Here is a 227420-nt window from a genome sequence, read left to right as displayed (position 1 = left end):
CGGCGGCATTGGTCGAGCTTGCCGCCCGGCGGCAGGCGAAGTTCTTGCGCGGGATGAAAGCGGCCAATCGGGTGTTTGAGAGTCAAGCGGCGTAGTGTCGTTTTGCGATTCCCGATTTTCTTGCCTTGTCAAGGGCGCCGGTGGTGGCTGTGCGAGAATGAAGCCATGCAATCCGGGGAGAGACGTCGATGAGCGCCACCGCCGCCGAGATGAGCTGGGACGAGATCAAGGCCCTCCTGGCAGAACTCGCCATCCAAAGCAAGGAAACCGACCGCAAGTTCCAGGAAACCGACCGTAAATTCCAAGAGACCGAAGCGCAGATGCGCGAGACCGACCGCAAGATGCGCGAAGTCTTCGAGCGCTTCGACAAGCTCTCACGCCGCTTTGGCGACCTGGGCAACCGCTTGGGCGAGTTCGTCGAGGCGATGGTCGAACCCGCGCTGGTGGACCTCTTTCGGGCGCGCGGGCTCGATGTCAGCGAGGTCCATCGCCGCGTGACCTCGCGTCGTGCTGGCGAGGCGATCGAGGTCGCCCTCTTGGTGGTTGACGGCGACACTGCTGTGGCGGTCGAGTGCAAAAGCCGCCTGACGCGCGAGGAGGTCGAGCGGCATGTCGAACGGATGAACAAGTTCAAGCGGCTGCTGCCAAAGTATGCTGACATGCGGGTTCATGGGGCGGTGGCCGGGATAGTGGTCGATGAGGATGCTATCGAGGCAGCACAGGCCGCCGGGCTCTGGGTGCTGGCCCCATCGGGCGAGACGGTGGCACTCAAGAACGACCCTGGCTTTGCACCGCGGGTGTGGTGAGCTGCGAACAACAGCCGGCGTTGGTTGAGAGGATGCTGCTGCGGCAGCGCCGACCTTTGCATGGTGCGGCCAGCAGCGGTTGCGCCAGCGGCCAAGCAGATAACCGACGCCAAAGAGCAACGGCATCGGTAACCCGAGTACCGAAACCATCCTCCTGTGCAAAAGCAAAGCGCTGGACGATCAGCGAAGTGGCTGCCCCCAACGGACACTGGATCGGTGCCGACACCCCGGCGCTCTGGGCTTGTGATTCGTCCGGAGATCCGGAGGCGCCAGTGTCCAGGTTTATCATCCGGCTACTCATCGGACCGAGCCCCGTCACTGCGGCGGCCCTTGGGGCTGAGGCACACCACGGCCGACGGAGCGGGCGAGCGTTGGAGCTGCTGGTTGGATGGGCTACCTCGCAAAAATGCCCAAGAAGAAACCCGAACGCATGATGACCGACTGGACCGCTGGCTACGTCGCCGACATCACTTATACCCACGGCTACTACGCCGAACTCAATCCCTTGCACGCTCAAGCGGCACTGCGCTACGCGGCTTGGGTCGCGCCCGAGGTGCGCACGGCCTGTGAGCTGGGCTTTGGCCAGGGCATGAGCATCAATCTGCATGCAGCCGCTTCGGCGGTGGCCTGGCATGGCACCGACTTCAACCCGGCCCAAGCGGCTTTTGCGCAAGAGCTGGCCGCAGTCGGCGACAACGGTGCGCAGCTGTCGGACCAAGCGTTTGCCGAGTTTTGTGCCCGCACCGACCTGCCGGACTTCGACTACATCGGCCTGCACGGTATTTGGAGCTGGATTTCGGATGCGAACCGCGCGGTGATTGTCGACTTCATCCGGCGCAAGCTCAAAGTGGGCGGTGTGCTCTACATCAGCTACAACGCCCAACCCGGCTGGGCCGCCATGGTGCCGATGCGCGAGCTTTTGCTGGAGTACGCTCAGGCCATGGGCGCCGAAGGCGCAGGCATCGTGCCGCGCATCGACGCGGCGCTGGGTTTTGCCCAAGACTTGCTGGCCACCAACCCGGCTTTTGCCCGTGCGAACCCGCAAATTCCCGAACGCCTCAAGCGTATCCAGGAGCAAAACCGCCACTACCTCGCGCATGAGTACTTCAACCGCGACTGGCATCCGATGAGCGTGGCGCAGATGGGCCAGGCTCTCGAAAGCGCCAAGCTGCAATGGGCGTGTTCGGCGAATCTGCTCGACACGTTGGACGCGATCAATCTCACGCCGCAGCAGCGCACGCTGCTCGACCGCATTCCGGACCCGTTGCTGCGCCAGATGGTGCGGGACTTTTGCGTCAACCAGCAGTTCAGGAAGGATTTTTGGGTCAAAGGCGCGCGTCGCCTCACCGCGCTCGAGCAGTGGGAGGCACTGCGGGCGCAGCGCGTGGTGCTGGTACAGCCACGCGCCGAGGTGCGTCTCAAGGTCAACGGCGCGCTGGGCGAGGCGGACTTGCAGGCGGCCGTCTACGGCCCGATCCTCGATCAACTGGCCGACCACAAGCCCAAAACCCTGGCCCAGCTCGAGCAGGGGCTGCAGGCGGCTGGCCTGGGCTTTGGGCAGTTGCGCGAAGCGGTGGCGGTGCTCACCGGTGCCGGCGTGCTGCTGCCGGCTCAAGACGAAGCCAGCATTCAGCGCGCCAAAAAACGCACCGAGCGGCTCAATTCCCATCTGATGATGCTGGCTCGCAGTCGCCAAGAGCTGAGCTATCTCGCCAGCCCCGTGACCGGCGGCGGCATCGCGGTGCCCCGGTTTCACCAACTGTTCCTGCTGGCGCGCCAACAGGGGCACAAGACGCCGCCAGACTGGGCGAGCATGGCGTGGCAGCTGCTTTCGGCCCAAGGGCAGCGGTTGATCAAAGACGGTCAGGCGCTGGAGAGCGCCGAAGAAAACCTGGCTGAACTGACGCGGCAGGCGCAAGCCTTTGCTGAGCAACGCCTGCCCCTCTTGAAGGCCTTGCAGATCGCATGACGGGCCCGTTGATGAAACCCGAGGCAGGGGCCGCCTCGCTGCTCTCGGATGTCGAGCGCGACGCGGAGCTCGTGGCCTTGGCGGCTGATGCGATGGGCTGGCTTCCCCTGGCTGAGGGGGCCTATCTGCATGCGGCTGACCCGAGAGACGAGGTTATCACGGTGGTCGGAGTGGCCGAGCCGGAAATGGCAGGGATGAATGTCTTGCTGCTGCTGGGTTGATCGGGCGTGTCCTTGCACGGCGCGCGTCGCCGCTGCGGACTGTGGGGGACGATGAATCTGCAGCTGGCCTATGTTGTGGCCGCGGATCGGCTGTGCCTGACGGTGCGTTACCCAGACGCGCAGCTGAGCTGGTGGCTGACGCGGCGCTTGACGCTGCAGTGGGTGACGGGGTGGCTGGAAAAGCTCGGCGCCGTGGCCTTGCCGGAATTGCCCTTGCCCGGGCTTGCCCTGCCGCGCGATTTGGCGATGGAGCACGGCCTTTCACTCGAGGTCGATGGCCCGCAGCCGGGTGGGCCGCCGCCTCCGCCGCCCGAGCAGGTGGGCATGCTCGAAGCCGTGACCGTCCAAGTGACCGCGCTGAGCAGTCTGGTTCGGTTGAGCGGCTCGGGCCGATCCGTGCAGGGTGAGCTGACCCGCAAGGATTCGCACGCGGTCATCGAGTTGCGGGCCCGTCAGTGCCGGCAAGCGGGTTGGCTCGACCGGCCGGACTGGCCGTCGTGGCTGGGCAGCGGCTCGTAAGTCCGGGCTTTGTGTGCCGCGGCTGCGGCGAGCAGCGCAAACGGGCGGGTGCGGCCGAGTGGCCCGCGGGCCGTGTTACAGTGCGGTCCGAAGTCCACATATATGAAATCTGTTTCCCACCCCACGCCCGTGCTTCGGGTGCCGCTGCAGACCGATGAGGAGCAGACCCGTCGGCTGCTGGCCTTGCAGGCTTTGTTTGCGCAGATGTGCAACGCGCTGGCGCCGCTGGTGCAGCAGACCCGGGTGTGGGAGCGCGTGGCGCTGCACCGCATGGCGTATCAGGCGCTGCGGCAGCAGTTCCCGGCGGCGGGGTCGCAGCTGGTGTGCAACGCGATCTATGCGGTGTCGCGCACCTGCCGGCTGGTGTTCCAGAACCCGCAAAGCCCGTTTCATCTCTCGCGCCTGGGCACGCGGCCTTTGCCTTTGCTGCGGTTTGGCGACGATTGCCCGGTGTATTTCGACCGGCACACCTTGAGCCTCAAGGGCGGCCAGTTGTCGATGTACACGCTCGATGGCCGGATGCGCTTCGATCTTCGTCTGGACCCGCAGGCTGAGCGCCGCTTTCATGAAGAAAAGCTGCAGGAGGTGGTGCTGACGCGCGACCGGGATGGCCAGTTCGCGCTGACGATCCGTTTTGCCCCTGCGTTCGCCTCTGCCCCGGCCCCGGCTGCGGCGGCTGCGCAGCCCGAGGCTGCGCCCGCACCGGGCCGCACGCCGATTCCCGAATTCGTACAAGTCTTGGAGCCGTAGGCATGAAGCCAACCCCAAACCCGGGCACCGCCGAGTTGCGGCAGGCGCTCGAGCCCTTGCTTCCCTTCGTGCGCCGCGCCGCGCTGTACGGCGCCGTGGCGAGCCTTTTGGTGCTGGCACCCTCGGTCTACATGCTCGAGGTCTACGACCGGGTGGTCAACAGCCGCAGTCACCTGACGCTGGCGATGCTGACCGTGTTGGTGTTGGCGATTTATGCGGTGATGGAGTTGCTCGAGTGGGCGCGGCACACACTGATGCACCAGGCCGGTACCCGGTTCGAGGCGGCGCTGTCCACCCGCTTGTTCGATGCGGCCTTCGTGGCCAACCGCATGCGCCACCCGGCGGGGTCGGTCCAGGCGCTGCAGGATTTGCGCACGGTGCGGGACTTTTTCAGTTCCCCCGCGCTGTTGGCGCTGCCCGAGTTGCCCGCGGCGCTGGTGTTTTTGCTGCTGATTTTTCTGATGAGCCCGGTGCTTGGGTGGGTGGCGCTGCTCGGTGCGGTAGCGCAGACGGGCTTGGCCTGGCTGACCGAGCGCAGCACGCAGCCGCCGCTGAGTGCGGCCAACCGTGCGGCGATCGAGGCCAACCGTTACGCCGAGAGCTCGATGCGCAACGCGCAGGTGATCGAAGCGATGGGGATGCTGCGCAACGTCTACCAACGGTGGATCGAGCGCCAACGCGAGATGCTGCGTTTCCAGGCCGAGGCGTCGGATGCGGCCGGGCTGCTGCAGACGGCGTCGAAATGGCTGCAACAGGTGCTGAGCTCGGCACTCTTGGGGCTGGCGGCTTGGCTGCTGCTGCGCAATGAACTCCACGGCGGCGCGGGCTTGATGATCGTCGCCTCGATTCTGGGCGGGCGGGTACTCGCGCCGCTGGTGCAGATCGTCACGCAGTGGCGCAGCGTGGTGCAGGTGCGCGACGCCTGGCAGCGGCTGGCGGGTCTGCTCACGCTGGTGCCGGCGGCGCCCGTGGGCATGCCTTTGCCCGCGCCGCGCGGGCACTTGACGGTCGAGCCGCTGCTGGCGGTGGCACCGGGGACGCAGAACACGGTGTTGCGGGGGGTGCAGTTTGCGTTGGCTCCGGGCGAGGTGCTGGCGGTGGTGGGGCCGTCGGCCGCAGGCAAGACCACCCTGGCCCGGGTGCTCGTGGGCTTGTGGTCGTCGATGGGCGGCAAGGCGCGGCTCGACGGGGTGGATGTGCACACCTGGAACAAGGCCGAGTTGGGTGCTCATATCGGCTATCTGCCGCAGGATGTGGAGCTGTTCGAGGGGACGATCGGCGAGAACATCGCACGCTTCACCGAGGCGGGCCGGGCGCAGGTGGAAGCCGCGGCCCGGGCGGTGGGCCTGCACGAGTTCATCATGGCACTGCCGCAGGGTTACGACACGCCGATCGGCCGCGACGGCGCGGTGCTGTCGGGTGGGCAGCGGCAGCGCGTGGGCTTGGCGCGCGCGCTGTTTGGCGACCCGGTGTTCGTGGTGCTCGATGAGCCCAATTCCAGTTTGGACGATCAGGGCGAGGCGGCGCTGGCGCAGGCGATCGTGCAGGCCAAGCAGCGCGGCACGACCTTTGTCGTGATGACGCATCGCGTGAGCCTATTGGGCGTGGCGGACAAGGTTTTGGTCTTGCGCGACGGCACGCAGCAGATGTTTGGCCCACGCGACGATGTGTTGCAGGCGCTGCGGCAGGCCGCGCAGCCGCAGCAGCCGCAGCAGCCGGCAGCATCGGGGGCGATGGCACCGCGTCCCGCAGCCTGAAGAGCAGCCGGGTCGGCAGAAAAAAAATCGGATGAAAAGATGAAACCCGAAAAAAAGATGCGGTCCGAGTTGGCCACCGTGTTGTGGCGGTTCCGGCGCGAGTTCGTGTGGGTGGGTGTGCTGAGCATGTTGGCGAATTTGCTGATGCTCACGCCGACGATCTACATGTTGCAGGTGTATGACCGCGTGCTGGCGAGCCACAGTGAACTCACGCTGTTGTTCGTGTCTTTGCTGGCGCTGGCGATGTTGGCCGTGATGTCGACGGCCGAGTGGCTGCGTTCGCGGCTGCTGGTGCGTGCGGGTATGCGGCTGGATGCGCTGTTGAGTACGCGGGTGTTTCATGCGAGTTTCGAGGCTTACCTCAACGAGGCAGACCAGAGCCCGCGGCGGGTCTTCACGGACCTGGTGGAGATTCGGCAGTTTCTGACCGGCACGGGCATCCTGGCGTTGTTCGATGCGCCGTGGACGCCGATTTATCTGGCGGTGCTGTTTTTGCTGCATCCGCTGCTGGGCGCGGCGGCGGTACTGTTTGCGCTGGTGCAGTTTGCGCTGGTGTGGTTTGGGCACCGGCGCAGCGTGCGCCCGAACGAGGAAGCGGGCCTGGCGCTGCAGGAAGCCAGCGCCTACATGCAAGGCAAGCTGCGCAACGCCGAGGTGGTCGAGGCGCTGGGCATGCTCGGGCCGTTGCGCACGCAATGGCTGCGCCGCCACGAGCAGTACGTGCACAAGCACGAGGCGGCGCAGGCGCTCACGCATCGAATCAGCGCCTGGAGCAAGTTCATCCGCTACAGCCAGCAGTCGCTGGCCTTGGGCACGGGTGCCCTGCTGGTGATCGATGGGCAGATGACCCCGGGAGGGATGATCGCGGGCAACGTGCTGATGAGCCGGGCGCTGGCGCCGATAGACATGCTGGTCGGGGCGTGGCGCAGTTTTTCCGGGGCGCTGGCGGCTTATCGGCGGCTGGAGGATCTGCTGGAGCGCTATCCCGAGCGCGACCCGGCTTTGCGGCGCGTGACGCCGCGCGGCGAGCTGCAGCTGCGCGGGGTGGTGGCGACCGCGCAAGGACGGGCCGAGCCGATCCTCAAAGGCATCGATCTGGATTTACCGGCGGGGACGGTGACGGTGCTGGTGGGGCCGTCGGGCTCGGGCAAGTCCACGCTGGCGCGGGTGATGCTCGGCATTTGGCCGCAGGTGAGCGGCGAGGTGTTGCTCGACGGGCTGCCGGTTTCGGGCTGGGACCGCAACGAGCTGGGCGAGCACCTGGGCTATCTGCCGCAGGATGTGGAGTTGTTCGAGGGCACTTTGGCCGAGAACATCGCGCGTTTTGGCGAGATCGACAGCGCGGGCGTGATCGAGGCGGCGCAGCGCGCGGGCCTGCACGATTTGATTTTGCACTTCCCCAAGGGCTACGACACGCCGATCGGCCCCGGCGGCGGCGTGCTGACCGGCGGGCAGCGCCAGCGGATTGGCCTTGCGCGGGCGCTCTATCACGACCCGGCGGTGCTGGTGCTCGATGAGCCGAATTCGAACCTCGACGAGGCGGGCGAGGCGGCATTGCTTGAGGCGGTGCGGGGCTGCAAGGCGCGGGGACGCACGGTGCTGTTGATTTCGCACCGGCCGACGGCTTTGGCCGTGGCCGACCGCCTGGTGGTGATGGGCGACGGCCGCATCGTGGCCGCAGGGCCGCGCGACGCGGTGGTGCAGGCCCTGCAGCAGGCGCAGGCCCGCGCCGCGGTGTCGGCGGCCGCAGCGCCCGCGCCGGGCTGACGCAGCCCCGATTGAACGGCAGCCCGAGAAGAAACGATGTTGGAACGGAATGAGACGATGGCGATGAAGCACGATGGAATGAATGGCGCGCAGCCCTTGCTGCCGCGAGGGAATGCCGACGGACGGCCTGAGGCCCAGCCTGAGGTCGTCCATGAGGAGCCGCTGCGCGTGGACCTGGGCCGCGGCGCGCGGGTGGGGCGCTGGGCTTTGGTGCTCGGGTTTGCGGGCTTTTTGCTTTGGGCGGCGTTTGCGCCGCTGGACGAAGGGGTGCCGAGCCCGGGCATGGTGGTGCTCGACAGCAAGCGCAAACCGGTGCAGCACCCAAGCGGCGGCATCGTGCGCGATGTGTTGGTGCGCGAAGGCCAGTCGGTGAAGGAGGGCGAGGTGCTGCTGCGGCTCGACCCCGATGTGGCGCGGGCCAATTTTGAGTCGGTGCGGCAGCGCTACCTGGGTTTGCGGGCGATCGAGGCGCGGCTGCGCGCCGAGCAGCTGGGCCAGTCGGCGCTGACGCCGCATCCGGATTTGAAGGAAGCACTCTCCGACCCGGGCATCCGCAGCCAGTGGGAGACGCAGCAGCAGTTGTTCCGCGCGCGGCGCGCGGCGCTGGCGGCGGATTTGCAGGGCATCGAGGAGTCGATCAAGGGTCAGCAGGCGCTGATCGATTCATACGGGCGCATCTTGACCCAGCGGCGGCAGCAGCTGGCGTTATTGACCGACGAGTTGGGCCAGACGCGCGGTTTGGTGGCCGAAGGCTACGCGCCGCGCAACCGGCAGCTCGAGCTCGAGCGGATGGTGGCCGAGTCGAATGCAGCGATTTCCGATTTGCTGGGCAACACCGCCCGCGCCCAGCAGGCCATCGCGGAGCTGCGCCAGCGGGCGTTGGCTCGCACGCAGGAGTACCGCAAGGAGGTCGAAGGTCAGCTGGCGGACGTGAGCCGTGAGGTCGAGGCCGACGAGCAGAAATTCATCGCCGCAAAGTCGGATCTGAGCCGCATCGAAGTGCGTGCGCCGGCGACTGGGCAGGTGGTGGGGCTGGTCGTGCAGTCGGCGGGCGCGGTCATTCAGCCGGCGCAGCGCTTGATGGATGTGGTTCCCGACGACGAGCCGGTGTTGCTCGAGGCGCGCATCGCCCCGAACCTGATCGACAAGGTGCACCCGGGCTTGATGGCCGATGTGCGCTTCTCGGCGTTCGCACACTCGCCGCAGCTCGTGGTGGGGGGCGAGCTGGTGTCGGTGTCCAAGGATGTGCTGGTGGATCCGCAGGCGCCGCAGGTTGCGTATTACTTGGCGCGCATCCGGGTGACGCCCGAGGGGATGAAGACGCTGGGCAACCGGCATTTGCAGCCGGGGATGCCGGCGGAAGTGGTGATCAAGACCGGCGAGCGTTCCTTGCTGACGTATTTGCTGCATCCGCTGACCAAGCGTCTGGCAGCCTCGTTGAAGGAGGAGTGAGCGATGCGCCCCAGCCACATTCGGGCCGTCGCGGCCGCCGCCGCATGGGCGCTGCTGGCCGTGCCGGCCGGTGCGATCGATTTGTTGCAGAGTTTTCAGGCGGCGCTGGAGCGCGATCCGCAGCTGCGCGCGGCGCGTGCCGGTGTGGATTCGGCGCAGGAGCGCATCGAGCAAGCCCGGGCGCAATTGCTGCCGCAGGCGAGTTTGAGCGCCAGCCGCTACACCAACGACCTCAACAGCACGCAGCCCAACATCCTGGGGCAGGAGTCGAGCCGCAACGAGAAATATTTCAGCTACAACCAAACGCTGAGCGTGCGGCAGCCGATCTACCGCAAGCCCTTGTTGTTGGGCTTGGAGCAAAGCCGGTATTTCGTCGCAGACGCGCAAGGCAGTTTTGAGAGCGAGCGGCAGAACCTGACGGTGCGGGTGACGCAAGCGTACTTGGAGGCTTTGCTCGCGCTGGATCAGTGGCGACTGGTGCAGGTACAGCAGCAGGCGGCGCAGACGCAGCTCGCGTTGGCGCGCCGGGCGTTCGAGGCGGGGTCGGGGACGGTCACGGACATCGACGAGGCGCAGGCCCAGCTCGACCAGGCCAAGGCGCTGCAGGTGCAGGCCGAGGAAAACCTGCAGTACACGCGCCGGCAGCTCGAAAGCCTGGTGCAGCAGCCGGTGGATCGCCTCGCGCCGCTGGCGGTGGGGGCGTTGGGCCTCAAGCCGCCGGCGGAAGATCTGGCGACGTGGCAGCGGTGGGCGCAGGAGCAAAGCCCGCAGATCGCGTCGCTTCGGGCGCGGGTGGAGGCCGCGCGGCTCGAGGCGGACAAGGCGCAGGCCGGGCATCAGCCCACGCTCGACTTGGCTTTGCAACTGACGCGCAGCGCGAGCGAAAACGTGACCAGCCCCAAGAGCGCGTACCTCAACCGCTCGCTTGGTTTGCAGCTGACCGTGCCGCTGTATTCGGGGGGCTATGTGAGTTCGACGGCGCGGCAGGCGCTGGCCGAGCTGCAGCGCGCGCAGGAGACGCTGGACGCGGCGCTGCGCGACCTCGATTTGCGGGTGCACAAGGAGTACCGAGGCGTGGTCGAGGGCGTCTCTCGGGTGCGCGCGCTGGAGCAGGCGGTGCGCTCGGCCGAGCGGGCGTTGGAGTCGAACCGCAAGTCCTACCGCGCAGGCAGCCGCACTTTGCTCGATATCGCACGCAGCGAGCAGCAGTGGCAAACCGCGCTGCGGGATTTGTCGCAGGCCCGGCTGGAGTTCATCGGTGCTTGGGTGCGGCTGCATGCGCTCGCAGGCAAAGAGCCGCTCGCGACGGTCGAGGGCGTCAATGCCTGGCTCGATGGGTCAGCGCCGGTGAGCCTCGCGGCACAATAAGGGCAACGCTGAACAAGTCCCTCGCGCGCCGCGCATCCCGGCTGCGGGCGGTCTGCGTCGTTGCAAATCCTCGCCATAGCTGCGGCTATGGCTGCGGTTTGCGCCTCGCATCCCATCCCGCAGCCGGGCGCGCGCCATCGCAGGAACTTATTCAGCGTTGCCTAAGCGTTCGTTGGCGCGCTTTGCCGCGCCCCCCAGCAACCCGACTTTCGAGCTTCCATGCAACAGATGGCCGACACGCTCTCCAACATCGACCCGCGCGACAAGGCGGAAATCCTCGCGCAGGCGCTGCCTTACATCCGCCGGTTTCACGGCAAGACCTTGGTCATCAAATACGGCGGCAACGCAATGACCGATCCCGCGTTGCAGGCGGACTTTGCCGAGGATGTGGTGTTGCTCAAACTGGTTGGCATGAACCCGGTGGTGGTGCACGGCGGTGGGCCGCAGATCGAGACGGCGCTCAATCGTCTGGGGAAGAAAGGCGAGTTCGTGCAGGGCATGCGCGTGACCGACGCCGAGACGATGGAAGTGGTCGAATGGGTGCTCGCTGGCGAGGTGCAGCAAGACATCGTCGGCCTCATCAACCAGGCTGGCGGCAAGGCGGTGGGGCTGACCGGGCGTGACGGCGGCATGATCCGCGCGCAGAAGCTGCGCATGCTCGACGCGAAAGACCCATCGATCGAGCATGACGTGGGGCAGGTCGGGGACATCGTGTCGATCGACCCGAGCGTGGTCAAGGCCTTGCAGGACGACGCTTTCATTCCGGTGGTGAGCCCGATTGGCTTTGGCGAGCACAACGAGAGCTACAACATCAACGCCGACGTGGTGGCGAGCAAGCTCGCGATCGTGCTGGGTGCGGAAAAGTTGGTGCTGCTCACGAACACGCCCGGCGTGCTCAACAAGGCGGGCGAGCTGCTCACCGACCTGAGCGCGCGCGAGATCGACGCGCTGTTTGCCGACGGCACGATTTCGGGCGGGATGCTGCCCAAGATCAGCGGCGCGCTCGAGGCGGCCAAGAGCGGGGTGCATGCGGTGCACATCATCGACGGGCGCGTGCCGCATGCCTTGCTGCTCGAAATCCTCACCGATCAGGCGTTTGGCACCATGATCCGCTCGCACTGAGATGCGCCGGACGCGAACGCCCTGCCTTTCGAGACGACGGCTGTGAACCCTCCGTTGCCGAACGACCATGGCTGAAACGCCGGACAGTCCCGAGCCCGGGTCCACGACGGCCGCGCCGGGGCGCCGTCGGCCGCCGCCCGGCGAGCGGCGCGTGCAGATTTTGCAGATGCTCGCCACCATGCTCGAGGCACCGGGGGCCGAGCGCGTGACGACTGCGGCACTCGCGCAGCGACTCGGCGTGAGCGAGGCGGCGCTGTACCGCCACTTCGCGAGCAAGGCGCAGATGTATGAGGCGCTGATCGAATTCATCGAGCAGTCGATCTTTGGGCTGGTGGCGCAGATCGCGCAGCGCGGCGCGCCGCCGCAGGAGCAGGCTGCGCAGATCGTCTCGGTGGTGCTGCGCTTTGCCGAGAAGAACCCTGGCATGGCCCGCGTGATGGCCGGTGACGCCCTGGTGCTCGAGCATCAACGGCTGCAGCAGCGCATGACGCTGTTTTTCGACAAGCTCGAAGCCCAGTTGCGCCAGTGCGCGCGCTCGGCGGCCGAGGCGGACGCTCAGCCGGCGCCGACGGCCGCGGCGCAGATCCGCGCGGGGGTGTTGCTGGCTTTTGCGATGGGCCGGGTGCAGCGTTATGTGCGCTCGGGCTTTCGGCGCTCGCCGACCGAGGCCTTGGCCGAGAGCCTGTTGTTGATGCTCTGAGATTTATAGCGATCAAGTGCCGATTCGCGGTGGCGAAGGCAAGATTTGGTTCTCATGAGGAGGCGTGCGATGAAGTTGGTGCGTTTTGGCCCCTGGGGTCAGGAAAAACCCGGATTGATCGACGCCGAAGGGCGGCTTCGGGACTTGAGCGCGGTGGTGCCGGACATCGGCGGCGCGGTGCTGGCGCCGGCGGTGCTGGCGCGGCTGTGCCGGCTCGATGCGCAGCGGCTGCCCTGGGTGCGCGGGCGGCCCCGACTGGGCTGCCCGGTGGCGCAGGTGGGCAAGTTCATCGCGATCGGCCTCAATTACGCAGACCACGCCGCCGAGGCGGGGATGCCGCTGCCGACCGAGCCGGTGGTGTTCATGAAGGCGACGAGCTGCATCCAGGGGCCGAACGACCCGGTGATGTTGCCCAAAGGCTCGAAAAAAACCGACTGGGAGGTCGAGCTGGGCGTGGTCATCGGCACGCGCGCTCGCTACGTGACGCAAAAGGAGGCGCTCGCGCATGTCGCGGGTTATTGCGTCGTCAATGATGTCAGTGAGCGCGCGTTCCAACTCGAACGCGGCGGCACTTGGGACAAGGGCAAGGGTTGCGACACCTTCGGGCCCGTCGGGCCTTGGCTGGTGACGCGCGACGAGGTGCCCAACCCGCAGCGGCTCGGCCTTTGGCTCGAGCTCAACGGGGAGCGCATGCAGAGTGGCAACACACGCACGATGGTGTTTGGCGTCGCCAAGCTGATCAGTTACGTCAGCCAGTTCATGACGCTCGAGCCGGGTGACATCCTCACCACCGGCACCCCGCCCGGGGTTGGTATGGGCCAGCGTCGGGATGGCAAGCCCGCGCCGCGCTTTCTCAAGCCCGGCGATGTGCTGCGGCTGGGCATCGACGGGCTGGGCGAGCAGCAGCAGGCGGTGATTCCCTTCGCGCGCTGAACCCCGCGGGCCGGTGCGCCGCGTGCGCTGGCTCTGCCAAAAATCCTAGACGCCGCACTCTAGAACCTGCAGAAAGTTTGGCGTCCGAGCGCAATTGCTGCAGAATAGAACGACCGTTCGCTTTTGGGCGGTTCGTCAACCGGGATTTTTGCACGCGCCATGGCCACTGCAGCAAAGCCGCATCTCAAACGGGTCGCCCATGCCGGGCGCATGGTTGCGCCGCGTGCGCGGGGCAAGGGGCAGCAGACGCGGGCGCTGATCCTCGACGCCGCGCTCGGTCTGGCGGCGCAGGTCGGGCTCGAAGGCTTGAGCATCGGCGCGCTGGCCGAGCTCACGGGGATGAGCAAGTCCGGCGTCTTTGCCCACTTCGGGTCGCGCGAAGAACTGCAGATTTCGGTCATCCGCGAATACCACAGCCGCTTCGAAGACGAGGTTTTCTTCCCCGCGATGCGTGAGCCGCGCGGGCTGCCGCGTTTGCGCGCGCTGTTTGCGAACTGGATGCGCCGCACCTCGGCCGAGATCGATTCGGGCTGCATCTACATCAGCGGGGCGGTCGATTTCGACGACCGGCCCGGGCCGGTGCGCGATGCGCTCGTCGAGTCGGTGAGCATCTGGCAGGCGGCGGTCGTGCGCGCCATCGTCCAGGCGCGCGAGGAAGGGCACCTGAGAGCCGACGCTGATGAGCACCAGGTGGCGTTTGCGATCCACGGGCTGATTCTGGCCCTGCACTACGAGGCCCGATTCCTGCGCCGCGCCGGCGCCGTCGAGCGGGCCATGACCGGTTTTGACGATGTGCTCGCGCGCTACGGCCGAGCGGGCTAGTTCGTTGCGATTTCCCTTTTCCGTTTCCTTTTTCTCTAGGAGTCTGCCATGCCGATTTACAACCCACCCCTGCGTGACATGCAGTTCGTCATGCACGAGTTGTTCAAGGTCACCGATGAATTTCGTGCGATGCCCCGGCATGCGGACATCGACGTCGACACCATCAACGCCATCCTCGAAGAGGCCGGCAAGTTCGCGAGCGAAGTGATCTTTCCGCTCAACATCAGCGGCGACACCGAAGGCTGCCAGCTCAACCGCGAGACCCACGAGGTCACGACGCCCAAGGGCTTCAAGGAGGCGTATCAGACCTATGTCGCTGGCGGCTGGCCGGCGCTGTCTTGCGACCCCGAATTCGGCGGCCAGGGTCTGCCGTTCGTGGTCAACCAGTGCCTGTACGAGATGATGAACTCGGCCAACCAGGCCTGGACCATGTACCCCGGTCTGACGCACGGTGCCTATGCCGCGCTCGAAGCGCACGGCACGCCCGAGCAAAAGCACACCTATCTGCCCAAGATGACCAGCGGCGAGTGGACCGGCACGATGTGCCTGACCGAACCGCATTGCGGCACCGACCTGGGCCTGTTGCGCACCAAGGCCGAGCCACAAGCCGACGGCACCTACAAACTCACGGGCACGAAGATTTTCATCAGCGCCGGTGAGCACGACCTCGCCGAGAACATCGTGCACCTGGTGCTCGCGCGCCTGCCCGACGCGCCGCCCGGCATCAAGGGCATCAGCCTCTTCATCGTGCCCAAGTTCCGGGTCAACGCCGACGGCAGCCTCGGCGAGCGCAACGCCATCTTCTGCGCGGGCCTCGAGCACAAGATGGGCATCCACGGCAACGCGACCTGTCAGATGGTGCTCGATGGCGCCGTCGGCACCATGGTCGGCCAGCCGAACAAAGGCATGCAGGCGATGTTCGTGATGATGAACGCGGCGCGCCTGGGCGTGGGCAATCAGTCGCTCGGCTTGACCGAGGTGGCCTATCAGAACGCCCTGGCTTACGCCAAGGATCGCCTGCAGATGCGCAGCCTCTCGGGTCCGAAGGCCAAGGACAAGCCGGCCGACCCGATCATCGTGCACCCGGATGTGCGCAAGATGTTGCTGACCGCCAAGGCCTACGCCGAGGGCGGACGCGCGCTGGCGATCTTCTGCTCGGTGCTGCTCGAGAAGGTGCATTTCCACCCTGACGAGAAGGTGCGCAAGGACAGCGAGGAAATGCTCTCGCTGCTCACGCCCATCACCAAGGCTTTCCTGACCGACAACGGCTGGCAGGCCACCATGATGTGTCAGCAGGTTTTTGGCGGCCACGGCTACATCAAAGAGTGGGGCATGGAGCAGTTCGTGCGCGATGCGCGCATCAACATGATCTACGAAGGTACGAACACCATCCAGGCGCTCGACCTGCTGGGCCGCAAGGTGCTGTCGAACAACGGGGCGACGCTCAAGAAGTTTGGCAAGCTCGTCGCGCAGCTGGTCGAGGAAGAGGGCGTCAACGAGAAGATGGCCGAGTTCATCAATCCGATCGCCATGCTGGGCGACCAGATGACCAAGTTCACGACCGAGATCGGCTTCAAAGGCATGCAAAACCCCGATGAAATCGGCGCCGCTGCGGTGGACTACCTGCGCGTGGCCGGGCACCTGGTGTTTGGCTACTTCTGGGCGCGCATGGCGCAGGTGGCGCTGCGCGAGATCGCTGCGGGCAACACCGATCCGTTCTACGCCGCCAAGCTGCAAACCGCGCGCTTCTACTTTGCCAAGCTCTTCCCTGAAACCGCCTCGCTCATGCGCACGGCCCGCGCGGGTGCGGCGCCGCTGATGGAGACGGAGCTGGCTTTGGCGTGAGGCCTCAGGGGCCGCTGCCGACGCGTGGCGGCCGTTTTTCAACGTTTTTGGGGGAACGCCAGCATGAAACGGTCTTTGTTTGCTCTTGGTTTTGTAGCATTTTCAGGGCTGGCTTGGGCGCAACTCACGCCCGAGGGCCTGTGGCGGAACATCGACGACAAGACCGGCGAAGCCAAGGCCGAGATCCGCATCGCTGCGACGCCCTCGGGCGCGCTGCACGGTCGCATCGAGCGCGCGCTGATTCAAAGCGCCGAGCCCAACTGCACCGCCTGCACGGATGACCGCAAAGGCCAGCCGAAGGTCGGCCTCGAGATCATCCGCGGCGCGAAGAAGTCGCCCGACGACCTCGTGTGGGAGGGCGGCAAGATCCTCGACCCCGAAAACGGCAAGGAATACACCTTGCGCATGACCCCGATCGAAGACGGCAAGAAGCTGCAGGTGCGCGGCTACATCGGCCCCTTCTACCGCACCCAGGTCTGGGTGCGCGTGCAGTAACTCAACACCCAGGAAATTCCATGTCCCGATTCAACGTCCGAAAAGTTGCCGTGCTCGGCGCCGGCGTGATGGGCGCGCAGATTGCCGCCCACCTCGTCAACGTCAAGGTTCCGGTCATCCTGTTCGACCTTCCCGACCCGAAGGCCCCCACGCTCCCTGCTGCGCCGGCCTTGGGGCGGCCCGGCGGCGCAGGCCCCAAGAGCGGCATTGCGCTGCGCGCGATCGAAAACCTCAAAAAACTCAAGCCTTCGCCGCTGGGCGTGGCCGAGGATGCGATGCTCATCGAGCCTGCGAACTACGAAGAGCACCTCGAGCGGCTGCGCGAGTGCGACCTCGTCATCGAGGCCATTGCCGAGCGCATGGACTGGAAGACCGACCTCTATCACAAGATCGCACCCTTCGTCGCACCGCATGCGATCCTGGCTTCCAATACCTCGGGGCTGTCGATCACCCGCTTGTCCGAGGCTTTGCCCGAGTCGATCCGTCCGCGGTTTTGCGGCATTCACTTCTTCAACCCGCCGCGCTACATGCAGCTCGTCGAGCTGATCGCCACGCCCTCGACGCAGGCGGGCATCCTCGACGATCTCGAAGCCTTCGTCACGACCACGCTGGGCAAGGGCGTGGTGCGTGCCAAGGACACGCCCAACTTCATCGCCAACCGCATCGGCATCGCCGGCATGCTCTCCACGATGAAGGAGGCGGAGAACTTCGGCCTCAGCTTCGACATCGTCGACGACCTCACCGGCAAGAAGCTCGGCCGCGCAAGCTCGGGCACCTTCCGCACGGCCGACGTGGTGGGCCTGGACACGATGGCCCATGTCATCAAGACGCTGCAGGACAACCTCAGCCTCGACACGGACCCCTTTTACGGCAGCTTCGGCACCCCGCCGGTGTTGGCCAAGCTCATCGAGCTCGGCCACCTGGGCCAGAAAACCAAAGCCGGTTTCTACAAAAAAGTCGGCCGCGACGTGCTGCGCTTCGACCTGGCCAGCGGCGACTACGTCCCCGCGGGCGCCAAGGCCGACCCGGTGTACGAGCGCATGCTCAAGAAGCCCGCGGCCGAGCGGCTCAAGCTGCTGCGCAACGCCGAAGGCCCGCAGGGCCGCTTCCTGTGGGCGATTCTGCGCAACAGCTTCCACTACGCGGCGATCCACCTCGCCTCCATCGCCGACACCGCGCGGGACGTGGACCAGGCGATGCGCTGGGGCTTTGGCATGAAGCAAGGCCCGTTCGAACTCTGGCAGGAAGCCGGCTGGCTCGAAGTCGCGCGCATGGTGCAAGAAGACATCGACGCGGGCCGCGCGCTGTGCAAGGCGCCGCTGCCCGACTGGGTGTTTCACGGCCCGGTCGCCGAAGCCGGCGGCGTGCACACCGAGGCGGGTTCGTGGAACCCCAGCACCGGCCGCTTCGAGCCGCGTCGGGCGCTGCCGGTCTACCGTCGGCAAATCTTCCCCGAGCTGCTGCTGGGCGAAGGCGGGCCACGCCCCGAGCGCAGTGGCCAGACCGTGTTCGAAAACGACGGCCTGCGGCTGTGGACGCTGCCCGAAGTCGCCGGTGATGTGCTGATCGCTTCGCTGCGCTCGAAGATGCACACGCTCGGCCCCGACGTGATCGAGGGGCTGGCCGGAGCCGTGGAGCGGGCCGAGGCCGACTACCGCGGCCTGGTGATCTGGTCGCCCGACGAGCCGTTCTCTGCCGGTGCCGACCTGCAGGCCATGCTGCCGGGCTTCCTCATGGGCGGCGTCGCGGCGATCGACGAAGCCGAGGCCGAACTGCAGCGCATCATGCTGCGCATCCGCTACGCCAACGTTCCGGTGGTGGCGGCCGTGCGCGGGCTGGCGCTCGGCGGCGGTTGTGAACTCGCCGTGCACTGCGCGCGGCGCGTTGCGCACATGGAGAGCTACATCGGCCTCGTCGAGGTCGGCGTGGGCCTGATCCCTGGTGGTGGCGGTCTGACCTACATTGCCCGTCGCGCGGCGGAAAACGCCCGCCTGTCGACCGGAAAAGATCTGCTGCCGTTCTTGAGCGACGGATTCACCGCGGCGGCGATGGCCAAGGTCGGCACCAGCGCGCTCGAGTCGCGCAAGCTCGGCTATCTGCTCGAGAGCGATGTCGTCGTCGCCCACCGCGACGAGCTGCTGCATGTCGCACTCAACGAAGCGCGCGCCATGGCTGAGAGTGGCTGGCGGCCGCCGCTCAAGCGGCTGTTCCCGGTGGCCGGGCGCGATGCGCGCGCGACCATCCTCGGGCAGCTCGTCAACATGCGCGACGGCGGCTTCATCAGCCAGCACGACTTCCACATCGCCGACCACATCGCCACCGTGCTCACGGGGGGCGACGTCGACCCCGGCACGCTCGTGAGTGAGGAATACCTCATGACGCTCGAGCGCCGTGCGTTCGGCGCCTTGCTGACCCACCCCAAGACGCAGGAACGCATCATGGGCATGCTCTCCACCGGCAAGCCGGTGCGCAACTGAGCGGCTGAAAGGAAATCGGTCGTGCCCGCTTTGACGTCCCAAAGAACGCCCGAGGGCGTTGCAAATGCGCGCCGTAGCCCGAGCTACGGCTGTGCTTTGCGCCTACTCAGGCGCACTTTGGGGCGCCCCCTCGGGCACGCCCAATCCCCTCTCAGCCTCTGAAGCCTTCAAAGGAACCCGATCATGACGAAACCCTTGCAAGACGCCTACATCGTCGCCGCCACCCGCACGCCCATCGGCAAGTCCGCGCGTGGCTACTTCCGCAACTACCGCCCCGACGACCTGCTCGCGCATGTGCTGCGCGCCGCCGTCGCGCAGGTGCCGGGGCTGGACCCCGTGACCATCGAAGACGTGATCTGCGGCTGCGCGATTCCCGAAGCCCAGCAGGGCCTCAACGTCGCGCGCGTCGGCGCCATCCTCGCGGGGCTGCCCAAAAGCGTGGGCGGCATCACCGTCAACCGCTTCTGCGCCTCGGGCCTGTCGGCCGTGCAAATGGCCGCCGACCGTATTCGCGTCGGTGAAGCCGACGTGATGATTGCCGCCGGCACCGAAAGCATGAGCATGGTGCCGATGATGGGCAACTCGCCGAGCCTGTCGCCGAGCATCTTCAAGAACACCGACAACATCGACGACTACGGCATCGCCTACGGCATGGGCCTGACCGCCGAGAAGGTGGCGCAGCAGTGGAAGGTGAGCCGCGAAGCCCAGGACGCGTTCGCGCTGCAGTCGCACCAGCGCGCGCTCGCAGCCATGCAGGCCGGTGAGTTCAGCGACGAAATCACGCCGGTCGAAATCACCGAACGCAGCGTGAACTTCGAAACCGCCGAGGTCGCTACCCGCACCCGCACCGTTGAGCTCGACGAGGGCGCGCGTCCCGACACCAGCCTCGAGAGCCTGGCCAAACTGCGCCCGGCCTTCTCGGCGCGCGGCACCGTCACCGCAGGCAACAGCTCACAAACCAGCGATGGCGCGGGGGCGCTCATCCTCGCGAGCGAAGCCGCGATCAAGCGTTTCAACCTCACGCCACTGGCACGCTTCGTGAGCTTTGCTGCCGTGGGCGTGCCGCCGCACCTCATGGGCATCGGGCCGATCGAGGCGATTCCCGCAGCGCTCAAGCGCGCCGGCCTCAAGCAAGACGACCTCGACTGGATCGAGCTCAACGAAGCCTTTGCCGCGCAGTCCTTGGCGGTCATCAACACGCTCGGGCTCGACCCAGCCAAGGTCAACCCGATCGGCGGCGCCATCGCGCTCGGCCACCCGCTCGGCGCCACCGGCGCGATCCGCTCGGCCACCGTCGTGCATGCGCTGCGCCGCCACCAGAAGCGCTACGGCATGGTGACGATGTGCGTGGGCATGGGGCAGGGGGCTGCCGGCATCTTCGAGCGCGTCTGAGCGTGCCCCAGTGCGCACCCGAGGAGACTTTGCGATGACCGACATCCTGATCCACACCGAAGACGGCATCACCACGCTGACCTTCAACCGGCTCGAACGCAAGAACTCGATCACGGCGGCCATGTATGCCACGTTGGCCGACGCGCTCGAGGCCGCTGCCGCGGACACGCTCGTGCGCGTCGTGGTTTTTCAAGGCCATGAAACCGTTTTCAGTGCCGGCAACGACATTGGTGACTTCCTGCAGCAACCACCCGCCAAGGAAGATGCGCCGGTGTTCCGCTTCCTGCGCGCGCTGGCGGGCTTTCCGAAGCCGCTGGTGGCGGCGGTCTGCGGGCCGGCCGTTGGCATCGGCACGACGCTGCTGTTCCATTGCGACCTCGTCTACGCGGGCGACAATGCTGCGTTTTCGATGCCCTTCGTGAATCTCGGCCTGTGCCCGGAGGCGGCCTCGAGTCTGCTGGTGCCGCAGATGATGGGTTACCACCGCGCCGCCGAGGCGCTGTTGCTCGGCGAGCCCTTCATGGCCGAAGCCGCGCTCGAGGTCGGGCTGGTCAACCGCGTCGTTCCGCCCTCGGAAGCCAATGCCTATGCGCAGTCGGTCGCACGCAAACTCGCCGCAAAGCCGCTGGCTTCGCTGATCGAGACCAAGCGGCTCATGAAGAAGCCCCAGGCCGAAGCGGTTTTGCGCCAGATGGCCGAAGAGGCTGCGAGCTTCGGGCGCATGTTGCGGGAGCCCGCCGCACGCGAAGCCTTCACCGCCTTCATGGAACGGCGCTTGCCTGACTTTTCGCGACTGTGATCATGGCCCGGCGGACCCGGGTATTTTCACAAAGCGATTGCTTGCCAAAAATCATGCCGGCTGCTAATCTGCGCCGGCATGCGTATTTTGAAGACCCCAACGGCGACCCAAGCCCCGGCTGAGGCCGAGGCTTGTGGCCCAGCCGACTGTGTGGATGCGCCGGCCTTGCCGGCGGCGCGCGGCCGTGGCCGGCCACGCAAACGGCCCGAGGAACGCGACGACGGCAACCGGCGCCAGGCGCTGTTGCGCTCGGCCGCTCGGCTGTTTCGGCTGCAGGGTTTTGCCGCCACCTCGACGCGCGACATTGCGGCGGCAGCGGGCATGCAGTCGGGCTCTCCGTTCTATCACTTCGAGAGCAAGCAGGCCCTCTTGGGCGCCGTGATGCTCGAAGGCATGCAGCGCGCGCTGGCGGCACAGGCGGCGGCGCTCGCGGCTGCAGCCAGCGTTCATGCCGAGCCGACGCCGCGGCAGACGCTGCGCGCACTGGTGCGCAACCATCTGGAGGTGCTGCTCGGCCCCGAGAGCGACTTCATCCCAGTGATGCTCTACGAATGGCGCTCGCTCTCGCCGCAGCAGCGCCTGGCGGTCAACGCGCTGCGGCGCGAGTATGAGGCGGTCTGGGTCCCGGTGCTGCAGGCGCTGTTTGCCGCGCGGATGCTGCGCGGCGATCCGAGCCTTGCGCGGCTCATGATCTTCGGTGCCCTCAACTGGGCCGTGCAATGGTTCGATCCCGCCGGCCGCGCCTCGCTCGATGAGCTCACCGAGGCGGCGCTGGATCTGTTCTTGCAGGAGCCATTGGATGAGCGATAAAGGCAACGCTGAACAAGTTCCCGTGATGGCGCTCGCCCGGCCGCGGGATGGGATGCGAGGTGCAAACCGCAGCCATATCCAAAGCTATGGCGAGGATTTGCAACGAAGCAGACCGCCCGCAGCTGGGATGAGCGACGCGCGGGGGACTTCTTCAGCGTTGCCTAAACCCGCCCGGTACCGTTCCGTGTTCCGCGATGGCCTGTTCGAAGGCCGGGTCGTGATTGTGACCGGTGGCGGCTCGGGCATCGGGCGCTGCACCGCGCATGAATTGGCGCATCTCGGCGCGATGGTGGTGCTGGTCGGCCGTGATCCGGGCAAGCTCGAGCGTGTGGCTGAAGAGATCGCCGAAGACGGCGGCCGTGCCACGGCGCAGCCTTGCGACATCCGTGACGAGGCGGCGGTGACGGCGATGGTTGGCTCGGTCCTTGCCGCGCACGGTCGGGTCGATGCGCTCGTGAACAATGCGGGCGGGCAGTACATCGCGGCGCTCGAGACGATCAGCGCCAAAGGCTGGCGTGCGGTGCTCGACACCAACCTCACGGGCGGATTCCTCGTTGCGCGCGAATGTTATCGACAAAGCATGAAGGCGCACGGCGGTGCGATCGTCAACATCGTCGCGGACATGTGGGGCTCGATGCCGGGCATGGGTCACAGCGGTGCGGCCCGCATGGGCATGGTGAGCTTCACCGAGACTGCAGCCGTCGAATGGGCGGCGAGTGGCGTGCGTGTCAACGCGGTCGCCCCTGGCTACATCGCTTCGAGCGGCATGGACCACTATCCCGAGGAGGCCGCGCCGATGCTGCGGTCGATGCCTGCGACCGTGCCGCTCGGGCGCTTTGGCACCGAGGCCGAGGTGTCGGCCGCGATCGTGTTCTTGCTCTCGCCCGCGGCCAGCTTCATCAGCGGAAGCGTGCTGCGCGTGGACGGGGCGCGGCCGCAGGTGCGGCTGGGTTGGGGCGCGCTGGCCGCGTCCCCTGAGGTGCAGCAGCGTGCGGCGGTGCGGCCCTACGCGGGCTTCCATCGCCATGAACCGCCGAAGGTTTTCGAGTGACGCCCTACGTGAGCGCTTTCGACCCCACCGATCCGGCCGCGCAGGCGCGGGCCGCCGCGATGCGTGCGCGCATCGAACGGCTGCGCGCGCTCGAAGCCCGTGCCGCCGCCGTGTCGGCCCAGGCCGCTCCCGTGTTCCACCGCCGGGGACAGTTGCTGCCGCGCGAGCGCGTGGGGCTGCTGCTCGACCCGGGGCGGCCGTTCCTGCCCTTGTGCACCCTCGCGGGTTACCTGCAAGACCAGGCGGATCCCGAGCGCTCTGTGCCGGGGGGTGGGCTGTTGGCCGGAATCGGCTTCGTGGCCGGCGTGCGCTGCATGGTCGTGGCCAGCGACTCGGGTATCGACGCGGGGGCGATCCAGCCGCGCGGTCTGGAGAAGATCCTGCGCGTACAGGAAATCGCGCTGCAGAACCGCCTGCCCTTCGTGCACCTCGTCGAAAGCGCGGGCGCAAACCTTATGAAATATCAGGTCGAGGGCTTCGTGCTGGGCGGCGGGCTGTTTCGCAACCTCGCGCGCCTGTCGGCGGCGGGCGTGCCCGTGATCACCGTGCAGCACGGATCGGGCACGGCCGGTGGCGCCTACATGCCGGGGCTGTCGGACGTCGTCATCATGGTGCGGGGCCGCTCGCGCGCCTTCTTGGCGGGTCCGCCTTTGCTCAAGGCGGCAACCGGTGAAATCGCCACTGAAGAGGAACTGGGCGGCGCGGAGATGCACACTGCCGTCTCGGGTCTCGGCGAAGCGCTCGCCGAAGACGACCGTCACGCGCTGGGCCTCGCGCGCGAGATCGTCGCGCGTACCGGCTGGCAGGCGCCAGAGCCGGTCGCCGCACCCGAGCCGATTTATGCGGCCGAGGACCTGCTCGGCCTCATGCCGCAGCACCATCGAGAGCCGGTGGACATGCGCGAGATCGTGGCGCGCATCGTCGACGGCTCGGCGTTTCTCGAGTTCAAGCCGCTCTTTGGGCCGGGTACGGTCTGCCTGCAAGCAGCCATCGGCACGCATCCGGTGGGCATCGTCACGAACAACGGCCCGATCGACGTGCCCGGTGCCAACAAGGCCACCCATTTCATCCAGTGGATGTGCCAACTCGGGGCACCGATCATTTACCTGCAGAACACCACGGGCTACATGGTCGGCCGCGACAGCGAGCAAAGCGGGATGATCAAACACGGCAGCAAGATGATCCAGGCGGTGACGCTGGCCACGGTGCCCCAGATCACCGTCCAGTGTGGCGCGAGCTTTGGGGCCGGTAACTACGGCATGTGTGGCCGAGGCTTTGCGCCCCGCTTCCTCTTTTCCTGGCCCCATGCGCGCACCGCGGTGATGGGCGGGGAGCAGGCCGCCCGGACGATGCAGATCGTGGCCGAGGCCGGGCTCGCGCGCAAAGGCCTGGCGATCGACGCGACCGAGGTTCGAGCGCAGCTCCAGGCGCAGTCGCAAGCGATCGAGCGCAATTTCGAAGCGCAAGCCGATGCGTTCTACACCAGTGGCCTCGTGCTCGACGACGGTGTGATCGACCCGCGCGACACGCGCGCCGTGCTTCGGTTCTGCCTCGACACGGTGCGCGAGGCCGAGCGGCGGACGCCGCACCCCGTGCAGTTTGGCGTCGCGCGCATGTAGACCCAACGAGACCCCATCCCCGAGGAGCCCCGACATGCAGTTCACCCACGAGCATCGAGAGATCCAAAAGACGCTCAAGCGCTACATCGACGAGCAGATCAACCCGTATGTGGACGAATGGGAAGCGGCGGAGATGTTCCCCGCGCATGAGGTGTTCAAAGGGCTCGGCCGCCTGGGCTTGCTCGGCCTCACCAAGCCCGAGGCCTACGGCGGCATGGGGCTCGATTACTCGTACAGCGTGGCGATGGCCGAGACGCTCGGCCACATCCATTGCGGCGGCATTCCCATGGCCATCGGTGTGCAGACCGACATGTGCACGCCGGCGCTGGCGCGCCACGGCAGCGACGAACTGCGCGCGCAGTTCCTGGCCCCGGCCATCGCAGGCGACATGGTCGGCTGCATCGGCGTGAGCGAGCCCGGCGCGGGCAGCGATGTATCGGCCATTCGCACCTATGCGCGCAAGGATGGCGACGACTACGTCATCACCGGCCAGAAAATGTGGATCACCAACAGCTTGCAGGCCGACTGGATGTGCATGCTGGCCAACACCAGCGACGGACCGGCGCACCGGAACAAGAGCCTCATCATGGTGCCGCTGCGGGAGAACGGCAAGCCGGTCAAAGGCTTCGAGGTCGGACAAAAAATCCGCAAGATCGGCATGAACAGCAGTGACACGGGTTTGCTGTTCTTCGACGAGGTGCGCGTGCCGCAGCGCTACCGCATCGGCGAAGAGGGCGCGGGCTTCCTCTACCAGATGCAGCAGTTTCAAGAGGAGCGCTTGTGGGCGGCAGCGAGCTGCATCGAAAGCCTCAACCTCTGCATCCAGTGGACCATCGACTACGCGCAGGGACGCGAGATTTTCGGCGCGACGATTGCTGACCAGCAGTGGGTGCAGTTCAAGCTCGCCGAACTCAAGACCGAGGTCGAGAGCCTGCGGGCGCTGACCTACCTGGCGTGTGAGCACTATGTCGCCGGTCAGGACGTGACCGAATGGGCCACCATGGCCAAGCTCAAGGCCGGCCGGCTCAACCGCCTCGTGCCCGACACCTGTTTGCAGTTCTGGGGCGGCATGGGCTACACCTGGGACAACCGCGTCTCGCGCATGTTCCGCGACGGGCGGCTGGCGTCGATCGGCGGCGGTGCCGATGAGGTGATGCTCGGCATCCTCTCGAAAATCATGGGCATCGCCCAGCGGCCCGATCACCGAGCCTAAAACCGGCAGTTGACCGCTTCTCGTGAAACGCAAGATGTTGATGTTTCAGCAATTTTCGGTGCGCAGGCCCTTCACCGTTTGGATGAGCGCTGCGCACCCGTTCGAGTCGCCCTCGAGCGCGGGGGCGGCGTTGCAAATCCTCGCCATTGCCAGCGCCATGGCTGTGGTTTGCGCCTTGCCCGCGCGCCCGATGACGACCCGCCCAGGCGCGCCCAACTGCCGGATTTAGGCTGAGACCTCGCGATGCACACCTGCCTGCAGATCGAACGACAAGGCGACGTGGAGCGCTGGACGCTGCACGATCCGGCTTCACGCAACGCGCTCAGCGATGCGATGGTGCTCGCGCTCTACGAGGCCGCGTTGCGCGCCCAGGCCGATGCGGCTTTGCGCCTCGTCGTGCTTGCGGGCTCGGACGGCGCGTTTTGCTCGGGCGGCAGCCTGGGCCAGTTCGCCCACCTCATCGGCCAGCCCTTGGCCGAGGGGGAAGACGATCCGCTCGTCGCGCTCAATCGCGGCTTTGGCGACGTGCTGCATGCGTTGAGCAGCTTGCCGCAGCAGCTGCTGGTGGCGGTCGATGGTCCGGCCGTGGGCGGCGGGCTCGGGCTCGTCTGCTGCGCGGACCGGGTGCTCGCGACGGCGCGCTCGGTGTTTGCCGCGCCCGAAGTGACCCTGGGGCTGCCGCCGGCGCAAATCGCGCCCTATGTCTGGCGTCGGCTCGGCGACCGTGGCGCGCGCCTGTGCCTGCTGTCAGGCCGTCGTTGGTCGGCATCCGAGGCGCAGGCCCTGGGCCTCGTGGATCAGATCGTGCCCGATGGGGCGCTCGATGCCTCCGTGGCCGAGGCGATTGGCGAGGCGCGCGCGGCCGCCCCCGGCGCGGTGGCGGTCACCAAGCGGCTGCTCGCGCGGCTGTCTGCGCCGCTGCCCGACCTGCGTGACGAGGCGGCGCGTGCCTTCGCCGCAGCGCTGCGCGGGCCGGAGGCGGCTGCGGGCCTGCGCGCGTTCGCCCGCCGCGCTGCATCGCCTTGGGCCGAGCCCCGGGAGGCTTCCCAGCGCCACGATGGAGACGCGCCTTGAAGTGCCTGCTCGTTGCCAACCGTGGTGAGATCGCGCGGCGCGTGCTGCGTACGGCCCGCCGCATGGGGCTTGCGACGGTGGCGGTGTATTCCGAGGTCGACCGCGGTGCGCTGCATGTGCGCGAAGCCGACCAGGCCGTGGCGCTCGGTGGGCAGACGGCCGCGCAGACCTATCTCGACATCGGCCAGCTGATCGCCGCTGCGCGCGTGAGCGGTGCCGACGCGGTGCATCCGGGCTATGGTTTTCTCAGCGAAAACGCCGAATTCGCCGAGGCCGTGCGCGCGGCCGGCTTGATCTGGGTCGGGCCGCCGCCGCAGGCCATGCGGGCGCTCGCGAGCAAGTCCTCTGCCAAGGCCCTGGCGTTGCAGCTGGGCGTGCCGGTGTTGCCCGCGTATTTCGGTGCCGACCAAAGCGAGTCGACCTTGCTTGCTCAGGCCGAACGGATCGGATACCCCTTGATGGTCAAGGCGGCTGCCGGTGGCGGCGGGCGCGGCATGCGCTGGGTGGAGGACGCCGCGGCGTTGCCCGAGGCGCTGCGGCGCGCGCGCTCGGAGGCACAGGCGGCTTTCGGCTGCGGCGAGTTGCTGCTCGAGCGCGGCCTGCGCCGGCCCCGCCATGTGGAGGTGCAGATCTTTGCCGACGCGCACGGCGCCTGTGTGCACCTGGGCGAGCGCGACTGTTCGGTGCAGCGACGGCACCAAAAACTCATCGAGGAGTCGCCCAGCCCGGCGGTGACGCCCGCCTTGCGCGCTGAACTCGGGCGCTGCGCAGTGGCGCTGGCGCGGGCCGCCGGCTATGTGGGCGCGGGCACGGCGGAGTTTTTGCTCGACGAATCCGCGCCGCCAGGCGAGGAGGGCGGTGCGGGTTTTTATTTCATGGAGATGAATACGCGGCTGCAGGTGGAGCATCCGGTGACCGAGCTGCGCACCGGCATCGACCTCGTCGAATGGCAGCTGCGTGTGGCCCGCGGCGAGCCGCTGCCCTGCACGCAGGAACAGATCCGCTTTGACGGGCACGCGATCGAGGTGCGTCTGTGCGCGGAGGATGCCCATTTCTTGCCGCAGACCGGTCGCGTGCAATGCTTTGTCGCACCGAATGCGGACGACGGTCTGCGCCTGGACCACGCGATCGATGAAGGCCTGAGCGTCAGCGCGCACTACGACCCCATGCTGGGCAAATGGATTGCGCACGCGCCGACGCGTGATGAGGCCATCGACCGGCTCGCCCGCGCGCTCGACGACACGGTGCTGCTCGGCCTGACCAGCAATCGGGCTTTCCTCGCGGCCTGCCTGCGCCACCCGGTGTTTCGCGCCGGTGAGGCAAGGATTCCTTTCCTCGCCGAGCAGGCCGAGGCGCTGCGCGCCCAATGCTGCGCCGAGCCCGAGGCTATGCAGGCGGCGGCGGCCGCTGCCGCGCTCGACGGGCGGTCGGCGGCCGAGGCCCTGGCGTCGCCCTACCCTCGGCCCCAGCGGTGGCGCGTCGCGGATTTGGTGATCGAAGGGGTGCTATCCGAGCGGGGAGCGGGTTGGGCCGATTGGCAGGCAGGCGCTCGGAGTCTCAGCGTGCAGATCGGGCCCTGGGGCCCGCGCGGCGCGCGCTGGCTCACGGTGGGCGATCTCGGCCGGCCGCTGTGGTTCGTGCGGCTCGACGCGCGGCGGGTCGCGCTGCAATGGGGTCATGAAGCGTTCGAGCTGGAAAACCTCAGCCATGAGCCGCCGGCCCGGGCCGACGCGGGCGCTGCCGCTCGCGAGTTGCGCGCGCCGTTCAACGGTCGGGTCGTCGCGCTGGCCGCGCGTGCGGGGGAGCGGGTGGCGCGCGGCGCAGCCGTGGTGACCATCGAGAGTATGAAGATCGAGCACCCGCTCGTGGCCCCGGCCGACGCCGTCATCGAGCGCGTGACCGTGGAAGCCGGCCAGCAGGTGCAGCCGGGGCAGATTTTGGTGATTTTCGCGGGTTCCCCGGCATGAAACGGTCGTCAGCAGCTATGGAAAATGTAGCGACAATCACCATCTGGATTGCCATCGAAAAGCGCATGCGCATCCACGGTCGAGCCTGGGGTCGAGTCCGACGGCCGCTGCCGGCGTCGTCCTATGGTTGTGAGAACCAGGTGCCGTGGTTCGGAAGCGGTGTCGCGCCGATCATGAAAGCGCTGGCGTCGAGCCAGATCGAGCGTTGACGATGGGGATGTCCGTTCGCTCGAACGCTGGCTCGGCTGCACCGGCCGAGCGGCTGCCGATGCCCCCGCGCTGGCCGCTGCTGGGCCATTTGCCGCAGCTGCCAAGCGGGCGACTCACGCAGTACTTCACCGAACTCGCCCGAGGCTACCCCGAGGGCATTTTCGAAATCGACTTCGCGGGCTACCGCGTGCCCTTCGTGTTCTCCGCCCGCCTCGTGGAAGAGGTGCTCGACGAGCGTCGCTTTCGCAAGACCATGGGCCCACCGCTGTCGAGCCTGCGCGCGCTCGCCGGCGACGGCCTCTTCACGGCCGAGGGCGACGAGCCCAACTGGACGCTCGCACACCGCATCCTCGTGCCCGCCTTCGGGCAGCGCGCGCGCCAGGCCTATCACGCACCGATGATCGAGGTGGCATCGCAGCTGCTCGCGCATGGGCGGTGCAGCCGCGGGCAGTGGCTCGACGTGTCCGACCAAATGACGCGGCTCACGCTCGACACGATTGCCCTGGCCGGTTTCGACTACCGCTTTGATTCCTTTGGCCGGGAGGCACCGCACCCCTTCGTCGCCGCGATGGTGCGCGTTCTCTCGGAGGCGATGCGTCGGACCGCCCAGCCGCGTGCCGCGCGTTGGTGGCGCTGGCGGGCGCGGCGGCGTTTCCAGCGCGACATTGCCTATCTGCACGCCGTCGTGGACGAGGTGATCCGCCAGCGCCGCGCCCAGCCTTCGCCCGTGCGCGACCTGCTCGCGCTGATGCTCGAGGGCCAGGATCCCAAGACCGGCGCGCGCCTGAGCGACGAGAACATTCGTTACCAGGTCATCACCTTTCTCATCGCCGGACACGAGACGACGAGCGGTTTGCTCTCCTTCGCGCTGCATGCCTTGCTGCGGAACCCCGAGGTGCTCGCGCGCGCCCGTGCCGAAGCCGACACCGTGTTGGCGGGCCGTGAAGTGCCCGACTATGCAGACCTCGAGCGGCTGGTCTACATCGAGCAGGTGCTCGAGGAAACCCTCAGGCTTTGGCCGACCGCCCCCGCGTTTCAGGTGGCTCCGTACGAGGACGTCCAGCTGGCCGGCCGCTGGCCGGTGCGGAAGAACCGGCGCATCACGGTGCTGCTGCCCGCCCTGCACCGCGATCCGGCCGTCTGGGACGAGCCCGAGCGATTCGACCCCGAGCGTTTCTCGCCCGAGCGCCGAGCCGCCATTGCGCCGCACGCCTATCGACCCTTCGGCAATGGCTCGCGCGCGTGCATCGGTCGGCAGTTCGCGATGATGGAAGCCAAGATCGCCCTGGCCCTGATGCTCGCCCATTTCGAGATCGAAGCCGAACCGGACGCCCCGCTGCGCATCGTCGAGACCCTCACCCTCAAACCCGCAGGTTTTCGGGTGCGCGTGCAGCCGCGAGCGTGAACGCCCTCACCGCAAGTCACCCTAAATCCGGCAGTTGGGCGCGCCCGGGCGGGCCGTCATCGGGCGCGCGGGCAAGGCGCAAACCGCAGCCATGGCGCTGGCCATGGCGAGGATTTGCAACGCCGCCCCCGGGCCCGAGGGTGGCTCGACCGGGTGCGCAGCGCTCACCCGAGCGGTGAACCGCCTCCGCAGCAAAACCAATGAGACAACAACACCTTGCATTCAGCGAGAAGCGGTCAACTGCCGGATTTAGGGTCACAATCACCCCATGACGACACGCAACACCAAGCCGATCGAGCCGCCGCGACCCGCGGCCTTCGAGCCCGAATTCATCGAGGGGCTCAAAACCATTTTCGAAGAGCGCATCGTCTTCAACCGGGTGCTCGGCCTGCAGGTCACGGAGCTGCGGCCCGAGCGTGTGCGCGCACGCATCAAGATGCGGCCCGAGCTCATCGGGCACTTCAGCTACAACCGGCTGCACGGCGGCGTCATCAGCGCCGCGCTCGACGCCATGGGCGGGCTCGCCTGCATGGCGGCGATCGGGGCGCGCCACATGGACGAACCGCCGGCCCAGCGGCTGCACCGATTTGCCAAGCTCGGCACCATCGACCTGCGCGTCGACTACCTGCGGCCAGGCATTGGTGACGGCTTCCTCCTGGAGGCCGAGGTGCTGCGTCTGGGTTCGCGCGTGGCCACGACGCGCATGGAATTTCGCGGCGAAGACGGCAAGCTGCTCTCCAGCGCTGCAGCGGCGTACATCGTTTCCTGAGCCGAAGGAAAGGAAAAGGGCGGCGCCCTCACGGTGCGCCGCCCATGGCTACAGGGGTGAAACGGCTCAACTCGCCTTGAAGTAGTCCGACACCACTTTCCAGCGACCGTCCTGGATCTGGGAGAGACGGCTGGCGTTGCTGCCCAGGCGTTTCTGCGGCCCGAAGGTCATTTCCGGGCTGCCAAAGATGTCGCTCGGGATGACCATGGTGTCCATGGCTTTGATGAAGCTGTCGGTCGTGAGGTTCGGCCCCGCTTTGGTCGCGGCCCGGATGAACGCATCGACCGCGTTGTAGCCATAGATCGAAAAGACGGTTGGGTCTTCGTTGAACTTGGTCTTGTATTTGTTAGCCCAGAAACGGATCGGTTGCGAGGCTTCGTCGAGGTAGGGGTTCTGCACGGTCATGGTCGCGTACAGGCCGTTCATCGCGGGGCCACCGAGCTTGTGAATCAAGTCCGTGTAGGCCGCGCTCGAGCCGAGGAAGGTCGGGTTGAAGTTGAGCCGCCGTGCGGTGGCGATGCCGCCGATGGTTTCGCGGATGATGGTGCCGAGCACGACGAAGTCGCACTGCGCGGAGGCCAGCTTTTGCATCTGCGACGAGAAGTCGGTCGCGCCGCGCTTGAAGGTCGTGACTTCGGCAAACTGCATGCCGATGGACTTCAAGCCCTCTTCGGCACCGCGGAAGACCTCGAGGCCGAACTCATCGTCCTGGTACATCGTGCAGACCTTCTTCGCGCCCTTTTCCTTGACCAGCTTGGGCAGCGCCAGCTTCATCTGGTCGTAATAGGGCGCAGCGAACGAGTACTTCAGCCGGTGGAAGGGCTCGTACATTTCGCGGGCGGCCGTAACCGGGAAAAAGTTGATCACGTTCTTCTGGAACTGCACCGGCATGGCGGCCATGTTCTGTGCCGTGCCCAGGTGCGCGACCATCGCGAAGATCTTGTCTTGGTTAACGAGCTTTTGCGCCGCGAGCACCGAGCGCTTGGGATCGTAGCCATCGTCTTCGATCAGCAGTTTGAGCCTGCGGCCGTTGACGCCGCCTTGTTCGTTGGCCTCGTCCACGCGTAGCATCATGCCGAGGCGGATTTGCTTGCCAAAGCCGGCCAGCGGGCCGGACAAGTCCTGAATCGTGCCGATGACGATTTCGTCCTTGCTCACGCCCTGGCTTTGGGCGAGGGCAGAGCCCGAGGCCAGCAGCAGGCCGGCGGTGATCAGGGTGAGTCTGCGTTTCATGGGTGCGTCTCCTTCAGGGGTGGGGCCGAAATGGCCGCAGGTTCAACGGTACATGGCCTCGATCTGCGCCGCGTATTTGGTCTGCACGAGCTTGCGTTTGAGTTTCATCGTCGGCGTGAGTTCTTCATCTTCGGCGCTGAGTTGGGTGTCGAGCAACCAGAATTTCTTGATCTGCTCCACGCGGGCGAATTTGCGGTTGACCTGGTCGATCACGTCCTGGATCAGTTGCTGGACTTCGGGCGCACGGGTCAGGCTCGCGTAGTTCGAGAACGGTACGTCGTGATCCTGGGCGAACTTCTCCACGTTGTCCTGGTCGATCATGATGATCGCGGTGAGGTAGGGCCGCTGGTCACCGATGACCACCGCATCGGTGATGTAGGGCGAGAACTTCAGTTCGTTTTCGATTTCGCTGGGCGTGATGTTCTTGCCCCCGGCGGTGATGATGATGTCTTTCATCCGGTCGGTGATGCGGAAATACCCTTCCTCATCGACCACCCCCACGTCACCGGTGTGCAGCCAGCCCTCGGCGTCGATGGTCTCGGCCGTCTTCTCGGGCAGGTTCAGGTAGCCCATGAACACATTGGGCCCACGCACGAGGATTTCTCCCGTCTGCGGGTCGAGTCGCACCTCGTTGTAGCTCGCCGCCGGTCCGATGCTGCCGGGCTTGATGCGCTGCGCGGGAACACCGGTGGAGGCGCCACAAGTCTCGGTCATCCCCCAGACTTCGAGCATGGGCACGCCCAATGCCAGATACCAGCGCACCAGATCGGGCGAAATCGGCGCTGCGCCGGTGACGAGAAAGCGCGCGCGGTTGATGCCGATGAAGCGGCGCACGTTGTTGAGCACCATCGCGCGAGCGATGGAGAACTGCAGCTTCAGCAGGGAGGGAACCGGCTGGCCTTGGAGCACATGCTCGGCCACCCGGTGGCCCACCCCGATCGCCCAGGCATAGGCCGCTTGCTGCAGCGGCGTCGATTCCTTCAGGGCGATCATCACGCCCGAGTAGAACTTTTCCCAGACCCGGGGCACGGCGGTGAAGACCGTCGGCTGGATCTCGCGCACGTTTTCCGGGACGGTTTCGGGGTTCTCGACGAAGTTGAGCTTGGCGCCGGTGTAGAGCGAGAAGTATTCGCCCCCCACGCGCTCGGCAATGTGGCACAGCGGAAGAAAGCACATGCACTCGTCGCTTTCGTCACGGGCGATGAGCGTGTTGTAGCCGCGAACCGTGTAGACGAGGCCGCGGTGCGCATGCATGGCCCCTTTGGGTTTGCCGGTCGTGCCCGAGGTGTAGACCAGGATCGCCAGGTCTTCGGGACGCACCGCGGCGACGCGTTCCTCGAGCGCACCCGGGTGGGTGTCGGCATGCGCACGGCCCAGCGCGCGCAGCGCATCGAGGCTCATGACCTGCGGATCGTCGAAGTCGCGCAGGCCTTCCATGTCGAAAACGATGATTTTGCGCAGCCGCGGCAGCCGATCGCGCACCTGCAGCGCCTTGTCGAGCTGTTCGTCGTTCTCGACGAACAGCACGGTGCTGGCCGAGTCGGCACAGAGATAGTGCACCTGCTCGGCGGCGTCGGTGGGGTAAATGCCGTTGGCGACGCCATGGGCGCTGAGCACGGCGAGGTCGCACAACACCCATTCGAGGTTGGTGTTCGAGAGGATGGACGCGGTCTCGCGCGGGTTGAAACCGAGCGCCAGCAATCCATGCCCGATCTCGCGCACCGCCTGCCCGACCTCGGTCCAGGTCCAACTGCGCCAGATGCCGAGGTCTTTTTGGCGCAGCCAAACCTGGGGGCCGCGCCGCTCGACGGCATTCCAGAACATCGAGGCCAGGGTGTCGCCCTCGAGGACGACCTCGGTCTTGGGTTGGATGGCGGAGAGGTCCCAGAGATTGCTCATGTCATCTCCACGTCTTCTTCTTTTTCCAGCGGCGATCGGCGCGCACGCCCGCCTCCTTCATGCCGAGATAGAACTCCTTGATGTCCTCCTTCTCGCGCAGCCGGTCACAACGGTCTTCCATCACGATGCGTCCGTTCTCGAGCACATAGCCATAGTCGGCGGCATTGAGCGCCATGTTGGCGTTTTGCTCGACCAGCAGGATGGTCGTGCCACGTTCACGGTTGATGCGCACGATGATCTCGAAGATTTCCTTGGTCAGCTTGGGCGACAGGCCGAGGCTCGGCTCGTCGAGCAGGATCAGCTCCGGCTCGGCCATCAGCGCCCGCGAGATGGCCAGCATCTGCTGCTGGCCGCCCGAGAGCAGGCCGGCATCCTGCTGCGCGCGTTCGCGCAGGATCGGAAAATAGGCATAGACCATTTCCAGGTCGCGCGCGACGGCGTCGCGGTCGCGGCGGGTGTAGGCGCCCATGAGCAGGTTGTCGCGCACGGACAGCAGCGGAAAGACCTCACGCCCCTCGGGCACATGCACCAGTCCGCGCTGCACGATCTCAGCGGGGTCGCGCGCGGTGATGTCCTCGCCCTTGAATTCCACGCTTCCCTTGCGTGGGTCGAGGATGCCGCTGATGGTCTTGAGGATGGTGGTCTTGCCCGCGCCGTTACTGCCCAGAACGGTGGCGATTTCACCGCGTTGCACCTGCAGGCTCACCCCGCGAATCGCGCGGATCGGGCCATACGCGCTCTCGACGTTGAGCAAGCGCAGCACCGGGGGCTCGGGAGTCACGCCGGTCATGGGCGCACCTCCAGCGCTTGGGGTCGCCGTAGGCTCGAGACATCGTCGACCGTGCCCAGATACGCTTCGATGACCTTCGGGTCGGACTGCACCTGGGCGGGCGTGCCGGTGGCGAGTTCGGCACCCATGCTCATCGCCAGCACCCGGTCGGAGACTTTCGACACCAGGCTCATGTCGTGCTCGACCATGAGCACCGTGATGCCCAGGTCGTTCTTGATGTCGGAAATCCAGAACGCCATGTCTTCGGTTTCCTCGGTGTTCAGGCCCGATGAGGGCTCGTCGAGCAGCAGCAGGCGCGGCTCGGTGCACAGCGCGCGGGCGAGCTCCACGACCTTGCGCACGCCGTAGGGCAGCCCGGCGACCATCGAGTCGCGGTGGTGCTGCAGATCCAGGAAGTCGATCACGCGCTCGACCTTCTCGCGCGATTCGATCTCCGCCGCGCGAGTTCGGCGGGTGAACAGCAGGTCTTGCCAAAGCGCGGTGCGGCGGTGCACATGCCGGCCGATCAACAGGTTCTGCAAGACGGTGGCATGTTCGAACAGCTCGATGTTCTGGAAGGTTCGCGCGATGCCGAGGCTGGCGATGCGGTGCGGCTGCTGGTCCGTCAGGCGCAGGGTTCCGTGCGGGCCGAGGTAGTCGATATGCCCGCTGGTCGGGTCGTAAATGCGGCTGATCAGGTTGAACACCGTGGTCTTGCCCGCGCCGTTGGGGCCGATCAGCGTGAACACTTCGCCGCGGCGAACATCGAAGCTCACGTTGTTGACGGCCAGCACGCCGCCGAAGCGCACGCTGAGCGCGCGCGCGCTGAGCAGGACTTCGGTGCTCTGAGGCTGGATATGGCTCATTTGAGGCGGTCCGATTTCTGGAACGACTTCTGCCGCTTGAACATGCCGCGACGGTAGAAGGGAAACAGTTGGAACCAGGTACGGATCTTCAGCCAGCGGCCGTACAAGCCCATGGGCTCGAGCAGCACGAAGCCGATCAGCACCAGTCCATACACCAAGCCCTGCAGCCCGGTGGACTGGCCGATGGCCTCGGGCAGCACATCTTTGCCGAGCGCGATCAACTGGGGCATGACGATGAGGAAAATGGCGCCGAGGAACGCACCGTGTACCGAGCCGAGCCCGCCGATGACCACCAACAGCAAGAGGTCGATCGACTGAATGATGGAAAACTGGTCGGGCGAGAGGAATTGCAGCTTGTGCGCATAAAGTGCACCGCCCAGACCGGCGAGCGCGGCCGACAGCGCGAAGGAGAGGGTTTTGTAGCGCGCCAAGTGGATGCCCATGCTCTGCGCGGAGATTTCTGAATCCCGGATGGCCACGAAGGCCCGCCCCGTCGGCGAGCGCAGCAGGTTGAGCACGGCGAGCGTCACCGCCACCGTGATCAGCAGGCACAAGAAGTAGAAAGTGACGGTGGAGTCGAGCGTCCAACCGCCGATGCGGGGCGGCTCGACGGCGAGGCCTTTGTTGCCCCCGGTGACGCTCTCCCAGCGGGCTAGGCCTTCCTCGACGATGAAGCCAAAGGCCAGTGTGGCCATGCCGAGGTAGATGCCGCGCACACGCAGCGCGGGCAGCCCGACGACCACGCCTACGGCGGCGGCGAGCAGCGTCGCGCTCAGCAGCGCGAGCGGAAACGGCCAGCCGGCATTGACCAGGACCGCCTGGGTATACGCGCCCACGCCCAGAAACGCCGCATGCCCGAGCGAGAACAGGCCCGTGTAGCCCGCGAGCAGCATCAGCCCCAGACCGACCAAGCCATAGATCAGCACGAAGGTGAGCTGTGCCAGCCAATACTCGGGAAACAGCCAAGGTGCCGTCAGCAACAGCACCCCGAGCAACCCGTACCAGAACACATGGCCACCATGCTTGGCCAGGCGGATGTCCTGTTCGTAGCTGGTTTTGAAGATGAAGCGCATTCAGCCTCCGCGATGCCGGTCCGTCGGCGCGGGTGTCCCGTGACGGGACGGTGAAAACCAGGAAAGAGGGCAGGCGAGCGGCATGAGGGTCAGACTTTCTTGCGCAGTTTTTCGCCGAACAGCCCGTTGGGTTTGAACATGAGCATCAGCAGCACCGCCAGATACGGCGCGATGTCTTTGAAGCCTTCGGGCAGATAGAAGCCCGCGAGCGCCTCGACCACGCCGATCACCAGGCCGCCCACGATGGCGCCAGGCAGGCTGCCAAAGCCCCCCACCACGGCTGCAGGGAAAGCCTTGAGGCCGATGAAGCCCATGTTGGCGTGGACGAAGGTGATCGGCGCGAGCAGCAGGCCCGCCAGAGCCGCGACCCCGGCGGCCAGACCCCACACCAGGCCGTTGATCCGCTGGACCGGGATGCCCATGTAGTAGGCGGCCAGCTGGTTTTGCGACGCCGCCTGCATGGCAATGCCCAGCTTGGTGTAGCGAAACATTGCGTAGAGCAGCGCGCAGAGCGCGGCGGTAACGACGATCACCACGGCTTGCTCGGCCGAGATCACCAGCGCGCCCGCGCGGAGCGTCTGGCCCGCATAAGGCACGGGCAACGTGTGGGTGTCGGTGCCGATGCCCGGGATCATCGTGACCACCCCGCGCAGCACGTAGCCGATGCCGATGGTGAGCATCACGATGGAAAACGCCGGCTGCCCGAGGATGGGCCGGATGACCAAGCGCTCGAGCACCACGCCGAAGAGCGCCATGCCGAGCACCGAAGCCAGCACCGACAGCCAGAACGGGAAGCCCAGGGCGGTCATGGTGAGCAACCCGCCGAACGCGCCCACCATCATCAAGTCGCCCTGCGCGAAGCTCACCGTCTCGGTCGCCTTGTAGATCAGCACGAACCCCAGGGCGATGAGGCCGTAAATACAGCCTTGGGCGATACCGCTGATGAGCAATTGCAGCACTTGCACGCGGGGGATCTCCTTGGGGGGTGGGACTGCTGCGTTTTATAGCTGTCTTGCGCGAGACTGACGCTAGGGTTGTCCCGCGTGGACAGTCGCGCAGGTGCCAGCACCATGGAGTCCAACATGAAATCTGTGCGTATCGGGGCCGGTCTCGGTTTCTACGGCGACAACCCGCAGCCGGTGCTGGCGAGCATCGAGCGCGCGGGTGTGCAGTTCATCGCGAGCGACCACCTCGCCGAGTTGACGCTGGCCATCCTGCAAAAAGACCGGCAGCGCGACCCGGCGCTTGGCTATGCGCGCGACCTGGTGCCCATGCTGCTGCGGCTTTGGCCGGCGATGCGGGCGCACGGCGTGCGCCTGGTCTGCAACGCCGGCGGCCTGCATCCGCGCGGTGCGGCGCTGGCGGTGCTCCAGGCCTTCGAGCGCAAAGGCTGGCGAGCACGCGTGGCAATCGTGGTCGGTGACGATGTGCTGCCGCTGCTGCAGGACGCGCAGTCGGACCAGGACTACGCGCATCTGCTGAGCGGAGAGCCGGTGGCGCGCGTGCGCGAGCGGCTGGTATTTGCCAATGCGTATTTGGGCGCGCGGCCCATCGTCGATGCGCTGGCGCTGGGGGCCGACATCGTCATCACCGGTCGGGTGGCGGATGCGGCGCTGACGCTCGGTCCGCTGGTGCACGCGCTCGGCTGGTCGCTCGAGGGCGCACAGACTGTTGAAGCACTCGACCGCCTGGCCCAGGGGCTGGCCGTCGGTCACTGGCTGGAATGCTCAGGTCAGGGCAGCGGCGGCAATTTTGGCGCGCAGGGGCGATGGCAGCAGATTCCGGATCTGGCGCACATCGGCTATCCGGTTGCCGAGGTCGCCGAGGACGGCAGCGCGCTGCTCACCAAGCCGCCCGGCACGGGCGGACGGGTGAACTTCGATACCGTGCGCCAGCAACTGCTCTATGAGGTGCACGACCCGCATGCCTACCGCTCGCCCGACGTCGTGCTCGACCTGGGCGCAATCGTTTTGCACGACGAGGGCGAGGATCGGGTGCGCATGCGCGGCGCGCGGGGTGCGCCGCCGGGTGACTCCCTCAAGGTCGTTGGCGGCTTCCAGGACGGCTACAAGGCCGAAGTGACCTGGGGGTTCGCCTGGCCCGATGCCTGGGCGAAGGCTCAGGCGGCCGTGCGCATGATCCGTACTTTGCTTGCCGAGCAGCGCGTGCCCCATGACGAGCTGTTCGTGGAGCATCCAGGGCTCGATTCGGCGCACGGAGCACTCTCGCCGCGGCCCGCGCCCGCAGCGCTCGACGCGCTCAACGAAGTGTGGACGCGCATGGTGCTGCGCACGCAGGACCGGGCGGCGGCCGAGGGTTTTGGGCGGCTGTTCCCGTGGCTGGCGCTCAGCGGCCCGGCCTACACCTGCGGCTTCAACGGTCTGCACAACGTGAGCGAGTTGCTGGGAATCTGGCCCACCCTGATCGAACGCGCCGCGGTGGAGCCCGGCGTGCGCATCGAATGTCTCGGAGACGCCCCATGAATCACGACACCGCCGAAAGCCGCCTCGTGCGTGTGCCGCTCGTGCAACTGGCCCATGCGCGCAGCGGCGACAAGGCAGACTGGGTCGATTTCGGCTTGTTTGCCTGGAATGCGGACGGCTACGCGCTGCTGGCGCGCGAAGTCACCGCCGAGCGCGTGCGTGCCCATTTCGCGCCCTGGCTCGGCGGCGCGCAGGCCGATGCGGTTTCGCTTTGGGCTCTGCCGAATCTGCTCGCGCTCAAGATCGTGCTGCGTGGGGCGCTGCAGGGGGGCGCCGCCCGCAATCTGCGCATCGACAACCTCGGCAAGGCCATGGCCGGCGCGCTGCTGCGGATGGAGATCGAGGTCAGCGCCGAGGAGCGCGACGCAGCCCTCGCCGCGCCGCTCGTGGGCTGGTGGCCCTGAGCGGCTGAACCCGTTCCGCGCGTGCTGCGCATTCCTGCTGCCGGGCGTCTTAGGGCAATGCTGAACAAGTCCCTCGCGCGCCACACAGGAACTTATTCAGCGTTGCCTGAGGCCGCGTTGGGTCGTGTTTCGCGCGGGATCGGCCGCGGGCGGCCTTGGGCGTCGATGGCGACGTAGGTGAGGGCGGCTTCGGTCACTTTGATGTACTGGCCTTGCGTGTCGTAGCGCTCGGCATAGACCTGGACATCGATCGTGATCGAGGTGTTGCCGATGCGCATGACACCACCGACGAACGAGAGGATGTCGCCGACCCGGACCGGCTGCTTGAAGACAAACTGGTTGACGGCCACGGTCGCCATGCGGCCGCGCACGTAGCGGGCGGCGAGGATGGAGCCGGCAATGTCGACCTGCGCCATCACCCAGCCGCCGAAGATGTCGCCGTTGGCGTTGCAGTCCTTGGGCATGGGGACGACTTTGAGGACGAGTTCCTTGTCGGCCGGCAGGTCGACCTTGGGCGCGTCGACCGCGCGGGTGTTGGCAGGGATCGGCCCCAGTGCGGGCGGGTGCGATTCAGGGGGTAGGGAGCTCATGGGCACAATCTGGGTTCAATGGCTTCGAATTGTCTCTGATCCCCCCATGCGGCGTTTTGATGTTTCCCCCGTGCCTGACGCGCAGCAGCGCCGTGCCTCCGACTGGCGCACGCTGCGCCGGCTCTTTCCTTACCTGTGGCAATACCGGGGGCGCGTCGTCGGTGCGCTGCTGTTCATGCTGCTGGCCAAGCTGGCCAACGTCGGGGTGCCGGTTTTGCTCAAGCAACTCGTCGATGCGATGACGCCGCAGCCCGATGCGGCGCGTGCGGCCCTGGTCGTGCCCTTGGGCCTGATCCTGGCCTATGGACTGCTGCGGCTGTCGACCACGATCTTCAACGAGCTGCGCGAGCTGGTGTTTTCCAAGGCCACGTTTGGCGCCGCGCGGGCGATCGCGCTGCAGACCTTCGAGCATCTGCATGCGCTGTCGCTGCGCTTTCACCTCGAGCGCCAGACCGGTGGCATGACGCGGGACATCGAGCGCGGGGTGCGCGCGATCGAGTCATTGGTTTCGTTCGCGCTCTTCAACATCGCGGCGACGCTGCTCGAGGTGTCGCTGGTGCTGATGGTGCTGGGCACGCGCTTCGATTCGGCCTTTGTCTGGATCACGCTATCGGCGCTCGTGGCCTATGTCGCCTACACGGTGGGCGTGACCGAGTGGCGAACGAAATTTCGGCGGCAGGCCAACGAGTTCGATTCGGCCGCGCACACGCGTGCGGTGGATTCACTGCTCAACTACGAGACGGTCAAGTACTTCAACAACGAGGCGTTCGAGGCGCAACGCTACGACGAAAGCCTGCAGCGCCTGCGTCGCGCCAAGCTCAAGGCGCAAACCTCGCTGTCGCTGCTCAATGCCGGGCAGCAACTCATCATCGCAGCGGGCCTCGTGGCCATGCTCTGGCGCGCCACCGAGGGCGTTGCCAGTGGGCGGCTGACGCTCGGCGACCTCGTGATGGTCAATGCGTTCATGATTCAGCTCTACATCCCGCTGAATTTTCTCGGCGTGATTTATCGGGAGATCAAGCAGAGCCTCACGGACCTCGACCGGCTGTTTGCGCTCATCGACCGGGAACGCGAGGTCGCCGATGCCCCCGGCGCGGTGCCGCTCGTCTTGTCGGGGCCGCCGACGGTGCGTTTCGAGCATGTGCGCTTCGGCTATGACCCCGAACGGGTCGTGTTGTTCGATGTGGACTTCGAAATCCCGGCCGGCCGGACGGTGGCCGTGGTGGGGCCGTCGGGCTCGGGGAAATCGACGCTTGCACGGCTGCTCTACCGCTTTTATGACGTGCAAGGCGGCGCCATCCGCATCGACGGATGCGACATCCGCCAGGTGACGCAAGCCAGCCTGCGACAGGCCATCGGGATCGTGCCGCAGGACACGGTTCTGTTCAATGACACGATCGCCTACAACATCGCCTACGGCCGCCCGGGTGCCAGCCAGGCCGAGGTGGAAGCGGCCGCGCGCGCGGCGCACATCCACGACTTCATCGTTTCACTGCCCCGCGGCTACGAGACCATCGTCGGTGAGCGTGGCCTCAAGCTCTCCGGCGGCGAAAAGCAGCGCGTGGCCATTGCGCGCACGCTGCTCAAGAACCCGCCGATCTTGATCTTCGACGAGGCGACGAGCGCGCTCGATTCGGCCAATGAGCGCGCGATCCAGGCTGAACTCGCGGCCACCGCGCGCGGCAAAACGACGCTGGTCATCGCGCACCGGCTTTCGACCGTGGTCGATGCGCATGAAATCCTGGTGATGCAGCGTGGGCGCATCGTCGAACGCGGTGACCACGCGAGCCTGCTGCGCCAGGGCGGCCATTACGCCCACATGTGGGCGCTGCAGCAAAGCGGCGGCGCTGTCAAAAATGAGAGCAACGAAGCACCGATTGACACCGGGTATACGCCGCAGTCATCGGAAATCTCGACCTGAGGCGTGCGGCGCAACGGCGGCCTTGGGCAACGCTGAACAAGTCCCTCGCGCGTCGCGCACCCCGGCTGCGGGCGGTCTCATCGAAAGCAAATCCTCGCCATAGCTGCGGCTATTGCCTCGGTTTGCGCCTCGCATCCCATCCCGCGGCCGAGCGCGCGCCATCGCAGGAACTTATTCAGCGTTGCCCTTGCTCACTCCTCCCAGGGCAGCATCAGCGCGAGGGTGGCGAGCTTGTCGAATTCGGGGCGGAAGGAGTCGATGATGGCTTGAGGCTCCGGGCACAGGCGGGCATCGCCGATGACGCCGAATTGCACGCCACCGCCGTAGCTGAGAATGGAAATCCCCAGGCCGATGTCGCCCGATTGCGGAACCCAGAACATCGTCTGTTCGAGCGTTGCGCCGCAAAACTTCAGTTTTTCGCGCGGTCCGGGCACGTTGGTCATCACCGCGGTGGTTTTGCGCGCAAAGAGGTTGAGCATCGCATCCTGCGCGGGCTTGAGCAGCAGGCCGGCCACGGCGAGCAAGCCAAAGGCCAGCAGCGGTTGTGTGCTGCCTTTGAGTTCGCGCATGCGCCGGCGTACTTCATAGAGCCGTTCCACCGGGTTCTCGATCCCGATGGGCAGCAGCAGGGGAACGAGCCCAAAGCGGTTGCCGAGCTTCCAGGCTTCTTCGAGGGGACGCAGATTGACCGGGATCATCGCGCGGATTTCCTTGCCCTGCACCTCTTCGCCGCGGCTTTGCAGGTAGGTCCCGATGGCGCCCGATACAGCCGTGAGCAGCACGTCGTTGATCGAGGCGTGGAAGGCTTTTCCGACCGCTTTGACCTCATCGAGCGGCAGGGGATCGGTCCAGGCGACCCGCTTGGTGCGCGAGGCCTTGCCCTTGAGGCTGGTTTTGGCGTCGTCGGGCATCAGCGCCAGAGCGGCGGCGTCGTTGAGCACCTGCACCCCCATGCGCGCAGCGTCGGCCGCCACATCGAGTGTGCCGCTGACGCCCCGCGCCGGGTCGCGCAGCAGATGCAGCGATGCCGCGGCACCGTCGCCGGCGGCGTCGAGCGCGCGCACCGCAAAGTCGGTGAGCGGCCGCAGCAGCGTGTGGGCGAGCCATTCCTCGAGCGCGGGCGGGGCCTCATGGGCCGCTGCCTTGGGCTTTTTCGGCGGCTGGCGTGCACCGTCGACGAGGCTCATCGTCACATGGATGAGCGCAATGCCGTCGGCGATGCAGTGGTGGATGCGCACGACCAGCGCCGTGGCCTCGCGGCCATGCTCGTCCCGGTAGTTTTCGATGACGTGCATCTTCCACAGCGGCCGACGGCGGTCGAGTGGGGTGGTGGCGAGCTTCGAAATGAAGGCCTGCAGTGCCTTTTGCTCCTGGCCCCGTCGAACCTGGGGCAAGCGTTCGCGCACCACATGGTTGTGGATGTCGAGGTCGGGCACGTCGACCCAGGTCGCGCCGGTGGCGTCTTCGACCACGCGTTGGCGAAAGCGCGGGTATTGCAGCAGACGCTCGGCGATGCGTGCACAGATGGCCTCATAGTCCAGGCGGGGCACCAGCGTCCAGACGCCGAGGATCACCATCAGGTTGTGCGGGTTGTCCATGCGCAGCCAGGCCGTATCGACGCGGCTCATGCGTTCGCCCGACAGACCCAACATGCCGCCCGCCGTGCGTGAGACTTCGCGTGCCGCAGCTCGGGCGACGTGCACCGCTGCATCGGCGGCTTCGCTCGCGAGTTGCTGCGCGGCCGGTAGGACGGCCTCGATCGCCTCGAGCAAACCCTCGGGCGCCGCCAACGGGGATGGGACAGCAGGGTCCGGGGCAAGCGCCTCGGGCGCACGGCTGCGGGCGCGGCGCGGGCGTGACGTGCCGGTGCGGCGGGCTCCCTCAGGCGTTGCGTGTTTTGTTTTGGTGACCATCGTGCGGCTCCGGGGTGGGGGCTAAGGCGTTGCCCTAAGTCGTCGGCTCTATTTTCGGCTGACTGGGGCGCATACCATACGCGAAGTTTCCCCATGATTCACCCCGGAGTTTGAACATGTCAGCCGATCTCAAAGCCCGCTTCGAAGCCGCCGTTGCCCAATCCAAGAACCTCAGCGAGCGCCCCGACAACGCGACGCTGCTCAAGATCTACGCGCTCTACAAGCAGGCGACCGTCGGCGACAACGAGGAGAAGAAGCCCGGCTTTGGCGACATGGTCGGCCGCGCCAAGTGGGATGCCTGGGCCAAGCTCAAGGGCACCTCGGCCGAGGACGCGATGCAGCAGTACATCGATCTGATCGAGTCACTGAGCTGAGAGGCTGAGAGGGAATGGGTCATGCCCGCTTTGACGCCCCAAAACACGCCCGAGGGCGATGCGAATGCGCGCCGTAGCCCGAGCTACGGCTGTGCTTTGCGCCTACTCGGGCGCGTTTTGGGGCGCCCCTTCGGGCACGCCCAATTCCCTCTCAGCCTCTGATCGCACCCGCAGCCCCGTACGGGGAACACGCTCAGGCGATGACACCACGCGCGCGCAGCTCCGCGATCTGCTCGTCCGACAAACCCAGCTCGCGCAGCACCGCGTCGGTGTCCGCCCCGAGCGCGGGCGCATTGCGCCGGTGCGCGCCTGGGGTGCGGGAGAGCTTGGGCACGATGCCCGGCACCTCGAGTGCGCTGCCGTCGGCCAGGGTGATGCGCTCGATCATGCCGCGCGAGCGGTAATGCGGGTCGGCCGCGATGTCGGCCACCGTGTAGATGCGCCCGGCCGGAACCTCGGCGGCGTCGAGCGCGGCCAGCACCTCGGCCACGCTGCGCTCGAGTGTCCAGGCGCCGATGGCGGCGTCGATTTCGGCCACGCGCGCCACGCGGCCCGCGTTGTCGGCCAGCGCCGGGTCTGAACCCAGGTCGTCGCGGCCGATCGCGTGCATCAGCCGGCGAAAGATGCTGTCGCCATTGCCAGCGACGAGCACATAGCCGTCGCGGCAGCGGTAGGCGTTGCTCGGCGCGATGCCGGGCAGCGCGCTGCCCGCAGGCTCGCGCACGACGCCAAATGCGCTGTATTCGGGCAGCAGGCTCTCCATGCAGTTGAACACCGCCTCGTACAGCGCCACGTCGATGACCTGGCCGCGGCCCGAGCGCTCGCGCTCATACAGCGCCATCAGCACGCCGATGACGCCGTGCAGCGACGCCAGTGTGTCGCCGATGGATACACCCACGCGCACCGGCACCTGACCCGGCTCGGCGGTGAGGTGGCGCAGCCCCCCCATGGCCTCGGCCACCACGCCAAAGCCTGGCTTGTCGCGGTAGGGGCCGCTCTGGCCGTAGCCGCTGATGCGCAGCATCACGAGCCGCGGGTTCAGCGCCAAGAGCGCATCCGGCCCCAGCCCCCAGCCCTCCATCGCGCCGGGGCGGAAGTTTTCGATCAGCACGTCGGCTTCGCGGGCGAGTGCGCGCACCACGTCCTGCGCTTCGGGCTGCCGCAGGTCGAGCGCCAGCGAGCGCTTGTTGCGCGACTGCACCTGCCACCAGACCGAGGTGCCGTCCTTGAGCAAGCGCCAGCGCCGCAGCGGGTCGCCCGCGCCGGGGGGTTCGATCTTCACCACATCGGCGCCGAAGTCGGCCAGTGTCTTGGCCGCGAACGGGCCGGCGATGAGCTGCCCGAGTTCGAGCACCTTGAGGCCTGCGAGCGGGCCGAGCGGCGCGTCCAGCGTCGCTGACGGGTGCGTTGCGGGGGTGGGTGAGGTTTCGGACATGGCGATTCGACGGGGACTCGGCGGCGAGGCCCAGTGAACGAAGATCAAACGGCTTTCTTGCCGGCGCCCATCTTCTTGGCGGCGGTGTCCGCGTGCGGACCGGCAGCGGCTTTGCGCGCCGCCGGCGGATGGGCCAGCAGTTCGTCGAGGTTCTTCACGATCTCGGCCTCGATGCGGTCTTTGAACGCTCCGAGCAGAAAGCCGAGCTTGGCCTCGAGTTCGAAGGCATGCGGCAACACTTTGAGCGTGCCGCTAGCACCGGTGCGCTGGAAGTGCACCGTGTCCTCGTCGTCGCCTTCTTCATAGGTGCAGGCCATGCCGAAATCACGCTCGGCCTCCTCGGCCCAGCGCAGGGCGAGCTTGCGCGCCGCGGCATGGCCGAGGTGGTGTTCGCGGTGGATGTGGATGGTGGACATGGGTCTAGCGTTCCTTCGCAGTGGCGGCCAAGGCCTCGAGGGCAGCGTGCCGCTCACCGGGCGGCAGCGCGGCGAGGCGGCGCACCGCATCATAAAAGGAGCGCCACTGCGCGGGGGTGACGCCGCCACCCGCGCGCGCCAGCAGCGCCTCGAAGCCGGGCCGCAGCGCGTCATACGCCCCCAAAGCGCCAAAGCTCGCGTTATTCGCCTTCGCCACCCAGGCGTCGTAGCCGTTCCAGCGCGCATCGGGCTCGGGCCAGCCGCGTTTGAGCGCTTCGTAGTCGGCGCGAAAACGCGCCATGACTTCCATTTTGATAGCAATCATCGACCGATTCACGCCGGCATCTGGCCGATTTTGTTCATAAACAGCCGCCAGGGCCTGCCGTGTCGCGCGGGTGAGCGCGGCAAACGCCTCGCGCTGGCGCAGGGTCCGTGCCCAGCTCGCGCGCGTGACCTCGTTGCCGTGCCGATCGAGCCACAGCGCCACGCCCGCGCGCTCGACCGCGCTGGCGAAGGACTCGTTGAATTCCGTGTCGCCTTCGACATAAAGCACCTGGTGCGCGAGCTCGTGGAACATCAGCCGCGCCAGGTCGCCCTCGTGTCCGAGCGCGAAGGTCGACAACAAGGGGTCGCCGCCGATCCAGTTGAGCCGACCGAGCGTCGAATACGCGGGCACGCCATAGACGTCGACCTCCCAGCCTTCGCGCGCCAGCAGGGCAGCCTCGGCGCGGGCGTCGGCTTCGGCAAAGTAACCCCGGTAGCCTACGCAGCCCGCCACCGGAAAGCACCAGGTTTTGAGCGTGAGCGCATCCGCCGGCGCGGCGACCACGTTCCACACGGCGTACGGTCGGCGCAGATCGGCATAGCGGTGGTAGGAGGCGTTGTCCGGCAGCGCGAGTGCGTCGACCGCGAAGGCGCGCATCGCCTGCGCCAGTCGCAGCCGGTCACGCAAGGCCTCCCTGCTGGCGGGGTCGCTGAGCCAGTCGTCGATCGGCCGCGCCTCGGCGAGCAGGCCCAGGTGCCCACGCACCGCCTGCGCGTAGTAGCCCAGCCCGTCGAGGCTGCTGCAGCCCGCCAGCACCGGTAGAAACGCCAGCAGCAGGAGCGCCCTCTGCCCGCGGCGGCGCGCCGCGCGGGCGCTCGCACCGCCGTGGCCCAAACTCAGGCGCATCCCTCGGCGGCGCTACGCTGGGCGCCAGGGGCGAAGCGCTCGACTTCGACCAGACAGTCGTAAAACGTCGGGCCGCGGCCGAGGTCGGTCAAGCGCTGGCTTGTGAGTTCGTTCACGTTCGTGCCGTCGCGCCCGAACTTGCGCCACCAGACGCCCAGGCCGTTGACCACGCCCGCGCGCGCCCGTGGGCTGATGCGCGCGATGCAGCGGTGGCTGCCGCGGTCGTTGTACACGCGCACCTCGTCGCCGTCGGCAATGCCGCGCGCGGCCGCGTCGGTGGCGTGGATTTCGAGCAGCGGTTCACCCTCGCTCGCACGCAGGCTCTCGACGTTGACGAAGCTGGAGTTGAGAAAGTGGCGCGCCGGTGGCGAGATCATCGCCAGCGGATGACGCGGGTCGCTCCCTGACGCCTCGTGGTTCGGCAGATGGTCGGGCAGGCCATCGAGCCCTTGCGCGGCAAGCCGCTCGCTCCAGAACTCGCAGCGCCCCGAGGGCGTCGGGAAATTCCCCTCGGCAAACGGCGCTTCGGGCAGCTCCAGCGGCGCAAAGCCCTGCGCCAGCAGCCGCTCGAAGTCCACGCGCGCGCCCACGGCCGTGCGGCACAGCGTCAGGTCGTCGTCGGCGAAGCAGGCCTCGGTGTAGCCCATGCGCGTGGCGAGCGCGCGGAAGATCTCGGTGTTGGGCCGCGCCTGGCCGAGCGGCGCAATCGCTGGGCGGTTGAGCAGCACGTCGGTGTGACCGTAGCTGGTGTGGATGTCCCAGTGCTCGAGCTGCGTGGTGGCGGGCAGGATGAAGTCGGCATGGTCCGCCGTGTCGGTGCGGAAGTGTTCGAGCACCACGGTGAACAGGTCCTCGCGCGCAAATCCCTGCACCACCTTGGCCGATTCGGGCGCCACCGCCACTGGGTTGCTGTTGTAGACGACGAGCGCTTCGATCTTCGGCCCAAAGCCGCTCGAGGCTACGCGCAGCAAATCGTCGCCGATGGTCGACATATTGATCGTGCGCGGCCGCCGCGTGCCCAGCAGATCCGGCCGATGCAGCGCGGCGCGGTCGATCGGAAACGCGCCCGAGCTCGACAACAGCAGCCCACCCGCGCGGTGCCGCCAGGCGCCGGTCAGCGCCGGCAGGCAGGCGATGGCCCGCACCGCGTTGCCGCCGCCGCGCACCCGCTGCATGCCGTAGTTGAGGCGAATGGCCGCCGGTTGCGTCGTGCCCCAGGCCTGCGCGAGCGCGCGAATCTGTGCCACCGGCAGCCCGCAGACCTCGGCCGCGCGCTCGGGCGGCCATTGCAGCGCCCGCGCCGCGAGCGCCTCGAAGCCGAGGGTGTGGCGCTCGATGTAGTCCCGATCGATCCAATCGTGGGTGATCAGCTCGTGCATCAGTGCGAGCGCCAGCGCGGCGTCCGTGCCCGGCAGCAGTTGCAGGTGCTCGTGGCATTTCTCGGCCGTCTCGGTACGCCGCGGGTCGATGCACACCAGGCGCGCGCCGCGGCGCTTGGCCTCCTGCGCATGCCGCCAGAAGTGCAGGTTGCTGGTGATCGAGTTGCTGCCCCAGATCAGGATGAGTCGGGATTCGGCGAAGAACTCCACCCGCATGCCCAGCTTGGCGCCGATCGTGTAGAGCAGCGCTTCGCCCCCGGCGGCCGAGCAGATGGTGCGGTCGAGCAGCGACGCGCCCATTCGATGAAAGAAGCGCGCCGCCATCGCCTCCCCTTGCACCAAACCCATGGTGCCCGCGTAGCTGTAGGGCAGCACCGCCTCGGGGTTGCGCGCGGCAATCGCCCCCAGGCGCGCGGCGATGGTGTCGAGCGCTTCGTCCCAAGACACCGGCGTGAACTGGCCGCTGCCTTTGGGGCCGCTGCGCTTGAGCGGCTGCAGCACGCGATCCGGGTGATAGGTGCGCTCAGGGTAGCGGGCGACCTTGGTGCACAGCACGCCGGCCGTGGCCGGATGCTCGGGATTGCCCTGCACGCGCACGGCGACGCCGTTTTCGACGGTCGTGAGGAGGGCGCAAGTGTCGGGGCAGTCGTGCGGGCAGGCGCCGCGCACGGTGTGGCCGACGGACGGAGATGCGGTGACGGAATTCATCGGTTCTGGCTCTGGAGGGAAAAACCCCGATCCCCAGTGGGGATGATCGGACGTAGATTGAACCACGAAGCGGGGGGCGGGGGCACGGTCCGGGCAAGCCCCGTGGCAGAGCTCGAACGATCGGGCTAGACTGTCCGGACCATGAAGCTGATCGACACCCTACTCGCCGACGCGGCGGCCATCGCCGAAATCCGCCGGGACCTGCACGCGCACCCCGAGCTGTGCTTCGAAGAGGCTCGAACCTCCGACATCGTCGCCGCGCGCCTCACGGAATGGGGCATCCCCATCCACCGCGGGCTCGGCAAAACAGGGGTCGTCGGCATCGTCCACGGCCGGGATGGTGGCGCCTGCGGTCGCGCCGTCGGCCTGCGCGCGGATATGGACGCGCTGCCGATCCAAGAGCACAACCACTTCGCGCACGCCAGCCGCCATGCGGGCAAGATGCACGCCTGCGGCCACGACGGCCATGTGGCGATGCTGCTCGCCGCGGCGCGGCATTGGTCGCGCCAGCGGGACTTCGACGGCACGGTCTACCTGATCTTCCAGCCCGCGGAAGAGGGCGGCGGCGGCGCCCGCGAAATGATCCGCGACGGCCTGTTCGAACGCTTCCCCATGGAAGCGGTGTTCGGCATGCACAACTGGCCGGGCTTCCCGGTGGGCAGCTTCGCCGTCAGCCCAGGACCGGTGATGGCTTCGAGCAATGAGTTCAAGATCACGCTGCGCGGCAAGGGCTGTCACGCGGCGCTGCCGCATCTGGGGCTCGACCCGGTGCCGGTCGCCTGCCAGATGGTGCAGGCCTTCCAAACCATCATCAGCCGCAACAAGAAACCCATCGACGCCGCGGTGCTGAGCGTGACCATGATCCATGCCGGCGAGGCGACCAACGTCGTGCCTGAGTCCTGCGAATTGCAAGGCACCGTGCGCACCTTCAGCGTCGACGTGCTCGACCTCATCGAGCGCCGGATGCGCGAGATTGCCGAGCACACGGCGGCCGCGTTCGGGATGAGTTGCGACTTCGAATTCGTGCGCAACTACCCGCCCACCGTCAATTCCGCGGCAGAAGCGGAATTTGCCCGCGCCGTGATGGCCGACATCGTCGGTGCCGAAGCCGTTCTCGACCAGGAACCGACGATGGGGGCCGAGGATTTCGCCTACATGCTCCAGGTCAAGCCCGGCGCCTATTGCTTCATCGGAAACGGCGAAGGCAGCCACCGCGAAGCCGGCCACGGTGCCGGTCCCTGCACCCTGCACAACCCCAGTTACGACTTCAACGACGAACTGATCCCGCTCGGCGCGACCTATTGGGTTCAGCTGGCCGAACGCTGGCTCGCGCAGGTCCGATGATCGACCTTACCCAGGCCTTTTCCACCAGCTACGGCGGCGCGCGTCGGCGCTTTCTCGAGGCGGCCGCCGCTGCCGGGCTGCACTTGGCATCTTTCGCTCACCCCTTGCGCGGCATCGAGGGTGAGGATCTGGCGCTCGACGTCGCCTATGCACCGGCCGTCAGCGACCCCGGCGCGGCCGCCGAGCGCCCCGAGCGCCTGCTGATCGTCAGCAGTGCCTGCCACGGCATCGAGGGTTACTGTGGTTCGGGCGTGCAGGTGTTTGCCCTGCACGATGCAGCCTGGCTCGAGGCCGCGCAGGCTGCGGGCGTCTCGGTTCTGTTCCTGCACGCGCTCAACCCCTATGGCTTTTCCTTCGGTCGCCGGGTGACGCATGAAAACGTCGACCTGAACCGCAACTTTCAGGATTTCGCCCAGCCATTGCCCGACAACCCCGAATACCGTTCCTTGCACCCCTGGCTGCTGCCCGAACACTGGCCACCCGATGCCGCCCACGAGGCCGGCCTGCAGCAATGGATACGCACCCACGGTGGCGCGGCTTACCAGGCCGCGGTGACACGGGGTCAATATGAATTCCCCGACGGACTGTTTTTCGGGGGTCATGCGCCCACCTGGAGCCATGTCACCCTGCGCAGCGTGCTGCGACGTTGGGGGCGCGGGGCACAGCGCCTGGCCTGGATCGACCTGCACACCGGCCTGGGTCCCCAGGGCATCGGGGAGCGGATTTTTGCGGGCCGCAACGATCCAAGCGCCATCGCGCGCGCCCGTCGGTGGTGGGGACCGGCGGTGACCTCCATCTACGACGGTTCGTCGTCTTCGGCCTTGCTGACCGGCTTGATGTGGAACGCCGCTTACGAAGAGTGCCCTCAGGCCGAATACACCGGCATCGCCCTCGAGTACGGCACCGAGCCGATCGAGGAGGTGACCGAGGCCTTGCGCGCCGAGCAGTGGCTGCACCAGCACCCCGAGGCGGACGCGACCACCGCGGTGGCCATCCGCCGGCGCATGCGCGCAGCCTTCTACACCGAAACACCCGAGTGGAAGGCTCAGGTCGTGAGCCAGGCGCGTCAGGCGCTGTTCCAGGCGCTCGACGGCCTCGCGCACGAGCAACGCTGAACCGGCCCCTTGCGCACGGGGGACATCGCCAGGGGTTGGTTCAGGGTAAGTCGCGGTTCTCGGGCGGCTCCAACCCAGCGGGGCGTGGCCCGACGAGGCCGAGCCGGCGGCGCAGCGATTGCGGCTCGCCGGTGATGAGCGCGGCGTAACTCGTGGTGTTGGCGAGCACCTTTTTCACATAGTCCCGGGTTTCGTTGAACGGAATGTTCTCGGCCCAGATCGCGGCTTCGAGCACGGGGCCGTTGCGCCAGGCGCGCGGACGTCCCGGCCCGGCGTTGTAGGCGGCTGTGGCCAGCGGCATCGAGCCGTCGAAGGCGTCGAGCAAAAGCTTCAGATAGGCCGTGCCGATGGCGATGTTGGTGTCGCGGTCGTTGAGCCGATCCACCGTGAAGCCGTTGAGCCCGATCTTCTTGGCTGTCCAGCGCGCGGTCGCGGGCATGACCTGCATCAGCCCCGAGGCGCCCACGCCCGAGCGTGCGTCGGTGATGAAGCGGCTTTCCTGCCGGATCAGGCCGTAGACAAACGCGGGGTCGAGGCCAATCGCCTGGCTGCGCTGGAGCACCGCGTCGCGGTGTGGCATGGGAAAGCGCTGTTCGAAGTCGATCAGCTCGCGCGTGCGCTCGCTGGTGTTGATGCAGCGGTCCCAGACGGATCGCTCGCAGGCCAGATCGGCCGCTGCCAGCAGCGCGCGGTCGCTCATGCCGCCGTTCTGATGCAGGTTCGTGGTGTAGTTCCATTCACGCACGCCCTCGCTGCGCAGCCCGAGGGCGATGGCCGCCAGCGCCCGCTGCAAGCCGGGCTCGGCGCGGGCCTGTGCCTTTTCTTCGGCGGTCAGCGGCGCGGGTTTGGGGGGAACCACCAGGCGCTGCCCCAAGTCTTCGAGTGCGAGCATTTCATAGAAGCCCCGGGGCGACGCGATCGAGGTCAGCGCCTGCTGCGCGCGGCGCCACTCGGCATGGTGCCGGCGCACGGCGTAGATCTCCGCGGGGGCTTTGCGGGTGGGGGCGCTCGCTGCGGCTCGGGCATCCTCGGCGGCAAAGCGCGCACGCTCGTCGGGTGGAATTTCCGCCAGCAGCGCGCGTGCGAGCCAATACGTCCAGACCGGCTCCGCCTGCGCCGCGGGGCTCATGGCCTCGATGGCGCGACGCACGGCCGGCCATTGACCTTGGCGCAGGGCGGCGCGGGCCGCAAAGCCGAGCGTGTCGTCGTTGAGGTCGGCGAGGCGGCTGACACGCGCGAAATGCTCGCTGGCTTCGTCCTGCAGCCGCAGCGCGGCCTGACGACCGATGGCTCCCCAGGCCCAGTTTTGTTCTTCGAGCGTCAACACCCCGAGCCAACCCGCTTCGAGTTTGCGCGCCGCAAGCGCCGGGTCGTTCGTGGCCAGGCGGATCAGCGCCAGGAGAGCCAGCTCGCGCCGCTTGCGGCCCACGGTCCATCGGTGCTTGTCGAGGTAACGCGCCGGCTCGGCCATGAGGTCGCTGACTTGGCTCGCGACTTCTGGGGCGGCGATTTCGATCGCGGCGCGTGCGGCCCTCGGACGGTTGGCCTCGATCGCCAGGCGCGCCTTGCGCCAGATGTCCAGCGGCTTGAGTCGTCCCGCGGCGTAGAGCCGGTCGGCAGCCAGGGTGCAGCCATCGTCCGCATCCCGTTGGGCATACCACAGGCGGCGCACCTCGTCGGCAACATCGGCGCCGGTGCGCAGATGGTCCACGACGAGGGCGTAACAGCGCACCTCGCGGTCGTCCTTCATGCGGTAATGCGGCAGTTCGGCGGCGAAGGCGTCCCAGTCGCGGCGCTGGCCGAGCAGCAGCAGCCAGTCGTTGCGCAGCCGGTCTTCCTGGTAGGTGCCGGCATAGCGTTCGAAAAAGGCCTGCACCTCCTGCGGCGTGGCCGTCTCAAGCCGCGCTTTGAGTTCCCAATACGCCGCCCAGGGCTCGAGCACATGGCCCCGCGCCTGGGGCAACAAGGCGCTCAGCCGATGGCTGTCCCCCTTACGAAACGCCTGCTGCATTTGCAGCAAGACCTCGTCGCCGTTGGGCGTTTGAGCCTGGGCGGGCAGCGGAAGCTGGAGCAGCGCGCCGAGCAGCAGCCACATCGCCCAAAGAGTGCAGCGCCAGCGGGCGGCGGGGGGTGTGGAAGCAGGAGACTGGGACAATGTCAGAATGTTCGGCCAACGCATGCGGAGCATTATGGACAGTTTGAAGCGCGATCTCGCCGCCGAGAAAAAAGCCCTGCGGCAACGGCTCATCGCCGAGCGTCAGGCCCTGCCCGACCGGCTCGAACGTGCCGAGGCCTTGCAGCGGGTGCTGCGTATCTGGCTCGTCGACCGGCCCGATACGGTCATCGGCGCGTACTGGCCGATCAAGGGCGAGTTCGACCCCCTGCCGGCGCTGCACCGCTGGAAGGAAGACGGCGAGCTGCTCGATGAGCCGCAGCGGCGTCGCATCGGCTTGCCGGTCGTGAACAAGCAGCACAAGACGCTGACCTTCCACGCTTGGTACCCGGGTTGTCCGATGGAGGAAGACGCCTACGGCATTCCCAAGCCCAAGGACACGGAGGTGGTCGTGCCCACGCTGCTGTTCGTGCCCTGCGTGGGCTATGGGCCCGGTGGTTACCGGCTGGGCTACGGCGGCGGCTTTTATGACCGCACGCTCGCCACCTTGGAGCCCAAGCCGTTCACCGTCGGCCTCGGATTTGCGACCGGTTTCGTCGAAGACCTCGAACCCGAGCCGCACGACGTGCCGCTCGACGCCATCCTCAACGACCACGGCGTCGTCTGGCCGGTTTGAGCGGCCTCGCCCGTGGCTGAAGGGCGAGCAAATTCCCAGCCATGCCCGGCTTGTGACCGCCTCATGACAGCGCTTGATTTGCATCAATCGATCGGCCCAGGCAGCGGCGCACAGTGAAAGCTTTTGCACTGTCCAAGGAGGATCCCCATGGCCGAGAAGCCCGCATCGCCCACCGCCGCATCCGTTGACCGCCCCGCCGAACGCAGCCGCCGCGCCCGTGCGGTGAAGCCGGGCCGCGCCGCCGATGTGCCCCGTCCCACTTCGCGTGGCGACGTGTCGCCGGTCCACGGCCGTAGCCTCGAAGCTTATGTGGCCCGCGAAGCGACCGAAGCCGCGCAGGACAAGACCATCGAGGCGGTGAAATCTTTGCTCGAGCCCGGCGCCCCGGGCTCGCCCGACGAACGCGCGCAGGCCTTGCGCGCCATCCTCGAAGGCGCTGCACCCGACGATGCAACCGTGCTGCGCCGCATGCTGCTCGGACAGGACGGCAGCACGGCGAAGGGCCGCGGCAAGCTCGCCAAAGCCTTGGTCAACCCCGACGACGAACTCGCCCCGGATTGGCGGGAAGGGGGCTACCCGTACAAGAACCTGATGCGGCGCTCGACCTACGAGAAGGAGAAGTTCCGCCTGCAGGTCGAACTGCTCAAGCTCCAAGCCTGGGTCAAGGAGACGGGGCAGCGCGTGGTCATCCTCTTCGAAGGCCGTGACGCAGCCGGCAAGGGAGGCACCATCAAGCGCTTCATGGAGCACCTCAACCCCCGCGGCGCGCGCGTGGTGGCGCTGGAAAAGCCCAGCGAGATCGAACGTGGCCAGTGGTACTTCCAGCGCTATGTGCAGCACCTGCCCACAGCGGGTGAGATCGTGCTGTTCGACCGCAGTTGGTACAACCGCGCGGGCGTCGAGCGGGTGATGGGCTTTTGCACGCCCGAGGAATACAACGAGTTCATGCGCCAGACGCCCGAGTTCGAGCGCAACCTGGTGCGCAGCGGCACCCACCTCATCAAGTTCTGGTTCTCGGTCAGCCAGGCCGAGCAGCGCCGTCGCTTCAAGGAGCGGCAAAACCACCCGCTCAAGCAGTGGAAGCTCAGCCCCATCGACATGGCCAGCCTCGACAAATGGGACGACTACACCCGTGCCAAGGAAGCGATGTTTTTCGAGACCGACACCGCCGATGCGCCCTGGACGGTGGTCAAGAGCGACTGCAAGAAGCGCGCGCGCCTCAACGCCATGCGCTACGTGCTGCACAAGCTGCCGTATGCGAACAAGGACGTCGAGCGCATCGGCAAGCTCGACCCGCTGATCGTCGGCCGCGCGCATGTGGTCTACGAGCGGGGCGAGAAGCCCGGCGCGCTGATTTGAGCGGTCGCTGGGCCGCCACGCCGCGGTGCGCCTGGCGAACACGGCGAGCATTCGGGCGGGAACCATAATCGCGACCATGGCCCGACCCAAATCCGCGACCCATGAACTCAAACGCGACGAAATCCTCGATGCCGCGGCGCGCTGCTTCGCCGAGCGCAGTTACCCCGCGGCGAGCATGAACGACATTGCCGCCGCCTGCGGCACGAGCAAGGCGCGGCTCTACCACTACTACACGGCGAAAGACGCGCTGCTGTTCGACCTGCTCGACCGGTACACGCAGCGGCTGCTGTTGCTCGTGGCCCAGGTCGAGGCGGCGGCGCAGCGGCGGCGCTTGGACGACCGCGCGGCGCTGCACGAACTGATCCGAAGCTTCCTCGCCGAGTACGAACACTCGGCCACGCGGCATGTGGCGCTGCTCAACGACGTGAAGTTCCTCAGCGACGCGCCCGATGAGGCGCTGGGTGGCGTCTCGCCGCGCGAGCTCATCCTCAACCGGCAGCGCGACATCGTCGCCGCCGTCACGCGCGCGTTACGGCGGGCCTACCCGCAGGCACTCGACGAGCGCAACGAGGCGGCTCGCACCATGATGCTGTTCGGCATGATCAACTGGACTTTTACCTGGCTGCGGCCCGGTGGACCGATGAGCTACGCCGACTTCGCCGAGGAGGTGATTGCGTTGCTGGAGCGGGGGATGGCCTAGGCGTCGTGATTTACCGATGCGAAATGCTTTACGATTAGTGAAACCGTTTGGACGTATTCATCGCACCGGAGCCCCCATGACCACCAAAGCCTTCGCCAGCCAAGGCGACCTGCAAGACAAGAAGATCACCTTCGAACGCCTGAGCGAACATTGCTGGGCCTACACCGCCGAGGGCGACCCGAACTCAGGCGTCATCATCGGTGAGCGCGCTATTCTGGTCAGCGACGCCACTGCCACGCCGGCGATGGCGCGTGACCTGATCCGCCAGATTCGCACCGTCAGCGACAAGCCGATCCAATACCTGTTGCTGACGCACTACCACGCGGTGCGGGTGCTCGGTGCCAGCGCCTTTGCTGCTGAGGGCTGCCGCGACATCATCGCGAGCCAGGGCACTTATGAGCTCATCGTCGAGCGCGGCGCGCAAGACATGAAGAGCGAGATGGAGCGCTTTCCGCGTCTCTTTCGCGGCGCCGAGGAGATCCCTGGACTGACTTGGCCGACGCTCGTCATCGGCGGCGGCAACCCCATGCGCGGCGAGGTCCCGGGCCGCCTCAGCATCGACCTCGGCGGCGTGAAGGTGCAGATCTGGAATCCCGGCCCCGGCCACACCCGCGGCGACACCATCGCCTGGGTCGAGGAAGAAAAGGTGCTGTTCAGCGGCGACCTGGTCGAATACGAGGCCGGCGTCTACACCGGCGACGCGCAACTCGAAGAATGGCCCGCTACGCTCGATGCGCTGCGCGCGCTCGGCGCCGAAGCCCTGGTGCCTGGCCGTGGCGAAGCCATGAAAGGTCGCGCCAACGTCGAAAAAGCCCTCGACTACACCCGTCGATGGGTTACCACCCTGTACCAGGCCGGCAAAGAGGCTGTCGCCGCTGGCATGGATCTCAAGGCCGCCATGGCGCACGCCCGAAAAAAAATGGATCCGGTGTTCGGCCATGTGTTCATCTACGAACACTGCCTGCCCTTCGACGTCAGCCGCGCCTACGACGAAGCCAGCGGCATCAAGAACCCACGCATCTGGACCGCCGAGCGCGACAAAGAAATGTGGCAGGCTTTGCAGGGCTGAGGGGCCCAAACCGCCGTCGTGCCAACCGCCTGAGTTGCGCCCAGGCGGGCGCCGGTTGGGGGCGGCCGGGCCACCTGTCACGCTGAATTCACGCTCGCCTTGGGATCCCGCCTTGCATGCGTTCGCCGCGGGGATAATGAGGCGTCATCTGCCCTTTTTGCTTGCCCATGACTGCTTCTGCCCCGCACGGCGCCGCCGCTTCCACGCTCCCCCTCGACGTCGTCATCCTTGCTGCAGGCAAGGGCACACGGATGAAGAGTCGGATTCCCAAGGTGTTGCAAAAGCTCGCCGGGCGGCCCTTGCTGCATCATGTGCTGAGCACCGCGGCCCAGCTCGGGGCGCGTTCCGCGGTGGTCGTCACCGGGCATGGCGCTCCTGAAGTAGAAGCAAGCTGTGCCCGATTGACACCGGTGGAAGGGCCAATTGCCTTGAAATTCGTGCGCCAGGAGCCGCAGTTGGGCACCGGTCATGCCGTGCAGCAAGCGGTGCCGGCGCTGGGCGACGACGGGCGCGTGCTGGTGCTCTCGGGTGACGTGCCGCTCACCCGTGCCGAAACGCTGCTGGAGCTGATCGAGGCGGCCGGTCCGGATGGCGAGCAGCGCCTGGCGCTGCTGACGGTCGAGTTGCCCGACCCGACCGGCTATGGACGCATCGTGCGCTCGCCCGAGGGTGCGGTGCGCGCGATCGTCGAGGAAAAAGACGCCACGCCCGAGCAACGTGCCATCCACGAGGTGTATAGCGGCATCCTGGTTGCGCCGGCGCGCTGGCTCAAGGCGGCGCTGGCTCGACTCGCCAACGACAACGCGCAGCGCGAGTACTACCTGACGGACGTGGTGAAGTTCGCCGTGGCCGACGGTTTGCCGGTGGTGACGCACCGCTGCGGCGACGCGCTCGAAGTCGCGGGCGTCAACAGCCCCGCCCAGCTTGCCGAGCTCGAGCGCGCCTATCAGCGCCGGGCAGCCGAGGCGCTGATGGCTCAAGGCGTGCGCCTGGCGGATCCGGCTCGCTTCGATGTGCGGGGCCGCTTGGCGTGCGGCTCGGACGTCGACATCGACGTCGGCTGCATCTTCGAGGGCGAGGTGGTTCTGGGTGACGGCGTGCAGATCGGCGCGTACTGCGTGATTGCGAACGCCCGCATCGAGTCGGGTGCGGTCATCGCCCCGTTCACGCACATCGACGGCGAGCGCCTCGGCGTGCAGGTCGGCCCGGGTGCCCGTGTGGGCCCGTTTGCGCGGCTGCGCCCCGGGGCGGTGCTGGGGCGGGAGGTGCACATCGGTAATTTCGTCGAGGTCAAGAACTCCACCCTGGCCGACGGCGCCAAGGCCAATCATCTCGCCTATCTGGGCGATGCCAGCGTGGGCGAGCGGGTCAATTACGGCGCGGGGACGATCACCGCGAACTACGATGGCGCCAACAAGCATCGAACCGTCATCGAGGCGGATGTGCACATCGGCAGCAACTCCGTGCTGGTGGCGCCGGTCGTGATCGGCGCGGGCGGCACGGTCGGCGCGGGCTCGGTCGTGACGAAAGACACGCCCGCCGGTGCGCTCACCGTGGCGCGGGGGCGTCAGGTCAGCATCCCGAACTGGCAGCGGCCGCAGAAGAAGTCCTGAAACGGTTTTCGGTTCGCTGCGCGCGGGGGGCGTTCAGCGGTGGCCGAAGCCCATAGGCTACTCTCGCGCCGCGCGCCAAGCCGCTTCGGCTTCGTCGGGCTCCAACAGCAGCACCGTCATGCCCATGATGGATGATTCAGGCTCCGTCGCCGCGGGCTGGCTCTGATGGCGTGGCGCGAACGCAGCCGCGTCGAGCGGTGCGTCTGCGCCCGGGTGCAAGGCGGCGACGGCGAGTTTGAGCCGAAAGTCCGCCGCCTCGGGCCATTGCTCGGGCGTGCCCTTGAGCCGCACGAGCCGGATGCCGGCGGACTTGAGCGCGCGGTTCTTGATTCGATCGCTTTCTTCCTGGTCCGAGCCGCGCGACTCAGCCAGATCGAACGCAAAAATGGCCTTGCCGTTGGCGGCGCAAACCGCGAAATCCACGCTCATGCCCGCAAGGGCAGCGCGGCCTGCGGCGCGTTGTTCGGGCGAACGCGGTGTGACCAGCCGCTCCAGCGGCGCGTGCACCAAGACGACGCATTCAGGGAACGCGGCGAGCAGATGCTGCACGATTTGAGCCTCTGCGGGTCGCACGGCCACGGCCGGCGCGTAGGGATAGGCTTTGCGCCGCGCACGCTTGGATCTCCCCCGCAAGAGCACGAGCGCCAGCGCCAGTATGGCGGTGCCGGCAGCAGCAAGTGCCATCCAGTTGGGGTCGAGGTTCATGGGCAGACTTTCACGCGCGCTGCGGGGCCACGCGAACCGGGGAAAAGAGGCAGGACATACCTCCACACAGGGTTTTCATTGTGACGCTTTCGTTCTGACCTGGGAACCGTCGCGGGCGTACCGGGGCTGCGGAAGGTGGCACTATTTCGCGCGGTCGGCCACAACCGGAAGCCGCGGATGGAACTTCGCGCAGTGCACGGCGAAGAAGGCTCGCACATGCCGTACGGCTGCGTCGGCGGTAAACCGGCGCTGCGCGAGCGCGTGGTAGGCCGGCATGTCGGGGATGTGGATCACCGCCACGAAGTCCGGCCCCGGTGAGACGCGCCAGCATTGTTGGACCGCTTCCTCCGCCACCAGACTTTGCTCGAAGCGCTCGAGCGTTTGTGCATCCTGCCGCTCGAGGTTGATTTCGACGATGGCCGTCAGGCCATGCCCCAGGGCCGAGGCCAGCCGGATGGGGTCGACGATCGCGATGATGCGCTCGATGAGCCCTGCGGCGCGCAGCCGCCGAACGCGCCGCAGGCAGGTCGCAGGCGAAACGCACACCGCTTCGGCCAGCGCCTGGTTGCTCAAGGACGCGTCTTGCTGCAGGGCGTCGAGCAGCCGCCGGTCGATTTCATCGAGGATCAAATCGTTCATATTCAAATCTCAAAAGAAAGAAACTTTCGAACGAATCAAGAGATGCAAGAAAGCTTCGTTTTCGTGACGTATTTGATACCTAATTTCCCATTGTCGCGGATACAGTCGCCGCATCGATTTTCAAAACGAGGACAACTCTATGTGTGGCATCGTCGGTGCGGTTTCGAGCCGCGACATCGTTCCCGTTCTGATCTTGGGCTTGCAGCGCCTCGAATACCGCGGTTATGACTCCTGCGGCCTCGCGGTCCATGAGGCCAGTCTGGGCGCGAGACCGGGTGGCGGCCTGCGGCGCGCGCGCAGCACGCACCGCGTCGCCGAACTGCAGCACCAAGTGCAGGTGGAGGGCATCGCGGCGGGGACCGGCATTGCCCATACCCGCTGGGCGACGCATGGCGCTCCGTCCGAAGACAACGCGCATCCGCATTTCAGCTTCGGCCCGGGCGCACCCGAGGCTGAGGGCAGCGCGCGGGTCGCGCTCGTGCACAACGGCATCATCGAAAACCACGAAGCGCTGCGGGCGCAGCTCGAGGCACGCGGTTACCGGTTTCGCAGCCAGACCGATACCGAGGTCATCGCGCACCTCGTCGACAGCCTGTACGAAGGCGATTTGCTCCAAGCCGTGCAAGCGGCCGTCGGACAACTTCGCGGGGCCTACGCCATCGCGGTGCTGCACCGGGACGAGCCACATCGTCTGGTCGGCGCGCGCTCGGGCTCGCCGCTGATCCTGGGTGTGGGCCGCGAGGCGGGCGAGCATTTCATCGCCAGCGACGCGATGGCGCTGGCCGGGGTGACCGACAAAATCGTCTACCTCGAAGAAGGTGACCTCGTCGACATCCAACTGGGCCGCTGGCGGGTCTATGACCGGGAGGGTTCCTTTGCCGAGCGCAGCGTCAAGACCGTACAGGCGCACAGCGGTGCGGCTGAGCTCGGGGGCTACCGGCATTACATGCAAAAGGAAATCTTCGAGCAGCCGCGCGCACTCGCCGATACGCTCGAGGGCGTCACCGGAATCACGCCCGAACTGTTTGGGCCGCAGGCGCCGGTGCTGTTGCCGCAGATCGAGCGCGTGCTCATCCTCGCGTGCGGGACGAGCTACTACAGCGGCTGCGTCGCGAAATACTGGCTCGAAGCGATCGCGCGCGTGCCGTGCGAGGTCGAGGTCGCCAGCGAATATCGCTATCGGGAATCGGTGCCGAACCCCAAAACGCTCGTGGTGGTCGTCAGCCAAAGCGGCGAAACCGCCGACACGCTGGCTGCGCAGCGTCATGCCCAGGCGCTGGGCATGACCCACACCCTCACCATCTGCAACGTCGCCACCTCCGCCATGGTGCGCGAGTGCGCGCTTGCCTACATCACCCGCGCGGGCGTGGAAGTCGGCGTGGCTTCGACCAAAGCCTTCACCACCCAGCTGGCGGCGCTGTTTTTGCTCACGCTCGTGCTGGCCAAAATCAACGGCCGCCTCAGTGCCGAGCAGGAGCGCGCGCATCTCGTCGCGATGCGCCACCTTCCGCTGGCGCTGCAGTCGGTGCTGGCGCTCGAGCCGCAGGTCATCGCCTGGTCCGAGGACTTCGTGCCCAAAGAACATGCCTTGTTCCTCGGCCGCGGCGTGCATTACCCGGTAGCGCTCGAGGGCGCTCTCAAGCTCAAAGAAATCAGCTACATCCACGCCGAGGCCTACCCTGCCGGCGAACTCAAGCACGGCCCGCTGGCGCTGGTCACCTCTGCCATGCCCGTGGTGGCCGTCGCGCCCAACGACGCACTGCTGGAAAAGCTCAAAAGCAACCTGCAGGAAGTGCGCGCCCGCGGCGGCGTGCTCTACGTGCTGGCCGACGCCGACACCCGCATCGAAAGCAGCGAAGGCGTACACGTCATCCGCATGCCCGAGCACTACGGTGCCCTTTCGCCCATCCTGCACGTCGTGCCGCTGCAACTGCTCGCCTACCACACCGCTTGCGCGCGCGGCACGGATGTCGATAAGCCGCGCAACCTGGCCAAGAGCGTCACGGTCGAATGACCGTGGGGCTCGCACGGCGCGCAGCGCCGTGCCGCAGCCACAAGCCTGTGAGGCCAAGAGCGTGACCGTGGCGTGAGCCTATGAGCCGGGGGCAGGTCCAGCCCTGCCAACGACCTCGCCCACCTTCCGATCGCAAAAGCGCGGTAACCTTGCTGAATGGCTACAGCCTCGCTTTCCAAGAAGCTGATCCGGATCGGTGTCGCCCTGTTGAGTGTGGCGATGATCTCGATTGGCATCACCCTCTGGGTCACCTGGCAACTCGAGGGCGGGGCGGCCGCGGTCAATGAGGCGGGGCGGCTGCGGATGCAAACCTGGCGTCTTGCTGCTGCGATCGGGACGGGCCAGCCGCAACGGCAGATCGAGAAACTGGTTGAAGAGTTCGATCGCAGCGTCAACTTGCTCAAGCACGGAGACTCCTCGCGGCCGCTGTTCATGCCCTGGGATGATCCTTCGGTGACCGGTCGTTTCACCGAAGTCGAGCGGCTTTGGCTTGCACAACGGCAGATTTGGCTGAGCCCGCAAGGGCCGGCGTTTGCCGCGAACGCGAGCGAAGTGGAGTCCTTCGTGGCGGCGATCGATGGCCTCGTTCTTGCCATCGAGCAGCAGCTTTCGCAGCTGACCGCTATGCTCAACCTTGCACAGTTCGTGATGATGGCCCTTGCGATCCTCGGTGCGGTTGTGATGCTCTACACAGGCTACATGTACGTCATCAATCCCTTGCAAACGCTGCGGCGGGGTTTGCGCAAGGTCGAGGCCGGCGATTTCGGTGCACGGATTGCGGTCGAAGTCGACGATGAGTTTGGGCAGGTGGCAGCCGGCTTCAATCGCATGGCCGAAACGCTGCAATCCCTCTACAGCGGCCTGGAGTCGCAGGTCAAGGCCAAGACCCAACGCATCGAGGCGCAGCGCCTTCGGCTCGAATCGCTCTACGAGATGAGTGCCTTCCTCGCGAAGGCAGAGGGCATCGAGTCGATGAGCCGGGGCTTTGCCGAGCGGGTCCGACGGGTCGTCCGCGCGGATGCCGTCGCCGTCCGTTGGGCAGACGAGGCGCGGCATCGCTACCTGATGCTTGCCACGGATGGTCTGCCGGCGTCCCTCTCGGAGCAGGAACGCATTCTGGCTGCGGGCGCCTGCATCTGCGGCGGAAGCCTGCCCGATGCCGGTGTTCGCGTGATCCCGATCATGGCGGATTCAGGCGGCGGTTTGCGCCAGTGCGCCAAACTCGGGTTTCGGCATGTGGTGAATGTGCCGGTCCGCTTGCAGCACCGGATTTTGGGCGAGGTCAATCTGTTTTTCCGTGACGAGGTGTCGCTGAACGCCGAAGAGGCGGAGTTGCTCGATGCGCTTGCGAGTCATCTGGCCAGCGCGCTCGAGGGCTTACGCGCGGAGGCGCTCGAGCGTGAAGCTGCGGTCGGCCAGGAACGCGCGATGCTCGCTCGGGAACTCCATGATTCGATTGCGCAGTCTCTCGCTTTCCTGAAAATCCAGGTGCAATTACTGCGCAACGCCATCGCCCGGGGCCAAAGCGAGCGCATGCACAGCATCCTCGATGAACTGGACGCAGGCGTGAGGGAAAGCATCGGGGATGTGCGGGAACTGCTCGTGCACTTTCGCACCCGCACGAGTGGCGAGGAAATCGAACCCGCGCTCCAGGAGACGCTGCATAAGTTTGAGCATCAAAGCGGCGTTGGGGCTCAGCTCGAGGTCGAAGGTGCGGGCTTGCCGCTGGCGGCGGACGTTCAGATCCAGGTTTTGCACGTGATCCAGGAAGCGCTTTCGAATGTGCGCAAGCACGCGCATGCCCAGCATGTACGGCTTCGGGTCGTCAAAGGCGAGCGGTGGCGTTTTGAGGTGATCGATGACGGCGTGGGCTTTGACCCTGGACAGGCTCTGGGGCCCTCACATGTCGGCCTCAAAATCATGCTCGAGCGGGCGCAGCGGGTTGGCGCGGTGCTTTCCATCGATTCGGCGCCCGGCCGTGGCACCCGGATCTCATTGTTGTTACCGACCAACCCGGTGTGCGCGTCGGCGGCAGCGGCCGACGCGGCCATCGACGCTTCGGCCGAATGAACCGTTTATGAATGCCAACCCCATCACGCTCATGCTCATCGATGACCACGTGCTCTTTCGCCGGGGCCTGGTTGCCTTGTTGGGGCAAGACGAAGCATTTCAGGTGCTCTGCGAGGCGGGCGACATCGGCGAGGCGATGCGCTGCCTCGAGCGCACCCAGCCCGATCTGATCCTGCTCGACAACCACCTACCCGGCGTGAAGGGCGTTGATGCGATTGAAAGCTTACGGCAACTCGCGCCACGCGCGCGCATCTTGATGCTGACGGTCAGCGAAGATGCCCACGATCTGCAGCAAGCCTTGCGCGCCGGTGCTGATGGCTACCTCCTCAAGACCATCGATGCAGACGAACTGGCGGCTGCACTCGTGCGGGTTGCTGGGGGCACGTCGGTGGTCAGTCCCGAAATGACCACCAAGCTGGTGGCGGCCCTGCGTGAAACCGCAGGGCCTATTGCGGGTGCGGCGCCGGGTGACGTTGCCACGGCGATGTCGACCTCAGACGGAGATGCTCGAGCCGCGATTTCGGACGATCCGCTCGAGCGACTCTCACCGCGGGAGCGGGAGATTCTGGTTTGCCTTGCCCGCGGCGCGAGCAACAAGCACATTGCCCGCGAACTCGACATCGCGGAGACGACCGTCAAGATCCATGTGCAGCACATCCTGCGCAAATTGGGCTTGAGTTCCCGCGTGCAGGCGGCCGTGTTTGCCAGCAGCCGCGGATTGCATTGATCCGGATCAAAGCTTTCAGTTAAAGCCGCCTGGCTCCTCCTTTTGGAGGAGGGACGGCGCTCTTGGCATCGTTCGTTTGCCAGCGACTGAGCATGCCTTCGAAGGATGTTCAGGGCAGGCGATTGTGTCGACCATTGTTCCATGTTTTTTCAGGAGAAGAACATGGAGAACGATGCAAGTCAGCTCAGAAAAGCCTGGTCGGTCCTGATCGTCAGCACGCTGGCCTTCACGGTGTGTTTCATGATCTGGATGATGTTTGCCGTGATCGGCATCCCGCTCAAGAAGGATCTGGGTCTCAACGCGACCGAGTTCGGCTTACTCACCGCGATGCCAGTGCTCAGTGGCTCGCTGATTCGCGTGCCGTTGGGTATATGGACCGACCGATACGGGGGGCGCATCGTGCTCGCCGCACTGATGGCTCTTTGTGTGCCCGCCGTCTGGCTGATGGCCTACGCCACCGCTTATTGGCACTTTTTGCTGATTGGGTTGTTTTTGGGGCTGGCGGGCGGCTCCTTCTCGGTCGGAACACCCTACGTGGCCCGGTGGTTTCCCCGCGAACGCCAGGGCATGGCCATGGGTGTGTTTGGCGCAGGCAACTCCGGCGCAGCTGTCAACAAATTCCTCGCCCCGGCCTTGGTCGTCGCTTATGGCTGGACCATGGTGCCCAAGGTTTACGCAGCGATCTTGCTGGGTACCTTGATCGTCTTCTGGATGTTTAGCTACAGCGATCCCAAGCATCTGGTTCCCAGCCACGTGAAGTTTTCCGATCAGCTCAAGATGCTCAAGGATCCGAACGTGCTCAAGTACAGCCAGTACTACAGCATCGTTTTTGGTGGTTATGTCGCCATGTCGCTCTGGATGGTTCAGTACTACGTGGGCGAGTTTGGCCTCGACATTCGTGTGGCCGCCATGTTGGCCGCTGCGTTCTCTCTGCCCGGTGGCGTATTGCGCGCGGTCGGCGGGGTCCTGTCCGATAAATACGGCGCGCACAAAGTGACCTGGTGGGTCATGTGGGTCAGCTGGATTTGCCTGTTCCTGCTGTCCTATCCGCAGACCGACTTCACGATCATGACGGTCAATGGCCCCAAGACTTTTCACATCGGCTTGAACGTCTATCTGTTCACGGCTTTGATGTTCATTCTTGGTGTTGCCTTCGCCTTTGGCAAAGCCAGCGTGTTCAAGTACATCAGCGACGAATACCCTCAAAACATCGGCACGGTGAGCGGCATCGTCGGACTCGCGGGCGGGCTTGGGGGATTTGTGCTGCCCATCATGTTTGGCGTACTGATGGATCTCACAGGGATCCGTTCCAGTGCCTTCATGCTGATGTACGGCGTGGTCTGGGTTTCTCTGATCTGGATGTACTGGACCGAAGTTCGGCAAACCGAAGTCATGGGCCGAAACGCCAAGCCCTTTGCATTGCACGGCTGAGTGGATTCAGCTCATCAATAGGAAGCATCGAACATGAAACCAAGCTCAAATTCAAAGGCGCAGCCGGACGCAGCTTCGCTGGCGCTGCCACGCCCCGCAAATGCCGATCTCGCAGACTGGCGACCCGAAGATCCGGTTTTCTGGGAACGTGTGGGCAAGCATGTCGCTTACCGGAACCTTTGGATTTCGATTCCTGCCCTGCTCTGCGGTTTCGCGGTCTGGGGCATGTGGGGCATCATCACCGTGCAGATGCTCAACCTGGGGTTCCCGTTCACCCAGGCCGAGTTGTTCACACTGACGGCCATCGCGGGAATCGCAGGGGCGACCATGCGCATTCCGGCGTCGTTTCTGATCCGGCTTGCCGGCGGGCGCAATACCATTTTTCTCACGACCGCGATGTTGCTGGCGCCTGCCATCGGCACTGGCATCGTATTGCAGCACAAAGATTGGCCCCTGTGGGCGTTTCAATTGATGGCCTTGTGGTCGGGGGTTGGCGGTGGGAATTTCGCCAGCTCGATGTCCAACATCAGCACCTTTTTCCCGAAACGTCTGCAAGGGACGGCGCTGGGGCTGAACGCAGGGCTCGGCAATTTTGGGGTCACGACGATGCAAGTGGTCATCCCTTTGGCGATGACTGTGCCGCTGTTCGGGGCGCTCGGCGGTGATCCGATGACCCTCATCAAGGACAGTGGATGGATCTTTGGGAAGATTCCGGCGGGCACCTCCACCTGGATTCAGAACGCGGGTTTCGTCTGGGTTTTGGCTTTGGTTCCCCTGAGCGCTCTGTGCTGGTTCGGAATGAACAATCTCAAGACGGTTTCACCGAACACCGGGCACCCCTTGGTGGCGTTTGCCAAGATTACCTATCTCTACACGCTCGCCTTTATTCCGTCCTTGCTGATGCTGTGGCTTTATTTGCCCAAGCCGACGGGCCTCGGGGTGCTCAGCATGTGGGTTGCCATTCCCTTGGACATCATTTTGGCTTTGCTGGTGATGCGGCTTGCAGCCTTCGGAGAGATGAAGGAAGGCGTGAAGAAGCAATTCGCGATCTTCAAAGACAAACACACCTGGTCGCTCACCGCGCTCTACATCGTCACCTTCGGTTCATTCATCGGATTCTCGATGGCGCTGCCGCTGGCCATCACGGTGATCTTCGGATTCCAGCATGTGCCCGACGCGAGTGGCGTTCTCCAGCACACGCTGAAGAACCCGAATGCCCCCTCCGCGCTCACCTATGCCTGGATCGGCCCGTTCGTGGGGGCGGCGGTTCGCCCCTTGGGCGGTTGGATTTCCGACAAGGTGGGGGGCTCGATCGTCACCCAGATCATTACGGCGGTCATGGCGGTCGCGGCCGCAGCGGTCGGGTACGTGATGATGCAAGCCTACGGGTCTGCCACCCCCGAACAGTACTTCCCGATGTTCCTGGGTCTGTTCATGGTTTTGTTTTTTGCCAGTGGCATCGGCAACGGCTCCACCTTCCGGACGATCGGCGTGATTTTTGATCGAACGCAGGCCGGTCCCGTATTGGGTTGGACGTCCGCAGTGGCCGCCTACGGCGCATTCATCGCGCCCGTCTTGATCGGTCAGTACATCAAAGCGGGCACGCCCCAGGTTGCCTTCTATGGGTTTGCGGTGTTTTACGTGCTGTGTCTGGTGCTGAACTGGTGGTTCTATCTGCGCAAGGGTGCAGAGATCAAGAACCCGTAATTCCAATTTCTCTGGAGATCGTCAAATGAGCCACTTTCTCGACCGACTCACCCATTTCGCCGCACCGCGGGAAGCATTCTCAGGCGGCCACGGCGTCACCACGGGGGAAGACCGTACCTGGGAAGATGCCTATCGCAATCGCTGGGCGCACGACAAGATCGTGCGATCCACGCATGGTGTCAACTGCACGGGGTCCTGCTCCTGGAAGATTTACGTCAAGGGCGGGATCGTGACCTGGGAAACGCAGCAGACCGATTACCCCCGCACGCGCGCTGACCTGCCCAATCACGAACCTCGCGGCTGCGCCCGCGGTGCGTCCTACAGCTGGTATCTGTATTCGGCCAATCGGGTCAAGTACCCGATGGTGCGTGGCAGGCTGCTCAAGCATTGGCGTGCTGCCCTCGCCGTGGCCAAGAGCCCAGTCGATGCTTGGGCCAGTATCGTGGAGAACCCCGACGCTCGCCGCGAATGGCAACAGCAAAGGGGCCTAGGCGGCATGGTGCGCAGCAGTTGGGATGAGGTCAATCAACTTATCGCCGCTGCGAATGTCTACACGATCAAAAAGTACGGGCCCGATCGCATCGTCGGCTTCTCGCCGATTCCAGCGATGTCGATGATCAGCTACGCGGCCGGTTCGCGTTACCTGTCGCTGATCGGGGGCGTATGCCTGAGTTTTTACGACTGGTACTGCGATCTGCCGCCGGCGAGTCCCCAGATCTGGGGCGAGCAGACCGACGTGCCCGAGTCGGCGGATTGGTACAACTCGACGTTCATCATCGCCTGGGGCTCCAACGTGCCCCAGACCCGAACGCCCGACGCCCACTTTTTCACCGAGGTTCGGTACAAGGGCGCGAAGACCGTGGCCATCACGCCGGACTATGCAGAAATCAGCAAGCTCTGCGATCTTTGGATGCACCCCAAGCAGGGGACCGACGCGGCCATCGCCATGGCCATGGGCCATGTGATTCTCAAGGAGTTTTATTTCGACCGGCGAAGCGCGTACTTCGACGATTACGTGCGGCGCTACACCGACATGCCGATGCTGGTGCAGTTGGAAGAGCGCACCCTTCCCGACGGTCGGCAGGTCATGGTGCCGGGCCGCTACCTGCGTGCCAGCGACTTCAACGGAAAGCTCGGCCAGAGTAACAACCCCGAGTGGAAGACCGTGGCGGTCGACCAGAACGACAAGATCGTGGTGCCTCAGGGCTCGATCGGATTCCGCTGGGGCCCTGAGGGTCGCAGCGACGTGGGCCAATGGAATCTCGAAGACAAGGAGGCTCGCGGCCGCCAGCAGGTCAAGCTCAAGCTCAGCCTGATCGAGGGCGAGGGCAGTGGCTATGAGGTGGGTGATGTCGCGTTTCCCTACTTCGGTGGGATCGACACGCCCCATTTCAACGCCAACAAACAGGACGAGGTTCTGGTGCGCAAGGTGCCGGTGCGCCGCATCAAATTGGGCAAAGCTGGCGAAGAACGTTATGCGCTCGTCGCCACCGTGTTCGATCTGACGGTGGCGAACTACGGCGTTTCGCGTGGCCTGCCGGGCGAAAACGCGGCGCTCAGCTATGACCAGGACACCCCGTATACGCCGGCTTGGCAGGAAAAGATCACCGGCGTGAAGCGCGACCAGGTGATCGCCGTGGCGCGACAGTTTGCCGAGAACGCCGACAAAACGCGGGGTAAGTCCATGGTCATCATCGGCGCGGCGATGAATCACTGGTACCACAGCGACATGAATTACCGCGGCATCATCAACATGCTGATGATGTGCGGTTGTATCGGTCAAAGCGGTGGCGGTTGGGCGCACTATGTCGGACAAGAGAAGCTGCGGCCCCAGACCGGCTGGACCGCACTGGCCTTCGCATTGGACTGGGTCCGCCCGCCACGACAACAAAACAGTACCAGTTTCTTCTATGCGCACACCGACCAGTGGCGTTACGAGAAACTCGGCGTGGAAGAGATTCTTTCGCCTCTGGCCGACAAAGCCCGTTACGGTGGAAGTCTGATCGACTACAACGTGCGTGCTGAGCGTATGGGCTGGCTGCCCAGCGCGCCGCAGCTGCAGACCAACCCGTTGCAGGTGGTTCGAGACGCTCAGGCGGCGGGCATGGACCCGAAGGACTATGCCGTCAAGGCGCTGAAAGACGGCTCGCTGAAGATGAGTTGCGAGGACCCGGACCACCCACTCAATTGGCCGCGCAACATGTTCGTGTGGCGTTCGAACATTTTGGGGTCGAGCGGCAAGGGACACGAGTACTTCCTCAAGCATCTGCTTGGAACCACCAATGGCGTGCAAGGTGCAGATTTGGGCGCTGATGATGCCAAGCCGACCGAAGTGCAGTGGCATGCCAAGGCCCCCGAGGGCAAGCTGGACTTGCTGGTCACGCTGGACTTTCGCATGAGCACGACCTGCCTGTATTCGGACATCGTGCTGCCGACGGCGACCTGGTACGAGAAGAACGATCTCAATACCAGCGACATGCACCCCTTCATTCATCCGCTGTCGACGGCGGTGGATCCGGCTTGGCAATCGAAGAGTGACTGGGAGATCTACAAGGGTTTCGCCAAGGCCTTCAGCGAGGTCTGCATCGGGCACCTTGGGGCGGAGAAGGAGATCATGCTCACCCCGCTGATGCACGACTCCCCCGCGGAGCTCGCCCAGCCCTTTGATGTGAAGGAATGGAAGAAAGGGGAGTGCGACCTCATTCCAGGCAAGACAGCGCCACAGATCACCGTCGTTGAACGCGACTACCCCAATACGTATGCGCGTTTCACAGCCCTCGGGCCCTTGATGGAAAAGGTTGGCAACGGCGGTAAAGGCATCGCCTGGAACACCGCGGAAGAGGTGCGGCAACTGGCCGAGCTCAACGGCAAGGTGCGCACCGAAGGACCGACTCAGGGCTTGCCCAGGATCGATACCGACATCGACGCCTGCGAGGTGGTGTTGCAACTGGCGCCGGAAACCAACGGGCATGTGGCGGTCAAGGCTTGGGAGGCGCTCAGCAGGATCACCGGGCGTGACCATACGCATCTGGCCTTGCATCGCGAGGATGAAAAGATTCGCTTCCGCGACATCCAGGCCCAGCCCCGCAAAATCATTTCCTCGCCGACTTGGTCAGGCCTCGAGTCGGAGAAGGTTTCCTACAACGCTGGCTATACCAACGTTCACGAGCTGATCCCATGGCGCACGCTGACCGGGCGGCAACAGTTCTATCTGGACCATCCCTGGGTGCAGGCGTTCGGTGAAGCGCTCTCGAGTTACCGGCCGCCGGTGGACCTCAAGACCGTGGACGCCATGCTGGGACGCAAGCCCAATGGAAACAAGGAGATTCAGCTGAACTTCATCACCCCGCACCAGAAGTGGGGCATCCACAGTACGTACAGCGACAACTTGCACATGCTGACGCTCAACCGTGGTGGCCCCGTCATCTGGCTGAGCGAGGCCGACGCCAAGGCTGCGGGCATCGAGGACAACGATTGGGTGGAGCTGTTCAACACCAACGGCGCCATCGCAGCGCGCGCGGTGGTCAGCCAGCGGGTCAATCCAGGCATGGTTCTGATGTACCACGCACAGGAAAAGATCATCAACACACCCGGCTCGGAAATCACCCATGCGCGCGGTGGCATCCATAACTCGGTGACCCGCATCGTGACCAAGCCGACCCACATGATTGGCGGCTACGCGCAGTTCAGCTACGGCTTCAACTACTACGGAACCATCGGAACCAACCGCGACGAGTTCGTCATCGTGCGCAAGATGCGCAAGATCGATTGGCTCGACGGCGAAGGAACCGACAGCGTTCAGGCCTGAAGCGAAAGACAAGGAGAAACACGATGAAAGTACGCGCCCAAATCGCGATGGTGCTGAACCTGGACAAGTGCATCGGCTGTCATACCTGTTCGGTCACCTGCAAGAACGTCTGGACCAGCCGGCCCGGCGTGGAGTATGCGTGGTTCAACAACGTTGAGACCAAACCTGGCATCGGCTATCCGAAGGAATGGGAAAACCAGGACCGGTGGAACGGCGGCTGGGTTCGCAAGGCCGATGGTTCCATCGTGCCCAAGCAGGGGGGCAAGTGGTCGTTGCTGATGAAGATCTTCGCCAATCCGAACCTGCCACAGATCGACGACTACTACGAGCCTTTTACCTTCGACTACGACCATTTGCAGGCGGCTCCAGAGAGTCAGGCGTCCCCGACCGCACGCCCGCGCAGCCTCATCACGGGTCAGCGCATGGAAAAGATCGAGTGGGGTCCGAACTGGGAAGAAATCCTGGGGGGCGAGTTCAGCAAGCGCAGCAGGGACCCCAACCTTTCGACCTTCGATCAGGTCCAGAAGGACATGGTGGGACAGTTCGAGAACACCTTCATGATGTACCTGCCTCGGCTGTGCGAACACTGCCTCAATCCCGCGTGTGTGGCTTCCTGCCCTTCGGGCTCGATCTACAAACGCGAAGACGATGGCATCGTGCTGATCGACCAGGACAAGTGCCGCGGCTGGCGTATGTGCGTCAGTGGCTGCCCATATAAAAAGATTTACTACAACTGGCAGACCGGTAAGGCCGAAAAGTGCATCTTCTGCTACCCACGCATTGAAGCCGGTCAGCCGACGGTGTGTTCGGAAACCTGTGTGGGGCGCATCCGCTATCTCGGCGTGGTGCTCTATGACGCCGACCGAATTGGCGAGGCCGCCAGTGTGGAAGACGACAAAGACCTGTACCGGGCGCAACTCGATATCTTCCTCAATCCGAACGATCCAGCCGTGATCGAACAGGCGCGCGCAGACGGTATTCCGGAGGCTTGGCTGGAGGCCGCTCGCAAGAGCCCGGTCTACAAGATGGCCATCGAATGGAAGGTGGCGCTGCCTTTGCACCCCGAGTATCGAACCTTGCCCATGGTCTGGTATGTGCCGCCGCTGTCGCCGATCAGTTCGGCCGCCAACGCCGGTCATATCGGGATCAACGGGGAGTTGCCTGACCTCAGCCAGATGCGCATTCCGGTGCAGTACCTCGCGAACCTGCTGACGGCCGGCGATACCGCGCCGGTCGTGCGCGCCTTGGAACGCATGTTGGCGATGCGCGCCTACCAGCGCGGCAAGCATGTCGACGGCATCACCAATACGCGCGTGCTGGAGCAGGTCGGTCTTTCCGCTGCGGAAGTCGAGGAGATGTACCAGGTCATGGCAATTGCCAATTACGAAGATCGGTTCGTCATCCCGACTTCACACCGCGAGTATGCCGAGAACGCGTTCGATCTTCGTGGCGGGTGCGGTTTCTCCTTCGGGAACGGCTGTTCGGAAGGCAGCACCGACCTCAGCCTGTTTGGCGGGAAGAAGCGTCGCACCATTCCGATTCAGGCAACGCTCTGAGGCAGGAGGATCCGCATGAAAAACAACCGCTACACCTTGCGCGCGCTGGCGCGACTGCTTGCGTACCCGGACGCCTATCTTCGCGCCCAGTTGGATCCTCTGATGGCTGCGATTGATGCCGAGGCCGCGCTGAGTCCCTCGCGGCGGGCCGAGCTTCGCGCGCTGGCCGCCGACCTGCTGCGGAGGGATCCGATCGAGGTCGAGTCGCGCTATGTCGAGACCTTTGACCGAGGGCGTTCGACCTCCTTGCATCTTTTCGAGCATGTGCACGGCGATTCACGGGACCGTGGACCCGCCATGATCGATTTGCGGCAGACCTATGAACGCGCGGGCCTTGATCTCGCGTCGGGTGAGTTGCCTGATCACCTGGGAGTGGTCTTGGAATTTGCATCGACTCAGCCGGCTTCGGTTGCCAAGGGCTTTCTTGCCGAACTGGGGCATATCGTCAATGCGATTTTCAGTGCCTTGATGCAAAAGAAAAGTCCTTACGCCGCCGTCATGGCGGCCGTTCTCGACTTGGCCGGGATGCCTGCCCGCGCCGTCGAGATCGAACCTGAAGAAACACTGGATGAAAGTTGGGCCGAGCCGGTGGCCTTTGATGGCTGCAGCACTCGGGGACAGGCGCGTCCCGGCGACCCGCAGCCCGTTCACCTCGTTCGCAAAGCATCTACCCAAGGAGTGATGGCATGAGCTACCTCGACCATTTCTTGTTCGGCTACTACCCGTACATTGCGCTGACGGTCTTCCTACTCGGGAGCCTGATTCGGTTTGACCGTGATCAGTACACCTGGAAAAGCGATTCATCGCAGTTGTTGCGGGCCGGTCAGTTGCGCTGGGGAAGTAATCTCTTCCACATCGGCATCCTGTTTCTGTTTTTCGGCCACACCGTCGGCATGCTGACGCCCCACTTTGTCTACGAGCCGTTCATCAGTGCGGGCGCCAAGCAACTCTTGGCGATGGTCTCTGGCGGCTTGTTTGGCCTGTTCGGATTTGTCGGCGTGACGATGCTGTTGCATCGCCGTTTGTCCGATCCGCGGATTCGGGCAACCAGCAAAACCAGCGACATTGTCTTGCTCGTCCTGTTGTGGCTCCAGTTTGCGCTCGGTCTGTCGACCATTCCTCTCTCGGCACAACATTTGGACGGCAGCATGATGCTCAAGCTTTCGGAGTGGGCGCAGAGGATCGTGACCTTCCGCGCCGGGGCGCCTGAACTGCTGGCCGATGCCGGGTGGGTCTTCAAGTCCCACATGTTCTTGGGTATGACGATCTTTTTGATCTTCCCGTTCACTCGACTGGTGCATGTCTGGAGTGGCTTTGGCACACTGGCCTATGTGTTTCGACCCTATCAGGTGGTCCGCAGCCGTCGGGTGGGCATGACGCCCCGTCCGGTGTCGGTCGCTGACCCGATGAATCATTGAGTCGGGAGCTCGATATGAAACTGCCCAGTTCGTCGCTGACCGGTTGTGGGGATCCTCGCTGTGGCTGCATGGCCGATGTTCCGTTGTCGGCCAAGGTGGCCCGCATCAATGGAGTTGCGCTTCATCGGGAAAATGAGCGCCTCGACGAGGAGGCACTGCGCGAGCGCGCGTGTGGCGAACTGTTGCGACAGGAGGCGGTGCGGCGAGGGCTGTTGCCGGATGTCGGGACTGATTTGGCTCCCGAACTCGATGAGGCTGCGAAGCGGGTCATCGAGGAGATGCTCGAGAGCGAGGTTCAAACGCCGCAGCCCGACGAGGAATCCTGCCGAAGGCATTACGAGCGAAATCGCTCCCGCTATGTCGAGGGTCAGGCTTTGCATGTACGCCACATCTTGTTCGGGGTGACACCCGGCGTCGACATCCATGCATTGGCTGTCCGAGCCGAGCGCACGCTGCTGGAGCTGTGCTCCAAGGACGCGAGGCCCGAGCGCTTCGCCCAGTTGGCCGCTGAACTGTCGAATTGCCCCAGCGGCGCGCAGGGAGGGGACCTTGGCTGGATCGGGCCCGAGGATTGTGCCCCAGAGCTCGCCAACGAGCTGTTTTTCCAGAAGCACGCCGGCTGGGGCATGGGTGTGCATCCGCGCTTGGTGCGGACCCGGTTCGGCTTGCACATCATCGAGGTTTTGGGTCGTCGGAAAGGGCGACAGCTCGAATTCGAGCAGGTCCGGGAGCGCATCGAAGCCGAGTTGAGACTTCAATCGAGGGCGCTGGCGCTGCGTCAATACATGCGCTTGCTGGCCGGGGCGGCCGATGTCGGTGGGGTCGATCTGGAGGGTGTGAAGTCGCCGTTGGTGCAGTGAGGCCCGGCCGAGGCCCTTGACCGAGGGATTTGGCCGAGGGATTTGACCGAGGCCCTCGAGGCTGGCTTTTCGAGGGCTTCCGTGTCGTGCCTCGGTCAAGGCGCAGGCCGCAGACTCGAGCCGTATCCCTCCTCGGCCCCGCTTGATGGGGGCGGACCCAAGTGTCGGTCCGGTGTCAGACGGATCTCCGAGGGGGCGCGTTTTGCCTGTTGCGCGGGAGTAGACTCGTTCCAATCGGTGGCGGAGCGGCGCAAACGGCCCAGCTCACCACCCCCCTTGATTGATCGGAGAACTGTGTATGAAACGTGACCCCATCGCCCCCATTGAGGACCTCACCGCGCCCCAGCCCATCAGCCTCGACGTGCTGCGCGAGAAATACCTCAAGCCCGGCGAGAACGATGTCGAAGATCTGTACCGCCGCGTCGCGCGCGCGCTCGCTTCGGTTGAAAAGCCCGAACTTCAAGCCGAGTGGGAGCGCCGCTTCCTCGACAACCTGCACGCCGGGGCCATTGGTGCCGGGCGCATCATGAGCGCGGCCGGAACCGACTTGCAGGCCACGCTGATCAACTGCTTCGTGCAGCCCGTGGGCGACTGCATCCAGGGCTTCGACGAGGACGGCTACCCGGGCATTTATGAGGCGCTGCGCGAGGCGGCCGAAACCATGCGTCGCGGCGGTGGCGTGGGATATGACTTCTCGCGCATCCGCCCGCGCGGGGCCGAGGTGAAAGCCACGGCTTCGATGGCCTCGGGGCCGTGCAGCTACATCAATGTGTTCGACCAATCCTGCGCGACGGTGGAGAGTGCCGGCGCGCGGCGCGGCGCGCAGATGGGTGTGCTGCGCATCGACCACCCCGATGTGCTCGACTTCATCACGGCCAAGCGCACGCCAGGGCGTTGGAACAACTTCAACGTATCGGTAGGGGTGACCGATGCCTTCATGCAGGCATTGGCCGAGGACGCGCCCTGGGAACTGGTGCACAAAGCCCGGCCCGGCGCGGCGCTGCTGGCCGAAGGCGCCTACCAGCGCGGCGACGGCCTCTGGGTGTACCGCACCCTCCCCGCGCGCGAGCTCTGGGACACCGTGATGCGCTCGGCCTACGACTTTGCCGAGCCCGGCATCCTCTTCCTCGACCACATCAACCGCGACAACAACCTGCGGTATTGCGAAACCATCGAGGCGACCAATCCTTGTGGCGAACAACCCTTGCCGCCCTACGGTTGCTGTGACCTCGGGCCCATCATTCTCACGCGCTTCGTGCGGCATCCGTTTGGGCATGGGGGAACGGCGCGGTTCGACTTCGAGGCCTTCGAGCTAGCGGTGGCGGTGCAGGTGCGCGCGCTCGACAACGTGCTCGACCTGACCTGGTGGCCGCTCGTGCAGCAGCGCGAGGAAGCTCATGCCAAGCGGCGCATCGGGGTCGGCTTCACGGGGCTGGGCGATACGTTGGTGATGTTGGGGTTGCGCTACGACGACGAGAGCGGGCGCCAAATGGCCGCGCGCATCGCCGAGCGCATGCGGGATGCGGCGTATGCGGCCTCGGTGGAGCTGGCCAAGGAAAAAGGCCCGTTCCCGAAATTCGACGCCGAGGGCTATTTGGCCGAGGGCACGTTTGCGAGCCGTCTGCCGGAGGCGCTCAAGGCACAGATCCGCGCGCACGGCATTCGTAACAGCCATTTGCTGTCGATTGCGCCCACGGGCACGGTGAGTCTGGCCTTTGCGGACAACGCCTCCAACGGCATCGAGCCCGCGTTTTCTTGGACCTACAAGCGCAAGAAGCGCGAAAGCGACGGCAGCACCACCGAGTACGCGGTGGAAGACCACGCCTGGCGGCTGTGGCGCCAGCTGGGCGGCGACACCGAGCAGTTGCCGCCGGCCTTCGTCTCGGCGCTGGAGCTTTCCGCGGGCGCGCACATTGCGATGATGCAGGCGGTGCAGCCCTTTGTGGACACCTCGATTTCGAAGACGGTCAACATCCCGGCCGACTATCCCTACGACGATTTCAAGAACCTCTACGAGCGGGCCTGGGCCTCGCACCTCAAGGGGCTGGCGACCTACCGGCCCAACACCATACTTGGCTCGGTGCTGTCGACCAACGACGCGCCGGCGGCAGCGAAAGAGGCACCCGCGGCTGCGCCCGTGGACCCGATGCGCACCGTGATCGAGAGCCGACCCAAAGGGGCCTTGTCGGCCGTGGCCGAGAAGATCGAATACTGGACGCAGGAAGGCCACAAAACGCTCTACCTCATCGTTTCCTTCCTTCCGGTGCCGCGTGCCGATGGGTCGGGCACGGTCGAGCGCGCCATCGAGTTCTTCATGCCCGTGGGGCAGAGCGGCGAGTCGCAGCAGTGGATCACCTCGAGCATGCGGCTGCTCTCTTTGGCCGCGCGCGGCGGCTTTCTCGACCGGGCGCTGCGCGACATGCGCAAAGTCGCCTGGGACCGTGGCCCGGTGCGGCTGGGCACCTACCGCAAGGCCGACGGTACCGAGGTGCCGATGTGGCACGACTCCGAAGTGGCGGCGATTGCCTACGCGCTGCAAAACCTGATCGCACGGCGCGCCCACGCCGACGCGGCGGGTGCGTCGGCAGCGACGCCTGCGACGGGCGCCGCTTCTGCGGGAACGACGCCAGCGACGCCGCCGGTCATGGCAGGCAAGAAATGCAGCGAGTGCGGCGCGCATGCCGTTATCCGCAAGGACGGCTGTGAATACTGCACCGCCTGCGGTCACATTGGGGCCTGCGGATGAGTGCCGCGCCGCCCCCGGTCACGGACCCGAGCGCGTCGGGCTGGCGGCTGTCGGCCTTGTTGCGGGCGCCGCATCGCCTGGCTTTTTTCCTTGCCACCGTGATGCTGCTCGTCGCGAGCGGCTGGTGGATCGCGGTGCTCGCGCAGCGTGTGGGTTGGGCCGAGCCGTGGCCTTGGGCGGTTTCACCGACGCTGGCACACGGCAGCATCATGGTTTATGGCTTCATGCCGCTGTTCTTCGCCGGTTTCCTGTTCACGGCGGGGCCGAAGTGGCTGGCGGTGCCTGGGCCCGAGGCGCGCGAGTTGTTGGCGCCGTTGCTGGCTTACACCTTCGCTTGGCCGGTGTTTCTGGTGGGGGCTTGCGTGTCGGTCGGCTGGGCCTCGGCGGGTTTGTGGCTCGCGGCTTTGGCGCTCGCGGCCCTCACGGCGCGCTTCTGGCGCTTGATCTTGGCCAGCGCCGTGCCCGACCGGGTGCATGCGACGGCCATCGGCGTCGCGCTGGCCCTTGGGGTGCTGGCGCTGGCGGCCGAAGCGGGTGCTTTGCTGGCGGGCGACGATGCACGCGCACGCGTGCTGTTGCTCAGTGGCTTGTGGGCCTGCGTCGTGCCGGTGTTCGTCGTCGTGGCGCACCGGATGCTGCCATTTTTCACGTCGGCGGTACTGCCGTTCATCGAAGTCTGGCGGCCTTTTTGGGTGCTTTGGCTGATGCTGGCAGCGGCGGGGCTCGAACTGATGTCGGTCTGGCTTGACGCCTTGGGTCCGGCATGGCCGCTGCTGCTGGGGGTGCGGGCGGTGCTCGAACTCGTGCTGGGTGCGGTGCTGATCGGTTTGGCGGTCGTGTGGGGGCTGGCGCAAAGTCTGCGGCACCGTTTGCTCGCCATGCTGCATCTGGGTTTTCTCTGGCTGGGTCTGGCGTTCGCGCTAGCGGGGCTGACGCGGGGTCTCGGGCTGTGGTTGGACGACGTGGTGCTGCCGCTCGGCGCCCTGCACGCGCTGACGATGGGCTGCCTGGGCTCGCTGGTGGTGGCGATGGTCACGCGGGTGTCGAGCGGGCACAGTGGTCGCCCGCTCGCCGCCGATGGCTGGGTGTGGGGCTTGTTCTGGTTGTTGCAGGTGGCGGTCCTCATCCGGCTCGTTGCGGCGCTTCCGAGGCTCGGTGGAGGGTGGCTGCTGGCTGCGGCGGCGCTCTGGGGACTGGTGATGCTGCTGTGGGGCCAGCGCCATTTGCGTTGGTACGGGCAGGCGCGTGCCGATGGTCGCCCGGGATGACGGCGCCGCGCCGCCGCTGGCCGAGCTGGCCGCGGCCCTGATCCACAGCCGGCGCACGGTGCTGCCGCGTTGGCTCGGGGCGCCGGGGCCGGATGCGGATCAGTTGCAGCAGATTTTTCAGGCCGCAGCGGCCGCGCCCGATCATGGGCAGTTGTGCCCCTGGCGGTTCGTGCGGGTGCCCGCACAAGCCCGTGATCGTCTGGGCAACGCGTTTGCACAGGCGCTGCGCGAGCGGGACGCTGCAGCGAGCGACGCCGACTGCGCCAAAGCCGCGGCCAAGGCGCATCACGCGCCGGAGCTGATGCTGGCGGTCGCCCGGCTCGGCGCGGATCGGCCCGGTCCGGCGCGCGGTGACGGCAAAGGAAACGCTGAAGAAATCGGCGAGCGGGATGAAGCGCAAGGCGCACGGAGCGCAGCGACCGAGACATATCACATAGATAGGCGAGGGAGCGAGCACCGCGCAACACAGCGATTCGCCCGCGCAGCCATTGATTCAGCGTTTCCCAAAGTGTCGCCCCCGGTGGGTGAGGCCGAGCGGCTGGTGTCCCTGGGGTGTGCGCTGCAAAACATGCAACTGATGGCGCATGCGCTGGGTTTTGGCGCGGCGCTCACCAGCGGCCAGGCGCTCGAATCGGTTGTGTTGCGGCGGCTGTTCGACTTGGACGAAACCGAGCAGGCGGTGTGTTTTTTGAGCATAGGGACGGTGCTGCGGCGGCCGGGCGGGCTGCTGCGGCCGCGTCCGTCGGCCTTTGTGCAGACGCTCGGGCTTGACCCAGCGGGTGCTTGATTGCTCATGAAAAGAGAGCATTCTTGCGCCATTTCACGCAGGCATCCGGTAAACATCTTCAAAAATGACGAGCAAACACGGCTTTCAATCGGCGCTGGTTTTGTTTTCCGGCGGGCAGGACTCGACCACCTGTCTGGCGCAGGCGCTCGAGCAGTTCGAGCGGGTCGAGACGGTGGGTTTCGACTACGGCCAGCGTCACCGGGTGGAACTCGAGGCGCGGCAAACCGTGTTGGCGGCGCTGCGCGAGCGCTTTCCCGCTTGGGCGGCGAAGCTGGGCGAGGACCATCTGATCGACCTCGCCGTGCTGGGCGAGATCAGCGACTGCGCCCTCACGCGGGACACGGCCTTCGCCTTCGAAGCGTCCGGCCTGCCCAACAGCTTCGTGCCCGGGCGCAATCTGATTTTTCTGACGCTGGCCGCCGCTTTGGCTTACCGGCGCGGTGCGCAGGCGCTGGTGACGGGGGTGTGCGAGACCGACTTCTCCGGCTATCCCGATTGCCGCGACGACACCATGAAGGCCATGCAGGTGGCGCTGTCGCTGGGGCTGGATCGGCGGCTGCGCATCGACACCCCGCTGATGTGGCTCGACAAGGCCGAGACCTGGGCGCTGGCGCACCGGCTGGGCGCTGCGCACGAGGCGCGGCTGGGCCGTGACGCGGCGGCCGGCGGCGCGGCCTTGGTGGAACTCATCGTCGAGCACACGCACACCTGCTACCGCGGCGAGCGCAGTGCTCGCCACGACTGGGGCTACGGCTGCGGCGAATGTCCCGCCTGCGTGCTGCGAGCACGGGGCTGGCAGGCGTGGCGGGCCGGATGTGGACGTTCAGCCGGCGTCTGACCCTTCGAGCGGCGCGACTTCGATGCGGTAGCGGGCCTGCGCCGCGGCGTCGATGTTCGTCTGCGGCACGAAGCGCCATTGCACGCGGTGGAAGGCTGCCACCGACGGCCGGTGCGCGATGGATACCAGCGCGCCGCCGCGCTCGGCCGTGCGTTCGGCCAGACGGGCGTAGAGCGCGGTTTCGGCCTCGGCGTCGAGCGCGGCCGTGGCTTCGTCGGCAAACACCCAGCGCGGACGCTTGAGCAGCACGCGCGCGATGGCCAGCCGCTGCTGCTCACCGCCGCTGAGCTTTTGGCTCCAGGCATCGGCGTCGTCGAGCCGGTGGACCAACTCGGGCAGCCGCGCATCGACGAGCGCCTGTCGCAGTTCCTCGTCGCGATAGCGCTCGGGCAGTTCGGGGTAGGCCAGCGCCGCGCGCAGGCTGCCGTTCGGGAAATACGGGCGCTGCGGGACGAACATGCTGTCTTCGGGCAGGCAGACCGTGCCGCGCGCATACGGCCAAATGCCGGCGAAGGCGCGAAACAACGTGGACTTGCCCGCCCCCGAGGGGCCGCTGACCAGCACCGGTTGCTCAGGGCCCACCGACAGCGCGCGAGCAGCGAGCAGTGGCGTGCCGTCGGGCAGATCGACGCCGAGGTCGGTGGCGGTCGGCGCTTCGGTTTTAGGAGCATCATCGCGCCGTTTGACGCCGGCGTCTTCGGGTTTTTGTTCAGAAATCTTGGCCTCGAAGCCGCTTAGGCGCTCGGTGGTGGCGCGCCAGCTGGCGAGCGCGTCGTAGTTGTTGACGAACCAGGAGAGTGCGTCCTGCACCTGCCCAAAGGCGCTCGAGATTTGCATCAGCTCGCCGAGCTGAATCGCCCCGCTGAAAAACCGCGGCGCAGCGACGAGGAAGGGGAACACCACCGCCGCCTGGCCAAAGCCCACGGTAAAGCCGGTGAGCCGCTTTTGCGCCCGCAGCAGCTCCAGCATGTTGGAGAGCACCGGCGCAAAGCGCGCGGCGATCTGGCGGCGTTCCGCGGCCTCGCCCCGGTCGAGCGCGATCGCCTCGCTGTATTCGCGTACCCGCACGAGGTGGTGGCGGAAGTCGGCTTCATAGCGCTGCTGGCGGAAGTTGAGTCCGATCAGCGGTCGACCGATGCGGTGCGCGAGCCAACTGCCCGCCAGTGCGTAGAGCAGCGCCATCCACACCATGAAGCCCGGGATGGTCCAACTCGTGCCGCCCAGCGTGAACGCGAACGGCCCGGAGAGGCTCCAGAGGATGCCGACGAAGCTCAGCAGCGTCACGCTCGCGTTGAGCAGCCCCATCGAGAGCCCCACCGTCTGCGTGGTGAACAGGTTGATGTCCTCCTGGATGCGCTGATCCGGGTTGTCCGGCTGCGCAGCGGGGTCGTCGGGCCGGTCGGTGTCGGCGCGGGTGAAGCGTGCGAGCTCGATGCGATAAAACGCATGGTCGCTGAGCCAGCGCGCGGCGTACTGCGCCGTCATCCAGGCGCGCCAGCGCAGCTCCAGCATTTGGGTCAGGTAAAAGCGGTAGATCGCCACCGTGATGTAGACGAAGGCGAGCACCGCAAAGCGCGCGAGCTGCGTCCAGAACGCCGCCGCGTCTTTGTTCTGTAGCGCGTCGAAGAACAGGCGGTTCCACTCGTTGATCTGCACCAGCAAATAGACCGCGCCGAGGTTGAGCGCCACGATCGCCGCGAGCATCGCGCGTGCTTTCCAGCGCTCTTCCGAGCGGAAATACGGCAGCGAGAGCGTGCGCACCTGGCCGAGGAAATGCCGCAGCGCCGACCAGCGGGCGAGGGGCGCGGCGCTGGACGCGGGCGTGGCGGGGGCCTGGGACATGGGGTTTGCGTCCTCAGCCATCGTTCGACACACCGCTGGCCACATGCCCGGCGGGGACATGGCGGGCGGCTTGTTCGATGTGGCCGGTCTGGTCGTCGAAGAAGAAGTCGGGCTCGAAGGCGGCGAGGAACTCGCCCTTGGGCAGGCCGCCGAGGAACATCGCTTCGTCGACCTCGATGTTCCAGTCCATCAAGGTGCGGATGGCGCGCTCATGCGCCGGGGCGCTGCGCGCGGTCACCAGCGCGGTGCGGATGCGCATGGCGTCGGTGCCCTCTTGCTGCAGTCGGTGCAGCGCCGCGAGCAGCGGCTTGAACGGGCCGCCCGGCAGCGGCTGCACCGCGCGGTCCCGCTCGTGCTGCTGAAACGCGGGCAGGCCGTTTTGCTGATAGATGCGCTCGGCTTCATCGGAAAACAGCACGGCGTCGCCGTCGAACGCGATGCGCACCTCGTGCGGGTAGCGGTCGGAGGCGCGCGCGGCATGTGTCGCCACCGTCGCGGCGGGAAAGCCCAAGGCCAGTGCGGCGCGCACGTCGGCCGGGTTGGCCGACAAAAACAAATTGGCGCGCAAAGGGCTCAGGTAGGGCCAGGGGTCGCGCCCGCGGGTGAACACGCCGCGCGTGACGGTCAGGCCGTGCGTCGCGACCGAGCGGAACACGCGCAGGCCCGACACCGGGTCGTTGCGCGAGAGCATGACCACTTCCACGCGCGCATGCTCGGGGTCGTTGAAAGCCAGCAGCTTTTTGACCAGCGAGTAGGCCACGCCCGGGCGCGCCGGTTGCTCGAGCCGTTCGAGCTGCAAGCGCATGTAGGCGCGGTCGTCGCTTTGCTCGAAGACCCGGTTTTCCTCTTCGAGGTCGAACAGGGCGCGCGAGGAAATCGCAACGACGAGTTGGTTGTCGAGATTGGCAGCCATGGTGGGGAACTCAGCGCACGAGTTGGTTGAGCTGGATGATGGGCAGCAGCACGGCGAGCACGATGAGCATCACCACCGCGCCCATGGTCACGATCAGCAGCGGCTCGAGCACGGTCGCGAGCGCCACCGCGCGGCGCTGCACCTCGGCCGAGAGCTGCGTGGCCGCACGCCCAAGCATCTGGGGCAGCTGTCCGGTCTGCTCGCCCAGCCGCGCGAACATCGCGAGCAAGCTTGGAAAGCGCTGCTTTTGCCCGAGCGCCGAGGCCAGCGGCGCGCCCTCGCGCACCCTCACGAGCGCGTCCAGTGCGTCCTGCCGCATCGCCCGGTTGGAGAGCGTCTCCGCCGCCGCCTGCAGCGCACGCAGAATCGGCACCCCGGCCGCCGACAGCAGCGCCAGAGTCGAGGCGAAGCGTGCCGCGTTGTACCCGCGCGAGAGCCGCCCGACCACCGGCGCGCGCAGCCATGCAGCGTCGAATCGCTCGCGAAACACGGGGTTCCCCAGCGCCAAACGGCCACCAACTGCTATCAAAACAAGAACACCGAGCGCGATCCAGCCGTACTGGCGCACCGCGCTGCTGAGCGCGAGCATCGCCACGGTGAGAAACGGCAAGGCCTTTTTGGTTCCCGCAAACACGCCCGCGACCTGCGGCACGACGTAGGTCACGAGAAACACGACGATCAAGAGCGCGATCACCGTCACGATCGCGGGGTAGAGCGCGGCGCCGAGCAGCTTGGCGCGCAAGGCCTGGCGCTGTTCCAGATCGTCGGCCAGGCGCTCGAGCACGCCGCCGAGCTGGCCGCTTTGTTCGCCGGCGGCGACCACCGCGCGGTAGACCTCGGGAAAGGCCCGCGGATGACGCGCCAGCGCCGCAGCAAAGCTTGCGCCCGCATGGACTTCGGCGCGCAGGGCTGCCGCCAGCGCGCGGGTGCGCTCATCTTCGGCTTCCTCGGCGAGTGCGCTCAAGGCACGCTCGAGCGGCAGGCCGGCGCTCACCAAGCCCGCGAGCTGGCGCGTCCAGATGGCGAGCGTGGTCGGTGTGAACACCCGTGGGCTCCACCAAGCGGCGCGACCTGGGGCCTCGGCCTCGGCGCTCGCGACCGGCTCGACCGAGAGCGGCACCAGCTGCTGCCCGCGCAACAGGCCGCGCGCGGCGCGGGCCGTGTCGGCCTCCACGATGCCTTTGCGGGTTTTGCCGTCGGCGTCGAGCGCCTCGTAGCGGTAAGCGGGCATGGCGTCGGAGGGGTTTAGGTTCAGTCGCGCGTCACGCGCAGCAGTTCTTCACGGCTGGTGACACCGCTGGCCACGAGCCGCTCGCCGTCCTCGCGCATCAGCCGCATACCGGCGGCGAGGCCCGCGGCGCGGATTTCGGCTTCTCCGGCTTGCGCGTGGATGAGTGCGCGGATGGCCTCGTCGGCCGCCAGCAACTCAAAGATGCCGGTGCGGCCGGCATAGCCCGTGTGCCCGCACTCGGCGCAACCCACGGGGTGCCAGGCGCCCTCGGCGTCTTGTCGCTTGCAATGCGCACAGAGCCGACGCACCAGGCGCTGCGCCAGCACCCCCAGCAGCGACGAACTCAGCAAGAAAGGCTCGACGCCCATGTCCGTCAGCCGCGTGACCGCACTCGCCGCGTCGTTGGTGTGCAGCGTGGCGAGCACCAGGTGGCCGGTGAGGCTGGCCTGGATGGCGATCTGCGCCGTTTCATGGTCGCGGATTTCGCCGATCATGATCACGTCCGGGTCCTGGCGCAGGATGGCCCGCAGCGCACGGGCGAAGTCGAGCTCGATCTTCGGGTTCACTTGCGTTTGGCCGATTCCGGGCAGCTCGTACTCGATCGGGTCTTCCACCGTCATGATGTTGAGCGTGGCCGCATCGAGCCGCTGCAGCGCGGCGTACAGCGTGGTGGTCTTGCCGCTGCCGGTGGGGCCGGTGACGAGCAGAATACCGTGCGGCTGCGCGATGAGCTGCGTGAAGCGCTCGAGCACATCCCCCTGCATGCCCACGGCTTCGAGCGTGAGCCGGCTCTCGGACTTGTCGAGCAGGCGCAGCACCGCGCGCTCGCCGTGCGCGCTCGGCAGTGTGGAAACGCGCACGTCCACCGCGCGCGTGCCGATGCGCAGCGAGATGCGGCCGTCCTGCGGCAGGCGTTTTTCGGCAATATCGAGTTCGGCCATGATCTTCAGGCGCGAGATCAGGGCCCCATGCAGCGCGCGGTTGGGTCGCACCACCTCGCGCAGCGTGCCATCGACGCGAAAGCGCACGCTGGAGCTGCGCTCATAGGGTTCGATGTGAATGTCACTTGCGCCGTCGCGCGCGGCCTGGGTCAGCAGCGCGTTGAGCATGCGGATGATGGGCGCGTCGTCGCTGGCTTCGAGCAGATCTTCGACCGCGGGCAGCTCCTGCATCAGGCGCGAGAGGTCGGCGTCGCTCTCCACCTCGCTCACCACCGCCGCTGCGCTCGACTCCCCCTCGGCATAGGCGGCGCTGATGCGTTGCGCCAGCGCCGTCGCGTCGAGCCGGGCCAAGGCGATCGGCAGGCTCTGGCCGTGCTTGCGTTGGACTTCACCCACGGCGCACCAGTCGGGCGCGTCCGAGATCCACAGCGTCGCGCGTTCGCCCTCGGCTTCGAGCAGCAACTGGTGCGCGCGGGCGTAGGCGTAGGGCAGGGGGTAGCGCATCGCAAACCTCGGCTGTGTGCGCTTCAGCGCTCGCCCGAGACCGGCTGCGGCGCCGAGCCTGCGGGGGCAGCGGCCGGCGCGCTGGCGCGCGGCTGTGCGCCCCGCGGCGGCAGCATGGGCGCGGCGTTGACGGGCACCACGGCCGACTCCATCGGCTGCACCGCGCCTTGGGTGCCGCGCATGAGTTCGTAGCGGTCCATCGATAGACTGTCGGTGCTTTGCGCGTCGCGCAGCACCACGGGGCGCAGGAACACCATCAGATTGGTCTTCTTGCGGCTGCGCGTCTGGCTCTTGAACAGGTTGCCCAACAGTGGCACGTCCCCGAGGCCGGGTACTTTTTCCTCGTTGTCGGCGTATTCATCCTGCAGCAAACCGCCGAGCACCACGATGCCGCCGTCTTCGACCAGCACGGTGGATTCGATCGAACGCTTGTTGGTGATCAGCCCCGTGGGCGAATTGATCGAACTCGGCGCGACGCTCGACACTTCCTGGAAGATCTGCAGCTTCACCGTGCCGCTCTCGCTGACCTGGGGTTTGACCCGCAGCGTCAGGCCCACGTCCTTGCGCTCGATCGTCTGAAAAGGATTGACCGCGCCGTTGCCACCGCTGTTGTTGTTGGTGTATTGGCCGGTCACGAAAGGCACGTTTTGGCCGATGACGATCTTGGCCTCTTCGTTGTCGAGCGTCAGCAGATTGGGCGTTGAGAGGATGTTGCCGTCGCCATTGGCTTGCAGGAAGCGCGCGAGAAAGCCCAGCACATAGATGCCGTTGGTGCGCTGCGCGAGCCCGAAGTTGAGGCCGGTCGAGGGTGCCTTCGGGTTGCTCGCGCTCTGCGCGGCGAGTTCGATGATGTTGGCACCGCCGATGCTGAAGTTCGTCCCCAGCAGCCCGACCACGCCGTCACCTTTCTTGCCGATCGGCCCTTGCCACTGAATGCCGAATTCCGCCGCCTTGTCGGCGTTCACTTCGGCGATGAGGCTTTCGACGAACACCTGCGCGCGCCGCGCATCGAGCTGGTCGATCACCGCGCGCAGTTGGCGGTAGAGCGGCTCGGGCGCGGTGATGATGAGCGCGTTGGTGGCCGCATCGGCTTGGATCTGGCCGCCGGTGGTCGCCTCGGTGGCGGCGCTCGAACGCGTGCCCGGGGCGGTGGTGGTGGCGGTCGCGGTGGTCAGGGCGGTACTCGCCGCAGAGCCGCTCGACGCGGCCGGCGTCGAAGCACCGCGCGCCTCACCGGAAATCGCTGCGCGCAAGGTCGCGGCGAGCTTGGTCGCATCGGCGTTCTTCAAATAGACGACATGGATGTTCCCTGCCGCGGGCGCTTTGGCGTCCGCGCTCGCTGCGGGTTGGTCGAGCTTTTCGACGAGTGAGCGGATCAGCGCCAGGCGCGCGGCATTGGGCGCACGCACGATCAGCGCGTTGCTGCGCGGCTCGGCGAGGATGGCAAGCCGCGGGCCGCTGTCGGCCGCGGCGGCACCCGGCGCGCTCGTGGCGGTGGCGCCCGTCTCGACCAGCCGGCTCACCAAGGGGGCGAGCTCGCTGGCAATCGCATGTTTGAGCGCCATGACTTCCACGTCGGTCGCGTTGGGCTGATCCATCGCGGCGATGATGCGTCCCAGTCGGCGCAGGTTGTCCGCGTAGTCGGTGATGACAAGGCTGTTGTTGCCCGGATTCACATTGATGGTGTTGGCCGGCGTGATCAGCGGCCGCAGCACCGGCAGCAGGTTGTTGGCCGATTCATGCCGCAGAAAAAAGATCTGCGTGATCACCTGCCCGCCCACGCTCGACGGCACCGAGCCCGCGCCTACCACACCGGTTTGCACCTTCGCGTCGCCTTCGGGAACGACCTTGTAGAGCCCCTCGGATTCGACCACGGTATGCCCTTGCAAGCGCAGTGCGGCGACGAACTGGTTCCACGCGGCCGCCGGCGTCACCGGGCGTTCGCTGATCAGCGTGATCGTGCCTTTGACGCGCGGGTCCACCACGACCTGGCGACCGCTGAGCGTGGCCAGCGTGCGCGCGACGGCTTCGATCTCCGCGCCCTGGAAGTTGAGGACCACGGGCTCGGCGCTGCGCGGCGCGCTGCTGGTTTGTGCGAGCGCCGAAGCCGCGCCCCAAGCGAGCGCGAGAGCGATCGCCGCCCATGTCAGGGACCGTGTCCGTCGGAAGAGAAGAGAGTCGATTCGGATGTCCATCTTTGCGCTCAAAGGAATACGGTCAAAGGCTGCCCTAGCCCAGGGAGAGGATCGCGCGGGGGCCCTCGCGGCGCCCCAACAGGTTCAAGAGGTTGGACAGCGCGGTTTCCGACCCCGGGGCCGCCTGCGCCGTTCCCCGAAACCGCAGCTGCGCGCCGTTCCAACTGCCGCTGCCCTCGAGTTGCAGCGGGCCGGAAACGGTGCTCAAGTCCAGGGCGGGAACCTCGCCGCCGCGCAACACCAGCCGGTAGCTGCCCAGTGGCCGCAGCGGCGAGACGCGCGTCGCGAGGTCGCTCAATTCGAGGTCGACGCGGCCGTCCAGGCGCAGACGCCCCGAGGCCCAGTGCATCTCGAAGCCGGGGCTGGCCAGCGCGATTTGCCCTTCGGGTTGTAGCGTATTCCAGGGCGCCCCCAAGCCGCTCAAGAGCTGCGCCGGCCAGCGCGCAGGCTGCACCAGCGGCTCGAGGCGGACCCGAAGCTGCCGCCAACCCCAGGCCAAGCGAAGCCGCAGCGGCTCGGGCGTGCAGCAGTCGGCGTTCAGCGCCAGTTGGAGCCCCGTGCCCTGCGCGCGCAGTTGCCAGTGGATGCGCCCGGGCAGCGCCGCGCTGCCGCGGCCGCTCGCCTCGTCATGCAGGGCGAGCGAGGCCGAGCCGTTCCACACCGTGCCCAGGGGCGCGTGCAGCCGCACCCGTCCGCCCGAGGCGGCTTCGACGGCTTGCGCCGCCCAGGAGGCCGGCGCGGCGATGGCCAGGCCCGCGAGGGTTCCGACCAGGCCGCCCGCGACCGCGCCCGTCCATGCCGCGCGCCGACCGGTGGGGTGTGGCGCGGCGCCGAAACGGCCCAAAAGCCCGGGGGTGCTGGATGAACGCGGGGCCATGGCGGGGCTCAGCCTCTCATTCCTCACTCAGCGCAAATCCGAGCGTGCCGCTCCAGCGTGCCAGGCCCGGCGTGGCGGCCCGCTCGAGCTTGGCCTGTACCGGCAGCACATGCGCACGCTCCCGGGCCTGCGTCAGCAAGCGCGCCAGACCGTCGGCCGGCGCTTCAGACAGGGTGACGACGGCGCGATCGCCTTGAACCTCGATCCGGCCACTGGTGCCGACGCTCTGGGCGAGGGCGGCGCGCAGACGTTCGACGGTGGTGGCACGCGGCAGGCGCGGCAGCCGCTGGAGCGCGTCGTGCTCGGCAGCAAGCGCCTGGATGCGTTCGAGCCGCTGCAGCGCTGCGGCTTCTTTCTGCGGGGCGCTGCGCCACAACTGCAGCGCCGGTGCCAGCAGCAGCGTCCAGACCAGCGCCGCGACGAGCAAGCCGAGCGCCAGGCCGACGCCGACGCGCTCGCGCACTGGGCGCTGACGCCAGAGCGCCGCCGCCGTCGCCCAGGACCGCCGCAGCTCGCTGAGGACATTCCCGGTGCTCATCGCGGTCCCCCGGTGGTGGCGGCTTCGTCAGCCGGCTCGACCTGCACGCGGTCGGCTTCGACGCGGCGCGCACGCCAACCCAGCGGGCGCAGCCGCGCATCGAGGGCCGCGGCCGCCTTCGGCTCGATGCCGACCAGCAGCACCCGCGCAGCGTCGAGTTCGATCCTTTGAACCGAAGCGCCCAGCGACCCCAGCGTGCCGAGCAAGGGCTCGAGGTCGGCCGGCCCCGGCTGGCCGGTGGTCGCGCGGCGCCACTGCACCGCGCGCTCGAGCTGGCGCAGCGGATCGACCAGGGGGCGGATCTCGGGTGCGGTATGCGTCACGAGGGCTCGGGCCTGGGCGTCGAGCGCCGCGAGCATGCGCCGCTCCTGGGCCGCCCAGACTTCCAGACCCACGAACGGCACCAGGGCCAGCAGCGCCAGGCCCCAGCGCACCGGCCGCCACTGCGGCTCGTGCGCCAAGGCGCGCCAGGCCGCCGCGAGCCGGGCCCAACGCGCGCGGCCCATGCTGCGAAAGTCGAATTGCGCCAGATCCCAAGGCGATTGGGCGGCAGCCAGCCAGGCTTGTGCCGGGGTTTGCAGCTCGGCGCGGCGCTGCAGCGTGCGTTCGGCGGCTTCGAGCACGCCGGGTTCGGCGTAGAGCCGCGCATCGTCGGGCAGCGGCGCGCCACCGAGGACGGCTTCGACCCACGACGACTCGAGCGGTAGGCGCGCCGCGCCCCCGGAAAAGCCCCGCCCTTGCACGATGAGCGCCGGGCCTTCGCTGCCTTCGACGGCGCGCAAGGTCCAGGACGGGCTGTTGGCTTCGGTTCGTGGAACCGGGGCGACTTCGGGGACGAGGCGTCGAGCCGGCCGGCCCGCCGCTTCGAGCGCATCGAGATGCGATTGCAGCCAGGCCCGATCACAGACGCCGACCCACAGCGCCTCGCCGCGCGCGGCCGCGTCAGCAGCGTCGGGCTCGAGGGCGAAATGCAGGGACGCGGGTTCGTCGAGCAGTTGTTCCTCCAGCAGACCGGCGAGCACGGCCGCCGCGCGGGGTCCGCGCAGCGGCTGCTGGCGGGGCCAGGTCACGCGGTGCCAGGACAGCGCCTGTAGCGGCACGACTGCGATCACTTCACCCAGCGGGCCGGGGTCGGGCAGCGCCGTCGCGCTGGCCGTGAGCAGCGGCGGCGCGCGGCCTTCGTCCATGGACGTTGGGCCCGGCGAGACCGCGACACAGCGGTAGCGCGCCGCATCGGCCGTGCCGAGAGGAAGGAGGACGAGGACGCGCAGGCTGCTCATGACGGTGCGGCAGATTGTAGGGGTGCGCCTGTGAGGCTGGGGTCGCCTCAGAAAACGGAAAAAAAGGGCGCTAAGCCGTTGCCCAACATCTACAGAGGCGACGGCGTAGCTCAGTACCAGCTAAGTCTGCCTGCGTACCTTCTCCACTGTGCAAATCCCTGCACTCTTCTGGAGAAATATCATGTACCGCTACACCAAACTTTCCCTGCTGGCCATCGCCATCGCTGCAACCGGTGCGGTCGCCTACGCCGCCAATGGCAGCATGGAGAACGACGCCTTGGCGATCAACAAGGCCAAGATTCCGCTGACTCAAGCTGTCACCATTGCCGAGCAACACGCCAACGGCAAGGCTTCACGTGCCGAGTACGAGAACTCGAAACAAGGCTGGGTCTATGACGTGGAAGTCGTCAGTGGGGCCAAGGTCTTCGACGTTCGGGTCGATGCCGACAAGGGGACGGTCATCTCGTCTGCCGAGGACAAGGCAGATCACGATGACGACTACGACAAGCGGGACTGACATCCCGGCAGCATGGCCGGATCGTTCCCCTATCAGGCGATCCGGCCCGGAGACCTCATGGAATCACTCAACCAAACTCTTTTTCTCTGGCTCAATGCTCCCGAGCATCCCGGCACGCTGATATCGATGGTGGCCATCCTCCTTGCCGAGTGGTTCATCTGGACGATTCCACTTCTGATCGGTATCGGCTGGCTGCGCGGCAGCGAGAGCACTCGCAAGGCGATGCTCGTTGCCACTGCATCGGGATTGCTGGGGCTACTCGTCAACCAGCTCATCGGCTTGGCGTGGACACATCCACGGCCCTTCATGATCGGCCTGGGTCATACCCTTATTCCCCATGTTGCCGACTCGTCATTCCCAAGCGATCACCTGACGCTATGGTGGGCGGTTGCCTTCAGCCTCGTGCTGCAAGGCGGCCCGCGCAATGCAGGCATCACGCTGACCTTGCTGGGCGTACCTATCGCCTGGGCGCGCATCTACCTGGGAGTTCACTTCCCATTCGACATGCTCGGAGCCGTCGTGGTCGCTGCGTTCAGTGCCTGGCTGACGGCGCAGGGAGCGCACTGGTATCTGGGGGCGATCTACCGGTTTGCCACCGACATCCATCGCCGGCTTTTCGGCAGGCTGATCGCGCTGGGGTGGGTGCGCGATTGAGCCTATGGGCGGGCTAAGTCTGCCCCGCCAGACTGATGCCAACGATTTTACCTAGGCAGGAGAACACCATGAACAAATTGCCCACGAGCAGCACCATAGGCTGGCTCAATAAAGTCCCAGAAGTCGCGCTGTCGTTCTGGATCATCAAGATCATGTCCACCACAGTGGGCGAGACAGGTGCCGATTTCCTGGCGGTCAACGCAGGTTTGGGCCAAGGCGTGACTCGAACCGTCATGGCGGCTCTGTTGGCAGCCGCCTTGTTCATGCAATTGCGTACCCGCCGCTATACCCCTTGGATTTACTGGCTGACGGTGGTACTGGTCAGCGTAGTCGGCACCCAGATCACCGATCTGCTGACCGATGGCCTTGGCGTCAGCCTGTACATCAGCACCTCGGCGTTCGCCGGTGCGCTCGCCGCGATCTTCTTCGTCTGGTATCGGGTCGAGCGCACCCTGTCCATTCACGACATCGTGACGCGCAGCCGGGAGCTTTTCTATTGGGCGGCCATCCTGTGCACGTTCGCGCTGGGCACGGCTGCTGGCGATTTGGCGACCGAGGCATTGGGTCTGGGCTTCACTTGGGGTGCGCTCGCCTTCGGTGCGCTGATCGGTATCACCTACGCAGCCTGGCGCATGGGCGGCAACGCCGTTCTGACCTTCTGGATCGGCTACATCCTGACCCGCCCCTTCGGCGCGGCGCTCGGCGATTTGCTGACGCAGGCCAAGCTCTATGGCGGCCTCGGCATGGGTGCCATGTGGACCAGTGCCTTGTTCCTCTCGGTGATCGTGATGCTGGTGGCTGTGGCGCAAATCGGCATGAACAGCAACCGCTCTGCCCAAGTTGCCGAGTAACCATCTTTTTTATAAGTTCAAGGGGAAATCATGCTCAAACAGCACTCAATCGCTCGTCCTGTGATTGCCGTGTCGGCAGCCGTGCTTCTGGCCCTGGCGGCCGGTTGCTCGAAGCCCGCCGATCAGAACAACGCAAGCGCAGCATCCGCCGCAACGACGCAGACTGCCACGCCAACGCGGGGCACAGCCGCTTCCAAGCTAGGGGATCTGTCGTCGTTCCACAACATCGCCACCGATGTCGCCACCCTCGTGGACAAAGGCGACTTGCCCGCTGCCAAAGCCCGTATCAAGGATTTGGAGATCGCATGGGACTCAGCCGAAGCAGGACTGAAACCACGAGCCGCCGATGACTGGCACGTGCTCGATAGGGCCATCGACAAGTCCCTTGCGGCGCTCCGTGCTGACACGCCGATCCAATCCGACAGCAAGGCGGCGATGGTCGCCTTGCTGAAAACATTCGACACGCTCGAAGGAAAGTGAGCGTGCCCCATGAAACCATCCACTGAACACGCGTTGGCCAAGGTACCCGAAGTCACTTTGGCCTTCTGGCTCATCAAGATTGCCGCCACGACACTCGGCGAAACCGGCGGCGATGCCGTCTCGATGTCCATGAACCTGGGCTACCTAGTTGGCACGGGCATCTTCGCGGCGATCTTCCTGGCTGCCGTCGTCGCGCAGGTCAAGGCCAAAGGCTTCCATCCCTTCCTGTACTGGACCACCATCATCGCCACCACCACGGTCGGTACGACGTTGGCCGATTTTGCGGATCGATCGCTGGGAATCGGGTACGCTGGCGGTTCGAGCTTGCTGTTGGTCTTGCTGCTCGGCTCGCTCTTCGTCTGGTATCGCACCCTCGGCTCCGTGTCGGTGAGCACAGTCAGCTCGCCCAAGGCGGAAGCCTTCTACTGGCTGACGATCATGTTTTCCCAGACGCTGGGCACGGCGCTGGGCGACTGGACGGCTGATACAGCGGGCTTGGGCTATACGGGCGCAGCCGTTGTGTTTGGCGGTCTGCTTGCCCTGGTCGTGGCAGCCTACTACTGGACGGGCGTGTCTCGCACGCTGCTGTTCTGGGCGGCGTTCATTCTGACGCGCCCGCTGGGTGCCGTGGTCGGGGACTTTCTGGACAAGCCGCTGAGCGCGGGCGGTCTGGCGCTGAGCCGCTATTCGGCATCGGCCGCGCTGCTGGCCTTCATGCTGATCGCGATCCTGCTGTTTAGGCAGCGGGCGGCCAGGACGGCGCATTGAACAACGATTGAACGGAGGGGGAATGCGGGTATTGCTGGTCGAAGACGATCCGATGATTGGTGACGCGATTCAGGGCGCATTGAAGGATGCGTCCTACGCCGCCGATTGGGTGAAAGACGGGCAGACGGCGCTCACGACGCTGGACTGCCAGCATTACGACCTGGTGCTACTCGACCTGGGCCTGCCCGGCAAAGATGGGTTGGAGGTGCTGGCCTGCATCCGCGCCAAGGACAACCCGATCCCTCTGCTCATCATCACGGCGCGTGACGGCCTGGATGACCGTCTGCGCGGCCTGGATGGCGGGGCCGACGACTATGTGTCCAAGCCCTTTCAGATGGCGGAGCTGTTGGCCCGGATGCGCGCCGTCCTGAGGCGCAAAGGTGGCACCGCAGCGCCTGTGCTCAGCAATGGCGTGGTGTCTCTCGATCCAGCCACCAAAGAGGCCAGCGTCAATGGCTGCTCCCCACTGCAATTGTCCAACCGAGAATTCTCACTGCTGCAAGCCCTGCTGGTGCGACCCGGAGCCATTCTTTCGCGCAGCGAGCTGGAGGATCGTATCTACGGCTGGGGGGAAGAGGTCGAAAGCAATGCCGTCGAATATCTGATCCATGCCCTGCGGCGCAAGCTCGGCAGCGAGATCATCAGGAACGTCAGGGGGGTCGGATGGATGGTCTCAAAAGGCGCTTAAACGAATCGGTTCAGCTCAAGCTGTCCTTCACCTTGTCGCTGGCCATCCTCGTGGTGGCCATTGTGGCAGGCGTCTTTTCGTTCCTGTCCGCCTTCGACGAGGCCCACGAACTACAGGATGATGTACTGCGTCAAGTGGCGCAGCTCATCGACCGCCAGCGTCTGTCGCCAGCCGCACCGACCATCGATACCCAACTCAAGGATGTCGATGAAGAATCGCGCGTCATCGTCCAGCGCTTGGGGGACGCCAGATCCTCTGCGGCAAGCGTGGATGCAGGCGGCACACTTTCCTTGCCGACGACACTGACTGATGGGCTGCATACGCTGGAGGTTGGCGGCGAGACCTTCCGCGTACTGGTCAAGACCACGGCTGCTGGTGAACGCATCGCCGTGGCTCAGGAATCCGGCTTCCGCAATGAAATTGCCCGCGATGGGGCGCTGCGCACGGTGATGCCCTTCCTGATTCTCGTGCCGGTGCTACTGTTGATCGTCGCTGACCTGGTGCGCAAGATGTTCCGGCCCATTGCCGCGCTTTCCAAGGAAATCGACGAGCGTGCCGAGCAGGAACTGCACCCCGTCGAGGACCGCCACCTTCCGGTCGAGGTACGTCCGTTCGCCGTGGCGATCAATCGCTTGCTCGCCCGTGTCGGCCAATCAATGGAATCCCAACGACGCTTCGTAGCGGATGCCGCACACGAGCTACGTTCGCCGCTGACCGCCATGTCGCTGCAAGCGGAACGGCTGGCAGACGCGGAAATGTCCGAGCTGGCACGTGAACGGCTAACAGTGCTGCGCCAAGGGATCGAGCGTGGCCGTAGCCTGCTGGATCAACTCCTGACCTTGGCCAAGGCGCAGTCGGCCACCGACTTGCCACAGTCGCCTGTTTCCGTCCAAAGCGTCTACCGCCGCGTGCTGGAAGACCTCATGCCGCTGGCCGAGGCCAAGCACATCGACATCGGCGTCGAAGGCGCGCAAGACGCTGAAGTGTGGGCGAGCGAGTTGGACATGATCGCCGTGATCAAGAATCTGGTCGATAACGCCATCCGCTACACGCCAGAGGGAGGGAAAGTCGATCTTTCTTTGGGCGTATCGGACGGAAAAGCCGAGCTGCGCATTCAGGACAGCGGGCCAGGCATCCCGCTGTCCGAACGGGACCGGGTTTTTGATCCCTTCTACCGCACGTTGGGCAGTGAGCAGATCGGCTCGGGTTTGGGGCTTTCCATCGTCCAGACCATTGTTTCCCGCATCGGCGCAGAAATTCGCCTCGATTTCGCAGATGACGTTCAGCAAACTGGCTTAATCGCTACGGTCATCGTTCCCATGAAGTAGCGACATTGAACAAAGGGGAGGAGGAATGGTTTCTTCAGGGGGGTGGTTTTATTGGGCTTTGCTGTCCGCAGCCTTTGCGGCACTAACGGCCATTTTTGCCAAGGTCGGCATTCAGGGGGTTGATTCTGATCTGGCCACCTTGATCCGAACGGCAATCATCATAGTCGTCCTGTCGGCGTTTGTCGCCTACACAGGCAAATGGGCCAACCCCTTGGAGTTGTCACCTAAGACGTGGCTTTTCCTCGGGTTGTCAGGCTTGGCCACAGGTGCATCGTGGGTGTGCTATTTCCGTGCGCTCAAGATCGGCGATGCATCCAAGGTCGCACCGGTGGATAAGCTCAGCCTCGTTCTGGTGGCTGTGTTCGCGTTCGCATTTCTGGGCGAACGTCCATCACTCCGGGAATGGTCGGGAATTGCAATGGTCGCTGGGGGCGTTCTCTTGTTGGCCTTCAAGCGTTGACGCGTCAGATTGGGCTGTACCCTATCCTGATGTCAGGCACATCGCACACGCGGCGTCAGAATAGGCTTTGGTTTGTAATTTATTGACACATGCCGCCAAACGTCATAGATTCTTTCCTGACACATTCAGCATCGGAGGCGTCTTGAAAGGTCAACGTATCGGCTATGTCCGGATCAGCAGCTTTGACCAGAACCCGAAACGGCAACTTGAACAAGTCCAAGTGGACAAGGTGTTCACCGACAAGGCATCGGGCAAGGACACCCAGCGGCCGGAACTCGATGCTTTGCTCTCATTTGTGCGCGACGGCGACACGGTGGTGGTGCATAGCATGGATCGGCTGGCCCGCAATCTCGATGACCTTCGGCGCTTGGTGCAAAAGCTGACGAAGCGCGGTGTGCGCATCGAGTTCGCCAAGGAAAGTTTGAGCTTCACCGGCGAAGACTCGCCGATGGCGAATCTCATGCTGTCGGTGATGGGCGCGTTTGCTGAGTTCGAGCGTGCCTTGATTCGGGAGCGGCAGCGTGAAGGTATCGCGCTGGCCAAGCAGCGTGGCGCATACCGAGGCCGGAAAAAGTCCCTGAGCGAACCGCAAATTGTCGAGCTGAAGCGCCGCATTGCTGAGGGCGAGCAAAAAGCGACTGTCGCTCGCGACTATGGCATCAGCCGCGAAACCCTGTATCAATACTTGAGAACTGGATAGCTATGCCTCGGCGTTCCATTTTGTCCGCCGCCGAGCGGGAAAACCTGCTGGCGTTGCCGGACACTAAGGACGACCGGATCCGGTATTACACGTTCAGCGAAACCGACCTGTCTCTCATCCGGCAACGGCGCGGGCCAGCAAACCGGTTGGGCTTCGCGTTGCAGCTCTGCTACCTGCGCTTCCCTGGCATCATCCTTGGCGTCGATCAACCGCCGTTTCCGCCCTTGCTGAAATTGGTCGCCGATCAGCTCAAAGTTGGCGTCGAAAGCTGGAACGAGTACGGGCAGCGAGAGCAGACCCGCCGCGAGCACCTGGCCGAGCTGCAAACGGTGTTCGGCTTCCAGCCCTTCACCATGAGCCACTACCGGCAAGCCGTGCACACACTGACCGAGCTGGCCATGCAGACCGACAAAGGCATCGTGCTGACCAGTGCCTTGATTGAGCATCTACGGCGGCAGTCGGTCATTTTGCCTGCGATCAACGCCATCGAGCGCGCCAGTGCCGAGGCGATCACACGCGCCAACCGGCGTATTTACGAAACATTGTCCAATCCGTTGTTGAGCGCGCATCGGCATCGCCTCGATGATTTGCTGAAGCGCCGCGACAACGGCAAGACGACCTGGCTGGCCTGGCTGCGCCAATCACCTGCCAAGCCGAACTCGCGGCATATGCTTGAACACATCGAACGCCTCAAGGCTTGGCAGGCGCTCGACCTGCCCACCGGCGTAGAGCGACTGGTGCACCAGAACCGGCCGCTCAAGATCGCCTGCGAGGGTGGCCAGATGACGCCTGCCGACCTGGCCAAGTTCGAGCCACAGCGCCGCTACGCCACCCTTGTGGCGCTGGCCATCGAGGGCATGGCCACCGTCACCGACGAAATCATCGACCTACACGACCGTATCCTGGGCAAGCTGTTCAACGCTGCCAAGAACAAGCATCAGCAGCAGTTTCAAGCATCCGGCAAGGCGATCAACGCCAAGGTGCGCCTGTACGGGCGCATCGGCCAGGCACTGATCGAGGCCAAACAAAGCGGTGGCGATCCGTTCGCCGCCATCGAAGCCGTCATGTCCTGGGACGCTTTTGCCGAGAGCGTCACCGAAGCGCAGAAGCTCGCCCAGCCCGAGGATTTCGATTTCCTGCACCGCATCGGTCAGAGCTACGCCACGTTGCGCCGCTATTCACCGGAACTCCTCGACGTACTCAAGCTGCGAGCTGCGCCCGCTGCCAAGGACGTGCTCGAAGGCATCGAGGTGCTGCGCGGCATGAATGCCGACAACGCCCGCAAGGTGCCTGCTGATGCGCCGACCGGCTTCATCAAGAAACGCTGGGAAAAACTGTTGATGTCCGACGCCGGTATCGACCGGCGCTATTACGAGCTGTGCGCCCTGTCGGAACTGAAGAACGCGCTGCGTTCCGGCGATATCTGGGTACAGGGATCGCGCCAGTTCAAGGACTTCGAGGACTACCTGGTACCACCCGAGAAATTCGCCAGCCTCAAGCAGGCCAGCGAATTGCCGCTGGCCGTGGCCACCGACTGTGACAGGTACCTGCACAACCGGCTGACGCTGCTGGAAACGCAGCTTGCCACCGTCAACCGCATGGCACTGGCCAACGACCTGCCAGATGCCATCATCACCGAGTCCGGCTTGAAGATCACGCCGCTGGATGCGGCGGTGCCCGACACCGCACAGGCGCTGATCGACCAAACGGCGATGGCGCTGCCGCACATCAAGATCACCGAATTGTCGTTGGAGGTAGATGAGTGGACGGGTTTCACCCGGCACTTTGCGCACCTGAAATCGGGTGACTTGGCCAAGGACAAGCACCTGCTGCTGTCCACCATCCTGGCCGATGCGATCAATCTTGGCCTGACCAAGATGGCCGAGTCCTGCCCCGGCACGACCTATGCCAAGCTGTCCTGGCTGCAAGCCTGGCATATCCGTGACGAAACCTATTCGACAGCACTGGCCGAGTTGGTCAATGCGCAGTTCCGGCATCCCTTTGCCTCACATTGGGGGGACGGCACCACGTCATCGTCAGACGGCCAGAACTTCAGAACCGGCGGCAAAGCCGAGAGCACGGGGCACATCAACCCGAAATACGGTAGCAGTCCAGGGCGAACTTTCTACACCCACATTTCCGACCAGTACGCTCCATTTCATATCAAAGTGGTTAGCGTCGGCGTGCGTGATTCGACCTATGTGCTCGACGGCCTGCTGTACCACGAGTCGGATTTGCGGATCGAGGAGCACTACACCGACACGGCGGGCTTCACCGATCATGTCTTCGCCCTGATGCACCTCCTGGGCTTCCGCTTCGCGCCGCGCATCCGCGACTTGGGTGACACCAAGCTCTACATCCCCGAGGGCAACGCCACATATGACGGGCTGAAACCGATGATCGGCGGCACGCTCAACATCAAGCATGTACGCGCCCATTGGGACGAAATCCTGCGGCTGGCCACCTCGATCAAGCAGGGCACGGTAACGGCCTCGCTGATGCTCAGGAAACTCGGCAGCTATCCACACCAGAACGGCCTGGCCGTGGCGCTGCGCGAGCTGGGGCGCATAGAGCGTACGCTGTTCATCCTGGACTGGCTGCAAAGCGTGGAACTGCGCCGCCGCGTGCATGCCGGGTTGAACAAGGGCGAAGCCCGCAACGCGTTGGCCCGCGCCGTGTTCTTCAACCGGCTGGGCGAAATCCGCGACCGCAGTTTCGAGCAACAGCGCTACCGAGCCAGCGGCCTCAACCTGGTGACGGCGGCCATCGTGCTGTGGAACACGGTCTATCTGGAACGAGCCGCAAACTCCTTGCGTAGCCATGGCCACGCCGTCGATGCCGCGCTGTTGCAGTACCTGTCGCCGCTGGGCTGGGAGCACATCAACCTGACCGGCGACTACCTCTGGCGCAGCAGCGTCAAGATCGGCGCGGGAAACTTCAGGCCGCTCTGACCGCTGCAACCGGCTTAGCGTGCTTTATTTTCCGTTTTCTGAGACGACCCCAGGCTGAAAGGGAATTGGTCATGCCCGCTTTGACGCCCCAAAACACGCCCGAGGGCGTTGCAAATGCGCGCCGTAGCCCGAGCTACGGCTGTGCTTTGCGCCTACTCGGGCGCGTTTTGGGGCGCCCCTTCGGGCACGCCCAATGCCCTCTCAGCCTCTGTGCCGGATGGCCCACCGGATCGGGTGCGCCACAAGGGCAGCACGTTGAGACCATCGCGCCGCACGCCGAGCACCTCTTCGACCGTGAGCGCGTCGAGCCGGACCCGGATGCGGATCTGGAAATAACGACTGGCGACCGCGATCTGGCCGCGGGTGCCGGCTTCCAGCAGCGCGGGGCCGAGACGGGGATCGAGCGTGGTCGAGAAATGCGCGCTGGCGCGCTCTTGCAGCAAGCGGGGCAGGTCCGAAGGCGAGAGCTTTTCGGACAGGGCGATCAGGACCTCCGGCGGCGCGGTGTTGACATTGACCGGGGTGGGCTCGGGCAGCAGGGTGACGAAAGGTTCGAGCTGCTGCAGCCGCGCCGCAGGCAGGCCCAGCCAAGCGAGGTCCTCGTAGCGTTCCGGGGGCAGCGGCGCGGTCGACGTGGCCGCAGCGTTCGCGCGCCGCGCGTCGAGCAAGGCCTGCGCGAGCGCATCGACCTCGGATTCGGGCAAGCCGAGTTGGCGATAGAGGCGCGTGAAGGCGGCTTGGGCCGTCTTGGAAATTCGATCGCCTTCGACGAGGTTGGTGAGGTTGAGCCGGCCTTGCAGGTCCACGATCGCCCCCGAGAGGAAGGCATCGCGCTCGATGCCGCTCGTGTCGCCCCCGCCGGCGGCTACGAAGCTCGACAGGCGTGACTCCTGCAAAGGCACGCACCAGGGCTCGCCCAGATGGTCGGCGCCACCGCTGCGGGCGTCTTCGCGCAGGATCAGACGCGCCCAGTCGGCGGCTCCGGTGAGCAGCCACTCCGCTTGCGCGCGCGTGCGCTCGGCCGTCTCGACCTCGATGGCCCGCCATCGTTGCCACAGCGTGCGCGCAGCGAGGGTCGCGACCAGGGTCACGACCAGCATGGCCAGCAACAAGGCAGCACCCCGCTCGCGGCGCGGCGTGCGCCGGGCGCGGAGGGGGGCGTCGGGCCGGGCATTCATCCGCGTGTCGGGGCGAGCGTCGGCCGCACCCAGTCGAGCGTGATCGTCCCAGCGAGGGACCGAGGCGCGGCAAGCTGGACGATCAAGCGCACGCCTTCGGGCACGAGCGGCGCGGCCGCGGTGGGTGCCGTGCCGGCGGCCGGCGTGTCCGCGCTCGACAACGGGTTCGTCCAGGCATTGTTGCGGAAGTAAAACAGCCGCCAGTCCGTGACCGTACCCAGGCGCACCGTGCGTGCGTCGTCCAGCCCGCGCATGTCCCCACGCGCCCAAACGCTCGCCTGTTGCCAGGCGCTCGCCCACTCGGCGCGGTCGCGCAAGGGCTCGGACTGCCAACGCCGCCAGGCACCATCGACGCCGCGCCGCGCCCAGGCGACGACGCGCACGCCCGATCCGGCGTCGACCGCGTCGCGCCGGGTGATGCGCACGGCAACCCCATCCCAGTCGATCGCTTGCATGGCGGGCAAGGCCACCATCTGATCGAGGTCGCGGCGCCATTGATCGAGCACGGCTTGCAGCGCCAGCGCCTCGTCGCTGTGCTCCTGCGAGACCGTCACGCTGCGCTGCATCGCATCGAGGCCACGCCAGGCGATCAGCGCCATCACGCTCAGGAGCGCCGTGGCGATGAGCACCTCGACCAGCGTGAAGCCGGCGCTTCGGCGGTGCGATCGGGTCGATGCGCGGTCCATGGAGAACTTCAGTATCGAGAGGCCAGCGCCACCGTTTCCGCGCGCGTGATCTCGCCGTCATCGACCCGGATCGTCAGCCGCAGCAGTGCCGGGTTGGGCGTGGGGCGCACCGTCAGCGCCACGGTGTAGGTCTTGCCACCCTGGATGCAGCTTTGCGTGGATTCTCCGACGGCGGGCAGTGTGCGCGCCAGGCGCAATTGCACCAGGGCGTTTTGCGCGCAGAGCCCCGCGAGCAGGGCTTCGCGCTGGCGATCGGCCGCGTCGGTCAGGGTGAGCGCGGAGCGGCTCGCGGCTCCCAGTGCGACCGCGACGATGGCCAGCGCGACCAGCACCTCGATCAGCGTGAAACCGGCCCAGCCGCGTCGGGGTTCGCGCCGGTCGGGTCGGTTGGAGCAGGCTCGGGGCGGGCCCATGGCTGCGGTCATGGCTTCAGCCTTCCAGGTCGACCTGGAAGGGATGCAGGCCGTCGGTGGAGATGCGTGCGCGCCGTTGCGGCAGGGCGGCGTGGCGCAGTTCGACGGACTGGGGCGCGATGATGGGCTCGGGCCCGAGCATCAGCGGTGCGCGGGTGCTGGCGGAAATTTCAGGTTCGAGCCACTTCGGCTCGGCCGAAGGCGCGACGCCACCACGCCAGCGAAATCCCCCCGGGACCGGCTCCCAGACGATGGGCGAGCCGCTGGCCCGCGACTGTGTGCGCGCCGATTCGAGCAGAGCCGCCAGCCGGATGGCCTCGCGTTCCAACGCGGCTTCGCTGCGGTCGGGCAGGCTCAGGGTCACGGCGGCCGTGGCGATGCCGATGAGGGTGAGCACCACCAGCAGTTCGAGCAGCGTGAAGCCGGCCGCGGCTTTTGGGCAAGGCCCCATGGGCCTGCCGGGCGCCACCCGAGTTCCGGATGTTGCCCTATTGCCAACTGCCGATGTCGGCATCTTTGCCTTCGCCGCCGCTTTGCCCATCAGCGCCATAGGAGAACACGTCGACTTCGCCATGCAGCCCGGGGTTCAGGTACTGATAAGGACGCCCCCAGGGGTCGGCGGGCAGTTTGTCGAGATACGGGCGCCAGTTCGGTGGAATCGGGCCGGTCGTCGGCTTCTTCACCAAAGCCTGTAAGCCCTGTTCGGTGGTGGGGTAACGCTGGTTGTCGAGCCGGTAGAGCTTGAGCGCTTGCATCAGGTTGGCGATGTCGGTGCGCGCCGCCGTGACGCGCGCGTCGTCGGCGCGGTCGAGCACATTGGGCACGATCAGCGCGGCGAGCACGCCGATGATGACGAGCACGACCATCAGCTCGATCAGCGTGAAACCGCGCCAGCGTCGGCTGGAGGCAGGGGCGGGGAGCGAGGAGGCGGCTGGATCGGTCATGGTTGAGCGTCGAAGAGCATTGAGGGCAATGATAATCTTCGACCATGAAGACTCGATTGCGCGCTGCGGTGCTCGGCCCTCGCCTGGGTTTGTGGCTGATGAGCTTGGCCATCTGGGCAGCGGTTGCGGCCAGTGCGAGCTTTTGGGTCTTGCGTGTCGCCGCCACGCGGGCGCTGCAGGGCTCACTGCCCGCGCCAGGCTCCGTCACTGCCACGGCACCCGGTGCGGTGGGCATGCCCGATCTCGCCGCCGTGGCCCGGGCTTTGGGCGCAGCGGCAGCGCCCGCGGCCGCCGAGGTGGCGGCAGCACCCCCCGTGGAGTCGCGGCTGCGCGTGCTCGGCATCGTGGCGAGTCCGCGCGGCGGCACGGGTGCAGCGCTGATCGCGGTCGATGGCCAGCCGCCCCGCCCGGTGCGGGTGGGTGCCGAGGTCGAGCCTGGGGTCGTGTTGGTGGCCGTCGAACTGCGCTCGGTTCGTCTGCGCGGGCGCGACGGCACCGAGCGCAGCTTGCCGCTGCCGATTGCCCCGCCCGCGTCGTCGACCGCGTCGGGGGTCGGGGGCGCAGCCCAGGCCGGGCCGGTCCCCAGCTTGGCACCCGCTCAGGCGATGCCCTCCATCATGGGGACCAGCCCGAGATTGCCTTAGGGCAACGCTGAATAAGTTCCCGCGATGGTGCGCGCCCGGCCGCGGGATGGGATGCGAGGCGCAAACCGCAGCCATAGCCGAAGCTATGGCGAGGATTTGCAACGAAGCAGACCGCCCGCAGCCGGGATGCGCGACGCGCGAGGGACTTGTTCAGCGTTGCCTTAGGTCAACGCTACCTCAAGTCCCCGTACTGGGTTGGCCCAAGCGCCGGGATCGGGTGGTGGTCGTGTTCGTCGTCGAGGATTTGGGTTTCGGCCTCGGCGAGGCCGCTGGCCGGCTTGGGCATGCGGGAGTCGATGATTTCGGTGGGCTCGAAGCCGTGCGGCGTGCTTTGACGCGCAGCCTCGGGTTTCGCGGCCGGCTTGGGGGCTTCGACGGGTTTGGGCGGGGGCGCGGTGTGGACACTGCAGCGCCAGTAAACCGCCGAGACGGTGATCTGGTGCCGACTCTTCGCCGCCGACGCGATCAGGGTTTCGATGTCTTGGAGCGTGCTCAGGCGGGTGTCGAGCTCGGGCGCGAGGTCGAGCAGCACCAGGAACTGCTGGCCCTTGGGGTCGAGCGCCATGACTTTGAACTTGTAGCTGCTCGAGAGCACGCCGGCACGCACCATGGACTCGCGTACGACTTGATGCAGCTGGTCGCGCAGCCGCGCGCGCTCGGCTTTGAGTTCGGCCGCGCGTGGCTTGGGGCTGGGCTGGGCCGGCACCGGGGGTGTGGTCGGCGCCGCCGCGGGTGCCTTCTTGTGCGGGGAGATCCAGTCGAGCAGGGACATGGCTGGGATTATTGCGGAAGCTTCAGAAGATTTGGGAGCCCATGCGCCCGTCTTTCACGTCTGGCGTCGCGGGGTTCGGGCTGCGCAGGAACATGCCGTAGAGCGGGTTGTGCGTTTCCTCGACCCAGGGGTAGCCGAGCGTTTGGAGAAACTCGCTGAAGTCGGCGTCGTCTTCCGGAGGCACTTGGAGGCCGACCAGGATGCGCCCGTAGTCTGCGCCCTGGTTGCGGTAGTGAAAGAGGCTGATGTTCCAGCCCGGCCGCATCAGCGAGAGGAATTTCAGCAGCGCGCCCGGTCGCTCGGGGAAGACGAAGCGCAACAGCCGCTCGTCGTGCGCGAGCGGCGACTGGCCGCCGACCATGTGCCGGATGTGCTCTTGCGCGAGGTCGTCGTGGCTGAGGTCGAGCGTGGGAAAGCCGTGGCGGCTGAAGCGCTGGGCAATCTTGGCCCCTTCGCCCGGCGTGTGGGTGGTGAGCCCGACGAAGACATGCGCGCGTTGCGGGTCCTGGATGCGGTAGTTGAATTCGGTGACGTTGCGCGGCCCGCCGGGCAGGCTGCCGATGAGTTCGAGAAATCGGCGGAAGCTGCCGCGCTCTTCGGGAATCGTGACGGCGAGCAGGGCTTCGCGTTCTTCGCCGACTTCGGCGCGCTCGGCGACGAAGCGCAGGCGGTCGAAGTTCATGTTCGCGCCGCAGAGGATGGCCGCATAGGTTTGTCCGCGGGTCTTGTGCTCGGCCACGTATTGCTTGATGGCTGCGACCGCGAGCGCGCCGGCAGGTTCGACGATGCTGCGCGTGTCGACGAAGATGTCTTTGATCGCCGCGCAGACCGCATCGGTATCGACGACGACGAAGTCATCGATCCATTGCCGCGCCAGCCGGAAGGTTTCTTCGCCGACGCGCTTGACCGCGGTGCCGTCGGAGAACAGGCCCACGTCGGCCAGTTCGATGCGCTCACCCGCCTCGATCGAGCGCCGCATGGCGTCAGAATCGTTCATCTGCACGCCGATGACGCGGATTTCGGGCCGCAGCGCCTTGATGTAGGCCGATACCCCGGCGATCAGGCCGCCGCCGCCAATGGCCACGAACACCGCGTCGAGCGGGCCTTGATGCTGGCGCAGCATTTCCATGGCGATCGTGCCCTGGCCTGCGATCACGTCGGGGTCGTCGAACGGATGGATGAAGGTCAGGCCCTCGCGGCGCTGCAGTTCCACCGCGTGGGCATAGGCGTCGGAGTAGGAGTCGCCGTGCAGGACGACTTCGCCGCCGAGCGTGCGCACCGCGTCGACCTTGACCTGCGGCGTGGTCGTGGGCATGACGACGACGGCGCGCGTGCCCAAGCGGTGGGCGCTGAGCGCCACGCCTTGCGCGTGGTTGCCGGCCGAGGCACAGATGACGCCCTTTTGCAGCTGCTCGGGCGTGAGTTGCGCCATTTTGTTGTACGCGCCGCGCAATTTGAAGCTGAAGACCGGCTGCTGGTCCTCGCGCTTGAGCAGCACCTTGTTGTGCAAGCGCCGACTGAGCTGACGCGCGGGGTCGAGCGGGGTCTCGACGGCCACATCATAGACGCGTGCGGTGAGGATTTTGCGCAGGTAATCGATCGCGGTCAGCGGCTGGGGTGGGGGTGCGGAAGACATGCGGATATCGTAAGGGAACGCACCGCCCGTCTTCGCGTTGCCGCGCACCCATGCACAATCGCGCGGGTTGGGCTTGAGCAAAGGATGCCAAGATGGAATGCACCGTGAGTTGGACGGGGGCGTGCGGGACACGCTCGGGGATGGGCTTCGTGGCCGAGACGGGCAGCGGCCACGCGCTCGTGATGGACGGGGCTGCCGACCCGGCGCAGCCCGCGCTCGGCGGGCAAAACCTGGCGCCGCGGCCTATGGAGCTGCTGTTGGCCGGCACCGGCGGATGCACGGCCTATGACGTGGTGTTGATTCTTCGCCGCGGCCGCCACGACGTGCGCGCGTGCACCGTGAGCCTCAAGGCCGATCGGGCCGAAACCGATCCGAAGGTGTTCACCCGCATCCACATGCACTTCACGGTGCGTGGCCGGGGCATTCCGCCCGCCGCCGTCGAGCGGGCGATTGCACTCAGCCACGACAAGTACTGCTCGGCCTCGGTGATGCTGGGCAAGACCGCGCAGATCGAGACGAGCTTCGAGCTGATCGAAGAATTGACAGGCTGACCGCGCCCGCTCTCACGCCGCTTCGCCGGTTTCGGCGCCTTCGATGAGAAAGCGCACGCGGCGCTGGCCTTGCCATTCGTCGACGTCGAGGCGGAAGGCGAGTTTCACGCGGGCGGGCAGCGGCTCGGTGTGCGAGAACCAGATGCCGTCGACCGCTTGTCCGGCGTGACGCAGCTTGAGCGCGAGGTGTTTTTCGCCCACCAGCCGTTGGCTCAGCACCTCGACTTCTTCGCTGAACACGGGCGGCGCAAAGCCCTGGCCCCAGACCTCGCGGTGCAGCGTCTCGACCAGGTCGGGGCGGCGGTATTCGGGCGCGAGCGGCCCGTCGGTCTCGAGCTGGCGCGTCAGCGCGGCGTCGTCGAGCCATTCCCGTGCGACCGCATCAAAGGCTGCCGCAAAGGTCTCGAAGCCTTCGGGCGCGAGCGTGCAGCCGGCCGCCATCGCGTGGCCGCCAAAACGCAGCAGCACGCCGGGGTGGCGCTTGGCGACGAGGTCGAGCGCGTCGCGCAGGTGAAAGCCCGGAATCGACCGGCCCGAGCCCTTGAGCACGCCCGCTTGGCCGGGCGCGCCACTCGGCGCGAAGACGAAGCTAGGGCGGTGCAAGCGGTCCTTGAGGCGCGAGGCCACGATGCCGACCACGCCTTCGTGAAAGCTTTCGTCGAACACCGCCAGGCCGCTGGGCAGCGTGCCCTCCTGCTGCAGCCGCTGGGCGAACAAGGTCTCGGCGGCGAGCATGGCCTGCTCGCGCATGTCGGCCTCGAGGTCGCGGCGGTCGCGGTTGATGGCGTCGAGCGTTTGCGCGAGTTCCGACGCGCGCGTGGCGTCGTCGGTGAGCAGGCACTCGATGCCGAGCGTCATGTCCGAGAGCCGCCCCGCGGCATTGAGCCGCGGCCCCAGCGCAAAGCCGAAGTCGAAGCTGGTGGCGGCTTGGGGCTTGCGCGCGGCGACCGAAAACAGCGCGGCCATTCCGGCGGGCATTTGGCCCGCGCGCACGCGCTTCAAGCCCTGCGCGACCAGGCGCCGGTTGTTCGCATCGAGCCGTACCACGTCGGCCACCGTGCCGAGCGCGACCAAGGGCAGCAGCGCGTCGAGCCGCGGCTGCGTCGCGGCATCGAAGCGGCCCCGGCGGCGCAGCTCGGCGCGCAGCGCGAGCAGCACGTAGAACATCACGCCCACGCCGGCGATGGATTTGCTCTCGAACGCGCAGCCGGGCTGGTTCGGGTTCACGATGACGTCGGCTTCGGGCAGGCGCGGCGTGCCGCTGGCGTCGGCGGCGCAGAGGTGGTGGTCGGTGACGAGCACCGACAGGCCCAGCGCCCGGGCGGCGGCGACGCCCTCGAAGCTCGCAATGCCGTTGTCCACGGTGACGAGCAAATCCGCGCCAAGCGCCCGGACGCGCTCGGCGATCGGCGCGGTGAGCCCATAGCCGTCGACCACGCGGTCGGGCACGAGGTAGCGCAGCTGCGCGGGCGCAAAGCCCAGCATCGCGAGGCCGCGCAAAGCCACCGCACACGCCGTGGCGCCATCGCAGTCGTAGTCGGCGACTACGCAGAGCGTGCGGCCCGCTTCGAGCGCGTCGGCCAGCAGCGTGGCGGCGGCGTCGGCACCGAGGAGGGTGGCGGGCGGCAGCAAACGCGCGAGGCCGTCGTCGAGTTCCTCGGGGCGCTGAATGCCGCGCGCGGCGTAGAGCCGCGCCAGCAGCGGGTGCACGCCGGCCTGCTCCAGCGCCCAGGCCGCGCGTGGCGGCACATCACGCACTGTAATTTTCATAGCGAAAGAAGACCGTTTGACGCTGGGGTTCGGCCGAAAAACCTTGAAATCCGTTGCCCCAGGCCGCGCCGCTCCGGCCCCCAGGTCTGAAACGCCTGGGCGCCGCAGAGCGTGAGCGTCACCGGCTCGCCGCGTGCGGCGGCTGCGGCCAGTTGCGCGAGCGGCCCGCGGTCGAGCTTGGCCCAGGCCTCGTCCCGCGCGGGCGCGCGGTCGGCGCCCGTCACCGAGGCTTGCGCCAGCGTGGCGTCGATCTGCAGCGGCCGCGGTTCGGGCGGCGCCTCGAGGCTGCCGGCGGCGCTGAACCAAACCGCGTTGGCGAGCGGCTGCCGCCGTGCGGCGCGCGCGTCGTTGACGGGGTGGGCGTAGAGCTGCATTTGCAGTTCGCTCAAGAGCCGTGCGAGCGGGTCGCGGCGCTCACGTGGCAGCCACGGCCGCACGTCGGCGCCGGCCGCGCGCGCCACCGAGGCCAAACGCCGGCCACGCAGCGCCTCGCCTTCGACCAGCCAGCAGACGCCGCGCGGCCGCACGGCGTCGAGCGCCGCGCGCCAGGCTGAGGGAACGGCGGGTGCCTCGGGACTTGCGGTCGGCGGCTCGTGCAGCGCGAGGCCGTCTTCGGCCAGCAGCGGCTCGATGGCCGCTCGCAGTGCCTGGGCTTCTGCGGCCTCGAGCGCGAGCGCTTCGGGCTCGTGCATGAACACATGGTCCATCCCGACCTGCCAGTGGCACAGGCTCAGCCAGCCCCAGGCCGTGCGGCCGGCCGAGGGCAGGCCCCAAGCGTGCGCCTGCAGCGCGGCCCAGGGCGCGGCCTGCGCGGGGTCGGTGGCCAGGCCCAGCGCCAAGGCTAGCGCGCGCTCCGGCGCGGTTTCGGGCGCATCTTCGGGAACGAGCTGACGGGGGCTGGGGGCCAGGCGGCGCAGCAGCGCCTCGAGCGCGGGCCGCGGCCGGGCGCTGGGCGCATGCGCATTCAAGACCAGCAGGTGCAAAGCGGTGGTGGACATCGGTAACCGTTAGGAGGGGGAGGGCGTGACCGCGGCCATCTGAGTCACGGCAGCGCGGGGCAGGCTGCTGGGGTGCGCCCGGGGGATGCGCTCGCGACGCCCCGGGCCGGAATTGTCGCGCAGCGGCTTACCGGGCGGCGCCGATGCCACAATCACCCCCGATGCAAACGCCTTATGAACTCATCGTCGGCTGGCGCTACACGCGCGCGGGGCGTGCCGCGCGCCGCAACGGCTTCATTTCCTTCATCTCCGCGGTGTCGATGCTGGGCATCGCGCTCGGGGTGGCGGCGCTCATCATCGTGCTGTCGGTGATGAACGGTTTTCAGAAGGAGGTGCGCGACCGCATGCTGGGCGTGATCTCGCACATCGAAATCTTCGCGCCCGACGGTGCGGCGCTGCCCGACGTGGCGCGCACCCTGGCCGAGGCGCGCGCCAACCCCGAGGTGGTGGCGGCTGCGCCCTTCATCGGCGCGCAGGCGCTGCTCACGCGCGGCGAGGACATGAAGGGCGTGCTGCTGCGGGGCGTAGACCCGGCGCAAGAGCCGGCCGTGACCGACCTGGGCCAGCATCTGCAGCACGCGGGGCTCGATCGCCTCACGCCGGGGGGCTTTGGCATTCTGTTGGGGGTGGATTTGGCGCGCTCGCTCGGCGTGCGCGAGGGCGACCCGGTGACGCTGGTGGCGCCCAGCGGCCAGGTCACGCCCGCGGGCGTGGTGCCGCGGCTCAAGCAGATGACGGTCGTGGGCATTTTCCGCTCGGGGCATTACGAATACGACTCGACGCTGGCCTTGCTGCACATCGACGACGCGGCGCGCATCTTCCGCGTCGAAGGCCCGACCGGGGTGCGGCTGCGGCTGCGCGACCTCGACCGCGCGCGCTCGGTGGCCGAGCAACTCGCCGCCAGCCTCAGCGGCGACCTGCGCATCCGCGACTGGACGCGCCAGAACGCCACTTGGTTTGCCGCGGTGCAGATCGAAAAACGCATGATGTTCATCATCCTCACGCTCATCGTCGCCGTGGCGGCGTTTAACCTCGTCTCGACGCTGGTGATGACCGTGACCGACAAGCACGCCGACATCGCCATCCTGCGCACGCTGGGCGCGAGCCCGGCGAGCATCATGGGCATCTTCGTCGTACAGGGCGCGCTGGTCGGCGTCATCGGCACGCTGGCGGGGCTGGCGCTGGGGCTGCTGGTGGCCTTCAACATCGACGTCATCGTGCCGGCGATCGAGCGGCTGCTGCATGCGAGCTTTCTGCCCAAAGAGATTTATTTCATCGACCGCATGCCGAGCGACCCGCAGCGCGGCGACATCGTGCCGATCGCCGTGCTCTCGCTGCTGCTGGCCTTCGTCGCCACCCTCTACCCGAGCTGGCGCGCCAGCCGTGTGAACCCGGCGGAGGCGCTGCGTTATGAGTGAGCCCGAAATCATGCGCGACGGCGCCGGCACCCGCTGCGCCACGCCGGATGCAGAGGCCGACGTGGTGCTGCGCGCCACGGGGCTGACCAAGCGTTTTCACGAGGGGCCGCTCGACGTGACGGTGCTGCACGGCGTGGACCTCACGGTGCGTGCCGGTGAGACCCTGGCCATCGTCGGCGCTTCGGGCTCGGGCAAAAGCACCTTGCTGCATCTGCTCGGGGGGCTGGACGCGCCCACGAGCGGCGCGGTCGAACTCATGGGCCAGCCGCTCGCGTCGCTGAGCGCGGCCGAGCAGGGCGTGCTGCGCAACCGACACCTGGGCTTCGTCTACCAGTTCCATCATTTGCTGCCCGAATTCAGTGCGCGCGACAACGTCGCCATGCCGCTGTGGATCCGCCGCAGCACCCGCGCCGAGGCCGCCCGCGCCGCCGAGGCGATGCTGGCCGCCGTCGGCCTGGCCGAGCGCACGCGGCACCGGCCGTCCGAGCTTTCCGGCGGTGAGCGCCAGCGCGTGGCCATCGCCCGCGCGCTGGTGACCCGGCCGCGCTGCGTGCTGGCCGACGAGCCCACCGGCAACCTCGACCGCAGCACGGCCGAAGGCGTGTTCGACCTGATGCTCCAACTCGCGCGCGAGCAGGGCACGGCCTTCGTCGTTGTCACGCACGACGAGACGCTGGCCGCGCGCTGCGCGCGCCGGCTGCGGCTGGTGCAGGGGCTGCTTGCGCCGGCTGAAGGCTAGAGCCGCGCGGGGTGGCCCATGCCCGCTTGGATCGACACCCACTGCCACCTCGACGCGCCCGAGTTCGCGGCCGATGTCGATACGGTGCGCGCCCGTGCCGCTGCCGCTGGCGTCGTGCGTTGCGTCATTCCCGCCGTGCAGGCGGCCGACTTTGCGGCCACCGCGGCGCTGGCGCACCGCCTGGGCGATGCCTATGCGCTGGGCATCCACCCGCTGTTCGTGCCGCAGGCCCGTGACGCGGACCTGGACGCGCTCGACGCCGCGCTCTCCGCGGCGCGCGACGACCCGCACCTCGTCGCCGTGGGCGAGATCGGTCTGGACTTTTTCGTGCCCGAACTCACGCGCGAGCCGTTGCGCACGCGGCAACTGCAGTTCTACCGCGCGCAACTGCGCCTGGCGCGCCGCTACGGCCTGCCGGTCGTCCTGCATGTGCGGCGCTCGGCCGACGCCTTGCTGCGTGAGCTGCGCGTGCTCGCCGGCGCCGAGGGCTGGCACGGCATTGCACACGCCTTCAACGGCAGCGCCCAGCAGGCGCAGGCGTTCATCGGGCTGGGCTTGAAGCTGGGGTTTGGCGGCGCACTCAGCTTCGAGCGGGCCTTGCAGATCCGGCGTCTCGCGCAAACCGTGCCACTCGACGCTCTGGTGCTCGAGACCGATGCGCCGGACATGCCGCCGCAGTGGCGCTATGTCGATGCAGCGCGTCGCGCAGCGGGGACGCCGCAGGCGCGCAACGAGCCCGCGGAGCTGCCCCGCATCGGCGCGGTGCTGGCGGCGCTGCGCGGACTCTCAAGCGAGGCGCTCGCTGCCGCAACGCGGGAAAACGCCTGCGCCGCGCTGCCCCGGCTGCGCGGGCTGCTCGGCGCGGCTTGCGAGGGGACGGCGTGCGCGTAGCCCGCCGCGGTTTTTAGCGCCGAGCCCCGGCGTGAAATGGTGAAATCGTGCTCTCAAAAAAGGAACAAACCCAGGCTGCTCCCAGCGCTCCGGCGGTGACGGCGCCCTTCGCCGCCGCGCCGGTGGCCGCGCGGGATGGGGCGCCTCTGACTGGCCTCGCACCGGTCGTGCGCGACGACACCGTGCTGGTGGTGCTTGGCAGCTTCCCGGGCGTGGCTTCGCTCGCGGCGCAGCAGTACTACGCGCATCCGCACAACCATTTCTGGCGCATCATCGAGACGATTTGGCCGCCACCCCAGCGTGAAATGGTCGGTTGGTGCTATGAAAAAAGGATCGCCTGGCTGCTCGCGCAGCGCGTGGGCCTGTGGGACGTGTACGCGGCGTGCACGCGCGAGGGCAGTCTCGACGCCGCCATCCGCAACGCCATCCTCAACGACTTCGCCGCGCTCGCCGCGCGCGGCCCCCAGATCGTGGCGGTGGCGCACAACGGCGGCGAGAGCTTTCGGCACGCCCGCCGCGTGCTCGCGGCGTTTCCCCGGCCTTTGGAGTCGCACCGCCTGCCCTCGACCAGCCCGGCCAACGCGAGCTGGTCGTTCGAACGCAAACTGGCGGCTTGGCGCGCCGTGTTTGCCCGGCATGGGCTGGTATAAGGCAACGCTGACCCTGTTGACCTTGATCCCCCCCCTGTGTTCATGACCACGACCCGACGCGGCGCCGCCCGAGCCGAATTGCCCGAGGTGCATTTTTCCGATTTCGATGGGGTGCGCTGCCTGCACCTGGGCACCGATTGGGTGCAGGGTGCGATGCGTATCGACGATCCGTTTGCGATCGAACTCGAATACGTCCAGCGCATGATGGCCTGGCTGCTGTTCGTCGCGCCCGAGAGCGTCTCGGCGCGGCATGCGATGCAGCTCGGGCTGGGCGCGGGTGCACTGACCAAGTTCTGCCATCAGCGGCTGCGCATGCGCACCACGGTCATCGAGCTCAACCCGCAGGTGCTGCACGCCTGCCGCGGCTGGTTCAAGCTGCCGCCCGAGGATGCGCGGCTGAAGATCGTGCTGGGTGACGCCGCGCAGGAGATCCGCAATCCACAGTGGCTGGGCAGCGTCGACGCCTTGCAGGTCGACCTGTACGACCACGAGGCCGCCGCGCCGGTGCTCGACGACGAGGGTTTTTACGCGGACTGCCGCGCCTTGCTGACCGAGGATGGCTGCATGACGGTCAACCTGTTCGGCCGAGCGTCGAGTTTCGAGCGCAGCGTGCAGAAAATCGGCGCAGCCTTTGGCGCCGAGGCGCTGTGGGCGTTCAAGCCCACGCGGGAAGGCAACACGGTCGTGCTGGCCCAGCGCACGCCCAGCCGCCCGCGCCGCAGCACCCTCGAGGCGCAAGCCGAGACGATCCAGACCCGCTGGGGCCTGCCCGCGCGAAAATGGCTGCGCGTGTTCAAACCGTTCGCAACCTGAAGCCCTCCCCATGACCTCGCCCGCTGCTCCACCCCCGGCTCGTTCGAACGCGGTTCCCGAGGGCCCGCTGGACTGGCGCCGACTCGTGCAGTGGGCGGCCGAGGACGGGCTCATTACCGCCGAGGAGGCCGAGCGCACCGCCTCGCGCTGTGCCAAGGCCGAGAGCGCGCAGCACCCGCTGGTGCGGCTGGCCAGCGTCTCGATGCGCCGCGCCAGCGACGGCCGCGCGCTCGACATCGAAAGCCTCACGCAATGGCTGGCCGCGCGCGCGGGGCTGGCATATCAGCGCATCGACCCGCTCAAGGTCGATGTCGGCAAAGTCGCCGATGTGATGAGTGCGAGCTACGCCGAGCGTCACCGCGTGCTGCCGGTGCAGGTCGGGCCGCAGGAAGTGGTCGTCGCCACCGCCGAGCCCTTCCTCAGCGACTGGGTGGCCGAGGTCGAGCGCCATGTGCGCCGGCCGGTGCGGCGGGTGCTGGCCAACCCGACCGAGATCCAGCGCTATACGGCCGAGTTTTATGCGCTGGCGAAGTCGGTGCGCGCTGCGCAGAAAACTGGCGGCAACGCGGCCGCCGCCAGTTTCGAGCAGCTCGTCGAACTCGGGCGCACCAACCGCGCGCTCGACGCGAACGACCAGGGCGTCGTCCAGGTGGTGGACTGGCTTTGGCAATACGCGTTCGACCAGCGCGCGAGCGACATCCACCTCGAGCCGCGGCGCGAGCACGGCCACATCCGCTTTCGCATCGACGGCGTGCTGCACACGGTGTATCAGCTGCCGGTCGCCGTCATGGGCGCGATGGTCGCGCGCATCAAGCTGCTCGGCCGCATGGATGTGGTCGAGCGTCGCCGCCCGCAGGACGGGCGCATCAAGACCCGCAGCCCCCGTGGCGACGAAATCGAGATGCGTTTGTCGACCCTGCCCACCGCCTTCGGTGAGAAGCTCGTCATGCGCATCTTCGACCCCGACACGGCGGTCAAGGACCTGCCCGCGCTGGGCTTTTCGGAGCACGACGCCGAGCGCTGGGAAGCGCTGACCGCGCGCGCCCACGGCATCATTCTCGTCACGGGGCCCACCGGCAGCGGCAAGACCACCACGCTCTACGCCACGCTCAAACGGCTGGCAACCGATGCGGTCAACGTCTGCACGATCGAGGACCCGATCGAAATGGTCGAGCCCGCCTTCAACCAGACGCAGGTGCAGCCGCAGCTCGACCTCGGCTTCAGCGAAGGCTTGCGCGCACTGATGCGGCAGGACCCCGACATCATCATGGTCGGTGAAATCCGCGACGCCGAGACGGCCGACATGGCCGTGCAGGCCGCGCTCACCGGCCATCTCGTCTTCAGCACGCTGCACACCAACGATGCGCCCAGCGCCATCACGCGGCTGATGGAATTGGGCGTGCCGCCCTACCTCATCAACGCCACGCTGCTCGGTGTGCTCGCGCAGCGCCTGGTGCGCACCCTCTGTCCGGCCTGCAAGGTGCGGGCCGACGACCTGGCGCGCTCCGAGGTCGAGGCTTTCGTTCGGCCTTGGCGCATCAATGGGGGGTTTCGGCCGTATCGGCCGGTCGGCTGCGTCGACTGCCGCATGACCGGCTACCAAGGCCGGATGGGTTTGTACGAGCTGCTCACCGTCAGTGAAGCGTTCAAGTCCTGCGTGAGCCAGGCCCAACCGAGCATCGACGCCCTGCGGCGCCAAGCGGTCGCCGACGGCATGCGGCCGCTGCGGCTGGCCGGCGCGCTGCGCGTGGCCGAAGGACTCACCACCATCGAAGAAGTGGTCGCGGCAACGCCACCGATCGATTGGCGGCCGACGGACGCGCGCGCCGCCACGACCCCTTCCACCGTCACCACCGAGCGGGAGGCCCCATCTACGCCCGCGTCCTTGCCGGAATCCAAGGGTGCGTGAAGATGCGAGGGAATCAGCAAGATTTTTTTGCCGGGCTGATGTTTTCGGTCGCGGGCGGCGCGTTTGCCTGGGGTGCGCGCAGCTACCCGATCGGCACGGCAGCCCGCATGGGGCCGGGCTACTTCCCGCAATTGCTCGGCCTGCTGCTGGCGGGGCTGGGGGTGATCATCGCGCTGCGCGCCTTCATGGCCCGCGGCGAGGGCTCGTGCGCGGACGGCCGCATCGGCGCTTGGGGATGGCGGCCACTGGTGTTCATCCTGCTCGCCAACCTCGTATTTGGGGCCTGTCTCGGGGGGCTACCCGCGATCGGGCTGCCGCCGCTGGGTTTGATCGCGGGCGTGGTGCTGCTGACGCTGGTGGCGCGTCTGGCCGATGGTGAATTTCGCCTGCGCGAGACGCTGATGCTCGCCGGGGTGCTGGCATTCATGAGCTGGGCGACCTTCGTGCTGCTGCTCAAGCTGCCTTTGCCGGTGTGGCCCGTGTTTTGAGGGGTGTGGGATGGATGCGCTCTCGAACCTGTACGAACACCTCGCGCTCGGCCTCTCGGTAGCCGCCACGGCGCAAAACCTGTTGTATGGCTTCATCGGCTGCTTGCTCGGCACGCTGATCGGCGTGCTGCCCGGTATCGGGCCGGTCGCCACGATTGCCATGCTGCTGCCCGCGACCTACGCTTTGCCGCCGGTGGCCGCGCTCATCATGCTGGCGGGCATTTATTACGGCGCGCAGTACGGCGGCTCGACCACGGCGATTCTGGTCAACCTGCCGGGCGAGGCTTCATCGGTCGTCACCGTGATCGACGGCTATCAGATGGCGCGCCGCGGTCGGGCCGGCGCGGCGCTGGCAGCCGCCGCCTTGGGCTCTTTCTTTGCGGGCAGCGTCGCGACCTTGGTGTTGGCCGCGTTCGCCGCGCCACTGACCGAGGTCGCCTTGCGCTTTGGCCCGGCCGAATACTTTGCGCTCATGGTGCTCGGGCTCATCGGCGCCGTGGTGCTCGCATCGGGCTCGCTGCTCAAGGCCATCGCCATGGTTCTACTGGGTTTGCTGCTCGGGCTCGTGGGGACGGACGTCAACTCGGGCCTGCCCCGGTTCACGTTCGACATCCCCGAACTCAGCGACGGCATCGGCTTCATCGTCATTGCCATGGGCGCGTTCGGCTATGCCGAAATCATCGCCAACCTCTCGATTCATGCCGATCAACGCGAGGTGTTCACGGCGCGGGTCACGCGCCTGTGGCCCACGCGCGAGGACTGGCGGCATCTGGTGCCCGCCATCCTGCGTGGCACGGGCATCGGCACGGTGTTGGGTATCTTGCCGGGCGGTGGCGCGCTGCTCGCATCGTTTGCGGCCTACACGGCAGAAAAGAAAACGCGGCTGCAGCCCGGTGAGGTGCCGTTTGGCGAAGGCAACATCCGCGGCGTGGCCGCGCCCGAGTCGGCCAACAACGCGGGCGCGCAGACCTCGTTCATCCCGCTGCTGACGCTCGGCATCCCGCCCAACGCGGTGATGGCGCTGATGGTTGGGGCGATGACCATCCACAACATCCAGCCCGGCCCGAACGTGATGACCGGCAACCCCGAGCTGTTCTGGGGCCTGATTGCCTCGATGTGGCTCGGCAACCTCATGCTAGTGGTGCTCAACCTGCCGATGATCGGTCTGTGGATACGCCTGCTGGCCGTGCCCTACCGCTGGCTCTATCCGGCCATCGTGCTGTTCTGCGCCATGGGCGTCTACACCACCAACAACAACACCTTCGACGTGTGGATGGTGGCGCTGTTTGGCTTCATCGGTTATGGCTTTCACAAACTCGGCGCCGAACCCGCGCCGCTGTTGCTGGGCTTCATCCTGGGCCCGATGATGGAGGAGTATCTGCGCCGCGCCTTGTTGCTCTCGCGCGGGGACTGGAGCGTTTTCGTCACGCGCCCGATCTCCGCGGGTTTGCTGATCACGGCCGCAGCCTTGCTGCTCGTCGTGGTCGTTCCCGCCGTACAGGCCCGCCGCGCGCAGGCTTTCTGATGCACCAGCCTCCCTCCGGCGCAAATGCCCGCCCCGCCGCCGATGGCCGCTTGCTGCCGGGCCTGCTCCTGGCCACGCTGGGCGCCATCGGCTTCAGTGGCAAGGCCATCATCGTCAAGCTGGCCTATCGCTATGGGGTCGATGCGGTCACGCTGCTGATGTACCGCATGTTGTTTGCGCTGCCGCTGTTTGCAGTCATGGCCATTTGGGCGGGGCGGGGGCGGCCGACGCTGTCGCGGCGCGATCTGCTCGGCGTGCTGTGGCTGGGCTTCACCGGCTACTACCTCGCGAGCTTTCTCGACTTCGCGGGCCTGCAATACATCAGCGCCTCGTTCGAGCGGCTGATTCTCTACCTCAACCCAACGCTCGTGCTGTTGCTGGGCTGGCTGCTTTACGGCCGCAAGGTGCAGCGCCATCAGGCCATCGCGATGGCGGTGAGCTACAGCGGCGTGCTGCTCGTCTTCGGGCACGAGGCCAGCCTGCAAGGCCCCAATGTCGCGCTGGGCGCCGTGCTGGTGTTTCTGAGCGCGCTGAGCTATGCGCTGTACCTCAGCTACAGCGGCGAACTGGTGCAGCGGCTGGGCGCGCTGCGTCTGGCGGGCCTGGCCACCTCGGTGGCCTGCGTGCTGTGCATCGTGCAGTTCCTGCTGCTGCGTCCGCTCTCGGCCGCGCAGGTCGCGCCGCCGGTGATCGGGTTGTCGCTGCTCAACGCCACCGCCTGCACCGCCGCGCCGGTGCTGCTCGTGATGATGGGCATCGAGCGCATCGGCGCAGGGCTGGCGTCGCAGGTGGGCATGATCGGCCCCATGTCCACCATCCTGATGGGCGTGGTGCTGCTGGGCGAGCCTTTCAACGGCTGGATCATCGCCGGCACGGCGTTGGTGGTCGGCGGAGTGTTTCTGGTGACGCGCCGCAGGGCGTGAGGAGGATCGAGATGGATTTGGGGCTTGCCGGCAAATGGGCGCTGGTCTGCGGCGCGAGCAAAGGGCTGGGGTTCGGCTGCGCCCAGGCGCTCGCGCGCGAGGGCGTCAACCTCGTCATCAACGCACGTGGGGCCGATGGTCTGGCCGAGGCTACTTCTAAATTGAGAGCAGAAAGTGACCGGAACAAGCCGGCAAAGCTGCTGTTTGTGCCTGCGGACATCACCACCGATGCTGGTCGTGAGGCGGTCTTTTCCGCGCCGGGCGGGCCCGGGCGCGACTTCGACATCGTCGTCACCAATGCGGGCGGGCCACCGCCGGGCGACTTCCGCAGCTTCAGCCGCCAGGACTGGCTGCGCGCCGTCGAGGCCAACATGCTCACCCCGATCGAACTCATCAAGGCCACGGTCGACGGCATGGCCGCGCGGGGCTTTGGCCGCATCGTCAACATCACCTCGAGCGCGGTCAAGGCACCGATCGACATCCTCGCGCTCTCCAACGGCGCACGCAGCGGCCTCACCGGCTTCGTGGCCGGGCTTGCGCGCTCGGATCTGGCCGCGCGCGGGGTGACGATCAACAACCTGTTGCCGGGCAAATTCGACACCGACCGCCTGCGCGCCACGCTGCAAGCCAGCGCCGAGCGCAGCGGCCGCAGCCTGGATGCGGTCGTGCAGGCCCAGATCGCCCAGATCCCGGCCCGCCGCTTCGGCAGCCCCGAAGAATTCGGCGCCGTCTGCGCCTTCCTCTGCAGCGTGCATGCGGGCTACCTCACCGGTCAAAACCTCTTGCTCGACGGCGGCGCCTACCCGGGCACCTTCTGAGCCCAACTGCGCCCCGGCACGCGCCCATGGCGTGCCACCGTGCGCGGCCGCACGGGCGCTCGGGCCGGTTTTCAGCGCCGCGAAGACACCACAATGCCCGCGACGATCAGCCCGAAGGCCAGGGCGTGGTACAGGTGGGGAAGTTCACCCAGGAACGCAGCGGACAGCACGGCTGCAAACAGCGGCGTGAGGTTGGAGAAGAAGCCCGCCAGCGCCGGCCCAGCGCGCTCGACGCCCTGGCCCCAGCTCCGGTAGGCAAGGACCGCCGGGCCGACCGCGACATACAGCAGCGCGGCCACCAGCGGCCATCCCCATTGAATGTGCGCGTCGGTCAGCGCCCACTCGGCCGCCGTGAACGCGCCCGACCACGCCAGACCGTAGAGCACCTGGGCGAGCAAAAACGCCGCCCAGTCGCGCCGCAAGGCGTCGGGCTCGGCGCGGCGCGACAACAGCCAGCTGTACCAGGCCCAAGACAGGGTGGCGAGCAGCATGAACACATCCCCCGCAACCAGCCGCAGTTCGAGCAGGTGGCGAAGGTCGCCGCGCGAGAGCACCACCAGCACACCACCCATCGACAGCGCCGCGCCCACCAGTTGCGCGCGCGTCACCCGCGCGCCGAAGAACATGGCCCCAAGCGCCAGCATCCACAGCGGCATCGACGATGCCACCAGCGTCACGTTCAGCGGCGTCGAGGTCTGCAGCGCCAGATACTGCAGCGCGTTGTAGCAACCCACCCCCAACAGCCCCAGCAGCGCAAACCGCCGCCAGTGGGTATAGAGCCCGCTGGCTGGCCGCAGCACCCAGGGTGCGAGCGGCATCAGGATGAGGGCTGCACCCAGCCAGCGCAGCAGGTTGAGCGTGATCGGCGGCACGAGCTCATGCACGAGCCGGCCCACCACGGCATTTCCCGCCCACAGCAGCGGCGGCAAGGTCAGATAGAAGGCGGTGCGTGCATCGAGTTTTTGCGGCATGGGGCGGCACTGTAGCCGGTTCGCGCGTGCAGCGCTGGCGCGAACGTGGCAGGATTACTTTCTTGCTTTGTTCTTCGAGGAATCCTCATGACGCTTGCCGTGCAGATCGACCAGTTTGGTGGCCCAGAACAGATGAAGCTCGTCGACGTGGACGTCGGCGACCCTGCCCCGGGCGAGGTGCGCATCCGCCACAAGGCGATCGGGCTCAACTTCATCGATGTCTACCACCGCACGGGGCTCTACCCGCTCAGCCTGCCCGCGCGTCTGGGTATGGAAGGCGCGGGCATCATCGAAGCCGTCGGCGAGGGGGTGACGCATCTGAAGCCGGGGGACCGCGCCGCGTACGCCAGCAACCCGCCTGGCAGCTACAGCGAAGTCCGCGTGATGCCCGCGACCTGCGTGGTGCGCCTACCCGATGCGATCGACTTCGACACCGCCGCCGCCATGATGCTCAAAGGCCTGACCGCGCAGTACCTGCTCAAGCGCACGCGCCCGGTCGAAGGCTTGCAAAGCGGAGACTTCGTGCTGTTTCATGCCGCCGCCGGGGGCGTGGGGCTGATCGCCTGTCAGTGGGCCAAGGCGCTGGGCCTGCAGCTCATCGGCACCGCGGGCAGCGACGAGAAGTGTGCGCTGGCGCTGGCCAACGGGGCAGCGCACGCCATCAACTACCGGCGCGAGAACTTCGTGCAGCGCGTCCGGGACATCACCCAGGGCCAGGGCGTCAAGGTGGTCTACGACTCGGTCGGCAAAGACACCTGGGACGGCTCGCTCGACTGCCTGCGTCCGTTTGGGCTGATGGTGAGTTTTGGCAATGCGTCGGGCCCGGTGCCGCCGTTCGCCCCCGCCATCCTCGGCGCCAAGGGTTCGCTCTACGTCACGCGGCAGACGCTTTTTACCCACATCGCCACGCGCGAACGCACCCAGGCCATGGCCGACGAATTGTTCGAGGTGGTGCAAAGCGGTGCGGTGAAGATCCACATCGCGCAGCGCTTTGCGCTCCGGGACGTGGCCGAGGCGCACCGCGCGCTCGAGTCGCGCCAGACGGTGGGCAGCACGGTTCTGACGGTCTGAGAGGCTGAGAGGGAATGGGTCATGCCCGCTTTGACGCCCCAAAACACGCCCGAGGGCGCTGCAAATGCGCGCCGTAGCCCGAGCTACGGCTGTGCTTTGCGCCTACTCGGGCGCGTTTTGGGGCGCCCCTTCGGGCACGCCCAATTCCCTCTCAGCCTCTGAGGGGAACGCAGCTCAGCGAATCACGAGACAGGCGGCGCCCTCGCCGGTCGGCGCCGCATCGACCCTGCCGATGACGGCGGCGTCGGCAAAGCCGTGACGTTGGAAGACCTCGAGCACGTTCGCTGCTGCTTCGGGCGCACAGGACACCAGCAGCCCGCCGCTGGTTTGCGGGTCGGTCAGCAGCGCGCGGTCGGCGGGGGCAAAGCCTTCGGGCAGCGCCACCTCGGCGCCATAAGCTGCCCAGTTCCGACCCGAGGCACCGGTGACGACGCCTGCCTCGGCGAACGCGCGCACGCCTTCGAGCAGCGGCACGCGCGCCCAGTCGATCTGCACCGCGTGGCCGCAGCCGCGCGCCACTTCGAGCGCATGGCCGGCCAGGCCAAAGCCCGTGACATCGGTGATCGCATGCACGCCGTCGAGCGCAGCCAGATCCGGCCCCGGGGTGTTGAGCCGCGTCGTGGTTTCGATCATGCGCGCATAGCCCGCGGCATCGAGCAGGTCTTTTTTGAGCGCGGCCGACTGCACTCCGACGCCCAGCGGCTTACCGAGAATCAGCCAATCGCCCGCGCGCGCATCCGCATTGCGCCGCACCCGCGCCGGGTGCACCAGACCCAGAGCCACCAGCCCGTAGATCGGCTCGACCGAGTCGATCGTGTGCCCGCCGGCGATGGGGATGCCCGCGGCGCGGCACACCGACGCGCCACCTTCGAGGATGCGGCCGATGGTGGCGGTCGAGAGCACCGAGATCGGCATGCCCACCAGCGCGAGCGCCATGATGGGCGTGCCGCCCATGGCATAGACATCGCTCAGCGCATTGGTGGCGGCGATGCGACCAAAGTCGAACGGGTCGTCGACGATGGGCATGAAGAAATCGGTGGTCGCGACCAGCGCCTGCGCGTCGTTGAGGCGATAGACCGCGGCGTCGTCGGCGGTTTCGATGCCCACGAGCAAAGCCTCGGGGATGGGCAGTTGCGTCGTGCCGCGCAGAATGTCCGACAGCACGCCCGGTGCGATCTTGCAGCCGCAGCCGCCGCCGTGTGACAGCGAGGTCAGCCGGGGTTCGGTGCGCTCAGGCAGGTCGGTGTTCGGGTTCATGAGAGGGCTGAGGGTCGCAGATCAAGTCGAAACAGGCCGGAAGATTCCGAAGGGTGCAGCGGCTCAGCGCGCCTGCCGCACACGGCGCAGCTCGTCGAGGATCAGCGCAGCGGCGCCCACGGTGATCGCCGCGTCGGCCACGTTGAACGCCGGGAAATAGCCGCCCGGAAACACCGGCTCGAGCCAGCGCCAGTGAAATTGCAGGAAATCGACCACGTAGCCGTGCAGCAGCCGGTCGATGACGTTTCCGACCGCACCCCCGAGGATGCAGCTCAGCGCGAACGCAAAGAGCCGCTGGTGCCCATGCCTGCGCAGCATCCAGACGATGGCCACCGTCGCCACGAGGCCGAGCCCCGTGAAAAACCACCGCTGCCAGCCGCTCGCACCGGCGAGGAACGAGAAAGCCGCGCCCGTGTTGTGCACACGTACGACGTTGAAGAAGCTCGTCACCCCTACGCTGTCCCCAAGAGCGTAGTTACCGAGTATCAGCACCTTGGTGAACTGGTCGAGCACCACGATGAACACGGCCAGCGTGAGCCACAAGGTCAAAGAAGCGCGGGCGGAGGATAGGGCTTTGGCCACGGCGAGGCTTTCCGGTCTTCAGGCGCAGTGCCGGGGCTCGCCCGCACCGATGCCTTCGCTTTCGGCCAGGTTCGCGACGCAGCGGCCGCAAATCGTGGGGCGCGTGGGGTCGATTCCGATGTCGTCGCGGTAGTGCCAGCAGCGCTCGCACTTGGGCGCGGTGGCGGGGGTGACCTGCACGGCCAGCGCCTCGCCGTCGACCACCGTCGCCGCCGAGGTGATGGTGACGAATTTCAGGTCGTCGCCGAGCGAGCGCAGCAGGGCGGCATCGTCGGGCCCGACGGTGATGGTCAGGAGCGCCTGCAGCGAAGGGCCGACGGCACCGGTGGCGCGCACCGCCTCGATTTCCTTGTTGGCCACTTCGCGGATTTCGCGGATGCGCGCCCATTTGGCGAGCAGTGCCTCGTCGGGCGTGGCGAACCGCCAGTAGGTCTCGAAGAAGATCGAACCTTGGTTCTGCGCCCCGGCAAAGACCGCCCAGGCTTCCTCGGCCGTGAAGGACAGGAAAGGCGCCATCCAGCGCAGCATCGCGTGGGTGATCTGGTGCAGCGCGGTCTGTGCGCTGCGGCGCGCCATCGACTTCGGGGCGGTGGTGTACAGCCGGTCCTTGAGCACGTCGAGGTAGAACGCGCCGAGGTCTTCGGAGCAGAACACCTGCAGCTTGGCGACGACGGGGTGGAATTCGTAGGCGTCGTAGTGGCGCAGGATGTCGGCTTGCAGTTCGGCCGCGCGCGACAGCGCCCAGCGGTCGATTTCGAGCATCTGAGACTCGGGCACCGCGTCGCGCGCCGGGTCGAAGTCGCTGGTATTGGCCAGCAGGAAGCGCAGCGTGTTGCGGATGCGGCGGTAGGCATCGACCACCCGGGCGAGGATCTTGTCGTCGATGTTGAGGTCCCCCGAGTAGTCGGTGCTGGCGACCCACAGGCGCACGATTTCCGCGCCCAGCTTGCCGCTGATCTCCTGCGGCACGACCACGTTGCCCAGGCTCTTGCTCATCTTGCGGCCCTGGCCGTCGGTGGCAAAGCCGTGGGTCAGCAGGCCGCGGTAGGGCGCGCGCCCTTCGATCGCACAGCCGAGCAACAGCGAGCTGTGGAACCAGCCGCGGTGCTGGTCGTGGCCTTCGAGGTAGAGGTCGGCTTCGGGCCCTTCGGCGTGGCAGCAGCCGTTCGGGTAAGCATGGGCATGGCTGCCGCGCAGCACATGCCAGAAGGTCGAGCCCGAGTCGAACCAGACTTCCAGAATGTCGGCGCTCTTGGTGTAGTGCGCGGCGTCCTCGGGGCCGAGGATGTCCTCGGCGGTGGTGCGGCTCCAGGCTTCGATGCCGCCCTGCTCAACGATGGCGGCGGCCTGGTCGAGGATTTCGAGCGTGCGCGGGTGCAGTTCACCCGTCTCTTTGTGCAGGAAAAACGGCACCGGCACGCCCCAGGCGCGTTGCCGCGAAATGCACCAGTCGGGCCGGTTCGCGATCATGTCCCGCAGCCGCGCCTTGCCGTTTTCGGGGTAAAAGCGCGTGTGCTCGATCGCTTCGAGCGCCATTTGCCGCAGCGTTTTGGGCGCTTTGTCGGTGGTGAACACGCCTTCGCCTTCGTCCATGCGGATGAACCACTGCGCGGCGGCGCGATAAATCACCGGCGTCTTGTGCCGCCAGCAATGCGGGTAGCTGTGCGTGATGCCCACCGTGCCCATGAGGCGGCCCGCCGCGCGCAGCGCCTCGATGACGCGGTCGCAGGCTTGCCAGATGTTCATGCCGCCAAACAGCGGCAGCGTCGCGGCATAGTGCCCGTCGCCCTGCACCGGGTTGAGGATGTCCTCCGTGCGCAGGCCGTGCGCGATGCAGGAGTTGAAGTCGTCCACGCCGTAGGCGGGCGAAGAGTGCACGATGCCGGTGCCGTCGGTGTCGCTCACATACTCGGCCAGATAGACCGGCGACAGGCGGCGGTAGCCGGCGTCCACGTCATAGAGCGGGTGGCGGAACTGCAGGCCGCCGAGCTGCTGCCCCCGCGCGGTAGCGATCACCTCGCCCTCGAGTCCCCAGCGCCCCAGGCATGATTCCACCAGGGACGCCGCCAGCACGAGCAGCCCGCGCGGGGTGTCGACGAGCGCATATTCGAGTTCCGGGTGGGCGTTGAGCGCCTGATTGGCCGGCAGCGTCCAGGCGGTGGTGGTCCAGATCACCGCAAACGCGCTGCGGCCTGCGGGCAGCGCCGCGAGGTTGAAGGCGGCGGCCAGGCGCGCTGGGTCGTCGGCTTCGAAGGCGACGTCGAGCGTGGTGGACTGCTTGTCCTGGTATTCGATTTCGAACTCGGCCAGCGAGGAGCCGCAGTCGAAGCACCAGTAGACGGGTTTGAGCCCCCGGTAGACGAAGCCGCGTTCGATCACGCGCTTGAACGCACGGATTTCGCCCGCTTCATTGACCGGATCCATGGTGCGGTAGGGCCGCGCCCAGTCCCCGAGCACGCCCAGGCGTTTGAAGTCTTCGCGTTGCTGCTCAATCTGCTCGGTGGCGTAGGCGCGGCTCTTGGCCTGCATTTCGTCGCGGCTGAGCTTGCGGCCGTGGAGCTTTTCGATCGCGTTTTCGATCGGCAGGCCGTGGCAGTCCCACCCGGGGATGTACTGCGCGTCGAATCCGGCCAGCTGCCGGCTCTTGACGATCATGTCTTTGAGCACCTTGTTCAGCGCATGGCCGATGTGCAGCTTGCCGTTGGCGTAGGGCGGCCCGTCATGCAGCACGAACAGCGGCGCACCCTGACGCGCAGCGCGCAGCCTCAGGTAGAGCCCGCTTTCATCCCACTGCTGCACCCAGCCCGGCTCCCGCCGGGGCAGGTCGCCCCGCATCGGAAAGGGCGTGTCGGGCATGTTGAGCGTGGCGCGCCAGGGGCTGGTGGCATCGGTCTTGGCGGGGGCGTTTTTGTCGGACATGGGGAAAACTCATGCGGTCTCGCCGAAAGTGGCGGGCCAGTTTCAGTCTGGCGGAAAGGAGACTCGGGGTGCGAGCGCCGGGGCAGCGCTTGTGGCCAGGCCGTGGGGACGGCCGAGGGGGCTGCTTCAGTCCGGAATTCGGTCGCGCGTGGTCTGCCGACGGGTCTGGGCGTAACGCTCGGCAAAAAAGCGACGGGCGTCCTCGCAGTCGCGCGCAATACCTGCCGTCAGCGCATCGAGGCTGTCGTATTTGAGTTCATCGTGCAGTTTGTGCAGCAGGTCCACCCGGATGATTTTACCGTAGGCCCCCTCCATCCCGAGGGGTTCGGGCCAGTCGAAGCAATGGGTCTCGAGCAGCACCCGCCCGCCGTTGACGTCGCGCGGGTCGAGCGAGGGCCGAACCCCCAGGTTGGCCACGCCCGGCAGCGCCTGCGCGCCCAGGCCGTGCACTTCCACCGCAAAGATGCCGCTGGCGGCCGGCTTCCAATGGGAAAAGCGCAGGTTCAGCGTGCGAAAACCGTCGCCCGCGGCCGGCGCTGTCTCCCCGAGGGCGCGGCCGAGCTTGCGGCCGTGGACCACATGCCCGCTGATGCTGTAGGGCCGCCCGAGCAAGGCCGCCGCGTCGCTCATGCGTCCTTCAGACAGCGCCGCACGCACCGCCGAGCTCGACACCCGGCCGCCGTGGATTTCGTAGCTCAGCATCCGGGCCACCTCGAAACCCGCACGCGCTCCGGCAGCATCGAGCAGCGCGTAGTCGCCGGCGCGCTTGGCCCCGAAGCGAAAGTCGTCCCCCACGAGCACATAGCGTGCGCCCAGCCCCTGAACCAGCACGCGTTGGATGAATTCGTCGGGCGACAGAGCCGCCAGCGCCGCGTTGAAGGGCAGAACCACGACCTGATCGACGCCACAGCGCTGCAGTTCCTGTAGCTTGTCGCGCAGCGTGGCGATGCGCGCGGGCGCGATGTCGGCGCGCTGCGCCTGCGCGGCGAAGAAGTCGCGCGGATGCGGCTCGAAGGTCAGCACACAGCTCGGAATGCCCCGATGCCGAGCCTCGTTCTGCAGCAGCGCCAGCATGGCCTGGTGGCCGCGATGCACGCCGTCGAAGTTGCCGATGGTCAGCGCGCAGGCCTCGGCCAGGCCCTGATGGTGCAGACCGCGGAAAATTTTCATGCCCGATTCTGGTATGGATTTCATAGCGCCATGGCGCCGTTTCACGCCGGGGTATCCGTTAAATTGTCATGAAACGGGCGTATATTGTGACCGGTGCGGCGCCGCGCCGGTCTGCGCCGCTCATCCGGCTCTGCATGACGTGACCAACCCCTAGCATGGAGGTGTGCGTGAAGGTGCTCAAGCTGTCGGCCCAAGGGCTGCCGCAGTCGTGGATTTCGCTCGAACAGGCGGTGATTCACTATGCCGCGGGCGAGGTGCGCTGGGAACTCGGCCAGGAGGTGGCGGTGTTCCACGGCGGCCACAACGCGCGCACCGGTCTTCAGTCGATCATCGCGGTCAGCAGCATCATCGGCACGCGCGGCGTGCCCAACATCAACCCCTTCGACCTGCGGCCCACGCTCACCAACCTCAAGCTGTTCGCGCGCGACCGCAACCTCTGCGCCTACTGCGGCGGCGTGTTCCCAGACCATGAACTCACGCGCGAGCACATCGTGCCCTTCGCGCAAAACGGCCGCGACCACTGGATGAACGTGGTCACGGCCTGCCGCGCCTGCAACCACCGCAAGGGTGCGCGCACGCCTGAGCAGGCCGGCATGACGCTGCTCTATGCGCCTTATGTGCCGAGCCTTTGGGAGGACTTCATCCTGCGCAACCGGCGCATCCTCGCTGACCAGATGGAGTTCCTGATGGCGCACGTGCCCAGGAATTCTCGCCTTCTGGCTTGAGGTAAGTCAGGCGAACACGCCCGCCGTGTCCTGCATGCGCGCCGACACCTCGCCCAGATGGTGCAAGGTGTCGCCCCAGGTCATTTCGAGTTGGGTCAGCGTCTTGAAATAGTGGCTCACGATGTATTCGTCGGTCACGCCGATGCCGCCATGCAATTGCACGGCTTGCTGGCCGACGAAGCGCATCGAATGCCCGAGTTGCACCTTGGCGCGCGAGAGCGCCCGGCGGCGCTCATCGGCAGGCGCGTTGAGCTTGAGGCTGGCGTAGTAGCTCATGGAGCGGGCGAGTTCCAACTGCATCTTCATGTCGGCCACGCGGTGGCGCAGCGCCTGGAAGCTGGCGATGGGCACGCCGAACTGCTTGCGGGTGTTGAGGTACTCCACGGTGACGGCGAGCGTGCGGTCCATCACCCCGACGGCGTAGGCCGCGATCGACGCGATCCCCAGGTCTTGCGCAAGCTCGAGTGCGGCGAGGCCTTCACCCGTGAGCAGTATCGCAGCGGCACGGTCGAACTGCACGTCCGCGGCGCGGCTGCCATCCTGCGTGCCGTAGCCGCGGGTGGCGACCCCCGTGCCCCGCGGCACCAGGAACAGCGCTAGAGCACCGTCCAGGCGCGCCGGGACCAGATAGGCATCTGCATGGTCGCCAGCCGGCACGAGGTTTTTCAAGCCACTGAGCACATAGCCCGCGGCCCCGTCGCCCGCCTGTGCCTCGGCGTCGCACACGTCGAGCCGGTAGCGGGCGCGACGCTCTTGGTGCGCGAGCGCAATCAGAGCCTCGCCGCGGGCCAGGCGCGGCAGCCACTCGGCGCGCAGCGCCGGCTCGGCATAGCCTGCGAGCAGGCGCGCTGCGATCGTGGCCTGCGCGAGCGGCTCGAGCACCAAGCCGCGGCCGAGTTCTTCCATGACCACCATGGCCTCAACGGCGCCGTAGCCCAGGCCCGCGTCGTCCTCGGGGACGGTCAGCCCGGTGAGGCCCAGCTCGGCCAACTCGGCCCAAACCCCGCGGTCGAAGCCGCCGGCTGCCACGATGGCGCGTCGGCGCTCGAACGGATAGGCTTTCTCCACCCAGCGGGCCACTGCCTCGCGCAGGGCAAGCTGATCGTCGGAAAAATCAAAATCCATGATGGGGCTCCTGCAGGTTCAACCAAGCACGGTCTGCGCAACGATGTTGCGCTGGACCTCGTTGCTGCCGCCGTAGATCGTGGTCTTGCGCATGTTGAAGTAGGTCGACGCCAGCGGCGCATTGGCCACCACGCCGCCGGGGAAGCCACCCAGCGCGCCGAGCGCCGCGTCACCCTGCCAGCCGGCTTCCATCGCTTCGCGAATCAAGGGTAAGGCGTAAGGCCCGGCGGCGAGCATCATCAGCTCGCTGTAACGCTGCTGAATCTCGCTGCCGCGGATCTTGAGCAAGCCAGCGATGTCGAGCGATTGTTTGCCGGACTTTTCGGCCGACAGCACGCGCAGCACCAGCATTTCGAGCGCGACGATGTCGACCTCCAGCAGCGCGATCTGGTCGCGAAAGCGCAGGTCGTCCCACACGCCCTCGGTCTTGGCGATGCGCTTCAAGCGCTCGAGTTCACGCTTGGCGCGGTTGACGTCGGCGATGTTGGTGCGCTCATGGCTGAGCAGGTGCTTGGCGTAGGTCCAGCCCTTGTTCTCCTCCCCGATCAGGTTTTCCACCGGAACCTCGACGTTGTCGAAGAACACCTCGTTGACCTCGCATTCGCCGTCGAGCAGGCGGATCGGGCGGACGGTCACACCTGGCGACTTCATGTCGATCAAGAGGAAGCTGATGCCGGTCTGCGGCTTGCCCTCCGTGCTGGTGCGGACCAGGCAGAAGATCCACTCGCCATACTGTCCGAGCGTCGTCCAGGTCTTTTGGCCGTTGACGATGTATTTGTCGCCGCGGCGCTCGGCGCGGGTCTTCAATGACGCCAGGTCGGAGCCCGCGCCCGGCTCGCTGTAGCCCTGGCTCCACCACACCTCGCCGCTGGCGATGCCGGGCAGGAAGCGCTGCTGTTGCTCCGGAGTCCCAAAGGCCATGATGACCGGCGCCACCATCACCGGCCCGAAGGGCACGATGCGCGGCGCACCGGCAAGAGCGCATTCCTCTTCGAACAAATGCTTTTGCACGGCGTTCCAGCCCGGGCCGCCAAACTGCTTGGGCCAGCCGTAGCCGAGCCAGCCTTTCTTGCCCAGAATCTTCGCCCAGCGCTGCATGTCGTCGCGGCTGAGCGTGAGGGCGTTGTGCACCTTGTGCGCGATGTCGGGCGGCAGGTTGGCGCGCACCCAGGCGCGCACCTCTTCTCGGAATTGCTGTTCCTCAGGCGTGAAAGCCAAGTCCATGGCGTTGCTCCGTGGGGTGGAGTCGGCCGTTCGGTCGGCCGAGCGTCAAGAAGCGGGCATTGTGCGCACGAGCGTGCGCTTTTCACTGTCCATCCGGCGACAAGCCCAGTTCCCGCATCAGGCGTTCGACCTGCGCGCGCAGCCGTTCGACCTCGGCTTCCAGGGCCTCGACACGTGCGGGGATGGCCGCCACTGCTTGGCCGACTGTCGCGCTGGCGGCGCCACCTGTGGGCTCCGGATCGCCGCAGAGCCGGTGCATCCAGCGCGCCTCGCGTGCGCCCGGTGCTCGGGGCAGCTTGACGACCAGGGCACCACCGCGCTCGGGCGGGCGTGCCTGCAGTTCTTCGAGGAAGGCTTCCACCGAAGACCCATCGGCGAAACGGTACCAGCGTTCGCCGTTTTGCCGCAATTCAGCGGCCGTCTGGGGCCCGCGCAGCATCAGTAGCCCGAGCAGCACCGCCGACTGTTCGGGGATGCGCAGGGCGCGCTGGACCTTGTGTTCGTAATGTGGCACGCGCGCGCCGCCGACCTCGACCACCAGGTCGAGCGCCTTGAGCGCTTCGAGGGCTTCGAGCACCTCGGCTTCTTCGAGCTGCATCACCGGTTCCCGGCTGGTCTTCTGATTGCAGCCAGCCTGCACCATCAGTAGCGTGAGCGGGTAGCTGTCGGGCACCGTGCGGGCTTTTTCCATGAGGGTGCCCAGGACGCGGGCTTCCGTAGGCGTCAAGGGGCGCGCCGGGCAGGGCGTCGCGGCGTCGGGGTGAGCGTGGGTGTTCGGGTCCAGGGTCATGGCAGGGATAATCGCAGGCAATGAGAAACATCGTGATTTTGATCTCCGGCACCGGCTCGAACATGCGGGCCATTGCCGCCGCGGCCGAGCGGGATCAGTGGCCCGAGCGCTTCGGGGCTCGCGTGGCAGCCGTCATCAGCAACCGGCCCGAGGCCAAGGGGCTCGCCTGGGCTCGCGAGCACGGCCTCGAGACGCAGGTCGTCGACCACCGCGCCTACGCCACCCGAGAAGCATTCGATGAAGCCCTGGCTCGGGTGATCGATGGCTACGAGCAGCCCCAAGAGCCTGCGCTTGTGGTTCTGGCAGGCTTCATGCGCATCTTGACCCCGGGCTTCGTCGAGCGCTACGCGGGGCGCTTGCTCAACATCCACCCATCCTTGTTGCCAGCGTTTCCGGGGCTCCACACCCACCAGCGCGTCATCGCCGCGGGCTGCCGTGTTGCGGGAGCAACCGTCCACGAAGTGACGGCCGAGCTGGATCACGGCCCGATACTGGAACAGGCGGCCGTACCCGTGCTGCCCTGCGACACACCCGAGCAGCTCGCTGCGCGGGTGCTGAGCCAGGAGCATCGCATCTATCCCCAAGCCATTGCCCAGTGGCTGCGTCGGCATCGAGCCGTCGCAGCTTGAGGGCTTTTTTTGACTGGCGACTGGCAGTGACGGGACTGCGCGCGCATCCAACCTCAAGCACCCATGCATCCCAAAGCCCTATTGGACTCTTGCGCCGAACTCGTGGCGCTGGTTCTGCGTTTCGATCATCCGGCCGACGCCATCGTTTCGCGATACTTCCGCCAACACAAACAACTCGGGCCCCGAGAGCGGGCCACGCTCGCGGAAACCGCCTACAACGTGCTGCGGCACAAGCTGCGCTTCGAATCGCTCGCCCGATCGGGCCAGGGCCCGCGCGAACGGCGGCTGGCGATCCTGGGCTTTCACGGGCCACGGGACTTCCTCAAGAGCGCGCTGAGCGACTCCGAAAAACAGTGGCTCGACGCTTGCGACGCAGTCCCGCCGGAGGCTTGGTTGCCGCAGCATCGGCACAACTTGCCCGACTGGCTCGCGGATGCGCTTCGTGCGCAAGTGGGCGACGCATTCGAGGCCCTGGCGGCCAGCCTCAATGAACCCGCGCCGCTCGACCTGCGGGTGAACGTGCTCGTTGCCAAGCGCGCCGACGTCCAGCGCGAGTTGGCCGAGGCCGGGGTGCGTGCGGCGCCAACCCCGTATTCACCCTGGGGCTTGCGGATCGAAGGCAAGCCGGCGCTGCAAAAGATCGAAGCCTTCCGTCGCGGGGCCATTGAAGTTCAGGACGAGGGCTCGCAGTTGCTCGCCTGGATCCTCGATGCGCACCGGGGCGAGATGGTGGTCGACTTTTGCGCCGGGGCCGGCGGCAAGACGCTCGCCATCGGCGCCATGATGCGCAACACCGGGCGCTTGTATGCATTCGACACGTCGGCGCACCGGCTGGAGGCGCTCAAGCCGCGCTTGGCGCGCAGTGGCCTGTCGAATGTGCATCCGGCGGCGCTGGCGCACGAGCGCGACGAGCGGGTCAAGCGCCTCGCGGGCAAGATCGACCGGGTGCTGGTCGATGCGCCTTGTTCGGGGTTGGGCACGCTGCGCCGCAACCCGGACCTGAAGTGGCGCCAGACGCCTCAGGACGTCGCCGAACTCGTGACCAAACAGGCCGCCATACTGGAGAGTGCGCAGCGCCTGCTCAAACCGGGTGGGCGACTGGTCTATGCCACCTGCAGCGTGCTGCCCGAAGAAAACGAGGCGATTGCCGCTGCCTTTTCCGAGCGCCATCCGGAATTCGAGCCCCTGCCCGTGGCTGAGGTCTTGCGGGGTCTCAAGCTTGCCGAAGCCGAGGCTCTGTGCACGGCCGACGGACGTTTTCTGCGGCTCTGGCCCCACCGCCACCACACCGACGGTTTCTTCGCGGCAGTCTGGCAGCGCCGCGGGTGACACGCTGGACGCGGCCGAGATCGGCGCGGCGTTTGCGGTGAATTCGACGCGGGCCAAACGGTGCGCCGCGGCCCACCGCCGATCGACCGTGGCGCACGCGGCGCCCCAGTCCTCGAATTCGCGGGGCTTTGTTGCGGGCTGCGGTGTTCCAGGCGCGTGCGCGCCATAAAATGAGCAGATGGGGTGCGGCTTTTTGCGTCCCGGTTTTGAGGTGTTTTTCGTTTATGAATCTTTTGGATACGCCGATTCTTTCCGCCGCGATCGACTGGCTGGCACATGGGCTTTGGCAGGCTTCCTGGTGGCAAATCGTGCTGTTCACCCTGGTGATGACGCACATCACCATCGCCAGCGTCACGATCTATCTGCACCGGCATTCGGCGCATCGGGCGTTGGACTTGCACCCCGTCGCGGCTCATTTCTTCCGTTTCTGGCTGTGGCTGACGACCGGTATGGTCACCAAGGAGTGGACCGCGATCCACCGCAAGCATCACGCCAAGTGCGAGCAGCCCGAAGACCCCCACAGCCCGCATGTGCACGGGATCCGCACCGTGCTGCTGCAAGGCTCGGAGCTCTACCGCGCCGAATCCAAAAATGCCGAGACGCTGGCCCGCTTCGGCCACGGCACGCCGGATGACTGGATCGAGCGCAACCTGTATTCCCGTTATTCGTGGCAGGGCGTGGGTTTGATGATGATCGTCGACCTCGCTTTGTTCGGCGCCGCGGGGCTGGCGGTGTGGGCGGTGCAGATGGCCTGGATCCCGGTGACCGCTGCGGGCATCATCAATGGCGCGGCGCACTACTGGGGCTATCGCAACTTCGAAGCGCCCGACGCCAGCACCAACATTTTCCCGTGGGGCATCATCATCGGCGGGGAGGAACTGCACAACAACCACCACACCTATCCGACTTCGGCCAAGCTGTCGGTCAAGCCCTTTGAGTTCGACATCGGCTGGCTCTACATCCGTATCTTGCAGAGCCTGGGTCTTGCGACGGTGAAGAAGATCCCGCCGCGTGTGGCCTATGGTGTCGCACGGCCCGTTGCGGATGAGCGAACGCTCGAAGCTCTGATTGCCCACCGCTACGAGGTGATGGCCGCGTATGCCCGGCGTATGCGGGCGGTGGTTCGGGCGGAATTGCCGACCCTGCGCCAGCAGGCGCTCGACGCCTCGGTACTGCAGGCGGTCAAGCGCTGGCTGCATCGCGATGTCGACAAGGTTCCGGCGGATGTTCGCAGCAAGATCGAGCAGGCGCGCGCGGCTAACCCGGTGCTCGACCAGATGGTCTCGATGCGCGAGGAATTGCGTCAGCTTTGGCTCAGTACGAACCGGACGCGGGAACAACTGGCGTCAGATCTTCAGGCATGGTGCCGGCGGGCCGAGAACAGTGGCATCGCAGCGCTGCGGGAGTTCTCGCAGCAGTTGCGCGCAGTTCAGGCGCGCCAACCCTGATCGGTAAAACCCCTCGCGCGCTGAGGGGCTTGTTCAGCGTTCCCATAAAAAAACCCGCTGCATGCAGCGGGTTTTTTTATGGGAGAAAGCCGGTAAACCGAATTACTTCAGCTTGGCTTCCTTGTACTCGACATGTTTGCGAGCCTTGGGGTCGAACTTCATGATCGACAGCTTGTCCGGTGTCGTCTTCTTGTTCTTGGTCGTGGTGTAGAAGTGACCGGTGCCCGCTGTGGACTGCAGCTTGATTTTTTCGCGTCCGCCTTTGGTTGCCATGGTTCAGTTCCTCCGGATTAGGCCTGGCCGCGTGCGCGCAGGTCTGCGAGCACGGCATCGATGCCGTTCTTGTCGATCAGGCGCAGCGCGGCGCTGGACACCCGCAGGCGCACCCAGCGGTTTTCGCTCTCGACCCAGAAGCGGCGGTATTGCAGGTTCGGAAGGAACCGGCGCTTGGTTTTGTTGTTGGCGTGGGAAACATTGTTCCCGACCATGGGCTTTTTGCCCGTGACTTCGCAGACGCGTGCCATGAGGACACTCCAATCAAACGGCCGCAGCCTCTGCACAGAACCGCATGATCGCGGCTCACCGGCTGGCGGCCTCACCTCGCCATGGATGGGTGGCGGTAACCCTGCTGGACCGGAAGGCCCAAGCGTTTCCTTTTTCTGCCAAGACTGGCAAAGCGTGAAATTATAGCTGGCCGCCGGCCTGTTCCAGATAGCGCTGGGCGTCGAGCGCTGCCATACAGCCGGTGCCGGCGCTCGTGATGGCTTGCCGATAGACGTAGTCTTGGACGTCCCCGGCGGCAAACACGCCCGGCACACTGGTCATCGTGGCCATGCCGTGGCGGCCGCCTTGGGTGACGATGTACCCGTTGTCGAGCTCGAGCTGGCCTTCAAAGATGGCGGTATTGGGGGAGTGTCCGATGGCGATGAAGCAGCCTTTGACCGCGATGTCTTCGAGGCTGCCATCGAGAACGTTGCGCAGGCGAACACCGGTCACACCACTGGCGTCTCCGAGCACTTCTTCAACGGTACGGAAGGTTTTGAGCTCGATTTTGCCGGCTTGCACCTTCTCCATGAGCTTGTCGACCATGATGGGCTCGGCGCGGAACTTGTCTCGGCGGTGGATCAAATAGACCTTCTTGGCGATGTTGGAGAGGTAGAGCGCCTCTTCGACCGCGGTGTTGCCGCCCCCAACGACGCAGCAAACCTCGTCGCGGTAGAAAAAACCATCGCAGGTAGCACAGGCCGAGACGCCACGACCCATGAACGCCTGTTCGGACGGCAGACCGAGGTACTTCGCCGAGGCGCCGGTCGCAATGATGAGCGCATCGCAGGTGTAGTGGCCGCTGTCGCCCTTCAGGCGAAACGGCCGCTGGCTCAGGTCGACCTGGTGGATCTGGTCGAAGATGATTTGCGTGCGGAAACGTTCGGCATGTTGCAGCAGCCGTTGCATCAGGTCCGGGCCTTGTACGCCGTGCACATCACCGGGCCAGTTGTCGACCTCGGTCGTGGTCATGAGCTGCCCCCCTTGCGCCATGCCGGTAATCAATGTGGGTTGCAAGTTGGCACGGGCTGCGTAGATCGCTGCGGTATAGCCCGCGGGTCCGGAGCCCAGGATCAAGACTTTGCTGTGCAGGGTTTGTTCCATCATTCGCTTTCCTGGATTCCGCTATGCTTGCCATAGCGTTTCGTTCTGGGTTGAAGCTTGCGGGCCGTCTGGATGAGGCCTCTGGAGTCGTTGAACGGTTCCAGGGGTATCGCAAGTGAAGGTCCATTTTACTGACGGGGCTTAAGCAGCGCTGAATCCCGTTCCACATGGCCGGATACGCGCTTTTACTGGGGCGGGTTCAGCGTGAACAGGGAGGTGTCATGGCTTTGCTTTCAAACCGTGAGTTGATTCGAAGGGTTCCCCTGTTTTCGCTGCTGACCGACGCGCAGGCCGAGCTGATTGCCGATGCGGTGGTCAAGCGGCGGTTTCGGCGCGGCGAACGCATCGTCGAACAGGGTAACAAGGCGGAAAAGCTCTACATCGTGCTCACTGGGCGCGCGCGGGTCATTGCCAGCGACGCTCGCGGCCGGGAGGTGATCCTGGCCACGCTATTCCCCGGCGAACATTTCGGGGAAATGAGCTTGATCGATGACGAGCCGCACTCGGCAACCGTGGTCGCAGAAGTCCAAACCGACGTGCTCGAACTCTCCCGTGAAGACTTCGCCCGTTGCCTGCCCGCGAACACCTCGATGGCGTATGCGGTCATGCGGGCCTTGGTGCAGCGCTTGCGCCGTGCCGACCAGAAGATCGAGTCGCTCGCCCTGCTGGATGTGTACGGGCGAGTCGCGCGGGTGTTGCTCGAGCGGGCGACGCGCACCGCCACGGGAGAGCTGGTCATTCGTGAGAAAGTGTCGCGTCAGGATCTGGCCAAAATGGTGGGCGCCTCGCGCGAGATGGTCAGTCGCGTGATGAAGGACATCGAGGATCGCGGCCTGGTCGAATATGCCGAGGATGGGTCGATGCTGATCCACCAACACCTCGGCGAGCTCGGCTGAGGGCGGGGGCGGCTCGCGGGGCGTCGACGCAGGCGGCGCGCCGGGATGCCGTATGCTTGCGGCTGCTCGGCGGTGCGCGTCGCGACCGGTTTTCCGGGAGTTCAGCCCGCCGATGCACGCACATCACCGCCGCATTGTTTTCAAATTTTTCCGCCTTGGAAATTCGTCCGAAAAGCCGCTGCTTCCTTGCGTTCGCATGACATCCTTCGTTGATGCTTCCCGCTCGCGGCGTGGGGCGATCGCTGCCGAAACCGGCGACGATGCCCGACCGACCCTCGTCCATGAAGCCCTGTTGGGGGTTGCGGTCTTGGTGTGGGTGCTGGCGCTGATCGCCCTCTTGACCTATTCCCCGCTGGATCCGGCATGGTCGACCTCGGGGCTGGAGGGCGCGCCGGTTCGAAATTGGGCGGGGCGCCTGGGGGCCTGGATTGCCGATCTCGGCCTGTATGCGTTCGGGTTTTCGGTTTGGTGGCTGTGGGTGGCGGGGGCCGTGGCCGGGCTTCGGGCCGTGCGGCGGCGCTGGACGGCGTACGAGGCGGCCGGTCGCGCGGCCTCCCGGTCGGGCTGGGCGCGGGCGGGATGGGGGCTGGCCTTGTTGCTCTTGCTGGCATCGAGTGCGACGCTCGAGTGGTCGCGCCTGCATCGGCTCGATGCGCTGTTGCCGGCCAAGGCGGGCGGGGTGCTGGGACTATGGTTGGGCCCGTGGGTGTTGCAATGGTTGGGGGACACCGGTTCGGCGCTGACTGCGATCGGGCTGTTGTTGCTTTCGGTATCGTGGGTGCTGGGGTTTTCGTGGGCCCGGGTCGCCGAGGGTCTGGGTGCATGGATCGAAGGCCGAATCGAGGCCTGGCGCGCGCGGCGCGAGCAGGCCGAGGATGCAGCCCTGGGCCGACAGGCCGCCCTCGAGCGCGAGGCGGTCGTGGAGGTGGAGCGGCGGCAGAGTGAGGACCATCCGCCCGTGCCGGTGCGGGTCGCTGCCGTGCCCGTGACTGAGCCGGCGCCGAGCGCGCGCGTGGCGCGGGAGCGGCAGAAGCCCTTGTTCCAGGAGATCGTCGACAGTCGCCTGCCGCAGATCGACCTGCTCGATGCGCCGCCCGTGCATCCAGAGTCGGTCGCGCCCGAGACCTTGGAGATGACCAGCCGGCTGATCGAGAAAAAACTCAAGGATTTTGGTGTCGAGGTGCGGGTGGTGCTGGCTTCGCCGGGGCCGGTGATCACGCGCTACGAGATCGAGCCGGCCACGGGGGTCAAGGGCTCGCAGATCGTCAACCTCGCCAAGGATCTGGCGCGCTCGCTCAGCCTGGTATCGATCCGCGTGATCGAGACGATACCGGGCAAGAACTGCATGGCGCTAGAGCTACCCAACGCGCGGCGGCAGACCATCCGCCTGTCGGAAATCCTCGGCTCGCAGGTTTATAACGACGCCAAGAGCCTGCTCACCATCGGGCTGGGCAAGGACATCGTCGGCCACCCGGTGGTGGCGGATCTGGCGAAGATGCCGCATGTGTTGGTGGCTGGCACCACGGGCTCGGGCAAGTCGGTGGGCATCAACGCGATGATTCTCTCGCTGCTCTACAAGGCGGAGGCCAAAGACGTGCGCCTCATCATGATCGATCCGAAGATGCTCGAGATGTCGGTCTACGAGGGCATTCCGCACCTGCTTGCGCCGGTCGTCACCGACATGAAGCAGGCGGCCAACGCGCTCAACTGGTGCGTGGCCGAGATGGAGCGGCGCTACAAGCTCATGAGCAAGCTCGGCGTGCGCAACCTCGCCGGTTTCAACGCCCGCATCGATGAAGCCAAGGCGCGCGGCGAATCCATCGGCAACCCGTTCAGCCTCACGCCTGAGGCGCCCGAGCCGCTCGATCGCCTGCCGCACATCGTGGTGGTGATCGACGAACTGGCCGACCTGATGATGGTGGTGGGCAAGAAGATCGAGGAACTGATCGCCCGCCTGGCGCAAAAAGCCCGCGCAGCGGGCATCCACCTGATCCTGGCGACGCAGCGCCCGAGCGTGGATGTGATCACCGGCCTCATCAAAGCCAACATCCCCACACGCATCGCGTTTCAGGTCAGCAGCAAGATCGACAGCCGCACCATCCTCGACCAGATGGGCGCGGAGGCCTTGCTCGGCATGGGCGACATGCTCTACATGCCCTCGGGCACGGGCTTTCCGATCCGCGTGCACGGCGCCTTCGTGAGCGACGATGAGGTACATCGCGTGGTGGCCTACCTCAAGACGCTGGGCGAGCCCGAATATGTCGAGGGCCTGCTCGAAGGCGGCGCGGGCGAGGGCGAGGACGGCGGCTTCGGCGAGGATGGCGAGGCCGGTGGCGAAAAAGACCCGATGTACGACCAGGCGGTGGAGATCGTCCTCAAGGACCGCAAGGCCAGCATCTCTTACGTGCAGCGCAAGCTGCGCATCGGCTACAACCGCGCCGCGCGCTTGCTCGAAGACATGGAGAAAGCCGGCCTGGTCAGCGCGCTCACCAGCAGCGGCCAGCGCGACATCCTCGTCGGCGGCCGTGGGGGCGGCGAATGAGTACGCCCGGCTTTGCCATCCGCCGACGCCGCCTGCTCCTGGCGAGTGGCTTCGCGATGCTGGGTGCGGGTGTGCGCGCGCAGCCGACTGCGATCGAGCAACTGGATGCGTTCATACGCGGCACCCGCAGTGGCCGGGCGGCTTTCGTCCAGACCGTGACCGCACCGGGGCGTGAGGGTAGCGCGCCGAGGACCAAGACGTCGAGCGGCGTGTTTGCGTTCGAGCGCCCGGCGCGGTTTCGCTTCGACTACAAAAAGCCGTTCGAGCAGATCATCGTTGCGGACGGACAAACCTTGTGGCTCTACGATGTCGACCTCAACCAGGTGACGGCTCGTCCACAGGCCCAGACCCTCGCCTCGACACCGGCAGCCATCGTCGCCACCGCCAGCAGCGTGAGCGCCTTGCAAAACCACTTTGTGCTCGAAAATGGGCCGGAGGTCGAGGGCCTGCAATGGGTGCTGGCACGACCCCGCCAAGCCGAAGGGGCGTTGCAGTCGATCCGCGTCGGTCTGCGGGAGGGGCGCGGCGGGGTCGATCTCGTGGCTCTGGAGATTCTCGATGCGTTCGGTCAGCGCTCGACGCTGCGCTTTTCGGACTTCGAGCGCAACCCCTCTCTTCCTGCCTCGCTGTTCCAGTTCAAACCGCCGCCCAAGGCGGATGTGCTGCGGCCATGACGCCAGCAGCGGGCTTGCCTGGGGCCGTCCCGCTGGCCGAGCAGCTGCGCCCGCGCACGCTCGGTGAGGTGGTGGGTCAGCAGCATTTGTTGGGCGAAGGAAAGCCGCTTCGACTGGCGTTCGAGACCGGGCAGCCCCACAGCTGCATCCTCTGGGGGCCGCCGGGCGTGGGCAAAACGACGATCGCGCGGCTCATGGCCGACGCGTTCGATGCGCAATTCATTTCGATCAGCGCCGTGCTCGGTGGCGTGAAGGAAATCCGCGACGCGGTCGAGCGCGCCGAGGCCGCGCGCAGCGGCTTGGCACCCCAGCGCACCTTGGTCTTCGTCGATGAGGTGCATCGCTTCAACAGGGCGCAGCAGGATGCGTTTCTGCCGCATGTCGAAAGCGGGCTGTTCACCTTCATCGGCGCGACCACGGAAAACCCTTCGTTCGAGGTCAATGCGGCGCTGCTGTCGCGCGCGAGGGTCTATGTCCTGAAGCCGCTCGAATCCGAAGATTTGAAAGAAATTCTCCGGCGTGCCGGCGAGAAATCAGCACTTCCTGCTATTGAAACTACAGCAGTCGAGCGCCTCGTCGCGTTCGCCGATGGCGATGCCCGACGGTTGATCAACACGCTCGAAACCCTCGCGCTCGTGGCGCGACGCGAACCGGTCGAGACGGTGACCGTGGCCTGGCTCGAGCGCGTGCTGGGCGAGCGCCTGCGCCGCTATGACAAAGGGGGCGATCAGTTCTACGACACCATCAGCGCCTTGCACAAGAGCGTTCGTGGCTCGAACCCAGATGCCGCGCTGTACTGGTTCGTGCGCATGCTCGATGGCGGAGCCGACCCGCGTTACCTCGCGCGCAGGCTGGTGCGCATGGCGAGTGAGGACATTGGGCTCGCCGACCCGCGCGCCCTGCGCTTGGCGCTCGATGCTGCCGAGGTCTACGAGCGTCTCGGCAGCCCTGAAGGCGAACTGGCTCTGGCCGAGTGCGTCGTCTATCTGGCGGTGGCCCCGAAGTCCAATGCGGTCTACAAGGCCTACAACGCGGTGCGCGCGTGGGTGAAGGCCGATGCGACTCGACCGGTTCCGATGCATCTGCGCAATGCGCCAACCGCACTGATGAAACAGCTCGACTATGGGCGCGGCTACCGGTACGCGCACGACGAACCCGAGGCCTACGCGGCGGGGCAAAGCTATTGGCCCGAGGGCCTCGAAGGGCAGCGGTTTTACGAGCCGGTCGACCGCGGCCTCGAGATCCGTATCGCCGAGCGGCTCGCGCAGCTGCGCGCCCGGGACCGCAGCGCTGCCGCCGCGGAACCCGACGCGGCCGATGGTCCCTCGGGGCCTGGGTGAAGCCCGCACGGGGCGCCACGCCACCGTGCGTTGCCCCGGGTAAACCCGCCCTCATCCACGGCCTTGGCTGCGATGGCCTTGGCTACAATCGCCCCCACGCCCGCCACTGGCCCACACCCGGCGGGCTTTTTGCTGGATGGTCGCGCGCACCCATCAGGCTCGTGTCGATCCGGGGCGGCCTGTCGCACCCGCGGGCAGGCCATGCTGCTCCGATCCGCTTATCGAAACGGAGAAACATATGGAAATTCTGCTGCAACAGATCATCAACGGTCTGGTCCTGGGCAGTATGTATGCCTTGGTGGCCCTGGGATACACCATGGTCTACGGCATCATCAACCTCATCAACTTTGCCCATGGCGAGGTGCTGATGGTCGGCGCCTTGACGAGCTGGACCATCATCGGCTGGATGCAGTCGTCGATGCCGGGTGCCCCGGGCTGGCTGGTGTTGCTCATTGCGCTTGCGATCTCTTGCGTGGTCGCCGCGGCGCTGAACTACACCATCGAGAAGGTCGCCTATCGGCCGCTGCGCAACAGCCCCAAGCTCGCGCCGCTGATCACCGCCATCGGTATGTCGATTCTGCTGCAGACGCTGGCGATGATCATCTGGAAGCCCAACTACAAGCCCTATCCGACGCTGCTGCCGGTCGAGCCCTTCGACGTGGGGGGCGCGGTGATCACGTCGACGCAGATCATGATTCTCGGGCTCACGGCGGTGTCGCTTGCGGCGCTGATGTACGTCGTGAATTACACGAGCCTGGGCCGCGCGATGCGTGCGACGGCTGAGAACCCGCGCGTGGCCGCGCTCATGGGGGTCAAGCCTGACTTCGTCATTTCGGCCACCTTTGTCATCGGCGCGATCCTGGCGACGATTGCGGGCGTGATGTATGCGTCCAACTACGGAACGGTGCAGCACACCATGGGCTTCCTGCCCGGACTCAAAGCCTTTACGGCGGCGGTGTTCGGCGGGATTGGCAACCTGGCCGGCGCCGTCGTGGGCGGCATTCTGTTGGGGCTCATCGAATCGATCGGCGCGGGCTACATCGGGGTTTTGACGGGCGGCGTCCTGGGCAGCCATTACTCGGACATCTTCGCCTTCATCGTTCTCATCTTCGTGCTGACCTTGCGGCCCTCGGGCTTGCTGGGTGAGCGTGTCGCCGACCGCGCTTGAACTAGGGAGAGTCTCGATCATGAAATCGAACAAGACGGTTCTGATGCTCGCGGGCGGCCTGGCGCTGCTCATCGTCCCGCTGGTGCTGCAAGGCTTCGGCAACGCCTGGGTTCGCATCGCCGACATGGCGCTGCTGTATGTGCTGCTGGCCATAGGCCTCAACATCGTGGTCGGCTATGCGGGCCTGCTCGACCTCGGTTATGTGGCGTTTTTTGCCGTCGGCGCATACATGTACGGGCTGCTGGCCTCACCCCACCTGACGCAGAATTTCCCGGCCATCGCGGCGATGTTCCCGGCGGGTCTGCACATGCCGCTGTGGCTCATCATTCCCGTGGGCGCCGGGCTTGCAGCTTTCTTTGGTATGTTGCTCGGGGCGCCGACGCTGCGGCTGCGCGGCGACTATCTGGCCATCGTGACGCTGGGTTTCGGCGAAATCATCCGCGTGTTCATGAACAATCTCGATGCGCCGATCAACATCACCAACGGACCCAAGGGCATCGGTCAGATCGATTCGATCAAGTTCTTCGGAATCGATCTCAACCGGCCGATCGCGATCGGGGGTTTTGAGCTGGCCTCGGTTTCGGCCTATTACTACCTGTTCCTGGTGCTGGTCGTGTTTGCGGTCGTCATCAGCCACCGCCTCGAACTGTCGCGCATTGGTCGTGCGTGGATGGCCATCCGCGAGGATGAAATCGCGGCCAAGGCCATGGGCATCAACACCCGCAACATGAAGCTGCTCGCCTTCGGCATGGGTGCCACGTTTGGCGGCGTCTCGGGCGTGATGTTCGCGGCCTTCCAGGGTTTCATTTCGCCCGAATCGTTCAGCCTGATGGAGTCCATCATGATCGTTGCCATGGTCGTGCTCGGCGGCATCGGGCATTTGCCGGGCGTGATTCTGGGCGCCGTGCTGCTCTCGGCTTTGCCCGAGGTGCTGCGTTATGTCGCCGGCCCCTTGCAAGCGATGACCGACGGGCGGCTCGATGCAGCCATTCTGCGTCAGTTGCTGATTGCGCTGGCGATGATCGTCGTGATGCTGTTGCGTCCGCGCGGCCTGTGGCCCGCGCCGGAGCATGGCAAGGCATTGCAGCAGGTCAAGTGAGAGGCACAGCATGACGACAGCAGACATCGTTTTGAAAGTCACCGGCGTCTCCAAGCGCTTCGGCGGCCTGCAGGCGCTCTCCGACGTGGGCATCACCATTCGTCGGGGGCAGGTCTACGGACTCATCGGCCCCAACGGAGCCGGCAAGACCACGTTCTTCAACGTGATCACCGGGCTGTACACGCCCGACAGCGGGACATTTGAGCTGGCGGGCAAGCCCTATCAGCCGACCGCGGTGCATGAAGTGGCCCGCGCCGGCATTGCGCGCACGTTTCAGAATATTCGGCTCTTCGCCGAAATGACGGCGCTGGAGAACGTGATGGTCGGGCGCCACATCCGCACCCAGTCGGGGCTGCTCGGTGCGATCTTCCACACCCCGGGTTTTCTGGCCGAGGAGGCCGCCATTGCTCAGCGCGCACGTGAGCTGCTCGACTATGTGGGCATCGGCAAATACGCCGATTTCAAGGCGCGCACGCTGTCTTATGGCGATCAACGCCGCCTGGAAATCGCGCGTGCGCTGGCCACGGACCCCCAGCTCATCGCGCTCGATGAACCCGCTGCGGGGATGAACGCCACCGAGAAGGTCATGCTGCGCGAGCTCATCGACCGCATCCGCAAGGACAACCGCACGATTCTGCTGATCGAGCACGACGTCAAACTGGTCATGGGTTTGTGCGACCGCGTGACCGTGCTGGACTATGGCAAGCAGATCGCAGAGGGCACGCCGGCGGAGGTGCAGAGCAACCCCGCGGTGATCGAGGCCTACCTCGGCACGGGAGGACACTGACATGACAACGACACTGCTGAAGGTCAAAGGCGTCAAGGTTGCCTACGGCGGCATTCAGGCCGTCAAGGGCGTGGACTTCGAGGTGCATGAGGGCGAACTCGTCTCCCTCATCGGCTCCAACGGCGCGGGCAAGACCACGACCATGAAGGCGATCGCGGGTACGCTGCCGATCAACGCGGGCGACATCGAATACCTCGGCAAGAGCATCCGCGGACAGGGTCCGTGGGATCTGGTCAAGCAGGGCCTGGCCATGGTCCCGGAAGGGCGGGGGATCTTCACCCGCATGACCATCGTCGAGAACCTGTTGATGGGGGCCTACATCCGCTCGGACAAGGCCGGCATCGCGTCCGACATGGAGCGCGTGTTCACGATCTTCCCGCGGCTGCGCGAGCGCAAGGATCAGCTCGCGGGGACGATGTCGGGCGGCGAGCAGCAGATGCTGGCGATGGGGCGCGCGCTGATGAGCCGCCCCAAGGTGCTCTTGCTCGACGAGCCGTCGATGGGCCTGTCGCCGATCATGGTCGACAAGATTTTCGAGGTGGTCAAGGAAGTGCATGGGCAGGGCGTCACGATCCTGCTGGTCGAACAAAACGCCAGCCGCGCGCTGTCGATTGCCGACCGGGGCTATGTGATGGATTCGGGCCAGATCACGATGAGCGGCCCCGCGCGGGCCATGCTGGACGACCCCAAGGTGCGGGCCGCGTACCTCGGCGAGTGAGCCACCGTGGGTGCCGGTGCCCATGCTTCGGGCCGACCGGAGCATTGGAAGATTCCCGAGTCGGTGTTGGTGGTCATCCACACGCGGGATCTCGACGTGCTGTTGCTCGAGCGGGTCTCGGGCCTCGAGCCTGGCGTTCCGTATTGGCAATCGGTCACGGGTGCCAAAGACCGGCCGGACGAGCCCTTCGACGCGGCCGCGCGTCGCGAGGTGTTCGAGGAAACCGGGATCGACTGCCGCGTGGGATCCCCGCTCGAGTCGCGGCTGCGCGATTGGGGCATCGAAAACGTCTACCCGATCTATCCGCAGTGGCGGCATCGCTATGCGCCCGAGGTCGTCTTCAATGTCGAGCGCGTGTTCGGCCTGACCCTCGACGCGCCCGTGGCCGTGCGCCTCTCGCCGACCGAACATCGCCACGCGGTCTGGTTGCCCTGGCGTGCGGCGGCCGACCGTTGCGCTTCGTCGAGCAACGCCGAAGCGATCCTGATGTTGCCGCGGTTTCTCGAAGATGCCGATGATCGCGCGTGCGGCAATTGACGGCCCGCCTGGGCACGCCCAACTGTCGGATTTGGGATCATGAGTCGAGACGCCCAAATCCTGCGGGTGGTGTCCTACAACATCCACAAGGGTGTCCAGGGGCTCGGGCCGGCGCGCCGGCTGGAAATCCACAACCTGGCGCTGGCGATCGAGCAGTTCGATGCCGACATCGTCTGCCTGCAGGAGGTGCGCAAGCATCATCGCCGGCTGTCCGAGCAGTTCACGCAATGGCCGGATCTGCCGCAGGCCGATTTCCTCGCCCCTGAGGGTTACGAAGCCGTCTACCGCACCAATGCGGTGACGCGGCACGGGGAGCACGGCAATGCCGTCCTCTCGCGCTGGCCGGTGCTCGAGTGTCGGCATGAGGACATGTCCGACCATCGTTTCGAGCAGCGGGGCCTGCTGCACACGCGGGTGCAGGTCGCGCGGCGCGATGTGCATGTGATCGTGGTGCATTTCGGGCTCATACCGGCGAGTCGCCTGCGCCAGGTCGCGCAGCTCGGGCGCTACATCGAGCGCGAAATCCCGGCCGCCGCGCCTCTGGTCGTCGCCGGTGACTTCAACGATTGGGGCACACGGATCGAGCGCGAAATGCACGCGATGGGGCTGTGCTCGGCGGACACGCAGCGCTGTCCCACCTATCCCGCGCGGCTGCCGGTCGTGCAGCTCGATCATGTCTACGCGCGTGGCCTCGAGCCCTTGCATATCCACGTGCCCCGGGGCCGTATCTGGGCGCGCATGTCCGACCACCTGCCGCTGATTGCGGAGTTTCGTTTCGTGAGCTGACGCAGCGATGGCGACGACGATTCGTCCGCCCTCGGCCGACACTTCGGCCCGTCTGTTCGAAGGCGGTCGGTCCCTCTTCCCGGCGATGGCCGCGGCGATCGAGCAGGCGACGGAATCGGTTTGGCTCGAAACCTACATTTTCGAGCCCCAGGGCGAGGCAGCCCAGCTGGTGCAGGCCCTCGAGCGCGCGGCCTTGCGCGGCGTCGCGGTTCGGGTCTTGGTCGATGGCGTGGGCACGCGCACGCTGGACGCGCATTGGCGGGGCCGGCTGGATTCGGCCGGTGTGCGCTGGGTGGTTTACGCACCTTTGGGGGCGCTCGGTCTGGCCTTGCCCAGCCGCTGGCGGCGCATGCACCGCAAGCTCTGCGTGGTGGACGGTCAGCTGCTGTTCTGCGGCGGCATCAACGTGCTCGACGATCGGCATGACCCAGCACGGGGGCTGCTCGCGCGGCCCCGGCTGGATTTCGCGGTGGCGGTCGCCGGCCCCGTGGCGCAACAGGCCCAGCAGGTCATGGCGCAGCAATGGTGGCGCACCGAGTCAGCGCGGGCGGCCCGGTCGGCGCAGTTGCAGCCTGCGATGGCGGCGCTCGAGGCCGCCTTGGCGCCGGCGCCCGCAGCCTCCGCCGAGCCGAAGGCTTTTCGGCGTTGGGCCGCGCTGTTGGGCTTGCGGCCGGTGGCGCGGGCGTCGCTGGTCCTGCGCGACAACCTGCGCCAGCGCCAGTCGATCGAGCGTGCTTACCGCCGCGCGCTCGCGACGGCACGCACCGAGGTGGTCGTGGCCAGCGCGTACTTCTTGCCCAGCCGCCGCGTGTTGCAAGCGCTGTTCTCGGCGGCTCGCCGCGGCGTGCGGGTGCGGCTGTTGCTGCAGGGGCGGTATGAATATTTTTTCGAGCACCATGGGGCGCGTTCGCTTTACGCGCGACTGCTCGCGGCAGGCATCGAGATCTGGGAGTACCAGGAAAGTTTTTTGCATGCCAAGGTGGCAGTGGTCGACCCCGAGGGTCCGCGGCCTTGGGCCACGGTGGGCTCGTCCAATCTCGAGCCCCTGAGCCTGCTGCTGGCGCATGAGGCCAACCTCATCATCGAGGATGGGGGCTTCGCGCGTGCGTTGCACGAGCGCCTGGGCGACGCCATTCGCAGGGGTGCTCGTGCGATCGACGGAAGCGATCTTGTCGCGCGCCGTTGGCACCAGCGTCTGCTCGACGCGGTTGCGCTGATGCTGGTGCGGCTGGGCATCGCATTGATCGGCCGCAGTTACTGAGGGCAACGCTGAACACGTCCCTCGTGCGCCGCGCAGCCCGGCTGCGGGCGGTCTGTTTCGTTGCAAATCCTCGCCATAGCTTCGGCTATGGCTGCGGTTTGCGCCTCGCATCCCATCCCGTAGCCGGGCGCGCGCCATCACGGGAACTGATTCAGCGTTGCCCTGAGGCAAGGCTCAACCCGCCGTCGGGCAGGGTTGAGCCGGCAGCCGTGCGACGGCAGCTGCCGCGGCTGTTACGATCTTCCTCTGTTTTTCCGAATGCCTGCACGATGACCCCGACCGACACCGACGAAGGAACCCCCGTCTCGACCAAGATTCGGGAGCGGCTGCGTGCCGCGCGCAAGCGTTTTCACGCCAACGACAACATCGCCGAGTTCATCGAGCCCGGTGAGCTCGAAAAGCTGCTCGATGAGGTGACCGAAAAGATGCGCGGTGTGCTCGACAGCCTGGTCATCGACACCGAGCACGATCACAACACCGCCGACACCGCGCGCCGCGTGGCCAAGATGTATGTGAGCGAGGTGTTCAAGGGGCGGTATGTGCCAGCGCCCACGGTCACCGAGTTTCCGAATGCCGAGCATCTCAATGAACTCATGATCGTCGGCCCGATCACCGTGCGCAGCGCCTGCAGCCACCACTTCTGCCCGGTGATCGGCAAGGTCTGGATCGGTGTGCTGCCCAATGAGCGCACCAACGTCATCGGCCTCTCGAAGTACGCGCGCCTGGCGGAGTGGATCATGGGCCGGCCGCAGATTCAGGAAGAGGCCATCATTCAGCTCGCCGACCTGATTCAGGACAAAACCTCGCCCGACGGCCTCGCGATCGTCATGGAGGCTACGCACTACTGCATGGCCTGGCGCGGCGTCAAGGACATGGACAGCAAGATGATCAACTCGGTCATGCGCGGCGTGTTCCTCAAAGACCCCAATCTGCGCCGAGAGTTCCTCTCGCTCATTCCCCGCTGAACCCGACCGAAAGACAGCTGCCATGCTCGTACGCCTGCTCTACGCCAGCCGCGCGGTGGACCCCAACCCCGCCGTCATCGAAGAAATCCTCGCGCAATCGCGCCAGTTCAACCCCACCTCGGGCATCACCGGCATCCTCTGCTACGGGGGCGGCATTTTTCTGCAGGCACTCGAAGGCGGGCGCACCGCCGTCAACGAGCTCTATGGCCACATCCTGCGCGACCCGCGCCACAAGGATGTGGTGCTGCTGCACTACGAGGAAATCACCGAGCGGCGCTTCGGCGGCTGGACCATGGGCCAGGTCAACGTCAGCCGCGTCAACACCAGCCTGCTGCTCAAATACGCCGAGCGCGCCGAACTCGACCCCTATGCCGTCTCGGGTCGCGTCTCGCTGGCCTTGCTCGAGGAGCTGATGGCAACCGCCTCCATCGTCGGTCGGGTTTGATTCGCTGCAAAGCGCTTCCCGGGCCTCGTCAGGAGCCCACCGGCGGTTTTGGGCTCTGAAATCCACCCGGGCGCGCCCGACTGAATGGAGTCAGATCCTCTGCTCCTGGGCTGCGACTTCAGCAGCAGCCCGAGCCCGGCCAAGCCGATCGTCGTGGCGCTGGGGCGCTGGCGTCCTGCTCGGATCGGCGAGAAAAATCCGTCATCGCCGGCAGAAAATGGCACTTTGTTGCTCCTGAAATTGGAGCGATTTTCAACGCTCGAGGCCTTCGCGCAGTGGCTGACCGAAGAGCGTGAGCCCTGGGTGGGGGCATTCGACTTCCCGTTTGGGTTGCCGCGCGAACTCGTCGAGGCGCTGGGCTGGCCGACGGTTTGGGCCGCCTGCATGGATCACTACGGCGCGCAGCCGCGCGAGGCCTTACGGGAACTTTTTCGCCGTTTTTGCGCGGCGCGGCCGGTGGGGGCCAAGTTTGCGCACCGGGCGACCGATCGCCTCGCTGGATCGAGTTCCAGCATGAAATGGGTGAACCCGCCGGTGGCGTGGATGATGCATGCGGGCGTCCCTCTGCTGCGTCGAGCCGAGGCGCTGATGCCGGGGCTGGCGCCGGGCCGCGCAGACCGCGTGGCCCTGGAGGCCTATCCGGGCATGCTGGCCCGCGCGGTGCTGGGGCGGCGAAGCTACAAAGGCGACTCGGCTGCCGCTCGCACTCCCGAGCGGCTGGCGGCGCGGCAGGTCTTGGTCGCTGCGCTGGAGCAAGGCCTCACCCAATGGGAGATACGTCTGCGGATGCGGCCCCGCGATCGCGCGGCGCTGCTCGACGATGCGCGCGGCGACCGGCTCGACGCGGTGCTCTGTCTCGCTCAAGCGGCCTGGGCCTGGCTCCAAGAGCAGCGCTTGACGGGCGCGGGGCGTCGTTCGGGAGCCACACCCGGCTGGGGCTTGCCGTCCTTCGATCCGCTCGAGGGTTGGATCGTGGGCGCTTGATCCTTAGGGCAACCCTGAACAAATCCCTCGCGCGCCGCGCATCCCGGCTGCGGGCGGTCTGCGTCGTTGCACATCCTCGCCATTGCTTGGGCTATGGCTGTGGTTTGCGCCTCGCACCCCATCCCGCAGCCGGGCGCGCGCCATCACGGGAACTGATTCAGCGTTGCCGTAGGCGTTACCGAACGATCAGACTGTTTTGCACCGAGCGAACGCCGCGCACGCTGCGGGCGATCTGCTCTGCCCGGGCGCGTTCGGCGGCGGATTTGGCAAAGCCCGACAGAATCACGACGCCCTGGAGGGTTTCAACCTTGATCGCGGCGGCGCTCACCGTGGTGTCGTCGAGCAGTCGCGCCTTGATCGTCGCCGTGATCGTCGCGTCGTCGACATAGGCGCCCAGGGTTTCCTGTTCGCGCACCACGGCGCAACCGGTCATGCCCAGGCACAAGGCCAGAGCGAGCATGGAGGCGGCACTCCATCCGTGCATGGGGCGACGGAGCGACGGACGTGCAGAGCTCAGGGGGGTTAGAGGATTCATAGCCCGCATTGTGTGGTCCCGCAGCGCGCCGAGGGCGTAACCGCGCGCAAGCCCGGTGTCAGGCGGTGCGGCTGCCGCAGACCGGACAGTCTGGCCGGCGGGGCAGGCGAATGTCGGTGAATTGGCTGGAGCGGGCGTCGAACATCAGCAGTCGCCCGGTCAAGGGGGTGCCGAGGTCGGCGACCAACTTGATCGCTTCGGCCGCCATGAGCGTGCCGATGACGCCGACGAGGGGCGCAAACACGCCCATGACCGCGCAGCGCGTTTCCTCGGGCGCGTCTGCCGGCGGAAAGACGCAGGCGTAGCAGGGCATATCGGCGCGGCGCGTGTCGTAGACCGAGACCTGTCCGTCGAGCCGAATCGCCGCGCCCGACACCAGCGGCCGGCCGTGCCGCACGCAAGCCGCGTTGACCCGGTGGCGCGTGACAAAGTTGTCGCTGCAATCGAGCACGACGTCGGCCTGGGGCAGCAGCGCGTCGAGCAGGGTGTCGTCGGCCCGTTGTACGCGGGCATCGACCACCGGGTCGGGGTTGATGGCCGCGATCGCCTCGGCGGCCGACTTTGCCTTGGCCATGCCGATGCGCTCGCGGTTGTGCGCGATTTGGCGCTGCAGGTTGGTGGCGTCGACCTGGTCGTGATCGATGATCGTCAGCCGCCCGATGCCGGCGCTGCCAAGGTAGAGCGCCGCCGGCGAGCCCAGACCCCCGGCACCGACGATGACCGCATGGGCGTCGAGCAGCCGCTGCTGCCCTTCGACCCCGATTTCATCGAGCAGGATGTGGCGCGAGTAACGCAGCAGTTGTTCGTCGTTCATCATGCGACAGCCCCCGCCGAGGCTTGCAGGCCGCGCTCCGGTCGCGCCGGGCAGGGGCTGCGGGCTTCATTTGGCGGGCTGGGCTTCTTCGGTTCGCTCGGTCTGGGTTTTGCTCGTGACGACGGGCAAGCCTTTGAGCTTGTGGAGCGCCTGCTGAAGCTGGAAGTCCTGTGGCGAGCCGAACTCGGGGATCTTGCGTTCGGCAGCGGGCTTCTTGGCTTCTTCTTCGAGCTTCTTGCGCGCCGCCTCCCGCGCGGCCTCGCGTTCACGCTCCACGGCGGGGTCCGGGTTCTCCGTGCCGTTGGTGGTGCTCAGGTGCTTCTCGAGGTCGGCCTCACGCAGACGCAACGCAGCAAACAGATTGCCCTCGGGGGTTTCGTCGACCATCACATCGGGGACGATGCCCTTGGCCTGGATCGTGCGGCCGCTGGGCGTGTAATAACGCGCCGTCGTGAGTTTGATGGCCGTGTCGGGCCCGAGCGGGCGAACCGTCTGGACCGAGCCTTTGCCGAAGGTTTGGCTGCCCATGATGACCGCGCGCTTGTGGTCCTGCAGGGCGCCCGCGACGATTTCACTCGCCGAGGCCGAGCCTTCGTTGACCAGCACGATCAGCGGCACGGTCCGCAGCGCCGCACGGGTGTTTGCCGACAGCACGCGCAGCGGATCGGGGCCGCGCCGGGCATAGAACTCGGGCGAGGCCTTGAACACCGCGCGGCTTTCGGGCAACTGGCCGTTGGTCGACACCACGACGGCGTTTTCAGGAAGGAAGGCGGCCGAGATGGCAATCGCCGCATCGAGCAAGCCGCCGGGGTCGTTGCGCAGGTCGAGCACCAGGCCCTTGAGGCGCGGATCCTGTCGGTAGAGTTCTTCGAGCTTGCGGGCAAAGTCCTCGGCGGTTTGATCTTGGAACTGGGAAACCCGCACCCACCCGTAGCCGGGTTCCACCACGCGCGCCTTCACCGACTGGGCTTTGATTTCTTCGCGGGTGATGGTGACGGTAAAGCTTCGGTTTTCGTCCTTGCGGAAGACGGTCAGCGTCACCTGGGTGTTGGGCTGGCCACGCATGCGCTTGACGGCGTCGCTGAGGCTCAGGCCTTTGACCGCCGTGCCGTCGATGCGCGTGATCAGGTCGCCGGTCTTCAAGCCGGCGCGATCCGCGGGCGAGCCCTCGATCGGCGAGACAACCTTCACCAAGCCGTCCTCCTGGGTGATCTCGATCCCCACCCCGACGAAGCGGCCCGTGGTTCCTTCGCGGAATTCCTTGTAGCTTTTCTTGTCGAAATACTGCGAGTGCGGGTCCAGGCTCGAGACCATGCCGGAGATGGCATCGGTGATGAGCTTTTTCTCGTCGACCGGCTCGACGTACTCGGTCTTGATGATGCCGAACACCGCAGCGAGTTGCTGCAGTTCTTCGAGCGGCAAAGGCTCGAGGCTGCCACGGGCGATCGTCTGGATCGATACGGTGGCGAGCGCGCCAGCGAGGACGCCCGCCGACACCCAACCCATCACCTTGAATTTGTAGCCCATGTTTCTCGCTTTCTGACCCCTGCGGTCGCCCGTCGATGTTGCCCGCCGTTCAGCAGGACTTGCCTTGGCTTGCGACGGCGGCTGCGGCCCGCTCGGCGGCTTCCGCGTCGCCGAGATAGTAATGCCGAAGCGGTCGCAGCTCCGCGTCGAGCTCATAAACCAAGGGGATGCCGTTGGGAATATTGAGCCCGACGATGTCGCTGTCGGAGATGTTGTCGAGATGCGTGACCAGCGCGCGGATCGAATTGCCGTGCGCCACGACGAGCACCCGCTGGCCGGCCTTCATCGCGCGGGCGATCGACTCCTCCCAGAACGGCAGCACCCGCGCCACCGTGTCCTTGAGGCATTCGGTCAGCGGCACCTCTTCGGGCTTGAGCTTGGCGTAGCGGGGGTCACCACGCTCGCAGCGCGCGTCCGCCGGGTCGAGCGCGGGTGGCGGGGTGTCGTAGCTGCGGCGCCAGATCAGTACCTGCTCTTCGCCGTACTGGCGCACCATATCGGCTTTGTTGAGCCCCTGCAGCGCTCCATAGTGGCGCTCGTTGAGGCGCCAGGATTTGACGACGGGCAGCCACGCGCGGTCCATTTCGTCGAGCGCGTACCACAGCGTGTGGATGGCGCGCTTGAGCACGCTCGTGTAGCACAGGTCGAAGTCGAAGCCTTCGGCTTTGAGCAGTTTGCCCGCAGCCATGGCCTGCGAAACGCCCGTGGGCGTGAGGTCGACGTCGGTCCAGCCGGTGAAACGGTTCTCGAGGTTCCAGGTGGACTCCCCGTGGCGAATGAGGACGAGTTGGTACATGGTTTTATATGAGAGGCAGAGCGCAGACAGCCCGCCATTCTAGAATCGTCCATTGCGCCGGGCGTTCGCCGGTGCCGAAAAGGATGTTTTTCATGAAGTTTGTCGTTGATAACTGGATGTGGATTTTGTTGGCGCTGACCTCGGGCGGGATGCTGCTGTGGCAGGCCCTGGGGTCTGGGGCGGCGGCGGGAGGCGTGACGCCAACCGAGGCCGTGCTGCTCGTCAATCGCGAAAAAGCGGTCTTGATCGATGTCTGTGAGCCGGCCGAGTACGCCGCCGGCCATGTGGCGCAGGCGAAGTCGGTGCCGCTGTCGCGCCTGGAGCAGTCTTTGCCCGCCGTGGTCAAGAACAAGTCGACGCCGGTGATTTTGGTCTGCGCCTCGGGCGTGCGCTCGCGCCGGGCCGTCTCGATCGCGCAAAAGCTCGGGTACGAGCGCGCCGTGTCGCTCGCCGGCGGTCTGCGCGCCTGGCGTGAGGCGGGCTTGCCCGTCGAGCGCACTGCGGCCTGATTTTTCGAGGAGTCCCCCATGCAGCCCGTCAAGATGTACACCACGGCCGTTTGCCCTTACTGCATCCGCGCCAAACAGCTCCTGCAGGCCCGAGGCGTGCAGGCCATCGAGGAAATTCGCATCGACCTCGACCCGGCGGCCCGCGAGACGATGATGCAGATCACCGGCCGGCGCACCGTGCCCCAGATCTTCATCGGCGACACGCATGTCGGCGGCTGCGATGACCTCATGGCGCTCGACGCTCGCGGCGGCTTGGTGCCGCTGCTGCAGGGTTCTTGAGTCTTTCGTTCCTGTTTCCTTTTTCTTATCCCTTCAAATCCATGACCGAACAAGCCGCCCCCGTTTTCCAGATCCAACGCGTCTACCTCAAAGAGGCCTCGCTCGAGCAGCCCAACGCACCGGCGATCCTGCTCGAGCAGCAGCAGCCGAGCGTGGACATTCAACTCGCCGTCGAGGCTGCGGGCGTGGCCGATGGAATTTTTGAAGTGGCCGTCACCGCCACCGTGCACACGAAGATCGAGGAGCGCACCGTGTTCCTCGTCGAGTGCAAGCAAGCCGGCATTTTCGAAATCCGCAACCTGCCGCAGGACCAAATGTCGCCCGTGCTGGGGATCGCCTGCCCGCAGATCGTCTTTCCGTACCTGCGGGGCAACGTGGCGGATCTCATCACGCGTGCGGGCTATCCGCCGGTGCACTTGGCGGAAATCAACTTCCAGGCCATGTACGAGCAACAGCAGCAAGCGGCCGCGGCCGAAGGGGCGGCGTCCGTTCAGTAATGAGGCGTTGGTCGGGGCGTTGCCGGCGTTCAAGGCGATGAAGATTGACGTCCTCGGGGCAGGTGCCTGGGGCACGGCCTTGGCGATTGCCGCAGCGCGCCACCCCGATGGCCATCGGGTGCGCCTGCTCGTGCGCGACCCGGCGCAGGCGATGACGATGCGCTCGGAACGGTGCAATCTGCGCTACCTGCCGCAGACCTCTTTTCCCGACCGCCTCGAAGTGGACCTCCTCGGGGCCGATGCGCGCCCGACGTCCGCCGCCGACGATGCCGATTTGCGCGTCGTGGCAACGCCGATGGCCGGCCTGCGGGGGGTGCTCCGCGCGCTGGCGCCGACGCGCTCGCCCGTGATTTGGCTGTGCAAGGGCTTCGAGCAGCCGCTTGGGCCGCCCGACGCCGTGGCCCACGGACGCTTGGGCCATGAAATCGCCGCTGAAGTCGCGCCTGAGCTGCCGGCCGGCGTGCTCAGCGGTCCGAGCTTCGCGCAGGAGGTCGCGCGTGGCCTGCCCGCTGCGCTGGTGGCCGCCAGCCCCGATCCGCGGGTGCGACAGGCGGCGCTCGCGGCTTTTCATGGTCCGCAATTGCGCATCTACGGCAGCGAGGACATCGTCGGCGTGGAAGTCGGTGGCGCGGTGAAGAACGTGCTGGCGATTGCGACCGGTGTGGCCGACGGCCTTGCGCTCGGGGGCAACGCCCGGGCGGCGCTGATCACCCGTGGCCTGGCCGAGATGACGCGGCTGGGGGTGGCACTGGGCGCGCGGGCGGAGACCTTCCGCGGCCTGTCCGGGCTCGGCGACTTGGTGCTGACGGCGACCGGAGATCTTTCCCGCAACCGACGCGTCGGCCTGTTGCTGGCGCAGGGGCAGACCCTCGAGCAGGCGGTGGCCTCGCTCGGACATGTGGCCGAGGGCGTCTACACCGCCCGCACGGCCGTGCAGCGCGCCCGAGCGTTGGGCGTCGAAATGCCCATCAGCGAAGGCGTAGTCGCCTTGATCGAGGGCCGAGCGACGCCGCAGGCCGTCTTGGCAACGCTGATGTCGCGCGACCCGAAAGAAGAAGCCTGAGAGGCTGAGAGGGAATGGGTCATGCCCGCTTTGACGCCCCAAAACACGCCAGAGGGCGTTGCAAATGCGCGCCGTAGCCCGAGCTACGGCTGTGCTTTGCGCCTACTCGGGCGCGTTTTGGGGCGCCCCTTCGGGCACGCCCAATTCCCTCCCAGCCTCTGAGGGCTTCTCAGGCGTGCTTCAAATTTCGAGGTTGTCGATCAGGCGTGTGCGCCCGAGCCGTGCTGCGCCGAGCACCACCAGTGCGCCGCTGCCGTCCCCGGGGCGCGGTGGCTGCAGATCGATGCGGCGGCGAACCGTGAGGTAGTCGACCTGCCAGCCGCGCGCGGCCAGCGCCTGCATGGCACGCTGTTCGAGCGCTGCGGCCTGCGTGGGCAGGCCCTCGGCCGCGGCGAGGGCGTCGCGGGCCAGTGCGCGCAGCGCCAGCGACAACTGCACCGCTTCGGCGCGCTCGGCTTCGCTCAGGTAGGCGTTGCGTGAACTGAGCGCCAGGCCGTCCTCGGCGCGCTGGGTTTCGCCGACGAGGATCTCCACCGGCAGCATGAACTGCTCGACCAACCGGCGAATGATGAGCTGCTGCTGGTAGTCCTTTTTGCCAAACGCGGCGACGCCGCCGCCGGTGGTTCCGAACACGGCCGCAAAGAGCTTGAGGACGACGGTGGCGACGCCGGTGAAAAAACCCGGCCGAAACTGGCCTTCGAGGATGTCGGCCAGGGCGGGATCGGGCTGGACCTTGAAGGTCTGGGGCTCGGGGTAGAGGTCGCGCTCGCTGGGCGCGAAAACCAGGTCGCAGCCTGCTGCACGCAGCCGCTCGCAGTCGCGCTCGAGCGTGCGGGGATAGCTGTCGAAGTCTTCGTGCGGCAGGAACTGCAGCCGGTTGACGAAGATGCTCGCCACGGTGAGGTCGCCGCGGGGGCGGGCAAGCTCGACCAGGGCGAGATGCCCGTCGTGCAGGTTGCCCATGGTTGGAACGAAAGCGGGTTTGCCGCGGCCGGCGAGGGCGGCGCGCAGGTCGGTGAGCGTGTGAACGATTTGCATCGATGGGGTTGTGGGGGGATTCGGTCGGATTGCGGCGGGCGCCTGGTGCTTACCACGCATGGAGTTCGTCGACCGGGAAACGCCCTTCCTTGACGGCGCGGACATAGCTTTCGATGGCGCCGCGCACGCTGCCGGCATCGGCCATGAAGTTGTGGACGAACTTGGGCGTCTTGCCCAGGTTGATGCCGAGCATGTCGTGCATCACCAACACCTGGCCCGCCGTGCCTTTGCCGGCGCCGATGCCGATCGTGTGGCAATGGGTGAGTTCGGCGGTCAGCTCGGCGGCCAGCCGTGCAGGCACCATTTCGAGCACGAGCATCGTCGCGCCGGCATCCTGAAGTTCATGCGCATGGCGGCGCAGCAGCACGGCAGCTTCTTCGTCGCGGCCCTGCACCCGGTAGCCGCCGAGCGCGTGCACGGTTTGCGGCGTCAGCCCCAGGTGCGCGCAGACGGGGATGCCGCGCTGCACCAGGAACTCGACCACGGGCGCCGTCCAGCCGCCGCCTTCGAGCTTGATCATGTGGGCGCCCGCCTGCATCAAGACCGCGGCACTGCGCAGGGCCTGTTCTTTCGACTCCTGGTAGCTGCCAAACGGAAGGTCCGCGATGATCCAGGCCGTGCCCTGCACGCGCCGCAGCCCGCGCGAGACGCTTTCCGTGTGATACCGCATGGTTTCGAGCGTGACGCCCACGGTGCTCGTGAGGCCCTGGCAGACCATGCCGAGCGAGTCGCCCACGAGCAGGCATTCGACCCCGGCCGCATCGGCCACGGCAGCGAAGGTGGCGTCGTAAGCGGTGAGCATGGTGATTTTCTCGCCGGCCGCGCGCATCTGATGCAGCTGCGGCAGGCTGACCGGGCGCCGCTGCGGCAGGGGCGAGGCGGGGGGCAGCGTTCCGTAGGGCGTCGCGCTGGGGGCAGGTGTGGTTTGGCTCATGGTCTTGGGGTTGTGGTTGCGCCAGTGGGCGCGAGTCTATTCGATGCGGCTATGCTTGCCGCATGCCAACCGAAACGGATTTTCAAAACCCCGAGTTTGTCGCCCGACTGGCCGCCGAGGACGTGCGCCGCGCACTGGCCGAAGACCTGGGCACCGGCGACCTCACTGCGGCCCTGGTGCCCGCGGGGCGGCGGGCGCGGGCGCAGATCGTGGTGCGCGAGCCGGCCGTGCTCTGCGGCGCCCCGTGGCTGGAGGCCGCGTTTCTGGCGCTCGACCCCGAGGCGTCCATCGTCTGGGAGGCGACCGAGGGTGCGCGCCTCGTGCCCGCTCAGTGCGTGGTCCGCATCGAGGGCGATGCGCGTGCCCTGCTCAGCGCTGAGCGCACCGCGCTCAACTTTCTGCAGCTGCTCAGCGGTGTTGCAACCAAAACCGCGCGTTGCGTGGCCGAGGTGGCCGGTACCCGCGCGCACATCGTCGACACGCGCAAGACCTTCCCCGGCCTGCGGCTGGCGCAGAAATACGCGGTGCGGGTGGGGGGCGGCACGAACCACCGCATCGGCCTCTACGATGCGGTGTTGATCAAGGAAAACCATATCGCGGCCGCAGGCGGCATTCGGCCCGTGCTCGAGGCTGCCCGGCGCGTGGCGCCCCAGGCCGCGTTCATCGAGATCGAGGTCGAGACGCTCGTGCAGCTGATGGAGGCGCTCGACGCCGGTGCTCGGATGGTGCTGCTCGACAACATGGACTTGGCGACCATCCGTGAGGCGGTGCGCATCAACGCCGGGCGGGCGGTGCTCGAGGTGTCGGGGGGTGTGCGGCTGGAAAATCTGGCCGAACTGGCGCAGACCGGTGTGGACCGCATTTCCATGGGCACGCTGACCAAGGACGTGGTCGCCACCGATTATTCGATGCGCTTCGAGGAGCTTTGAGCATGAACACGATCATTGATGTCGAATACGAACAACCCGCGTGCAGCACCCGCCATGCGTGGGCGCGTGTGCCGGTGGAGCCCGCGCCGCATGAGCGAGCGGCACTCAAGGAGCGCATCCGCGCGCTGCTCAAGGCGCAGGACGCGGTGATGGTGTCGCATTACTACGTGCACCCGGACTTGCAGGACCTGGCGGAGGAGACCGGCGGCATCGTGAGCGACTCGCTGGAGATGGCGCGCTTCGGGCGCGAGCACCCCGCGCGCACGCTCGTCGTCTCGGGCGTGCGCTTCATGGGCGAGACGGCCAAGATCCTGAGCCCGGACAAGCGCGTGCTCATGCCCGACCTCGACGCCACCTGCTCGCTCGACCTCGGCTGCCCGATCGACGCCTTCAGCGCCTTTTGCGACGCGCATCCCGACCGCACGGTGGTGGTCTATGCCAACACCAGCGCCGCGGTGAAGGCGCGCGCCGACTGGGTGGTGACTTCGAGCTGCGCGCTCGACATCGTGCGCGCGCTCAAAGACAAAGGCCACAAAATCCTCTGGGCGCCCGACAAGCACCTGGGCGGCTACATCCGCGAGCAGACCGGTGCGGACATGCTGCTGTGGGAGGGTTCGTGCGTGGTGCACGACGAGTTCAAGGCCTTCGAGTTGCAGTCGCTCATGCGCGAGCACCCCGGCGCCAAGGTGCTCGTGCATCCCGAAAGCCCCGCGGCCGTGGTGGCGCTGGCCGATGCGGTGGGGTCGACCTCGGCCATCCTCAAAGCCGCGCGCGAGATGGATGCCCGTGAATTCATCGTGGCCACCGACAGCGGCATGATGCACAAGCTGCGCACCCAGAACCCCGGCAAGGTGTTCATCGAGGCCCCCACCGCCGGACGCAGCGCCACATGCAAGAGCTGCGCGCACTGCCCGTGGATGGCGATGAACGGGCTTGCGGGTGTTGCGCGCGTGCTCGAGACCGGCGCCAACGAAATCACCGTGGATGCGGCGCTGATCGACCGTGCGCGCCTGCCGATCGAGCGCATGCTCGCGTTCACCGCCGCGCAACGCAGCGGGCAAAACGCCGGCGCGCTGGTGCCCGAGCTGGGTGCGGTGTGAGGTTCTGGCGCGCTGGGTTTTATTTTTGCCGGTATCCCGGCGTAAATTGCGGCTTTCTTGCTATCGAAACTTAAGGCAACGCTGAACAAGTCCCTCGCGCGTCGCGCATCGCGGCTGCGGGCGGTCTGCTTCGTTGCAAATCCTCGCCATAGCTTCGGCTATGGCTGCGGTTTGCGCCTCGCATCCCATCCCGCGGCCGGGCGCGCGCCATCACGGGAACTTATTCAGCGTTGCCTTAACTGATCCGGGTACAGCCCGGACCGGCTCAGGCGCGTTGCAGCGGCACCGCGTGGCGCAGATCCACGGGGCGGTTGGCCGCATCGACGAAAACCAGTCGCGGCGCATGGGCGGCCACGCGGTCTTCGGGTACTTGGGCGAAGGCGGCGATGATGATGAGGTCGCCCACCGCCGCGCGCCGGGCGGCCGAGCCGTTGACCGAGATCATGCCGGTACCGCGCTCACCACGGATGGCGTAGGTGATGAAGCGCTCGCCGTTGGCGATGTTCCAGATGTGCACCTGTTCGTTTTCGCAGATGTCGGCCGCGTCGAGCAGGTCTTCGTCGATCGCGCACGAACCCTCATAGTGCAGCTCGCACTGGGTGACGGTGGCGCGGTGGATCTTGGATTTGAGTAGGGTTCGGTACATGGTTGGTCTCAAAAAGGGGCCAGCACGGTGTCGAGGGCGCGCGGCAGTTTGGCCGGATAGTCTCGGCTGTAGTGCAGCCCGCGACTTTCGTGGCGCAGCTGCGCCGAGCGCACGATGAGGTCCGCGACCTGCACGAGGTTGCGCAATTCGAGCAGGTCACGCGTCACATGAAAACGGGCATAGAACTCGTGTATCTCGCCCTTGAGGGTTGCGATTCGGTGCGCCGCGCGCTCCAGGCGCTTGTTGGTGCGCACGATGCCGACGTAGTCCCACATGAAACGGCGCAATTCTTCCCAGTTGTGCGAGATCACCACCATTTCATCGGGGTCGGTCACGCGGCTGTCGTCCCACAAAGGCAGGGCCGGAGGCGGGTGGCGTTCGGTCACTTCGATGTGGCGCGCTGCCGCGTGGGCAAACACCATGCATTCGAGCAGGGAGTTGCTGGCAAGCCGGTTGGCGCCATGCAGGCCGGTCCATGCGGTCTCGCCAACCGCGTAGAGGCCCGGAATGTCGGTGCGCGCATGCAGATCGGTGACGACGCCCCCGCAGGTGTAATGCGCCGCGGGGACGACCGGAATCGGCTGGCGCGTGATGTCGATGCCGAGCTCGGCGCAGCGGGCGAGGATGTTGGGGAAATGTTCCTGGAGGAACGCTGGACTCTGGTGGGAGATGTCGAGATAGACACAGTCCAGACCGTGCTTTTTCATCTCGAAGTCGATCGCCCGTGCCACCACATCACGCGGCGCGAGCTCGGCGCGCGGGTCATGCTGGGGCATGAAGCGCGTGCCGTCGGGCAGGATCAGGCGACCGCCCTCGCCGCGTACCGCCTCCGAGATCAGGAAGGATTTGGCCAGCGGGTGGTAGAGGCAGGTCGGGTGGAACTGAATGAATTCCATGTCTGCCACGCGGCATCCCGCGCGCCAGGCCGCCGCGATGCCGTCGCCGGTGGCGGTGTCGGGGTTGGTCGTGTAGAGATAGACCTTGCCCGCGCCTCCGGTGGCCAGCACCGTATGCGGTGCCCGCAGTGTGAGCACTTCGTCGCTGAGCTCGTCGAGCGCGTAGAGGCCGAGGCAACGGTTCGCCTCGAGTCCAAGCCGTGAGCCGGTGATCAGATCCACCAGCGTGTGATGCTCCAGCACCGTGATGTTGGGGCTGCTGCGCACCTGCTCGATCAGGGTGCGTTGCACCGCGGCACCGGTGGCGTCGGCCACGTGCGCGATGCGCCGCGCGCTGTGACCGCCTTCCCGCGTCAGGTGGATTTGCCCGTCCTCGAGCGAAAACGGCACACCGAGCGACTGCAGCCAGCGGATCGCCTCGGGGGCGTGCTCGACGACATGGCGCACCGCCGCTTCGTCGCACAGCCCGTCTCCGGCCACGAGGGTGTCGCGCACATGGGCGTCGAAGCTGTCGCTCGGGTCGAGCACGGCCGCAATGCCACCTTGCGCCCAGGCGCTGGCGCTGTCGTCGAGCCCTCGCTTGGTGAGGACGGCGACGCGCCGGTTTGCCGCCAGGTGCAAGGCTGTCGAGAGGCCAGCGAGGCCGCTGCCGACGACCAAGACATCGAAATCGAGAAAACGTTCGCTCATGGTGGATGCTGGTTGGGTGGATGCGCCCGAGTGCGGGATCTCAGCTCGGCGTGTACGCCAGACGCACCCAGATGGGTGCGAAGGCTTGTGCCTGCGTGATTTCGATCAGGGATTCGCGCGCCAGCTCGAGGATGGCAATGAAAGTCACCACCAGCACGGGCGCGCCCTTGTGCGGGTCGAACAGCTCGCCGAATTCGACGAAGCGCTTGCCTTGCAGGCGCCTCAGCACGAGGCTCATGTGCTCGCGCACGCTGAGTTCTTCGCGCGTGATCTGGTGACGTTGCACCAGCCGCGCGCGGCGCAGGATTTCCTGCCAGGCCTGCTGCAGGTCGGCGGTACGCACGTCCGGCAGGCGGGGCGCCAAGGCCTGCTCGATGGCTACCTGGGCCCGCAGCACGTCGCGCCCGAGCAGCGGCAGCGCGTCGATTCGGCTCGCGGCGAGCTTGATGCGCTCATATTCGAGCAGCCGGCGCACAAGCTCGGCGCGCGGATCCTCGACTTCCTCGGTGTCGCTCGTCACCGGGCGCGGCAACAACATGCGAGACTTGATCTCGATGAGCATCGCCGCCATCAGCAGATACTCGGCCGCGAGTTCGAGGTTGCGGCTGCGGATTTCCTCGACATAGGCCAGATACTGTCGCGTCACGGCGGCCATCGGGATGTCGAGGATGTTGAAGTTCTGCTTGCGGATCAAATACAGCAGCAAATCCAGCGGCCCTTCGAAAGCCTCCAGAAACACCTCGAGCGCATCGGGCGGGATGTAGAGGTCCTGCGGCAGCGCAAACAGCGGCTCACCGTAGAGGCGAGCCACGGCGACCGGGTCCACAAGCTCGGGCATGGCCGCACTCGGCCCCTCGCCCGGCGTGGCGTGGCTCTCAGGGGCAGCGTGGGCGATCATGCCGTCACTTCAAAAACAGGAGCAGAAAACGACCAGATGGCGCTGGGGTTCGGCCAGAAAAGTTCAAAAAAGCCTGGTCGGGAGCGTTGAGCGGCCTCATCGGGCGCCGCAACGGGGGTTGACCGCTGCTCAGGACTCGTTCTGGTAGACGTAGGGCTTTTGCGGCACGCGCGCGGCCTCGAAATCGCGCATCAGCGCACGGTCGCGCGGCCGGTCCCACAGCAAGCCGCGGCCGGCCCGCTGCTCGGCCTCGAGATCCGGATTTGCCTTCTTGAGCGACTCGATGAACTGCGTTGCGTCCGAAACGTAATGCGGACGCTGGAAGAAATCTTTGATCGACATGGTGCGACTGGTCCCGTAAAGCGCCGCAGCCCGGGGCGAGCGGCGTAAGCCGGTCATTTTATGGGCTGCTGCCCCTTGGGGACACACCCTCGGGGACAAGGCCCCGAGGCCCGCGTCCGGGCAGCGCGTCGCTCCCTGTTCCTCAAGCTTGAGCTTGCCGTGGGACTGCCGCGCGGATCGCCTCGGCCAAGCTCGGGTAGATGGCGTCTGGGCCGACGAGCGCCAGCAGCCCGCTGCGCTGCGCCATCTCGAGCGGCTGGTGACTCATGCCGCACAGGATGAAACGCACGCCCCGCTTGTGGCTGGTTTTGATGAGGCTTTGCAGCGCATCGGCTCCGGACGTATCCATGTAAATCAGGTTTTTCAGGTCGAGGATCAAGGCCTGCTGGGGCAATTCGCGCTCGATCCGCTCGAGCAGTTCGACCGCCCCGAAAAACAGCGCGCCATAAAGACGCCAGGCTTGGATCTCCGCCTCGTGGCCGCGCAGTTCGGGAAAGGCATCGGCCGTCACCGGCTCGGCGCGCGAAAGGCTCGAGATGCGGTAAATGAAGGTCAGCAAAGAAGCCACCAGCCCGATTTCGACCGCCACCGTCAGGTCAAAGACGACGGTCAGGAAGAACACCGCCAGCAGCGTGACGCGATACGGCAGCCGGTAGTTGCGCAGGTGGACGAACTCGCGCCACTCGCCCATGTTCCAGGCCACGAACAGCAAAATCGCCGCCAGCGTCGCCAACGGAATTTTGGATGCCAGCGGCGCGGCCACCAGCAGCACCACGAGCAGCGTCAGGGAATGCACGATGCCGGCAATCGGGCTGCTCGCGCCGCTCTTGATGTTGGTCACGGTGCGCGCGATGGTGCCGGTGGCGGGCATGCCACCGAAGAAGGGGGTGACGAAGTTCGCAATGCCTTGCCCCATCAACTCCTGGTTTGGGTCGTGGCGGCTGTCGGTCATCGAGTCCGCCACGCGCGCGCACAGCAAGGATTCGATCGCGCCGAGCATCGCCAGCGTGAAGGTAGGCATGAACAAATGCCGCGCCGTCTCCCAACTGAAGTCCGGAAGCGTGAACGCGGGCAGCCCCGAGGGGATGCCGCCAAAGCGGCTGCCGATGGTTTCCACATCGAGCCCGAAGAACGAAGTGGCCGTGGTCGCCAGCACCAGCGCCACGATCGAGCCCGGAATCGGCGTGAGCTTGCCGGCGAACTGAATGCCGCTGCCAATCTTGGGCATGAAGAACTGCCAGATGATGATCACGGCGAGCGAAGCCGCCGCCAGTGCCAACGCCGTGGCGTTGAACGTCGGCAGGGCATCGGCGAGTGTGTGCAACATGCCGAAAAAGTCCGCCGGCATCTTCGCAACTTTGAGGCCCAGCACGTCCTTGACTTGTGAGAGGGCAATCAGCACCGCGATGCCGTTGGTAAATCCAATGACCACCGCAATCGGGATGAAGCGCACCAGCGTGCCCAGTCGCAGCACCCCCATGAGGAACAGCAGCAGCCCCGACATGGCGGTGGCGATGATGAGGTTGGCCAGGCCGTAGCGCTCGAGGATGCCGTAGACGATGACGATGAAGGCGCCCGCAGGGCCGCCGATCTGCACCGGGCTGCCCCCGAACACCGAAATCAAAAGACCGGCAATGACGGCGGTGAAGATGCCCGCCTCGGGCTTGAGGCCGCTGGCAATCGCAAACGCCATGGCCAGCGGCAGGGCGACGACGCCGACCGTGAGCCCGGCCGCGACGTCGCGCGTGAAGCGCTCACGGTTGTAGCCCTTGAGGCTGTCGATCAGCGCGGGGCGGAAACGAGGGAGAGAAATGGACACGGAACCTCCTTGAATTCAATGGAACAGCGGGAATCACCAATCGGGGTGAGCCGCGCAGGAGGTCCGCAATGGTGTCGCAACGCAATGAAGCGCCGGCGCCGCGAGGGGCTGGCATGACGATTGAGCCAGGTCAAGCGAATGTTCATGGCTCCGTCATTATCCGCTCGAGCCATCCAATCAAACACAGCCGGGTCTCACGGTGCGCGGCGACGGGGGCTGTGCACGCTCAGCGCACCCGCATGCCCGGTTGCGCGCCGGGCCAGGGGGTGAGCACGAAAATGCCCGGGTGGGCTTTTTCGTTGGCATGGCTGGCCGCGAGCACCATGCCTTCGCTGATCCCGAACTTCATCTTGCGCGGCGCCAGGTTGGCGACCATGACGGTGAGTTTCCCGCTGAGCTCTTCGGGGGCATAGGCGCTGGCGATGCCCGAAAAGACCTGCCGCAGCCGCGGCTGACCAGCTTCGTCCGTTTCCCCGACGTCGAGCATCAGGCGCAGCAGCTTGGTCGAACCCTCGACCCGCTCGCACGAAACGATGCGCGCGATGCGCAGGTCCACTTTGGCAAAGTCGTCGATACCGATCACGGGCGCGATGGGCTCGCCGCCGGGGCTGGCTGCAGCGGTCACGCTGGGGCTGGCCAGGGTGGCGGCCCGTTCGGGCGGCGGGGCAAACAGCGCGTCGAGCTGCTTTTCGTCCACGCGCTGCATCAGGTGCTGGTAGGTACCGATGCGGTGGCCGGCGCCCAGGCGCTGGTTGGCCTGGGTGTAGTCCATGGGGGCGATTTGCAGGAAGCTTTCCACCTGCGCGGCCAGCGCGGGCAGCACGGGTTTGAGCATCAGCGTCAGCAGGCGGAAGGCTTCGATGCAAGTGGTGCACACGTCGTGCAGGCGCGCGTCCATGCCCGGTTGCTTGGCCAGCTCCCAGGGTTTGTTCTGGTCCACGTAGGCGTTGACGCGGTCGGCGAGCGCCATGACCTCGCGCAGCACCTTGGCGAATTCGCGTTCGGCATACAGCTCGGTGATGTGCGGCACGGCGTCGTGCAGGTGCTCGAGCAGCGCGTCGCCATCCGCCGAGACCTCGCCCAGCCGGCCTTCGAAGCGCTTGCTGATGAAGCCGGCCGCGCGGGAGGCGATGTTGACGAACTTGCCGATCAGATCGGCGTTGACGCGGGCCATGAAGTCGTCGCGGTTGAAATCCACGTCTTCATTGCGGGCGTTGAGCTTGGCTGCGAGGTAGTAGCGCAGCCACTCGGGGTTCATACCGAGTTCGAGGTATTTGAGCGGGTCGAGTCCGGTGCCGCGGCTCTTGCTCATCTTCTCGCCGTTGTTGATGGTGAGAAAGCCATGCACGAACACCTTGGTGGGCGTCTTGCGGCCGCTGAAATGCAGCGTCGCCGGCCAGAACAGGGTGTGGAAGTAGGTGATGTCCTTGCCGATGAAGTGGTATTGCTCGACCGCGGGGTCGGCGATGAATGCTTCGAAACTGCGGGCTTCGCCGTAGGCTGCGCGTGCGCCGCCTTTGTCGAAGAAGTTTTTCAGCGAGGCGAGGTAGCCGATCGGCGCGTCGAGCCAGACGTAGAAGTATTTGCCCGGCGCATCGGGAATTTCGATGCCGAAGTAGGGTGCGTCACGGCTGATGTCCCAGTCCGCCAGCGTCGGGGTACCGCCCTCGCCGGGCTCGAACCATTCGCGGATTTTGTTGAGCACCTCGGGCTGCAAGCGGCCCGGCGTGCTGGTCCATTCCTGCAAGAACTCGACACAGCGCGGGTCCGAGAGGCGGAAGAAGAAGTGCTCGGAACTGCGCAGCACCGGGGTGGCACCCGAAAGCGCCGAGTAGGGGTTTTTCAGTTCGGTGGGACTGTAGACCGCGCCGCAAACCTCGCAGGAGTCGCCGTACTGGTCCTTGGCGCCGCACTTCGGGCACTCGCCCTTGATGAAGCGGTCCGGCAGGAACATGCCCTTTTCCGGGTCGAAGAACTGTTCGATGGTGCGGGTGGCGATCAAGCCATTGGCCTTGAGGGCACGGTAGATGTCCTGCGCGAGCTGGTGATTCTCGGGCCCGTCGGTGTTGTGCCAGTTGTCGAAGCTGATGTGAAAACCATCGAGGTACGGTTTGCGGCCCGCGGCGATCTCGGCGACGAACTGCTGCGGCGTCTTGCCGGCCTTTTCGGCCGCGATCATGATGGGTGCGCCATGCGCATCGTCGGCACAGACGAAATACACGCGGTGCCCCTGCAGCCGCTGGAAGCGCACCCAGATGTCGGCCTGGATGTATTCCATGATGTGGCCGATGTGGAAGGGCCCATTGGCGTAGGGCAGGGCCGTGGTCACGAAAAGCTGGCGCGGGGTTTCGGTCGCTGGGGTATCAAGCATAGACATCGGTCCTTGGAGGTGTGCGCCGATTTTAGGAGGCGCACCCTAAGCGAATTCGAGCGACGCCGAAAGAGCGCTCTGGAGAACCGAGCGGGCGTGGCTCGGCCGGGGCCGCGCTACACGCGCAGCGGGTCGCGGCGGCGTTCGATGCGCGGCGGCGGCGCCGCATCCGGCGCGCTCCAGCCGAGGAAGGCGCAGAGTTCGGCCTCGGCGGCCCAGGCATCGGCGGCGCCGAGCGCCATGAGGGCTTGGGTGTACGGCGCTTCGAACAACAGGTAGCTTGCCAGTGCGCCACCCGCCGCAGCGCTGCGCCCCGACGAGACACCCAAGGCGCCGAGCAGGCGGCGAACCGGAGCGGGCAGGGCGTCCGCATGTTGAGCTGCGAGGCTGTCGAGCCGCTGCGTCGGCGCAATCACCATCAGTTCCACGGGCCGCAGCGGGCTGTGCGCGCGCAAGTCGGGCGGCACCAGGTGCAGCGTTTGGTTGATGCGGCGGACGCGTTCGATATCGACCGAGAGGGCATCGAGGAAGATGCTCGAGAGTGCGTGTCCCGCGATCTGTGCCAATGAGGGGTAGTCGCCGGCGCTGGGTGATGGCGTGTAGGTGCGCGGCTCGCTCATGCGGCCGGCCCCGATCACGAGCACTTTTTCCGCGCCGAGGTGGATGGCCGGTGCCACGGGCGCGGTTTGCCGCATCGAGCCGTCCCCGAAGTATTCGCGCCCTTGCTGGATCGGCAATTCTTGCGCGGGAAACACGAAGGGAATGGCTGAGGAGGCCAGCAGATGGGTGTGCGTGATCGGGGCTTCGACGGCAAGCCGTTGCGAGCGCACCCACGGCTCGAGCCCGGGCGCGCCCTGGAAGAAGGTGATGTGCCGCCCCGACTGGTAGCTCGAAGCCGTCACGGCCAGCGCGCGCAGCGTGCCCCGTTCGATGAGGCCGGGCAACCGTTCGAGCGGCACCCACTGCTGCAACAGTTCTGCCAGCGGCGTGTTGTCGAGGAGCGACTTGGGCTTGATGCGCGCGAAGCGGGCGAGCACCCATCCCATCGAGAGCAGACCCATCCACCGCGCACCGCTGCGCAGCACGCTGAGCAGGTCTGCGCCATAGACCTGGCCCGCTTCGAAGCCGCTCCAGATCGAGGCCATCTGCTCGACGGTCGCGTCGAACTCGTCGAGGCCGCAGGCCAGGGCTGCGGCGTTGATGGCGCCGGCGGAGGTGCCAACGAGAATGTCGAATGGCGCCCCGCTGTCGTGCGGCTGGTGCACGCGGCGCATGGCGCAAATCGCCTGCAGCACCCCAACCTGGTAGGCCGCGCGTGCGCCCCCACCCGTGAGCAGCAGCGCGCAGCGGCGCTGCGCTGGCGGTTCGAGGCCCTGACGCTCCCGGCTGTGGTCCATGGCCTTGGATTATGGGAGTGCGGTTGCTGCGTGCTCCGGCTCGGAGCATCGGGATTTACCCGCAACGATGGGCCACGAAAAACCCCAGCTGCGCTGGGCGTTCTGGGGCCGTTAGACTGCCGACCTTACTCGTTTGATCGTCCCCGAACCGCGAAGCCACCATGCCCGTTACCGAACAAGCCGTCCTCGAAGCGCTCAAGACCGTCATCGACCCCAACACCGGCAAGGATTTCATTTCCACCCGTGCCCTGAAGAACCTGCAGATCTCGGGCGACGAGGTGTCGTTCGATGTGGAACTCGGTTACCCCGCCAAAAGCCAGATTCCCGCGCTGCGCCGTGCGCTGATTGCCGCGGCGCGCAGTGTGCCTGGGGTGGCCAACGTTTCGGCCAACGTCACGCAACGCATCGTCGCGCATGCGGCGCAGCGGGGCGTGGCGCTGCTGCCACAGGTGAAAAACATCGTCGCCGTGGCCTCCGGCAAGGGCGGCGTGGGCAAGAGCACGACGGCGGTGAATCTGGCGCTGGCCCTCGCGGCCGAAGGCGCGCGGGTCGGCCTGCTCGATGCGGACATCTACGGCCCGAGTCAGCCGATGATGATGGGCATCGAAGGCCGGCCTGAGAGCCTCGACGGCCAGACCATGGAGCCGCTGGAAAATCACGGCGTGCAGGTCATGTCCATCGGCTTTCTGGTGGACAAGGACGAGGCCATGATCTGGCGCGGCCCGATGGCGACCCAGGCGCTCGAACAACTGCTGCGGCAGACCAACTGGAAGGATTTGGACTACCTCATCGTCGACATGCCGCCGGGCACCGGTGACATCCAATTGACCCTGTCGCAGCGCGTGCCGATGACCGGCGCGGTGATCGTCACCACGCCGCAGGACATCGCCTTGCTCGATGCGCGCAAGGGCATTCGGATGTTCGAGAAGGTGGGCGTGCCCATTCTCGGCATCGTCGAAAACATGGCGGTCTATTGCTGCCCGAACTGCGGCCACACCGAGCACATCTTTGGCGCCGACGGCGGCAAGAACATGGCCGCCGAGCTGGGCGTGGATTACCTCGGCGCGCTGCCGCTCACCAAGCAGATCCGGCTGCAGGCCGACAGTGGCAAGCCCACCGTCGTCGCCGACCCCGACAGCGAGGTGGCAGAGATTTACCGCACCGTGGCGCGCCAGGTGGCGGTGAAAATCGCCGCCAAGGCCAAAGACTTCTCGAGCAAGTTCCCCTCGATCAAGATCTCGAAGGACACCTGAGGACCGGGCAACGCTGACCCCGCCCTCCTCGGCGGGGCTTGACGCTGGCGGCGGAACCCGTACGCTGTGCCCTATGCCACCGCCATCCTCTCCGATGCCGTTCCCGTCCGCGCCGCCCGATCCGTCGGCTGGGCCGCGTCGTCCGCGTCTGCTGCCCAAAGGTCGTCCGGTCGATGCAGCGGCTCGGGCTGAAGTGGGCGCGCTGCTGGGTGAGGCGCCGCCCGATGGATGGGCGCGGGATCGCTTGATCGAGTACCTGCACCGACTCACCGACGCCTTCGGCGCGCTATTCGAGCGGCATTTGCTGGCGCTGGCCGAGGCCATGCGCCTCGCACCGGCCGAGGTGTACGAGGTGGCGAGCTTCTATCACCACTTCGACATCCTGCCCGACGGGGCCACGGCGCCGCAGGCCACGGTTCGGGTGTGTACAAGCCTCTCTTGCGCCATGGCGGGCGCGTCTGGGCTGATCGAGCGCTTGCGCGCGCAGCTGGGCGCGGGCATCCGGGTCGTGGCTGCGCCCTGCATCGGGCGCTGCGACCAGGCGCCGGCCGCGCTGGTGCAGGCGCGCGGCGCCGCATGCAGCGTAGCGCCGGCGGACGCGCGCGCCATCGAGGCAGCTCTGCAGGCCGTCCAGCAGCCTGATTTTGAGCAAAAAACCCAGAACCCCGGCGTGAATCGGACGCTAGCTGCTCTCAAATTTGATGAATACCAGGCCTACCGCGCTGCCGGTGGCTACGCGCTCGCCGCCGCTTTGGTGAATGGTGAGGAGGATGCGGAGCGCGTGCTGGCCGAGGTCGAGGCCGCCGGTTTGCGCGGCCTCGGCGGCGCGGGCTTCCCCGTGGTGCGCAAATGGCGCATCGTGCGCGCGCAGCCGGCGCCGCGCTGCTTCGCCGTCAACATCGACGAGGGCGAGCCCGGTACCTTCAAAGACCGCCACTTCCTGCTTGCCGACCCCCACCGCTTCCTCGAAGGCGTGCTGATTGCGGCGCAAGTCGTGGGCACCGAGCGGGTGGTGCTCTACCTGCGCGACGAATACCCCGAGTTGCGCGCGCGGCTGCAAACCGCACTCGCCGCGCTCGAAGCCGACCCGCCCTGCCCGCTGCCCGAAATCGAACTGCGCCGCGGCGCGGGGGCCTACATCTGCGGCGAGGAGTCGGCGATGCTCGAGAGCATCGAGGGCAAGCGCGGTGAGCCGCGCCTACGCCCGCCCTACATCGCCGAGGTGGGCTTGTTCGGCCGGCCCACGCTCGAACACAACGCCGAGACCGTGTTCTGGCTGCGCGAGCTGATCGAGCGAGGCGGCGCTGCGTTCGCCGCAGGCGGCCGGCACGGCAGCCAGGGCTGGCGCAGCTACAGCGTCAGCGGCCGTGTGCGCTTGCCCGGAGTGAAGCGGGCACCGGCGGGCATCACGCTGCGTGAACTCATCGACGAATACTGCGGCGGCATGGCCGAGGGCCACACGCTCTACGCCTTTTTGCCCGGCGGCGCCAGCGGCGGCATCTTCCCGGCGAGCCTGGCCGACGTTCCGCTCGACTTCGGTCGCTTCGAGCCGCACGGCGGCTTCATCGGCTCGGCGGCGGTGGTGGTGCTGAGCCAACACGACCGCGCGCGCGACGCCGCGCTCAACGCGATGCGCTTCTTTGCCGCCGAGAGTTGCGGCCAATGCACGCCTTGCCGCGTCGGCACCGCCAAGGCCGCCGCGCTCATGGCCGCGCCGGTTTGGGATGCGGCGACGCTGCAAGACCTTGCCCTCGTCATGGCCGACGCTTCGATATGCGGCCTGGGGCAAGCCGCCCCCAACCCCTTGCGCTGCGTGCTGCGCTACTTCCCCCATGAGGTCGGGCTGGCCGCCGAGCCACCCCCGGAGGCCTTCCCATGAAGCCCCTGCCGGACACCGAGGCGCCCGTGCGTGCCGCCTTCAGTTTCGAACTCGACGGCCGAGCCATCGACGCTTTGGAGGGCGAGACCATCCTCGAGGCGGCGGCCCGCCACGGCGTTGCCATTCCCCACCTCTGCCACCGCGACGGCCTGCGCCCCGAGGGCAACTGCCGCGCGTGTGTGGTCGAAATCGAGGGCGAACGGGTGCTGGCCCCGAGCTGTTGCCGCAGCCCGCAGCCCGGCATGAAGGTACGTGCCCAGAGCCCGCGGGCGCGCCAGAGCCAACAGATGGTGCTCGAACTGCTGCTGGCCGACCTGCCGCCGGCCGAGCGCGCGCCGGCCCTGTTGCCGACCTGGGGCGAGCTTGGGCACTGGGCCGAGCGTTGGCAGGTCGCGCCGCGGCCGGCGCTGACGGCGCTGGCGCGCGCGCCGGTCGCGCCCGATACCAGCCACCCTGCGATTGCGGTGCGGCTCGACGCCTGCATCCAGTGCACCCGCTGCGTACGGGCCTGCCGCGAGGTGCAGGGCAACGAAGTCATCGGCTTTGCCGGCCGCGGCGCCGAGGCGCGCATCGTCTTCGACTTGGACGACGCGCTCGGCGAGAGCCGCTGCGTGGCCTGCGGCGAGTGCGTGCAGGTCTGCCCCACCGGGGCGCTGCTGCCCGCGCGAGCGGCAGCGGGGACGGGCGCTCGGCGGGTCGACACGCTGTGTCCCTACTGCGGCGTGGGCTGCCGCATTCGTGTCGCGGTCGAGGGCGAGACCATCGTCGCGGTCGAAGGGGCGATGGGCCCGGCCAACGAAGGGCGGCTCTGCGTCAAAGGCCGCTTCGGTTGGGATTACGCCCACAGCCCCGAGCGGCTGACGCGACCGCTGATCCGCAAACCCGGCGCGCCGAAGGATCCGGCCGCGATCCGCCGCGGGCTGGACTGGCGCGAGGTGTTCCGCGAGGCGAGCTGGGACGAGGCGCTCGACCTGGCCGCCGCGGGCTTTTTGCGCCTGCGCGCGCAGCACGGGCCGCAGACGCTCGCGGGTTTCGGCTCGGCCAAGGGCACGAACGAAGAGGCCTATTTGTTCCAAAAGCTCGTGCGCACCGGCTTTGGCACCCACAACGTGGACCATTGCACGCGGCTGTGCCATGCGTCGAGCGTGGCCGCGCTGCTCGAGGGCCTGGGCTCGGGCGCGGTGAGCAACCCGGTGCGCGACGTGGCGCATGCCGATTTCATCCTCGTCATCGGCGCCAACCCCGCAAGCAACCACCCCGTCGCTGCGACCTGGATCAAAAATGCGGTCGCCCGCGGCGCGCGGCTCGTCGTCGCCGACCCGCGCCACACCGATCTGGCCCTGCACGCGTGGCGGGAGCTGCGCTTCAAGCCTGACACCGACCTCGCGCTGCTCAATGCCTTGCTGCATGTCATCGTGACCGAGGGGCTGGTGAACGAATCCTTCGTGCGTGCGCGCACCGAGGGTTATGAGGCGCTGGTCGAGCATCTGCGCGACTACAGCCCCGAGCGCATGGCGCCGCTCTGCGGTATCGCCGCCGACACGCTGCGCGAAGTCGCCCGCGCCTATGCCAGCGCCCAAGCCGCAATGATCTTCTGGGGCATGGGCATCACGCAGCATGTGCACGGCACGGACAACGTGCGCTGTTTGATTGCCTTGGCTGCGCTCACCGGCCACATCGGTCGGCCCGGCACGGGCTTACATCCGCTGCGCGGGCAGAACAATGTGCAGGGCGCGAGCGACGCTGGCCTCATTCCCATGATGCTGCCCAACTACCAGCGCGTGGCCGACCCCGAAGTACGCGATTGGTTTTCGCGGTTCTGGGGCGTGCCGCTGTCGGACGTGCCGGGCCTCACGGTGGTCGAGATCCTCAACGCCGCGCTGGCGGCCGAAGCCGACCCGCAGCGCATCCGCGGCATGCTCATCATGGGCGAAAACCCCGCCATGAGCGACCCGGACCTCGCGCACGCGCGCGCCGCGCTCGCTCGGCTCGAGCATCTCGTCGTGCAAGATGCCTTCCTGACCGAGACCGCCTGGCTCGCCGACGTGGTGCTGCCGGCGAGCACCTGGTTCGAAAAGACGGGCACAGCGACCAACACCGACCGCACGGTGCAGCTCGGTCGCCAGGTGCGAACGCCGCCCGGCGAAGCCCGCGCGGACCTGTGGATTCTGCAGCGCGTCGCCGAGCGGCTCGGGCTCCAGTGGGACTATGAAAAAAAGAGCAACACCGCGCCGGATGACGCCGGCTACTACGGTGTGGAGCGGATCTATGAGGAAATGCGCCAGACCATGGCAGCGGCCATCGGCGGCATTTCCTGGGCGCGGCTGGAGCAGGAGGGCAGCGTCACCTACCCTTGCGTGTCCGCCGACGACCCCGGCCAGCCGGTCGTGTTCCGCGAGCGTTTTCCAACGCCCAGTGGACGGCTCAAACTCGTCCCGGCGGCGCTCTCGCCCGCAGCCGAGCGGCCCGATGCCGACTACCCCTACGTGCTCATCACCGGGCGCCAGCTCGAACACTGGCACACCGGCGCGATGACCCGCCGCAGCGCCGTCCTCGATGCGCTCGAGCCCGGCCCCACCGCGAGCCTCTGCGGCGCCGACATGGCCGCGCTCGGCCTGGTCCCGGGCGAGCGGGTTTCCGTGCGCTCCCGCCGCGGTGAAATCCAGTTGCCGGTCCGACAGGACGACGGCACCCCGCGAGGTGCCGTGTTCATCCCCTTCGCGTACGTCGAAGCCGCAGCCAACCTGCTGACCAACCCCGCGCTCGATCCGCTCGGCAAGATACCCGAGGTGAAATACTGCGCGGTACAGCTCAGCCGCGTGCCATCCCGCAGCGCTTGACCGCCAGTGAAACGCAGGCTGACGCATCGGATGCCTTGGCGTACATTTGGACCGTGTTTCTCTCGATGCCCGCTCGATGACCACCGCAGATCCGAACGCCTCGCGCCCCAGCCTCCCTGTCGCGGTCGTCATGCGCCGCGAGGCGGTGCCCGGCCCCATGAGCCGCTGGCAGCCGTGGCGCTGGCGGCTCGACGAAGTGCTGATCGACGACGGCGGCTTTGGCCAAGCGCCACGGCGGCTGCTGCGGACCGAAACCGAGGAGCGCTGGCTGCATCCGGGTTTCTGCGTCGAACTGTTCAAGGACGACGCCGAGGGCTATTGGCTCAACGCCACCACACCCGCGCCGTGCTGGTTCGTGCTCTGGCGCATGGAAGCGGAGGCGACGCTGGCCGACGAGCCGATCGCGCGGCCGCAGATGGTCTCGTTGAGTTATCACGACGCCGGGCGCTGGCTCGACGCGCAGGAGACGGTCGAGCAGGTGAGCGCGCCGCCCGAGGTCGTGGCCTGGCTGCTTGCCTTTGCTCAGGCGCATTACACGCCCGAGCCCAAGCGCCGGCAGCGCCCGCAAAGTTTCCTGCCGCTGACCGATCGCTTCGGCAACCCGGCTTCGGTCAGCACCGGTGAGAAGCGCAAGGGCGCGGGGCAGGGCCATGAGTGACGGTTTCCTAAGCCGCTGGTCGCGTCGCAAGCTCGACGCCCGCGAAGGCCGACCGACCCCCGAGCCGCCGCAAGCCCCCGTCGAGCCTCGGGCCGAAGCCGTGGCGCAGAACCCGGCCGCGCCCTTAGCGCCCAGCGGCTCGCCGCGCCCCCCGGCCACCGTGGGCCGTGATCCGGCCGCGCCCATGCCGGCCGCGCCCGCTGCACCGGAGCCGCCCCCGCCCAGCCTGGCCGATGCGCTCGCGCTGCCGGCGGGCGCCGAAGTGCGGGCCTTCATGGCGCGCAACGTCGCGCCCGAAGTGCGCGCAGCGGCGGTGAAAAAGCTCTTTGCCGACCCGCACTTCAACATGATGGACGGGCTCGACATCTACATCGACGATTACTCTCGCCCCAGCCCCTTGCCGCAGGCGCTGCTGCGTGAACTGCAAAGCGCCGAGGCGCTGGGCCTGTTCGATGCGCCGAGAGAAGATGCGCCTGATCCGGCGTCCGCGCAGGCTGTGCGGGCCGCTGGCGGCGGGCCACGCCTCGATGCAGGCTTGGCTGATCCGCCTCGGACCGAGCCCGTCCCGCCCACCGATGCCGCCGATCCGGCGGTGCCGTCGGAGCCGACTGCGGCCTCCCACCCTCAACCCAACGATCCTCCGAAGACGTGAAAACCCTGATCTGCGATTGCAACCGCACCCAGCCGCTGGAACCCCGAGCGCTCGGTGAGGCCTTGGGCGAGGCCCTGGTGCTGCACAACACCCTGTGTCGGCGCGACGTGGGCGCGTTCTTGAGCGCCATCGAGGGCACGGAGCCTGTCACGGTGGCCTGCACACAGGAGCAGCGGCTGTTCTCCGAACTCGCGGCAGAGGCCCACGACGGCCGCGGCGCGGCGGTGCCCATCCGCTTCGTGAACATCCGCGAGACCGGGGGCTGGAGCCGCGATGCTGCCCAGGCCACACCCAAAATCGCTGCGCTGCTGGCGGCGGCACGCCTCGAAGACCCCGAGCCCGTGCCGACCGTGAGCTACGAGAGCCGTGGGCGCGTGCTCATCATCGGTGCGCTCGATGCGGCCGAGCGTGCGGCGGCGCTGCTGGCCGACACACTCGAAGTGACCGTGTTTGCGCGCGGCCCGGGCGAGGCTGGCGGTACGCAGACGCGGCGCTGGCCGGTGCTCTCGGGCTCGATCACGGGCTTGCGGGGGTGGCTCGGCGCCTTCGAACTGCGCTGGCGCGCCGACAACCCGATCGACCTCGACCTCTGTACCCGCTGCAACGCCTGTGTGGCGGCCTGCCCTGAAAACGCCATCGGGCTCGACTACCAGGTCGACCTCGATGCCTGCCGCAGCCACCGGGCCTGTGTGCAGGCCTGCAGCGTTGCCGGCGCGATCGATTTCACGCGGGAGCCCGAAGAACAGGTGGAGCGCTTCGACCTCGTGCTCGACCTACGCCCGGCCAACGCCACGCCCACCTTCCTGCAGCACGCCTTGCCGCAGGGCTACTTTCGCGCCACGAGCCTCGACGCTGCCACGGCGCTGCAACTGCGCAACCTCGTCGGCAGCTTCGAGAAGCCGCGCTTCTTCCGCTTCGATGCCAAGATCTGCGCCCATACCCGCAACAAAACCGTGGGCTGCTCGGCCTGCGTGGACATTTGCTCGGCCGAGGCCATACGCTCCGACATGGCCCGCGGCCGCATCGAGGTCAACCCGCATTTGTGCGTGGGTTGCGGCGCCTGCACCACGGTGTGCCCGACCGGCGCGCTCGGCTATGCCTACCCGCGGGCGAACGAGCAAGGCGAGCGGCTGCGCACGCTGCTCTCGACCTACGCGCGAGCCGGCGGGCGCGATGCCGTGCTGCTCTTGCACAGCCAGGGACGCGGGCAAGCGCTGATCGAAGAGCTGGGCCGCGGCGCGCGGCTCGGAGTGATGCACGGGGTGCCGGCGAACGTGATCCCGCTGGCGCTGTGGCACACCGCAAGCACCGGCATCGATCTGTGGCTGTCGGCCATGGCCTTCGGGGCGCGGCAAATCGCGGTGCTCGTGACCGATGAAGAGGCGCCGCAATACCTCGACGGCCTGCAAGCGCAGATGGACGTGGCGCAGGCCTTGCTGCAGGGACTCGGCTACGGTGAAGGGCACTTTCGTCTGCTGCGCGCGCAGCACCCCAGCGCGCTCGACGCGGAATTGCAGGCGCTGCGGCTTGCAAGGCCACGCGGCCCGGCCGAGCCGGCGCGCTTCGCGGTGGCCGCGGCCAAACGCGGCACTTTGGAGCTGGCGCTCGACCACCTGATCGCCCACGCGCCGCTCGCCGCGGCTGCCCGGCCCGAAGCCATCGCCTTGCCGGCGGCTTCGCCGCTGGGTGCCGTGGCGGTCGACACCGAGCGCTGCACGCTGTGCATGAGTTGCGTGGGCGCCTGTCCGGCTGGCGCGCTGCTGGACAACCCGCAGGCACCGGAGCTGCGCTTCATCGAGAAGAACTGCGTGCAATGCGGCCTGTGCGTCAAAACCTGCCCGGAGGATGCGGTGTCGCTCGTGCCGCGGCTGCTCACCACGGCGCAGCGCGGCGCCCCGCGGGTGCTCGCCCAGGCGCAGCCCTGGACCTGCATCCGCTGCGGCCAGCCGTTTGGCACGGCGCGTGCCATCGAAGCCATGCTGGTCCGGCTGTCCGGTCACGCCATGTTCCAGGGTGCTGCGCTCGAGCGCCTCAAGATGTGCGGGGACTGCCGCGTCATCGACCTGCACACCGCCAGCGACGAAACCCGCATCACCGATCTTTGAAGCTCCCCCGTACCATGTCCGACGACGCCCTGCACCTGACTTCCACCCTCGACGAGGAAACCGCGCGCGCCGAGGTCTACGGCCTGCTCGCCGCGCTCTATTACGCGCCGCCGAGTTCCGAACTGCTCGCGCAGCTGCGCGTGGCCGTCACCGAGGCGCCGGCTCCCGGCGGCTACCTCGAGGAGCCCTGGCGCGCGCTCGTCGCCGCCGCGCGCGCGCTCGACGACGCGGCGATCCGTGCCGAATACGACACGCTGTTTGGTGGCGTCGGCAAGCCTGAGGTTTATCTGTTTGGCTCGCATTACCTGAGTGGCTTCCTGAACGAAAAACCGCTCGCGGCCTTGCGCGGCGATCTCGCGGCGCTGGGCCTCGCGCGCGACGAGACCCTGCCCGAGACCGAAGACCACATCGCCTGCCTGTGCGAGGTCATGCGCTATCTGATTGCCGGTGACGATGTCGCAGTGGCCAACCTCACGCAGCAACAGGCCTTTTTTGCCAAGCATCTGCAGCCCTGGGGAGAGCAGCTCTGCGACGCGCTGGCGGCGCACCCTTCGGCCCGCTTCTATGCGGCGCTCGCGGACTTCACCCGCGCCTTTCTGCAGGTGGAGCAGCAGGGCTTTGACCTGCTGGCCTGATTTTGGGCAACGCTGAACCAGTCCCTCGCGCACCATCGCAGGAACGGATTCAGCGTTGCCTTTGACGCGAAATGGCTTAATCCCAGCGTCAATCGGTCTTGAGTTGCTCTGAATTTTGAAGTGAGTCCGTGATCCAACGCGCTGGCGGCGCGCGGCCCGGATGGCTCTGCCGAGGGTTGTTGCCGTCTCGATTTGCGAAAAGTTTCGGGATGTCCTCGTTTTCCCGAATGTAGCCCATGAAAATGAAGGATTAAGGTCCGTCCGGTGACGGTGTCAACCCGATGAGGAGCCCCTGATGCGTACATCCCCTGAAAAACTCTCTCGTCGTCGCCTCTTTGGCGGCGCGGCCACCGCCGGTGCCGTCGCGGCTGCGGCCACGTTGCTGCCGAGCGTGCGTGAGGTCGCGCCCGAAGCCGCCCACCCGGTGCCGGACGACGCGCGTCGTCCCAGTGGCTACAGCCTCAGCGAGCACGTTCGCCGCTATTACCAGACGGCGCGCAGCTGACGCGCCCACGCAAGGAGACACTGCATGTTGCTCACGCGCAAAGAACACGACGCCGTCGCCCGCACGGCCTCGCCTTTCGTTCACCGTCTGAGTCGCGGACTCAGCCAAGCGCTGCCGACGATGGATCGGCGCGCCTTCTTGCGCCGCTCGGGGCTCGGGGTGGGTGTGGGTCTGGCAGCGACGCAGCTCACCTTGGTCAAGAAGGCTCGCGCAGCCGGGGCGGCCGAGGCCGTCGGCAAGGGCAAGGTCGAAGTCAAACGCACGGTGTGCACCCATTGCTCGGTGGGGTGCGCCGTCGATGCCGTGGTGGAAAACGGCGTTTGGGTGCGTCAGGAGCCGGTGTTCGACTCGCCCATCAACCTGGGCGCGCACTGTGCCAAAGGGGCGGCGCTGCGCGAGCACGGGCACGGCGAATACCGCCTGCGCTACCCGATGAAGCTGGTCAACGGCAAGTACGAACGCATCAGCTGGGACCAGGCGCTCAACGAAATCAGCGCCAAGATGATGGAGCTGCGCAAGGCCAGCGGCCCCGACAGCATCTATTTCGTGGGGTCCTCCAAGCACAACAACGAACAAGCGTATTTGCTGCGCAAGTTCGTCAGTTTCTGGGGCACGAACAACTGCGACCACCAGGCACGCATCTGCCACTCCACCACGGTGGCCGGCGTGGCCAATACCTGGGGCTACGGCGCGATGACCAACTCGTACAACGACATGCGCAACAGCAAAGTCGCCTTGTACATCGGCTCCAACGCCGCCGAAGCGCATCCGGTCAGCCTCTTACACATGCTGCACGCCAAGGAAACCGGCTGCAAGATGATCGTGGTGGATCCGCGCTTCACCCGCACGGCAGCCAAGGCCGATGAATACGTGCGCATCCGCTCGGGTACCGACATTCCCTTCCTCTTTGGCCTGCTCTATCACATCTTCAAGAACGGCTGGGAAGACAAGCAATACATCCACGACCGTGTCTACGGCATGGACAAGGTGCGCGAGGAAGTGCTCGCCAAGTGGACGCCTGACAAGGTCGAGGAGGCCTGTGGCGTCGGCGAAGCCCGCATGCTCGAACTCGCAACGCTGTTGCATGAAAACCGCCCCGGCACCGTGGTGTGGTGCATGGGTCAGACCCAGCACACCATCGGCAATGCGATGGTGCGCGCCTCGTGCATCTTGCAACTGGCTTTGGGCAACGTGGGCAAGAGCGGCGGCGGAACCAACATCTTTCGCGGCCATGACAACGTCCAGGGTGCAACCGACGTCGGCCCCAACCCCGATTCGCTGCCCGGCTACTACGGCCTGCTCGAAGGCTCGTGGAAGCACTTCGCGAAAGTCTGGGGCGTCGATTTCGAGTGGATCAAGGGCCGCTATGCGAGCCCGGCCATGATGACCAAGCCGGGCATGACCGTCTCGCGCTGGATCGACGGGGTGCTCGAGAAAAACGAACTCATCGATCAGGATTCCAATCTTCGTGGCGTGTTCTATTGGGGTCACGCGCCGAACTCGCAAACTCGCGGGCTCGAGATGAAGCGGGCGATGGACAAGCTCGATCTGCTCGTCGTCGTCGACCCGTATCCTTCGGCGACGGCCGCCATGGCGGCGATGCCCGGCAAGCCCGAGGATCTCAACCCGAACCGTGCGGTTTATCTGCTGCCCGCCGCGACCCAGTTCGAAACCAGTGGTTCCTGCACCGCTTCCAACCGCTCGATCCAATGGCGCGAGAAGGTCATCGACCCGCTGTGGGAAAGCCGCAGTGACCACATGATCATGTACCAGCTCGCCGAAAAGCTCGGCTTCGGCAAGGAACTGGTCAAGAACTACAAGATGCAGAAGGTCAAGGGGCTCGACGAACCCGTGCCCGAGGACATCCTGCGCGAGATCAACCGCAGCGTCTGGACCATCGGCTACACCGGCCAGAGCCCCGAACGTCTCAAGGCCCACATGCGCAACATGGCGGCCTTCGATGTCAAAACGCTCAAATGCAAGGGCAAGGTGGTCGACAAGGAAAGCGGCTACGACATGAGCGGCGACTACTTCGGTTTGCCCTGGCCCTGCTATGGGACGCCCGAGCTCAAGCACCCGGGCACGCCCAACCTCTATGACACCAGCAAGTACGTGATGGAAGGCGGCGGCAACTTCCGCGCGAACTTCGGCGTGGAGCGCGACGGCGTCAGCCTGCTCGCCGAGGATGGCTCGCACTCGCTGGGCGCGGAGATCCCCACGGGCTACCCCGAGTTCGACCACATCCTGCTCAAGAAACTCGGCTGGTGGGACGATCTGACCGATGCCGAAAAGGCCGCTGCCGAAGGCAAGAACTGGAAAACCGATCTGTCCGGCGGCATTCAGCGGGTGGCGATGAAACACGGCTGCCATCCCTTTGGGAATGCCAAGGCGCGGGCCGTGGTCTGGAATTTCCCCGATCCGATTCCGCAGCACCGCGAGCCCTTGTATGGCACGCGCCCGGATCTGGTTGCGAAGTACCCCACGCACAACGACATGAAGGTGTTTTGGCGCCTGCCCACCTTGTTCAAGACCGTCCAGGACAAGGCGGTTGCCGATGGGCTCGCGAAGAAGTTCCCCTTCATTCTGACCTCGGGCCGCCTGGTCGAATACGAAGGCGGTGGCGAGGAAACCCGCTCCAACCCTTGGCTGGCCGAACTGCAGCAAGAGGCCTTCGTCGAGATCAACCCGCGTGCGGCCGCTGAGCGCGGCATCCGCGATGGCGATCGCGTCTGGCTCACGACGCCCACCGGCGCGCGGCTCAACGTCATGGCGCAGGTGACCGAGCGCGTCGCCCCGGACACCTGCTTCATGCCCTTCCATTTTTCAGGGCGCTGGCAAGGCGCGGACATGCTTGCTTATTACCCGGCTGGGGCGCACCCGGTGGTTCGCGGCGAGGCGGTCAACACCGCGACGACCTACGGATACGACAGCGTGACCATGATGCAGGAAACCAAGACGACGATTTGCAACGTCGAGAAGGCGTAAGGAGACCCCGATGGCACGAATGAAGTTCATCTGCGACGCCGAGCGCTGCATCGAATGCAACGGCTGCGTCACGGCCTGCAAGAACGAGCACGAAGTCCCCTGGGGTGTGAACCGCCGGCGGGTCGTCACGATCAACGACGGGGTTCCCGGCGAGAAGTCGATTTCCGTTGCCTGCATGCACTGCTCGGATGCGCCGTGCATGGCGGTCTGCCCGGTCAATTGCTTCTACCGCACCGAAGACGGCGTGGTGCTGCATGACAAAGATGTGTGCATCGGCTGCGGCTATTGCTCTTACGCCTGTCCCTTCGGCGCGCCGCAGTTCCCCTCGCAAGGCACCTTCGGCGTGCGCGGCAAGATGGACAAGTGCACCTTCTGCGCGGGCGGCCCGGAGCCCCACGGCAGCCAGGCCGAGTTCGAGAAATACGGCCGCAACCGCCTCGCCGAAGGCAAGCTGCCGGCCTGTGCCGAAATGTGCTCGACCAAGGCCCTGCTCGCGGGTGACGGCGACGTGATCTCCGAGATTTTCCGCACCCGCGTCGTGCAGCGCGGCAAGGGTGCCGAGGTCTGGGGCTGGGGCACGGCTTACGGCAGCAATCGGGCCGCTGCCCAGGCACAAGGAGCGAAATCATGATGAAAAAAACCGCCTTCGCGGCCATCAGCGCCGTGTTGCTCGTCGCCTGCGGTGAACGGTCGCAGGACCTTGGTGCTAGCCGAAAGGACGCGGCCCTCTACGAGGGGACGGGCGTCGCCGTGTTCACGGCGCCGGGCTGGAAGCCCGGGGACAAGGCAAGTTGGCAAAGCGAGCTGCGTGCGCGCGCGCAGTACGGGCAAAACGACTACAACCCCAGTCGCTCGAACTGAAATCCAACCGGAGTCTCGCCATGCGACATTTCCTTGCCGCCGCCTTGCTCGGTTGTTGCCTGGGCAGCTCTGCTCTCGCTCAAGACAAGGCGCCTGAGGTCGGCGCCGCGCCCGCCGCGGCGGCACCGGCGGGCATCCAAAGCGCCAATATCTTCCAAATCGCGCCCGATGCCGCCACGGCTCCGGGTTACGCGGAACAAAACAATGGTGAGCGCGCCAAGGTCCAGCCCGGCAACAACGCCCCCATCTGGCGCCAGGTGGGATCGGGCGTGACCGGCTACAGCAGCCTGCCCAAGACCCAAGCCCCCGAAGCCGGCAATCTGATTCAACCGATGGTGTCCTATCCCGGCTCGCGACTCACCACGGCGGGTGAAGCTTGGCGCCAGACGCGCAACCATTGGCTCATTCCTTACGGCGGCTCGCTGCTGCTCATCGTGCTGCTGGCCATTGCGCTCTTTTATCGGCGCAAGGGCATGATCCGGCTGCACGGCGCGCCGACTGGCCGCAAGATCGAGCGCTTCACGCCGTTCGAGCGTGCGGCCCACTGGGCGAACGCCGGCGCCTTCGTGGCGCTGGTCGTCTCCGGCGTCGTGATGGCTTGGGGCAAGTTCTTCATCCTGCCGGTGATCGGCTCGACGCTGTTCGGCTGGTTGACTTACGCGCTCAAAAACATCCACAACTTTGCCGGGCCGCTGTTCGCGGTTTCCCTGTTCATCGTCTTTCTTACCTTCCTCAAAGACAACCTTCCAACGGCCGACGATTGGCGCTGGCTCGCCAAAGGAGGCGGGCTTTTCTCCGAACACGAAATCCCGTCACACCGCTTCAACGCGGGTGAAAAGCTGGTTTTCTGGGGCGGCGTCTTCTTCCTGGGCCTCGTCGTCGTGGGCTCGGGTCTGGTGCTCGACAAACTCGTTCCGGGCTTGCTTTACGAGCGCAGCACCATGCAGATCGCCAACATGGTTCATAACGTCGCGACAGTCGCCATGATGGCCATGTTCATGGGCCATATTTACATGGGCAGCATCGGTATGGAAGGGGCGCTCGATGCGATGAAGACCGGCTACGTCGACGAAACCTGGGCCCGGGAGCATCATGAATTGTGGTACCGGGACATCGAGGCCGGCAAGATACCCGCGCAGCGCTCGGCCGCTGCCCCAGGCAGCCTGGCGTCCCAGGCCTGACGCGGTTGCTGGAGATCGGTTCAACTTTGGGAGCCTGCTGATGAAACGTTTTTGGGTGCTCGTATTGGCCTGTACGCTCGGCGCCGCTGTCTCGGCCAAGCTGCCGCCACCGACGCTAGAGGCTCAAGCCAAGGCAGCGGAAGCGAAAGCCAAGGCAGACCACGGGAACAAAGTCGCGGCTTATCAGTTGTGTAAGGCGCAAGACCGTGCCGCTGCCGCCTATTTCAAGAAGGCGAAGGCAGAGGGCCGTGAGGTGCATCCGCCCGTGCCGACCCCGCCTTGCGTGGATCCTGGTCCTTTCGTCTACACGCCCGAGGCTGCGCCTGCTGCTGCGCCAGCGGCAGCACCGGCCGCAGCAGCCGGGGCGTCTGCGGCCAAGAAGTCCTGACGATGCGTGCCGAGCGGGGTGTGGGCCCTCGGCTCACGCAAGCCCACGCGCCTTTGACGCAGGCGATCGACGTCCTAAACGAGTTTGGCGAGCGCGAATCGATCGAGATTCCGTGCGAACGCGCGTTGACGGTCTACGTGGACCGGCGGGAACTCGTGACCCTGATGACGCTCGGCGCCCATCCCGAGCTGCTGGTTTTGGGTTATTTGCTCAACCAGCGGCTGATTTCGGCGGCTGAGGAAATCGAGTCGATCACGGTCGACTGGGAGGTGGGCGCGGCTGCGGTCAAGACCCACCGGGGCATCGCCGAAATCGAAGCACGGACCGCTCGGCGCGTGGTGACGACCGGATGCGGTCAGGGCAGTGTGTTTGGCGAACTGCTTGCCGAAATCGACTCGATCCGCTTGCCCGGGGCCACGCTCGATCAAGCCCGCCTCTATGAAATTCTGCAGGCCATGCGCCAGCAGGAATCGACCTACAAGTCTGCCGGTTCGGTGCATGGCTGCGCGCTGTTCTGTGGGGGCAAGCTGAGTTTCTTCGTCGAAGATGTCGGGCGCCACAACGCGGTGGACACCATCGCAGGCTGGATGGGGCTCCAGGGTGCAGCGGTGCGTGACGATCCCGAAAAGGTGTTCTACACCACCGGTCGGCTCACCAGTGAGATGGTCATCAAGGCGGCCCAGATGGGGGTTCCGATCGTCATTTCCCGCAGCGGCATCACCCAGATGGGGCTGGATGTCGCGCGGCGGCTCGAACTCTGTGCCATCGGGCGCGCGATCAACCGTCGCTTCATTTGCTACAGCGCGCCCCAGCGGCTGCGGATGCAGCCCGAACTGGCCGGGCCTCGGCTCAAGGCCGCTTGAGCGGCACCGCCCGGCGGCCCTGCGGGCCGAGCGTCGCGGTCGCCTCGGAGGCTGAGAGGGAATTGGGCGTGCCCGAAGGGGCGCCCCAAAACGCGCCCGAGTAGGCGCAAAGCACAGCCGTAGCTCGGGCTACGGCGCGCATTTGCAACGCCCTCTGGCGTGTTTTGGGGCGTCAAAGCGGGCATGACCAATTCCCGCTCAGCCTCTCGGGGCAAGTGGCTGGCCCATGAATCCCCGATTTCCTGGGCTGATGCGCTCTGGGGTAAGGTCGGGCTATGAGCACTTCGTCTTCGAACCTGCGGGAATCGGGCATGCACGCCCCGGAGCCGCTGCGTCCCCCCTCAATCTGGGCGTTGGCGTGGCGCATGTTGTGGCGCGATCTACGGGCGGGCGAGTGGCGCTTGCTGGTGTTGGCGGTTGCCCTCGCCGTGGCCGCGCTCGGTGGCGTGGCCATGTTTGGCGACCGTTTGCAGGCCGGTCTGCAACGGGACGCCGCCGCGCTGCTGGGCGGTGATGCGGTGGTCGTCAGCGATCATCCCGTGCCGGCGAGCCTGTCCGAGCGGGCGCGCCGCCTGGGTCTGGCGACCGCCCAGACGGCCACCTTGCCGACCATGGCCCGCGCCGCCGCTGCGCCGGGTGCGAGCCCGCGACTCGTCGCACTCAAGGCGGTGGGAGCGGGGTATCCGTTGCGCGGTGCGCTCGAGCTTCGGCGGGCCGAAGGCGGGGTCGGTCAGACGGTCCGGGAGGGGCCGAGCCCTGGACGGGCCTGGGTCGATGCCGGCGTGCTCGACGCACTCGACTTGCGGCTCGGTGACGCGCTCGCTTTGGGCGAGCTCGAATTGACCGTCTCGGGCGTCCTCGTCCGCGAGCCCGACCGCGGCGCTGGTTTTCTCAACTTCGCGCCGCGCGTGCTGATCCATGAGGCGGATCTGGCACGCAGCGGCCTCATTCAGCCCGCAAGCCGCGTGACCTACCGCTTGGCGGTGGCGGGTCGTCCTGAGGCGGTGCGCGCGTTCGTGCAGGCCGTCGAGGCCGAGTTGCGCCAGCCGGCGGGGCGGGGCATGCGTCTGGAGACGCTCGAGAACGGTCGCCCCGAAATGCGCCAGACCTTCGATCGTTCCACCAAATTCCTCAAGTTGGTGGCGCTCTTGACCGCTTTGCTCAGTGCGATTGCGGTGGCCTTGGCGGCGAGAGACTTCGCGCGCAGGCATCTCGACGATTGCGCGCTGCTGCGCGTCTTTGGCCTGCGCCAGCGCACGATCGCCGCGGCCTATGGCTTGGCCTTTGGCATCGGTGGGGTCGTGGCCAGTGCGATCGGCCTGTTGGCGGGGTATGGCGTTCAGGCGGTGTTGGTCGGGCAGCTCGGGGGGCTGCTCCAAGCCGACCTCCCAGCGGCTGGGCCGGCCCCCTGGTGGTTCGGTCTGGGCGTGGGGCTGACGCTGCTCGTGAGCTTTGGGTTGCCCCCGGTGCTGCAGCTCGCGCGGGTGCCGCCGCTGCGGGTTTTGCGCCGTGACCTCGGCGAGTTGCAGCCGCTGTCGGTGAGCGTGGCGGTGCTGGGCATCCTGGGGTTTGCTGCCTTGTTGTTGGCGGCCAGTGCGGACGGGGCGCTCGGCCTCTATGCCGTGGGAGGGTTCGCGGGTGCCGCGTTGTTCTTTGCGGCGCTGGCGCTGGCTGCGCTGGCGCTGCTGCGGCGAGTGGTCCGCGAAGGGCTCACGCCGCCCTGGCTGATCCTGGCCACGCGCCGGATGACGGCGCGGCCCGCGGCCACGGCACTCCAGGTCAGCAGCCTCGCCTTGGGTCTGCTGGCACTGAGTCTGTTGGTCTTGTTGCGGACCGACCTGATCGATTCCTGGAGGAAAGCGACGCCGGCCAATGCGCCCGATCGCTTCGTGATCAACATCCTGCCCGACCAGCAGGCTGCGTTCCAAGAGGTGCTGCGCACCGCGGGCGTGACCGGCTACGACTGGTATCCGATGATTCGGGGTCGCCTGGTGGGCGTCAACGACCGCACCGTGGCTGCGACCGACTATGCCGATGAACGGGCGCAGCGACTGGTCGACCGCGAATTCAATTTGTCCTACACCGCGCAGGCACCCGAGCACAACCGGATCGTGGCCGGGCGTTGGCAGCCCAACGAGCCCAACGCCATCAGCGTCGAACAGGGCTTGGCCGAGACCTTGGGGCTCAAACTCAACGATGTGCTGCGCTTCGACATAGCCGGCGTCGAGGTGCAGGCGCGCATCACGAGCCTGCGACAGGTCGACTGGGGTTCGATGCGCGCCAATTTCTTCGTCATCTTCCCCGTCGATCGGCTCGATGCCCCGGTGGCGCAAAGCTACCTCGCGGCCTTTCGGTCGCCGCCCGTGGCCGGGTTCGATGCGCGGCTCACGCGCGCTTTTCCGAACGTGACCGTTGTGGATCTGTCGACCACGCTGGCGGAAGTCCAGCGGGTGATCGAGCAGATCGTGCGGGCGATCGAGTTTTTGTTTGCCTGGGCGCTCGCGGCGGGGCTGCTCGTGTTGTTCGCCGCGGTTACGGCGGCTCGGCAGGAGCATGTCCGGGCGTTTGCCATTTTGCGTGCGCTCGGGGCGCGGCAGCGCTTCCTGGCCCGGGTGCAGGGAGCGGAATTGCTCGGCGTTGGGCTGCTCGCAGGTACGCTCGCGGGGGCATGCGCGTGGCTCATCGGTTGGGCCTTGGCCCGGCGCGTGTTCGGCTTCGACTGGACAGCGCCGCTTTGGGTGCCGCTGGTGACCGCCGTGGCTGGTGCGGCGCTGGCCTGGGCGGCCGGCTGGCTCGGGTTGCGCGGCGTGCTGCGCCGTCCCGTGGTGGAAACCCTGCGTGCGGCAACCGTCGACGGATAGCCAGACGTCTCTACCGCTGGCCGCGGAGCAGCACGATCAAAGCGCCGGCGCCCCCTTCGGCCGGGCGCGCCTGCACGAAGGCCAGCACCTCCCGCTTTTGCACCAGCCAACTGTGGACCCGGCCTTTTAGCACCGGTGTCTTTCCCGGTGAGCCCAGTCCCTTCCCGTGAACGATGCGCACGCAGCGCAGGCCCTGGCGGACACAAGCGCGGATGAAATCGGCCAGTTGCGCGCGGGCGTCGTCGGTGCGCAGGCCGTGGAGGTCGAGTTCGCGCTGGACGGCCCAGTCGCCGCGTCGCAGCCGCCGCAAGACGTCGGTGCCGATTCCGACGCGCCGGTAGCTGAGCTGGTCATCGGTTTCGAGCAGGGAGCTGACATCGAAGTCGTCGCTGAGCGCCTCGCGCATGACCTCGGCTTCGTCGCGCATTTGCTGGCGAGCCGTGGGCGCGGGGCGGGGCCGCGTGGGGTGGACGCGCGCTGGGTGGGACAAGGCTTGCACCGGCCCCACCCAGCGCCGAAACAGATCGCGCTCCAGCGCGGCGCGTTCGGCAGCCGCGCGTTCGGCCGCGGCTTGGGCCAAGGCGGCCTGCCGCTGCTGGCGTAGGGCGTCCAGCAAAGCGTCGAGGCCGTCGAGGCTTTGGGCGCGCGTGCGGCGCTTCGGTGGCGGAGGGCTCACATCAACCCCCGCTCGGCCATGGACAGCGCTGCACCGGGCCCGACGATGACGTGATCGAGCACGCGGATGTCGAGCAAGGCGAGGGCAGCGCGCAGCGTTTGCGTCAGCGATTGATCGGCCGCACTGGGCTCGACGCTGCCGCTGGGATGGTTGTGTGCGAGGACGACCGAGGCGGCGCGGTGCTGCAGCGCGCGCATCGCCACTTCGCGGGGATAGACGCTGGTTTGGCCGAGCGTGCCGCGAAACAGCTCCTCGAGCGCGATCAGCCGGTTTTGGCTGTCGAGAAAAAGCACGGCGAAAACTTCGTAGGGCCGGCGCGCGAGATGCAGCGCGAGGTACTGTTTGACGGCCTCGGGCGCGTCGAAAACCTCGCGGGTACGGAGTTGCTCGGCCAGCGCGCGGCGGGCGAGTTCGAGCACGGCGAGCAGTTCGGCGCGCTTGGCGGGGCCGAGTCCCTTGATGGGCTCGAGTTCGGCGGCGCCGGCATGCAGCAGGCCGGCGATGCCACCGAAGCCGATCGGTGGTGGCGCGAGGAGCTCACCCGCCAACTCCAGCACGCCTTTGCCCGCGAACCCGGTGCGCAGCAACAGCGCGAGCAGTTCACGGTCGCTCAAGGCGGCGGGCCCGCGCGCCAACAGCTTCTCGCGCGGCCGGCTGTCGTCTGGAAGTTCGTGCATGACCATGAGGGCGACCGCAACGGCCACCCAAGGCGGCCAGGTTTCTACAATGGAGGCAGTTTATGGCAATGCTGCCCTAGTTCCGCTTGCGCCTCGCAAGTCGGCCCTCCGGTCGTTGGGCGCTTGCTCCACAGGAATCCGCGATGACCCGTGTTCAGTCCGAATCGTTCTTGACCCTGCACTACCGCCTCGGCGGCGCGTCGGGGGACATCGTCAACACCTACGACGGCCCGCCTGCGACCCTGTCGCTCGGTTCGGGGCAGTTGGCCCCCGCGCTCGAGCAGCGCTTGATCGGCCTCGAGGAGGGGGCGCATGTCGTCTTTGACCTGGCGCCAGGCACCGTTTTCGGCGAGCGTCAGCCCGAGATGCTGCAGTGGGTGGCGCGTTCGCTGCTCGACCGTCTGGGGGAGCCGGGGGCAAGTTACGACATCGGCGAGGCCGTGGAGTTTCCCGCCCCGGATGGGCAGGGAAAGGTGGTGGGCGTCGTGCGCGAAGTTCGGGACGACGGCGCGGTGCTGTTTGATTTCAACCATCCCCTGGCGGGCCAGCCGGTGCGGTTCGAGGTTTCCATCATCGGAGTGCTGTGATGGCGCCTCCTGAACAGCAAGCCGGTGTTCCGGTGCAAGAAATCGTGCTCGCCGAGCCGCGAGGGTTTTGCGCCGGGGTCGATCGGGCCATCGAGATCGTCGAGCGCGCCTTGGCAAAGTTCGGCCGCCCGATCTACGTTCGTCACGAGATCGTGCACAACACCTTCGTGGTCAACGAGCTCAAGGCCAAAGGCGCGATCTTCATCGAGGATTTGGCCGAGGTTCCAGCGGGTGCGACGCTGGTGTTTTCGGCACACGGCGTGCCCAAAGCCGTCGAGGAGGAGGCCGCCGCCCGGGGTCTGCGGGTGTTCGATGCCACCTGCCCCTTGGTGACGAAAGTTCACGTGGAGGTGGCCAAGCTCGCGAAAGAGGGCTTTGAATTCATCATGATCGGCCACAAGGGACACCCCGAGGTCGAGGGGACGATGGGTCAACTCGACCGCGGCATCCACCTCGTCGAGGATGTGGCCGATGTCGCACGGGTGCAACCGGCACAGACCGAGCGCTTGGCGGTCGTGACCCAGACGACCTTGAGCGTCGATGACGCGGCGGAGATTCTGGCAGCGATCAAGGCCCGCTTCCCGAACGTGCGCGAACCGAAGCAGCAGGATATTTGCTACGCGACGCAGAACCGGCAGGATGCGGTCAAGCTGCTCAGCCGAGAGGTCGACGTGGTCATCGTCGTTGGCAGCCCGACCAGTTCCAACAGCAACCGCCTGCGGGAAGTGGCGCAGAAGCTCGGCACCGAGGCCTATATGGTCGACGCCGCCGACGAGCTGCGGCCCGAGTGGATTGCCGGCCGCACGCGCGTGGGCTTGACGGCGGGCGCGTCGGCGCCCGACGTGCTGGTGCAGGAGGTGGTCGCGCGGCTCAAGGCGCTGGGCGCCGTCTCGGTTCGCTCATTGGCCGGGGCCGAGGAGACGGTCAAGTTCCCGTTGCCCAAAGGCTTGCGGCTCGACGCAGACGCGGCCGCCTCGGCGGCGTCGGATCATCTGCATTGAACTCCTAAAAAAAGAGCAAACAAAAACCATTTTTCGCCGGCAATCGGCCTCCTTTATCCATTCTTTAGCAATGCTCGACATCCAGCTCCTACGGAAAGACCTCGCCAGCGTCGTCGCACGCCTGGAGACGCGCCAGTCCCCCCAACCCTTTCTCGACGTGGCGGCCTTTTCGGCGCTCGAGGCTGAGCGCAAGACGCTGCAGACCCGCACCGAGGAGCTTCAGGCGCAGCGCAACGCGCTCAGTCGCCAGATCGGTCAGCTCAAGGCGCGCGGTGAGCCCGCCGACGCGGTTCTGGCCCAAGTCGCCGCGATCAAGCAAGAGCTCGAGTCTTCGGCCGTGCGGCTCGATGCGATCCAGGCCGAGTTGCAGTCGCTGTTGCTCGCGGTGCCCAACCTGCCGCATCCGAGCGTGCCCGTCGGCCCCGATGAAAGCGGCAACGTCGAGCTGCGCCGCTGGGGAACGCCGCGCAGCTTCGATTTTGAAATCCAAGACCATGTCGAAATCGGTGCGCGTCTCGGGCTCGACTTCGCCACGGGGGTCAAGCTGGCCGGTGCGCGTTTTACCTTCATGCGCGGGCCAGTGGCGCGCCTGCATCGGGCACTGGCGCAATTCATGCTCGACGTGCAGACGCGCGAGCATGGCTATACCGAGTGCTACACCCCCTACATCGTCAACGCGGACACGCTGCGGGGTACGGGCCAGTTGCCCAAGTTCGAAGCCGACCTGTTCGCGGCGAAGAAGGGCGGGCAAGAGGGCGACGATGGCCAGGCGCTCTACCTCATCCCGACTTCGGAAGTCACGCTCACCAATGTGGTGCGCGATGAAATTCTGGCCGAATCGGATCTGCCGGTGCGCCTGACAGCGCACACGCCTTGTTTTCGCTCGGAAGCGGGCAGCGCTGGGCGCGACACGCGCGGCATGATCCGTCAACACCAGTTCGACAAGGTCGAGATGGTGCAGATCGTCCACCCCGATCGCAGTTACGAGGCGCTCGACGAAATGACGGGGCACGCGGAAGCGATCTTGCAGAAACTCGGACTGCCGTACCGCGTGATGCTGCTGTGCACCGGCGACATGGGCTTTGGCGCCGCGCGCACGCATGATCTCGAGGTCTGGGTGCCGGCGCAGGGCACGTACCGAGAGATCAGCTCGGTTTCGAATTGCGAAGCCTTCCAAGCCCGCCGCCTGCAGGCACGCTTCAAGAATGCGCAAGGGAAAAACGAGCTGGTTCACACGCTCAACGGCTCGGGCCTGGCCGTGGGCCGGACCTTGGTGGCCGTGCTCGAAAACTATCAGAACGCCGACGGCTCCGTCACCGTGCCCGAGGCGCTGCGGCCCTACCTCGACGGCGTCGAGGTGCTGCGCGGCTGATACAATATCTGCTTCGATCCGGAGAGATGGCAGAGTGGTCGAATGCGCCGGACTCGAAATCCGGTATACGGTAACCCCGTATCCAGGGTTCAAATCCCTGTCTCTCCGCCAAAATCAAAAAAGGCCGCATTTGCGGCCTTTTTTCTTGGGCGCAAACACTACCTCAAGCGCTTTCCTGGGCGGCGCGGAGCGCGCGCAAGGCTTCGAGCAGCGCGGGCGCGTCTGGGGCCGCGGCGCTGGCGTCGAGCTTGCCCTGTAACAGCGGCAAGGCGTCTGGCCCCTCGGCCTTGAGTCGCGTGACACAAAGGCCTGCTTCCCGGGGCGACTCGAAGCCGAGGCTTTGCAACAGCACCTGGCCCTTGGCATCGACGAGTTTGAAATAGAAGCGTCCGTCCGCTTCCCGGTACTGTTTGAAGCTCGGCAGATGGCCCGCGGAGGGTGTGACTGTGGCCGTAGCTGGGCGTGTGGCCGCATTCAAGCGCCGCAATCCGACCGCATCGCGCAATTCGGCCATGAAGGGGGTGGCGATCTGGCGCGCGCGTTTGGCGCCTTCGCGCAGCACCGACTCGATGTGCTCGGGCTTGGCCATCAAGGCCTCATAGCGTTCGCGCATGGGCGCGACTTCGCGGTCGATGCGCTCGAACAACTGTTCTTTGACGGCACCCCAGGCGATGCCTTCGGCATAGGCGCGGCGCAGGGCTTCGGTTTCTTCGGGCGTCGCAAAAGCCTGGTAGATCTGGAACAGCGCAGAGCCCTCGGTATCCTTGGGCTCGCCGGGCGCGCGTGAATCGGTCACGATGCCCATGATGAGCCGGCGCAGCTGCTCGCGCGGCGCAAACAGGGGAATGGTGTTGTCGTAGCTCTTGCTCATCTTGCGGCCGTCGAGGCCGGGCAGCGTGGCGACCTGGGCCTCAACGACTGCTTCGGGCAGCACGAAGTGTTCGCCGTAGAGATGGTTGAAGCTCTGCGCCATGTCGCGGGCCATCTCGATGTGTTGCACCTGGTCGCGGCCGACGGGAATCTTTTGCGCCTTGAACATCAGAATGTCGGCGGCCATCAGCACCGGATACATGAACAGCCCCATGCTGACCTCATGATCGGGCTCGAGCCCCGCCGCCGTGTTCTTGTCGACCGCAGCCTTGTAGGCATGTGCACGGTTGAGCATGCCTTTGCCCGTGACGCAGGCAAGCAGCCAAGTCAGTTCAGGGATTTCTGGAATGTCGGACTGACGGTAGAAATACACGCGCGCGGGGTCGAGCCCCGCGGCCAGCCAGCTCGCGGCGATTTCGAGTGTCGAGCGCTGAATCCGCAAAGGATCTTCGCACTTGATGAGCGCGTGGTAGTCCGCAAGGAAATAAAAGCTCTCTGTCCCCGCTTGACGGCTCGCCTCGACGGCGGGGCGGATGGCGCCAACGTAATTGCCCAGATGCGGGGTGCCTGTGGTGGTGATGCCGGTGAGGATGCGCAGGGAACTCATGCGAGAAATACAGGTTCAACGAAGCAGGGTGGCGAAAGGGGTCAGGAGCAACTCGAGCGCGCCATAGGTGAGCGCCATCAGCGGGCGCATCCACAGCGCACTGACGACGCCGGAAATCACCAGCGCCATGACGATGAAGAAGCCCCAAGGTTCGATGCGAGACAGCATGGCCGCCTGCCGCCAGGGCAGCAGTCCGACGAGGATGCGTCCGCCATCGAGCGGCGGCAACGGAAACAGGTTGAAGACGAACATGACCACGTTGACCAGCATGCCGGCCTTGCACATTTCGATGAAGAACCGCTCCTCGAGCCCCAGCCCGACGATCAGATAGAGGGCGAGCCCCCACGCCAGAGCCTGCACGAAGTTCGAGCCCGGGCCGGCCAGGGCCACCCACACCATGTCTCGCTTGGGGTTGCGCAGGTTGCCAAAGTTCACCGGAACAGGCTTGGCGTAGCCGAACAGAAACGCCCCTTGGGTTGCGAAATAAAGCAGCAGCGGCATGAGGATGGTGCCGATCGGGTCGACATGCGCCAGCGGATTGAGCGTCACGCGCCCGAGCCGCCAAGCAGTCTGGTCGCCGAAGCGCAGCGCCGCGTAGCCATGCGCTGCCTCGTGCAGCGTGATGGCAAACAGCACCGGTAGCGCGTAGATGAGGACGGTCTGAATCATGAGGATCGGGGGCGTCGAGGAAGCGCGGTGGCGGGTGATTCGGGGCGTTCCGAGGGGGTGGATCAAAGGCCGAGCCGCGCGAGCTCGCCGCGGCCGAGTCGGATGACTTGGATCTCGTCACCGCTGAGATCGACCACCGTCGTGGGCTCCGAAGGGCAGGCCCCGGCATCCACGATGGCGGCCAAGCCGTGGCTGAAGCGCTCGCGTATGTCTTCCGGGTCATTGAGCGGCTCTTGCTCTCCCGGTGGAATGAGGGTGGCTGCCAGCAACGGCGCGCCATGAAGTTCCAGCAGCGTCTGCAAGGCGCGGTGGTCGGGCACACGCAGACCGATGGTCTTGCGCTGCGGATGGCTGACGCGCCGCGGCACCTCTTTCGTGGCCTCGAGGATGAAGGTGTACGGGCCCGGCGTCGCCTGTTTCAGCAGCCGGTACTGGCGGTTGTCGACGCGGGCGTAGTTCGCCAACTCGCTGAGGTCCCGACACAGCAGCGTCAGGTGATGCTTTTCATCGACCCCGCGCAGGGCGCGAAGTCGATCGACGGCGGCCTTGTCGTCGAGGTGGCAAGCGAGCGCATAACTCGAGTCCGTTGGAACGGCTACCACACCCCCTTGAGCGAGCAAGGCCGCCGCCTGCTTGAGCAGCCGGGGTTGGGGGTTTTCGGGGTGGACCTGCAGGAATTGAGCCATGGGTCGAGTGTACGCGTCGGCCCGACAACGCCGGGGCCGAGGCTGCCCACGAGCGACGGGTTCAGCGTTGCCGCAGGTGTTCAGCCTAAATCCGGCAGTTGGGCGCGCCCACCCAAACGGTGAAAGGCCTCCACACCGAAAATTGCTGAAACATCAACACCTTGCTTTTCGCGAGAAGCGGTCAACTGCCGGATTTAGGTTCAGTGCAGGACGCGGTCGGCCAGAGCTTCCCAGACCGGAGTCAGCCCTTCAGGCAAGGGGTCGAGGGCGCCAAGATCGAGACGGCTTTCGGTGGGGCTGTGGAAATCGCTGCCGCGCGAGGCCAGCAGACCGAACTCACGAGCCATCGCTGCGTAGGTTTGCGCTTCGGCGGCCGTGTGGCTGCCGGTCACGACCTCGACGCCTTGGCCGCCGTGCCCTTTGAATTCCAGGAAAAGAGCGTATTCCTCGTTCGGCGTGAAACCGTAACGTGCCGGGTGCGCGATCACCGCCATGCCCCCGGCACCGACGATCCATTGCACCGCGTCGTGGAGGCTTGCCCAGCGATGCGGCACGAAGCCGGGCTTGCCTTCGGTGAGGAAGCGGCGAAAGACCTCGTTCGTGTCGGCACACACGCCGGCTTCGACCAGGTATCGGGCAAAGTGCGTGCGCGAAATCAACTCCGGGTTGCCCACATACTTCAGCGCGCCCTCATAGGCGCCGACGATGCCCGCTCGGGCCAGCTGGTCGGCCATCTCGCGCGCCCGCTGACCGCGACCTCCGCGCGTCTGCTCCAGTCCATGGCGCAGCATGTCGTTGCGTGGATCGAAGCCCAGTCCTACGATGTGGACGGTCTTGCCGGCAAAGCTGACCGAGATCTCGACGCCAGTCAAATAAGGCAAGGCCAGCGCATGAGCCGCAGCCGCTGCGCGCTCCTGCCCGCCGATTTCGTCATGGTCGGTCAGCGCCCAAAGCTCCACCCCGCGGACCTTGGCGCGCTCGGCAAGCGCTTCCGGGGACAGCGTTCCGTCGGAAACGGTCGAATGGCAGTGCAGGTCGGCATTGAGCGGGTGGGGCATGAGGTGATGGTAGAGCATCCCGAAGGGGCGCGGCCGCCGCGCGCCGCAATCGGCCCATCGACGTCGGGGGCTTGCCTTAGGGGCGGATAATCCCGAGGCGTCACTTTGCCCCCACACGAACGTTTCGGAGCCCGCTCATGGCCTTGACCATCACCGATGAGTGCATCAACTGTGATGTCTGCGAGCCCGAGTGCCCGAACCAAGCCATTTTTCTCGGTGTCGAGCACTATGAGATCGATGGCAACCGTTGCACCGAATGCGTGGGCCACTACGACGAGCCCCAGTGCGTCGCGCTTTGCCCGGTTGCCTGCATCCCGGTCGATCCATCCCGGATCGAGAGTCGCGAGACCCTGTGGCAGAAATTCCGTCGACTTCAGGCCGAAAACAGCGCTTTGCCGGCGAAAAATCGGCCTCCAGTGCTATAAAAATCAGACCGAATCGTGGCGACAGCCGCCACGCGGCTCATGGCTGCGCAGGCGCCTTGGGGTCTGCATCATTGGGTGGGAGCGGACGAGCGGCGGCCGGCGCTTTTGGGCGCGGTGCCGTGGCGGTGTGGATGACGAGCCTTGCTGCGTCCATCTCGTCGCGCAGCAACATGGGAAATGCCTTGAGCGCGCGTTCGATCGATGCTTCGATGGCCGCCCGCTGATCCTGCGGCGGGCGTTTGAGCACCCAGCCGACGACCTCGCTGCGCTCGCCCGGATGCCCAATGCCGATGCGCAGTCGCCAATAGTCGGGGCTTCCGAGTTGAGCGTGGATGTCGCGCAGGCCATTGTGCCCCGCGTGGCCGCCGCCGAATTTCAGCTTGACCTGACCCGGTGGCAGATCCAATTCGTCGTGAACCACGAGGATTTCAGCCGGCTCGATCTTGTAGAACCGCGCCAGCGCCGCAACCGCACGCCCTGAGTGATTCATGAAGGTCTGCGGCTGCATCAGCCAAAACGGTCGCCCCTGCGCGTTCCCGCGCCCGACCAGGGCTTGAAACCCGCGCTCGGGCGCAAGTGTGACGCCGGTCTGGCGGGCGAGGGCGTCGATCCACCAAAACCCAGCGTTGTGGCGGGTTTCCGAGTATTCGGGTCCGGGATTGCCGAGGCCGACGAAAAGCTTGACCATGATCGGGTGGTGTTCGGGGCGTGATTCGTTTGGGGGATAAGCAAAACGGCCCACTTAGGGGCCGTTTTCATCCGACTGGGAGCCGTGAGGCTTACTTCTTGCCTTTGCCCTTGCCCTTTTCAGGAGCAGCGGCGGCAGGAGCGGGGGCGATCTCTTCTTCCTCGGCCGGAGCAACCACGGAAACGAGAACCGGGTTGGGCTTGCCGTGCGTGACGACCTTGACGCCCTTGGGCAGGGTGATGTCGTTGAGGTGCAGCGAGTCGCCCTTCTTCAGACCCGAGAGGTCGATCTCGATGAATTCGGGCAGATCGGCCGGCAGGCAGGTGATGTCGAGTTCGGTCACGACGTGATTCACCAAGCACTTGTCGGTCTTGACGGCTGGCGACTCTTCTTCGCCCCGGTAGTGGACCGGCACCTTCATGTGCAGCCGGGTATTGGCGTCGACGCGTTGGAAGTCCACATGCAGGACGAGCGGCTTGAACGGGTGCATTTGAAGGTCGCGCAGCAGCACCTTCGTGGTCTGACCGTTGAGTTCCATCTCGAGGATCGAGGAATGGAAGGCTTCCTTGCGGATGGCCTGCATCAACGCGTTGTGATCGAGCTCGATCAGCTGAGGCTCAGCATTGCCTCCATAGACGATGCCCGGCGTACGGCCGGTGATGCGCAGACGGCGGCTCGCACCCGTTCCCTGCTTTTGACGCTCATAAGCGACGAATTTCATGCTTCACTCCTGATTGGAGTCCACCGCGACCAGTGTGACCCCATGACAAAAAAGGCCCGCGACCCAAGCTGGCCGCAGACCCACCGATGCCTCGATCAGAACAGGTTGTCCTGATCCGAGAACAAACTCATGACCGATTCGCCGGTTGCGATGCGCTGAATCGTCTCAGCGATCAGCGGCGCGACGGAAAGCTGCCGGATTTTTGGGCAATTCTGCGCCGCTTCGCTCAGCGGAATCGTGTTCGTGACCACGACTTCATCGAGCGCCTCACCCCGGGCGATGCGCTCGATCGCGGGGCCGGAAAAAATCGGATGCGTGCAATACGCGTAAACGTTCTTGGCACCCCGCGCCTTGAGCACCTCGGCGGCTTTGACCAAGGTGCCTGCGGTATCGATCATGTCGTCCATGACGACGCAGTTGCGCCCTTCAATGTCGCCGATGACATGCATGACCTCGCTCACGTTCGGACGTGGCCGACGTTTGTCGATGATGGCAAGGTCGCAATCGAGTTGTTTGGCCAGCGCACGTGCACGGACGACCCCGCCGACGTCGGGCGAGACGACGATCAGATCCGAATAACGCTTTTGACGCAGATCGCCGAGCAGCACGGGCGAGGCATAGATGTTGTCGACCGGAATGTCGAAAAAGCCTTGGATCTGGTCGGCGTGCAGGTCCATCGTCAAAACCCGGGCCACACCCACCTTTTGCAGCATGTTGGCCACCACCTTGGCGGTGATGGGAACCCGGCTCGAACGCGGGCGGCGGTCTTGACGCGCGTAGCCAAAATAGGGAATGACGGCGCTAATGCGCTCGGCCGATGCGCGCTTGAGCGCGTCGACCATGATCAGCAATTCCATCAGGTTGTCGTTCGTCGGCGAGCAGGTCGACTGCACCACGAACACATCTCGAGCGCGGACGTTTTGCTTGATCTCGACCATGATCTCGCCGTCCGAGAAACGTCCGACATGGGCGGCGCCCAGACCCGTTCCCAGATGTTGCGTGATTTCGGCGGCAAGTCCGGGGTTGGCATTGCCGGTAAACACCATGAAGTCGGGTGCGTGGGGGGCTTGCATGCGGTTTCCAGCAGTCGAAACGGACGTCAGAGAATGGCGTTGCGCCACAACGAGACAGGGTTTTGGCAGGGGAGGAAGGACTCGAACCCTCGCATGCCGGAATCAAAATCCGGTGCCTTAACCAACTTGGCGACTCCCCTACGCAGGTTTGCTGAACTGAATTCAGCCCACCTTCAATCGTCGCTGGCAGCCCAACCGAGCAGCGGATGAGCCACCAAATTCTTGCAGATTTTCACTTCCCACGGCTCGGGCGGTTCAGGAACCGCTTCGATCGCACCCAAGGGTGCGAAAACCGCACTGCCTGAGCCCGTCATTCTAGCCGCAAGGCCAAGTGATTGAAGCCACTCGATCGCACGCGCAATTTCCGGGCACTGACCAACCGCGACGTCTTGCAAAGCATTGCAACCATAACGGTAGGGGTCATCTGCAAAGACCGCCATTGTAGCAGGAAAAAAGTCCCGTTTGAGGCTGTCCGAGCCAAAGACGCGGGCGGTGCTGAGCCCACCGCGCGGTTTGACCACCACGAAACGCTCGGCTTCGAGTGAGATCGGCTGGAGGACCTCGCCGATGCCTTCCACCCATGCGTGCCGTCCACCGAGGAAGAACGGCACGTCGGCGCCCAGGTCCAAGCCGATGCGCATCAGCGCCGCCAGCGGCAGGTTCAGGCCCCAGAGGCGATTGAGGGCGAGCAGCGTGCTGGCCGCGTCGGACGAGCCTCCGCCGAGGCCAGCCTGGGTCGGAATGCGCTTTTCGAGCGTGATCTCGGCGCCGAGAGCGCATCCGGTTCGTTGCTGCAGCGCGCGTGCTGCGCGCACGACCAGGTCCTCGGCGGGTAGCGCCGCGCCGATGTCGCGCCGAGTGATCTGGCCGTCGTGACGCGTCTCGAAGTGCAAGCGGTCACACCAGTCGATCAGCATGAAGGCCGACTGGAGCAAGTGGTAACCGTCGGGCCGGCGGCCGGTGATGTGCAAAAACAGGTTGAGTTTTGCCGGCGCCGGGATGTCGAAGAGGGCTCTCATGACGAGCGAGCGTCTTCCAGGATGATGCGCAGATCGACAGAGGGCTGGGGATCCGTGCGCACCGCATGCAGCCGACCCATCGGGTAATTGGCCAAGTCGACGGCCCAACCAGGCGCCTCGGTCGGGATGCCATCGAGCCAATCAAACCAGGCCGCAAACGGAATGCGGGTTCCGAGCAGCGCCTCACTCATCGACTCGGGCGAATCATAGAGTTCGATGCGACCGTCTCGGTTGAGTTGCGCCCCCCCGGGGCCCCAGCGCAGTTCGGCCAGCACGGTACCGATCGGACTGTAGAGCCGGAGCCAAGCTTCTTGCATGTTGCCATGAAGTTCGAACGGCGCATAGAACGCCTGATCCTGGCCATCGTCCACGCGCAGCGCGAATCGGCCTTGCCAATGGTTGTGGCGCCCGAGTGCTGGCTGGATGGTGTCTGGCCGGGGCGTCGTCGCGCAGCCGACCAGCAGCATCCCGCCGGCGGCCAACAGCCAGCAGCGCCGCTTCATGGCTTTTCGCCCGTCAGGCGTTTGCGCGTTGCCGTGATCGTGGCGTTGTTCGGGTTGATCCGTGCACCCGCCTCCCACACCCGACGCGCCTGTTCACGGTCGCCCAAGGCCCACAGCACCTCGCCGAGATGTGCGGCAATCTCGGCGTCGGGCATCGCGGTGAAAGCGCCTTCGAGAATTTCGCGCGCACGACTCAGGTTGCCCAAGCGGTACTCGACCCAACCGAGGCTGTCCAGAATCAACGGATCCTTGGGTGCAAATTCGAGCGCTTTGAGGATGAGCTGGCGCGCTTCGTCGAGATTCACGTTGCGCTCGGCCATCGAATAACCCAAGGCGTTGTACGCATGGTGAAACCGCGGGTGACGCTCGATGAGGGTTCGCAGTTCCCGTTCCATGCGCGCCAGGTCGCCGCGCCGTTCAGCGGCCAGGGCCAACTCGTAGCGCAAATCCGGATCGTCTGGCCAGCGGTTGACCCCTTCTTCGAGCAGGCGGAATGCCTCGGCCGGCTGACCATGGTCTTGGAGCAGCCGTACTTCGGCCATCAGGCGCGCGACTTCTTGCTCGGCCGAAGCCGCCGGCCAGGACTGGATCAGGCGGCGCGCTTCGTCCAGCTTGCCCTGTGCAGCGAGCAGGCTCGCCTTGAGCGTCACGGGTTGCAAGGACTCGGCGTCTTCCGGGAGCTGAGCGACCCAGCGCTGGGCCTCCTCGATCTGTCCCGAACGCAAGGCCAGGCGCGCCAGCGCCATGAGGGCCGTGTTTCTGCCGCCCGGGTGCCGCGCGGCTTCGGCTTCCGTCAGCGCGAGATAGCGCTCAAGCGACGCATGTGCCGCGCGGACCAGACCTTCGTCGGCTTGCAAAAGCCCCAGCGCGAGCCAGGCCTGCGCTTGTTGGGGTGCCTCTCGCGTGGCCCGTTCGAGCCATTGCATCGCCTCGGCTCGCCGGCCCTGTCGGATCAGGGATTGGGTGTAGGTCAGCAGGACCGAGGTCGATGGCGGTTGAGCGGCAGAGAGATAGCGCTCGACCAAGGCCTCAGCCGTCGGCTGCTCGGGGCCGACGAGCTCCGCCGCAACCAGGGCCGCCGCTTCGGAGCGGGGATCGTGATCGAGCGCGCGGCGCGTTGCCTCGAGCGCCGCGCTGGTATCGCCGGCCTGTAGCCACAGCCGGGCGATCGCCGCGTGGGCCGCGGGGGCCGTGTCGGGTTGGCGCAAGGCATCGGCCAGCGCCCGCGTCACCCGCTCCGCGGCATCGCGGCCGCTGCGCACATTCGCAAACAGGGCGGGGATCGACGCAATGGCCGATGCCCGCTCCGAGGGTGCGATGTCTTCGAGCAATTCGCGCAGCAGCGGTTCGGTTTCTTCGATACGGTTGAGCGCGACGAGCAGCTGAAGCAGCAGACGTCCGGCTGCGAGTGAATGCGGCTGGTCCTTGCGCCACGCGCGGGCCGCTTCGAGTGCAGCGTCTCCCTCGCGGGCTTCGAGCGCAATGTCGACCGCGCGCTTGAACAGCCGAGGCTCGTGGGTTCGGCGCGCAGCGTCGAGCATCAAGGCGTAGGCCGTCGAAGCATCGCCGGCCCGCAGGTAGAGCTCGCCGAGGAGGATTTGATAGAACAGTGGGGCGTCGAGGCTCGAGCGATAGGGCGGCTCGGGGGGTTCAGGCGGCGCCGAGACGGCGGGGTTGCTCAGGGGAAGCAACAGCGCGAGCGCAAGACACAATGCAGGCTTCATCGCCCCATAATAATGGAAGCCCTATGCCCGAGTTGCCCGAGGTCGAAGTCACACGTGCCGGCATTGCTCCCAAGCTCGCGGGTCGGCGCATCGTCGGCGTACGGCTCGGCAAGCCCTTGCGCTGGCCGCTGGGCGTTGCGGCCGAAGAACTGATCGGGCAAGTCATCGGCGCGGTCCGCAGGCGCGCGAAATATCTGCTGGTGGACCTTGACGGCGGAGGCGTGCTCGTGATGCATCTGGGCATGTCGGGTCGCCTTGCCTTTCACACGGGCAGTCCTCCCGCCGGCCCCCACGATCACTTTGACTTGCAGGTCGAAGGCGGGGTCTTGCGCTTGCACGACCCACGCCGTTTCGGGGCGGTCGTTTATGGTGCAAGCCCCGATGCGCCGATGGTGCGTAAGCTCATCGGCCACCTCGGGCCTGAGCCTTTGAGCGGCGATTTCGACGCCCACGTATTCCACCTCGGCTTGCGGCAGCGACGCACGACGATCAAGCAGGCCTTGATGGCGGGCGACTTGGTCGTGGGCGTGGGCAATATTTACGCTTCGGAGGCGCTTTTCGAGGCGGGTATCAGGCCGACGACGCCCGCGCACCGCCTCTCCCGCCTGCGCGCCGAGCGGCTGCACGCCGCGATTCGTCGTGTTCTGCAGCGGGCGCTCGATTCCGGGGGCAGCACCTTGCGGGACTTTCTTTCGGCCGAGGGGCAGCCTGGGCACTTTCAGCAGGAAGCGGCGGTGTATGGACGGGCGGGCCAAGCTTGTCCACGCTGCGGGCACACGGTGCGCTCGGTGGTGCTGGGGCAGCGGTCGACGTTTTACTGCCCGCGCTGTCAAACATGACCGGGCTCGCTCGGCTATAGTGGGTCAAGCCGACGCTGAAGAAGTCTTGCGTGCTGCGCGTCCGGGCAGTTCGAGGGGCTCTTCGGCGTTGCCGTTCAGGAGGGCAGCGTGACCGATACGACGTTCGATGCAGGGTTGGGGCAGCACAGGCAATGGCGCTTGAAAATGCACACGCGCCTGCAGCACCTCGCAGCTTGGCTGGAAAATCAGGATTTGCTCGAGGATGGAAGCCGCGAGCGTCTGCGGCTGCTGGAGCGGCAACTGAATACCGACCGCATCACGGTGGCCTTCGTCGCGGAGTTTTCCCGCGGCAAGTCGGAAACCATCAACGCGCTGTTCTTCGCGGGGCAGGGTCGGCGCATCATGCCGGCGAGCGCGGGCCGCACGACCATGTGCCCGACGGAAATCGGCTACGACCCAGCCGTGCCGCCGACGCTGAGGCTCTTGCCCGTCGAAACACGCAGTGATCCGGCAGCGCTGGCGCAATGGCGCGAGCGGCCTGAGGCCTGGGTCGAGGTCGCGCTCGATGCAACGGACCCTGAGCGGCTCGCTCAGGCGCTGGCGAGGGTCACCGAAACGGTCGCGGTCTCCGAGGCGCAGGCGCGTGCCCTGGGTTTTCTGGGGGACGCGGATCAGGAAGCTCTGGCAGTCGACCGTGCGGGGCAAGTGCTCATTCCCCGTTGGCGCCATGCCTGGGTGAACCTGCCGCACCCTTTGTTGGAGCAGGGCTTGGTCGTGCTCGACACGCCAGGGCTCAACGCCATCGGAGCCGAGCCGGATCTGACCTTGAGTCTGCTGCCGCAAGCGCACGCGGTGGTGTTTCTGCTGGCGGCCGATGCGGGTGTGACGCGTTCGGATCTGGCGATCTGGCAGCAATCGCTCGGCGGTCGTCCGGCCGAAGCGGCAAGCCGCCTGGTGGTGCTCAACAAGGTGGACGTGCTCTGGGATGGCATCAGCGCGCCGGCCGTGATCGCCGAGCAGGTCGAGGCTCAGCGTCGGTCTGTGGCTGAGGTTTTACAGCTCGAACCCTCGCGCGTGCTCGCCATTTCGGCGCAGAAAGGCTTGTTGGCCAAGCTCACCCACAACGAAGCGCTGCTGCAGGCCAGCGGGTTGCCACGGCTCGAGCGTATGTTGGCCGATGAAGTCCTGGGCCGCCGGCAGGAGGTGCTTCGGGCCTCGGTTCGCAAGGGGCTCGATGAGGTGCAGCAACTCGTCATGCGAACGGTCGAGCAAAGACAGCGTGAGCTCACCGAGCAGTACCATGAACTTGCCTCGCTTCGCGGCAAGAATGAGGCTGTCATCCGGCAAATGCGTGCGCGCATCGCCCAGGAAGAGACGGAGTTCAAAGCCAGTGCCGCACGGATCCACGCGCTGCGGTCGGTACACCTGAAACGGCAGACCGAGATGCTGGATCTGCTGAGTACCTCGACACTCAAACGCGAGATGGCCCAGCTTCGGGCCCAGTTGGCGCAGCCCGGGTTCAAGCTCCACCTGGGCGAAACCTTCCGTGCGACCTTCGACCGCTTGCGTTCGGTTTTGACCCAGGTTCAGGAGCAGAACCTGGAACTGCAGGGCATGTTGAGCGCCACGTTTTCGCAGCTCAACGCCGAGTTCGGCTTCAGCCTGCAAGCGGCCGAGGCGGTCGATGTTTCGGCGGTGCTGCGCGAGCTCGACGCCATCGAGCAGGCCCATCGTCAATACCTGGGTCTCGGACAGGCGATCCGCCTGGCGCGCGCGGTTTTTGCGGAGCAGCTGATGCGCGCTCTCGCGGCCCGGGTGCGAGCGATCTTCGAAGCCCTGCAGACCGACATCGAACTTTGGAGCAAGGCGGCGACCGCGCAACTCGACGCCCAGCTCAAAGAACGGCGCAAGGCGTTTCAGCGGCGGCGCGAGGCGGTCGAGCGCATCGAAAATGCCGCAGGCGGCCTGGATGATCGATTGCGCGAGATCAGCGAGCGGCGCAGCGAGATGGACCGCCTGCGCGAGCGCGTGTTCGAGGAAGTGGCGTTCGTGCTGGCGCCAACGGCTACGGGCGAGCCCATGGCGCGCGCGGCATGACGCTGGCGAGTTTTGCAAGTCGGGTGGTCGAGTGGCAGCAACGGGAAGGACGCTCCGGCCTGCCCTGGCAACAGAGCGCCGACCCGTATCGGGTTTGGCTGTCGGAGATCATGCTCCAGCAGACGCAGGTTGCGACGGTCCTGCGGTATTACCCGCGCTTTCTCGCCCGTTTTCCCGATGTTCAGAGCCTAGCCGAGGCACCGATCGACGAGGTTCTCGGCCTTTGGAGTGGCTTGGGCTACTACAGCCGGGCGCGCTCCTTGCACCGCTGCGCGCAAGTCGTTTGTGCGGTTCATGGCGGCCGCTTTCCGACCTGCGCGGCGGAACTCGAGCGGCTGCCGGGCATCGGTCGCTCGACCGCGGCGGCCATTGCGAGTTTTTGTTTCCATGAGCCTGTCTCCATCCTCGATGGCAATGTGCGCAGGCTACTGACGCGCCACCTCGGTTTCGATGCCGATTTGTCGAAGGCGCGCAACGTCGACGCGCTTTGGCAGCGGGCGCAGACGCTCGTCCCGATCGAAGAGCCGACTTCGATGCCCCGATACACCCAGGGCCTGATGGACCTCGGGGCCATGATCTGTACCCCGCGGCGACCACGGTGTGCGGCATGCCCGTTGGCTGGCGATTGTCGGGCCTATGCTTCCGGGGAGCCCGAGCGGCTGCCGATGCGCCGTCTGGCACTGGCGCGGCAGAGTCGGCAGCTTTGGTTGCTGTGGCTGGAGCGCCCAGACGGTGCCACCCTGTTGCAGCGCCGACCCGCGCGCGGGATTTGGGGCGGGCTGCATTGCTTGCCGGCGTTTGACTCCCTCGACGCGCTGCGCGACGCGGCGCACCGCGGCTGGGGTTTGACCGGTGCCGGGCAGACCGAATCGCCGCGGGTGCACCGACTCACGCATCTCGACTTGACGCTGCAGCCGGTGCGCTGGTGTTTGGTTCCGCCGGGCGCGCCTCAGTTTCTGGATGGCGCCGACTGGTATTTGCCCGCGCAATGGGAGCGTTTGGGCTTACCCGCACCGATCCGGGTCTGGCTTCAAGATTCAGCCCGGAGCCGCAGCGTCGATCTCGCGATGCCGCACGAGCGTCGGCCAGCGGCCGCGATACCGTAGCGCCAAGCGCTCGACCAAATAGACCGAGCGGTGTTGTCCACCGGTGCAGCCGATGGCGACGGTGACATAGCTGCGGTGGCTGTCGCTCAAGGGTTCGAGCCAAGCGTCGAGGAAGCGGGTGATGTCGCGTTCCATCGCCGCCACAGACTCTTTTTGTGCCAGGAATTCGGCAACGGCTGCGTCTTTGCCGGTCAGTGGCTTGAGCTCCGGCTCGTAATGCGGGTTGGGCAGCATGCGCACGTCGAAGACGTAATCCGCATCGACCGGAACCCCGCGCTTGAAGGCAAAGGACTCGAACACGAGTGTCAGCAAGGTGGCGGGCGCGGCGACCAGGTCGCGCACGTAGCTGCGCAATTGCGCAGCGCGCATCAGGCTGGTGTCGATGACGGGCGCAATTTCGCGCAGATCGGACAGCAACCGGCGTTCGAGCTCGATGGCTTCGACCAGGGCCCGGTGTTGGTCGGCGATCTCCGGCTTGGACAGCGGGTGGCGGCGGCGGGTTTCGGAATAACGCCGAACGAGGGTGTCGGTGGTAGCGTCGAGGAACAGCGGCTGCACGTTCAGCCCCTGTGCGCGCAGGCGTGCGAGTTCATCGGGAACGACTGAGAGGGAGTCCGCGCTGCGCGCATCGATGGCGATGGCAACCCGGCTCGCCGCGTGGCGTTGCTCCAGGGCGATGAAAGGGCCGATCAGCTCCGGCGGCAGGTTGTCGACGCAGAAATACCCAGCGTCCTCGAGTGCATGTAGCGCTACCGACTTTCCGGAGCCAGACAGACCCGTGATCAAGACCAGGTTCAACGGGGGGGGCGCTGGTTTCGTCGAGGCGTCCGGCGAATCCGCGGTGGGTGTAGCCGCTGCGGGTGTGTCAGGCGAAGGCTGCGCAGGGTCATTTCCTTGCGGCGGGACGCCCGAGTGTTCGAGGGACCGACTGGGTGCGGCGCTCATGGTGCGATCACTTCGGCGCGTGCGGCCCGCTCCAGCAGGTCTTGCGCATGGGCGATCGAGGTGCGACTGCCCGCGTCCGAGCCCAACATGCGCGCGACTTCCTCGACCCGCTGTGTGGCATTGAGCGTTTCGACGGAGCTGATCGTGCGGCCGTCCGCGCCAGAGCGCTTGGCGACACGGAGGTGATGGTGGGCATGGGCGGCCACTTGCGGCAGGTGCGTGACCGCCAGCACTTGCCGGTGTCGGCCGAGGGTTTGCATCAGGCGCCCGACGGCGTCACCCACGACCCCACCGATGCCCGCGTCGATTTCGTCGAAGATCAGCGTGGGCGCAGCGCCCAGTTCGCTCGTGGTGACGGCGATGGCGAGCGAGAGCCGCGAGAGTTCACCGCCAGAGGCGACCTTGGCGACCGGCTTGGGCGCACTGCCGGCATGGCCCGCGACGAGGAAGACGACATCGTCGATACCGGAGCTGGCGGGCGTCTCGAGGGGGCGGATCTCAACCTCGAAGCGGCCGCCTTCCATGCCGAGGGATTGCATCCGGCGGGTGACTTGTTCGGCAAGACGGGGCGCGGCGGCACGACGCTGCTGGGAGAGTTCCAGTGCGGCTTCCTGGTAGGCCGCCGCGGCCGCGCGCTCGGCCTTGCGAAGCGCATCGAGGTCGGCCGCGGCCTCGAGTTCGGCGCGCTCTTGGAGCCAGCGCGTGCGCAGCGCCGGCAGGTCCTCAGGGGGGGACTTGTAGCGGCGGGCCAGCGACAACCAGAGTGCGAGTCGGGCATCGAGCAACGCGAGTCGCTCGGGGTCGACGCTGGTCTTGCGCAGGTAGCCGTTGAGGCTGTGCAGCGCGTCCTCGGCCTGGGCGAGTGCCTGGGCGAGGATGTCGGCGATCGCCGCAAATTCGGGCTCGATCGATGCTTGTTCCAGGAGCGCATGATGCGCCCGAGCCAGCGAGTCGATGGCGCCGGGCACGTCGTCTTCGGGCGCGAGGCTCTGCGCCGCCAAGGCCGCCGCATCGATGAGCGCCTGGGCATGGGCGAGCCGGCTGTGGCTCGCGTTGAGTTCCGACCACTCGTCTTCGCCCGGCGCGAGTCGCTCGATTTCGCTCAGTTGCCAGTCGAGACGCTCTCGTTCGCGGGCGAGCGTCTCCTGTGCGGACTCGGCGCTTGCCAGCGCGCGTTGGGCGCTTTGCCATTGTTGCCAGCGGTCAGCGACTTGGGCGGTGTCGGCTCCGGCGTAGGCGTCGAGCAGCGCACGGATGGCGCTGGCGCGGGTCAGGCTTTGCCAGGCGTGCTGACCATGAATGTCGATCAGGGATTCGCCGAGGGCGCGCAGCTGGCTGGTGGTGGCGGGTGTGCCATTGATCCAGGCGCGACTGCGTCCTTGCCGATCGATGGTGCGCCGAAGGAGGATGGTGTCGTCGGCATCGAAGCCGTTGTCGTTCAACCAGGCCGCCAGAGCGGGGGTCGAGTCGAATTCGGCGCTGAGTTCGGCGCGGTCTGCACCTTCGCGGACGACCGATGCGTCGGCGCGGTCGCCGAGCAGCAGCTGCAGCGCGTCGATCAGGATGGATTTGCCTGCGCCCGTTTCTCCCGTCAGGGCCGTGAAGCCCGCCTCGAACTCGAGGGCGACCTCCTCGACGATGACGAAGTTGCGCAGATGAATGCTTCGGAGAGCCACGTTCAGGAACCCCCTTCGTTCCAATGCAGCTTGCGCCGCAGGGTGTCGAAGTAGCTCCAGCCGCGCGGATGCAGGAAGCGCACGCGGTATTCGGAGCGTTGAACGGTGATGCGGTCGCCATGCAGCAGCGAGGCCAGGGACTGCATGTCGAAATTCGCGCTGGCGTCCCGACCGGAGACGATTTCGATGGCGACCTCCTGGTCGTCGGGCAGTACGATGGGCCGGTTGGAGAGGGTGTGCGGCGCAATCGGCACCAGCACCCAGCCCGCGATCGACGGGTGCAGCAGCGGTCCGCCGGCGGAGAGCGCGTAGGCGGTGGCGCCCGTCGGGGTTGCGATGATGAGCCCGTCGGCCCGTTGGTTGGCGACGAAACGGCCGCCCACTTCGACGCGCAGCTCCACCATGCCGGAGACCGAGCCGCGGTGCACGACGACGTCGTTCATGGCCTGGGCTTCGAACACGCACAGGCCATCGCGCAGCACACGAGCTTGCATGAGGGCGCGCGGATCTTCCTCGAACTCCCCCCGTAGCATGGGCCCGAGCACCTCACGGAAATTCGACAGCGCAATATCGGTGATGAAGCCCAGTCGCCCGTGGTTGATCCCGACCAAAGGGGTGCCGTAGCGCGCGAGCTGGCGCCCAATGCCGAGCATGGTGCCATCGCCCCCGACGACCAAGCCCAGGTCGCACTGGCGGCCGATTTCGGCGACGTCGAGGGCTGCATAGCCGCTCAAGCCCGAGTGCGTCGCAGTCTGGTGCTCGAGCGAAACCTCGCAGCCGTTTTCATGCAGAAAGTGGGCAATCGCTTCCAGGGCCGATCGCAGCGATCCGGCCTGAGCCCCGGACGGGCCCGTAGCCTGATATTTGCCGATGAGCGCGACATGGTGGAAGATAGATCGCATGTGGCAAATTACATCATCAAATTCATCGGGCTCAGAGACTCATGCTGGGTGAAACCATTCCACAACTCGACGAGCGCGCCAAGATTTTGCTGCGCACGCTGGTTGAGCGTTACATCGCCGAAGGACAGCCGGTCGGATCGCGGACCCTTTCCAAGGCCAGCGGTTTGGAGCTCTCGGCGGCCACGATCCGCAACGTCATGGCCGACCTCGAGGAACTCGGCCTCATCGCGAGTCCGCACACCTCGGCGGGGCGGGTACCAACGGCCAAAGGGTACCGGTTTTTCGTCGACACCTTGTTGACGGTCAGGCGCAGCGCGCTCAGTCTGCCGGCTGCCGAGCTCGAGTCGCGCCTCATCCCGGACCAGCCGCAGAAGGTGATTTCCAACGCGGCGCATCTGCTGTCCAACCTGTCGCATTTCGTGGGCGTGGTCATGGCGCCGCGTCGGCCATCGGTCTTCAGGCATATCGAGTTTCTTCGGCTCTCCGCGCAGCGCTTGCTCGTGATCATCGTGTCGCCCGAGGGAGATGTGCAAAACCGCGTCATCAGCACTCAGACCGATTTCACGACCTCGCAGCTCACCGAGGCATCGAATTACCTCAATGCCAATTACGCTGGCATGGCGCTCGAGCAGGTGCGCGAGAAGCTCAAAGATGAGGTGCGGACCTTGCAGGGTGAAATCGCCGCGTTGATGCAAGCCGCCGTGCAGGTCGGCAGCGAAGCGCTCAATGACGCCCAGGAGGCGGTCGTCATCGCCGGCGAACGCAACCTCTTGTCCGTGGACGACTTTTCGAGTGACCTCGATCAGCTTCGGCGCGCATTCGATCTGTTCGAGCAGAAGACCCAACTCATGCGTTTGCTCGACGTGAGCAGCCAGGCCGATGGCATTCGGATCTTCATCGGGGGAGAGAGCCAGATGGTGCCGGTGGAGGAGCTTTCGATCGTCAGCGCTCCGTACGAGGTCGATGGCTCGGTCGTCGGAACGCTCGGCGTGATCGGGCCGACCCGCATGCCCTACGACCGCATGATCCAGATCGTCGACATCACGTCCCGTTTGCTCGGCCAGGCGCTGAGCCAGGGTGGCGATTGAGCGGCGAGCGAGCGTCGAGCGCCCGCCTACAATCGAAGCCACGGGCCGTTAGCTCAGTTGGTCAGAGCAGGGGACTCATAATCCCTGGGTCGCAGGTTCGAGCCCTGCACGGCCTACCACTCTCCCCGCTTTCCGACGTGTCCTTGGGTCACGCGCCGAGCGACCGTGGCGCTGCTGGCGCCGCCAGGGCCGCCAGCGCCACCTCCCACCCTCCGCATGCGCCTCGACGACATTCTCTACACCCAAGGCTTTGGCACGCGCCGCATCTGTGCCGGGCTGATCCAGCATGGGTGGGTACGGGTGCCAGGGGTCGCGATGCCCGAGCCGGGCACGGAGCTCGACCCCGAGGGCTTGGTGTTCGAGGTGCAAGGGCAGCGCTGGGTCTACCGGGCGCGGGCTTACGTGCTGCTGCACAAGCCCGCGGGCTATGAGTGTTCGCATAAGCCCTCGGCTTGGCCGAGCATCTACACCCTGCTGCCCGCGCCGCTGCGCCAGCGGCCGGTCAAGGGGGCCGCGCTGCAGGGCGTACAGGCGGTCGGGCGGCTCGATCAGGACACCACCGGCGCGCTGCTGCTTTCCGATGACGGGCAGTTCATCCACCGCTTGAGTTCCCCGCGCCACCACGTGCCCAAGGTCTACGAGGTCACGGCCAAGCACCCGGTCGATGCGACGCAGGTGCAGCGCTTGCTCGCGGGCGTGGTGCTCGACGACGACCCGCAGCCGGTGCGCGCAGCGGCTTGCGAGGCGACCGGCACAAACACGCTGCGGCTCACGCTGACCGAGGGTAAGTACCACCAGGTCAAGCGCATGGTGGCGGCGGTCGGCAACCGGGTTGAGGCCTTGCACCGCTCGCGCATCGGGGATCTGGCACTGCCCGAGGACTTGCCACCCGGTCAGTGGCGCTGGCTCGACGCCGATGACCTGCGCCGGGTCGGTTATCTGGCGCCTGGCGGAAAAAAGTAACAGGATCGCTACTTGCCCGCGTCAAAGCCTCATCAGGCGCTCTTGAATTTGAAGTGTTCATAGCCAGCTCGCGGCCGGGAATCGCTTGTTCACGGCCGGCCGCGCGTCGCGGCGCCGATACACTATTTAGTTCCCCATGAAAGTGCCGATCTTGAAGTTCTTTGTGCTCCGTTTCTGGTTCGCAGGCCTGTTGTTGGCCGTTTCGGGCGTGGCCACCGCAGGCATGCCGTTGTTCGTCCTCAATTCACTCGACGGCACGGTGAGCGTCATCGATCCGGAGCAGGGCCGTGAGATCAAGCGCATCCCAACCGGCAAGGAGCCGCATCACCTCTATCTGACGCCCGATGAAAAGTCGGTCATCGTGGCCAATGCGCTGGGTGATTCGCTGACCTTCATCGACCCGCGCACGGCTGAAGTGCAGCGCACCGTCACGGCCATTCTCGATCCTTACCACCTGCGCTTCTCGCCCGACATGAAATGGTTCGTGACCGCGGCGAACCGGCTCAACCATGTCGATCTCTACCGCTGGAACGGCAGCGAACTCACGCTCGTCAAGCGGATCCCGACCGGCAAAACGCCCAGCCACCTCTGGATCGACAGCAAGAGCACCACGGTCTATTCGACCATGCAGGACAGCGACGAACTCGTGGCCATCGACCTCGCCACGCAGACGCTCAAATGGCGCATCAAGACCGGCGCCCTGCCGGCCGACGTGTTTGGCGTGCCGGGTGATCGGCTGCTGCTCGTGGGGCTGACCGGCGGCGATGGCGTGGAGGTCTACGACGTGAGCGGCCCGGCACCGCATCTGGTGAAAAAGCTGCTCACGGGGCTAGGCGCGCACTCGTTTCGCGCTGCGGGTGACGGCCGCCATGTCTTCGTGAGCAACCGCGTCGCCAACAGCATCAGCAAGATCGACTACCTGACGCTCGAGGTGGTGGACCGCTTCCCCGCACCCTCCGGCCCGGACGACATGGACATTTCGGCCGACGGCAAGCGGCTGTTCGTCGCCTCGCGCTGGGCGAAGAAGCTCACCATCATCGACCTCGCGAGCCGTAAGGTGGTGCAGCAGATCCCCGTGGGCAAGTCGCCGCACGGCGTCTGGACGCTCGACCATGTGCCGCGGCAGTGAAGCGCCGACGGGTGGCGCCTCGGTGCCGCGCCGCTGGGCGCTGGCGCGCATCGGCGGGCTCTTTGCTTCACTTTCAATAGCGGCACCGCAGCATTTGGCGCTGGCAAACGGGATAAAAGCCTCAAAAAATGCCAGCGCAGCGGCCGCCGAGCCGATCTACCTCAGCTTCGACACCGGTCACATGGCCATTGCGCCCTTTGTGGCTGAGGTGTTGCGCCGCCAGGACGTGCTTGTGACGTTTTTCGCGGCCAACGAGCCCACGCAAGTCGGAGACGGCAGCCTCGGCGCGCATTGGGCTCCTTGGTGGGCCGAGCGCGGCAAAGAAGGCCATGCGTTCGCCTCGCACACCTACGACCACGCGTATTGGCGTGGGGACGTGCCGGACGGTGCGGGTGAGCCGCGGTTCCGTGTGCGCCCTACCGCCGGCCCCGAGGCCGGGCGCGAGCGCATCTGGACTGCGGACGCCTATCGGTCCAACATCGCCCGCGCCGCCGATCGGTTGCGTGAGATCACGGGCGTGGCGCCGCTGCCGCTGTGGCGCGCGCCAGGCGGCAAGCATTCACCCGCCTTGCTGGCGGCGGCCCGCGCGGGCGGCTGGGCGCATGTGGGCTGGTCGAGCGCCGGTTTTCTTGGTGATGAACTGCCGAGCGAGACCTATCCGAACGACCGCTTGCTCGCCCAGGCGCTGCGTGACGTGCGAGCGGGCGACATCCTGCTTGCCCACCTGGGCATCTGGTCGCGCCGCGTTCCCTGGGCGCCCGAGGTGCTCGAGCCTTTGATCGTGGGCCTCCGGGCCCGGGGCCTGCGCTTTGCGACGCTGCGCGAACACCCCGCCTACGCGCCCTGGATTGCGGCGCATCAAACCTGAGCCGGCCCCGGTTTCCCCAAAATACGCCTCATGGACGGATGGTTGGATGTCTTTTCCCGGGTGCAGGAGGGGCTGTTCGAGTCCATCGTGCAGCCGGTCGCTTTCGCGCTGGGCTGGGGCAATCTGCTCGAGCAAGCCTATGAGGGCACGGGCTGGGTGCTCGTTGGGCTGATCCAGATTGCGGTGATGCTGCTGGTCATCGGGCCTTTGCAGCGCTGGCGCCCGGTCGAGCCCGTGACGGATCGGCGTGCGGTGCGGGTGGATGTGCTCTACACCTTGCTGCACCGACTGGGGCTATTCAAGCTGGTGATGTTCTTCACCTTCGAGAACTGGCTCGAGTCGGGCATTGCGGTGCTGCGTGCGCACGGTCTGCCCACCTTTCACCTCGATCAGCTCTGGCCCGGTGTGACCGACCAGGCTTTGGTGAGCTTTTTCCTCTACCTCGTGGTGTTTGATTTCATCAACTACTGGGTGCACCGCGCACAGCATCGGTTCGAGTGGTGGTGGCGGCTCCATGCCTTGCACCACGCACAGCGCCAGGTGACGATGTGGACCGACAACCGCAACCATCTGCTCGACAGCATCATCGTCGACCTGCTGTTCGTCGCGCTCGCCGTGCTCATCGGCGTGCCGCCGGGCCAGTTCGTCGCGCTCGTTGCGTTCAGCCAGCTCAGCGAGAGCTTGCAGCATGCGAACCTGCGTTTGTCTTTTGGACACATCGGCGAGCGGCTGTGGATCAGTCCGCGTTTTCACCGTCTGCACCATGCCATTGGCATCGGCCATGAAGCGCCGGCCGGTGACGGTCAGCGCGCGGCACCGCTCGGCGGCTGCAATTTCGGCGTCCTGTTTCCGTGGTGGGACATGCTGCTCGGCACCGCGAACTTCGCCGATCGTTGGGAGCCCACCGGCGTGCGCGACCAGGTCGAGCAGGGCCGCGATTATGGAGACGGCTTCTGGTCCCAGCAGTGGCTGGGCTTGAAGCGCCTCGTCGGTCGGGCTTGACCGGCAGGGGCAGCCCGGTATGCTGCAGCCATGGCTTTGCTTCTGGATTCTTTTTGGCGCGCTGTCGCCTACCTGCTGCGCCCGCGGGTGATCGCGCTGTCGGTGTTGCCGCTGGTGCTGACGATCGCGCTCGCGCTCGGCTTGGGCTGGTTTTGGTGGGAGTCGGCCGTCGCCTGGGTGCGGGGTCTGCTCGACGGCTCGGACTGGGCCACGCCGCTTTGGAACTGGCTCGACGGCATGGGGCTGGCGCGGCTCAAGGCAGCACTGGCGCCGCTCATCGTCATCTTTACCGTCACGCCGCTGCTCGCCCTGGTGTCGCTGCTGGTCGTGGCCATGCTGATGACGCCGGCCATGGTCGCGCTGGTTGCGGAGCGCCGCTTTGCGCAGCTCGAGCGGCGGCACGGCGGCTCGCTGTTTTGGAGCGTGCTCTGGTCGCTCGGCTCGACGCTAGCCGCGCTGCTGGCGATGTTGGTCTCGATGCCGCTGTGGCTGGTGCCACCGCTGATCCTCATCCTGCCGCCCTTGATCTGGGGCTGGCTGACCTATCGGGTCATGGCTTTCGACGCCCTCGCCGAGCACGCCAGCCGCGACGAACGACAGGCGATCTTTCGCGCGCACCGCGGCAAGCTGCTCGCTATGGGGGTGATTTGCGGCTATCTGGGTGCGGCGCCCAGTCTGGTGTGGGCTTCGGGTGCACTGTTTGCTGCGGCCTTCCTGATCCTCGTGCCGCTGGCACTGTGGCTCTACACGCTGGTGTTTGCGTTTTCCTCGTTGTGGTTCGCCCATTACTGCCTGGCGGCGCTGGCTGAACTGCGTCAGCAAGCGGCTCCCGCGCCGCAAGCCCCCGCGCCGGGGCCTGCGGACGCGCTAGCATTGCCGGATGAATCCGAAGCCGCACGACCTCTCGACGCCCCATCCGCCCCCGCCGCTCCCCGCTGAGTCCCGATCGCCGGGGTTTGGCCTCATCGTCATCGGCGATGAGATCCTCTCGGGCAAGCGTGCCGACAAGCATCTCGGCAAGGTCATCGAGCTGCTGGGCGCGCGCGGCTTGGCGCTGGCCTGGGCCGAGTATGTGGGCGACGACCCGGTGCGCATCACCGCGGTGCTCCGGCGGGCGTTCGCGTCGGGCGATGCCGTGTTTTCCACCGGCGGCATCGGTGCGACGCCCGATGACCATACCCGCCAATGTGCTGCGCGGGCGCTGGGTGTGCCCTTGGCCTTGCACGCCGAAGCGGCCGAGCTGATCCGCCAGCGCATGCGCGAAATCGCTGCCGAGAAAGGCGAGCCCTACGACCCCGACCGCGCCGAGAACGAACACCGTCTCAACATGGCAGTGTTCCCGGTGGGCGCGCGGCTCATCCCCAACCCCTACAACCGGATTGCGGGCTTCAGTTGCGCCGGTCCGGGGGGTGGCATGGTGCACTTCGTGCCGGGCTTCCCGGTCATGGCCTGGCCGATGATCGAGTGGGTGCTGGATCATCATTATTCGGATCGCTTTCAGCGCGGAGGGTGGGTGGAACGCTCCTTGGTCGTCTTTGATGCCATGGAGGCGACCCTGACTCCGCTGATGCAGCGCATCGAAGCCGAGCATCCGGCGGTCAAGGTCTTCAGTCTCCCCAGCGTGGATCATCCGCAGTGGGGGCGACATATTGAACTCGGGCTCAAAGGCTCGCCCGAAGCGGTCGAGCAGGCCTGGCCTGCGCTCGTGGACGGCCTGAAGGCATTTGCAGCGCGGATTGGCCCCGAAGTGGTGCGCAAAATTTGATGCACCAAAATAGATCTAGCATATATGCACCAAGTTGGCGCATCATGCACCCGGCGGCGGATTGTTTTCATATTCAGGATGGCCTCAGCCAAGGCACAATGTGGGGTTGCGAACCTTGCGGCATCGGGTCAATCTGGCACGGAAGCTGCATGCCGTTTTCGTGATTTTTTCGTCCCTCGCTTTCAACCCAGGAGCATCTGATGGCCAAGACCGTCGCCGACGTGATGAAGATGGTGAAGGAAAACGAAGTCAAGTTCGTTGACTTCCGCTTCACCGATACCCGTGGCAAACAACAGCACGTGACCGTGCCGATTTCCGCGTTCAACGAAGACAAGTTCAGTGAAGGCCATGCCTTCGACGGCTCGTCGATCGCGGGCTGGAAAGGCATCGAGGCGTCGGACATGCTGCTCATGCCCGACCCGAACACCGCCAACATCGACCCCTTCTTCGAAGAGTCCACGCTGATTCTGGTCTGCGACGTGCTCGAGCCCGGCGACGGCAAGGCCTATGACCGCGACCCGCGTTCGGTCGCCAAGCGCGCCGAGGCCTACCTCAAGGCTTCGGGCCTGGGTGACACGGCGTTCTTCGGCCCCGAGCCCGAGTTCTTCATCTTCGACGGCGTGCGCTGGAGCACCGAGCCGCAAAACCCGTTCTACGCGATCGAGGAATACGAAGCGCCGTGGAACTCGGGCGCCAAGCTCGAAGGCGGCAACCGTGGCCACCGCCCGACCACCAAAGGCGGGTATTTCCCGGTTCCGCCGGTCGACAGCACCCAGGACATGCGCGCCGAGATGGTGCTGATCCTCGAGTCGATGGGCATTCCGGTCGAGGTGTTCCACCACGAAGTGGCTGGCGCTGGCCAAAACGAAATCGGCACCAAGTTCAGCACGCTCGTCGAGCGCGCCGACTGGACGCAGACGCTCAAGTACGTGGTTTGGAACGTCGCCAACGCCTATGGCAAGACGGCGACCTTCATGCCCAAGCCCTACGCCGGTGACAACGGCAGCGGCATGCACGTGCACCAGTCCATCTGGAAGGACGGCAAAAACCTGTTCGCGGGCAATGGCTACGCGGGCCTGAGTGACTTTGCGCTCTACTACATCGGCGGCATCATCAAGCACGCCCGGGCGCTCAACGCCATCACCAACCCCACGACGAACAGCTACAAGCGTCTGGTGCCGGGCTTCGAAGCCCCGGTCAAGCTGGCCTATTCCAGCCGCAACCGCTCGGCCTCGATCCGCATTCCGCACGTGGCGTCGGACAAGGCACGCCGCATCGAGGCCCGCTTCCCCGACCCCATGGCCAACCCCTATCTGTGCTTTGCGGCGCTGATGATGGCCGGCCTCGACGGGGTGGAGAACAAGATCCACCCGGGCGAAGCCGCCAGCAAAGACCTCTACCACCTGCCGCCCGAGGAGGACGCGCTGGTGCCCACCGTCTGCCACAGCCTCGACCAGGCGCTGGAGTATCTCGACAAGGACCGTGCCTTCCTGACCAAGGGCGGCGTGTTCACCGACTCGATGATCGACGCCTACATCGAGCTCAAGATGAGCGAGGTCACGCGCTTCCGCATGGCGGTGCACCCGGTCGAGTACGACATGTACTATTCGCTGTAAGACGACGGCGCATCGGGAAAAAGGGGACGGTTGCGACCGTCCCCTTTTTTCTGCGCGCAGCGTCGGGAGCAGCGATTTGTCCGATACTTTTGCACCTGTGTGCCCTGCGTTACCCTTCGGAGGTTCGGGTTTGAAACTAACTCACTTGCTCGCCTGCGCTGCCGCGTCGATGGGGCTGGCGCTTCCCGTTTGGGCTCAAGAGCCGATCTACCGCTGTGGGAACGAATACACCAATAACCCTGCGGCAGCGCGAGACAAAAACTGCAAGCTCATCGATGGTGCCAACGTATCGGTCGTTCAGGGCAATCGGGCGCGCAACGCGGCGCCGGCTTCCCGCCCCAATGCGTCCGGTGCTTCGGTGGCGTCTCCAGGCAACCGGATCGACCCCAACGAACAGCGGGCACGGGACGCCGATGCCCGTGCCGTCCTCGAGGCCGAACTCAAGCGTGCCGAAGCCAAACTCGCGGAGCTGCGCGCCGAGTACAAAGATGGGCAGCCCGACAAAATCGGCATCGAGGCGCGCAACCATCAAAAGTACCTCGACCGTGTTGCCGAACTGAAGGCGGCGATCGCGCGCACCGAGGCCGACATCGCCGGTATCCGTCGGGAGCTCAGCCGGTTCGGTGCCCCCGGCGGTGGCTCCGACGCCCGTTGAGGAGCCCGGGATGAAGAGGCAGCGTGGGGAGAGCGCTGCGCGCATTGCGTTCGGCGCTTTTGACAGCCTGGCCACGCTGGTGGCGGTGCTCGATGCCGACCATCGGGTGGTGTTTGCCAACGCGGCGCTCGAGGATGCATTGGGCCTGCCTCGGCGCTTGGTCGAAGGCACCTTGTTGGTGGACTGGTTCCAGGATGGTGCCTCATTGGTCCACGCGCTCGACGGGCTCGAACGCAACGCCTACGCCGCCTTGCGCTACGAGGCGCAGCTGCGCCGCACCCAGCGCGAGCCTTTACCGGTGCACGTCATCGTGACGCGAGCCGAGGCGCCGCACCGGGCGGTGGTGGAGCTCGTTCCGCTGGAGGCGCAGGTCCGCAAGGAGCGGGAAGAGCGACTCGTCGATCAGGCCGCGGCCAACAAGGAACTGGTGCGCAACCTCGCGCATGAAATCAAAAACCCGCTGGGCGGTATTCGTGGCGCGGCTCAGCTGCTCGATCTCGAGCTGTCCACGCCCGCTTTGCGGGACTACACCCAGGTGATCGTCCATGAGGCCGATCGTCTTCAAGGCTTGGTCGACCGCTTGCTCGCGCCGCACCGCTCCCCTCAAGTCGTGGGTGACGTCAACATCCATGAGGTGTGCGAGCGGGTCCGCACCCTGGTTCTGGCCGAGTATCCGGCGGGACTGAGCATCCAGCGGGACTACGACACCTCGATCCCAGAGTTCCGCGGCGACCGCGAACAGTTGATTCAGGCCGTGCTCAACGTGGTGCAAAACGCTGCCCAGGCGCTCGCGGAGCGGCGTGCCCGCGGTGACGCCCTCATCGTTTTGCGCACACGGGTCGCCCGGCAGGTGACGCTCGGGAGCCACCGGCACCGGCTGGCACTGGAATTGCATGTCATCGACAACGGCCCCGGCATTCCCCACTCGATCAAGGACCGTGTGTTTCTGCCTCTGGTTTCGGCGCGCGAAGGTGGCTCAGGTCTGGGCCTCACACTGGCGCAGACCTTCGTGCAGCAGCATCAAGGCTTGATCGAGTGTGAGAGTGCTCCGGGTCGGACCGTTTTCAAAATTGTGATTCCCTTGCCATGAGGTTGCGTGCCTCGGGCTGCCGCACCGGAGCATGAATCGATGAAACCGATCTGGATCGTTGATGACGACCCCTCCATCCGCTTCGTGCTGGAGCGGGCCTTGCAACGGGAGCATGTTCCAACGCGCAGCTTCGAGCGGCCCAGCCAGGTTCTCGAAGCCATCGCTCATCTCGACACCCTGACGGCCGAGGCGCGCGCGCTCGAGGAGCCTGGCGTGCTCGTGAGCGACATTCGCATGCCCGGGGGCTCCGGCCTCGACCTGCTGACCGAGGTGCGGCGCACCAAGCCGCAGTTGCCCGTGATCATCATGACGGCCTACTCCGATCTCGACAGTGCGGTCGGGGCGTTTCAGGGTGGGGCTTTCGACTATTTGGCCAAGCCGTTCGATGTATCCAAGGCCGTCACCCTGATCTGCCGAGCCTATGAGGAGCGTGAACAGCAGCAGCGCGCCGAAGAACAGAACACCGGCGCGGCGGAAATGCTCGGCCAGGCGCCGGCGATGCAGGACTTGTTCCGGGCCATCGGTCGGCTCTCGCCGAGCCATGTGACCGTACTCATCACGGGGGAAAGCGGCACGGGCAAAGAGCTCGTAGCGCGGGCCTTGCACCGACATTCCCCGCGTGCGAGCGGGCCGTTCGTGGCGATCAACACCGCCGCGATTCCGAAAGACCTGCTGGAGTCGGAACTCTTCGGTCATGAGCGCGGCGCATTCACCGGCGCGCAGACCTTGCGCCGTGGCCGCTTCGAGCAGGCCGACGGTGGAACCCTGTTTCTCGACGAGATCGGCGACATGCCGCTCGAGTTGCAAACCCGCTTGCTGCGTGTGTTGTCCGACGGGCAGTTCTACCGGGTCGGCGGCCATTCGCCGATTCACGCCAACGTCCGCGTCATCGCCGCGACCCACCAAAACCTGGAGCAGCGCGTCCGGGACGGCGTCTTTCGCGAAGACCTGTTTCATCGGCTCAACGTGATCCGCCTGCGCCTGCCGCGACTGGCCGAGCGCCGTGAAGACATCCCGATGTTGGCGCGGCATTTCCTCCAGCGCAGCGCACAGCAGCTTGGGGTCGAGCCCAAGCGCCTCTCGGATGCGGCGCTGGCCGCGCTGCAGCGTTACGATTTTCCCGGCAATGTGCGCCAGCTAGAAAACATCTGTCACTGGTTGACGGTGATGGCCCCCGCGCAGACGGTCGATGAAAAAGACTTGCCGCCGGAGGTCCTCGAAGGCTTGGCCCAGGCGGGCGCGCAAGCGCCTTCGTCGGCTCGCGCCGACGCGACCGACAGCGCGCCACCGCGTGCGCAGCCCCGCACGGCAGAGGAAAGCGCTGGAACACCGGCACCGCTCCCCGCATCGACGGCCGCCACGGATTGGTCCGTGGGCCTGTTCGAAGAAGCGGTCGAGCGCTTGCTGCGCGGCGAGCCCGAGGTTTGGGACACGCTGGTGCAACGCGTCGAGCGCCAGCTGCTTCAGGCCGGCCTCGCGGTCACCCATGGCCGTCGCGTGGACGCGGCGCTGCGCTTAGGCATCGGGCGCAACACCTTTACGCGCAAAGCGCAGGAACTGGGGCTGGAGGGGCGAGTGGCTCCCAGCGTTCCACCGTCCGACCGGGACGATCCGCCGGGCGCGCCGACTGTCTCAGACTGAGAATCTTTTGCTTAGGGTCGCAGCACCTAGGGTAATTGCTGATCCCTCGCCCGGCGAGGCGACCAAGAATGGGCCGAGGCAACGCTGAACAAGTCCCCCGCGCGTCGCGCATCCCAGCTGCGGGCGGTCTGCGTCGAAAGCAAATCCTCGCCATAGCTGCGGCTATGGCTGCGGTTTGCGCCTCGCATCCCATTCCGCGGCCGCTCGTGCGCCTTCGCGGGAACTTGCTCAGCGTTGCCTTTGGCTTGGGCCGGTCTACAGCGTCCGGGTCAATCATGGATGCCCATTCGAGGAGACGCTTTTATGCAAAAGATGCTGCACATCAACCCCGACAAATGTACGGGCTGCCTCCAGTGCGAGATGGCCTGCTCGTTCGAAAACTACGGGGTGTACGCGACGGCGAAGTCGCGCATCAAAGTCTTTGACTTCCACCACACGGGCAAGAAAGTCCCCTATACCTGCACCCAGTGCGACGAAGCCTGGTGCCTGCATGCCTGCCCAGTGGAGGCGATCACCGTGGACAAGCTCACGGGAGCCAAGGTCGTCAACGAAACCACCTGTGTCGGTTGCAAGGTCTGCACCATCGCGTGTCCGTTCGGCACCATCAATTACGTGGCCGAGACTGGCAAAGTGCAAAAGTGCGATCTCTGCGGCGGTGAGCCCGCTTGTGCCGACGCCTGCCCGACCGGCGCGATCACTTTCATCGACGCCAACTGGACCGGTCTTTCCAAGATGCAGCAATGGGCCGACAAGCTGGGCAACCAGCCGTCTGCCGCCTGAAGGAGGTCACATCATGTCTTGGGCTGGAAAACTTCTCCGCGTCAATCTCACCAAAGGCACGGTCACGCCGGAGCCGCTGAATATGGACTGGGCGCGCGCCTACCTCGGCTCGCGCGGGCTCGCGGCCAAATACCTGACGAGTGAAATCGACCCCAAGGTCGATCCGCTGTCGCCCGACAACAAGATCATCTGGGCGACTGGTCCGCTCACTGGAACCATGGCGTCCACCGGCGGGCGCTACACCGTCTCCACCAAGAGCCCGCTGACCGGAGCGATCGCTTGTTCCAACTCCGGCGGCTATTGGGGTGCCGAGCTGAAAATGGCCGGTTGGGACATGGTGATCTTCGAAGGACGCAGCGACAAGCCGGTCTATCTCTACATCAACGACGATGTGGCCGAACTGCGCGATGCCTCGCATCTGTGGGGTAAGAGCGTCTGGGAAACCGAGGAGCTGATCAAGAAGGGCTTGCAAGACCCCCTGACCCGCGTGTCGAGCATTGGCAAGGCGGGCGAGGTGGGCGTGCTGTATGCCGCGGTGGTCAACGATCTGCACCGCGCGGCGGGCCGCTCGGGCGTCGGGACCGTGATGGGCAGCAAGAACCTCAAGGCCATCGCCGTGCGCGGTACCAAGGGCGTGGGCAACATCCGCGACCCCAAGGCCTTCATGCGCGTCACCAAGGAAAAAAAGCAGATCCTGCACGACAACCCCGTCACCGGCCAGGGCCTGCCGACCTACGGCACCCAGGTGCTGATGAACGTCATCAACGAGGTGGGTGCGCTGCCCACGCGCAACCACCGCGACAACCAGTTCGAGGGTGCGAAGGACATCTCGGCCGAGGCGATGGCCACGCCCCGCAAGACCGACGGCAAGCCGCAACTGGTCACCAATCAGGCGTGCTTTGGCTGCACCATTGCATGCGGCCGCATCAGCAAAATCGATCAGACGCACTTCACGGTCGCCAATAAGCCGCAATATTGGGGTGCCAGCGGTGGCCTCGAGTACGAGGCGGCCTGGGCGCTTGGAGCGGCCAATGGTGTCAACGATCTCGAATGCCTGCAGTACGCGACCATGATTTGCAACGAGCAGGGAATCGATCCCATCAGCTTCGGTGC

206 protein-coding genes, 3 tRNA genes and 1 pseudogene (2 of these 210 running past the window's edge) are annotated in these 227420 nt (G+C 66.3%); 137 read left to right on the top strand and 73 right to left on the bottom strand.

Features of this window, described 5'->3' with window-relative positions; all coding sequences use genetic code 11:
• The 28 genes from EDC62_RS04200 to EDC62_RS04070 all read left to right on the top strand — a co-directional run.
• Window positions 1-95 carry the end of a transposase gene (locus EDC62_RS04200; protein ID WP_245968733.1) on the top strand. It extends 880 nt beyond the left edge of the window, so the window shows 95 of its 975 coding nt (coding positions 881-975); the start codon falls outside the window, past its left edge; the stop codon is at window positions 93-95.
• A gap of 93 nt (window positions 96-188) precedes the next feature.
• Window positions 189-806: a DUF3782 domain-containing protein gene (locus EDC62_RS04195; RefSeq protein WP_124220728.1), complete on the top strand. Its 618-nt coding sequence runs from the start codon at window positions 189-191 to the stop codon at window positions 804-806.
• A gap of 388 nt (window positions 807-1194) precedes the next feature.
• Window positions 1195-2775 (top strand): methyltransferase regulatory domain-containing protein, encoded by a 1581-nt coding sequence (locus EDC62_RS04190; protein ID WP_245968732.1) that lies wholly within the window; start codon window positions 1195-1197, stop codon window positions 2773-2775.
• Window positions 2776-2786: 11 nt separating this feature from the next.
• Window positions 2787-2996, top strand: a complete 210-nt coding sequence (locus EDC62_RS04185; RefSeq protein WP_124220726.1) for a hypothetical protein — start codon at window positions 2787-2789, stop codon at window positions 2994-2996.
• 51 nt (window positions 2997-3047) lie between these two features.
• Complete coding sequence (locus tag EDC62_RS04180; RefSeq protein WP_124220724.1) at window positions 3048-3515, top strand: hypothetical protein; 468 nt, start codon at window positions 3048-3050, stop codon at window positions 3513-3515.
• A gap of 102 nt (window positions 3516-3617) precedes the next feature.
• Entirely contained in the window at window positions 3618-4265 is a 648-nt protein-coding gene (locus EDC62_RS04175; RefSeq protein WP_124220721.1) for a hypothetical protein, read from the top strand.
• Window positions 4266-4267: 2 nt separating this feature from the next.
• The gene (locus EDC62_RS04170; RefSeq protein ID WP_124220719.1) at window positions 4268-6022 is read left to right on the top strand and encodes a type I secretion system permease/ATPase; all 1755 of its coding nucleotides are present in this window, start codon (window positions 4268-4270) and stop codon (window positions 6020-6022) included.
• A gap of 39 nt (window positions 6023-6061) precedes the next feature.
• The gene (locus EDC62_RS04165) at window positions 6062-7789 is read left to right on the top strand and encodes a type I secretion system permease/ATPase (protein WP_124220716.1); all 1728 of its coding nucleotides are present in this window, start codon (window positions 6062-6064) and stop codon (window positions 7787-7789) included.
• A gap of 36 nt (window positions 7790-7825) precedes the next feature.
• A complete protein-coding gene (locus EDC62_RS04160; RefSeq protein WP_245968731.1) occupies window positions 7826-9241 on the top strand; it encodes an HlyD family type I secretion periplasmic adaptor subunit in 1416 nt (471 codons plus the stop codon).
• Between the two features lie 3 nt (window positions 9242-9244).
• Window positions 9245-10609, top strand: coding sequence for a TolC family outer membrane protein (locus EDC62_RS04155; RefSeq protein ID WP_124220714.1), 1365 nt, complete (start codon window positions 9245-9247; stop codon window positions 10607-10609).
• A gap of 228 nt (window positions 10610-10837) precedes the next feature.
• Window positions 10838-11731 carry an acetylglutamate kinase gene (argB, locus tag EDC62_RS04150; RefSeq protein ID WP_124221152.1) on the top strand — a complete coding sequence of 298 codons (894 nt, stop codon included), beginning with the start codon at window positions 10838-10840 and terminating at the stop codon, window positions 11729-11731.
• 67 nt (window positions 11732-11798) lie between these two features.
• Window positions 11799-12431 (top strand): nucleoid occlusion factor SlmA, encoded by a 633-nt coding sequence (slmA, locus tag EDC62_RS04145; protein ID WP_124220711.1) that lies wholly within the window; start codon window positions 11799-11801, stop codon window positions 12429-12431.
• A 69-nt stretch (window positions 12432-12500) separates the two neighbouring features.
• Window positions 12501-13364 (top strand): fumarylacetoacetate hydrolase family protein, encoded by an 864-nt coding sequence (locus EDC62_RS04140; RefSeq protein ID WP_124220709.1) that lies wholly within the window; start codon window positions 12501-12503, stop codon window positions 13362-13364.
• A 210-nt stretch (window positions 13365-13574) separates the two neighbouring features.
• Window positions 13575-14186, top strand: coding sequence for a TetR/AcrR family transcriptional regulator (locus EDC62_RS04135; RefSeq protein WP_245968756.1), 612 nt, complete (start codon window positions 13575-13577; stop codon window positions 14184-14186).
• 48 nt (window positions 14187-14234) lie between these two features.
• The gene (locus EDC62_RS04130; protein WP_124220703.1) at window positions 14235-16031 is read left to right on the top strand and encodes an acyl-CoA dehydrogenase C-terminal domain-containing protein; all 1797 of its coding nucleotides are present in this window, start codon (window positions 14235-14237) and stop codon (window positions 16029-16031) included.
• Between the two features lie 63 nt (window positions 16032-16094).
• Window positions 16095-16526, top strand: a complete 432-nt coding sequence (locus EDC62_RS04125; protein WP_124220700.1) for a DUF2147 domain-containing protein — start codon at window positions 16095-16097, stop codon at window positions 16524-16526.
• A 20-nt stretch (window positions 16527-16546) separates the two neighbouring features.
• Entirely contained in the window at window positions 16547-19003 is a 2457-nt protein-coding gene (locus EDC62_RS04120; protein WP_124220697.1) for a 3-hydroxyacyl-CoA dehydrogenase/enoyl-CoA hydratase family protein, read from the top strand.
• Between the two features lie 183 nt (window positions 19004-19186).
• Window positions 19187-20395: an acetyl-CoA C-acyltransferase gene (locus EDC62_RS04115; protein ID WP_124220695.1), complete on the top strand. Its 1209-nt coding sequence runs from the start codon at window positions 19187-19189 to the stop codon at window positions 20393-20395.
• A gap of 34 nt (window positions 20396-20429) precedes the next feature.
• Complete coding sequence (locus EDC62_RS04110) at window positions 20430-21194, top strand: enoyl-CoA hydratase (protein WP_124220692.1); 765 nt, start codon at window positions 20430-20432, stop codon at window positions 21192-21194.
• Window positions 21195-21272: 78 nt separating this feature from the next.
• Entirely contained in the window at window positions 21273-22004 is a 732-nt protein-coding gene (locus tag EDC62_RS04105) for a TetR/AcrR family transcriptional regulator (RefSeq protein WP_124220689.1), read from the top strand.
• A 127-nt stretch (window positions 22005-22131) separates the two neighbouring features.
• Entirely contained in the window at window positions 22132-23055 is a 924-nt protein-coding gene (locus tag EDC62_RS04100; RefSeq protein WP_425469942.1) for an SDR family oxidoreductase, read from the top strand.
• 59 nt (window positions 23056-23114) lie between these two features.
• The gene (locus EDC62_RS04095) at window positions 23115-24674 is read left to right on the top strand and encodes an acyl-CoA carboxylase subunit beta (RefSeq protein WP_124221150.1); all 1560 of its coding nucleotides are present in this window, start codon (window positions 23115-23117) and stop codon (window positions 24672-24674) included.
• Between the two features lie 34 nt (window positions 24675-24708).
• Window positions 24709-25887 (top strand): acyl-CoA dehydrogenase family protein, encoded by a 1179-nt coding sequence (locus EDC62_RS04090; protein ID WP_124220684.1) that lies wholly within the window; start codon window positions 24709-24711, stop codon window positions 25885-25887.
• 40 nt (window positions 25888-25927) lie between these two features.
• On the top strand, window positions 25928-26116 hold the full coding sequence (locus EDC62_RS04085) for a hypothetical protein (RefSeq protein ID WP_124220682.1): 189 nt from the start codon (window positions 25928-25930) through the stop codon (window positions 26114-26116).
• Between the two features lie 14 nt (window positions 26117-26130).
• Complete coding sequence (locus tag EDC62_RS04080) at window positions 26131-26961, top strand: enoyl-CoA hydratase/isomerase family protein (RefSeq protein WP_124220680.1); 831 nt, start codon at window positions 26131-26133, stop codon at window positions 26959-26961.
• Window positions 26958-28928 carry an acetyl/propionyl/methylcrotonyl-CoA carboxylase subunit alpha gene (locus EDC62_RS04075; protein WP_124220679.1) on the top strand — a complete coding sequence of 657 codons (1971 nt, stop codon included), beginning with the start codon at window positions 26958-26960 and terminating at the stop codon, window positions 28926-28928. The genes EDC62_RS04080 and EDC62_RS04075 overlap by 4 nt, the downstream gene beginning before the upstream one ends.
• A 17-nt stretch (window positions 28929-28945) precedes the next feature.
• Entirely contained in the window at window positions 28946-29137 is a 192-nt protein-coding gene (locus tag EDC62_RS12960) for a hypothetical protein (RefSeq protein WP_211330906.1), read from the top strand.
• Between the two features lie 2 nt (window positions 29138-29139).
• Window positions 29140-30543: a cytochrome P450 gene (locus tag EDC62_RS04070; protein ID WP_124220678.1), complete on the top strand. Its 1404-nt coding sequence runs from the start codon at window positions 29140-29142 to the stop codon at window positions 30541-30543.
• Window positions 30544-30564: 21 nt separating this feature from the next.
• On the opposite strand, the gene EDC62_RS04065 is transcribed toward EDC62_RS04070, so the two are convergent.
• Entirely contained in the window at window positions 30565-30765 is a 201-nt protein-coding gene (locus EDC62_RS04065) for a hypothetical protein (protein ID WP_124220677.1), read from the bottom strand.
• Between the two features lie 46 nt (window positions 30766-30811).
• Here EDC62_RS04065 and EDC62_RS04060 point away from each other — a divergent pair, with 46 nt between their 5' ends.
• A complete protein-coding gene (locus EDC62_RS04060) occupies window positions 30812-31312 on the top strand; it encodes a thioesterase family protein (protein ID WP_124220676.1) in 501 nt (166 codons plus the stop codon).
• 66 nt (window positions 31313-31378) lie between these two features.
• Here the strand turns inward: EDC62_RS04060 and EDC62_RS04055 are convergent, their stop codons facing one another.
• The 6 genes from EDC62_RS04055 to EDC62_RS04030 form a co-directional block, all read right to left on the bottom strand.
• On the bottom strand, window positions 31379-32545 hold the full coding sequence (locus EDC62_RS04055; RefSeq protein ID WP_124220675.1) for an ABC transporter substrate-binding protein: 1167 nt from the start codon (window positions 32543-32545) through the stop codon (window positions 31379-31381).
• A 42-nt stretch (window positions 32546-32587) separates the two neighbouring features.
• Window positions 32588-34444, bottom strand: coding sequence for an AMP-dependent synthetase/ligase (locus EDC62_RS04050; protein ID WP_124220674.1), 1857 nt, complete (start codon window positions 34442-34444; stop codon window positions 32588-32590).
• A gap of 1 nt (window position 34445) precedes the next feature.
• The gene (locus EDC62_RS04045; protein ID WP_124220673.1) at window positions 34446-35234 is read right to left on the bottom strand and encodes an ABC transporter ATP-binding protein; all 789 of its coding nucleotides are present in this window, start codon (window positions 35232-35234) and stop codon (window positions 34446-34448) included.
• Entirely contained in the window at window positions 35231-36079 is an 849-nt protein-coding gene (locus EDC62_RS04040) for an ABC transporter ATP-binding protein (RefSeq protein ID WP_124220672.1), read from the bottom strand. Before EDC62_RS04040 ends, EDC62_RS04045 begins: the two co-directional genes overlap by 4 nt.
• Window positions 36076-37152, bottom strand: a complete 1077-nt coding sequence (locus tag EDC62_RS04035) for a branched-chain amino acid ABC transporter permease (protein WP_124220671.1) — start codon at window positions 37150-37152, stop codon at window positions 36076-36078. Before EDC62_RS04035 ends, EDC62_RS04040 begins: the two co-directional genes overlap by 4 nt.
• Before the next feature lie 89 nt (window positions 37153-37241).
• Window positions 37242-38117 (bottom strand): branched-chain amino acid ABC transporter permease, encoded by an 876-nt coding sequence (locus tag EDC62_RS04030; RefSeq protein WP_124220670.1) that lies wholly within the window; start codon window positions 38115-38117, stop codon window positions 37242-37244.
• Window positions 38118-38234: 117 nt separating this feature from the next.
• On the opposite strand from EDC62_RS04030, the gene EDC62_RS04025 reads away from it, so the two are divergent.
• Entirely contained in the window at window positions 38235-39635 is a 1401-nt protein-coding gene (locus tag EDC62_RS04025) for an acyclic terpene utilization AtuA family protein (RefSeq protein WP_124220669.1), read from the top strand.
• Window positions 39632-40039 carry an AtuA-related protein gene (locus tag EDC62_RS04020; protein ID WP_124220668.1) on the top strand — a complete coding sequence of 136 codons (408 nt, stop codon included), beginning with the start codon at window positions 39632-39634 and terminating at the stop codon, window positions 40037-40039. The genes EDC62_RS04025 and EDC62_RS04020 overlap by 4 nt, the downstream gene beginning before the upstream one ends.
• Before the next feature lie 92 nt (window positions 40040-40131).
• Here the strand turns inward: EDC62_RS04020 and EDC62_RS04015 are convergent, their stop codons facing one another.
• Window positions 40132-40629, bottom strand: coding sequence for an acyl-CoA thioesterase (locus EDC62_RS04015; protein ID WP_124220667.1), 498 nt, complete (start codon window positions 40627-40629; stop codon window positions 40132-40134).
• 46 nt (window positions 40630-40675) lie between these two features.
• On the opposite strand from EDC62_RS04015, the gene EDC62_RS04010 reads away from it, so the two are divergent.
• The gene (locus EDC62_RS04010; RefSeq protein WP_124220665.1) at window positions 40676-42550 is read left to right on the top strand and encodes an ABCB family ABC transporter ATP-binding protein/permease; all 1875 of its coding nucleotides are present in this window, start codon (window positions 40676-40678) and stop codon (window positions 42548-42550) included.
• Window positions 42551-42741: 191 nt separating this feature from the next.
• On the opposite strand, the gene EDC62_RS04005 is transcribed toward EDC62_RS04010, so the two are convergent.
• Window positions 42742-44178 (bottom strand): wax ester/triacylglycerol synthase family O-acyltransferase, encoded by a 1437-nt coding sequence (locus tag EDC62_RS04005; protein WP_425469947.1) that lies wholly within the window; start codon window positions 44176-44178, stop codon window positions 42742-42744.
• A 401-nt stretch (window positions 44179-44579) separates the two neighbouring features.
• On the opposite strand from EDC62_RS04005, the gene EDC62_RS04000 reads away from it, so the two are divergent.
• The gene (locus EDC62_RS04000; protein ID WP_124220663.1) at window positions 44580-44837 is read left to right on the top strand and encodes an acyl-CoA-binding protein; all 258 of its coding nucleotides are present in this window, start codon (window positions 44580-44582) and stop codon (window positions 44835-44837) included.
• Between the two features lie 193 nt (window positions 44838-45030).
• Here the strand turns inward: EDC62_RS04000 and EDC62_RS03995 are convergent, their stop codons facing one another.
• The 4 genes from EDC62_RS03995 to EDC62_RS03980 are packed head-to-tail and all read right to left on the bottom strand — an operon-like array spanning window position 45031 to window position 49946.
• A complete protein-coding gene (locus EDC62_RS03995; protein ID WP_124220661.1) occupies window positions 45031-46272 on the bottom strand; it encodes a CaiB/BaiF CoA transferase family protein in 1242 nt (413 codons plus the stop codon).
• Between the two features lie 44 nt (window positions 46273-46316).
• Window positions 46317-46688, bottom strand: coding sequence for a polyhydroxyalkanoic acid system family protein (locus EDC62_RS03990; RefSeq protein ID WP_124220659.1), 372 nt, complete (start codon window positions 46686-46688; stop codon window positions 46317-46319).
• Between the two features lie 4 nt (window positions 46689-46692).
• A complete protein-coding gene (locus tag EDC62_RS03985) occupies window positions 46693-47859 on the bottom strand; it encodes an aminopeptidase (RefSeq protein ID WP_124220657.1) in 1167 nt (388 codons plus the stop codon).
• Window positions 47850-49946: a molybdopterin-containing oxidoreductase family protein gene (locus tag EDC62_RS03980; protein ID WP_124220655.1), complete on the bottom strand. Its 2097-nt coding sequence runs from the start codon at window positions 49944-49946 to the stop codon at window positions 47850-47852. The genes EDC62_RS03985 and EDC62_RS03980 overlap by 10 nt, the downstream gene beginning before the upstream one ends.
• Before the next feature lie 141 nt (window positions 49947-50087).
• On the opposite strand from EDC62_RS03980, the gene EDC62_RS03975 reads away from it, so the two are divergent.
• On the top strand, window positions 50088-51290 hold the full coding sequence (locus EDC62_RS03975; RefSeq protein ID WP_124220653.1) for a M20 aminoacylase family protein: 1203 nt from the start codon (window positions 50088-50090) through the stop codon (window positions 51288-51290).
• Window positions 51287-52405 (top strand): M14 family metallopeptidase, encoded by a 1119-nt coding sequence (locus tag EDC62_RS03970; protein ID WP_124220650.1) that lies wholly within the window; start codon window positions 51287-51289, stop codon window positions 52403-52405. Before EDC62_RS03975 ends, EDC62_RS03970 begins: the two co-directional genes overlap by 4 nt.
• 40 nt (window positions 52406-52445) lie before the next feature.
• Here EDC62_RS03970 and EDC62_RS03965 read toward each other — a convergent pair whose 3' ends face one another.
• Window positions 52446-54500: a lytic transglycosylase domain-containing protein gene (locus EDC62_RS03965; RefSeq protein ID WP_425469946.1), complete on the bottom strand. Its 2055-nt coding sequence runs from the start codon at window positions 54498-54500 to the stop codon at window positions 52446-52448.
• Window positions 54501-54594: 94 nt separating this feature from the next.
• Here EDC62_RS03965 and EDC62_RS03960 point away from each other — a divergent pair, with 94 nt between their 5' ends.
• The 5 genes from EDC62_RS03960 (at window position 54595) to glmU (ending at window position 59935) form a co-directional block, all read left to right on the top strand.
• Window positions 54595-55194, top strand: coding sequence for a 5-formyltetrahydrofolate cyclo-ligase (locus EDC62_RS03960; protein ID WP_124220646.1), 600 nt, complete (start codon window positions 54595-54597; stop codon window positions 55192-55194).
• Window positions 55195-55341: 147 nt separating this feature from the next.
• Complete coding sequence (gene ppk2 / locus EDC62_RS03955; protein WP_124220644.1) at window positions 55342-56553, top strand: polyphosphate kinase 2; 1212 nt, start codon at window positions 55342-55344, stop codon at window positions 56551-56553.
• A gap of 76 nt (window positions 56554-56629) precedes the next feature.
• Window positions 56630-57253 (top strand): TetR/AcrR family transcriptional regulator, encoded by a 624-nt coding sequence (locus tag EDC62_RS03950; protein WP_124220642.1) that lies wholly within the window; start codon window positions 56630-56632, stop codon window positions 57251-57253.
• Between the two features lie 76 nt (window positions 57254-57329).
• On the top strand, window positions 57330-58322 hold the full coding sequence (locus EDC62_RS03945) for an MBL fold metallo-hydrolase (protein WP_124220640.1): 993 nt from the start codon (window positions 57330-57332) through the stop codon (window positions 58320-58322).
• Window positions 58323-58489: 167 nt separating this feature from the next.
• A complete protein-coding gene (gene glmU, locus EDC62_RS03940) occupies window positions 58490-59935 on the top strand; it encodes a bifunctional UDP-N-acetylglucosamine diphosphorylase/glucosamine-1-phosphate N-acetyltransferase GlmU (RefSeq protein WP_124220638.1) in 1446 nt (481 codons plus the stop codon).
• 57 nt (window positions 59936-59992) lie between these two features.
• Here the strand turns inward: glmU and EDC62_RS03935 are convergent, their stop codons facing one another.
• A complete protein-coding gene (locus tag EDC62_RS03935) occupies window positions 59993-60640 on the bottom strand; it encodes a DUF2726 domain-containing protein (protein ID WP_124220635.1) in 648 nt (215 codons plus the stop codon).
• Between the two features lie 141 nt (window positions 60641-60781).
• Window positions 60782-61279: an Lrp/AsnC family transcriptional regulator gene (locus EDC62_RS03930; RefSeq protein WP_124220633.1), complete on the bottom strand. Its 498-nt coding sequence runs from the start codon at window positions 61277-61279 to the stop codon at window positions 60782-60784.
• Window positions 61280-61418: 139 nt separating this feature from the next.
• Between EDC62_RS03930 and glmS the strand changes: the two genes are divergently transcribed.
• From glmS to queC, 13 genes and pseudogenes are all read left to right on the top strand, one after another.
• Entirely contained in the window at window positions 61419-63293 is a 1875-nt protein-coding gene (gene glmS / locus EDC62_RS03925) for a glutamine--fructose-6-phosphate transaminase (isomerizing) (RefSeq protein WP_124220631.1), read from the top strand.
• A gap of 156 nt (window positions 63294-63449) precedes the next feature.
• Complete coding sequence (locus tag EDC62_RS03920) at window positions 63450-65363, top strand: type IV pili methyl-accepting chemotaxis transducer N-terminal domain-containing protein (RefSeq protein ID WP_124220629.1); 1914 nt, start codon at window positions 63450-63452, stop codon at window positions 65361-65363.
• A 7-nt stretch (window positions 65364-65370) separates the two neighbouring features.
• Window positions 65371-66090, top strand: a complete 720-nt coding sequence (locus tag EDC62_RS03915) for a response regulator (RefSeq protein WP_124220627.1) — start codon at window positions 65371-65373, stop codon at window positions 66088-66090.
• Window positions 66091-66195: 105 nt separating this feature from the next.
• Window positions 66196-69228, top strand: a pseudogene (locus tag EDC62_RS13255) (nitrate/nitrite transporter).
• 25 nt (window positions 69229-69253) lie between these two features.
• Window positions 69254-73036, top strand: coding sequence for a nitrate reductase subunit alpha (locus tag EDC62_RS03900; RefSeq protein WP_124220621.1), 3783 nt, complete (start codon window positions 69254-69256; stop codon window positions 73034-73036).
• Window positions 73037-73059: 23 nt separating this feature from the next.
• Window positions 73060-74592, top strand: a complete 1533-nt coding sequence (gene narH / locus EDC62_RS03895) for a nitrate reductase subunit beta (protein WP_124220619.1) — start codon at window positions 73060-73062, stop codon at window positions 74590-74592.
• 15 nt (window positions 74593-74607) lie between these two features.
• Window positions 74608-75282, top strand: a complete 675-nt coding sequence (gene narJ / locus EDC62_RS03890; protein ID WP_124220617.1) for a nitrate reductase molybdenum cofactor assembly chaperone — start codon at window positions 74608-74610, stop codon at window positions 75280-75282.
• On the top strand, window positions 75279-76010 hold the full coding sequence (gene narI, locus EDC62_RS03885; RefSeq protein ID WP_124220615.1) for a respiratory nitrate reductase subunit gamma: 732 nt from the start codon (window positions 75279-75281) through the stop codon (window positions 76008-76010). The genes narJ and narI overlap by 4 nt, the downstream gene beginning before the upstream one ends.
• 14 nt (window positions 76011-76024) lie before the next feature.
• Entirely contained in the window at window positions 76025-76870 is an 846-nt protein-coding gene (locus EDC62_RS03880; RefSeq protein ID WP_124220613.1) for a peptidylprolyl isomerase, read from the top strand.
• 298 nt (window positions 76871-77168) lie between these two features.
• On the top strand, window positions 77169-79616 hold the full coding sequence (locus EDC62_RS03875; protein ID WP_124220610.1) for an adenosylcobalamin-dependent ribonucleoside-diphosphate reductase: 2448 nt from the start codon (window positions 77169-77171) through the stop codon (window positions 79614-79616).
• The gene (locus tag EDC62_RS03870; RefSeq protein WP_124220608.1) at window positions 79613-80884 is read left to right on the top strand and encodes an NnrS family protein; all 1272 of its coding nucleotides are present in this window, start codon (window positions 79613-79615) and stop codon (window positions 80882-80884) included. The genes EDC62_RS03875 and EDC62_RS03870 overlap by 4 nt, the downstream gene beginning before the upstream one ends.
• Complete coding sequence (locus tag EDC62_RS03865; RefSeq protein WP_124220606.1) at window positions 80868-81671, top strand: nitroreductase family protein; 804 nt, start codon at window positions 80868-80870, stop codon at window positions 81669-81671. The genes EDC62_RS03870 and EDC62_RS03865 overlap by 17 nt, the downstream gene beginning before the upstream one ends.
• A 64-nt stretch (window positions 81672-81735) precedes the next feature.
• Window positions 81736-82509, top strand: coding sequence for a 7-cyano-7-deazaguanine synthase QueC (gene queC, locus EDC62_RS03860; protein WP_124220604.1), 774 nt, complete (start codon window positions 81736-81738; stop codon window positions 82507-82509).
• On the opposite strand, the gene EDC62_RS03855 is transcribed toward queC, so the two are convergent.
• The 8 genes from EDC62_RS03855 to gspL are packed head-to-tail and all read right to left on the bottom strand — an operon-like array spanning window position 82495 to window position 92830.
• Window positions 82495-84351 carry an ABC transporter ATP-binding protein/permease gene (locus EDC62_RS03855; protein ID WP_124220602.1) on the bottom strand — a complete coding sequence of 619 codons (1857 nt, stop codon included), beginning with the start codon at window positions 84349-84351 and terminating at the stop codon, window positions 82495-82497. The two genes, queC and EDC62_RS03855, sit on opposite strands and share 15 nt — an antisense overlap.
• 13 nt (window positions 84352-84364) lie before the next feature.
• Window positions 84365-85264 (bottom strand): 5'-nucleotidase, encoded by a 900-nt coding sequence (locus tag EDC62_RS03850; RefSeq protein ID WP_124220600.1) that lies wholly within the window; start codon window positions 85262-85264, stop codon window positions 84365-84367.
• A gap of 10 nt (window positions 85265-85274) precedes the next feature.
• Window positions 85275-86495, bottom strand: a complete 1221-nt coding sequence (gspF, locus tag EDC62_RS03845) for a type II secretion system inner membrane protein GspF (protein ID WP_124220598.1) — start codon at window positions 86493-86495, stop codon at window positions 85275-85277.
• Between the two features lie 20 nt (window positions 86496-86515).
• Window positions 86516-87940 carry a type II secretion system ATPase GspE gene (gene gspE, locus EDC62_RS03840; protein WP_124220595.1) on the bottom strand — a complete coding sequence of 475 codons (1425 nt, stop codon included), beginning with the start codon at window positions 87938-87940 and terminating at the stop codon, window positions 86516-86518.
• A 23-nt stretch (window positions 87941-87963) separates the two neighbouring features.
• Window positions 87964-90135: a type II secretion system secretin GspD gene (gene gspD / locus EDC62_RS03835; protein WP_124220593.1), complete on the bottom strand. Its 2172-nt coding sequence runs from the start codon at window positions 90133-90135 to the stop codon at window positions 87964-87966.
• Window positions 90136-90169: 34 nt separating this feature from the next.
• On the bottom strand, window positions 90170-91012 hold the full coding sequence (gspN, locus tag EDC62_RS03830; RefSeq protein ID WP_124220591.1) for a type II secretion system protein N: 843 nt from the start codon (window positions 91010-91012) through the stop codon (window positions 90170-90172).
• 16 nt (window positions 91013-91028) lie between these two features.
• Window positions 91029-91550 (bottom strand): type II secretion system protein GspM, encoded by a 522-nt coding sequence (gspM, locus tag EDC62_RS03825; RefSeq protein WP_124220589.1) that lies wholly within the window; start codon window positions 91548-91550, stop codon window positions 91029-91031.
• A complete protein-coding gene (gspL, locus tag EDC62_RS03820; protein WP_124220587.1) occupies window positions 91547-92830 on the bottom strand; it encodes a type II secretion system protein GspL in 1284 nt (427 codons plus the stop codon). Before gspL ends, gspM begins: the two co-directional genes overlap by 4 nt.
• Before the next feature lie 181 nt (window positions 92831-93011).
• Between gspL and EDC62_RS03815 the strand changes: the two genes are divergently transcribed.
• From EDC62_RS03815 to EDC62_RS03770, 10 genes are all read left to right on the top strand, one after another.
• On the top strand, window positions 93012-93347 hold the full coding sequence (locus EDC62_RS03815) for a PepSY domain-containing protein (protein ID WP_124220585.1): 336 nt from the start codon (window positions 93012-93014) through the stop codon (window positions 93345-93347).
• Window positions 93348-93404: 57 nt separating this feature from the next.
• Window positions 93405-94001 (top strand): undecaprenyl-diphosphatase, encoded by a 597-nt coding sequence (locus EDC62_RS03810; protein ID WP_124220584.1) that lies wholly within the window; start codon window positions 93405-93407, stop codon window positions 93999-94001.
• Between the two features lie 68 nt (window positions 94002-94069).
• Window positions 94070-94852 (top strand): COG4705 family protein, encoded by a 783-nt coding sequence (locus tag EDC62_RS03805; protein ID WP_124220583.1) that lies wholly within the window; start codon window positions 94070-94072, stop codon window positions 94850-94852.
• A 30-nt stretch (window positions 94853-94882) separates the two neighbouring features.
• The gene (locus tag EDC62_RS03800; protein ID WP_124220582.1) at window positions 94883-95332 is read left to right on the top strand and encodes a hypothetical protein; all 450 of its coding nucleotides are present in this window, start codon (window positions 94883-94885) and stop codon (window positions 95330-95332) included.
• 9 nt (window positions 95333-95341) lie between these two features.
• A complete protein-coding gene (locus EDC62_RS03795) occupies window positions 95342-96100 on the top strand; it encodes a COG4705 family protein (RefSeq protein WP_124220581.1) in 759 nt (252 codons plus the stop codon).
• A gap of 22 nt (window positions 96101-96122) precedes the next feature.
• Window positions 96123-96788 (top strand): response regulator transcription factor, encoded by a 666-nt coding sequence (locus EDC62_RS03790; protein WP_124220580.1) that lies wholly within the window; start codon window positions 96123-96125, stop codon window positions 96786-96788.
• A complete protein-coding gene (locus EDC62_RS03785) occupies window positions 96764-98116 on the top strand; it encodes an ATP-binding protein (RefSeq protein WP_124220579.1) in 1353 nt (450 codons plus the stop codon). Before EDC62_RS03790 ends, EDC62_RS03785 begins: the two co-directional genes overlap by 25 nt.
• A 25-nt stretch (window positions 98117-98141) precedes the next feature.
• Window positions 98142-98576 (top strand): EamA family transporter, encoded by a 435-nt coding sequence (locus tag EDC62_RS03780; protein ID WP_124220578.1) that lies wholly within the window; start codon window positions 98142-98144, stop codon window positions 98574-98576.
• Between the two features lie 142 nt (window positions 98577-98718).
• Window positions 98719-99276, top strand: a complete 558-nt coding sequence (locus EDC62_RS03775; protein WP_124220577.1) for a recombinase family protein — start codon at window positions 98719-98721, stop codon at window positions 99274-99276.
• A 2-nt stretch (window positions 99277-99278) separates the two neighbouring features.
• Complete coding sequence (locus EDC62_RS03770; RefSeq protein ID WP_124220576.1) at window positions 99279-102227, top strand: Tn3 family transposase; 2949 nt, start codon at window positions 99279-99281, stop codon at window positions 102225-102227.
• A gap of 152 nt (window positions 102228-102379) precedes the next feature.
• On the opposite strand, the gene gspK is transcribed toward EDC62_RS03770, so the two are convergent.
• The 5 genes from gspK to gspG are packed head-to-tail and all read right to left on the bottom strand — an operon-like array spanning window position 102380 to window position 105448.
• Complete coding sequence (gspK, locus tag EDC62_RS03765; protein ID WP_124220574.1) at window positions 102380-103405, bottom strand: type II secretion system minor pseudopilin GspK; 1026 nt, start codon at window positions 103403-103405, stop codon at window positions 102380-102382.
• Entirely contained in the window at window positions 103402-104091 is a 690-nt protein-coding gene (locus EDC62_RS03760) for a PulJ/GspJ family protein (protein ID WP_124220572.1), read from the bottom strand. Before EDC62_RS03760 ends, gspK begins: the two co-directional genes overlap by 4 nt.
• 8 nt (window positions 104092-104099) lie before the next feature.
• Window positions 104100-104516, bottom strand: coding sequence for a type II secretion system minor pseudopilin GspI (gene gspI / locus EDC62_RS03755; protein ID WP_245968730.1), 417 nt, complete (start codon window positions 104514-104516; stop codon window positions 104100-104102).
• Between the two features lie 4 nt (window positions 104517-104520).
• A complete protein-coding gene (locus EDC62_RS03750) occupies window positions 104521-105018 on the bottom strand; it encodes a prepilin-type N-terminal cleavage/methylation domain-containing protein (protein WP_124220570.1) in 498 nt (165 codons plus the stop codon).
• Window positions 104993-105448 (bottom strand): type II secretion system major pseudopilin GspG, encoded by a 456-nt coding sequence (gspG, locus tag EDC62_RS03745; protein ID WP_124220568.1) that lies wholly within the window; start codon window positions 105446-105448, stop codon window positions 104993-104995. Before gspG ends, EDC62_RS03750 begins: the two co-directional genes overlap by 26 nt.
• Before the next feature lie 44 nt (window positions 105449-105492).
• Here gspG and EDC62_RS03740 point away from each other — a divergent pair, with 44 nt between their 5' ends.
• The gene (locus EDC62_RS03740; RefSeq protein ID WP_124220566.1) at window positions 105493-106092 is read left to right on the top strand and encodes a type II secretion system protein N; all 600 of its coding nucleotides are present in this window, start codon (window positions 105493-105495) and stop codon (window positions 106090-106092) included.
• 172 nt (window positions 106093-106264) lie between these two features.
• On the opposite strand, the gene EDC62_RS03735 is transcribed toward EDC62_RS03740, so the two are convergent.
• Window positions 106265-106864: a hypothetical protein gene (locus EDC62_RS03735; protein ID WP_124220564.1), complete on the bottom strand. Its 600-nt coding sequence runs from the start codon at window positions 106862-106864 to the stop codon at window positions 106265-106267.
• 22 nt (window positions 106865-106886) lie between these two features.
• Window positions 106887-108500: a threonine ammonia-lyase, biosynthetic gene (gene ilvA / locus EDC62_RS03730; protein ID WP_124220562.1), complete on the bottom strand. Its 1614-nt coding sequence runs from the start codon at window positions 108498-108500 to the stop codon at window positions 106887-106889.
• 92 nt (window positions 108501-108592) lie between these two features.
• Here ilvA and EDC62_RS03725 point away from each other — a divergent pair, with 92 nt between their 5' ends.
• Entirely contained in the window at window positions 108593-109051 is a 459-nt protein-coding gene (locus EDC62_RS03725) for an OsmC family protein (RefSeq protein WP_124220560.1), read from the top strand.
• 12 nt (window positions 109052-109063) lie between these two features.
• Here EDC62_RS03725 and recJ read toward each other — a convergent pair whose 3' ends face one another.
• Both recJ and EDC62_RS03715 read right to left on the bottom strand, forming a co-directional pair.
• On the bottom strand, window positions 109064-110821 hold the full coding sequence (recJ, locus tag EDC62_RS03720) for a single-stranded-DNA-specific exonuclease RecJ (RefSeq protein ID WP_124220558.1): 1758 nt from the start codon (window positions 110819-110821) through the stop codon (window positions 109064-109066).
• Window positions 110818-111819 carry a hypothetical protein gene (locus tag EDC62_RS03715; RefSeq protein WP_124220556.1) on the bottom strand — a complete coding sequence of 334 codons (1002 nt, stop codon included), beginning with the start codon at window positions 111817-111819 and terminating at the stop codon, window positions 110818-110820. Before EDC62_RS03715 ends, recJ begins: the two co-directional genes overlap by 4 nt.
• Window positions 111820-111980: 161 nt before the next feature.
• Between EDC62_RS03715 and EDC62_RS03710 the strand changes: the two genes are divergently transcribed.
• The 10 genes from EDC62_RS03710 to EDC62_RS03665 all read left to right on the top strand — a co-directional run bounded on the left by EDC62_RS03710 (window position 111981) and on the right by EDC62_RS03665 (window position 121993).
• Window positions 111981-113237 carry a lipoprotein-releasing ABC transporter permease subunit gene (locus EDC62_RS03710; RefSeq protein WP_124220555.1) on the top strand — a complete coding sequence of 419 codons (1257 nt, stop codon included), beginning with the start codon at window positions 111981-111983 and terminating at the stop codon, window positions 113235-113237.
• A 10-nt stretch (window positions 113238-113247) separates the two neighbouring features.
• Window positions 113248-113976, top strand: a complete 729-nt coding sequence (gene lolD / locus EDC62_RS03705; protein WP_124221144.1) for a lipoprotein-releasing ABC transporter ATP-binding protein LolD — start codon at window positions 113248-113250, stop codon at window positions 113974-113976.
• A gap of 18 nt (window positions 113977-113994) precedes the next feature.
• Window positions 113995-114867, top strand: a complete 873-nt coding sequence (locus EDC62_RS03700; protein ID WP_124220553.1) for a TatD family hydrolase — start codon at window positions 113995-113997, stop codon at window positions 114865-114867.
• A gap of 122 nt (window positions 114868-114989) precedes the next feature.
• Window positions 114990-115517, top strand: coding sequence for a DNA-deoxyinosine glycosylase (locus EDC62_RS03695; protein WP_124221142.1), 528 nt, complete (start codon window positions 114990-114992; stop codon window positions 115515-115517).
• 42 nt (window positions 115518-115559) lie between these two features.
• The gene (locus EDC62_RS03690; protein WP_124220551.1) at window positions 115560-116330 is read left to right on the top strand and encodes a class I SAM-dependent methyltransferase; all 771 of its coding nucleotides are present in this window, start codon (window positions 115560-115562) and stop codon (window positions 116328-116330) included.
• Window positions 116331-116340: 10 nt separating this feature from the next.
• Entirely contained in the window at window positions 116341-118239 is a 1899-nt protein-coding gene (gene tfpB, locus EDC62_RS03685) for a type IV pilus assembly ATPase TfpB (RefSeq protein ID WP_124220549.1), read from the top strand.
• Window positions 118240-118277: 38 nt separating this feature from the next.
• A complete protein-coding gene (locus EDC62_RS03680; RefSeq protein WP_245968728.1) occupies window positions 118278-118727 on the top strand; it encodes a tripartite tricarboxylate transporter TctB family protein in 450 nt (149 codons plus the stop codon).
• Between the two features lie 10 nt (window positions 118728-118737).
• Entirely contained in the window at window positions 118738-120252 is a 1515-nt protein-coding gene (locus EDC62_RS03675; RefSeq protein WP_124220544.1) for a tripartite tricarboxylate transporter permease, read from the top strand.
• A complete protein-coding gene (locus EDC62_RS03670) occupies window positions 120252-121175 on the top strand; it encodes a DMT family transporter (RefSeq protein WP_124220542.1) in 924 nt (307 codons plus the stop codon). Before EDC62_RS03675 ends, EDC62_RS03670 begins: the two co-directional genes overlap by 1 nt.
• A gap of 11 nt (window positions 121176-121186) precedes the next feature.
• Window positions 121187-121993 (top strand): SDR family oxidoreductase, encoded by an 807-nt coding sequence (locus EDC62_RS03665; protein ID WP_124220540.1) that lies wholly within the window; start codon window positions 121187-121189, stop codon window positions 121991-121993.
• Window positions 121994-122064: 71 nt separating this feature from the next.
• On the opposite strand, the gene EDC62_RS03660 is transcribed toward EDC62_RS03665, so the two are convergent.
• Window positions 122065-122964 (bottom strand): DMT family transporter, encoded by a 900-nt coding sequence (locus tag EDC62_RS03660; protein ID WP_124220538.1) that lies wholly within the window; start codon window positions 122962-122964, stop codon window positions 122065-122067.
• Window positions 122965-123051: 87 nt separating this feature from the next.
• On the opposite strand from EDC62_RS03660, the gene EDC62_RS03655 reads away from it, so the two are divergent.
• Window positions 123052-124035 carry a quinone oxidoreductase family protein gene (locus EDC62_RS03655; RefSeq protein WP_124220535.1) on the top strand — a complete coding sequence of 328 codons (984 nt, stop codon included), beginning with the start codon at window positions 123052-123054 and terminating at the stop codon, window positions 124033-124035.
• Window positions 124036-124209: 174 nt separating this feature from the next.
• On the opposite strand, the gene selD is transcribed toward EDC62_RS03655, so the two are convergent.
• The 4 genes from selD to EDC62_RS03635 form a co-directional block, all read right to left on the bottom strand.
• On the bottom strand, window positions 124210-125292 hold the full coding sequence (gene selD / locus EDC62_RS03650) for a selenide, water dikinase SelD (RefSeq protein WP_124220533.1): 1083 nt from the start codon (window positions 125290-125292) through the stop codon (window positions 124210-124212).
• Between the two features lie 63 nt (window positions 125293-125355).
• Window positions 125356-125874, bottom strand: coding sequence for a signal peptidase II (lspA, locus tag EDC62_RS03645; RefSeq protein ID WP_124220531.1), 519 nt, complete (start codon window positions 125872-125874; stop codon window positions 125356-125358).
• 18 nt (window positions 125875-125892) lie between these two features.
• Window positions 125893-128793, bottom strand: a complete 2901-nt coding sequence (ileS, locus tag EDC62_RS03640) for an isoleucine--tRNA ligase (RefSeq protein WP_124220529.1) — start codon at window positions 128791-128793, stop codon at window positions 125893-125895.
• Window positions 128794-128919: 126 nt separating this feature from the next.
• On the bottom strand, window positions 128920-129963 hold the full coding sequence (locus tag EDC62_RS03635) for a bifunctional riboflavin kinase/FAD synthetase (RefSeq protein WP_124220527.1): 1044 nt from the start codon (window positions 129961-129963) through the stop codon (window positions 128920-128922).
• A 167-nt stretch (window positions 129964-130130) separates the two neighbouring features.
• Here EDC62_RS03635 and EDC62_RS03630 point away from each other — a divergent pair, with 167 nt between their 5' ends.
• Window positions 130131-130688, top strand: a complete 558-nt coding sequence (locus tag EDC62_RS03630; protein ID WP_124220525.1) for an HNH endonuclease — start codon at window positions 130131-130133, stop codon at window positions 130686-130688.
• A gap of 6 nt (window positions 130689-130694) precedes the next feature.
• On the opposite strand, the gene EDC62_RS03625 is transcribed toward EDC62_RS03630, so the two are convergent.
• The 3 genes from EDC62_RS03625 to EDC62_RS03615 form a co-directional block, all read right to left on the bottom strand.
• Entirely contained in the window at window positions 130695-131813 is a 1119-nt protein-coding gene (locus tag EDC62_RS03625; RefSeq protein ID WP_124220523.1) for an acyl-CoA dehydrogenase family protein, read from the bottom strand.
• An 18-nt stretch (window positions 131814-131831) separates the two neighbouring features.
• Complete coding sequence (locus EDC62_RS03620) at window positions 131832-133037, bottom strand: acyl-CoA dehydrogenase family protein (protein WP_124220521.1); 1206 nt, start codon at window positions 133035-133037, stop codon at window positions 131832-131834.
• A gap of 82 nt (window positions 133038-133119) precedes the next feature.
• On the bottom strand, window positions 133120-133827 hold the full coding sequence (locus EDC62_RS03615; protein ID WP_124220519.1) for a YceH family protein: 708 nt from the start codon (window positions 133825-133827) through the stop codon (window positions 133120-133122).
• Window positions 133828-133847: 20 nt separating this feature from the next.
• On the opposite strand from EDC62_RS03615, the gene purN reads away from it, so the two are divergent.
• From purN to EDC62_RS03600, 3 genes are all read left to right on the top strand, one after another.
• Window positions 133848-134456, top strand: coding sequence for a phosphoribosylglycinamide formyltransferase (gene purN / locus EDC62_RS03610; protein WP_124220517.1), 609 nt, complete (start codon window positions 133848-133850; stop codon window positions 134454-134456).
• A 63-nt stretch (window positions 134457-134519) separates the two neighbouring features.
• Complete coding sequence (locus tag EDC62_RS03605) at window positions 134520-135785, top strand: RsmB/NOP family class I SAM-dependent RNA methyltransferase (RefSeq protein ID WP_124220515.1); 1266 nt, start codon at window positions 134520-134522, stop codon at window positions 135783-135785.
• Between the two features lie 224 nt (window positions 135786-136009).
• Window positions 136010-137233, top strand: a complete 1224-nt coding sequence (locus EDC62_RS03600; RefSeq protein WP_124220513.1) for a DesA family fatty acid desaturase — start codon at window positions 136010-136012, stop codon at window positions 137231-137233.
• A gap of 102 nt (window positions 137234-137335) precedes the next feature.
• Here the strand turns inward: EDC62_RS03600 and rpmG are convergent, their stop codons facing one another.
• The 3 genes from rpmG to trxB form a co-directional block, all read right to left on the bottom strand.
• Window positions 137336-137506, bottom strand: a complete 171-nt coding sequence (rpmG, locus tag EDC62_RS03595) for a 50S ribosomal protein L33 (protein WP_124220511.1) — start codon at window positions 137504-137506, stop codon at window positions 137336-137338.
• A 17-nt stretch (window positions 137507-137523) separates the two neighbouring features.
• The gene (gene rpmB, locus EDC62_RS03590; protein ID WP_124220509.1) at window positions 137524-137757 is read right to left on the bottom strand and encodes a 50S ribosomal protein L28; all 234 of its coding nucleotides are present in this window, start codon (window positions 137755-137757) and stop codon (window positions 137524-137526) included.
• A gap of 160 nt (window positions 137758-137917) precedes the next feature.
• Window positions 137918-138880: a thioredoxin-disulfide reductase gene (gene trxB / locus EDC62_RS03585; protein ID WP_124221140.1), complete on the bottom strand. Its 963-nt coding sequence runs from the start codon at window positions 138878-138880 to the stop codon at window positions 137918-137920.
• A 221-nt stretch (window positions 138881-139101) separates the two neighbouring features.
• Here trxB and EDC62_RS03580 point away from each other — a divergent pair, with 221 nt between their 5' ends.
• The 14 genes from EDC62_RS03580 (at window position 139102) to EDC62_RS03515 (ending at window position 153082) form a co-directional block, all read left to right on the top strand.
• Entirely contained in the window at window positions 139102-139776 is a 675-nt protein-coding gene (locus EDC62_RS03580; protein ID WP_124220507.1) for a Crp/Fnr family transcriptional regulator, read from the top strand.
• Between the two features lie 196 nt (window positions 139777-139972).
• Window positions 139973-142318 (top strand): DNA translocase FtsK, encoded by a 2346-nt coding sequence (locus EDC62_RS03575; protein ID WP_124220505.1) that lies wholly within the window; start codon window positions 139973-139975, stop codon window positions 142316-142318.
• On the top strand, window positions 142315-142992 hold the full coding sequence (lolA, locus tag EDC62_RS03570) for an outer membrane lipoprotein periplasmic chaperone LolA (protein ID WP_425469941.1): 678 nt from the start codon (window positions 142315-142317) through the stop codon (window positions 142990-142992). Before EDC62_RS03575 ends, lolA begins: the two co-directional genes overlap by 4 nt.
• Window positions 142989-144332 carry a replication-associated recombination protein A gene (locus EDC62_RS03565; protein ID WP_124220503.1) on the top strand — a complete coding sequence of 448 codons (1344 nt, stop codon included), beginning with the start codon at window positions 142989-142991 and terminating at the stop codon, window positions 144330-144332. Before lolA ends, EDC62_RS03565 begins: the two co-directional genes overlap by 4 nt.
• A gap of 238 nt (window positions 144333-144570) precedes the next feature.
• Window positions 144571-145500, top strand: a complete 930-nt coding sequence (locus EDC62_RS03560; RefSeq protein WP_124220500.1) for a branched-chain amino acid ABC transporter permease — start codon at window positions 144571-144573, stop codon at window positions 145498-145500.
• A gap of 19 nt (window positions 145501-145519) precedes the next feature.
• The gene (locus EDC62_RS03555) at window positions 145520-146599 is read left to right on the top strand and encodes a branched-chain amino acid ABC transporter permease (RefSeq protein ID WP_124220498.1); all 1080 of its coding nucleotides are present in this window, start codon (window positions 145520-145522) and stop codon (window positions 146597-146599) included.
• A 10-nt stretch (window positions 146600-146609) separates the two neighbouring features.
• Window positions 146610-147386 (top strand): ABC transporter ATP-binding protein, encoded by a 777-nt coding sequence (locus EDC62_RS03550; RefSeq protein WP_124220496.1) that lies wholly within the window; start codon window positions 146610-146612, stop codon window positions 147384-147386.
• 1 nt (window position 147387) lies between these two features.
• On the top strand, window positions 147388-148104 hold the full coding sequence (locus tag EDC62_RS03545) for an ABC transporter ATP-binding protein (protein WP_124220494.1): 717 nt from the start codon (window positions 147388-147390) through the stop codon (window positions 148102-148104).
• A gap of 6 nt (window positions 148105-148110) precedes the next feature.
• Window positions 148111-148641, top strand: a complete 531-nt coding sequence (gene nudB, locus EDC62_RS03540; RefSeq protein WP_124220492.1) for a dihydroneopterin triphosphate diphosphatase — start codon at window positions 148111-148113, stop codon at window positions 148639-148641.
• 39 nt (window positions 148642-148680) lie between these two features.
• Window positions 148681-149427 (top strand): endonuclease/exonuclease/phosphatase family protein, encoded by a 747-nt coding sequence (locus tag EDC62_RS03535; protein WP_124220490.1) that lies wholly within the window; start codon window positions 148681-148683, stop codon window positions 149425-149427.
• Window positions 149428-149434: 7 nt separating this feature from the next.
• The gene (gene clsB, locus EDC62_RS03530; RefSeq protein ID WP_124220488.1) at window positions 149435-150688 is read left to right on the top strand and encodes a cardiolipin synthase ClsB; all 1254 of its coding nucleotides are present in this window, start codon (window positions 149435-149437) and stop codon (window positions 150686-150688) included.
• Between the two features lie 269 nt (window positions 150689-150957).
• Complete coding sequence (folE, locus tag EDC62_RS03525; protein WP_124220487.1) at window positions 150958-151653, top strand: GTP cyclohydrolase I; 696 nt, start codon at window positions 150958-150960, stop codon at window positions 151651-151653.
• Window positions 151654-151675: 22 nt separating this feature from the next.
• Window positions 151676-152098, top strand: a complete 423-nt coding sequence (locus tag EDC62_RS03520; RefSeq protein ID WP_124220485.1) for a BLUF domain-containing protein — start codon at window positions 151676-151678, stop codon at window positions 152096-152098.
• Window positions 152099-152182: 84 nt separating this feature from the next.
• Window positions 152183-153082: a DUF429 domain-containing protein gene (locus tag EDC62_RS03515; protein ID WP_124220483.1), complete on the top strand. Its 900-nt coding sequence runs from the start codon at window positions 152183-152185 to the stop codon at window positions 153080-153082.
• 175 nt (window positions 153083-153257) lie between these two features.
• Here the strand turns inward: EDC62_RS03515 and EDC62_RS03510 are convergent, their stop codons facing one another.
• The 4 genes from EDC62_RS03510 to gpmA form a co-directional block, all read right to left on the bottom strand.
• On the bottom strand, window positions 153258-153542 hold the full coding sequence (locus tag EDC62_RS03510) for a BON domain-containing protein (protein WP_245968727.1): 285 nt from the start codon (window positions 153540-153542) through the stop codon (window positions 153258-153260).
• 133 nt (window positions 153543-153675) lie between these two features.
• The gene (locus EDC62_RS03505; RefSeq protein WP_124220479.1) at window positions 153676-154431 is read right to left on the bottom strand and encodes a HesA/MoeB/ThiF family protein; all 756 of its coding nucleotides are present in this window, start codon (window positions 154429-154431) and stop codon (window positions 153676-153678) included.
• A 66-nt stretch (window positions 154432-154497) separates the two neighbouring features.
• Window positions 154498-155958 (bottom strand): S41 family peptidase, encoded by a 1461-nt coding sequence (locus EDC62_RS03500; RefSeq protein ID WP_124220477.1) that lies wholly within the window; start codon window positions 155956-155958, stop codon window positions 154498-154500.
• A 49-nt stretch (window positions 155959-156007) separates the two neighbouring features.
• Window positions 156008-156754, bottom strand: coding sequence for a 2,3-diphosphoglycerate-dependent phosphoglycerate mutase (gene gpmA / locus EDC62_RS03495; protein ID WP_124220475.1), 747 nt, complete (start codon window positions 156752-156754; stop codon window positions 156008-156010).
• Window positions 156755-156846: 92 nt separating this feature from the next.
• On the opposite strand from gpmA, the gene EDC62_RS03490 reads away from it, so the two are divergent.
• From EDC62_RS03490 to EDC62_RS03475, 4 genes are read left to right on the top strand one after another with little or no spacing between them, the layout of a single operon-like run.
• Window positions 156847-157263 carry a rhodanese-like domain-containing protein gene (locus EDC62_RS03490; protein WP_124220473.1) on the top strand — a complete coding sequence of 139 codons (417 nt, stop codon included), beginning with the start codon at window positions 156847-156849 and terminating at the stop codon, window positions 157261-157263.
• A gap of 18 nt (window positions 157264-157281) precedes the next feature.
• Complete coding sequence (gene grxC / locus EDC62_RS03485) at window positions 157282-157542, top strand: glutaredoxin 3 (RefSeq protein ID WP_124220471.1); 261 nt, start codon at window positions 157282-157284, stop codon at window positions 157540-157542.
• A 41-nt stretch (window positions 157543-157583) separates the two neighbouring features.
• Window positions 157584-158039 carry a protein-export chaperone SecB gene (gene secB, locus EDC62_RS03480; protein WP_124220469.1) on the top strand — a complete coding sequence of 152 codons (456 nt, stop codon included), beginning with the start codon at window positions 157584-157586 and terminating at the stop codon, window positions 158037-158039.
• Window positions 158040-158076: 37 nt separating this feature from the next.
• On the top strand, window positions 158077-159102 hold the full coding sequence (locus EDC62_RS03475; RefSeq protein ID WP_124220467.1) for an NAD(P)H-dependent glycerol-3-phosphate dehydrogenase: 1026 nt from the start codon (window positions 158077-158079) through the stop codon (window positions 159100-159102).
• Between the two features lie 180 nt (window positions 159103-159282).
• On the opposite strand, the gene panC is transcribed toward EDC62_RS03475, so the two are convergent.
• Both panC and panB read right to left on the bottom strand, forming a co-directional pair.
• The gene (panC, locus tag EDC62_RS03470) at window positions 159283-160140 is read right to left on the bottom strand and encodes a pantoate--beta-alanine ligase (protein WP_124220465.1); all 858 of its coding nucleotides are present in this window, start codon (window positions 160138-160140) and stop codon (window positions 159283-159285) included.
• 49 nt (window positions 160141-160189) lie between these two features.
• Window positions 160190-161074, bottom strand: a complete 885-nt coding sequence (gene panB, locus EDC62_RS03465; RefSeq protein WP_124220463.1) for a 3-methyl-2-oxobutanoate hydroxymethyltransferase — start codon at window positions 161072-161074, stop codon at window positions 160190-160192.
• A gap of 62 nt (window positions 161075-161136) precedes the next feature.
• Here panB and nadC point away from each other — a divergent pair, with 62 nt between their 5' ends.
• Both nadC and nadA read left to right on the top strand, forming a co-directional pair.
• On the top strand, window positions 161137-162003 hold the full coding sequence (nadC, locus tag EDC62_RS03460) for a carboxylating nicotinate-nucleotide diphosphorylase (protein ID WP_124220461.1): 867 nt from the start codon (window positions 161137-161139) through the stop codon (window positions 162001-162003).
• A gap of 2 nt (window positions 162004-162005) precedes the next feature.
• A complete protein-coding gene (gene nadA, locus EDC62_RS03455) occupies window positions 162006-163103 on the top strand; it encodes a quinolinate synthase NadA (RefSeq protein ID WP_211330904.1) in 1098 nt (365 codons plus the stop codon).
• A gap of 265 nt (window positions 163104-163368) precedes the next feature.
• On the opposite strand, the gene panD is transcribed toward nadA, so the two are convergent.
• The 7 genes from panD to EDC62_RS03420 form a co-directional block, all read right to left on the bottom strand.
• Window positions 163369-163749, bottom strand: coding sequence for an aspartate 1-decarboxylase (gene panD / locus EDC62_RS03450; RefSeq protein ID WP_124220457.1), 381 nt, complete (start codon window positions 163747-163749; stop codon window positions 163369-163371).
• 8 nt (window positions 163750-163757) lie between these two features.
• Window positions 163758-165335 carry an L-aspartate oxidase gene (gene nadB, locus EDC62_RS03445; protein WP_124220455.1) on the bottom strand — a complete coding sequence of 526 codons (1578 nt, stop codon included), beginning with the start codon at window positions 165333-165335 and terminating at the stop codon, window positions 163758-163760.
• Window positions 165336-165375: 40 nt separating this feature from the next.
• On the bottom strand, window positions 165376-166233 hold the full coding sequence (locus tag EDC62_RS03440; protein ID WP_124220453.1) for a segregation and condensation protein A: 858 nt from the start codon (window positions 166231-166233) through the stop codon (window positions 165376-165378).
• A gap of 129 nt (window positions 166234-166362) precedes the next feature.
• Complete coding sequence (locus EDC62_RS03435; protein WP_124220451.1) at window positions 166363-166575, bottom strand: DUF3460 family protein; 213 nt, start codon at window positions 166573-166575, stop codon at window positions 166363-166365.
• Between the two features lie 142 nt (window positions 166576-166717).
• Window positions 166718-168394: a SulP family inorganic anion transporter gene (locus EDC62_RS03430; protein ID WP_124220449.1), complete on the bottom strand. Its 1677-nt coding sequence runs from the start codon at window positions 168392-168394 to the stop codon at window positions 166718-166720.
• Window positions 168395-168620: 226 nt separating this feature from the next.
• Window positions 168621-170765, bottom strand: a complete 2145-nt coding sequence (gene metG / locus EDC62_RS03425) for a methionine--tRNA ligase (protein WP_124220447.1) — start codon at window positions 170763-170765, stop codon at window positions 168621-168623.
• Window positions 170766-170881: 116 nt separating this feature from the next.
• Window positions 170882-172162: a patatin-like phospholipase family protein gene (locus tag EDC62_RS03420; protein WP_124220445.1), complete on the bottom strand. Its 1281-nt coding sequence runs from the start codon at window positions 172160-172162 to the stop codon at window positions 170882-170884.
• A 161-nt stretch (window positions 172163-172323) separates the two neighbouring features.
• Here EDC62_RS03420 and apbC point away from each other — a divergent pair, with 161 nt between their 5' ends.
• From apbC to EDC62_RS03345, 15 genes are all read left to right on the top strand, one after another.
• Window positions 172324-173415 (top strand): iron-sulfur cluster carrier protein ApbC, encoded by a 1092-nt coding sequence (gene apbC, locus EDC62_RS03415; protein WP_124220443.1) that lies wholly within the window; start codon window positions 172324-172326, stop codon window positions 173413-173415.
• 73 nt (window positions 173416-173488) lie between these two features.
• Window positions 173489-175294 (top strand): NADH-ubiquinone oxidoreductase-F iron-sulfur binding region domain-containing protein, encoded by a 1806-nt coding sequence (locus EDC62_RS03410; RefSeq protein WP_124220441.1) that lies wholly within the window; start codon window positions 173489-173491, stop codon window positions 175292-175294.
• On the top strand, window positions 175291-178134 hold the full coding sequence (fdhF, locus tag EDC62_RS03405) for a formate dehydrogenase subunit alpha (protein WP_124220439.1): 2844 nt from the start codon (window positions 175291-175293) through the stop codon (window positions 178132-178134). The genes EDC62_RS03410 and fdhF overlap by 4 nt, the downstream gene beginning before the upstream one ends.
• A gap of 76 nt (window positions 178135-178210) precedes the next feature.
• A complete protein-coding gene (locus EDC62_RS03400) occupies window positions 178211-178792 on the top strand; it encodes a DUF3305 domain-containing protein (RefSeq protein WP_124220437.1) in 582 nt (193 codons plus the stop codon).
• Entirely contained in the window at window positions 178785-179444 is a 660-nt protein-coding gene (locus EDC62_RS03395) for a DUF3306 domain-containing protein (protein ID WP_124220436.1), read from the top strand. The genes EDC62_RS03400 and EDC62_RS03395 overlap by 8 nt, the downstream gene beginning before the upstream one ends.
• Window positions 179441-181549 (top strand): 4Fe-4S dicluster domain-containing protein, encoded by a 2109-nt coding sequence (locus EDC62_RS03390; RefSeq protein ID WP_124220434.1) that lies wholly within the window; start codon window positions 179441-179443, stop codon window positions 181547-181549. The genes EDC62_RS03395 and EDC62_RS03390 overlap by 4 nt, the downstream gene beginning before the upstream one ends.
• 14 nt (window positions 181550-181563) lie before the next feature.
• Complete coding sequence (locus EDC62_RS03385) at window positions 181564-182184, top strand: TorD/DmsD family molecular chaperone (protein WP_124220431.1); 621 nt, start codon at window positions 181564-181566, stop codon at window positions 182182-182184.
• Window positions 182185-182479: 295 nt separating this feature from the next.
• A complete protein-coding gene (locus tag EDC62_RS03380) occupies window positions 182480-182689 on the top strand; it encodes a formate dehydrogenase (RefSeq protein WP_124220429.1) in 210 nt (69 codons plus the stop codon).
• 24 nt (window positions 182690-182713) lie between these two features.
• A complete protein-coding gene (locus tag EDC62_RS03375; RefSeq protein WP_124220427.1) occupies window positions 182714-185674 on the top strand; it encodes a formate dehydrogenase subunit alpha in 2961 nt (986 codons plus the stop codon).
• A gap of 10 nt (window positions 185675-185684) precedes the next feature.
• On the top strand, window positions 185685-186305 hold the full coding sequence (fdh3B, locus tag EDC62_RS03370; protein ID WP_124220425.1) for a formate dehydrogenase FDH3 subunit beta: 621 nt from the start codon (window positions 185685-185687) through the stop codon (window positions 186303-186305).
• On the top strand, window positions 186302-186535 hold the full coding sequence (locus tag EDC62_RS03365; RefSeq protein ID WP_245968726.1) for a hypothetical protein: 234 nt from the start codon (window positions 186302-186304) through the stop codon (window positions 186533-186535). The genes fdh3B and EDC62_RS03365 overlap by 4 nt, the downstream gene beginning before the upstream one ends.
• Before the next feature lie 20 nt (window positions 186536-186555).
• Window positions 186556-187716: a formate dehydrogenase subunit gamma gene (locus EDC62_RS03360; RefSeq protein ID WP_124220423.1), complete on the top strand. Its 1161-nt coding sequence runs from the start codon at window positions 186556-186558 to the stop codon at window positions 187714-187716.
• 40 nt (window positions 187717-187756) lie between these two features.
• Window positions 187757-188104 (top strand): hypothetical protein, encoded by a 348-nt coding sequence (locus tag EDC62_RS03355; RefSeq protein ID WP_124220421.1) that lies wholly within the window; start codon window positions 187757-187759, stop codon window positions 188102-188104.
• A 2-nt stretch (window positions 188105-188106) separates the two neighbouring features.
• Window positions 188107-188967, top strand: a complete 861-nt coding sequence (locus EDC62_RS03350; RefSeq protein ID WP_124220419.1) for a formate dehydrogenase accessory sulfurtransferase FdhD — start codon at window positions 188107-188109, stop codon at window positions 188965-188967.
• Window positions 188968-189278: 311 nt separating this feature from the next.
• A complete protein-coding gene (locus tag EDC62_RS03345) occupies window positions 189279-191828 on the top strand; it encodes an ABC transporter permease (RefSeq protein ID WP_124221133.1) in 2550 nt (849 codons plus the stop codon).
• Window positions 191829-191838: 10 nt separating this feature from the next.
• On the opposite strand, the gene EDC62_RS03340 is transcribed toward EDC62_RS03345, so the two are convergent.
• Window positions 191839-192504 carry a Smr/MutS family protein gene (locus EDC62_RS03340; protein WP_124220417.1) on the bottom strand — a complete coding sequence of 222 codons (666 nt, stop codon included), beginning with the start codon at window positions 192502-192504 and terminating at the stop codon, window positions 191839-191841.
• On the bottom strand, window positions 192501-193187 hold the full coding sequence (radC, locus tag EDC62_RS03335) for a RadC family protein (RefSeq protein WP_124220414.1): 687 nt from the start codon (window positions 193185-193187) through the stop codon (window positions 192501-192503). Before radC ends, EDC62_RS03340 begins: the two co-directional genes overlap by 4 nt.
• Before the next feature lie 137 nt (window positions 193188-193324).
• Here radC and EDC62_RS03330 point away from each other — a divergent pair, with 137 nt between their 5' ends.
• The 4 genes from EDC62_RS03330 to EDC62_RS03315 all read left to right on the top strand — a co-directional run bounded on the left by EDC62_RS03330 (window position 193325) and on the right by EDC62_RS03315 (window position 196252).
• Window positions 193325-193768, top strand: coding sequence for an FKBP-type peptidyl-prolyl cis-trans isomerase (locus EDC62_RS03330; protein ID WP_124220412.1), 444 nt, complete (start codon window positions 193325-193327; stop codon window positions 193766-193768).
• A complete protein-coding gene (gene ispH, locus EDC62_RS03325) occupies window positions 193768-194769 on the top strand; it encodes a 4-hydroxy-3-methylbut-2-enyl diphosphate reductase (RefSeq protein WP_124220410.1) in 1002 nt (333 codons plus the stop codon). The genes EDC62_RS03330 and ispH overlap by 1 nt, the downstream gene beginning before the upstream one ends.
• 70 nt (window positions 194770-194839) lie before the next feature.
• Window positions 194840-196141 (top strand): serine--tRNA ligase, encoded by a 1302-nt coding sequence (gene serS / locus EDC62_RS03320; protein ID WP_124220408.1) that lies wholly within the window; start codon window positions 194840-194842, stop codon window positions 196139-196141.
• Between the two features lie 20 nt (window positions 196142-196161).
• Window positions 196162-196252 (top strand) — tRNA-Ser (locus EDC62_RS03315).
• A gap of 52 nt (window positions 196253-196304) precedes the next feature.
• Here the strand turns inward: EDC62_RS03315 and EDC62_RS03310 are convergent.
• The 4 genes from EDC62_RS03310 to EDC62_RS03295 form a co-directional block, all read right to left on the bottom strand.
• Window positions 196305-197618 carry a tryptophan--tRNA ligase gene (locus tag EDC62_RS03310; protein ID WP_124220406.1) on the bottom strand — a complete coding sequence of 438 codons (1314 nt, stop codon included), beginning with the start codon at window positions 197616-197618 and terminating at the stop codon, window positions 196305-196307.
• Between the two features lie 15 nt (window positions 197619-197633).
• Complete coding sequence (locus EDC62_RS03305) at window positions 197634-198287, bottom strand: site-2 protease family protein (RefSeq protein ID WP_124220404.1); 654 nt, start codon at window positions 198285-198287, stop codon at window positions 197634-197636.
• Window positions 198288-198349: 62 nt separating this feature from the next.
• Window positions 198350-198973 (bottom strand): L-threonylcarbamoyladenylate synthase, encoded by a 624-nt coding sequence (locus tag EDC62_RS03300; RefSeq protein WP_124220402.1) that lies wholly within the window; start codon window positions 198971-198973, stop codon window positions 198350-198352.
• Between the two features lie 200 nt (window positions 198974-199173).
• Window positions 199174-200031 (bottom strand): 3',5'-nucleoside bisphosphate phosphatase, encoded by an 858-nt coding sequence (locus EDC62_RS03295; protein ID WP_124220401.1) that lies wholly within the window; start codon window positions 200029-200031, stop codon window positions 199174-199176.
• A 137-nt stretch (window positions 200032-200168) separates the two neighbouring features.
• Here EDC62_RS03295 and EDC62_RS03290 point away from each other — a divergent pair, with 137 nt between their 5' ends.
• A complete protein-coding gene (locus tag EDC62_RS03290; protein WP_124220400.1) occupies window positions 200169-200456 on the top strand; it encodes a YfhL family 4Fe-4S dicluster ferredoxin in 288 nt (95 codons plus the stop codon).
• A 37-nt stretch (window positions 200457-200493) separates the two neighbouring features.
• Here the strand turns inward: EDC62_RS03290 and pth are convergent, their stop codons facing one another.
• The 7 genes from pth to EDC62_RS03255 all read right to left on the bottom strand — a co-directional run bounded on the left by pth (window position 200494) and on the right by EDC62_RS03255 (window position 206184).
• Window positions 200494-201144, bottom strand: coding sequence for an aminoacyl-tRNA hydrolase (pth, locus tag EDC62_RS03285; RefSeq protein WP_124220398.1), 651 nt, complete (start codon window positions 201142-201144; stop codon window positions 200494-200496).
• 91 nt (window positions 201145-201235) lie between these two features.
• A complete protein-coding gene (locus EDC62_RS03280; protein WP_124220396.1) occupies window positions 201236-201865 on the bottom strand; it encodes a 50S ribosomal protein L25/general stress protein Ctc in 630 nt (209 codons plus the stop codon).
• A gap of 95 nt (window positions 201866-201960) precedes the next feature.
• Window positions 201961-202938 carry a ribose-phosphate pyrophosphokinase gene (locus EDC62_RS03275; protein WP_124220394.1) on the bottom strand — a complete coding sequence of 326 codons (978 nt, stop codon included), beginning with the start codon at window positions 202936-202938 and terminating at the stop codon, window positions 201961-201963.
• Between the two features lie 63 nt (window positions 202939-203001).
• Window positions 203002-203078, bottom strand: a tRNA-Gln gene (locus EDC62_RS03270).
• A gap of 33 nt (window positions 203079-203111) precedes the next feature.
• Window positions 203112-203957, bottom strand: a complete 846-nt coding sequence (gene ispE / locus EDC62_RS03265; RefSeq protein WP_124220392.1) for a 4-(cytidine 5'-diphospho)-2-C-methyl-D-erythritol kinase — start codon at window positions 203955-203957, stop codon at window positions 203112-203114.
• Window positions 203954-204460 (bottom strand): lipoprotein insertase outer membrane protein LolB, encoded by a 507-nt coding sequence (locus tag EDC62_RS03260; RefSeq protein WP_124220390.1) that lies wholly within the window; start codon window positions 204458-204460, stop codon window positions 203954-203956. The genes ispE and EDC62_RS03260 overlap by 4 nt, the downstream gene beginning before the upstream one ends.
• On the bottom strand, window positions 204457-206184 hold the full coding sequence (locus EDC62_RS03255; protein ID WP_124220388.1) for a tetratricopeptide repeat protein: 1728 nt from the start codon (window positions 206182-206184) through the stop codon (window positions 204457-204459). Before EDC62_RS03255 ends, EDC62_RS03260 begins: the two co-directional genes overlap by 4 nt.
• A 23-nt stretch (window positions 206185-206207) precedes the next feature.
• Between EDC62_RS03255 and mutM the strand changes: the two genes are divergently transcribed.
• The 3 genes from mutM (at window position 206208) to mutY (ending at window position 210187) form a co-directional block, all read left to right on the top strand.
• Window positions 206208-207023, top strand: coding sequence for a bifunctional DNA-formamidopyrimidine glycosylase/DNA-(apurinic or apyrimidinic site) lyase (mutM, locus tag EDC62_RS03250; RefSeq protein ID WP_124220386.1), 816 nt, complete (start codon window positions 206208-206210; stop codon window positions 207021-207023).
• A 108-nt stretch (window positions 207024-207131) separates the two neighbouring features.
• Window positions 207132-209081, top strand: a complete 1950-nt coding sequence (locus EDC62_RS03245) for a dynamin family protein (protein ID WP_124220385.1) — start codon at window positions 207132-207134, stop codon at window positions 209079-209081.
• Window positions 209078-210187 (top strand): A/G-specific adenine glycosylase, encoded by a 1110-nt coding sequence (gene mutY, locus EDC62_RS03240; RefSeq protein WP_124220383.1) that lies wholly within the window; start codon window positions 209078-209080, stop codon window positions 210185-210187. Before EDC62_RS03245 ends, mutY begins: the two co-directional genes overlap by 4 nt.
• On the opposite strand, the gene rapZ is transcribed toward mutY, so the two are convergent.
• The 3 genes from rapZ to EDC62_RS03225 form a co-directional block, all read right to left on the bottom strand.
• On the bottom strand, window positions 210119-210985 hold the full coding sequence (gene rapZ, locus EDC62_RS03235) for an RNase adapter RapZ (RefSeq protein ID WP_425469940.1): 867 nt from the start codon (window positions 210983-210985) through the stop codon (window positions 210119-210121). The genes mutY and rapZ overlap by 69 nt on opposite strands.
• 143 nt (window positions 210986-211128) lie before the next feature.
• Window positions 211129-212808: a DNA repair protein RecN gene (recN, locus tag EDC62_RS03230; protein ID WP_124220379.1), complete on the bottom strand. Its 1680-nt coding sequence runs from the start codon at window positions 212806-212808 to the stop codon at window positions 211129-211131.
• A 2-nt stretch (window positions 212809-212810) separates the two neighbouring features.
• Window positions 212811-213710 (bottom strand): NAD kinase, encoded by a 900-nt coding sequence (locus EDC62_RS03225; RefSeq protein ID WP_124220377.1) that lies wholly within the window; start codon window positions 213708-213710, stop codon window positions 212811-212813.
• A gap of 41 nt (window positions 213711-213751) precedes the next feature.
• Between EDC62_RS03225 and hrcA the strand changes: the two genes are divergently transcribed.
• The 14 genes from hrcA to EDC62_RS03155 form a co-directional block, all read left to right on the top strand.
• Complete coding sequence (gene hrcA / locus EDC62_RS03220; RefSeq protein WP_124220375.1) at window positions 213752-214798, top strand: heat-inducible transcriptional repressor HrcA; 1047 nt, start codon at window positions 213752-213754, stop codon at window positions 214796-214798.
• Window positions 214799-214840: 42 nt separating this feature from the next.
• Window positions 214841-214917, top strand: a tRNA-Ile gene (locus EDC62_RS03215).
• Window positions 214918-215014: 97 nt separating this feature from the next.
• Window positions 215015-215761 carry a pseudouridine synthase gene (locus tag EDC62_RS03210; protein WP_124220373.1) on the top strand — a complete coding sequence of 249 codons (747 nt, stop codon included), beginning with the start codon at window positions 215015-215017 and terminating at the stop codon, window positions 215759-215761.
• 136 nt (window positions 215762-215897) lie between these two features.
• Window positions 215898-216890, top strand: coding sequence for a YVTN family beta-propeller repeat protein (locus tag EDC62_RS03205; RefSeq protein WP_124220371.1), 993 nt, complete (start codon window positions 215898-215900; stop codon window positions 216888-216890).
• A 76-nt stretch (window positions 216891-216966) separates the two neighbouring features.
• Entirely contained in the window at window positions 216967-217758 is a 792-nt protein-coding gene (locus EDC62_RS03200) for a polysaccharide deacetylase family protein (protein WP_425469945.1), read from the top strand.
• Window positions 217759-217788: 30 nt separating this feature from the next.
• Window positions 217789-218760, top strand: coding sequence for a sterol desaturase family protein (locus EDC62_RS03195; RefSeq protein WP_124220366.1), 972 nt, complete (start codon window positions 217789-217791; stop codon window positions 218758-218760).
• 30 nt (window positions 218761-218790) lie between these two features.
• Window positions 218791-219699 carry an EI24 domain-containing protein gene (locus EDC62_RS03190; RefSeq protein ID WP_124220364.1) on the top strand — a complete coding sequence of 303 codons (909 nt, stop codon included), beginning with the start codon at window positions 218791-218793 and terminating at the stop codon, window positions 219697-219699.
• Complete coding sequence (locus EDC62_RS03185) at window positions 219641-220525, top strand: competence/damage-inducible protein A (protein WP_124220362.1); 885 nt, start codon at window positions 219641-219643, stop codon at window positions 220523-220525. Before EDC62_RS03190 ends, EDC62_RS03185 begins: the two co-directional genes overlap by 59 nt.
• 200 nt (window positions 220526-220725) lie before the next feature.
• Window positions 220726-222141 carry a type I glutamate--ammonia ligase gene (glnA, locus tag EDC62_RS03180; protein ID WP_124220360.1) on the top strand — a complete coding sequence of 472 codons (1416 nt, stop codon included), beginning with the start codon at window positions 220726-220728 and terminating at the stop codon, window positions 222139-222141.
• Window positions 222142-222310: 169 nt separating this feature from the next.
• Window positions 222311-222796 (top strand): hypothetical protein, encoded by a 486-nt coding sequence (locus EDC62_RS03175; RefSeq protein WP_124221132.1) that lies wholly within the window; start codon window positions 222311-222313, stop codon window positions 222794-222796.
• 10 nt (window positions 222797-222806) lie between these two features.
• Entirely contained in the window at window positions 222807-223886 is a 1080-nt protein-coding gene (gene glnL / locus EDC62_RS03170; RefSeq protein ID WP_124220358.1) for a nitrogen regulation protein NR(II), read from the top strand.
• A 39-nt stretch (window positions 223887-223925) separates the two neighbouring features.
• A complete protein-coding gene (ntrC, locus tag EDC62_RS03165) occupies window positions 223926-225527 on the top strand; it encodes a nitrogen regulation protein NR(I) (RefSeq protein WP_124220356.1) in 1602 nt (533 codons plus the stop codon).
• A 303-nt stretch (window positions 225528-225830) separates the two neighbouring features.
• On the top strand, window positions 225831-226307 hold the full coding sequence (locus EDC62_RS03160; RefSeq protein WP_124220354.1) for a 4Fe-4S dicluster domain-containing protein: 477 nt from the start codon (window positions 225831-225833) through the stop codon (window positions 226305-226307).
• Window positions 226308-226320: 13 nt separating this feature from the next.
• Window positions 226321-227420: the 5' portion of an aldehyde ferredoxin oxidoreductase family protein gene (locus tag EDC62_RS03155; RefSeq protein WP_124220352.1), read on the top strand. It continues 748 nt past the right edge of the window; the window shows 1100 of its 1848 coding nt (coding positions 1-1100); it begins with the start codon at window positions 226321-226323; its stop codon lies beyond the right edge, outside the window.

Origin of the sequence: Tibeticola sediminis (genome assembly GCF_003843835.1) — a bacterium.
GTDB classification, from domain to species: Bacteria; Pseudomonadota; Gammaproteobacteria; order Burkholderiales; family Burkholderiaceae_C; genus Tibeticola; species Tibeticola sediminis.
Note: the sequence above shows the minus strand (reverse complement) of the source record. Positions and strands in the feature narration are given on the sequence as shown.

Coding starts and splice junctions, on each gene's coding strand:
- EDC62_RS03740 (WP_124220566.1), top strand. CDS start 105,493: ATGAAGACTCGATTGCGCGCTGCGGTGCTCGGCCCTCGCCTGGGTTTG.
- recJ (WP_124220558.1), bottom strand. CDS start 110,821: ATGAAAATTACAGTGCGTGATGTGCCGCCACGCGCGGCCTGGGCGCTG.
- EDC62_RS03870 (WP_124220608.1), top strand. CDS start 79,613: ATGAGTGCCGCGCCGCCCCCGGTCACGGACCCGAGCGCGTCGGGCTGG.
- EDC62_RS03855 (WP_124220602.1), bottom strand. CDS start 84,351: ATGTCCCAGGCCCCCGCCACGCCCGCGTCCAGCGCCGCGCCCCTCGCC.
- EDC62_RS03375 (WP_124220427.1), top strand. CDS start 182,714: ATGTTGCTCACGCGCAAAGAACACGACGCCGTCGCCCGCACGGCCTCG.
- EDC62_RS03360 (WP_124220423.1), top strand. CDS start 186,556: ATGCGACATTTCCTTGCCGCCGCCTTGCTCGGTTGTTGCCTGGGCAGC.
- EDC62_RS04160 (WP_245968731.1), top strand. CDS start 7,826: ATGTTGGAACGGAATGAGACGATGGCGATGAAGCACGATGGAATGAAT.
- EDC62_RS03965 (WP_425469946.1), bottom strand. CDS start 54,500: ATGTGGCTGCTGCTCGGCGCGCTGCTCCAGCTTCCGCTGCCCGCCCAG.
- EDC62_RS04055 (WP_124220675.1), bottom strand. CDS start 32,545: ATGAAACGCAGACTCACCCTGATCACCGCCGGCCTGCTGCTGGCCTCG.
- apbC (WP_124220443.1), top strand. CDS start 172,324: ATGCCCGTTACCGAACAAGCCGTCCTCGAAGCGCTCAAGACCGTCATC.
- EDC62_RS03710 (WP_124220555.1), top strand. CDS start 111,981: ATGCAAACGCCTTATGAACTCATCGTCGGCTGGCGCTACACGCGCGCG.
- EDC62_RS04115 (WP_124220695.1), top strand. CDS start 19,187: ATGACGAAACCCTTGCAAGACGCCTACATCGTCGCCGCCACCCGCACG.
- mutM (WP_124220386.1), top strand. CDS start 206,208: ATGCCCGAGTTGCCCGAGGTCGAAGTCACACGTGCCGGCATTGCTCCC.
- EDC62_RS04070 (WP_124220678.1), top strand. CDS start 29,140: ATGGGGATGTCCGTTCGCTCGAACGCTGGCTCGGCTGCACCGGCCGAG.
- EDC62_RS03225 (WP_124220377.1), bottom strand. CDS start 213,710: ATGCGATCTATCTTCCACCATGTCGCGCTCATCGGCAAATATCAGGCT.
- trxB (WP_124221140.1), bottom strand. CDS start 138,880: ATGGAACAAACCCTGCACAGCAAAGTCTTGATCCTGGGCTCCGGACCC.
- EDC62_RS03355 (WP_124220421.1), top strand. CDS start 187,757: ATGAAACGTTTTTGGGTGCTCGTATTGGCCTGTACGCTCGGCGCCGCT.
- EDC62_RS04060 (WP_124220676.1), top strand. CDS start 30,812: ATGACGACACGCAACACCAAGCCGATCGAGCCGCCGCGACCCGCGGCC.
- EDC62_RS03565 (WP_124220503.1), top strand. CDS start 142,989: ATGACGCCAGCAGCGGGCTTGCCTGGGGCCGTCCCGCTGGCCGAGCAG.
- EDC62_RS04010 (WP_124220665.1), top strand. CDS start 40,676: ATGCGGCGTTTTGATGTTTCCCCCGTGCCTGACGCGCAGCAGCGCCGT.
- EDC62_RS04125 (WP_124220700.1), top strand. CDS start 16,095: ATGAAACGGTCTTTGTTTGCTCTTGGTTTTGTAGCATTTTCAGGGCTG.
- fdhF (WP_124220439.1), top strand. CDS start 175,291: ATGAAGCCCCTGCCGGACACCGAGGCGCCCGTGCGTGCCGCCTTCAGT.
- EDC62_RS12960 (WP_211330906.1), top strand. CDS start 28,946: ATGGAAAATGTAGCGACAATCACCATCTGGATTGCCATCGAAAAGCGC.
- EDC62_RS04015 (WP_124220667.1), bottom strand. CDS start 40,629: ATGAGCTCCCTACCCCCTGAATCGCACCCGCCCGCACTGGGGCCGATC.
- EDC62_RS03365 (WP_245968726.1), top strand. CDS start 186,302: ATGATGAAAAAAACCGCCTTCGCGGCCATCAGCGCCGTGTTGCTCGTC.
- EDC62_RS04080 (WP_124220680.1), top strand. CDS start 26,131: ATGCACACCTGCCTGCAGATCGAACGACAAGGCGACGTGGAGCGCTGG.
- EDC62_RS03935 (WP_124220635.1), bottom strand. CDS start 60,640: ATGAACCTCGACCCCAACTGGATGGCACTTGCTGCTGCCGGCACCGCC.
- EDC62_RS03690 (WP_124220551.1), top strand. CDS start 115,560: ATGACCACGACCCGACGCGGCGCCGCCCGAGCCGAATTGCCCGAGGTG.
- EDC62_RS04155 (WP_124220714.1), top strand. CDS start 9,245: ATGCGCCCCAGCCACATTCGGGCCGTCGCGGCCGCCGCCGCATGGGCG.
- EDC62_RS03990 (WP_124220659.1), bottom strand. CDS start 46,688: ATGTCCACCATCCACATCCACCGCGAACACCACCTCGGCCATGCCGCG.
- EDC62_RS04180 (WP_124220724.1), top strand. CDS start 3,048: ATGAATCTGCAGCTGGCCTATGTTGTGGCCGCGGATCGGCTGTGCCTG.
- fdh3B (WP_124220425.1), top strand. CDS start 185,685: ATGGCACGAATGAAGTTCATCTGCGACGCCGAGCGCTGCATCGAATGC.
- EDC62_RS04170 (WP_124220719.1), top strand. CDS start 4,268: ATGAAGCCAACCCCAAACCCGGGCACCGCCGAGTTGCGGCAGGCGCTC.
- EDC62_RS04005 (WP_425469947.1), bottom strand. CDS start 44,178: ATGAGCCGCGTCGATACGGCCTGGCTGCGCATGGACAACCCGCACAAC.
- EDC62_RS03420 (WP_124220445.1), bottom strand. CDS start 172,162: ATGGACCACAGCCGGGAGCGTCAGGGCCTCGAACCGCCAGCGCAGCGC.
- gspN (WP_124220591.1), bottom strand. CDS start 91,012: ATGGCCCCGCGTTCATCCAGCACCCCCGGGCTTTTGGGCCGTTTCGGC.
- EDC62_RS03300 (WP_124220402.1), bottom strand. CDS start 198,973: ATGGCTCAATTCCTGCAGGTCCACCCCGAAAACCCCCAACCCCGGCTG.
- EDC62_RS04090 (WP_124220684.1), top strand. CDS start 24,709: ATGCAGTTCACCCACGAGCATCGAGAGATCCAAAAGACGCTCAAGCGC.
- EDC62_RS03515 (WP_124220483.1), top strand. CDS start 152,183: ATGGAGTCAGATCCTCTGCTCCTGGGCTGCGACTTCAGCAGCAGCCCG.
- EDC62_RS03295 (WP_124220401.1), bottom strand. CDS start 200,031: ATGCCCCACCCGCTCAATGCCGACCTGCACTGCCATTCGACCGTTTCC.
- ileS (WP_124220529.1), bottom strand. CDS start 128,793: ATGTCCGACAAAAACGCCCCCGCCAAGACCGATGCCACCAGCCCCTGG.
- EDC62_RS03790 (WP_124220580.1), top strand. CDS start 96,123: ATGCGGGTATTGCTGGTCGAAGACGATCCGATGATTGGTGACGCGATT.
- EDC62_RS03680 (WP_245968728.1), top strand. CDS start 118,278: ATGTTTTCGGTCGCGGGCGGCGCGTTTGCCTGGGGTGCGCGCAGCTAC.
- EDC62_RS03995 (WP_124220661.1), bottom strand. CDS start 46,272: ATGTCCGAAACCTCACCCACCCCCGCAACGCACCCGTCAGCGACGCTG.
- EDC62_RS04120 (WP_124220697.1), top strand. CDS start 16,547: ATGTCCCGATTCAACGTCCGAAAAGTTGCCGTGCTCGGCGCCGGCGTG.
- narJ (WP_124220617.1), top strand. CDS start 74,608: ATGAAAAACAACCGCTACACCTTGCGCGCGCTGGCGCGACTGCTTGCG.
- EDC62_RS03205 (WP_124220371.1), top strand. CDS start 215,898: ATGAAAGTGCCGATCTTGAAGTTCTTTGTGCTCCGTTTCTGGTTCGCA.
- EDC62_RS03875 (WP_124220610.1), top strand. CDS start 77,169: ATGAAACGTGACCCCATCGCCCCCATTGAGGACCTCACCGCGCCCCAG.
- EDC62_RS03275 (WP_124220394.1), bottom strand. CDS start 202,938: ATGCAAGCCCCCCACGCACCCGACTTCATGGTGTTTACCGGCAATGCC.
- EDC62_RS03345 (WP_124221133.1), top strand. CDS start 189,279: ATGCACGCCCCGGAGCCGCTGCGTCCCCCCTCAATCTGGGCGTTGGCG.
- EDC62_RS03475 (WP_124220467.1), top strand. CDS start 158,077: ATGAAGATTGACGTCCTCGGGGCAGGTGCCTGGGGCACGGCCTTGGCG.
- EDC62_RS04085 (WP_124220682.1), top strand. CDS start 25,928: ATGTTTCAGCAATTTTCGGTGCGCAGGCCCTTCACCGTTTGGATGAGC.
- EDC62_RS03930 (WP_124220633.1), bottom strand. CDS start 61,279: ATGAACGATTTGATCCTCGATGAAATCGACCGGCGGCTGCTCGACGCC.
- EDC62_RS03960 (WP_124220646.1), top strand. CDS start 54,595: ATGGACAGTTTGAAGCGCGATCTCGCCGCCGAGAAAAAAGCCCTGCGG.
- EDC62_RS03780 (WP_124220578.1), top strand. CDS start 98,142: ATGGTTTCTTCAGGGGGGTGGTTTTATTGGGCTTTGCTGTCCGCAGCC.
- EDC62_RS03600 (WP_124220513.1), top strand. CDS start 136,010: ATGAATCTTTTGGATACGCCGATTCTTTCCGCCGCGATCGACTGGCTG.
- EDC62_RS03980 (WP_124220655.1), bottom strand. CDS start 49,946: ATGAATTCCGTCACCGCATCTCCGTCCGTCGGCCACACCGTGCGCGGC.
- ilvA (WP_124220562.1), bottom strand. CDS start 108,500: ATGTCTTCCGCACCCCCACCCCAGCCGCTGACCGCGATCGATTACCTG.
- EDC62_RS03310 (WP_124220406.1), bottom strand. CDS start 197,618: ATGAGTTCCCTGCGCATCCTCACCGGCATCACCACCACAGGCACCCCG.
- EDC62_RS04025 (WP_124220669.1), top strand. CDS start 38,235: ATGAAATCTGTGCGTATCGGGGCCGGTCTCGGTTTCTACGGCGACAAC.
- EDC62_RS03210 (WP_124220373.1), top strand. CDS start 215,015: ATGCGCCTCGACGACATTCTCTACACCCAAGGCTTTGGCACGCGCCGC.
- EDC62_RS03805 (WP_124220583.1), top strand. CDS start 94,070: ATGAACAAATTGCCCACGAGCAGCACCATAGGCTGGCTCAATAAAGTC.
- EDC62_RS03615 (WP_124220519.1), bottom strand. CDS start 133,827: ATGACCCTGGACCCGAACACCCACGCTCACCCCGACGCCGCGACGCCC.
- queC (WP_124220604.1), top strand. CDS start 81,736: ATGACGAGCAAACACGGCTTTCAATCGGCGCTGGTTTTGTTTTCCGGC.
- EDC62_RS03795 (WP_124220581.1), top strand. CDS start 95,342: ATGAAACCATCCACTGAACACGCGTTGGCCAAGGTACCCGAAGTCACT.
- nadB (WP_124220455.1), bottom strand. CDS start 165,335: ATGAGCGAACGTTTTCTCGATTTCGATGTCTTGGTCGTCGGCAGCGGC.
- EDC62_RS03380 (WP_124220429.1), top strand. CDS start 182,480: ATGCGTACATCCCCTGAAAAACTCTCTCGTCGTCGCCTCTTTGGCGGC.
- EDC62_RS03175 (WP_124221132.1), top strand. CDS start 222,311: ATGGGGCTGGCGCTTCCCGTTTGGGCTCAAGAGCCGATCTACCGCTGT.
- EDC62_RS03810 (WP_124220584.1), top strand. CDS start 93,405: ATGGAATCACTCAACCAAACTCTTTTTCTCTGGCTCAATGCTCCCGAG.
- gspK (WP_124220574.1), bottom strand. CDS start 103,405: ATGAATGCCCGGCCCGACGCCCCCCTCCGCGCCCGGCGCACGCCGCGC.
- glmS (WP_124220631.1), top strand. CDS start 61,419: ATGTGTGGCATCGTCGGTGCGGTTTCGAGCCGCGACATCGTTCCCGTT.
- EDC62_RS03620 (WP_124220521.1), bottom strand. CDS start 133,037: ATGGACTTGGCTTTCACGCCTGAGGAACAGCAATTCCGAGAAGAGGTG.
- gspE (WP_124220595.1), bottom strand. CDS start 87,940: ATGCGCTACCCCCTGCCCTACGCCTACGCCCGCGCGCACCAGTTGCTG.
- EDC62_RS03190 (WP_124220364.1), top strand. CDS start 218,791: ATGGCTTTGCTTCTGGATTCTTTTTGGCGCGCTGTCGCCTACCTGCTG.
- panD (WP_124220457.1), bottom strand. CDS start 163,749: ATGTACCGAACCCTACTCAAATCCAAGATCCACCGCGCCACCGTCACC.
- EDC62_RS03500 (WP_124220477.1), bottom strand. CDS start 155,958: ATGGGCTACAAATTCAAGGTGATGGGTTGGGTGTCGGCGGGCGTCCTC.
- EDC62_RS03160 (WP_124220354.1), top strand. CDS start 225,831: ATGCAAAAGATGCTGCACATCAACCCCGACAAATGTACGGGCTGCCTC.
- mutY (WP_124220383.1), top strand. CDS start 209,078: ATGACGCTGGCGAGTTTTGCAAGTCGGGTGGTCGAGTGGCAGCAACGG.
- EDC62_RS04020 (WP_124220668.1), top strand. CDS start 39,632: ATGAATCACGACACCGCCGAAAGCCGCCTCGTGCGTGTGCCGCTCGTG.
- EDC62_RS04175 (WP_124220721.1), top strand. CDS start 3,618: ATGAAATCTGTTTCCCACCCCACGCCCGTGCTTCGGGTGCCGCTGCAG.
- ntrC (WP_124220356.1), top strand. CDS start 223,926: ATGAAACCGATCTGGATCGTTGATGACGACCCCTCCATCCGCTTCGTG.
- narH (WP_124220619.1), top strand. CDS start 73,060: ATGAAAGTACGCGCCCAAATCGCGATGGTGCTGAACCTGGACAAGTGC.
- EDC62_RS03575 (WP_124220505.1), top strand. CDS start 139,973: ATGACATCCTTCGTTGATGCTTCCCGCTCGCGGCGTGGGGCGATCGCT.
- hrcA (WP_124220375.1), top strand. CDS start 213,752: ATGCTGGGTGAAACCATTCCACAACTCGACGAGCGCGCCAAGATTTTG.
- EDC62_RS03605 (WP_124220515.1), top strand. CDS start 134,520: ATGCATCCCAAAGCCCTATTGGACTCTTGCGCCGAACTCGTGGCGCTG.
- EDC62_RS03725 (WP_124220560.1), top strand. CDS start 108,593: ATGGAATGCACCGTGAGTTGGACGGGGGCGTGCGGGACACGCTCGGGG.
- argB (WP_124221152.1), top strand. CDS start 10,838: ATGGCCGACACGCTCTCCAACATCGACCCGCGCGACAAGGCGGAAATC.
- EDC62_RS03385 (WP_124220431.1), top strand. CDS start 181,564: ATGTCCGACGACGCCCTGCACCTGACTTCCACCCTCGACGAGGAAACC.
- secB (WP_124220469.1), top strand. CDS start 157,584: ATGACCGAACAAGCCGCCCCCGTTTTCCAGATCCAACGCGTCTACCTC.
- rpmG (WP_124220511.1), bottom strand. CDS start 137,506: ATGGCAACCAAAGGCGGACGCGAAAAAATCAAGCTGCAGTCCACAGCG.
- EDC62_RS03255 (WP_124220388.1), bottom strand. CDS start 206,184: ATGAAGCCTGCATTGTGTCTTGCGCTCGCGCTGTTGCTTCCCCTGAGC.
- ispH (WP_124220410.1), top strand. CDS start 193,768: ATGGCGCCTCCTGAACAGCAAGCCGGTGTTCCGGTGCAAGAAATCGTG.
- EDC62_RS03305 (WP_124220404.1), bottom strand. CDS start 198,287: ATGATTCAGACCGTCCTCATCTACGCGCTACCGGTGCTGTTTGCCATC.
- gspG (WP_124220568.1), bottom strand. CDS start 105,448: ATGACCGATCCAGCCGCCTCCTCGCTCCCCGCCCCTGCCTCCAGCCGA.
- EDC62_RS03260 (WP_124220390.1), bottom strand. CDS start 204,460: ATGAAGCGGCGCTGCTGGCTGTTGGCCGCCGGCGGGATGCTGCTGGTC.
- EDC62_RS03750 (WP_124220570.1), bottom strand. CDS start 105,018: ATGCCGACATCGGCAGTTGGCAATAGGGCAACATCCGGAACTCGGGTG.
- EDC62_RS04100 (WP_425469942.1), top strand. CDS start 22,132: ATGAGCGACGCGCGGGGGACTTCTTCAGCGTTGCCTAAACCCGCCCGG.
- EDC62_RS03635 (WP_124220527.1), bottom strand. CDS start 129,963: ATGAAAATTTTCCGCGGTCTGCACCATCAGGGCCTGGCCGAGGCCTGC.
- radC (WP_124220414.1), bottom strand. CDS start 193,187: ATGGTCATGCACGAACTTCCAGACGACAGCCGGCCGCGCGAGAAGCTG.
- EDC62_RS03510 (WP_245968727.1), bottom strand. CDS start 153,542: ATGCTCGCTCTGGCCTTGTGCCTGGGCATGACCGGTTGCGCCGTGGTG.
- EDC62_RS04190 (WP_245968732.1), top strand. CDS start 1,195: ATGGGCTACCTCGCAAAAATGCCCAAGAAGAAACCCGAACGCATGATG.
- EDC62_RS03660 (WP_124220538.1), bottom strand. CDS start 122,964: ATGCCGCAAAAACTCGATGCACGCACCGCCTTCTATCTGACCTTGCCG.
- EDC62_RS03850 (WP_124220600.1), bottom strand. CDS start 85,264: ATGGCTGCCAATCTCGACAACCAACTCGTCGTTGCGATTTCCTCGCGC.
- EDC62_RS03490 (WP_124220473.1), top strand. CDS start 156,847: ATGAAGTTTGTCGTTGATAACTGGATGTGGATTTTGTTGGCGCTGACC.
- gspD (WP_124220593.1), bottom strand. CDS start 90,135: ATGGACATCCGAATCGACTCTCTTCTCTTCCGACGGACACGGTCCCTG.
- EDC62_RS03815 (WP_124220585.1), top strand. CDS start 93,012: ATGTACCGCTACACCAAACTTTCCCTGCTGGCCATCGCCATCGCTGCA.
- narI (WP_124220615.1), top strand. CDS start 75,279: ATGAGCTACCTCGACCATTTCTTGTTCGGCTACTACCCGTACATTGCG.
- nadC (WP_124220461.1), top strand. CDS start 161,137: ATGCCAACCGAAACGGATTTTCAAAACCCCGAGTTTGTCGCCCGACTG.
- EDC62_RS04050 (WP_124220674.1), bottom strand. CDS start 34,444: ATGAGCAATCTCTGGGACCTCTCCGCCATCCAACCCAAGACCGAGGTC.
- EDC62_RS03545 (WP_124220494.1), top strand. CDS start 147,388: ATGACAACGACACTGCTGAAGGTCAAAGGCGTCAAGGTTGCCTACGGC.
- EDC62_RS04095 (WP_124221150.1), top strand. CDS start 23,115: ATGCGTGCGCGCATCGAACGGCTGCGCGCGCTCGAAGCCCGTGCCGCC.
- serS (WP_124220408.1), top strand. CDS start 194,840: ATGCTCGACATCCAGCTCCTACGGAAAGACCTCGCCAGCGTCGTCGCA.
- slmA (WP_124220711.1), top strand. CDS start 11,799: ATGGCTGAAACGCCGGACAGTCCCGAGCCCGGGTCCACGACGGCCGCG.
- tfpB (WP_124220549.1), top strand. CDS start 116,341: ATGACCTCGCCCGCTGCTCCACCCCCGGCTCGTTCGAACGCGGTTCCC.
- nadA (WP_211330904.1), top strand. CDS start 162,006: ATGAACACGATCATTGATGTCGAATACGAACAACCCGCGTGCAGCACC.
- gspM (WP_124220589.1), bottom strand. CDS start 91,550: ATGAGCACCGGGAATGTCCTCAGCGAGCTGCGGCGGTCCTGGGCGACG.
- pth (WP_124220398.1), bottom strand. CDS start 201,144: ATGGTCAAGCTTTTCGTCGGCCTCGGCAATCCCGGACCCGAATACTCG.
- EDC62_RS04000 (WP_124220663.1), top strand. CDS start 44,580: ATGTCAGCCGATCTCAAAGCCCGCTTCGAAGCCGCCGTTGCCCAATCC.
- glnL (WP_124220358.1), top strand. CDS start 222,807: ATGAAGAGGCAGCGTGGGGAGAGCGCTGCGCGCATTGCGTTCGGCGCT.
- EDC62_RS04195 (WP_124220728.1), top strand. CDS start 189: ATGAGCGCCACCGCCGCCGAGATGAGCTGGGACGAGATCAAGGCCCTC.
- glmU (WP_124220638.1), top strand. CDS start 58,490: ATGACTGCTTCTGCCCCGCACGGCGCCGCCGCTTCCACGCTCCCCCTC.
- EDC62_RS03550 (WP_124220496.1), top strand. CDS start 146,610: ATGACGACAGCAGACATCGTTTTGAAAGTCACCGGCGTCTCCAAGCGC.
- gspL (WP_124220587.1), bottom strand. CDS start 92,830: ATGAGCAGCCTGCGCGTCCTCGTCCTCCTTCCTCTCGGCACGGCCGAT.
- EDC62_RS03440 (WP_124220453.1), bottom strand. CDS start 166,233: ATGATCGCCCACGCTGCCCCTGAGAGCCACGCCACGCCGGGCGAGGGG.
- EDC62_RS03670 (WP_124220542.1), top strand. CDS start 120,252: ATGCACCAGCCTCCCTCCGGCGCAAATGCCCGCCCCGCCGCCGATGGC.
- gspI (WP_245968730.1), bottom strand. CDS start 104,516: ATGACCGCAGCCATGGGCCCGCCCCGAGCCTGCTCCAACCGACCCGAC.
- metG (WP_124220447.1), bottom strand. CDS start 170,765: ATGCTTGATACCCCAGCGACCGAAACCCCGCGCCAGCTTTTCGTGACC.
- EDC62_RS03880 (WP_124220613.1), top strand. CDS start 76,025: ATGAAACTGCCCAGTTCGTCGCTGACCGGTTGTGGGGATCCTCGCTGT.
- selD (WP_124220533.1), bottom strand. CDS start 125,292: ATGAACCCGAACACCGACCTGCCTGAGCGCACCGAACCCCGGCTGACC.
- EDC62_RS03520 (WP_124220485.1), top strand. CDS start 151,676: ATGCTCGTACGCCTGCTCTACGCCAGCCGCGCGGTGGACCCCAACCCC.
- folE (WP_124220487.1), top strand. CDS start 150,958: ATGACCCCGACCGACACCGACGAAGGAACCCCCGTCTCGACCAAGATT.
- EDC62_RS03950 (WP_124220642.1), top strand. CDS start 56,630: ATGGCCCGACCCAAATCCGCGACCCATGAACTCAAACGCGACGAAATC.
- EDC62_RS03985 (WP_124220657.1), bottom strand. CDS start 47,859: ATGCGCCTGAGTTTGGGCCACGGCGGTGCGAGCGCCCGCGCGGCGCGC.
- EDC62_RS03760 (WP_124220572.1), bottom strand. CDS start 104,091: ATGGACCGCGCATCGACCCGATCGCACCGCCGAAGCGCCGGCTTCACG.
- EDC62_RS03435 (WP_124220451.1), bottom strand. CDS start 166,575: ATGTCGATCAAAGATTTCTTCCAGCGTCCGCATTACGTTTCGGACGCA.
- EDC62_RS04185 (WP_124220726.1), top strand. CDS start 2,787: ATGAAACCCGAGGCAGGGGCCGCCTCGCTGCTCTCGGATGTCGAGCGC.
- EDC62_RS03900 (WP_124220621.1), top strand. CDS start 69,254: ATGAGCCACTTTCTCGACCGACTCACCCATTTCGCCGCACCGCGGGAA.
- EDC62_RS03400 (WP_124220437.1), top strand. CDS start 178,211: ATGACCACCGCAGATCCGAACGCCTCGCGCCCCAGCCTCCCTGTCGCG.
- EDC62_RS03975 (WP_124220653.1), top strand. CDS start 50,088: ATGAAGCTGATCGACACCCTACTCGCCGACGCGGCGGCCATCGCCGAA.
- panC (WP_124220465.1), bottom strand. CDS start 160,140: ATGCAAATCGTTCACACGCTCACCGACCTGCGCGCCGCCCTCGCCGGC.
- EDC62_RS04140 (WP_124220709.1), top strand. CDS start 12,501: ATGAAGTTGGTGCGTTTTGGCCCCTGGGGTCAGGAAAAACCCGGATTG.
- EDC62_RS03535 (WP_124220490.1), top strand. CDS start 148,681: ATGAGTCGAGACGCCCAAATCCTGCGGGTGGTGTCCTACAACATCCAC.
- EDC62_RS03280 (WP_124220396.1), bottom strand. CDS start 201,865: ATGAAATTCGTCGCTTATGAGCGTCAAAAGCAGGGAACGGGTGCGAGC.
- EDC62_RS03555 (WP_124220498.1), top strand. CDS start 145,520: ATGAAATCGAACAAGACGGTTCTGATGCTCGCGGGCGGCCTGGCGCTG.
- EDC62_RS03800 (WP_124220582.1), top strand. CDS start 94,883: ATGCTCAAACAGCACTCAATCGCTCGTCCTGTGATTGCCGTGTCGGCA.
- panB (WP_124220463.1), bottom strand. CDS start 161,074: ATGAGCCAAACCACACCTGCCCCCAGCGCGACGCCCTACGGAACGCTG.
- EDC62_RS03700 (WP_124220553.1), top strand. CDS start 113,995: ATGCCCGCTTGGATCGACACCCACTGCCACCTCGACGCGCCCGAGTTC.
- EDC62_RS03920 (WP_124220629.1), top strand. CDS start 63,450: ATGGCTACAGCCTCGCTTTCCAAGAAGCTGATCCGGATCGGTGTCGCC.
- EDC62_RS03715 (WP_124220556.1), bottom strand. CDS start 111,819: ATGTCCACCACCGCTTTGCACCTGCTGGTCTTGAATGCGCATGCGCCC.
- EDC62_RS03185 (WP_124220362.1), top strand. CDS start 219,641: ATGAATCCGAAGCCGCACGACCTCTCGACGCCCCATCCGCCCCCGCCG.
- lolD (WP_124221144.1), top strand. CDS start 113,248: ATGCGCGACGGCGCCGGCACCCGCTGCGCCACGCCGGATGCAGAGGCC.
- EDC62_RS04130 (WP_124220703.1), top strand. CDS start 14,235: ATGCCGATTTACAACCCACCCCTGCGTGACATGCAGTTCGTCATGCAC.
- clsB (WP_124220488.1), top strand. CDS start 149,435: ATGGCGACGACGATTCGTCCGCCCTCGGCCGACACTTCGGCCCGTCTG.
- EDC62_RS04040 (WP_124220672.1), bottom strand. CDS start 36,079: ATGAGCCATATCCAGCCTCAGAGCACCGAAGTCCTGCTCAGCGCGCGC.
- EDC62_RS04035 (WP_124220671.1), bottom strand. CDS start 37,152: ATGCGCTTCATCTTCAAAACCAGCTACGAACAGGACATCCGCCTGGCC.
- EDC62_RS03625 (WP_124220523.1), bottom strand. CDS start 131,813: ATGGATTTTGATTTTTCCGACGATCAGCTTGCCCTGCGCGAGGCAGTG.
- EDC62_RS04045 (WP_124220673.1), bottom strand. CDS start 35,234: ATGACCGGCGTGACTCCCGAGCCCCCGGTGCTGCGCTTGCTCAACGTC.
- EDC62_RS04135 (WP_245968756.1), top strand. CDS start 13,575: ATGGTTGCGCCGCGTGCGCGGGGCAAGGGGCAGCAGACGCGGGCGCTG.
- EDC62_RS03655 (WP_124220535.1), top strand. CDS start 123,052: ATGACGCTTGCCGTGCAGATCGACCAGTTTGGTGGCCCAGAACAGATG.
- lolA (WP_425469941.1), top strand. CDS start 142,315: ATGAGTACGCCCGGCTTTGCCATCCGCCGACGCCGCCTGCTCCTGGCG.
- EDC62_RS03675 (WP_124220544.1), top strand. CDS start 118,738: ATGGATGCGCTCTCGAACCTGTACGAACACCTCGCGCTCGGCCTCTCG.
- EDC62_RS03330 (WP_124220412.1), top strand. CDS start 193,325: ATGACCCGTGTTCAGTCCGAATCGTTCTTGACCCTGCACTACCGCCTC.
- gspF (WP_124220598.1), bottom strand. CDS start 86,495: ATGCCCGCTTACCGCTACGAGGCGCTCGACGCCGACGGCAAAACCCGC.
- EDC62_RS03505 (WP_124220479.1), bottom strand. CDS start 154,431: ATGAACGACGAACAACTGCTGCGTTACTCGCGCCACATCCTGCTCGAT.
- ppk2 (WP_124220644.1), top strand. CDS start 55,342: ATGGCCGAGAAGCCCGCATCGCCCACCGCCGCATCCGTTGACCGCCCC.
- glnA (WP_124220360.1), top strand. CDS start 220,726: ATGGCCAAGACCGTCGCCGACGTGATGAAGATGGTGAAGGAAAACGAA.
- gpmA (WP_124220475.1), bottom strand. CDS start 156,754: ATGTACCAACTCGTCCTCATTCGCCACGGGGAGTCCACCTGGAACCTC.
- EDC62_RS04065 (WP_124220677.1), bottom strand. CDS start 30,765: ATGCAAGGTGTTGTTGTCTCATTGGTTTTGCTGCGGAGGCGGTTCACC.
- EDC62_RS03195 (WP_124220366.1), top strand. CDS start 217,789: ATGGACGGATGGTTGGATGTCTTTTCCCGGGTGCAGGAGGGGCTGTTC.
- ispE (WP_124220392.1), bottom strand. CDS start 203,957: ATGAGAGCCCTCTTCGACATCCCGGCGCCGGCAAAACTCAACCTGTTT.
- rpmB (WP_124220509.1), bottom strand. CDS start 137,757: ATGGCACGCGTCTGCGAAGTCACGGGCAAAAAGCCCATGGTCGGGAAC.
- EDC62_RS04165 (WP_124220716.1), top strand. CDS start 6,062: ATGAAACCCGAAAAAAAGATGCGGTCCGAGTTGGCCACCGTGTTGTGG.
- grxC (WP_124220471.1), top strand. CDS start 157,282: ATGCAGCCCGTCAAGATGTACACCACGGCCGTTTGCCCTTACTGCATC.
- EDC62_RS03945 (WP_124220640.1), top strand. CDS start 57,330: ATGACCACCAAAGCCTTCGCCAGCCAAGGCGACCTGCAAGACAAGAAG.
- EDC62_RS03665 (WP_124220540.1), top strand. CDS start 121,187: ATGGATTTGGGGCTTGCCGGCAAATGGGCGCTGGTCTGCGGCGCGAGC.
- EDC62_RS03290 (WP_124220400.1), top strand. CDS start 200,169: ATGGCCTTGACCATCACCGATGAGTGCATCAACTGTGATGTCTGCGAG.
- EDC62_RS03970 (WP_124220650.1), top strand. CDS start 51,287: ATGATCGACCTTACCCAGGCCTTTTCCACCAGCTACGGCGGCGCGCGT.
- EDC62_RS03350 (WP_124220419.1), top strand. CDS start 188,107: ATGCGTGCCGAGCGGGGTGTGGGCCCTCGGCTCACGCAAGCCCACGCG.
- EDC62_RS03915 (WP_124220627.1), top strand. CDS start 65,371: ATGAATGCCAACCCCATCACGCTCATGCTCATCGATGACCACGTGCTC.
- EDC62_RS03580 (WP_124220507.1), top strand. CDS start 139,102: ATGGCTTTGCTTTCAAACCGTGAGTTGATTCGAAGGGTTCCCCTGTTT.
- EDC62_RS03395 (WP_124220436.1), top strand. CDS start 178,785: ATGAGTGACGGTTTCCTAAGCCGCTGGTCGCGTCGCAAGCTCGACGCC.
- purN (WP_124220517.1), top strand. CDS start 133,848: ATGAGAAACATCGTGATTTTGATCTCCGGCACCGGCTCGAACATGCGG.
- EDC62_RS03865 (WP_124220606.1), top strand. CDS start 80,868: ATGGTCGCCCGGGATGACGGCGCCGCGCCGCCGCTGGCCGAGCTGGCC.
- EDC62_RS04105 (WP_124220689.1), top strand. CDS start 21,273: ATGCGTATTTTGAAGACCCCAACGGCGACCCAAGCCCCGGCTGAGGCC.
- EDC62_RS03785 (WP_124220579.1), top strand. CDS start 96,764: ATGGATGGTCTCAAAAGGCGCTTAAACGAATCGGTTCAGCTCAAGCTG.
- EDC62_RS03410 (WP_124220441.1), top strand. CDS start 173,489: ATGCCACCGCCATCCTCTCCGATGCCGTTCCCGTCCGCGCCGCCCGAT.
- EDC62_RS03735 (WP_124220564.1), bottom strand. CDS start 106,864: ATGTCCCTGCTCGACTGGATCTCCCCGCACAAGAAGGCACCCGCGGCG.
- EDC62_RS03770 (WP_124220576.1), top strand. CDS start 99,279: ATGCCTCGGCGTTCCATTTTGTCCGCCGCCGAGCGGGAAAACCTGCTG.
- EDC62_RS04110 (WP_124220692.1), top strand. CDS start 20,430: ATGACCGACATCCTGATCCACACCGAAGACGGCATCACCACGCTGACC.
- EDC62_RS03560 (WP_124220500.1), top strand. CDS start 144,571: ATGGAAATTCTGCTGCAACAGATCATCAACGGTCTGGTCCTGGGCAGT.